Origin of the sequence: Marinobacter shengliensis (assembly GCF_030297115.1) — a bacterium.
GTDB classification, from domain to species: domain Bacteria; phylum Pseudomonadota; class Gammaproteobacteria; order Pseudomonadales; family Oleiphilaceae; genus Marinobacter; species Marinobacter shengliensis.
In genome coordinates this window covers 2587459-2818144 of the sequence record NZ_AP028062.1, presented here as the reverse complement: position 1 = coordinate 2818144, position 230686 = coordinate 2587459, and the positions used below count along the sequence as shown (strand labels likewise).

201 protein-coding genes, 7 tRNA genes and 3 rRNA genes (2 of these 211 running past the window's edge) are annotated in these 230686 nt (G+C 57.2%); 130 read left to right on the top strand and 81 right to left on the bottom strand.

Annotation, left to right across the window (positions count from 1 at the left end):
• From QUE75_RS12925 to QUE75_RS12880, 10 genes are all read left to right on the top strand, one after another.
• A protein-coding gene (locus QUE75_RS12925; RefSeq protein WP_286250684.1) for a polysaccharide biosynthesis protein crosses the window boundary here: on the top strand, window positions 1-1265 show its 3' portion. 682 nt of this gene lie to the left of the window's left edge; 1265 of the gene's 1947 nt are visible here — the last part of the coding sequence; its start codon lies beyond the left edge, outside the window; the stop codon is at window positions 1263-1265.
• An 81-nt stretch (window positions 1266-1346) separates the two neighbouring features.
• The gene (locus tag QUE75_RS12920; protein ID WP_286250682.1) at window positions 1347-1622 is read left to right on the top strand and encodes a type II toxin-antitoxin system Phd/YefM family antitoxin; all 276 of its coding nucleotides are present in this window, start codon (window positions 1347-1349) and stop codon (window positions 1620-1622) included.
• A 14-nt stretch (window positions 1623-1636) separates the two neighbouring features.
• Complete coding sequence (locus QUE75_RS12915; protein ID WP_286250681.1) at window positions 1637-2068, top strand: putative toxin-antitoxin system toxin component, PIN family; 432 nt, start codon at window positions 1637-1639, stop codon at window positions 2066-2068.
• Between the two features lie 24 nt (window positions 2069-2092).
• Complete coding sequence (locus tag QUE75_RS12910; RefSeq protein ID WP_286250679.1) at window positions 2093-3646, top strand: MBL fold metallo-hydrolase RNA specificity domain-containing protein; 1554 nt, start codon at window positions 2093-2095, stop codon at window positions 3644-3646.
• Between the two features lie 129 nt (window positions 3647-3775).
• Window positions 3776-4048, top strand: a complete 273-nt coding sequence (locus QUE75_RS12905) for a helix-turn-helix domain-containing protein (RefSeq protein WP_286250677.1) — start codon at window positions 3776-3778, stop codon at window positions 4046-4048.
• The gene (locus tag QUE75_RS12900; protein ID WP_286250676.1) at window positions 4045-5328 is read left to right on the top strand and encodes a type II toxin-antitoxin system HipA family toxin; all 1284 of its coding nucleotides are present in this window, start codon (window positions 4045-4047) and stop codon (window positions 5326-5328) included. Before QUE75_RS12905 ends, QUE75_RS12900 begins: the two co-directional genes overlap by 4 nt.
• A gap of 69 nt (window positions 5329-5397) precedes the next feature.
• Complete coding sequence (gene tviB / locus QUE75_RS12895; protein WP_286250674.1) at window positions 5398-6660, top strand: Vi polysaccharide biosynthesis UDP-N-acetylglucosamine C-6 dehydrogenase TviB; 1263 nt, start codon at window positions 5398-5400, stop codon at window positions 6658-6660.
• Window positions 6661-6871: 211 nt separating this feature from the next.
• Window positions 6872-7240, top strand: a complete 369-nt coding sequence (locus tag QUE75_RS12890) for a histone-like nucleoid-structuring protein, MvaT/MvaU family (protein WP_286250672.1) — start codon at window positions 6872-6874, stop codon at window positions 7238-7240.
• A gap of 292 nt (window positions 7241-7532) precedes the next feature.
• Window positions 7533-7973, top strand: coding sequence for a hypothetical protein (locus QUE75_RS12885; protein WP_286250670.1), 441 nt, complete (start codon window positions 7533-7535; stop codon window positions 7971-7973).
• Window positions 7970-8677 carry a hypothetical protein gene (locus QUE75_RS12880; protein WP_286250669.1) on the top strand — a complete coding sequence of 236 codons (708 nt, stop codon included), beginning with the start codon at window positions 7970-7972 and terminating at the stop codon, window positions 8675-8677. Before QUE75_RS12885 ends, QUE75_RS12880 begins: the two co-directional genes overlap by 4 nt.
• Window positions 8678-8792: 115 nt before the next feature.
• Here QUE75_RS12880 and QUE75_RS12875 read toward each other — a convergent pair whose 3' ends face one another.
• Both QUE75_RS12875 and QUE75_RS12870 read right to left on the bottom strand, forming a co-directional pair.
• Window positions 8793-9749, bottom strand: a complete 957-nt coding sequence (locus QUE75_RS12875) for a GGDEF domain-containing protein (protein WP_286250667.1) — start codon at window positions 9747-9749, stop codon at window positions 8793-8795.
• Window positions 9750-9751: 2 nt separating this feature from the next.
• On the bottom strand, window positions 9752-10780 hold the full coding sequence (locus QUE75_RS12870) for a response regulator (RefSeq protein WP_286250666.1): 1029 nt from the start codon (window positions 10778-10780) through the stop codon (window positions 9752-9754).
• Window positions 10781-11150: 370 nt separating this feature from the next.
• Here QUE75_RS12870 and QUE75_RS12865 point away from each other — a divergent pair, with 370 nt between their 5' ends.
• Window positions 11151-12044, top strand: coding sequence for a DUF6160 family protein (locus QUE75_RS12865; protein WP_286250665.1), 894 nt, complete (start codon window positions 11151-11153; stop codon window positions 12042-12044).
• Between the two features lie 46 nt (window positions 12045-12090).
• Window positions 12091-13539 carry an exodeoxyribonuclease I gene (gene sbcB, locus QUE75_RS12860; protein WP_286250663.1) on the top strand — a complete coding sequence of 483 codons (1449 nt, stop codon included), beginning with the start codon at window positions 12091-12093 and terminating at the stop codon, window positions 13537-13539.
• A gap of 62 nt (window positions 13540-13601) precedes the next feature.
• Here sbcB and QUE75_RS12855 read toward each other — a convergent pair whose 3' ends face one another.
• The 6 genes from QUE75_RS12855 to QUE75_RS12830 form a co-directional block, all read right to left on the bottom strand.
• Entirely contained in the window at window positions 13602-15605 is a 2004-nt protein-coding gene (locus QUE75_RS12855; protein WP_286250662.1) for a tetratricopeptide repeat protein, read from the bottom strand.
• 171 nt (window positions 15606-15776) lie between these two features.
• Window positions 15777-16055, bottom strand: coding sequence for a type II toxin-antitoxin system RelE/ParE family toxin (locus QUE75_RS12850; RefSeq protein ID WP_286255690.1), 279 nt, complete (start codon window positions 16053-16055; stop codon window positions 15777-15779).
• A 65-nt stretch (window positions 16056-16120) separates the two neighbouring features.
• Entirely contained in the window at window positions 16121-16402 is a 282-nt protein-coding gene (locus QUE75_RS12845) for a type II toxin-antitoxin system ParD family antitoxin (RefSeq protein ID WP_286250660.1), read from the bottom strand.
• Between the two features lie 125 nt (window positions 16403-16527).
• Window positions 16528-16914 carry a type II toxin-antitoxin system VapC family toxin gene (locus QUE75_RS12840; RefSeq protein WP_286250658.1) on the bottom strand — a complete coding sequence of 129 codons (387 nt, stop codon included), beginning with the start codon at window positions 16912-16914 and terminating at the stop codon, window positions 16528-16530.
• 1 nt (window position 16915) lies between these two features.
• Entirely contained in the window at window positions 16916-17155 is a 240-nt protein-coding gene (locus tag QUE75_RS12835) for a type II toxin-antitoxin system Phd/YefM family antitoxin (RefSeq protein ID WP_061333890.1), read from the bottom strand.
• A gap of 203 nt (window positions 17156-17358) precedes the next feature.
• Complete coding sequence (locus tag QUE75_RS12830) at window positions 17359-18831, bottom strand: flagellin (protein WP_286250654.1); 1473 nt, start codon at window positions 18829-18831, stop codon at window positions 17359-17361.
• A gap of 318 nt (window positions 18832-19149) precedes the next feature.
• Between QUE75_RS12830 and QUE75_RS12825 the strand changes: the two genes are divergently transcribed.
• The 8 genes from QUE75_RS12825 (at window position 19150) to QUE75_RS12790 (ending at window position 27943) form a co-directional block, all read left to right on the top strand.
• Window positions 19150-19512 carry a nucleotidyltransferase family protein gene (locus tag QUE75_RS12825; RefSeq protein WP_286250653.1) on the top strand — a complete coding sequence of 121 codons (363 nt, stop codon included), beginning with the start codon at window positions 19150-19152 and terminating at the stop codon, window positions 19510-19512.
• A gap of 525 nt (window positions 19513-20037) precedes the next feature.
• Entirely contained in the window at window positions 20038-21495 is a 1458-nt protein-coding gene (locus QUE75_RS12820; RefSeq protein ID WP_286250651.1) for a flagellin N-terminal helical domain-containing protein, read from the top strand.
• Between the two features lie 71 nt (window positions 21496-21566).
• Window positions 21567-22001: a flagellar protein FlaG gene (locus QUE75_RS12815; protein WP_286250649.1), complete on the top strand. Its 435-nt coding sequence runs from the start codon at window positions 21567-21569 to the stop codon at window positions 21999-22001.
• A gap of 193 nt (window positions 22002-22194) precedes the next feature.
• Complete coding sequence (fliD, locus tag QUE75_RS12810; protein WP_286250646.1) at window positions 22195-24162, top strand: flagellar filament capping protein FliD; 1968 nt, start codon at window positions 22195-22197, stop codon at window positions 24160-24162.
• Between the two features lie 66 nt (window positions 24163-24228).
• A complete protein-coding gene (gene fliS / locus QUE75_RS12805; RefSeq protein ID WP_286250645.1) occupies window positions 24229-24627 on the top strand; it encodes a flagellar export chaperone FliS in 399 nt (132 codons plus the stop codon).
• A gap of 19 nt (window positions 24628-24646) precedes the next feature.
• Window positions 24647-25414, top strand: a complete 768-nt coding sequence (locus tag QUE75_RS12800; RefSeq protein WP_286250643.1) for a substrate-binding periplasmic protein — start codon at window positions 24647-24649, stop codon at window positions 25412-25414.
• A 75-nt stretch (window positions 25415-25489) separates the two neighbouring features.
• Window positions 25490-26701 carry an argininosuccinate synthase gene (locus QUE75_RS12795; RefSeq protein ID WP_072676871.1) on the top strand — a complete coding sequence of 404 codons (1212 nt, stop codon included), beginning with the start codon at window positions 25490-25492 and terminating at the stop codon, window positions 26699-26701.
• Between the two features lie 210 nt (window positions 26702-26911).
• Window positions 26912-27943 carry an AraC family transcriptional regulator gene (locus QUE75_RS12790; protein ID WP_286250640.1) on the top strand — a complete coding sequence of 344 codons (1032 nt, stop codon included), beginning with the start codon at window positions 26912-26914 and terminating at the stop codon, window positions 27941-27943.
• Between the two features lie 453 nt (window positions 27944-28396).
• Here the strand turns inward: QUE75_RS12790 and QUE75_RS12785 are convergent, their stop codons facing one another.
• Complete coding sequence (locus QUE75_RS12785) at window positions 28397-29368, bottom strand: response regulator (protein WP_286250636.1); 972 nt, start codon at window positions 29366-29368, stop codon at window positions 28397-28399.
• Between the two features lie 137 nt (window positions 29369-29505).
• Here QUE75_RS12785 and QUE75_RS12780 point away from each other — a divergent pair, with 137 nt between their 5' ends.
• Entirely contained in the window at window positions 29506-29988 is a 483-nt protein-coding gene (locus tag QUE75_RS12780; protein WP_058092389.1) for a YajQ family cyclic di-GMP-binding protein, read from the top strand.
• A 21-nt stretch (window positions 29989-30009) separates the two neighbouring features.
• On the opposite strand, the gene QUE75_RS12775 is transcribed toward QUE75_RS12780, so the two are convergent.
• A complete protein-coding gene (locus QUE75_RS12775) occupies window positions 30010-31395 on the bottom strand; it encodes an AmpG family muropeptide MFS transporter (protein ID WP_106695133.1) in 1386 nt (461 codons plus the stop codon).
• Window positions 31396-31554: 159 nt separating this feature from the next.
• The gene (locus QUE75_RS12770; RefSeq protein WP_286250627.1) at window positions 31555-33009 is read right to left on the bottom strand and encodes a protein adenylyltransferase SelO; all 1455 of its coding nucleotides are present in this window, start codon (window positions 33007-33009) and stop codon (window positions 31555-31557) included.
• 108 nt (window positions 33010-33117) lie between these two features.
• Between QUE75_RS12770 and QUE75_RS12765 the strand changes: the two genes are divergently transcribed.
• From QUE75_RS12765 to QUE75_RS12705, 13 genes are all read left to right on the top strand, one after another.
• The gene (locus QUE75_RS12765; RefSeq protein ID WP_286250625.1) at window positions 33118-33921 is read left to right on the top strand and encodes an HAD-IIB family hydrolase; all 804 of its coding nucleotides are present in this window, start codon (window positions 33118-33120) and stop codon (window positions 33919-33921) included.
• A gap of 13 nt (window positions 33922-33934) precedes the next feature.
• The gene (locus tag QUE75_RS12760) at window positions 33935-35158 is read left to right on the top strand and encodes a glycosyltransferase family protein (RefSeq protein WP_286250623.1); all 1224 of its coding nucleotides are present in this window, start codon (window positions 33935-33937) and stop codon (window positions 35156-35158) included.
• Entirely contained in the window at window positions 35155-36879 is a 1725-nt protein-coding gene (locus tag QUE75_RS12755; protein WP_286250621.1) for a sugar phosphorylase, read from the top strand. The genes QUE75_RS12760 and QUE75_RS12755 overlap by 4 nt, the downstream gene beginning before the upstream one ends.
• A 159-nt stretch (window positions 36880-37038) precedes the next feature.
• A complete protein-coding gene (locus tag QUE75_RS12750; RefSeq protein ID WP_286250619.1) occupies window positions 37039-39159 on the top strand; it encodes a type VI secretion system Vgr family protein in 2121 nt (706 codons plus the stop codon).
• Window positions 39156-42650 (top strand): toxin VasX, encoded by a 3495-nt coding sequence (locus QUE75_RS12745; protein WP_286250617.1) that lies wholly within the window; start codon window positions 39156-39158, stop codon window positions 42648-42650. Before QUE75_RS12750 ends, QUE75_RS12745 begins: the two co-directional genes overlap by 4 nt.
• Entirely contained in the window at window positions 42647-43720 is a 1074-nt protein-coding gene (locus tag QUE75_RS12740) for a hypothetical protein (protein WP_286250616.1), read from the top strand. Before QUE75_RS12745 ends, QUE75_RS12740 begins: the two co-directional genes overlap by 4 nt.
• Window positions 43721-43729: 9 nt before the next feature.
• Window positions 43730-44290 carry a hypothetical protein gene (locus QUE75_RS12735; RefSeq protein WP_286250614.1) on the top strand — a complete coding sequence of 187 codons (561 nt, stop codon included), beginning with the start codon at window positions 43730-43732 and terminating at the stop codon, window positions 44288-44290.
• Window positions 44259-44804, top strand: coding sequence for a hypothetical protein (locus QUE75_RS12730; protein ID WP_286250612.1), 546 nt, complete (start codon window positions 44259-44261; stop codon window positions 44802-44804). Before QUE75_RS12735 ends, QUE75_RS12730 begins: the two co-directional genes overlap by 32 nt.
• A 279-nt stretch (window positions 44805-45083) precedes the next feature.
• Complete coding sequence (locus QUE75_RS12725; protein WP_286250610.1) at window positions 45084-45365, top strand: hypothetical protein; 282 nt, start codon at window positions 45084-45086, stop codon at window positions 45363-45365.
• Complete coding sequence (locus QUE75_RS12720; RefSeq protein WP_286250609.1) at window positions 45362-46618, top strand: hypothetical protein; 1257 nt, start codon at window positions 45362-45364, stop codon at window positions 46616-46618. The genes QUE75_RS12725 and QUE75_RS12720 overlap by 4 nt, the downstream gene beginning before the upstream one ends.
• A gap of 168 nt (window positions 46619-46786) precedes the next feature.
• A complete protein-coding gene (locus QUE75_RS12715) occupies window positions 46787-47062 on the top strand; it encodes a hypothetical protein (RefSeq protein ID WP_286250607.1) in 276 nt (91 codons plus the stop codon).
• Between the two features lie 355 nt (window positions 47063-47417).
• A complete protein-coding gene (locus QUE75_RS12710) occupies window positions 47418-48173 on the top strand; it encodes a hypothetical protein (RefSeq protein ID WP_286250605.1) in 756 nt (251 codons plus the stop codon).
• A 261-nt stretch (window positions 48174-48434) separates the two neighbouring features.
• Complete coding sequence (locus QUE75_RS12705; RefSeq protein WP_286250603.1) at window positions 48435-48959, top strand: hypothetical protein; 525 nt, start codon at window positions 48435-48437, stop codon at window positions 48957-48959.
• Between the two features lie 48 nt (window positions 48960-49007).
• On the opposite strand, the gene QUE75_RS12700 is transcribed toward QUE75_RS12705, so the two are convergent.
• Window positions 49008-49910 carry a DUF1853 family protein gene (locus QUE75_RS12700; protein WP_286250602.1) on the bottom strand — a complete coding sequence of 301 codons (903 nt, stop codon included), beginning with the start codon at window positions 49908-49910 and terminating at the stop codon, window positions 49008-49010.
• 59 nt (window positions 49911-49969) lie between these two features.
• Between QUE75_RS12700 and QUE75_RS12695 the strand changes: the two genes are divergently transcribed.
• From QUE75_RS12695 to QUE75_RS12680, 4 genes are all read left to right on the top strand, one after another.
• The gene (locus QUE75_RS12695; RefSeq protein WP_286250600.1) at window positions 49970-50410 is read left to right on the top strand and encodes a VOC family protein; all 441 of its coding nucleotides are present in this window, start codon (window positions 49970-49972) and stop codon (window positions 50408-50410) included.
• A 161-nt stretch (window positions 50411-50571) separates the two neighbouring features.
• Window positions 50572-53205 carry a DUF6351 family protein gene (locus QUE75_RS12690; RefSeq protein ID WP_286250598.1) on the top strand — a complete coding sequence of 878 codons (2634 nt, stop codon included), beginning with the start codon at window positions 50572-50574 and terminating at the stop codon, window positions 53203-53205.
• 204 nt (window positions 53206-53409) lie between these two features.
• Window positions 53410-54822, top strand: coding sequence for a hypothetical protein (locus tag QUE75_RS12685; protein WP_286250596.1), 1413 nt, complete (start codon window positions 53410-53412; stop codon window positions 54820-54822).
• Window positions 54794-55168: a hypothetical protein gene (locus tag QUE75_RS12680; RefSeq protein ID WP_286250594.1), complete on the top strand. Its 375-nt coding sequence runs from the start codon at window positions 54794-54796 to the stop codon at window positions 55166-55168. The genes QUE75_RS12685 and QUE75_RS12680 overlap by 29 nt, the downstream gene beginning before the upstream one ends.
• Before the next feature lie 66 nt (window positions 55169-55234).
• Here the strand turns inward: QUE75_RS12680 and QUE75_RS12675 are convergent, their stop codons facing one another.
• A complete protein-coding gene (locus QUE75_RS12675) occupies window positions 55235-55777 on the bottom strand; it encodes a cold-shock protein (RefSeq protein ID WP_058090268.1) in 543 nt (180 codons plus the stop codon).
• A gap of 150 nt (window positions 55778-55927) precedes the next feature.
• Here QUE75_RS12675 and QUE75_RS12670 point away from each other — a divergent pair, with 150 nt between their 5' ends.
• Window positions 55928-56146 carry a SlyX family protein gene (locus QUE75_RS12670; RefSeq protein WP_058090267.1) on the top strand — a complete coding sequence of 73 codons (219 nt, stop codon included), beginning with the start codon at window positions 55928-55930 and terminating at the stop codon, window positions 56144-56146.
• Between the two features lie 42 nt (window positions 56147-56188).
• Here QUE75_RS12670 and dapE read toward each other — a convergent pair whose 3' ends face one another.
• The 6 genes from dapE to map all read right to left on the bottom strand — a co-directional run bounded on the left by dapE (window position 56189) and on the right by map (window position 63447).
• Window positions 56189-57319: a succinyl-diaminopimelate desuccinylase gene (dapE, locus tag QUE75_RS12665; RefSeq protein ID WP_072676892.1), complete on the bottom strand. Its 1131-nt coding sequence runs from the start codon at window positions 57317-57319 to the stop codon at window positions 56189-56191.
• A 112-nt stretch (window positions 57320-57431) separates the two neighbouring features.
• Window positions 57432-58460: a 2,3,4,5-tetrahydropyridine-2,6-dicarboxylate N-succinyltransferase gene (gene dapD, locus QUE75_RS12660; RefSeq protein ID WP_138435000.1), complete on the bottom strand. Its 1029-nt coding sequence runs from the start codon at window positions 58458-58460 to the stop codon at window positions 57432-57434.
• 39 nt (window positions 58461-58499) lie between these two features.
• A complete protein-coding gene (locus tag QUE75_RS12655; RefSeq protein WP_286250587.1) occupies window positions 58500-58835 on the bottom strand; it encodes an ArsC family reductase in 336 nt (111 codons plus the stop codon).
• Window positions 58832-60034, bottom strand: coding sequence for a succinyldiaminopimelate transaminase (gene dapC, locus QUE75_RS12650; protein ID WP_286250585.1), 1203 nt, complete (start codon window positions 60032-60034; stop codon window positions 58832-58834). The genes QUE75_RS12655 and dapC overlap by 4 nt, the downstream gene beginning before the upstream one ends.
• On the bottom strand, window positions 60031-62676 hold the full coding sequence (locus QUE75_RS12645) for a [protein-PII] uridylyltransferase (protein WP_286250583.1): 2646 nt from the start codon (window positions 62674-62676) through the stop codon (window positions 60031-60033). The genes dapC and QUE75_RS12645 overlap by 4 nt, the downstream gene beginning before the upstream one ends.
• A complete protein-coding gene (gene map, locus QUE75_RS12640; protein ID WP_106695231.1) occupies window positions 62677-63447 on the bottom strand; it encodes a type I methionyl aminopeptidase in 771 nt (256 codons plus the stop codon).
• 273 nt (window positions 63448-63720) lie between these two features.
• On the opposite strand from map, the gene rpsB reads away from it, so the two are divergent.
• The 17 genes from rpsB (at window position 63721) to QUE75_RS12555 (ending at window position 79204) form a co-directional block, all read left to right on the top strand.
• A complete protein-coding gene (gene rpsB, locus QUE75_RS12635; RefSeq protein ID WP_058090260.1) occupies window positions 63721-64473 on the top strand; it encodes a 30S ribosomal protein S2 in 753 nt (250 codons plus the stop codon).
• Between the two features lie 94 nt (window positions 64474-64567).
• The gene (tsf, locus tag QUE75_RS12630) at window positions 64568-65437 is read left to right on the top strand and encodes a translation elongation factor Ts (RefSeq protein WP_061333438.1); all 870 of its coding nucleotides are present in this window, start codon (window positions 64568-64570) and stop codon (window positions 65435-65437) included.
• Window positions 65438-65618: 181 nt separating this feature from the next.
• Window positions 65619-66347 carry a UMP kinase gene (gene pyrH / locus QUE75_RS12625; protein WP_058090258.1) on the top strand — a complete coding sequence of 243 codons (729 nt, stop codon included), beginning with the start codon at window positions 65619-65621 and terminating at the stop codon, window positions 66345-66347.
• A 70-nt stretch (window positions 66348-66417) separates the two neighbouring features.
• Complete coding sequence (gene frr / locus QUE75_RS12620; protein ID WP_061333437.1) at window positions 66418-66975, top strand: ribosome recycling factor; 558 nt, start codon at window positions 66418-66420, stop codon at window positions 66973-66975.
• Window positions 66976-67038: 63 nt separating this feature from the next.
• Window positions 67039-67809, top strand: a complete 771-nt coding sequence (gene uppS, locus QUE75_RS12615) for a polyprenyl diphosphate synthase (RefSeq protein WP_061333436.1) — start codon at window positions 67039-67041, stop codon at window positions 67807-67809.
• A 19-nt stretch (window positions 67810-67828) separates the two neighbouring features.
• Window positions 67829-68668: a phosphatidate cytidylyltransferase gene (locus tag QUE75_RS12610; protein WP_286250574.1), complete on the top strand. Its 840-nt coding sequence runs from the start codon at window positions 67829-67831 to the stop codon at window positions 68666-68668.
• A 2-nt stretch (window positions 68669-68670) separates the two neighbouring features.
• Window positions 68671-69855 carry a 1-deoxy-D-xylulose-5-phosphate reductoisomerase gene (ispC, locus tag QUE75_RS12605; RefSeq protein ID WP_061333434.1) on the top strand — a complete coding sequence of 395 codons (1185 nt, stop codon included), beginning with the start codon at window positions 68671-68673 and terminating at the stop codon, window positions 69853-69855.
• 49 nt (window positions 69856-69904) lie between these two features.
• Entirely contained in the window at window positions 69905-71254 is a 1350-nt protein-coding gene (gene rseP / locus QUE75_RS12600; protein ID WP_286250571.1) for an RIP metalloprotease RseP, read from the top strand.
• Between the two features lie 45 nt (window positions 71255-71299).
• A complete protein-coding gene (gene bamA / locus QUE75_RS12595) occupies window positions 71300-73618 on the top strand; it encodes an outer membrane protein assembly factor BamA (RefSeq protein WP_061333432.1) in 2319 nt (772 codons plus the stop codon).
• A gap of 45 nt (window positions 73619-73663) precedes the next feature.
• Window positions 73664-74161: an OmpH family outer membrane protein gene (locus tag QUE75_RS12590; protein WP_061333431.1), complete on the top strand. Its 498-nt coding sequence runs from the start codon at window positions 73664-73666 to the stop codon at window positions 74159-74161.
• Between the two features lie 45 nt (window positions 74162-74206).
• Window positions 74207-75229: a UDP-3-O-(3-hydroxymyristoyl)glucosamine N-acyltransferase gene (gene lpxD, locus QUE75_RS12585; RefSeq protein ID WP_396631713.1), complete on the top strand. Its 1023-nt coding sequence runs from the start codon at window positions 74207-74209 to the stop codon at window positions 75227-75229.
• An 11-nt stretch (window positions 75230-75240) separates the two neighbouring features.
• Entirely contained in the window at window positions 75241-75678 is a 438-nt protein-coding gene (gene fabZ, locus QUE75_RS12580) for a 3-hydroxyacyl-ACP dehydratase FabZ (RefSeq protein ID WP_058090249.1), read from the top strand.
• Window positions 75678-76469: an acyl-ACP--UDP-N-acetylglucosamine O-acyltransferase gene (lpxA, locus tag QUE75_RS12575; RefSeq protein WP_286250563.1), complete on the top strand. Its 792-nt coding sequence runs from the start codon at window positions 75678-75680 to the stop codon at window positions 76467-76469. Before fabZ ends, lpxA begins: the two co-directional genes overlap by 1 nt.
• A gap of 39 nt (window positions 76470-76508) precedes the next feature.
• On the top strand, window positions 76509-77666 hold the full coding sequence (gene lpxB, locus QUE75_RS12570) for a lipid-A-disaccharide synthase (RefSeq protein WP_286255688.1): 1158 nt from the start codon (window positions 76509-76511) through the stop codon (window positions 77664-77666).
• Window positions 77666-78352, top strand: coding sequence for a ribonuclease HII (gene rnhB / locus QUE75_RS12565; RefSeq protein WP_286250561.1), 687 nt, complete (start codon window positions 77666-77668; stop codon window positions 78350-78352). The genes lpxB and rnhB overlap by 1 nt, the downstream gene beginning before the upstream one ends.
• A gap of 83 nt (window positions 78353-78435) precedes the next feature.
• Window positions 78436-78512 (top strand) — tRNA-Met (locus QUE75_RS12560).
• 398 nt (window positions 78513-78910) lie between these two features.
• Window positions 78911-79204 carry a fibronectin type III domain-containing protein gene (locus QUE75_RS12555; protein ID WP_227510239.1) on the top strand — a complete coding sequence of 98 codons (294 nt, stop codon included), beginning with the start codon at window positions 78911-78913 and terminating at the stop codon, window positions 79202-79204.
• Between the two features lie 14 nt (window positions 79205-79218).
• Here the strand turns inward: QUE75_RS12555 and QUE75_RS12550 are convergent, their stop codons facing one another.
• The 4 genes from QUE75_RS12550 to QUE75_RS12535 form a co-directional block, all read right to left on the bottom strand.
• Complete coding sequence (locus QUE75_RS12550; protein ID WP_286250556.1) at window positions 79219-81786, bottom strand: CHASE2 domain-containing protein; 2568 nt, start codon at window positions 81784-81786, stop codon at window positions 79219-79221.
• Between the two features lie 33 nt (window positions 81787-81819).
• Window positions 81820-83457, bottom strand: coding sequence for a FecR domain-containing protein (locus QUE75_RS12545; protein ID WP_286250554.1), 1638 nt, complete (start codon window positions 83455-83457; stop codon window positions 81820-81822).
• On the bottom strand, window positions 83450-84178 hold the full coding sequence (locus QUE75_RS12540) for a response regulator transcription factor (protein ID WP_106695239.1): 729 nt from the start codon (window positions 84176-84178) through the stop codon (window positions 83450-83452). The genes QUE75_RS12545 and QUE75_RS12540 overlap by 8 nt, the downstream gene beginning before the upstream one ends.
• Before the next feature lie 131 nt (window positions 84179-84309).
• Complete coding sequence (locus QUE75_RS12535; protein ID WP_286250548.1) at window positions 84310-86454, bottom strand: DNA topoisomerase III; 2145 nt, start codon at window positions 86452-86454, stop codon at window positions 84310-84312.
• Window positions 86455-86602: 148 nt separating this feature from the next.
• On the opposite strand from QUE75_RS12535, the gene QUE75_RS12530 reads away from it, so the two are divergent.
• Window positions 86603-86959, top strand: a complete 357-nt coding sequence (locus tag QUE75_RS12530; protein WP_286250546.1) for a BolA family protein — start codon at window positions 86603-86605, stop codon at window positions 86957-86959.
• Window positions 86956-87579, top strand: a complete 624-nt coding sequence (locus QUE75_RS12525) for an L-threonylcarbamoyladenylate synthase (RefSeq protein ID WP_286250543.1) — start codon at window positions 86956-86958, stop codon at window positions 87577-87579. Before QUE75_RS12530 ends, QUE75_RS12525 begins: the two co-directional genes overlap by 4 nt.
• 27 nt (window positions 87580-87606) lie before the next feature.
• Here QUE75_RS12525 and QUE75_RS12520 read toward each other — a convergent pair whose 3' ends face one another.
• Entirely contained in the window at window positions 87607-88269 is a 663-nt protein-coding gene (locus QUE75_RS12520; protein WP_061333111.1) for a hypothetical protein, read from the bottom strand.
• Between the two features lie 267 nt (window positions 88270-88536).
• Here QUE75_RS12520 and QUE75_RS12515 point away from each other — a divergent pair, with 267 nt between their 5' ends.
• Window positions 88537-90153, top strand: a complete 1617-nt coding sequence (locus QUE75_RS12515; protein WP_286250541.1) for a methyl-accepting chemotaxis protein — start codon at window positions 88537-88539, stop codon at window positions 90151-90153.
• A 24-nt stretch (window positions 90154-90177) separates the two neighbouring features.
• Here QUE75_RS12515 and QUE75_RS12510 read toward each other — a convergent pair whose 3' ends face one another.
• Window positions 90178-90825: an MBL fold metallo-hydrolase gene (locus QUE75_RS12510; RefSeq protein ID WP_286250539.1), complete on the bottom strand. Its 648-nt coding sequence runs from the start codon at window positions 90823-90825 to the stop codon at window positions 90178-90180.
• A 59-nt stretch (window positions 90826-90884) separates the two neighbouring features.
• On the opposite strand from QUE75_RS12510, the gene QUE75_RS12505 reads away from it, so the two are divergent.
• The 4 genes from QUE75_RS12505 to QUE75_RS12490 are packed head-to-tail and all read left to right on the top strand — an operon-like array spanning window position 90885 to window position 96638.
• Complete coding sequence (locus QUE75_RS12505) at window positions 90885-91667, top strand: Wadjet anti-phage system protein JetD domain-containing protein (protein ID WP_286250537.1); 783 nt, start codon at window positions 90885-90887, stop codon at window positions 91665-91667.
• Window positions 91660-94602 (top strand): coiled-coil domain-containing protein, encoded by a 2943-nt coding sequence (locus QUE75_RS12500; RefSeq protein WP_286250535.1) that lies wholly within the window; start codon window positions 91660-91662, stop codon window positions 94600-94602. The genes QUE75_RS12505 and QUE75_RS12500 overlap by 8 nt, the downstream gene beginning before the upstream one ends.
• The gene (locus QUE75_RS12495) at window positions 94595-96022 is read left to right on the top strand and encodes a hypothetical protein (protein ID WP_286250533.1); all 1428 of its coding nucleotides are present in this window, start codon (window positions 94595-94597) and stop codon (window positions 96020-96022) included. Before QUE75_RS12500 ends, QUE75_RS12495 begins: the two co-directional genes overlap by 8 nt.
• Window positions 96015-96638, top strand: coding sequence for a condensin complex protein MksE (locus QUE75_RS12490; RefSeq protein WP_286250530.1), 624 nt, complete (start codon window positions 96015-96017; stop codon window positions 96636-96638). The genes QUE75_RS12495 and QUE75_RS12490 overlap by 8 nt, the downstream gene beginning before the upstream one ends.
• Before the next feature lie 6 nt (window positions 96639-96644).
• Here QUE75_RS12490 and QUE75_RS12485 read toward each other — a convergent pair whose 3' ends face one another.
• Window positions 96645-98489: a sensor domain-containing diguanylate cyclase gene (locus tag QUE75_RS12485; RefSeq protein WP_286250527.1), complete on the bottom strand. Its 1845-nt coding sequence runs from the start codon at window positions 98487-98489 to the stop codon at window positions 96645-96647.
• 214 nt (window positions 98490-98703) lie between these two features.
• Between QUE75_RS12485 and QUE75_RS12480 the strand changes: the two genes are divergently transcribed.
• Complete coding sequence (locus QUE75_RS12480; RefSeq protein ID WP_286250526.1) at window positions 98704-99744, top strand: hypothetical protein; 1041 nt, start codon at window positions 98704-98706, stop codon at window positions 99742-99744.
• On the opposite strand, the gene QUE75_RS12475 is transcribed toward QUE75_RS12480, so the two are convergent.
• The gene (locus QUE75_RS12475; protein WP_286250524.1) at window positions 99737-100270 is read right to left on the bottom strand and encodes a hypothetical protein; all 534 of its coding nucleotides are present in this window, start codon (window positions 100268-100270) and stop codon (window positions 99737-99739) included. The two genes, QUE75_RS12480 and QUE75_RS12475, sit on opposite strands and share 8 nt — an antisense overlap.
• Window positions 100271-100415: 145 nt before the next feature.
• On the bottom strand, window positions 100416-101090 hold the full coding sequence (locus QUE75_RS12470; protein ID WP_058090233.1) for a spermidine synthase: 675 nt from the start codon (window positions 101088-101090) through the stop codon (window positions 100416-100418).
• A 215-nt stretch (window positions 101091-101305) separates the two neighbouring features.
• Between QUE75_RS12470 and QUE75_RS12465 the strand changes: the two genes are divergently transcribed.
• On the top strand, window positions 101306-101860 hold the full coding sequence (locus tag QUE75_RS12465; protein ID WP_286250521.1) for a PEP-CTERM sorting domain-containing protein: 555 nt from the start codon (window positions 101306-101308) through the stop codon (window positions 101858-101860).
• A gap of 77 nt (window positions 101861-101937) precedes the next feature.
• On the opposite strand, the gene QUE75_RS12460 is transcribed toward QUE75_RS12465, so the two are convergent.
• Window positions 101938-102014 (bottom strand) — tRNA-Arg (locus QUE75_RS12460).
• A 94-nt stretch (window positions 102015-102108) separates the two neighbouring features.
• Here QUE75_RS12460 and QUE75_RS12455 point away from each other — a divergent pair.
• A complete protein-coding gene (locus tag QUE75_RS12455) occupies window positions 102109-102828 on the top strand; it encodes a TIGR04283 family arsenosugar biosynthesis glycosyltransferase (RefSeq protein ID WP_286250519.1) in 720 nt (239 codons plus the stop codon).
• Window positions 102815-103456 carry a TIGR04282 family arsenosugar biosynthesis glycosyltransferase gene (locus tag QUE75_RS12450; protein ID WP_286250517.1) on the top strand — a complete coding sequence of 214 codons (642 nt, stop codon included), beginning with the start codon at window positions 102815-102817 and terminating at the stop codon, window positions 103454-103456. Before QUE75_RS12455 ends, QUE75_RS12450 begins: the two co-directional genes overlap by 14 nt.
• On the opposite strand, the gene QUE75_RS12445 is transcribed toward QUE75_RS12450, so the two are convergent.
• Together QUE75_RS12445 and QUE75_RS12440 are read right to left on the bottom strand one after the other, a co-directional pair.
• Window positions 103453-106305, bottom strand: a complete 2853-nt coding sequence (locus tag QUE75_RS12445; protein WP_286250515.1) for an insulinase family protein — start codon at window positions 106303-106305, stop codon at window positions 103453-103455. The genes QUE75_RS12450 and QUE75_RS12445 overlap by 4 nt on opposite strands.
• Window positions 106306-106341: 36 nt before the next feature.
• A complete protein-coding gene (locus tag QUE75_RS12440) occupies window positions 106342-106641 on the bottom strand; it encodes a hypothetical protein (RefSeq protein WP_061333122.1) in 300 nt (99 codons plus the stop codon).
• Window positions 106642-107019: 378 nt separating this feature from the next.
• On the opposite strand from QUE75_RS12440, the gene QUE75_RS12435 reads away from it, so the two are divergent.
• A complete protein-coding gene (locus QUE75_RS12435) occupies window positions 107020-109005 on the top strand; it encodes an SDR family oxidoreductase (protein ID WP_061333123.1) in 1986 nt (661 codons plus the stop codon).
• Window positions 109006-109062: 57 nt separating this feature from the next.
• On the opposite strand, the gene rnt is transcribed toward QUE75_RS12435, so the two are convergent.
• Window positions 109063-109728, bottom strand: coding sequence for a ribonuclease T (gene rnt, locus QUE75_RS12430; RefSeq protein ID WP_072676981.1), 666 nt, complete (start codon window positions 109726-109728; stop codon window positions 109063-109065).
• A 37-nt stretch (window positions 109729-109765) separates the two neighbouring features.
• A complete protein-coding gene (gene pyrC, locus QUE75_RS12425; protein WP_072676982.1) occupies window positions 109766-110797 on the bottom strand; it encodes a dihydroorotase in 1032 nt (343 codons plus the stop codon).
• Between the two features lie 159 nt (window positions 110798-110956).
• Between pyrC and QUE75_RS12420 the strand changes: the two genes are divergently transcribed.
• Window positions 110957-111883, top strand: coding sequence for a flagellar protein MotY (locus QUE75_RS12420; RefSeq protein ID WP_083557535.1), 927 nt, complete (start codon window positions 110957-110959; stop codon window positions 111881-111883).
• A 15-nt stretch (window positions 111884-111898) separates the two neighbouring features.
• Here QUE75_RS12420 and QUE75_RS12415 read toward each other — a convergent pair whose 3' ends face one another.
• Window positions 111899-112825, bottom strand: a complete 927-nt coding sequence (locus tag QUE75_RS12415) for a histone deacetylase family protein (protein WP_072676983.1) — start codon at window positions 112823-112825, stop codon at window positions 111899-111901.
• Between the two features lie 207 nt (window positions 112826-113032).
• Here QUE75_RS12415 and QUE75_RS12410 point away from each other — a divergent pair, with 207 nt between their 5' ends.
• Window positions 113033-115780 carry a bifunctional acetate--CoA ligase family protein/GNAT family N-acetyltransferase gene (locus QUE75_RS12410; RefSeq protein ID WP_286250503.1) on the top strand — a complete coding sequence of 916 codons (2748 nt, stop codon included), beginning with the start codon at window positions 113033-113035 and terminating at the stop codon, window positions 115778-115780.
• Window positions 115781-115795: 15 nt separating this feature from the next.
• Here QUE75_RS12410 and rdgC read toward each other — a convergent pair whose 3' ends face one another.
• From rdgC to QUE75_RS12370, 8 genes are all read right to left on the bottom strand, one after another.
• Window positions 115796-116722: a recombination-associated protein RdgC gene (rdgC, locus tag QUE75_RS12405; protein WP_072676985.1), complete on the bottom strand. Its 927-nt coding sequence runs from the start codon at window positions 116720-116722 to the stop codon at window positions 115796-115798.
• Window positions 116723-116821: 99 nt separating this feature from the next.
• Entirely contained in the window at window positions 116822-117022 is a 201-nt protein-coding gene (locus tag QUE75_RS12400; RefSeq protein ID WP_058090221.1) for a DUF2788 domain-containing protein, read from the bottom strand.
• A 26-nt stretch (window positions 117023-117048) separates the two neighbouring features.
• The gene (gene yaaA, locus QUE75_RS12395) at window positions 117049-117819 is read right to left on the bottom strand and encodes a peroxide stress protein YaaA (protein WP_061333129.1); all 771 of its coding nucleotides are present in this window, start codon (window positions 117817-117819) and stop codon (window positions 117049-117051) included.
• Between the two features lie 12 nt (window positions 117820-117831).
• Window positions 117832-118065, bottom strand: coding sequence for a glutaredoxin family protein (locus QUE75_RS12390; RefSeq protein WP_058090219.1), 234 nt, complete (start codon window positions 118063-118065; stop codon window positions 117832-117834).
• Entirely contained in the window at window positions 118065-118817 is a 753-nt protein-coding gene (locus tag QUE75_RS12385) for a YciK family oxidoreductase (protein WP_061333130.1), read from the bottom strand. The genes QUE75_RS12390 and QUE75_RS12385 overlap by 1 nt, the downstream gene beginning before the upstream one ends.
• Before the next feature lie 65 nt (window positions 118818-118882).
• Window positions 118883-119548, bottom strand: coding sequence for an HAD family hydrolase (locus QUE75_RS12380; protein ID WP_061333131.1), 666 nt, complete (start codon window positions 119546-119548; stop codon window positions 118883-118885).
• Window positions 119538-120254 carry a bifunctional 2-polyprenyl-6-hydroxyphenol methylase/3-demethylubiquinol 3-O-methyltransferase UbiG gene (ubiG, locus tag QUE75_RS12375; RefSeq protein WP_061333132.1) on the bottom strand — a complete coding sequence of 239 codons (717 nt, stop codon included), beginning with the start codon at window positions 120252-120254 and terminating at the stop codon, window positions 119538-119540. Before ubiG ends, QUE75_RS12380 begins: the two co-directional genes overlap by 11 nt.
• 23 nt (window positions 120255-120277) lie before the next feature.
• Window positions 120278-121606 carry a TRZ/ATZ family hydrolase gene (locus QUE75_RS12370; RefSeq protein WP_286250491.1) on the bottom strand — a complete coding sequence of 443 codons (1329 nt, stop codon included), beginning with the start codon at window positions 121604-121606 and terminating at the stop codon, window positions 120278-120280.
• A gap of 194 nt (window positions 121607-121800) precedes the next feature.
• Here QUE75_RS12370 and mtnA point away from each other — a divergent pair, with 194 nt between their 5' ends.
• A complete protein-coding gene (mtnA, locus tag QUE75_RS12365; RefSeq protein ID WP_061333134.1) occupies window positions 121801-122856 on the top strand; it encodes an S-methyl-5-thioribose-1-phosphate isomerase in 1056 nt (351 codons plus the stop codon).
• On the opposite strand, the gene QUE75_RS12360 is transcribed toward mtnA, so the two are convergent.
• From QUE75_RS12360 to QUE75_RS12345, 4 genes are all read right to left on the bottom strand, one after another.
• Window positions 122845-123603: a helix-turn-helix domain-containing protein gene (locus tag QUE75_RS12360; RefSeq protein ID WP_286250488.1), complete on the bottom strand. Its 759-nt coding sequence runs from the start codon at window positions 123601-123603 to the stop codon at window positions 122845-122847. The two genes, mtnA and QUE75_RS12360, sit on opposite strands and share 12 nt — an antisense overlap.
• A gap of 5 nt (window positions 123604-123608) precedes the next feature.
• Window positions 123609-125783, bottom strand: a complete 2175-nt coding sequence (locus QUE75_RS12355; protein WP_286250486.1) for a carboxy terminal-processing peptidase — start codon at window positions 125781-125783, stop codon at window positions 123609-123611.
• Window positions 125784-126049: 266 nt separating this feature from the next.
• Entirely contained in the window at window positions 126050-128200 is a 2151-nt protein-coding gene (locus QUE75_RS12350; RefSeq protein ID WP_286250484.1) for a 3-hydroxyacyl-CoA dehydrogenase NAD-binding domain-containing protein, read from the bottom strand.
• Between the two features lie 29 nt (window positions 128201-128229).
• Window positions 128230-129438, bottom strand: a complete 1209-nt coding sequence (locus tag QUE75_RS12345; RefSeq protein WP_058090210.1) for an acetyl-CoA C-acetyltransferase — start codon at window positions 129436-129438, stop codon at window positions 128230-128232.
• A gap of 190 nt (window positions 129439-129628) precedes the next feature.
• On the opposite strand from QUE75_RS12345, the gene QUE75_RS12340 reads away from it, so the two are divergent.
• On the top strand, window positions 129629-129892 hold the full coding sequence (locus tag QUE75_RS12340; protein WP_058090209.1) for a late competence development ComFB family protein: 264 nt from the start codon (window positions 129629-129631) through the stop codon (window positions 129890-129892).
• A 2-nt stretch (window positions 129893-129894) separates the two neighbouring features.
• Here QUE75_RS12340 and QUE75_RS12335 read toward each other — a convergent pair whose 3' ends face one another.
• Window positions 129895-132360 (bottom strand): DUF349 domain-containing protein, encoded by a 2466-nt coding sequence (locus tag QUE75_RS12335; protein ID WP_286250480.1) that lies wholly within the window; start codon window positions 132358-132360, stop codon window positions 129895-129897.
• 146 nt (window positions 132361-132506) lie between these two features.
• Here QUE75_RS12335 and QUE75_RS12330 point away from each other — a divergent pair, with 146 nt between their 5' ends.
• Complete coding sequence (locus QUE75_RS12330; protein WP_286250478.1) at window positions 132507-133001, top strand: regulatory protein RecX; 495 nt, start codon at window positions 132507-132509, stop codon at window positions 132999-133001.
• A gap of 21 nt (window positions 133002-133022) precedes the next feature.
• Here the strand turns inward: QUE75_RS12330 and mltF are convergent, their stop codons facing one another.
• Complete coding sequence (mltF, locus tag QUE75_RS12325; protein WP_286250476.1) at window positions 133023-134555, bottom strand: membrane-bound lytic murein transglycosylase MltF; 1533 nt, start codon at window positions 134553-134555, stop codon at window positions 133023-133025.
• Between the two features lie 253 nt (window positions 134556-134808).
• Here mltF and purL point away from each other — a divergent pair, with 253 nt between their 5' ends.
• Both purL and QUE75_RS12315 read left to right on the top strand, forming a co-directional pair.
• Window positions 134809-138714: a phosphoribosylformylglycinamidine synthase gene (purL, locus tag QUE75_RS12320; protein WP_286250474.1), complete on the top strand. Its 3906-nt coding sequence runs from the start codon at window positions 134809-134811 to the stop codon at window positions 138712-138714.
• Between the two features lie 434 nt (window positions 138715-139148).
• The gene (locus tag QUE75_RS12315) at window positions 139149-139460 is read left to right on the top strand and encodes a Nif3-like dinuclear metal center hexameric protein (protein ID WP_061333142.1); all 312 of its coding nucleotides are present in this window, start codon (window positions 139149-139151) and stop codon (window positions 139458-139460) included.
• Here QUE75_RS12315 and QUE75_RS12310 read toward each other — a convergent pair whose 3' ends face one another.
• Window positions 139461-140009, bottom strand: coding sequence for an NUDIX hydrolase (locus QUE75_RS12310; RefSeq protein WP_061333143.1), 549 nt, complete (start codon window positions 140007-140009; stop codon window positions 139461-139463). It abuts the gene before it with no gap.
• A 95-nt stretch (window positions 140010-140104) separates the two neighbouring features.
• On the opposite strand from QUE75_RS12310, the gene QUE75_RS12305 reads away from it, so the two are divergent.
• The 9 genes from QUE75_RS12305 to rrf all read left to right on the top strand — a co-directional run bounded on the left by QUE75_RS12305 (window position 140105) and on the right by rrf (window position 148493).
• Window positions 140105-140686, top strand: a complete 582-nt coding sequence (locus tag QUE75_RS12305; protein ID WP_061333144.1) for an NUDIX hydrolase — start codon at window positions 140105-140107, stop codon at window positions 140684-140686.
• A gap of 17 nt (window positions 140687-140703) precedes the next feature.
• The gene (locus QUE75_RS12300; protein WP_061333145.1) at window positions 140704-141231 is read left to right on the top strand and encodes a gamma carbonic anhydrase family protein; all 528 of its coding nucleotides are present in this window, start codon (window positions 140704-140706) and stop codon (window positions 141229-141231) included.
• 2 nt (window positions 141232-141233) lie between these two features.
• Window positions 141234-141416: a DUF1289 domain-containing protein gene (locus tag QUE75_RS12295; RefSeq protein WP_072676999.1), complete on the top strand. Its 183-nt coding sequence runs from the start codon at window positions 141234-141236 to the stop codon at window positions 141414-141416.
• Window positions 141417-141438: 22 nt separating this feature from the next.
• Window positions 141439-142641 carry a formate-dependent phosphoribosylglycinamide formyltransferase gene (gene purT, locus QUE75_RS12290; protein WP_061333147.1) on the top strand — a complete coding sequence of 401 codons (1203 nt, stop codon included), beginning with the start codon at window positions 141439-141441 and terminating at the stop codon, window positions 142639-142641.
• A gap of 496 nt (window positions 142642-143137) precedes the next feature.
• Window positions 143138-144678 (top strand): 16S ribosomal RNA (locus QUE75_RS12285).
• A gap of 111 nt (window positions 144679-144789) precedes the next feature.
• Window positions 144790-144866: transfer RNA gene (locus QUE75_RS12280), tRNA-Ile, on the top strand.
• 124 nt (window positions 144867-144990) lie between these two features.
• Window positions 144991-145066, top strand: a tRNA-Ala gene (locus tag QUE75_RS12275).
• A gap of 315 nt (window positions 145067-145381) precedes the next feature.
• Window positions 145382-148273, top strand: a 23S ribosomal RNA gene (locus QUE75_RS12270).
• A gap of 106 nt (window positions 148274-148379) precedes the next feature.
• Window positions 148380-148493, top strand: a 5S ribosomal RNA gene (rrf, locus tag QUE75_RS12265).
• Together the 16S, 23S and 5S rRNA genes with 2 tRNA genes alongside form the textbook arrangement of a ribosomal RNA operon.
• A 57-nt stretch (window positions 148494-148550) precedes the next feature.
• Here rrf and QUE75_RS12260 read toward each other — a convergent pair.
• The 9 genes from QUE75_RS12260 to QUE75_RS12220 all read right to left on the bottom strand — a co-directional run bounded on the left by QUE75_RS12260 (window position 148551) and on the right by QUE75_RS12220 (window position 160830).
• On the bottom strand, window positions 148551-149303 hold the full coding sequence (locus QUE75_RS12260) for a response regulator (RefSeq protein ID WP_286250465.1): 753 nt from the start codon (window positions 149301-149303) through the stop codon (window positions 148551-148553).
• Between the two features lie 165 nt (window positions 149304-149468).
• Window positions 149469-150149 (bottom strand): sensor histidine kinase, encoded by a 681-nt coding sequence (locus QUE75_RS12255; protein WP_286250463.1) that lies wholly within the window; start codon window positions 150147-150149, stop codon window positions 149469-149471.
• Window positions 150146-151789 (bottom strand): response regulator, encoded by a 1644-nt coding sequence (locus QUE75_RS12250; RefSeq protein ID WP_286250461.1) that lies wholly within the window; start codon window positions 151787-151789, stop codon window positions 150146-150148. The genes QUE75_RS12255 and QUE75_RS12250 overlap by 4 nt, the downstream gene beginning before the upstream one ends.
• Window positions 151786-155304 carry a PAS domain-containing hybrid sensor histidine kinase/response regulator gene (locus tag QUE75_RS12245; RefSeq protein ID WP_138435486.1) on the bottom strand — a complete coding sequence of 1173 codons (3519 nt, stop codon included), beginning with the start codon at window positions 155302-155304 and terminating at the stop codon, window positions 151786-151788. Before QUE75_RS12245 ends, QUE75_RS12250 begins: the two co-directional genes overlap by 4 nt.
• A gap of 27 nt (window positions 155305-155331) precedes the next feature.
• Window positions 155332-155838: a hypothetical protein gene (locus tag QUE75_RS12240; protein WP_286250458.1), complete on the bottom strand. Its 507-nt coding sequence runs from the start codon at window positions 155836-155838 to the stop codon at window positions 155332-155334.
• Between the two features lie 103 nt (window positions 155839-155941).
• Window positions 155942-157711 carry a sodium:solute symporter family protein gene (locus QUE75_RS12235; RefSeq protein WP_106693663.1) on the bottom strand — a complete coding sequence of 590 codons (1770 nt, stop codon included), beginning with the start codon at window positions 157709-157711 and terminating at the stop codon, window positions 155942-155944.
• 6 nt (window positions 157712-157717) lie between these two features.
• Window positions 157718-157981: a DUF4212 domain-containing protein gene (locus QUE75_RS12230; RefSeq protein ID WP_058090360.1), complete on the bottom strand. Its 264-nt coding sequence runs from the start codon at window positions 157979-157981 to the stop codon at window positions 157718-157720.
• A 210-nt stretch (window positions 157982-158191) separates the two neighbouring features.
• Window positions 158192-158899: a 3'-5' exonuclease gene (locus QUE75_RS12225; RefSeq protein ID WP_286250452.1), complete on the bottom strand. Its 708-nt coding sequence runs from the start codon at window positions 158897-158899 to the stop codon at window positions 158192-158194.
• A gap of 14 nt (window positions 158900-158913) precedes the next feature.
• The gene (locus tag QUE75_RS12220; protein WP_106693667.1) at window positions 158914-160830 is read right to left on the bottom strand and encodes a putative nucleotidyltransferase substrate binding domain-containing protein; all 1917 of its coding nucleotides are present in this window, start codon (window positions 160828-160830) and stop codon (window positions 158914-158916) included.
• A gap of 197 nt (window positions 160831-161027) precedes the next feature.
• Between QUE75_RS12220 and smrA the strand changes: the two genes are divergently transcribed.
• From smrA to QUE75_RS12180, 8 genes are all read left to right on the top strand, one after another.
• On the top strand, window positions 161028-161609 hold the full coding sequence (gene smrA, locus QUE75_RS12215) for a DNA endonuclease SmrA (protein WP_286250448.1): 582 nt from the start codon (window positions 161028-161030) through the stop codon (window positions 161607-161609).
• On the top strand, window positions 161596-161859 hold the full coding sequence (locus QUE75_RS12210; RefSeq protein WP_286250446.1) for a hypothetical protein: 264 nt from the start codon (window positions 161596-161598) through the stop codon (window positions 161857-161859). The genes smrA and QUE75_RS12210 overlap by 14 nt, the downstream gene beginning before the upstream one ends.
• Before the next feature lie 39 nt (window positions 161860-161898).
• Complete coding sequence (locus QUE75_RS12205) at window positions 161899-162387, top strand: (2Fe-2S)-binding protein (RefSeq protein ID WP_061332650.1); 489 nt, start codon at window positions 161899-161901, stop codon at window positions 162385-162387.
• 1 nt (window position 162388) lies between these two features.
• A complete protein-coding gene (locus tag QUE75_RS12200; protein ID WP_286250443.1) occupies window positions 162389-164587 on the top strand; it encodes a xanthine dehydrogenase family protein molybdopterin-binding subunit in 2199 nt (732 codons plus the stop codon).
• Between the two features lie 88 nt (window positions 164588-164675).
• Window positions 164676-165302 (top strand): methylthioribulose 1-phosphate dehydratase, encoded by a 627-nt coding sequence (locus QUE75_RS12195; protein ID WP_106693674.1) that lies wholly within the window; start codon window positions 164676-164678, stop codon window positions 165300-165302.
• Window positions 165299-165859, top strand: a complete 561-nt coding sequence (locus QUE75_RS12190) for a 1,2-dihydroxy-3-keto-5-methylthiopentene dioxygenase (protein WP_286250440.1) — start codon at window positions 165299-165301, stop codon at window positions 165857-165859. The genes QUE75_RS12195 and QUE75_RS12190 overlap by 4 nt, the downstream gene beginning before the upstream one ends.
• A complete protein-coding gene (mtnC, locus tag QUE75_RS12185) occupies window positions 165856-166548 on the top strand; it encodes an acireductone synthase (RefSeq protein ID WP_106693675.1) in 693 nt (230 codons plus the stop codon). The genes QUE75_RS12190 and mtnC overlap by 4 nt, the downstream gene beginning before the upstream one ends.
• Window positions 166549-166559: 11 nt before the next feature.
• Window positions 166560-167621, top strand: a complete 1062-nt coding sequence (locus QUE75_RS12180) for a DUF3080 domain-containing protein (protein ID WP_286250437.1) — start codon at window positions 166560-166562, stop codon at window positions 167619-167621.
• Between the two features lie 7 nt (window positions 167622-167628).
• On the opposite strand, the gene QUE75_RS12175 is transcribed toward QUE75_RS12180, so the two are convergent.
• Genes QUE75_RS12175 through arsC form a run of 4 tightly spaced genes read right to left on the bottom strand, consistent with a single transcriptional unit; the run spans window position 167629 to window position 170842 of the window.
• Window positions 167629-169434, bottom strand: coding sequence for a GspE/PulE family protein (locus tag QUE75_RS12175; protein WP_138435498.1), 1806 nt, complete (start codon window positions 169432-169434; stop codon window positions 167629-167631).
• 28 nt (window positions 169435-169462) lie between these two features.
• Complete coding sequence (locus QUE75_RS12170) at window positions 169463-169822, bottom strand: DUF2069 domain-containing protein (RefSeq protein WP_061332656.1); 360 nt, start codon at window positions 169820-169822, stop codon at window positions 169463-169465.
• A gap of 41 nt (window positions 169823-169863) precedes the next feature.
• Window positions 169864-170469 carry an NAD(P)H:quinone oxidoreductase gene (gene wrbA / locus QUE75_RS12165; RefSeq protein WP_286250434.1) on the bottom strand — a complete coding sequence of 202 codons (606 nt, stop codon included), beginning with the start codon at window positions 170467-170469 and terminating at the stop codon, window positions 169864-169866.
• 19 nt (window positions 170470-170488) lie between these two features.
• Window positions 170489-170842, bottom strand: a complete 354-nt coding sequence (arsC, locus tag QUE75_RS12160) for an arsenate reductase (glutaredoxin) (RefSeq protein WP_286250432.1) — start codon at window positions 170840-170842, stop codon at window positions 170489-170491.
• Window positions 170843-170911: 69 nt separating this feature from the next.
• Here arsC and QUE75_RS12155 point away from each other — a divergent pair, with 69 nt between their 5' ends.
• The 17 genes from QUE75_RS12155 to QUE75_RS12075 all read left to right on the top strand — a co-directional run bounded on the left by QUE75_RS12155 (window position 170912) and on the right by QUE75_RS12075 (window position 189707).
• Complete coding sequence (locus tag QUE75_RS12155) at window positions 170912-171403, top strand: TlpA family protein disulfide reductase (protein ID WP_396631658.1); 492 nt, start codon at window positions 170912-170914, stop codon at window positions 171401-171403.
• 2 nt (window positions 171404-171405) lie between these two features.
• The gene (gene dnaE / locus QUE75_RS12150; RefSeq protein WP_286250430.1) at window positions 171406-174888 is read left to right on the top strand and encodes a DNA polymerase III subunit alpha; all 3483 of its coding nucleotides are present in this window, start codon (window positions 171406-171408) and stop codon (window positions 174886-174888) included.
• Between the two features lie 102 nt (window positions 174889-174990).
• Entirely contained in the window at window positions 174991-175944 is a 954-nt protein-coding gene (gene accA / locus QUE75_RS12145) for an acetyl-CoA carboxylase carboxyl transferase subunit alpha (protein WP_286250428.1), read from the top strand.
• Window positions 175928-177265 carry a tRNA lysidine(34) synthetase TilS gene (gene tilS / locus QUE75_RS12140; RefSeq protein WP_286250426.1) on the top strand — a complete coding sequence of 446 codons (1338 nt, stop codon included), beginning with the start codon at window positions 175928-175930 and terminating at the stop codon, window positions 177263-177265. The genes accA and tilS overlap by 17 nt, the downstream gene beginning before the upstream one ends.
• An 88-nt stretch (window positions 177266-177353) precedes the next feature.
• On the top strand, window positions 177354-178982 hold the full coding sequence (locus QUE75_RS12135) for a CTP synthase (protein WP_106693685.1): 1629 nt from the start codon (window positions 177354-177356) through the stop codon (window positions 178980-178982).
• A gap of 2 nt (window positions 178983-178984) precedes the next feature.
• The gene (gene kdsA / locus QUE75_RS12130) at window positions 178985-179830 is read left to right on the top strand and encodes a 3-deoxy-8-phosphooctulonate synthase (RefSeq protein WP_286250423.1); all 846 of its coding nucleotides are present in this window, start codon (window positions 178985-178987) and stop codon (window positions 179828-179830) included.
• A 227-nt stretch (window positions 179831-180057) separates the two neighbouring features.
• Window positions 180058-181353: a phosphopyruvate hydratase gene (gene eno, locus QUE75_RS12125; protein WP_286250421.1), complete on the top strand. Its 1296-nt coding sequence runs from the start codon at window positions 180058-180060 to the stop codon at window positions 181351-181353.
• Window positions 181354-181552: 199 nt separating this feature from the next.
• A complete protein-coding gene (locus tag QUE75_RS12120) occupies window positions 181553-181825 on the top strand; it encodes a septum formation initiator family protein (RefSeq protein ID WP_022990067.1) in 273 nt (90 codons plus the stop codon).
• Between the two features lie 154 nt (window positions 181826-181979).
• Complete coding sequence (gene ispD, locus QUE75_RS12115) at window positions 181980-182678, top strand: 2-C-methyl-D-erythritol 4-phosphate cytidylyltransferase (protein ID WP_286250417.1); 699 nt, start codon at window positions 181980-181982, stop codon at window positions 182676-182678.
• Window positions 182679-182723: 45 nt separating this feature from the next.
• Window positions 182724-183203, top strand: coding sequence for a 2-C-methyl-D-erythritol 2,4-cyclodiphosphate synthase (gene ispF, locus QUE75_RS12110; protein WP_286255686.1), 480 nt, complete (start codon window positions 182724-182726; stop codon window positions 183201-183203).
• The gene (gene truD / locus QUE75_RS12105; RefSeq protein ID WP_286250415.1) at window positions 183200-184264 is read left to right on the top strand and encodes a tRNA pseudouridine(13) synthase TruD; all 1065 of its coding nucleotides are present in this window, start codon (window positions 183200-183202) and stop codon (window positions 184262-184264) included. The genes ispF and truD overlap by 4 nt, the downstream gene beginning before the upstream one ends.
• Window positions 184265-184275: 11 nt before the next feature.
• Window positions 184276-185046, top strand: coding sequence for a 5'/3'-nucleotidase SurE (gene surE / locus QUE75_RS12100; RefSeq protein WP_061332667.1), 771 nt, complete (start codon window positions 184276-184278; stop codon window positions 185044-185046).
• Window positions 185043-185699, top strand: a complete 657-nt coding sequence (locus QUE75_RS12095; RefSeq protein ID WP_061332668.1) for a protein-L-isoaspartate(D-aspartate) O-methyltransferase — start codon at window positions 185043-185045, stop codon at window positions 185697-185699. Before surE ends, QUE75_RS12095 begins: the two co-directional genes overlap by 4 nt.
• Window positions 185699-186676, top strand: a complete 978-nt coding sequence (locus QUE75_RS12090) for a DUF368 domain-containing protein (protein ID WP_286250411.1) — start codon at window positions 185699-185701, stop codon at window positions 186674-186676. The genes QUE75_RS12095 and QUE75_RS12090 overlap by 1 nt, the downstream gene beginning before the upstream one ends.
• A gap of 312 nt (window positions 186677-186988) precedes the next feature.
• Window positions 186989-187744: a peptidoglycan DD-metalloendopeptidase family protein gene (locus QUE75_RS12085; RefSeq protein WP_396631712.1), complete on the top strand. Its 756-nt coding sequence runs from the start codon at window positions 186989-186991 to the stop codon at window positions 187742-187744.
• Between the two features lie 304 nt (window positions 187745-188048).
• The gene (gene rpoS / locus QUE75_RS12080) at window positions 188049-188936 is read left to right on the top strand and encodes an RNA polymerase sigma factor RpoS (RefSeq protein WP_230714637.1); all 888 of its coding nucleotides are present in this window, start codon (window positions 188049-188051) and stop codon (window positions 188934-188936) included.
• Between the two features lie 195 nt (window positions 188937-189131).
• Window positions 189132-189707 (top strand): chalcone isomerase family protein, encoded by a 576-nt coding sequence (locus QUE75_RS12075; RefSeq protein ID WP_058090333.1) that lies wholly within the window; start codon window positions 189132-189134, stop codon window positions 189705-189707.
• Window positions 189708-189763: 56 nt separating this feature from the next.
• Here QUE75_RS12075 and nth read toward each other — a convergent pair whose 3' ends face one another.
• The 8 genes from nth to metG are packed head-to-tail and all read right to left on the bottom strand — an operon-like array spanning window position 189764 to window position 197983.
• Complete coding sequence (gene nth / locus QUE75_RS12070; RefSeq protein ID WP_106693693.1) at window positions 189764-190402, bottom strand: endonuclease III; 639 nt, start codon at window positions 190400-190402, stop codon at window positions 189764-189766.
• A gap of 20 nt (window positions 190403-190422) precedes the next feature.
• Window positions 190423-191139: an electron transport complex subunit E gene (locus tag QUE75_RS12065; RefSeq protein WP_286250405.1), complete on the bottom strand. Its 717-nt coding sequence runs from the start codon at window positions 191137-191139 to the stop codon at window positions 190423-190425.
• A 2-nt stretch (window positions 191140-191141) separates the two neighbouring features.
• Window positions 191142-191843: an electron transport complex subunit RsxG gene (gene rsxG, locus QUE75_RS12060; protein ID WP_286250403.1), complete on the bottom strand. Its 702-nt coding sequence runs from the start codon at window positions 191841-191843 to the stop codon at window positions 191142-191144.
• A gap of 3 nt (window positions 191844-191846) precedes the next feature.
• Window positions 191847-192899, bottom strand: coding sequence for an electron transport complex subunit RsxD (gene rsxD, locus QUE75_RS12055; RefSeq protein ID WP_286250401.1), 1053 nt, complete (start codon window positions 192897-192899; stop codon window positions 191847-191849).
• Between the two features lie 21 nt (window positions 192900-192920).
• On the bottom strand, window positions 192921-194747 hold the full coding sequence (gene rsxC, locus QUE75_RS12050) for an electron transport complex subunit RsxC (RefSeq protein ID WP_286250399.1): 1827 nt from the start codon (window positions 194745-194747) through the stop codon (window positions 192921-192923).
• Window positions 194747-195325 (bottom strand): electron transport complex subunit RsxB, encoded by a 579-nt coding sequence (gene rsxB / locus QUE75_RS12045; protein ID WP_061332676.1) that lies wholly within the window; start codon window positions 195323-195325, stop codon window positions 194747-194749. Before rsxB ends, rsxC begins: the two co-directional genes overlap by 1 nt.
• 15 nt (window positions 195326-195340) lie before the next feature.
• Window positions 195341-195922, bottom strand: a complete 582-nt coding sequence (rsxA, locus tag QUE75_RS12040; RefSeq protein WP_058090326.1) for an electron transport complex subunit RsxA — start codon at window positions 195920-195922, stop codon at window positions 195341-195343.
• Between the two features lie 24 nt (window positions 195923-195946).
• On the bottom strand, window positions 195947-197983 hold the full coding sequence (metG, locus tag QUE75_RS12035; RefSeq protein ID WP_286250391.1) for a methionine--tRNA ligase: 2037 nt from the start codon (window positions 197981-197983) through the stop codon (window positions 195947-195949).
• A 180-nt stretch (window positions 197984-198163) separates the two neighbouring features.
• Between metG and apbC the strand changes: the two genes are divergently transcribed.
• From apbC to QUE75_RS12015, 4 genes are all read left to right on the top strand, one after another.
• Window positions 198164-199264: an iron-sulfur cluster carrier protein ApbC gene (gene apbC / locus QUE75_RS12030; RefSeq protein ID WP_286250389.1), complete on the top strand. Its 1101-nt coding sequence runs from the start codon at window positions 198164-198166 to the stop codon at window positions 199262-199264.
• A 300-nt stretch (window positions 199265-199564) separates the two neighbouring features.
• Entirely contained in the window at window positions 199565-200131 is a 567-nt protein-coding gene (dcd, locus tag QUE75_RS12025) for a dCTP deaminase (protein ID WP_011784457.1), read from the top strand.
• Window positions 200128-200727, top strand: coding sequence for a YjaG family protein (locus QUE75_RS12020; RefSeq protein WP_138435517.1), 600 nt, complete (start codon window positions 200128-200130; stop codon window positions 200725-200727). Before dcd ends, QUE75_RS12020 begins: the two co-directional genes overlap by 4 nt.
• Before the next feature lie 65 nt (window positions 200728-200792).
• A complete protein-coding gene (locus QUE75_RS12015) occupies window positions 200793-202064 on the top strand; it encodes a valine--pyruvate transaminase (protein ID WP_061332680.1) in 1272 nt (423 codons plus the stop codon).
• Window positions 202065-202087: 23 nt separating this feature from the next.
• On the opposite strand, the gene QUE75_RS12010 is transcribed toward QUE75_RS12015, so the two are convergent.
• From QUE75_RS12010 to purM, 3 genes are all read right to left on the bottom strand, one after another.
• Entirely contained in the window at window positions 202088-202837 is a 750-nt protein-coding gene (locus QUE75_RS12010) for a DUF3108 domain-containing protein (protein WP_286250379.1), read from the bottom strand.
• A 72-nt stretch (window positions 202838-202909) separates the two neighbouring features.
• Window positions 202910-203572 carry a phosphoribosylglycinamide formyltransferase gene (purN, locus tag QUE75_RS12005; protein ID WP_061332682.1) on the bottom strand — a complete coding sequence of 221 codons (663 nt, stop codon included), beginning with the start codon at window positions 203570-203572 and terminating at the stop codon, window positions 202910-202912.
• Window positions 203569-204633 (bottom strand): phosphoribosylformylglycinamidine cyclo-ligase, encoded by a 1065-nt coding sequence (purM, locus tag QUE75_RS12000; RefSeq protein ID WP_286250378.1) that lies wholly within the window; start codon window positions 204631-204633, stop codon window positions 203569-203571. Before purM ends, purN begins: the two co-directional genes overlap by 4 nt.
• 233 nt (window positions 204634-204866) lie before the next feature.
• On the opposite strand from purM, the gene QUE75_RS11995 reads away from it, so the two are divergent.
• Genes QUE75_RS11995 through QUE75_RS11975 form a run of 5 tightly spaced genes read left to right on the top strand, consistent with a single transcriptional unit; the run spans window position 204867 to window position 208576 of the window.
• Window positions 204867-206126, top strand: a complete 1260-nt coding sequence (locus QUE75_RS11995) for a DUF2066 domain-containing protein (RefSeq protein WP_286250376.1) — start codon at window positions 204867-204869, stop codon at window positions 206124-206126.
• 20 nt (window positions 206127-206146) lie between these two features.
• Entirely contained in the window at window positions 206147-206707 is a 561-nt protein-coding gene (locus QUE75_RS11990; protein ID WP_061332685.1) for a CDP-alcohol phosphatidyltransferase family protein, read from the top strand.
• Window positions 206704-207402 carry a DnaA regulatory inactivator Hda gene (gene hda, locus QUE75_RS11985; protein ID WP_061332686.1) on the top strand — a complete coding sequence of 233 codons (699 nt, stop codon included), beginning with the start codon at window positions 206704-206706 and terminating at the stop codon, window positions 207400-207402. Before QUE75_RS11990 ends, hda begins: the two co-directional genes overlap by 4 nt.
• Window positions 207403-207441: 39 nt before the next feature.
• On the top strand, window positions 207442-208239 hold the full coding sequence (locus QUE75_RS11980; RefSeq protein WP_061332687.1) for a ParA family protein: 798 nt from the start codon (window positions 207442-207444) through the stop codon (window positions 208237-208239).
• A 10-nt stretch (window positions 208240-208249) separates the two neighbouring features.
• The gene (locus QUE75_RS11975) at window positions 208250-208576 is read left to right on the top strand and encodes a YqcC family protein (protein ID WP_106693705.1); all 327 of its coding nucleotides are present in this window, start codon (window positions 208250-208252) and stop codon (window positions 208574-208576) included.
• 21 nt (window positions 208577-208597) lie between these two features.
• Here QUE75_RS11975 and nadC read toward each other — a convergent pair whose 3' ends face one another.
• Entirely contained in the window at window positions 208598-209437 is an 840-nt protein-coding gene (nadC, locus tag QUE75_RS11970; protein ID WP_286250369.1) for a carboxylating nicotinate-nucleotide diphosphorylase, read from the bottom strand.
• 224 nt (window positions 209438-209661) lie between these two features.
• Here nadC and QUE75_RS11965 point away from each other — a divergent pair, with 224 nt between their 5' ends.
• From QUE75_RS11965 to QUE75_RS11950, 4 genes are all read left to right on the top strand, one after another.
• Entirely contained in the window at window positions 209662-211983 is a 2322-nt protein-coding gene (locus QUE75_RS11965; protein ID WP_286250367.1) for a DUF1631 domain-containing protein, read from the top strand.
• A gap of 96 nt (window positions 211984-212079) precedes the next feature.
• Window positions 212080-212700, top strand: coding sequence for a 1,6-anhydro-N-acetylmuramyl-L-alanine amidase AmpD (gene ampD, locus QUE75_RS11960; RefSeq protein ID WP_396631711.1), 621 nt, complete (start codon window positions 212080-212082; stop codon window positions 212698-212700).
• Window positions 212701-213588, top strand: coding sequence for a regulatory signaling modulator protein AmpE (gene ampE / locus QUE75_RS11955; RefSeq protein ID WP_286250366.1), 888 nt, complete (start codon window positions 212701-212703; stop codon window positions 213586-213588).
• 115 nt (window positions 213589-213703) lie between these two features.
• Window positions 213704-215734: a methyl-accepting chemotaxis protein gene (locus QUE75_RS11950; protein WP_286250364.1), complete on the top strand. Its 2031-nt coding sequence runs from the start codon at window positions 213704-213706 to the stop codon at window positions 215732-215734.
• 32 nt (window positions 215735-215766) lie between these two features.
• On the opposite strand, the gene QUE75_RS11945 is transcribed toward QUE75_RS11950, so the two are convergent.
• The 5 genes from QUE75_RS11945 to QUE75_RS11925 all read right to left on the bottom strand — a co-directional run bounded on the left by QUE75_RS11945 (window position 215767) and on the right by QUE75_RS11925 (window position 222390).
• Window positions 215767-216324 (bottom strand): cob(I)yrinic acid a,c-diamide adenosyltransferase, encoded by a 558-nt coding sequence (locus tag QUE75_RS11945; protein WP_138435524.1) that lies wholly within the window; start codon window positions 216322-216324, stop codon window positions 215767-215769.
• Window positions 216325-216349: 25 nt separating this feature from the next.
• A complete protein-coding gene (locus tag QUE75_RS11940) occupies window positions 216350-217234 on the bottom strand; it encodes a ketopantoate reductase family protein (RefSeq protein ID WP_286250360.1) in 885 nt (294 codons plus the stop codon).
• A gap of 4 nt (window positions 217235-217238) precedes the next feature.
• Window positions 217239-220091: a valine--tRNA ligase gene (locus QUE75_RS11935; protein WP_286250358.1), complete on the bottom strand. Its 2853-nt coding sequence runs from the start codon at window positions 220089-220091 to the stop codon at window positions 217239-217241.
• Between the two features lie 309 nt (window positions 220092-220400).
• Complete coding sequence (locus QUE75_RS11930; protein ID WP_286250356.1) at window positions 220401-220910, bottom strand: DNA polymerase III subunit chi; 510 nt, start codon at window positions 220908-220910, stop codon at window positions 220401-220403.
• Window positions 220900-222390 carry a leucyl aminopeptidase gene (locus QUE75_RS11925; protein WP_106693712.1) on the bottom strand — a complete coding sequence of 497 codons (1491 nt, stop codon included), beginning with the start codon at window positions 222388-222390 and terminating at the stop codon, window positions 220900-220902. Before QUE75_RS11925 ends, QUE75_RS11930 begins: the two co-directional genes overlap by 11 nt.
• Before the next feature lie 226 nt (window positions 222391-222616).
• Between QUE75_RS11925 and lptF the strand changes: the two genes are divergently transcribed.
• Window positions 222617-223720 (top strand): LPS export ABC transporter permease LptF, encoded by a 1104-nt coding sequence (gene lptF, locus QUE75_RS11920; RefSeq protein ID WP_286250351.1) that lies wholly within the window; start codon window positions 222617-222619, stop codon window positions 223718-223720.
• Complete coding sequence (lptG, locus tag QUE75_RS11915) at window positions 223713-224774, top strand: LPS export ABC transporter permease LptG (protein WP_286250350.1); 1062 nt, start codon at window positions 223713-223715, stop codon at window positions 224772-224774. The genes lptF and lptG overlap by 8 nt, the downstream gene beginning before the upstream one ends.
• A gap of 19 nt (window positions 224775-224793) precedes the next feature.
• On the opposite strand, the gene QUE75_RS11910 is transcribed toward lptG, so the two are convergent.
• Window positions 224794-225351, bottom strand: a complete 558-nt coding sequence (locus QUE75_RS11910; RefSeq protein WP_058090304.1) for an RDD family protein — start codon at window positions 225349-225351, stop codon at window positions 224794-224796.
• 159 nt (window positions 225352-225510) lie between these two features.
• Here QUE75_RS11910 and alaS point away from each other — a divergent pair, with 159 nt between their 5' ends.
• From alaS to QUE75_RS11880, 6 genes are all read left to right on the top strand, one after another.
• A complete protein-coding gene (alaS, locus tag QUE75_RS11905) occupies window positions 225511-228141 on the top strand; it encodes an alanine--tRNA ligase (RefSeq protein WP_286250349.1) in 2631 nt (876 codons plus the stop codon).
• A gap of 107 nt (window positions 228142-228248) precedes the next feature.
• Complete coding sequence (locus tag QUE75_RS11900) at window positions 228249-229487, top strand: aspartate kinase (RefSeq protein WP_152438384.1); 1239 nt, start codon at window positions 228249-228251, stop codon at window positions 229485-229487.
• Window positions 229488-229658: 171 nt separating this feature from the next.
• Window positions 229659-229856: a carbon storage regulator CsrA gene (gene csrA, locus QUE75_RS11895; RefSeq protein ID WP_022989559.1), complete on the top strand. Its 198-nt coding sequence runs from the start codon at window positions 229659-229661 to the stop codon at window positions 229854-229856.
• A 125-nt stretch (window positions 229857-229981) separates the two neighbouring features.
• Window positions 229982-230071: transfer RNA gene (locus tag QUE75_RS11890), tRNA-Ser, on the top strand.
• A gap of 58 nt (window positions 230072-230129) precedes the next feature.
• Window positions 230130-230206 (top strand) — tRNA-Arg (locus QUE75_RS11885).
• Between the two features lie 20 nt (window positions 230207-230226).
• Window positions 230227-230303 (top strand) — tRNA-Arg (locus QUE75_RS11880).
• 110 nt (window positions 230304-230413) lie between these two features.
• Here the strand turns inward: QUE75_RS11880 and QUE75_RS11875 are convergent.
• Window positions 230414-230686, bottom strand: partial view of a hypothetical protein gene (locus QUE75_RS11875; RefSeq protein WP_286250348.1) — the 3' portion only. It continues 93 nt past the right edge of the window; the window shows 273 of its 366 coding nt (coding positions 94-366); the start codon falls outside the window, past its right edge; it ends in the stop codon at window positions 230414-230416.

The window sequence follows — 230686 nt, the reverse complement described above, 5'->3', positions numbered from 1 at the left end:
CTCTAGAAGGCCTTGCGGTTCCCGTCCAAACTGTCCCTTCCATGTCCGAATTGGTTGCCGGCGTAGCGCGAATCAACGATATTCGCGACCTGGAGATCGAAGATTTGCTTGGCAGAGACCCGGTGCGCCCAGACACAGCAACGGTTTCGCAGAGCCTGTACGGTAAGTCGGTTATGGTCACCGGTGCTGGCGGCTCGATCGGTTCTGAACTCTGCCGACAGATTCTGAGGCACAAGCCGCGCACTCTGGTGCTGTTTGAGCAGTCGGAGTTTTCTCTGTATTCGATTGAGCGGGAACTGCAGTCGATCAATCAGATTGAAGGACTGGATGTATCACTTCACGCTGTGCTTGGTAGCGTTATTCATCGCCGCCGCTGTGAAACTGTAATGCGTGCTTTCGGGATTCAGGCTGTCTATCACGCGGCGGCCTACAAGCATGTGCCGCTGGTTGAGCATAACGTTATTGAGGGTATTCAGAATAATGTGTTCGGTACCTGGCATACCGCTGAAGCGGCTATTGCGGCTGGGGTTGAGCGTTTTGTTTTGATCTCTACCGACAAAGCTGTTCGCCCCACTAATGTGATGGGTGCCAGTAAACGATTGGCGGAGCTGGTTTTGCAGGGGTTGGCCCAGCGCCAGAGCAAAACGGTGTTTTCCATGGTGCGCTTTGGCAATGTGCTGGGCTCGTCTGGATCTGTGGTGCCATTATTCCGGGACCAGATTCGGGATGGCGGCCCAATAACCGTGACCCATCCGGATATTATTCGTTATTTCATGACCATTCCTGAGGCGAGCCAGCTGGTGCTCCAGGCTGGCAGTATGGGGCAGGGCGGCGAAGTGTTCGTTTTGGATATGGGCGAGCCGGTTAAGATTGCAGATCTTGCTCGCAAGATGATTCATCTGATGGGGCTTGATGAGAAGAGTGAGGAATGTCCTGAGGGTGATATTGAGATTATTTATACCGGCTTGCGCCCAGGGGAGAAACTTTACGAGGAGTTGTTGATTGGTGACAACCCCCAAGGCACGGCGCACCCTCGTATTATGATGGCGCGAGAGGTGTCACTGCCTTGGGAGGAGGTTAATGAGTTGCTCGGTAAATTTGCCAGGGCGAGCCAGATGTTTGATTGTGCGGCAGCGGTTGAGTTGTTGAAAGAAGCGCGTACCGGGTATTCGCCTAATGATGAAGTGGCGGATCTTGTCTGGTGTAGTGATGGCAAGTCGGCAATTTATGGAGATGACCAGGGTAAGGTTGTTCATCTTAAGTAGGTTCGGAAAGAACTATTCTGGTCTGGTATTTTGTAGCGGCTACCGTTATGATCGATATGGTCAATATGGTTGGAGGCTGCCATGATCACAGAAACCAGTGCAGTAAAGTTCCGTCAGAACCTGGGGGAGATGATCAATCAGGTTCAGTACCGGCATGACAGCGTGTTGATCAAGAAAGACGGCAAGCCAGTGGCGGCTTTGGTGGATGCTCGCTTGTTCAATCGGATTCGTCGTTTAGAGGCCCGTTTTGAGGCCTTAAGTGTGAGATTGGAGCAGGGGTTTGCCGGGGTTCCTCAGGAGGAGGGGCTGCGGGAAATTGAGGAGGCGATTTCGGGCGCCCGGTCGGAAACGTCTTAGAGGTTAATCCAGGGATGGCTTCTATTCAGGTAGTTCTTGATACCAATGTCATTATTTCGGGGTTGGCATACCCTTCGAGCGCGCCGGGGAGAGTGATGCAGGCCTGGCGGGCCGGGGCATTGGACGTTGTTCTCTCCGAGTATATTCTTGACGAAATTCGCAGAGTTTTACCAAGGCTCTCCCATCGCCATAGCATGACAGATGCTGAGATTGATGATCTGGTTGATATTCTCAGTTTTCTGGCGGAGTTGGTTGATCCCGTTAAGTTGCCGGATGACGCTGTTCGGGATAAGAACGATACGCCGGTATTGGGAACTCTTGTGGCTGGGATGCAAGCCCATGGTGTGGATTACCTGATTACCGGTGATAAAGACTTGCTCGCTTTGGCTGGTCAGTTCCCTGTGGTGACACCCGCGGATTTTTGGGCCAGGCATGGTGGGCTTTAGTGATAGGCAACAAGGATTGTTGAGATGATTGAGATAAGGCATCACGGCGCCGTAAGTGGCGTGACCGGCTCTTGCCATGAGCTTCGGTTGTTGCAGGCTAGTAAGGGCCAATGGCGCCCAAATTCGCCTCCTACAAAGGGGTCTGACCCCTCGGGGTCAGACCCCACCCTTCTGTCAGCGGGTTACGCCAGGCTTGGTGCGATTGGGGTCAGTCCCCAGGGGGACAGACCCCGTAGCAGGCCCCGTGAGCCAGCGGCAATCCCACAAGCTGGCATCCTCATAGACTGCGGCCTGTTCCAGGGCCAGGAAGAATCCCGAGGTTCTTCTGTCGCCGACTTGGCCATCGATTTCCCCATCGACCACATCCGCGCCCTGGTGGTTACCCACGTTCACATCGACCACGTGGGCCGCATTCCCTACCTGCTCGCTGCCGGCTTTGATGGGCCCATCATTTGCTCCGAACCCTCCGCCATCATGCTCCCGGAAATCTTGGAAGACGCCCTGAAGATTGGCTTCACCCGGGATCGCGCTTTGATTCACCGTGTTTTGGAACTGATACGGGCGAGGGTGGTGCCGCTGCCTTACGGCCGTTGGCATTCGGTGTTTGAGGAAGAGGCCAGGAGTTTAAAGGTGCGCCTGCAGAGGGCCGGGCACATTCTGGGTTCGGCTTATGTGGAGTGTGATGCGGTGTCTGGCACGGCGGCTGAGCGTATTGTGTTCAGCGGTGATCTCGGCGCGCCCCATTCCCCGTTGCTGCCGGAGCCCGCGCCCCCGGAGCGTGCTGATCGCCTGGTGATTGAGAGTACTTACGGCGATAAGAACCACGAAGACCGGGAAGCGCGGCGTTATCGGCTGAAGGCAGTTCTGGAACATGCGCTTGAAGACGGCGGCACGGTACTGATCCCGGCGTTTAGCATTGGCCGGACTCAGGAGTTGTTGTATGAGATTGAAGGGTTGATTGCGGAGTTTGGTGGTTTCTGGAGCAACCTCGAAATCGTCGTCGATTCTCCCTTGGCCGCCGAGTTCACCAAAATCTACCGAGACCTCAAACCCTTCTGGGATGAAGAAGCCCGTGCCCTGGTGGCAGCGGGCCGCCACCCGCTTTCTTTCGAGCAGCTTACCGTTATCAATTCCCACGAAGACCACCTCAATGCTGTGGAATACCTGGCCAGATCCCATCGCCCCTGTGTGGTCATCGCAGGTTCCGGTATGTGCGCTGGCGGCAGGGTGGTAAATTATCTGAAAGCGATGCTGGGCGATGCACGCAACGATGTGTTGTTCGTGGGTTATCAGGCAGCTGGAACGCCGGGCCGCAACATTCTGACCTACGGCCCTCGCGGCGGTTGGGTAGAGCTGGATGGTGAACGGTATGATATCCGGGCGCAGGTGCACACCGTAGGTGGCTATTCCGCCCACGCCGGGCAGGAGGATTTGCTGCGTTTTGTGGAGGGCATTCCACAACCGCCCAGCGAGATTCGGATTGTGCATGGGGATGAGGGGGCGAAGCGGGCTTTGCAGGCAAAACTGGGGAAGCTGCGAAAGTTGGTGCCCGTCACTGACGTGGTGATACCGGATTAACAGATTTGGGGTCAGACCCCAGAGCATTTGACCGATCAAAATGTCTTGGGGTCAGACCCCAATTTAAAATAGATACCACTATGTCCAATTTGATATAATTAACTTGTTTTTGGATATGGAGGTATCTCTGTGAATCTGATTTCAGGGCGGGATGTACAGGTTGCCTTTGCGGCGTATGTGCAGGAGCGGCGGAAGGCCTTGAAGTGGTCGCGGGCGGTGCTGGCGGCGCGCAGTACTGTGCCGGCACCGACCATCAAGAAATTTGAAACCACGGGGCAGATTTCGTTACGGCAGTTCATACTGTTGTGGCAGTGCGTGGATGATCTTCATCGGTTACAGGATTTGACGAGCGCGGAGCAAGAGCCTATGCCGCGTTCACTGGATGAGGTGCTTGCCCGGTGAGTTTTGCTCCGGTTCGCCAGTTAGCGGTTTGGCGCACGTTCAGCGATGGGCAGCGGGCCCTGGTTGGTGGCCTGGCGCAGAACCGGCAAGGCGTATTCTTTCAGTACGATGCAGATTACCTGGCCAGGTTCAGCCCGTTGTCGCCCTTTGCATTGAAGTGGGATGCGACGGTGCAGCTGGCTCCCCGTGATCCCCATGGCGGGCTGCCGGGGGTGTTCGCGGATTCTCTGCCTGATGGCTGGGGGTTACTGTTGATGGACCGGGTGTTTCGTCAGCAGGGTATTCTGCCAGCCCAGGTAACGCCGATGGACAGGCTGGCGTTTGTGGGCGCCACGGGCATCGGTGCACTGAGTTATACGCCTGTGGCGGAATTTGCTCCGGTCGCGGATGACAAGCTGATTGAAACAGCAGAGCTTGGGCTTCAGGCGCAGGCCGTATTCGATGGGCAAACTACGGATGTGTTGGCCGAACTGGTGGCCGCCGGAAGTTCTGCAGGCGCGCGGCCCAAGGCGCAGCTGTATTTTGCTGAAGGGGAGTACGGCGTGTGTCGCACCCGGCCCATCGCTGGTGATGAAGCCTGGCTGGTTAAGTTTACCTCTGCCAACCTGCCTCTGGGCCATGAAGAAGGATTGTGTGAGGCGGTTTATTTATCACTGGCAGAGCGCGCGGGATTGCAGCCTCCCCGCTGGCAGTTGCTGCCGGCTCCCGAGGCATCGGGCGCCAGGGCCTGGTTAGCGGTTGAGCGATTTGACCGGGTGTGGCGCCCAGAGGATGTACCCGGTTGCGTTCATCTGCACAGTGCCTGTGGTTTGCTGGATGCGGACTTCCGGGCGCCCAGCCTGGATTATGAGGATTTGATTAAAGCCAGTGGCCAGTTATGCCGTGGCGTTAACGCGGCGCAGCTGCAGTTCTTGCGCGCAGTGTTTAATTTGTTCGCAGTGAACCAGGACGATCACAGCAAGAACTGGGCGTTTCTGCAAAGCGATGATGGCGATTGGCAGCCTGCACCATTTTATGACGTGACCTTTAGCCCCGGCCGGTTTGGCGAACACAGCACGTCTTATGCCGGGTTTGGCAAGAAACCGCCGTTGAAGGCCATGCAAAAGCTGGCCGCCGAAGCAGGCTTTGCCAGCTGGGAACAGGCGAGGCAGGGAATAGAGCGGGTACTGGATGCCTTGGCCGGTTTCTCTGCCACAGCGAAGGCGCTGGGCGTGAGCGCCGAGACGACCCGGCTTATCCAGCAGCAGCTTGATCAAGCCTATCAGCAGAACATTAAATAATGGGGTCAGACCCCAGAACATTTGACCGATCAAAATGTCTTGGGGTCTGACCCCAAAATTGGAGGATTAATGAAGAAGATCGCAGTGGTAGGTCTTGGCTATGTGGGCTTGCCTTTGGCAGCGGCCTTTGGTGAGAAGCGCGAGGTGGTTGGTTTTGATATCAACAGCAAGCGCATTGCCGAGCTGAAGGATGGCGTGGACTTTACCCGTGAGGTGTCTGCGGATGAGTTGGCGGCGGCGAAGCATTTGTCGTTTACGGATTCGCTGGAGGGCATTGCCGATTGCCAGATCTACATTGTGACGGTGCCTACGCCCATTGATGAATACAAAAGCCCAGACCTGACGCCGCTGGTGAAGGCCAGCGAGAGTGTGGGCAATGTGTTGAAGAAGGGCGACATCGTAATTTACGAATCCACGGTGTTCCCGGGTGCCACCGAAGAGGTGTGCGTGCCGGTGCTGGAAAAGCTGTCTGGCCTGGCGTTCAACCAGGATTTCTTCGCCGGTTACAGCCCCGAGCGGATCAACCCGGGCGATAAAGAGCACCGGGTGACGACCATTATGAAGGTGACGTCCGGCTCTACGCCGGAAATTGCCGACGAAGTGGATGCCCTCTATGCGGATATCATCACCGCCGGTACCCACAAGGCCAGTTCCATTAAGGTGGCGGAAGCTGCCAAGGTGATTGAAAACACCCAGCGGGATTTGAATATTGCGTTGATGAATGAGTTGTCGATGATCTTTGCTCGTTTGAAGATCGACACCAATGAAGTATTGGCCGCGGCCGGAACCAAATGGAATTTCTTGCCGTTTAAACCCGGCCTGGTGGGCGGGCATTGTATTGGGGTAGACCCGTATTATCTGACCCATAAAGCCCAGGCCATTGGCTATAACCCGGAGATTATCCTGGCTGGCCGCCGGGTGAATGACAATATGGGGCCTTATGCTGCGTCGGCCCTGGTGAAGGCAATGATTAAAAAAGGCCACACCATTGCCGATTCCCGTATTTTGATTATGGGCTTTACCTTTAAAGAAAATTGCCCGGATTTGCGCAATACCCGTGTGATTGATGTGGTTCGCGAGCTTCAGGATTATGGCTGCCAGGTGGATGTTACCGACTGCTGGGCAGATAATGCCGAAGCAGAGCATGAATATGGTATTTCATTGTTACCAGAGCCGGCTAAAGGGAACTATGATGCTGTGTTACTGGCTGTTCCCCATAGGGAATATGCGGCTTTGAATGCTGATGAGCTACGTGCTTTTACTAATAGTGATGGCATCCTTTTTGATTTGAAGGGTGTGTTGCCGTTGGGGCATGCAGACTTAAGACTATGAGTTTGGGGTCAGACCCCAAGACATTTGATAGTGCGAAATGTATCGGGGTCTGACCCCAACTTCGAAAAGCCCGGCATTGTTGTCGGGCTTTTTATTAATGAGTTGTAAACGTTTTATTTTGCCAATTTGTAAATTGTTTATTATGATTGGTGCCGACTTCTCGTCATATTCAATGCTTCAGTATAAACACATCGAATAAGGTTATATTTCCATGGCAAAGATTAACGATTACTACCAGAAAAAGCAGCTGATGGAAAAGCTGGCCGCTGAGCTGGAACAGCTCGAGAAGGATCAGGCACTGAAAGGCGAACTGGAGTTTGAAAATAAAGTTCGTGATTTAATGAGTGAGTATAAAAAATCTCCTAAAGATTTTTTGCAGATTTTGTTAGCTATTGATCCGTCTATCGCGGGTGTCAAAGCAGATATTTCGACTGGTACTCGCGCTAAACGCCCGATGAAAACTTATAAAAATCCTCACACCGGTGATGTGGTGAAGACTCGTGGCGGCAATCACAAAACTCTGAATGAGTGGCGTGAAAAATATGGCAAGGAAGCTGTTCAGAGTTGGCAGCAGGATTGATGGGTCAGTTCTAGTTGGCGCATCTTGGTTAATACCTAGCGCTTTTTTTGGGGGGCATATTCGTTGCCCCCCTATCTGCAAAGTTCCCGCCCCAGTTTAACGTTTATCTCTCGTAGAATCTTGAGTCTCACGATCCATGAGGCTGCTCACTCAAATGCTTTTAGGTCACTAAAAATTAGCATGCTTTCATCCATCCTGGGAGTTTTGATCTTAAAGTATGGTATGGGTTGTTCGATATAACTATACTCAGTCCATGAGTATCTTTTTCTGTAAACCGAATGTTGGGTGATTCATGGCGAAACTATTCTCTGTCCGGAACAAAGGGTCGGCCCAAGAACCAGGGAAACCGTCGGATAGGGCTCAGGGAAGCCCAGAGAACGATGGTGGCGATGCCGATTTCCCGGAACGCTCACGGTTCGTCAGGGCGAACGAGTCTCGGCTGGTCAATACTTCAGTTGGATGGTTTGCCCTTACCAGAGATGAGGATGACCTAGGCCCATTTGCAACAGAGCTTCAGGCGGAAGCGGCACTCCGGGACTATCTGCAGACTGTTCAGCCGCGAGAGTCTAGAGAGTTTTCGCCCGTTCTAAGTAGTGGAGTGTTACTTCACGATACAGAAACCTGTAAGAAACGTCACTGCGCATTTTGTATCGAGGCTGGAGTGTTGGCAGAAGACAATTGGAGTGAATTGATTAGCCAGATTGATTTTGTGACTGGAGACATCGAATTATGAAGAGCGTTGATCAATCTCAGGACGAGTTTTTGCGTAATGAGGACGGTGCCCAGGTTGATTTGGACAATTACATCCATCTGATTTTTGAAAGGTATCCTTTCCGTCGACTAGTTCGTGTGACCGTTGACGACAGCGAAGCGGTTAGTGCATTGGGTAAAGGGTTTGACGTCGCGAACCATCAACCTGTCTCTGCGTTGTTTCTCCTATTGAAGGGAACCCGTTTGCCGGAAGTACTGGACGACAAAACATGGCGTGAGGTGGTTGCGCCGGCTCTGAAAGCGGTTGGAGACCGCTATGAGGTTAAGCCTGATGCCAGGGCTATGTGGGATGGGATACCCATAGATCTCCCTGCACCTTTTGCGGACAAGAGGTTACAGCTTCTGATGGGGGATTGTCGGCCGGAGGATTTAGCATCGATCGTTGAGTTGACGGAGATCGTTATGGCGGTTGGCAATGGTCGGTCGCCTGACATAAATCTCTTTCGTGAGCTTTCGCGGTCTTTATCTTGGCGTCAGGGTCCTGGCCGTGATGAAGAAGAGTTACAGCGTGCCATGCGGTATAACTTGGAGCTACAAGACAAGTATTTCAGTCTGTTAGGGGCTGCCGCCGATCCGGATGAAAAGCACCTTGCACAGCGTATATGTCATCGCTTGGAGGCTGAGCAAAGGGAATTGGTGATTACTGTTGGCGGGGCGAATTCTTAAGCGTCCCAGTTCCCTGTCCCTTCTGGAAGTGCTGCTGCTTGAGGAGGCCCCGACCTCATCAACCAAAACGCCACCCTGCACACCGTTCTGCCAGCGCCAATCGCCAACCTCGCGATTATTCAGCAACTACCACTCTGTTCCTGCCACTCTCCTTGGCCGCATACAGCGCCTCATCCGCCTTCTGCATCCACTGCATATAGTTCTCAGGCTCGTCGGTGAGTTGGGCGATGCCCATGCTGATGGTGTAGGTGATGTTGCCGGCGCTGGTCTCCACGGTGCTTTTTTCGATGCTTTCGCGAATGCGCTCGCAGATGAGACGGGCGCTCTCTGCATCGGTTTCCGGGAGGATGATGCCGAACTCTTCGCCACCGTAGCGGCCGGCGCTGTCGGATTGGCGGATGTTATTGCGGGTGGTCTGGGCGGTGTGGCGAATGACTTCGTCGCCGGCCAGGTGGCCGTAGTTATCGTTGACCGGTTTGAAGTGGTCGATGTCGAACATCACCAGGGTGGTGGCCTGGCCGTAGCGGCGGAAGCGTTCGTATTCGGCGTCTACCAGGTTTTCCCAGGTGCCGCGGTTGAGCAGGCCGGTGAGGCGGTCTGTCATGCTCAGTTTGGCGAGCTGTTCGTTGGCTCGTTCCAGGGCCCGTTTGCTGCTGGCGAATTCGGTGACGTCGTAAATCAGCAGGCAGATTTTGTTTACCTCACCGGTGGTCCCCGTCAGCGGGCTGATGGTGAGGTTCTGGAACATGTACTCTTCCGTGCCGGTGATGGGCCGGGTGTTCCGGAATTTGAACAGGTAAGGGCGCTGTTCCCAGGAGGTGAAGGCCCGGGTGTTGAGCATGGCGACGGCATCGACTTTGCGGGTGAGCCAGGCTTTCGGGATGTCCGGGAACACGTCGAACAGGACTTTGTTCTGGATCTGGCTGCCGGTGATGCCGCTGTGATGCTCCATAAAGCCATTCCAGGCCTGCACGCGAAAATCGAGGTCCAGCACCACGAGGCCAACCTCGACCGATTCGAGCATGTCTACCAGCCAGTGAAAGGCGCCTGCTTCGGGGTTCTGAAAGGCCATGGTCAATCCACCAGGTATTCGAGGCGTTTTTCAAGGAAAGGCACCGAGTCTTCGGTGAACAGAATCAGCATGTCGCAATGGATGTCACGGTTTTCGATGGCGTAGCTGATCTCGATGCACAGCAGCTGTTCTTCCCGTTTGCTGTGGTGTTCCAGCAGTTCGTTGATTGGCCGATGCTGGCCGAGCACGGTGGGGTGGCCCAGGCCGAGTTTCAGGTCCAGCTGGTCGCCAATGCCGTTCAGGAAGGCGCCGAACAGAATGCTGGACATATCCATCAACACTTCCACGTTAACGGCTTCGCCCTCGACCACATCGTAATGCAGCAGTTCGGCCATTTCCTGAAAACTGGCGTCTTGGAACAGCAGTAGGGCCTCACCAGCAAGCCCGGCGCCGGTAAATCCCTGGCAAACGGCGGAGTAAGCTTCGCCTTGCTGGGCGGCGGAAATGGCCATATGGAGTTCGGAATTAGCGATAAACGCCACCTTCGGGATCGGTTGCTTTACGAACACCCGGAGTAGCCGTGCCAGGAGGTCAGACGAACGACCCATGGATACATTGGCGATCTCCTGCAGGTAGTCGTTCAGGCTGACGGAGATTTCCCGGGCTTTGCCTACGCTGCTGCGCAGAGAGGAATCCTTCAGCGCTGCGGTTTCCAGTTCGCCGGGGCGATAAAAGCCGTACTCCTCGAGCAATCTGGTAACAAGGCCGGTGTCTGTGGGTTTTTTGATGAAGTCGATGGCGCCGAGTTTACGCACGCGCTCCCTGGCTTCGGGCTGAATGTCGCCGGAGACCACAATGGTCAAGACGGGGAGGTCTTCCTTACGGATATGTTCAAGTACCTGATAGCCGTCTATTTCTGGCATGTTGAGATCCAGAAACAGAAGCTCGGCCTTGTGGTCGCGAAGAATCTGCAGGGCCTCTTCGCCGTTGGTCGCAAACAGGATGTCGTCCGCCAGGCCAGCAGGCAGTGTCCGGGCCATTTGCTTGCGGGCGAGGGCAGAGTCGTCGCAAATCAGAATCTGGGTAGACATCGGTGGTTGATCAGTGCCATGGGTAAAGTGATTCAGTATAGCAGTGCCGGATGATATGTATCTATAGGCTACATCATTGATTTCCGGTGCGCTGGTTATTGTTTCTTCCGTGCTGTGGGCAGGTGAGGATAAGTGTAATCCTGTGATGGCGATCATGCTTAACGAGGAAATGACATCTACGTAATGAGTGAATGTGATTTTGGTCACTCTATGTACGCGCAGGCCTCCGTTATAGTCTGGTGACGGTCAAAAAGACACAGAACGTTACAAAGAATAACGTGGCCGTATGCCAGCACCGAAATAACAAAATAAGCGGGCGGCATGAGTCGGCGTCGGAAACTGACTCACAAAAACAATCAGAGACACTAATATGAAGACGCAAGCGTATGGATACGCTGCCCTTGCCACGTTCTGCCTGGGTATTTCGCCCGTTGCCCAGGCCGATCTTAGGCCCATTTCAGATGATGCAATGGGCGAGGTGACCGGGCAGGCCTTTATGCAGATAGAAAACATTGCCGGCGAAAACCATGACTTCACCCGGATGACCCTGGGTATGGACGTGGAAACGCGAGTCAATGTGGATGATATTCAGGTGGGCCAGATTGATGGCGGCACCGATTTTTCAGCAAGCCACCTGGCGCTGGGGCATATCGCCCGTGCCGACGGCGAAGTATTCAATGGCCGAACCTATAATGAAGGTGAGGTGATTCCCTTTGAGGCCCAGCGGCCTTATATCGAACTGGCTGAAGATGCTCAGGGCCTGGCGGGCTTCCGTTTGGGATTCCAGCAGGCGCGGGGTTCGGTTTCTTCTCATACCACCAGCTTTAGTGGAGCCATGCCCGGCCTGAAGGTACGGGAAGAAGAGTCTGGCACCATTTACGATACTGCATTGTTTGCCGGTGACGGTGAAACAGCCACGAATTACCGCGCATCCCACATTGGTATTGTGCCCAATGGCGATGAGCCCTTGTCTTGTGTTTCTGGCGTGAACTGCGCGCCGCTCACCAACCTGCGTTCCATCATTGTGGGTGACGAAGGTGCGGCAGAGGGCGAGGTAGCCTTCACCGATGGCTTCTTCATCGGGTTCCAGCGTGATGAGAACGTTGACTGGCAAAGCCTGGATGGCGCCAACACCATCAGCGTGGGTAAGGGGGTGTTTATCAACCTGCCTACGAATATGACAGTGGACTTGAGCCAGTTGACGGGTGATGGTGTAGACCGGTTACGGACTCATCAGGTGGATATGGGGACGAAGTTGTTTTGAATTTTGGTAGACTCCTGCCATTGATCCGTTTGGCAGGAGTGCTCCCTTGATCCGTTCTTTCTACTGGCACGATTACGAAACCTTCGGCGTGGACCCGGTTCATGACCGCCCCTCCCAGTTCGCCGGCGTACGAACCGATGCCGATCTGAATGTGATCGAAGATCCGTTGGTGATCTTCTGCAAGCCGACGGACGATTACCTGCCTTCCCCGGAAGCCTGTTTGATTACTGGTATTACTCCGCAGAAAGCGCTGGAAGACGGCTTTCCGGAAGCGGAATTCATCGCCCAGATCAACGAAGCCTTCAGCCAGCCCGGCACCTGCGCCGTGGGCTACAACAGCCTGCGTTTTGATGACGAAGTCACCCGCCACACCCTGTACCGAAACCTGCGCGATCCTTACGCCCGGGAATGGCAGAACGGTAACTCCCGCTGGGACATCATCGACATGGTGCGACTGACCTACGCCCTGCGCCCGGAAGGCATCAACTGGCCGAAGAAAGAAGACGGCAGCCCCAGCTTCAAGCTGGAGGAATTGACGGTGGCTAACGGCATTGCCCACGAGGCTGCCCACGATGCGATGTCTGACGTGCTGGCCACCATCGCCGTGGCCAAGCTGATCAAAGAGAAGCAGCCCAAGCTGTTTGATTTCGTTCTGAGCAACAAAGACAAGCACTCCGCCCGGCAAATGCTGGACACCGCCGCCATGAAACCGGTGTTCCACATTTCCGCCAAGTACCCGGCTACCCGCGGATGCTGTGCCCTGGTGGCGCCGGTGGCAGAAAGTCTGAGCAACAAGAACCAGGTGATTGTGTACGACTTGCGGGAAGACCCTACTGAACTGATCAATGCCACGGTAGAGGAGATTCGCGAGCGGGTATTTACGTCACAGGCAGAACTGGGTGAGGGCGTAAGCCGTTTTCCGTTGAAAGGTGTGCAGCTGAACAAATGCCCGGTGCTGGCCCCCGCCAACATGCTGTCAACCCTGTCGCCGGAACGGCTGGCGGAACTGGAGCTGGATGGCGACGTGCTGCGCGCCAACCTGGCCAAACTGCGGCAAGCGCCAGACCTGCCAGGCCGCATCGCTCAAGCCTTCGAGCAGGATTTCGCCGGCAGCGACCTGACCGACCCGGACGAACAACTCTACGCCGGTGGCTTCATCAGCAAAACCGATCGGGAGAAACTGAACTGGCTGTTAACCCAGCCGGCAGATACCCTGGGCGAGCAAGACGTGAGCTTCGAAGACGCACGCCTGCCAGACATGCTATTCCGCTACCGCGCCCGAAATTACCCGGGCACTCTGAGCGGCGAAGAAATGGAACGCTGGGAAGAATTTCGCAGCCAACGCCTGATGCATCCCAAGCAAGGCTGGCGCTCCCTCGAAGAGTACGGCCGCATCCTGCAAAAGCTCGCCGCCGACCCGGAGCTCACGCCCAGGAACCAGCAAATCCTCGAAGACCTCCACCTCTACGGCGAATCCCTCATCCCCTACATGTAAAATTGGGGTCAGACCCCAAGACATTTGATGGTGCCAAATGTCCGGGGGTCTGACCCCAACGTTTATCTGCGGCGTTGGAAGTAGACGCTGAGGTTCTGGCCCATGAGGCTTTGCACTTCGCTGCCCAGGGCCTCGGCCTGGATTTGGCGTCGTACCGGGGCGGTGGCCAGGCTGTGGCCGTCTTCGTCCCGGGCTTTGACGAGTTTCCATTCCACTTCGTTACTGACCAGCGCCAGCAGTTCTCTGAGCTGGGCGGCGTCTTGTGGGCGGAACCAGCGGTCGCGGCAGCCGCCGAGGCTGTAGAAGTCGTCGTCTTTCAGCAGGTTGGCCCATACCGCGTCTTGTTTGTTGGCCAGTACCATACGGCGGAGCTGGCGCAGGCTGGTGCGGGTGGGTTGAAGCTGGTGTTCGGCAATCAATCGGCGGATCTGTTTGTCGCCGGTGGTTTGCTCGGCCATGCTGGTGTGCATGTGAACGACGGCACCACTGATGGAGGCGCTGTTGATGAGCGCTGCCAGGGAAAGTTCCGTCATGGCCGGTGAAGGCAGGCGGCCCACTTCCACCCAATGGACCTGATGGCCATCGGCCACGAAGCGCTGGGCGATGGACCAGGGCCAGAACACGATGTTGTCCATGTTCAGGGTTTGCGCCATGCGGGTGGCCTTGGCGATGTTGGCCAGGGATTCGTCTACCGCGATCACTTCGACATCGTTAAGGTATTGCGCCAGTTCCATGGCACGTTGGCCGGACTGGGCGCCGCACACCAGAATGCGGAGGGTGGCGGGCAGGTTGTCTGTATTCAGTCCAAGTTCCTGGGCCATCACCGCTTTCAAACTGGTTTCGGTGCGGTAGGCCAGCTGGCTCCATGCCGGCCAGGCTTGTGGCACGTCGGTTTTGGCCAGGCAGAGCTCTTCCGCTTTTTCGTCAAAATTCTGTTTGATGGCTTCTTCTTCGGCGCGGCTGTAATAGCTGGCGGCCATCATCGGCTGCATGGCCAGGGGCCAGTCCACCAGGTTCCATTGCCCCAGCTGCATGGCAAAGCTTTGATGGAACAGGGCACCGTACATGGCGCTGATCATCAGCGAGCCAATCAGGGCCTCTTGTGGTTCGCGCACGGCGAATTGCGCCACAATGCTGTCGTTAATCGTGGCCGCCAGGCGCTCTTCATCGTCTTCGGCGGCCAGGGCGTAACCGGTGCGGTCTGCGTATTCGGCAATGGCCAGGCACAGGGGCTGCAGTTCATCCCGCAGGCTGGCGGTTTGCGCCACTTCCGCCATGATCGCCCGGCGCAGCATCACCACCAGCTCTTCCACGGCAGCGTTGGGCATCAGGGTTTTCTGCAGGGCCAGAATCAGCAGTTCGTCTTCAGCGGCAGCATCCAGAAAGACCTCGGCATTCGGGTTATCCAGATCGTACTGCTGCTGAATGATGGCGCCGACGAATCGGCCGATTTCCTGGTGCGGCAGCCCGTCTTTGCGGAGCAGGGCGATGGCATCCTGCGCCAGGTCGGTGTCTGCCTTGTGAATCTGCAGGTGCTGCGCGCAAGTGAGCATGCCGGAATACACCGAATCCCAGCGGGAACCGGTTTGCAGCAGTTTGCGGTAATGCAGGTAGGCCACATCAAATTGCCCCTGCAAGCGCTTGGCGTGGGCGGCACCGCAGAAAGCGGCGGCAGATTGCCGGTCGCACTCCAGCGCCCGCAGGAAGTATTCCTCCGCCAGGGCCGGGCGCTCGCTCTTCAGCGCCCAGTAACCCAGGTTGCAGTACTGCTGCGCTTGCCCAGGCTGGCTGTTCAGGCTGGCATTGAACAGTGCGTGGGCTTTCTCCAGCTGGCCGTCGTCCATCTCCACCCGGCCCAGCAGGCCAAGGGCCGCCGCGTTTTCCGGCTCCAGCGCCAGCGCCTGGTCCAGGTACTCCCGGCATTCAAACCGCGCCTTCAGCCGCTGCACATAGGAAAGCCCGTTACTGTTGGACTCCCCATACGCCAGATTCGCCTGCAAAACCAACCGCGCCGCCTGCGCCTGAACCGAGCGGGGAAGATGAGCATTGTGATGTTGTACGTGCATGGAACACCTCGTTACCAGCCATGATTCGATGCGGCAAAGGTCTGCAGTTTTTTGACGGTTTGCCGTGCTTTGAGGGAGGTGTTGCGAAAGGTGTGCCAGTTTGGTGTTTGAATTTGGGGTCAGACCCCAATACATTTGCAGCCTCGAAATGTCTTGGGGTCTGACCCCAAATTATAGATGTTCGGCGAAATCCATTGAGTCGTGCAGGATTCGCACGACGACGAGCTTGCGTGCTGACGTCTCACATATGGCTTTGAAGAACACTGTGTGTCGGGCTTTCTGAGACTCCCTCTGAATCCTGATGCTTCGGATCCCCGGCAGGAGTTCGGATCTATCCTTCGCTAAAGGATGATCAGGGCCTTGGTCGGATAGCTCTTGAATGGTATGCGCAATCAGCCCGCTGTAGTTCATAGCCTGACGGCTACCGAATTGGTCTCGCGTGTGGCGCATTATTTCGTCGAAGTCTGAGATGGCATTTTGCGAAAGCTCCACCGTCCATAGTGGGTGCATGCTGTTTAGTCCTTTTTATTCAGTTCTTCGGCCCTGTTGGTAAGGTAGTCTGTGATCGCTTCACCGGTGCCCAGTGTGACTGTGCGGCCATTATCGACGTCTGCCAGCCCTTCCGCCAAGGCTCCGCGTAGTTCGAGAAGCTTTTGTTGCAGTTGCACTTCCTTCTCTTCGACCAGCCGCAGCCCCTCTCTCAATACCTCACTGGCATTTTGGTAGCGACCTGCTTTAACCAGGTTGCCCACCAGTTGCTCCTGATGATCTGTCAGAACGATATTTCTGGTTGCCATTCTCCTGAGCCTCCCTGTATTCATTGGCATATATTGCCATTCTGGTTGGAGGGTTCCAAGTACGAATCTGGGGTCTGACCCCCGGACATTTGATGGGACGAAATGTCTTGGGGTCTGACCCCAAATTAGACTTGGCGAACGGGGCCGGGATAACGCGCGACCAGATCATCGGCCGTCAGCAACAGGAAGCCCTCTGTCTCGGCCTGGGCAACGAGAATTCTGTCGAATGGGTCTTTGTGGATTTCCGGCAGGTGGCTAACGGCCAAGGTGTGCAGTGACGAAATTGCCAATTCTGTATAGCCGTTATCAACCAGCCCGCGCCGGAGCAGATGTGGGTCAACATGAAAGTCTGGCCGCCCCAGGCCATTTTTGATGACGACTTCCCAGATACTGGCGGCGCTGAAGTACAGCCTGTTATTTTCGTTACTAATCATGGCTGCCGCTTCGGGGGATAACTTATTTGGCTCCGCTGCGGCCCAGAGCAGTAGGTGAGTGTCCAGAAGAAGGTTCATGTCACCCTCCGAACAACTCGGTTATCTCGTCTTGCCCCATCCGATCAAAGTCGTCCGGTACTTTGAATTCGCCCGCCAAGAAACCCAATCGTCTCTGTTGGCTCTCTTCAGGAGAATCGTAGGCGGTTACCCTGGCAACAGGCTTGCCCGCCTTTGCAATTATGAAAGCTTCGCCTTTGGCTGCGCGGGCGACCAGTTGCGACAGCCGGGTTTTTGCCTCGTGCATGTTGACCGATTCCATCTAGCCCTCCTTCGGTGCTGCTTAGTTCAATTGACTTAGTTTAGCGCGTGGGGTCGTTATTGGCTAATGGTAGCTAGGACGAGGCAAGCGAAATTTGGGGTCAGACCCCAGTACATTTGATGGGGTGAAATGTCTTGGGGTCTGACCCCAAAAGTAAAACGGCCGGGTGTTTAGCCCGGCCGTTTTGGTTGTGCTGCAGGAGCTTAGCCCTGCAGTAGCTGGAGCACCTGCTGGGGTCTTGCGTTGGCCTGGGCCAGTACGGAGAGGCCGGCCTGCTGGAGCACCTGAGTGCGGGCCAGTTCGGCGGTTTCTGCTGCGAAGTCGGCATCGCGGATTCGGCTGTTGGAGGCCGAGAGGTTTTCTGATGTGGTGCTCAGGTTGGCGATGGTGGACTCGAAGCGGTTTTGGACGGCGCCTAGCTCGGCGCGGAAGCTGTTAATCTTGTCGATCGCATAATCGATGGTGATCATTGCAAGGTCAGCACCGTCTGGAGTCGATATATCGGTGGTGTTCAACGAGGCGGTATTGGTCGCTGCAGCATACGTTTCGTCTACATCAATATCATCCACCCCATCACCGTCAAGATCAGCGGTGAACTGAACAGCGATATCCTCGCCGAACTGAGATGCAAAAATTATCTCTTGATTGGTTCGATCAAGATTAGCCTCGACACCCGTTTCGTTTGAGCGGGCGTTGATGGCGCCAATAACGTCGTTGAGTGAGGTGACATTATCAGCCGTGAAGGATATACCATTTACCGTAAAGTCGATGGACGCCTCCTCATTCGCTGTAAAAAAGTCTGCGAGTGATCCTCCCGTAGACTCAAAAGACTGAGCGAAGGTGCTAGCTGGCGTGTCGGTGTCAGTTAGGTTTATGGCGACTTGCACGGTCTCCCCTGATTCGTTTGTGAAGATAAGGGTATCGTTCGCAGTGTCTCCGGTCACCGTAAGTCCCGGGAATGGAGTAGTGAGTTGTGCTTGTATCTCTGCCGCCAGGTCCTCAATGTCATTTCCACCGGCACCAGTGTAAGTAATGGGGACGGTTGTGCCGTCGATAATTAGGTCCCCGCTCACGTTTGTCTCGTAATCAAGACCGAGGGCATTTGTTTCTACTGGAGGGAATGGGACAAGTTGTGAGCTGAAGTTCGTTGTTTTGCCAACTGTCGCACCCAGCTGGCTACCCCGCGAATCCAGTCCGCTAACGCCTATTGTTTCGCCGGTGTTTGCGCCAACTTGAAAAGTTTGAGTTCCAAACGTCCCATCCAGCACCTTCAACCCGTTAAAGGAAGTCTGGCTGGCAATCCGGTTGATCTCCTCAATCCGCTGCTGCACTTCCTGGTTCAGTGCCTGTCGGTCAGAAATACTGTTCGTCGCATTAGCCGATTGAACCGCCAGTTCCCGAATCCGCTGCAGGTTATTGGTAATCTCGTCCATCGCGCCTTCCGCCGTCTGCGCCAGGGAGATGCCGTCGTTGGCATTCCGCTGGGCCTGGTTCAGGCCGGCGATCTGGGATTGGAAGCGCTCGGAAATGGCAAGGCCAGCGGCGTCGTCTTTGGCAGAGTTAATCCGCAGGCCAGAAGACAACCGTTGCAGTGCCACGTTGGCATCGCCCTGCGAAGCATTCAGATTGCGCTGAGCATTCAGCGACGCAATGTTGGTGTTAATGACCTGAGGCATATCTATTCTCCTGCTCAGAGGTGCCGGTAGCCTAGTGCCCACTGAGAGGGGAACCCTTGCCGGCGGAAATTCGTTAAATTGCCGTTTTGCCGGATACCAAGCGAAGGGTGTGCCAGTTTTAAGAAAGTGGCTTTACATGCCTGTTTTAATTGATGGTTTTTAGATCAGGTTTTGAGCAGGGTAATGCCTGGCGCCGGAAAGTTGGCGTGGGGGATGGGAAAAGGATTGCCGGTTTTGTGGAGTTGCGTTGGTACATTTCACTCCACCAAATGTCCTGGGGTCTGACCCCAAAGGTATATGGGGCTCTGTTATCGGGCTATGATAGAGTCTAAGCATTCTCGTGACCGGGTAGAGCATCATGGCAGAGACCCCATTCCAGATATATTCAAAGAACACGTCGGCGACCTTGCAGAACTCTGTAGGCGTCATCATGTCAGCCACCTTGCGGTTTTTGGTTCGGCCACAACGGATCGTTTCCGGGAGGAAAGTGACCTGGATTTTCTTGTGTCTTTTGATGCCGACTCGTCAGCTCGACAAACAGCCGCTGCTTTCTTTGATTTGAAACTTGGGCTGGAGGCGTTTCTCAATCGGCCCGTTGACTTGATCATCAAGGCCTCTTTAACAAATCCGTATTTTCGGCAATCCGTGTTGACGGGCCAGAGGGAGCTTTATGCAGCCTGAGGCTTGCCGTCTTAGTAATAGTTACTGCTGTTAATAGACGATAGCTCCACCCCAGCTTCCTTTAGCTGTATCTCTGCCTCCGCAAGTGCGCTAAGTAGGTTATCGAAGACTGGCGCCCAAGGCGTGGGTAAATTGGAGTTACCTGTAACTATGCATTCTTTGGATGCTAGTTGTTCGTTTTTCACAACTTCATTAAGGAGTTGCAGAAGGTGGCAATAAGTCTTTTTCAAAGTTCCAATATCCATAAATTTTCCTTTATTTGAATCAATAGTTGTAATGACAAGCTAACACGAGTTTCGTATCCGTCAAGATAGCCTAACGCAGTGCCGTGCCATGGGGTTCTCTCAAAGAGAGTCGCGGGGCTCAACTTCGACGTTTTACATTCCTTTACAAAATCGTTGAAATTTTTTCTAAAGCAACCGGGTGGGGTGCCGTTAAGTGGAATAACAGGGCGGCGCTCCCAACTGAGAACCGGGCGCCAGACCTTTTCCATGAAATAACGACATCTGTCGAAGGAGAAGCAATATGGCTCTCGGTATTAACACTAACGTCGCTTCACTGAACGCCCAGAACCAACTGAGCAAGTCTCAGGGTCAGAATGATCAGGCTCTTCAGCGCCTGTCTTCCGGCCTGCGTATCAACTCCGCCAAGGACGACGCTGCCGGTCTGGCGATTTCCACTCGCTTCCAATCTCAAATTTCTGGTCTGAATGTCGCGACCCGTAATGCTAATGATGGCATTTCTCTAGCCCAGACGGCAGAGGGTGGTCTGGATGAGATCACCAACAACCTGCAGCGGATTCGTGAGCTCGCGGTTCAATCGGCAAACGCCACGAACAGCGCATCTGATCGGTCGGCACTGAACGCTGAAGTCCAGCAGCGGATTGCGGAGATTGATCGAATCGCCAGCCAGACGTCCTTCAACGGTCTGAAGGTTTTGGATGGTAATTTTGGAACAGATGCTTTCCAGGTCGGTGCCAACGCAGGTGAGACAATCTCGATCAACCTGAGTCAAGGGGTTCGGGCTGGTCAGATTGGGCAAATTGCTGAGCAGGAAAGCGCTAATCGTGTTGACGGCAACTCCACCTCAGGTACAGGTACCATCGCTGTAGGTACTGGCGCAGCAGTTAATATTGGGGCTTCAGTGGCTGGAACTGAGGCTGGTCAAAGCTCCAGTAGTGCATTTGCTAAAGCTGAGGCGATTAAAAGCGCTGGAATTGCTGGCTTGACGGTTGAGGCAGAAACTACAGCTGAATTCACCATTGCAGACACAACTGGCACAGGAGCGGGTGCGAACTACACGCTTGAGATTAATGGTGTTACTGTCCTGGATCAGGATCAGGAAAATAATGGGGTGCTTACTGTAGCGCAGATTAAGGACGCCATTAATGCTGAATCTAGCGAAACAGGTGTTGTCGCCTCACTTTCGGGGTCGGATCTGACTCTGACAGCTGCGGATGGGCGTGATATCACTATTAACCAGATTGTTGCCGGCGGAGCTGGTGGTGGTTTGACTGCAGCTGCTGGCACTACACTTGGGACGACTGCCGGGGCGACTGCTACCAACGGCGGAAAGCTAACCTTAAGTGCTTCTGAGAAAATTACTATTGCTGGAGATGGTGTAGCTCTTGGTTTCGCCAACAATAACACCGTTATCGCAAAGGACACCAGCACGCTGTCGAGTGTTAAGGTTGATACTGTCGCTAACGCTAACGATGCCATCAAGCGGATCGATTCTGCAATCACTACAGTCAACGGGCTCAGAGGCGCGTTGGGTGCAATTCAGAACCGTTTTGAAAGCACTATTGCGAACCTCGCAACAACCTCGGAAAACCTCAGCGCCTCCAACAGCCGTATCCTGGACGCTGACTTCGCGGCAGAAACTGCCAACCTGGCTAAATCCCAGGTACTGCAGCAGGCCGGTATCTCCGTCCTGGCTCAGGCGAACGCCCGTCCGCAGCAGGTTCTGTCCCTCCTGCAGTAAGGGGCATAGCGGTAACGGCCGGAGCCCTCGGGTTCCGGCCTTCCGCCGTTGAAGGATAGCGAGGTAAAGCTATGAATGACGTTAACCTGAACAGCCCGGACCTGAAACTGGTGCGCTCTGGCGCCCAGGCTCCGGCGAAGGCAATGTCGTCATCTCAGGCCGAGGGCCGGAACGCCCCTGACCTTGCTGCTTCGGCTGCCGGTACCCGCCAGGTGCAGGCTCCCCAGGTTGCTCAACAGGCTTCGCAGGCTGAAAAGCTGCAGGCCCGTAATGAAGAGCAGCGCAAGGAACTGAACGAGGCGGTTAGCCAGTTGAATGACTTTGTTCAAACCGTGCAGCGGGATCTCCAGTTTGAAGTGGATAACGACATGGGCCAGACCATCGTAAGGGTGGTTGATCAGCAAACCCAGGAAGTGATCCGCCAGATCCCGGACGAAGTGGCAATGAGGTTGGCAGAAAAATTGCAGCAGGACGAACCGCTGACGTTGTTTAACATCAAGGTGTAAAAGCTTGCCGCTTTTGCGCGGATGAAAACGACGGTATTTCAGCACCGCCGCCTCTGAGAAGAGCCGGCGGTGTTCTGCGTTTACGCACTGTTACAAATCGGCATAGGAATTTTCCGAAAAAAGGCAAAGTTTTGCCGCCTGCTGCCGATAAACTGATCAGTACAGAGATTCGCCCCCCTGAGGAGGCACGGTTATGGCCAGTATTTCATCGTTAGGTATCGGCTCCGGCGTTTTGACGTCGGATCTTGTCGACCAGTTGGTGGCTGCGGAGCGCAGGCCCACGGAAGTTCGGCTGGATCAGAAAACGGAACGCACAGAGGCGCTCATTTCCGCCTATGGCAAGTTGCGCAGTGCCGTCACAGAGCTGCGCCTGCCTATGCGACAGCTCGGTTCTGCGGATGCGATGAAGTCGTTCTCGGCCACGTCCTCGGGTAGCAATATTGATGTGTCGGTGGATGCCAGCAAGGCCAGCCGCGGCTCTTACAGCCTCGATGTGAAAAGTCTGGCGCAGTCCCAGGCCCTGGCCAGCCGGGATGTGTTCGCCGACCGGGATGCCACCAGCGTTGGCCGTGGCACCATGACGCTTCAAGTGGGTGACAAGACCACCAACATCACCATCGATTCTTCCAACGACACCCTGCAAGGCCTGGCGAATGCCATCAACGAGGCCAATGCGGGCGTGTCTGCCGGTGTAATTGATACCGGCAACGGTTTCCAACTGGTGTTGTCTGCGGATGAGACCGGTGAAGCCAATGCCGTGAATATTTCCGTTACTGAAGATGGTGCCGCTCCGGGTTTGAGCCGGTTCGCTTTTGACACAGCAGATCCCGATAACGTGGATGGCATGCGCCAAACCATTGCGGCGAGCGATGCGGTGATGGAAATCAACGGCGTAGAAATTCGCCGGGCCACCAACACCATTGAAAATGTGGTGGACGGGCTGACCTTCAACATTACCGGTGAGGGTAAGTCCACTATTAAAGTGGAGCAGGACACGGCGGCGGTTGCCGAGCGTGTTCAGGCGTTCGTGGATAAGTTTAACGAGCTGCAGGGTACTATTCGTGAGCTGTCTTCGTTCGATAGCGAAACCGGCCGGGGCAGTATTCTGACCGGGGATTCCACGGTTCGGAACATTCAGAACCAGTTGAAGCGGGTTTTAACAGATATTATTCCCGGGCTGGAAAACGCCAGTGTGCGGAGCCTGGCAGATGTGGGTATCAGCACCGATTTTCGTACTGGTGAGCTGCAGTTTGATAGTCAGAAGTTTCAGCAGCAGCTTCGGGAAAACCCGGATGATGTAACCGCTCTGTTTGCCGAGCAGGGCAGAACTAGCGATTCCCAGGTGGAGTTTGTTCGTAGCGGCTCTAATACTCGCCCGGGTGATTACAGTATTAATGTTACCCAGATGGCGACTCGGGGCAGCCTTAATTACTCTGTCCCAAACACCGCAGACGCGATTCAGGTTCAAGCAGATAACAGCTTCACGTTCCGGGTGGATGGTGAAACCACCACAACGGTCTCGATTGCTGCAGGTGATTATTCCGGTGAGGATTTTGCCGCTGCCATTCAGACTGCCCTTCGTGAGAATACTGCGTTGAGTGCAGCTGGGCGGTCGGTTCAGGTGGCATATGATGCCGCAGAGGGGCTGACCTTCACCTCCAATCGCTTTGGTAGTGATTCCAATGTGAGCCTGACCGGGCTGAGCAACGTCACGGGGCTGAACACCGCCACCGGCAACGCCGGCCAGGATGTCCAAGGTACCATTAACGGCCAGACTGCCCAGGGCGACGGCCAGGTGCTGTTCCTGGCAAACAGTGCCGGTGGCGATGCCGCTGGTCTTCAGGTGCGTATCACCGGTGGTGACGTTGGTAATCGCGGCTCGGTGAAGTTTATTGAAGGCGTGAGTGAACGTGCGGTAGATACGATTACCAGCATTCTGGGTGCAGACGGTGCCTTGAGCTCCCGGACTGATGCCCTGAACCGGGATTTGGAGCGCATCCAGGAAGACAGAATCAAGCTGGATTTGCGGGTTGAGAGCTATCAGGCCCGTCTGGTGGCCCAGTTCAGCGCGGCGGATTCCCTGATCTCCCAGCTCAACAATACCCGGGATTACGTGACTCAGCAGCTGGCGGCCCTGGCGCCGAACCGGCAGAACGATTAATTCAGCTATACTGATGGTTGGTCAGCCAACCATGGCATACCGGACAACGGTGACACGAGGTTATTTATGAACGGTTTACAGGCTTATCAGCGCGTTAATACTCAGACCAGCATCACCGATGCAGACCCGCACAAGCTGATTCAGCTGCTGTATAACGGCGCGATTGAGCGGATTAACATGGCCAAGTCCAAAATTCAGGCCAAGGATTACGCAGCCAAGGCTCAGTTGCTCAATAAAGCCATTGAGATTATCGGTGGCCTGCGGGCGTTCCTGGATTTCGAAAAGGGCGGTGAGCTGGCCACCCGGCTGGAGGCTCTATACGACTACATGGAGCGCACCTTGCTGGAAGCCAGTGCCAAGAATGACGTTGCCAAGCTGGATGAAGTGCTGACCCTGCTGCGTTCCGTGAAAGACGGCTGGGATGGCATTCGTGATGAGGTGGTGAGCCAGCAGCAGGCGGTTTGAGTTAGCGTTGGTCGAACATATGGCGTTTTTTCGCGGGCTGTTGGTGGCCTTTCTGTTTGTAGCTGCCCAGGCCAGCGCTAGTGATAAAGTTGTCGGCTCAAGCGAGAGCCTTCCAGCCAGTTCGCCGGCGATGTTTGCGATTCCGGATGTCTGGCCCTGGGGCTTTCAGGATGATCAGGGTGAACTGCAAGGCAGTCTGATTACGCTGATGGACCGGTTATCAGAACTCTCGGGTGTGCCCGTGAGTGCGCAGTTGCTTCCTCTGCGGCGGGTCATCCTTGACCTGCTCACGGGGCGCGCAGAGTTTACTTTTCTGTTTCAAAGTCCAGACCTGGACGACAACGCTTTTCCCGTCGATACCGTACTTCAGCTTAATCTGATGCTGATGGCGTTGCGTGACACCGATTTCCCCCTGACTCTGGAAGGCCTGGCCGGCAAGCGGGTTGGCTATGTGCGGGGTACCTATCTCGGCGAGTCGTTCAAAGCGGATGAGGCCGTGCTGAAAGTGCCGGTTTATAACATTCGGCAAGCCATTGAAATGCTGATGCTGGAGCGGATTTCTGCGGTGCTTGCCAGCGATCACAACATCGCGATGACGATTGATGCTTACGGCTTTCCAGCTGAAGAGTTCCGTCTGCAGGAGCATGTAAAAGGCCAAAAGGCCCGGCTGTATATGTCACCAGACAGCGGCAACCCGGAACACGCTCGCCTTTTCAAAGAAGCGCTGCAACACATGCGTGACAACGGCGAGTTACAGCGCATTTTCCAGACTTCTTCCGCCCAATAGCCATTCCCCCCGCACTCCCGTACAATACGCACCTTCTTTTCAATACATCCATTCTGTTCAGTCTGGAGCAAGGGCATGTCTGATATCAAAAAGGTGGTGCTGGCTTATTCCGGTGGCCTGGATACTTCCGTGATCGTTCGGTGGTTGCAGGACACCTATAACTGTGAGGTGGTGACCTTCACCGCCGACATCGGCCAGGGCGAGGAAGTTGAGCCGGCGCGCGCCAAGGCGGAAGCGTTGGGCGTTAAGGAAATCTACATTGAGGACCTGCGCGAAGAGTTTGTGCGCGATTACGTGTTCCCGATGTTCCGCGCCAATACCATCTATGAGGGCGAGTACCTGCTGGGTACCTCCATCGCCCGCCCGCTGATTGCCAAGCGTTTGATCGACATTGCCAACGAAACCGGCGCGGATGCGATTTCCCACGGTGCGACCGGCAAGGGTAATGACCAGGTACGTTTCGAACTGGGTGCCTACGCGCTGAAGCCGGGGGTGAAGGTAATTGCGCCTTGGCGTGAGTGGGACCTGAACTCCCGTGAAAAACTGCTGAAGTACTGCGAAGAGCGCAACATTCCGGTGGAAATGAAGAAGGGCAAGAGCCCGTACTCCATGGACGCCAACCTGCTGCACATTTCCTACGAAGGCATGAACCTGGAAGACCCCTGGGCGGAAGCCGAGGAAGACATGTGGCGTTGGAGCGTGTCTCCGGAAGCCGCGCCGGATAAGCCGACATACGTGGAGCTGACCTACAAAAAGGGCGACATTGTTGCCGTTGATGGCCAGGACATGAAGCCCCATGAAGTGCTGGAAACCCTGAACAAGGTGGCTGGCGCCAACGGTATTGGCCGCCTGGACATCGTAGAGAACCGCTACGTGGGCATGAAGTCCCGTGGCTGCTACGAAACCCCGGGTGGCACTATCATGCTGCGTGCTCACCGCGCCATTGAGTCCATCACTCTGGACCGCGAAGTGGCCCACCTGAAAGACAGCCTGATGCCCCGCTACGCTGAGGTCATTTACAACGGCTACTGGTGGTCCCCGGAGCGCGAAGCCCTGCAGGCACTGATCGACCAGACCCAAACCTACGTGAACGGCACCGTTCGCCTGAAACTCTACAAAGGCAACGTGGACGTAGTTGGCCGGAAGTCTGACGACTCCCTGTTCGACGAAAAGATTGCCACCTTTGAGGAAGACCAGGGTGCGTATGATCAGAAAGACGCCGAAGGCTTCATCAAGCTGAACGCGCTGCGGCTGCGCATTGCGGCTGGGAAAGGGCGGAAGCTGTAGGGTCTGACCTAGGGGTCTGTCCCAAGGGTCTGTCCCCGCATGGGGACTGACCCACATTTGCCCGTCCTTGCCACTTAACTCGAACCCATCCGTCCAAAATGGGTCAGTCCCCGTTCGGGGACAGACCCTGAGGACAAACCCTATAACACCCCAGCCCTACCCATTTTCGGTTATACTCGCTGCATAAAATCAACAACCAAAGCAGTCGTCATGACCCCTCTTGGAACCGCCTCTGTCGCCGCCCTGCGCCAATACGTTCGCTACGCCGATGCCAAGGGCATCAGTACCTCAGAGCTGTTCAGCAAAGCCGGCCTTGAGCCGAAGATCCTTGATACCGATGACGGCCGCCTGACGGGCGAGCAGTTACAGACGTTTATTCGCCTGCTGGCCGAAGCATCCGGCAATCCCATCCTTGGCCTGGAAACCGGTGATTTCGTTCAGCCCGGTTCCTACAGTGTGCTTGGCTACATCACCATGAGCTGTGCCACGCTGGGGGAGGCGGTCACCCGGATTGCGCCCTATGAGAAGCTGGTGGGGGACATGGGCACCACGGGCCTACGAATGAAGGGCAATGAAGTATCGTTGGTGTGGACCTGCAATTTTACCGATCCGGTGGTTTGGCCCCAGGTGGTGGATAACGTGTTCGCCTCCTGGATAAATTACGCTCGCTGGTTGGCAGATAACGATGAAGCCTCTCCGATTCGGGTTGCCCTGAAACGTTCCTCGCCCGGGCCTGACTGTGAGAGCGCTTATCAGGAGCGCTGGGGCTGCCCGGTTGAGTTCGAAGCGCCGGAGAATGTGGTGACCATGCCCCAGGATCTACTGGCCACCCGCCTTCGCCAGCCAGACCCTCTGCTGCGCAAGACCCTTGAAGCCCATGCGCTGTCGCAGTTGGCACTGCTGGATACCGACACCGATCTAACTTCCAGAGTGAAGCAAGGCATCCAGAAACAACTGGCCAGCGGCGTGACCCGGCAAGACATGATCGCCGAAGACCTGGGCATGACCAGCCGCACCCTGCAACGCAAACTGAGCCAGGAAGGCGTTTCCTACCAGAAACTACTGGATGACGTGCGCCAGCAAATGGCTGAGGACTATTTGCGGAATACCGAGATGAGTATTCCCGATATCGCGCTGCGGTTGGGGTATAGCGAGACCACGTCGTTTCATCGGAAGTTTAAGGCGGCTGCTGGGAAGACGCCTGGGGATTATCGCCGGGGTCTCACAGGGTCTGACCCCTAAGGGTCTGTCCCCGCATGGGGACTGACCCATTTTGGAACCCATGGGCTCGAGTTTGGTGGCAAGGACGGGCAAAGGTGGGTCTGACTCCCAGGGTCTGTCCCCGCATGGGGACTGACCCATCTTGGCCCCATGGGTTCGAGTTTTGGTGCAGGGACGGGCAAAAGAGGGTCAGTCCCCGTTCGGGGACAGACCCCTGAAACAGACCCCTGAGACAGACCCGGAAAACCATTAAAAAAGCCAGCTCACAAGAGCTGGCTCGAAAATACTTCGGAAAGAACGAAAGTGCCTGAAAAATTCGTTAATCCTGTGGAGTCAGGGCCCATAATACGGCGGAGTTACTACTCGGCTCCTCCGCCATGGGCGGATACTGCTTGATTCCACGGTTTCAGAATAAGCCCTCGCGCCCTTCCTGTCTGTTTGTGATCTGTGTCCCGTTGTTACCGTTTGTGAGGGCTACACACCTTCCCGTATCTCGGGTTTGGTTTCGGTAAAGCGGCGGGTTTCGTAGGCGTCAACCAGGCCTTGCACCGCCGCCCGTTCCATATCCTGCACCGAGGGTGTGCCGTCCTGGGCGTCGGCGCGGCACAGGACCATGCCGGCTTCCACGGAGATAAAGCCGGCGGTGGTTTTCAGGGCCTTGTGGTTGATACCATCAAAAATTCGCCGGAACGCGGTGGTGGAGCAATGGTCGCTGTTCGGGAAGTAGGAGACGATGGCAAACTGGTTGTCGCCAACACGGCACAGGGCGTCGATGGGGCGAATCAGGGTGCTAAGGCGGCGAGCGATGCCGGTGGCCAGTTCGCTCATCACGCTGGGTGGATGCTTGCGTTTCAGGTCTTGCCAGTTACGAATGCCGCACATCACATAGGAGGTGGAACCGCCTCGGGATTCCGCATGGCGCAGGGTTTTCTGCAGGCGCTGGCGGGCATACTTGCTGTTACACAGGCCGGTTTCCAGGTCGATGATGTTGGTGGATTCCAGCTCCCGGTTGTTTTCGACCAGCAGTGCGTTGGCCCGCAGCAGGGTATTCTGGCGATCGGCCATCCGGTCTGCGGCAAAGATGCGGGGGATCAGCTGCTTGGTCATGTCGGATTTGTAGATGAAGTCATCCACGCCCCGGTCGAAGGCTTCTGACAGCGCTTCCACGCTTTCGCGGGCGGTGAGCAGGATCACATAGGTGTAGTGGTTTTCCTGTTCGTCCTGCTGCCTGACTCGGTCGGTGAGTTGCAGCCCGTCCATTTCCGGCATCAGCCAATCGGCAATCAACACGCTGACCTGCCGCTGTTCCATCAGCGTCAGGGCGTCTTGCGCGTTGTTGGCAATGCGTATGTCTCGGTAACCGGCATTTCGCAGGGTGCGGCCGACCACCATACTGCTGAATTTGGCGTCGTCTACTACGAGTATGGGTAGGTCCAGGTTTGGCATCGTTTGTCTACTTCTTACCAGTCCATTGTCAGATGCGGTTCGCCGCGGCTCTTGGTATGCTTTGGCGGTTTCGGAACATCCGGTATTTTTAATGTCGCCACAGTATACCCCTGTGTGGCCCTTGGAGAATAACGACCATGCCTTCTTTTGACATTGTTTCAGAAATTGAAATGCACGAAGTCACCAACGCGGTGGATCAGGCCAAGCGTGATCTGGGTAACCGCTGGGATTTTAAAAATGTGCAGGCGGATATCGAACTGGAAGACAAGCGCATTACGGTGAGCGCCGAGCAGGAGTTCCAGCTGGAGCAACTGATTGATCTGCTGCGTATGGCCTTCGCCAAACGCAACATTGACGCCCGGGCTCTGGCGGAAGACGGCGAGAGCAAGGCCGGCAAACTGGTGAAACAGCATTTTTCCCTGAAGCAGGGCATCGAAACCGATATGGCCAAGAAGATCGTGAAAATGATCAAAGACCAGAAGATGAAGGTGCAGGCCAGCATTCAGGGCGACAAGGTGCGGGTAACCGGCAAGAAGCGGGACGACCTGCAGGAAGCCATTGCCATGCTGCGCGAGGCGGAGCTGGATATTCCGCTGCAGTTTAACAACTTCCGCGATTGAGTTCTGGCCTGCCCTGCATGGCTAGGGAGCTGTCTGCCCCTGCGCAGTATCCTCTTCTATTCGTGCCGGCTTGTCCGGGTGAGCAATGCGGAAAAGCAGGGCCGCCAGGATAATGGCCGGCGCGCCGGTTCCTGCGGTGATCAGGAAGAATCCCACCCAGCCCACGTGTTCTGCAAGCAACCCGGTAAAGCCCGCCGCAAACTGCCCGGGCAGCGTCATCAATGAGCTGAACAACGCGTACTGGGTGGCGGTGTAGGCGGTGTTGGTGAGGCTGGACAGGTAGGCAATAAACACCGAAATGGCCATGCCGCCTGTGACGTTATCGGCAATGATGGCGGCCACAAGGCCCGGTTGTTGGGGGCCAATGATGGCCAGGCCGGCGAAGGTGAGGTTGGTGGCCGGGGCCATAAACGCGGTGAACAACAGCATTCGGGCAATGCCAAACCGTGCTACCAGTGCGCCGCCGACCGCGGCCCCGCTCAGGGTCATGATCAAGCCAAACGCGGCTGCAATGTTGGCGATCTGGGACTTGGTAAAGCCCAGGTCCAGATAGAACGGATTGGCCATCACCCCCATAAAGATGTCACTGATGCGGAAGGTGGCAATAAACAGCAGGATCACCAGCGCCGCTTTGCCGTACCGTTGAAAGAAATCCGCGAACGGGCAGACAAACGCGCCGATCAGCCAGGCGGTGATGTTCTTGCGGGCACCGCTGTGTTTGGTGCGGTCCAGGTACCCGATAACCCGCGCCTCCATGGCAAACACTGCCGCAGACTGGCGGTTCTTCGGTTCGGAACTGATCAGCGTGGTGACCATGCCAACGCCCATCAGCAGGGCCATGGTGCCATAGGCCAGGGACCAGCTGCCGACGGCGGCAATATGCAGGGCGCCAGCACTGGCCATAAGCATGGCAACCCTGTAGCCGGTCACATAGCTGGCGGCCATGCCGCCTTGTTCATGGGGCTCCGCGGCTTCCACCCGGTAGGCATCCACCGAGATGTCCTGGGTGGCGGAACCGAACGCGGCGACCACGGCCCAGAGGGCCACCAGCCACTGTTGCTGGGTTGGGTCCGTCAGCGCCATGCCCAGTAACGCGCCGGCAATACTCATCTGTGAAACCAGCATCCAGCTGCGCCGCCACCCGAGCCATCGGGTAAGAAATGGAATACTGGTGCGATCCACAATCGGCGCCCACAACACCTTGATCGAATGGGCCATGCCCACCCAACTGAGAAAGCCAATGGTGGCAAGCTCAACGCCCAGATCCCGCAGCCACGCCGTAAACGTACCCCCCACCAACAGCAACGGAAGCCCTGCGGAGAAGCCAAGGAACAGCATGCCGATAACCCGGGGGTTTCGATAAACTTGAAAGCCTTGAAGGAACTTCAGGATAAAACTCTGAGGCATGAACGGCCGTCCGGAGCTGAGTGGAATACAAGAACCGGGATTATGCGGAATTAAACCCCAATGGCCAAGTGAGCGAGCTTTAATGACCTACCGAGCCAATTTGGGGTCAGACCCCAAGACATTTCACCCCATCAAATGTTCTGGGGTCTGACCCCAACTTCAGGAGGAGCAGCTGATGTTGAGGTGTTTGCCCCAGTCTGGCGGTAAGGCCGCGTAGTGTTCGAACTCGGGTTGGTCGTCGAAGGGGTTCTCGAGCACCTTTAACAGCTCTTTCAGGGGCGCGTAGTCGCCGTTCTGGGCTTCCATAATGACTTGTTGGGCCAGGTAGTTGCGCAGGATGTATCTGGGGTTTACCTGACGCATGAGGTATTCGCGTTCGTCGTGGGCGCGGGTTTCGGTCTTGAGGCGGGCCTCGTAGCGTTCGAGCCATTCGTCGGCCGCGCTTCGGTCGGCAAACAGATCCCGCACCGGGGCGTTGCCATGGCGGTGCAGGTTGGAGATGCCTCGGAAGAAGCGGGTGTAGTCTACCCGGTGTTCGTGCAGCATGCTGAAGGTCTCCATGATCAGGTTCATGTCTGAGTCGTCGGTTTCCTCCAGCCCCAGTTTTGCCCTCATATTGTTCTTGAAATGTTCGTTATAGGTGGTTTCGTACCGGCGCAGACCACGGCGCACGTGGTCCTCATCCATGATTGGCAGCAGGGCGTTGGCCAGGTACTGGCAGTTCACAAAGCCAGTCTGCGGCTGCCGGTTGTAGGCGTAGCGGCCGCCCTCGTCGGTGTGATTGCAGATGAAGCCGGCGTCGAAATCGTCCAGGAACGCGTAGGGGCCGTAGTCGAAGGTGTCGCCGATGATGGACATGTTGTCGCTGTTCATCACGCCGTGGCAGAAGCCGACCGCCTGCCAGTCAGCGATCAGCCGGGCGGTGCGTTCCACCACTTCTTCAAACCAGCGTTGGTGGCGTTGTTCTTCCGGTAGGCTGATCAGGTGCGGGAAGTGCAGGGTGATCACGTGTTCCAGCAGGGTTTTCAGTGCCTCGGGGCCTTCATGGTGGGCGGCGAATTCGAAGTGGCCGAAACGGATATGACTTTGCGCCACTCGCATCAGCGCGGCGGCGGTTTCGATGGATTCCCGGCGCACCGGGTCTTTCGCGCTGATCATAAACAGGGCGCGGGTGGTCGGAATGCCAAGACCGTGCATGGCTTCCGAGCACAGGTATTCGCGAATGGTGGAGCGCAGCACTGCCCGGCCATCGCCAAAGCGGGAGTAGGGCGTGGTGCCCGCCCCCTTCAGGTGCCAGTCCCAGCGGGTGCCGTCCGGCGCCACGGTTTCCCACAGTAACAAGCCCCGGCCATCGCCCAGTTCCGGGTTGTACACGCCAAACTGGTGCCCGGTGTACTTCATCGCCACTGGGTCCATACCCTCCAGCAATTCCGCCCCGGCACCCACACCGGCCCACTCAGCTTCATCCTTAACATGAAACCCCATCTGCGCTGCCAGATTGTGGTTGAAACACACCATCGCCGGCTGAGACAAAGGCGTCGGCTTCACCCGCGTATAAAAGCTGTCTGGCAATTCCAGGTAACGGTGTTCCATCTTAAAGGCATTCGTGATCATAGTCTGGCCTGGTTCTTGAATCTAATTTGGGGTCAGACCCCAGAACATTTCACCGCATCAAATGTCTTGGGGTCTGACCCCAGTTACATTGCAGAGCGGGGTGGGGAAATGCAACCACGGTTGATTGTTTTTACGGATCTGGACGGCACCTTGCTGGATCACGACAGTTACAGCTGGCGGGCGGCGAAGCCGGCGATGGCGCGGTTGGGGTGCAATGGCATTCCGTTGATTTTCAATTCCAGCAAAACGGCGGCGGAGATCAGTGAGTTGCAAAGCATGATGGGGCTGCGGGGGCCGTTTATTGCGGAGAACGGCGCGGCGGTGGTGATTCCTGCTGGCTGCCTGGGCAATGCGGAGGAAGAAGTGGTCCATGTCGGCAGATCCTATGAGGAGGTTGTTCGCACTATTTTGGTGCAGAGGGAATCCGGTGCACAGTTTCGGAGCTTTGATGACCTGTCTGCGGAGCAGGTGGCGTCGCTTACCCGGTTGACGGTAACGGAGGCGGCCCGGGCGAAACAGCGTTTGGCGACGGTGCCGCTTGTGTGGGATGGCACGGAGGAAGAGCTGGCGCAATTCCGCGCGGCGCTTGAGTTGGAGGGCCTGAAGTTGGTGCAGGGCGGGCGCTTCTGGCATGCCATGGGCACCTTTGATAAGGCGGAAGGGGCCCGGTTCTTGCTGAAGCGTTATCAGGAGCACTTTGGTGAGGAACCGATTGTGACCATCGCCCTGGGCGATAGCCCCAACGACCAGTGCATGCTGGAGGCCGCCGACGTACCGGTGGTAATTCGCGGGGTGAACAGTGACCAGGTTCAGTTGCCGTCGTCCCGGCACGCCATGCGCTCCCTCAAGCCCGGCCCGGAGGGTTGGAATGAATGCGTGCTCAATCTGCTCTTTGAGTACGGCTACCAGTAAAGGAGGAGCCGCCATGGGCGACTTTTACCAGAATGGCATTATCACCACCCTGCACAACCTTGTGCGACGCCCCGTGGAGGATATTGAAGCGGACCTGATGAGCTTTCGTAAAGCCCGGCCTATGTCTTTGGTGTTGCCGTCTTTGTACTCGGAGCTGGAAGGGCCTGCGCTTAAAAACATCGTCCAGGAGCTGACCAAGGTTCCGTATTTGGATGAGATTGTGATCGGTTTGGACCGTGCCGATGAAACCCAGTACCGCCATGCTCTGGAGTATTTTTCCGAGCTGCCGCAGCCGTTCAAGGTGCTCTGGAACGATGGCCCCCGGTTGCGGGCACTGGATATGAAATTGCGGGAGCAGGGCCTGGCGCCCACGGAGATGGGGAAGGGCCGCAATGTGTGGTATTGCTTTGGTTATGTGCTGGCCTCGGGTGTGAGTAAATCCGTGGCCCTGCATGATTGCGACATCCTGACCTATTCCCGGGATTTGCTCGCGCGCCTGATTTACCCGGTGGCCAACCCCGGTTTTAACTACATGTTCTGCAAAGGCTATTATGCACGGGTGGCGGACGGCAGCATGAATGGCCGGGTCAGCCGCCTGCTGGTCACGCCACTGATTCGCGCCCTCAAAAAAGTGTGTGGCCCCAACGATTTTCTGGATTACCTGGACAGCTACCGCTACCCGCTGGCGGGCGAGTTCTCCTTCCGTACCGATGTGATTAATGACCTGCGTATTCCCAGCGACTGGGGGCTCGAGATCGGCGTTTTGTCTGAAATGAAGCGCAACTACGCCACCAACCGCTTGTGCCAGGTGGACGTGGCGGATGTTTATGACCACAAGCATCAGGACCTGTCACCGGAAGACGCCAGCCGTGGCCTGTCCAAGATGAGTGTGGACATCTCCAAGGCGCTGTTCCGCAAGCTGGCCACTAACGGTGAGATTTTCTCCAACGAAAAGTTCCGCACCATCAAGGCCAGCTACTTCCGCATTGCCCTGGATTTCGTGGAGACCTACCAGAACGATGCCATCATCAATGGCCTGGGCTTTGATCGCCATAAGGAAGAGAAGGCCGTGGAACTGTTCGCCCAGAACGTGATGCGCGCCGGCGCCTATTTCCTCGACAACCCCATGGACACGCCGTTCATCCCGAGCTGGAACCGGGTAACCAGTGCCATTCCGGATATCCGGGAGCAGTTGCTGGAAGCGGTGGAACTGGATAACCAGGAGTTCCGGCCATGAGCCAGACCCTCGACAGCAAACTGGTGGCCATGCTGGAAGTGGTCTACCCGGCGGTGGACTGTGCCTTTGTGGCAGAGCAGTTGATGGATGCGATGGCGCTGGAGCCCGATACCGAGGCACCGCCGGCGCACCAGAACCATTGGGACCCATCGGACATTGTCCTGATCACCTACGCCGATACCGTTCAGCAGCCGGATGAGAAGCCATTGGTGACTTTGAAGCGGTTTCTGGACGACTGCCTGCAGGACGTCATCAGTGCCGTGCATATCCTGCCGTTTTTCCCGTACAGCTCGGACGACGGCTTTTCGGTGATGGATTACCTAGCGGTGAACGAGTCCCACGGTGGCTGGGAAGACATCGAGGCCATCGCCGGGGATTACAAGCTGATGGCAGACCTGGTGATCAACCACATGTCCGCCCGCAGCCGCTGGTTCGAGAACTTTCGCAAGCGCGTGGGGCCGGGCAAGGATTACTTCTTTGAGGGCAACCCGAAAGACGATTTAAGCATGGTGGTGCGCCCCCGAACCTCGCCGTTGCTGACCCCGGTGCAGACCGATGACGGCGAGCGCCACGTATGGTGTACCTTCAGCGAAGACCAGGTGGACCTGAATTTCGCCAACCCGGAAGTGCTGATCGAATTTGCCCGGATTATCCACTATTACCTGGAACGTGGGGTCAGGATCTTCCGGCTGGATGCGGTGGCGTTCTTGTGGAAAGAATCGGGCACGCCCTGCATTCACCTGCAGCAGACCCACGAGCTGATCAAGATTCTGCGGCTGTTGATTGAACATCACACGCCAGATGCGGTGGTGATCACCGAAACCAACGTGCCCAACCGGGAGAACCTGACTTATTTCGGCAACGCCAACGAAGCCCATGCCATCTACAACTTCTCGTTGCCGCCACTGCTGATCAATACCCTGGTCACCGGCAATTGCCGGCATCTGAAAACCTGGCTGATGAGCATGCCGCCGGCGCAGATGGGCACCACCTACCTGAACTTCATTGCCTCCCACGACGGCGTTGGCTTGCGGCCCACTGACGGCCTATTGGATGAGGACGAGAAACAGCGGCTGATCAACACCATGGAGTCCTTCGGCGGCAAGGTATCCTACCGGCGCACCGCCGACGGCCGGGACCAGCCCTACGAGATGAACATTGCGCTGTGGGATGCCCTCAAAGGCACCGCCGAGGGTGGCGCAGACCACTGGCAGTTACAGCGATTCCTGTGTGCCCACACCATCATGCTGGCGCTGGAAGGAATTCCCGCGTTCTATATTCACAGCCTGCTGGCCACCGAAAATGACCATGCCCGGGTAGAGCACACCGGCCGCTTCCGCTCTATTAACCGCGGCCAGTGGCAGCTGGATGCCGTGGAAGCCGCCCTGGCAGACCCACTCAGCCACCACAGCAAAGCCTTCACCGAACTCAAACGCCTGATCGCCATCCGCCGCGCCCAACCCGCCTTCCACCCCAACGCCACCCAGTTCACCCTGCACCTGGGTCTGCAGCTGTTCGGCTTCTGGCGCCAGAGCATGCGCCGGGAACAATCCATCTTCTGCATCCACAACATCAGCGACGAAGTGCAGCAAGTGGCCCTCACCGACATCAATCTCATCGGCACCGACCAGTGGACCGATTTGCTTTCCGGTATGGCCATCGACGACCTCGCCGGAGTCATCACCCTCAAACCCTACCAAAGCGTCTGGCTCTCCAACTAAGTTGGGTTCAGACCCCAGAACATTTGATGGGGTGAAATGTCTTGGGGGCTGACCCCAAAAATGCGGAGTGGTTGGTTTGTAATCTGGAGATGGGTGGTTATAATCGGCCGTGCTCAGGATGAGTCAGTTACAAACCACTATTCTTCAGGGACCGAAGTCATGCCCCAGGCAAGCGGATTGCAGTTCACCGCCCGTGTAGGCGAATTCCCCTCAGATCACTTTTCGGTAGTTGGCTTTAAGCTGGCCGAACAGCTGTCTTCCTTGTTTCATGGCCGGTTAGAACTGGCGAGCACCGACCCGGATGTGGCCGCTGCTGACGTTCTGGAGCAGCCGGTGGACCTGGTGGTGTGGCAAGATGGCCAACCCCTGCGGCGCTTCACCGGCGTGGTCAACGAGTTCGTCCGAGGCAACACCGGCCACCGCCGCACCGCCTATCAAGTGGTCATCCAGCCCCCGGCCTGGCGCCTGGGCCTGATGCACAACAGCCGCATCTTCCAGACCCAGACCACCGAAGCGATCGTGCGCACCTTGCTCGAAGAGCGGGGCATCATTGATACGGTCTTTGACTTCAAGCGCCCCCCGGAAGAACGGGAATACTGCGTCCAGCACCGTGAAAGCGACCTGCAGTTCATTGAACGACTGGCCGCCGAAGAAGGCTGGCACTACCGTTACCAGCACGGCAGCGTGGATGGCGAAGAACAACCGGCCCTGATCATCGCCGACCACCATGGCGACGCCCCCAAGCTGGACCCGGTCCCCTGCAACACCCAGGCCGGCGGCAGCAGCAAACAGGCCTGCGTGTTCAGCTTCGCCTACGAAGAGCGCATCAAAGCCGCCTCCGTGGCCATGAAGGACTACACCTTCAAAAACCCCGCCTACGCCCTGATGCACGAGCACAGTGCAGGTGAGGTAAGTCACCGTGAAGACTACCAACACTACGACTACCCCGGCCGCTACAAGGCCGACGCCAGTGGCCAGCCCTTCACCCAGGCCAGACTGGACGCCCTGAGAAACGACGCCTCCCTGGCCCAGGGCGAAAGCAACCGCCCGGACTTCACCCCCGGCGCCAAAGTGGAACTGCAGGAACACGACAGTCAGAGCCTGAACCGGGAATGGCTGCTGACCGCCATCACCCACACCGGCAAACAGCCCCAGGCCATGGAAGAAGAGGGTGGCAGCGAACCCACCAGCTACCACAACGACTTCACCGCCGTTCCGGCTGACAAAACCTGGCGGCCCCAGTGTGAACACAAACCCATGATGGACGGCCCCCAGATGGCCATCGTCACCGGCCCCGAGGGTGAAGAAATCCATTGTGACCAGTACGGCCGGGTGAAAGTAAGATTCCCGTGGGATCGCTACTCAAAGAACGACGAACACTCAAGCGCCTGGTTACGCGTCGCCCAGGGTTGGGCCGGCGGCCAATACGGCTTTATGGCCCTGCCCAGAATCGGTAACGAAGTGATTGTTTCCTTCCTGGACGGCGACCCGGACCAGCCTATTATTACTGGCAGGACTTACCACGCCACCAACACACCGCCCTACGCGCTGCCGGAACACAAAACCCGGACCACCCTGAAAACCAAAACCCACAAGGGTGAGGGCAGCAACGAACTGCGCTTTGAAGACGAAGCGGACCAGGAACAGATCTACGTCCACGCCCAGAAAGACCTGGACCTGCTGACCGAAAACAACCGCACCGAAGTCATCAAGAACGACAGCCACCTGACGGTGGAGAACCACCAGTTCAGCCATGTGAAAGCGGCAGACCACTGCACCACCGATGGTGAAAGCCGAGTCTCCGTCGGCGCTGATTGCAGCCAGACCATCGCCGGCAGCTATCACCAGAAAACCGGCCGCACCATGGCCTCGGAAGCCGGCACCGAAGTTCATCACAAAGCCGGTGCGAAAGTGGTGCTGGATGCCGGGGCGGAGCTGACGATTTCTGGTGGTGGTAGCTTTATCAAGCTGGACCCGAGCGGGGTTACCTTGGCTGGGCCGGGGATCAAGATTAATTCTGGTGGGGCGCCGGGGAGTGGGGCTGGGCAAAGTTCTGCTAATCCGGAACTGCCAAATCTTGTTGGCAAAGATGGGGCGGCAACGCCACAGCCTCCCGAATTGGCAATGGTTGGCCAGCGCAAAACTGCCTCTCCTGACCAAGTGGAGTTTGATCAGTTACCGGGCTCCGATCGAAAACTGATTATTGATGTGATTGGCGGGCATCTTGAGCGTGGTTCTGTGGAAGCGATTAAAGGGACCGATGGGGAGGAAACTGTATGACGGATACTGTGGATTTTTCAGATGAATCCCGGGATCGCTCGATTCTACGAACAGCAGATTACGACGATACCGATCCCGCGGATCTCGTACTGACTGTGCCCAAGCGCGAAGGCGGCAAGATCTCGATTCCTCTCCTGAAGCACGCAAGATCTAACATCGAGCGTGAAGATTACCAGGATAATACCCTCGTAAGGATTAAGCCCCTGGCAGAGATCGCCAGCAACTTGCCTGTTAGACGTGGCTCCAATGCCCCCGTTTATCAAGGGAAAGGCGTAGCACTGTTGCGGCCTGGCTTTCTTTATATTTTCCGCGAAGACAAGCTCTGGCGAGAATTAGAGATCAGTCAGAACTCCCAATTCAGCGATATTGATCTTCAGGCAGTGCGGGCGGAGGTTGGTGACCCAGAATCTGACTTGAGAATGATACGCCCATCAGCCGGACAGTGGTTGGACGATGTGCTTGTTCCGGTGTTTCTCCAGGGGCAAGCGGTGATGCACGATTTCCGCATGGCTTACAGTGAAATCCAGTGGGATTGGGCCTACATCCAAAGACTTGAAGAGAGTGCAGCGACTCGTAATGCAAGGACGACGGGTGTGGGTCACGCCTGGGCTGTCACATCGGTTGATACATTGAGTTTTGAAACCGGATTCCCGGCATCACGTGTTGAGGATGCACCTGAGCTCAGGCACAGGGATCTGGGCATTGAACTGATGATAGAGAATCCCAGCGACTTCGTGCTCAGTTTTGAGCGGCCGGGTGAAGACGAACTATGCAGCAAGCTCTCGAAGTTATTAGAGAGCAACGAGAAGCAGGCGAGGGAGTCGGCCCGGCGCGCCGCCTCTCGAAGCGAAGTAGAAGACCCGATTGCTTATACTGAACAATTGATGAAGAGCCCGCTCGAGCTTGCACTGGAGGCTACCGCGCCAGAACCAGAGGATGACAGTGAAGAGGGTGAGGTGGCGAATATTCTTGACCTTACCTGCCCACCTGGGGCGGATCTTTTGCAGCATCTTCGCTCGCAGAAGGGAGTCGTTTGCGTGGCTATCCCGGATCCGTTGTTCAAGTTACGCCACTCGTTGGCGCAGCTTCAATTGGCGCTTCACTATCTCGATGCTATTGATGTCTCCATACAGGAAAAGCCGCTGGTTCATTCGGCGATGCTGATACGTCAGACCTTGTTTGATCCGCAGGCATCTGACTCAAGCGATCAGATCGGAAAGCTGCGAGCAGCAGTAGATCAGAACAAGCTCAATCAAATCCTGGAGCATTCAGAGCGCCAGATGATGCTTGAGAAGATAACTGGGCATCTGCAGAAACTCGAAACACTGGTTGAAAGCGGTGAGTTTGATTCAATCTGCGGTGATTACCTGTATCACACAGGGCTTGGCCCATGTGAAGCATTCTCTCTGCATACAGGTCTGCTCGACCTCATTCAGCAATTACCCGGTATTTTCAGGGCGCAGGGGGTGGTGGCACCCAGTATTCTATCTAGGTTGCTAAAGCAGGGATTGGACAAGAGTTCGATTATTGCGGCTTTGGCTAATGAAGGATGTGCAGAGGGAGAAGTATCACCGCTGCTGGCGCATTTAAAAGCTCTATCTAACAAGAACGACACGCTCACTGAACAGCATCTGAGTGGACTGGGCCTGTCAGCCATTAGCACCATTGCGCAGCAGTTAAAGCATGAGGAGGCTGATTCTGACACTAATGATGACGGCAATTCTTCTGTTTCTGTTGGCTCTGCCGGCACCGTTGCGGGAATGCTTGAAACTGCGCTGGGTGGCTGGAGTGGGGCTGTTCTTAAGGTCGCTGATCGTTTACGTGAAAGTGGCGACTTGACGGCCATCAAGCTGGACCGGGTGTTTGCCGCAGTCAGTGAAGCGGCTGATATTGCGGATCCAAAACTCGGCGGCGAACTAAGAGTGATGCGCCGGGATGCTGTAGACCTGACGCGCTTCAGCATTGTCGGAGTGCATGGGAAAGGGCTCTCGTTTGGTTTGACTGACGCGGACCTTCAGAGTGAGGCGTTAACAAGGCGCAACGACTACCTGTTTGCTGATCGGGTTGACGCGGCTGGTAGAAAAGTTGCCTCCACCAGTCCGGCAAGGCTTGCTGATGAGGTTGGCGAAGCTGTGGTGAAGGCGGCTGCTCACACCTGGGTGTTTGTGTTGCCGATTGATCATCCGGAAGCTCTAAAGTTCAGTGCGTGGAAATTTGATTGGGCTAATAAGGCTAAGGCTGTTGCCGACGGTCCGGGGTTGTCTCGGGTTTTGGTGGGTTTGGCTGCATTTAATCTCATGACAGAGTTCTGGTCTCTGAAGGACTTAAAATCCAACAACCACGGTTTTTCAGCAGTAAAGATTTTTGGAGCGGGTTTAGACTTAGCTGCCGCTTTAATGAAATTACACACTATAACTTCTCCAGCGGATAGCAAGCTGGTATCAAAATTGATACTCAGGCCACTCTTTGAAATGAGATCAGTTCCGCTCATCGGACCGTTGATTCATGCACGCCTTGCACACGTTGGGGCGAGCACTATCGTACGCTCGATGTCTTTGGTTAATTTCTTCGCAGCAGGTGTAATGGTAGGGATCAGTGCATGGGATTTTCGTAACAGTGTAGATCGAGGTGATTTTGACGCTGCTTTGGGGCATGGACTAGCAGTTATTGGTGGAAGCATTTTTGTATTTTCTAAGCTAATGAAGGGGTTACTGTTCGTCCCTGGATGGGGGTGGGCATTGTTTGGGTTGGGGCTCGTGTTGGGTGGCAGCTTGTATGCGGCTTTTGCTACCGATAGTGAACTAGAACGGTTGCTGAAACAGGGGCCTCTGGGGCTTGGCCCAGGCCACCCAGGCCTTCCGGTCGACGATGCCATCTATTATTCACAGTTGCTTAGCACATTCTCACCGGTAACGTTATCCGTAAGTCGTTATGGTGATTTGAGTGATGCTGAAAAGGCGATGTTTGCTGACCACAGTCCATCTCCGAATGACTACAGAGTGACTGTGGGTTCTCCGTTAATCAGTCGCTTTAAACTTGGACTGAAATCTCAGGACAAAGCCAAGGGCGAAAAGCCAGATTTGAGGCTGGGGGTCCAGGAACTGGAATACACCCACAGCACATTGGAGACTTCCGCCGGGCAAGTCGAAGAATACAAGTTGACGCGAAATACACCTTTGAAACAGATAACAACCTGGGTCGCTTTGCCAGAAGATCATGCGGTGCATTTCCTGATAGACCGAAAGCTGATTGAAGGTGAAACTCTGGCGTATGGGTATCGCGAACAACGAACCATCAGTCTGAGGGTCGTCCTGCAAGCGCGTGTCGAGAGTGAAGTTGGCGCATTCCGGTTTCCGATGCCGGTACTGGATGATTACGAGCCGTTTGAGGCAACCCGTCATGAGGTGTTGCCCGATAAAAAGCAACACTCACTTAATCCTTTCAAAAATGATGCTGTACCGTACTGGATTGTTAAAGAGGTAACCGTGTGAGTCAAAACGAAAAAAAAATAAGCAACCATAATATAGAGTTGCCTAATAGCGAGATTTCGGCTTTTCCTGAGCCTTTGAAGAGTAGACAGCGTCTCGGTCAAGATCTCCAGCCAGTTGGAGATTATACTGAGGTTGAGCCTTACTACAGGGTTTGTGAGGATGTAGGTGAAGTTCAACATCAGGACCAGAGTGATCCCGATGCCTTCCATTCGGGTGATTGGTGGTGGGACGAGCGTCAGATTCGGTTTCTCAATGGAAAAGCGTTTATAGGGCTTTCTATGCTGCTCTTGTTTGTACCATATACATGGGGAGGCGTAATTTTAGTCGGTGGTGGAATATTATCTGTATATAATACAATTCTATTTACGGTAAATGCGGAACACTTGCTACAGGTAATCGCTATTCTTACCGTAATGGTGATATGGATTCCGTTGTCACTATATATCATTATAAAAACCACGCCTTGGGTCATGGGCGCTTTCGCCCTGCTACTCAGACCCTTTGACAAACTCCTCAGCAAGCTCCTGGATCAAGGCCTCGAAGCCGGAGAAAGCTACTTCAGTCGTGAAACGGGTGAAGTAAGCTTTGCAATGCCGGGCGGCAAGAAACTGACAGCACCCTTTGAGGAGTTCGATGCCTATGTGGAGCGAGTTATTGAAGCCGGCGGTATCTTTTACCGGCTGATGTTCGTGCATCGCTATACCGCCAAACAATTCAGCCAGACGTCCCTGAGCCGGGTCGAGCCATCGAAGGAAGAGGTGATGGCGCTGTGGGACATGCTTCAACGCTACATGGACACCTCCCAGCCCTTGCCGGATGTGCCAAGGCTGGAGCCGTTCCGGCATCTGGATCCGGTCACTGCGGAGCATGACGAGCGCATCGAGCGTAATCCCCGGTTCTGGCGAGACTTGGATCTGGAAGCCTGGAGACAGGGAGAGGGCGCAGAGTGGTTGAAGCGCCAGGTGGAGTATCCGTGGGATAAGCGCCGTTGCAAGCTTACGCCGCAACTGGGCAAGATTTCGATGGAAGAATACCGTAAGCAGCGACCGGCCGAGGCTTGGCCGATTTGAGTGGCATGGATGACTGAACAGAAACAGCGGTCCGGAGTGAGCGACACGGCCTTCAGGGCGATGGAGATCGGGCCCTTGCCGATCTCGCCAAAAGAACGAACACGAGTTGGCGACGAGCTTCAGCCGTATGGTGCTTACGCCAACCTTAACCCCTACCACCGAACCGTGGAGGATATTGATACGGTCCAGTACAGTGAGCGCGAGGATCCGGAGTTCTATAAGGAAAACTGGTGGTGGGATCACCAGCGCTTACGTTTTCTTAACGAGAAAATGGGGCTTAAGTTTTTGATATTGGTGCTCCCATTTACTTGGATTTTCACTCTTCTTATTGGTGGCAGTTTCGGAATTGGATATGTTTTTGTAAATGAACTGAGGGAAGATTACCCTACCACCGGTTATTTTTGTTGTTTTATTGCTAGCTTCGTGGGCTGGATGGTGGTTTTTCGCGCCCCGAATCACCCCCCATACCACCAACTGGCTTATGACAAACGTTGTTGGAGCTCTCCTGAAACCTTTCGAGAAAACTCTGGAAAAAAAGTTGGACGAGACTCTGGAAGACGGCTGCAGTGAGTTCAATCGGGTCACCGGGCAGGTAAAGTTCGCCTTGGGCAAGGGGCGTTCTTTTGAGGCCCCGTTTGTGGAGTTCGATGCCTACGTGGAGCGAGTAGTACAGCGGGGCGGTATCTTCTACCGGTTGATGTTCGTGCATCGTTACACCCAGAAGCAATTCAACAAAACCTCCCTGAGTAACATTGAAGCAGAGAAAACTGAGGTGCTGGCGCTGTGGGATATGTTGCAACGCTACATGGACGTCACCCAACCCCTGCCAGACATGCCCCGGTTGGAGCCATTCCGCCACCTGGATCCGGTAACCGCTGAGCATGACCGACAGACACGTCGCAACCCTCGCTACTGGCGGGATCTTAATCTTGAAGCCTGGCAAAAAGGTGAAGGTGCGGAGCTGTTGAGAAACCAGCGGCAGTATGCTTGGGGTCGCAGGCAATGCAGAGTCACTCCGCAATTGGGTAGTGTGGATATGCCCACCTATCGCCAAAGTAGACCTGAGACAGCCTGTGTCGTGTAAGGCCACTCTTTCCGGTTGTGGTGGGAGCTCGATTGGCCACTTGTTCTCTTTGAGGCAGGTGCATAAAGAAAATGGCAGATACCAAGGCACCTAGAGCCGGCAACTCGGACGCTTTCAAAAGCGGCAAGGTGACCTATCTGTCGCCGCTTCCGCTGCCGACCGGGTTGCCTCCCGTTGACCACTACATGGGTCATACTCGAGAAGCGAGGGACGGAGTGGCAGGCAGCAACCGATGAATAGTCCGAGAGCTTCTTGCCGCTCGGCAACAACGAGGACGGAGTGAGACTTCGCGCGAGTTCGTTGTTTGATGAACTGGAATCGGTTAACGGTGTTTATCTGGCGGTTCGTTTTAAACCAGATGGCTTAAGTGACTGGTTGCCAGGATCTGGCAAGGCATTTCACGCCAAACTAGCGCTTCATGAGCACGGTAATGTGCCCCATGTGCCAGCGAACACGGAGAAAACGTGGCAACATCTGAAGGTAGCCGAAGAATCAGAGGAGACAATTACTCCGTTGTTAGTGGGCTTTAAGTCCGTTTTTCCCGAAGAGAGTGATGCATGAGTGAGCAAAGGTTACAGGCTGGCGAACGCCGTCAGACAGAAGCCGGGGACATATTGGCCTTAAGCCCGTTACCTGTAGAGACGGGTGCCGAAGCCGCGGACCCTGTTCAGTGGATTCGGCAGAAGAACAATGAATGCATGGATCTTCAAGGTGGTAATTTAGTTTTCGCTGCCGAGTTTGCCTTGATGTTTGTAAGTCTCATGCTGCTGATGTTAGCTGCGGGATTCGCGATGACATTCGCAGTTTTCATTGATAGGGGAACGTGGGACTGGGAGCCCCCACTATATCTTTTAATACTGAATGCTTTCTTAACATTACCTTGGGGCCTAGTGATCCACTTCCGAGCAAGCAAAGAACTCAAAAAATCCCCGCCCATCCGGTTGAATCGGAAAAAACGGCAGGTGGCAATTCCTCATTGGGTACCTTCTGGAAAAGAGGTAAAGATTCCCCTGTGGGGCGAAAGTCTCTTCATGTGGGTTTATATCGTCTATTTCATTACATTCGGCGTGATCATTACCCCTTTTATTTCGGAGGGGCCTGTGGATGCATACGGATGGACATTTGCTGGTTATGGATTGCTCGCCCTGATTATCGAAAGTCTTATTTTTGTCCCTTATCTCCTCATCGGCCTGAAACTCAGAAAAAAACACGCCCCTCGCCTTGAGTACGTCTATTACCCCTGGGAAAAACTGGTCGCTTATATTGAAGAGCGCCGAAGTCTCGGCCCCACCATATTTACTGAACAGGTCATGCTCACCTTGGCAGTTCCGAACCCGGACGACCCTCAGAGCGCCTTGGCCGCAACCTCTATCAACGTTGGCCATGAAACCGCCGGTATTGCCCAGTGGGAGAGCCTCCGCCGCTTCATGGAAGATGGCCCTGAAGCCTGTCCGGATCCCCAGAATAACGACACCTTGGCCCACTACAAAGAAAACTGCCGCAAAGCCCGGCAAGAAAAATCCATGGGGGCCTGGCTCTGGAAGAAAGTTGGCGACTGGTTCTTCCAACGTTATCTGGCCCACAAGCTCACTGAATGGCGCACCAAAAGACTGCTGCCGAAAACGCTGCCAAAGGATCTTCATGAATGGTCGCAACCCGTTCCAGAGGGTCAGCAAGCCAAGCCGTCTGAAGAGCTGAAAAAGGCTAACCAGAAAATTCGGGCACTCCGAAAGAAGAACTCTCACCTCACACCGCAGCGGTTGCTGGAGGAGTTTTACAAACTTTCCACGGAGAACGAAACGTTGTTGGCGTGATCGCGGGGCGCTTGGTTTTATATCCCGACCTCAGGGTTAACGCTTCGGGGCATTTCCTGAGCACGATACGGCAAGATGGGTTCCGGTCAGTTGACGCGTTGAATCATGTGGTGTGCCTGATTTGGTGGAATTACATTGTCCAATTTGATGTTACATGGAGAGTAAATTATGGATCGCCAAATAAAAGATCTCATGGAGCAGGGCTTGAGTCGAAATGAAATCTTCGAGCAGCTCAGTAAACAGGCAGGCAATCAAATGCGGCTGGCTCAAAAGCTTGCAACATTCGATCATGGCTCACCCTCTGCAAAAACTATCCTGCTGAACCGAGTTCTCATGGCGCTCTGCCTGCTCCAGGCATTTTTCGGGATCTCGGTAATCTACTCCAATGCGGTCCCAATGGATGAAGAGTTCGGCAATAGTGAGAGGGGGAGGGAGAGTGCCTAAACTCGACCTAGTAAATGCTGGGGCCGGTGAGGTTGAGAGCTTTCCCGGCGGCAAGCTGACATTCCTGGCTCCCAAACCGCTGCCAACGGGTCTGCTGCCGGTTGACTACGGCCATGCGGTGGGAGAGGTCAATGAGGGTTATCTGGATTTCGGGACAGGGATGCCGCCGGTGTTTGGTTGGCAGGCAACGTTGGGTATACCATTTTTTGGTTGTTTGTTTATTTTATTGGGGTTTCCAGGGACGGTTTTCATCGGGGGCTATCTTTTTGGCAACGGATGGGAGGATGCGAGTTGGGGCTTTTGGGCAACTTTGGAATTCGCCTTTAAACTTGGTCTAGGCGGGGGAGGCTTCTTCTTGTTATTCGGCCTGGCCATCAGGATCAACCAGCACCTGAAATACAAAACCGTTACACCCACACGCTTCAACCGCCAGCGCCGTGAGATTTGCTTTGTGCCCCAGAATGAGCAAAACCCCATCTTCGTTCCTTGGGAAGAGCTGGTTGCCTGGGTCACTGAGGCTCAGGGCGTGACGGAATACGGGGTACAACGCCAGTACGGTTTCGGTATCGGCTTTTACCATCCAGACACCGGAAAAAAATACACACTGGAATTTCAGATCCACGGCCTGCCCCAGGCGATCAGCAACTGGGAAGCGATTCGTGCTTACATGGAATTTGAAGTCCATACACTGAAGGAAATTCAGGATCCTCTGGACTTGCAGGGGCCTGATGATCCCCCATGGGAAGGTGTACACGTTTTCCGCAATGCCCGCAAACGACTCCATGATGAATACCGTGAAGGCAAGCGAGGTGTTTTCTATCTGGTCGGATGGTACCTGTACCACCTGATGACCTTCTGGACCCTCCCGAACCGGTTGGTGGAGTGGGAGGTCAGAAAGATCCGGCGTATGAACCAGAAAGCTCTGCCAGAGGCCATGGCCGCGTGGAGCAAGCCGCTGCCCGAAGGCCAGTGGGCCCGCCCAAGTGAGGAACTGAGGCGCCAAAGCCGGCGCGTTCTGGAGCTTCGAAACGCGAACCCGAAGAGACCGGTTACGGAAATCTTTGCTCAGGTGACCGGTGAGTGCGAACCCCAGAGCGTTATGCAGGCCTGAGCGAATTCGCCCTTTGAGGAATTCGATATGTATGTGGAGCGGGTCATTGAAGCGGGCGGTATCTTCTACCGCCTGATATCCGTGCATCGCCATACCGCCAAACAATTCAGCGAGACCTTCCTAAGCCGGGTCGAGCTATAGAAAGAAGAAGTGATGGCGCTGCAGGCTCACTCCACAACTGGTCAAAATATCGATGGAAGAATACCGTAAGCAACGGCCTGCCGGCGCTTGGCCAATTTGATATTACAAGGATAGTAAATTATGGATCGCCAAATCAAAGAACTCATGAAACAGGGCTTAAGCCGAAACGAAATCTTCGAACAGCTCAAAAAGCAGTCGGGCAATCAAATGCGTCTGGCTAATAAGATCGCAACGTTCGAGCATCGCTCACCGTCTACGCAAATTGTCCTGCTCAACCGGATCCTACTGACGCTCTGCCTGCTTCAGGCGTGTTTCGGGATCTGGGTAATCTACTCCAATGTGGTCCCGATGGATGAGGAGTTCGGCTGGCAAGGCATCGTCGCAACGTTCATTTTGACGATTCTCTATTTTGTCGGCCTGTTCAAAAAGTCTTTCACCGGATATGCCTCGTTCATTCTGCTCTGCATTACTGTCGCTGCCGGCTATGTCTATTTCTTCAACTATTTCCCTGTTGTCTCGATCGTGGGTGTTCTGTTGGCCGTTGCCGGTGGCGCTCTGTCGTACACGAACAAGGTTCGACTATTTCCTCACATGGGTTTTATGGATGTTAGAAAGGATGAAAGCGGGGAGTACATCTTCGAGTAACGGCTTCGATGGGGGCGGCCAGGGCTTTTGGGTTGGGATAGAGGCAGGCTATCCCCTCAAAGGCCACTCCCCCGGCACCACAAACCACCGCTCCCTCTCAACCCAACACCCAATCCCCGGCTGCCACTCCACCCGCGCAAACAACACCGGCACGCCCTGGTCTTCCACAAACGCCACTGCCTCCCGCGCCACCTCACTATCGGGCCGATCATCCTGCCTCCAAGGCCCAATCCAATGTGGCTTCTTCAGGGGCACCCAGCCAGTCAGGTCGGTGCTCTGCAAATCGCCGACGTAGCACCATCGCCCCTGCCCATGGCCCGTCGGCACATAATCCGGAAGTGCCACTCCGTCATCCGGATAGAACAGATAACCCGGCAAAAACACTCGCGGAATAATCGGTTCTGAAATCCCCATATCTGCTAACAGTGCCTGCGCTTCTACCCGCTGTGCCATGGGGCTCTGGTGGCTGAGCATTCGGTCTACTTTCAGGTTCAGGCGGTCTTTGGCGTTTGGCCCGTACCACTTGGTAATGTCGGAGCCTTCGTTGACGCCCAGGTAGTATTTGATGGCGATTTCATGGTGTTCCAGGCACCGGGTGTGTGGATTCCTCACCAGAAAATCCAGCTCGCCGATGGTTCGGTTGCCGGCCTTGATCTGCTGGTTTTTTAGCAGCAGTTCCCAGCCCAGCAGATCGACCAGGAGCACTTCGTACAAACGCTCAAAGTAATGGCCAAGGCGGCGCTCGGCTGTGGCTGCGAGTTTGGCTGGCATGGTGTCCGGGTGCTTGTCCCAGTGCTTGAGCTTGTCGCGGTAATCATCGGGCAGCCACTGCAGTGGCTCAAAGCTCACGGGGGCGGCCAGGAGTTGCGGTGCGGTGCACAGCCAGGCGAGATGCCGGATGGCCGGTATCTGCAGGTTGAGCAGGGTTTCGGTTTCTGCGTTTGTCGTCATGGCCTGAGAATAACGTAAACTGAGCGTGTTTGAGAGCCACGAAACCACAGGAGCCCTATATGCAATACCTGCACACGATGATTCGGGTCAGCAATCTGGATGACACACTCCATTTCTTCTGCGACCTGCTGGGTATGGTCGAGATTTCTCGTAAAGACAGTGAGAAAGGCCGTTTTACCCTGGTGTTCCTGGCTGCTCCGGAAGACGAAGCCCGTGCCCTTGAAGACAGGGCGCCGATGATTGAGCTTACCTACAACTGGGACCCTGAGGAGTACACTGGCGGCCGCAACTTCGGGCACCTGGCGTTCCGGGTGGATAACATTTATGCGCTGTGCGAAAAGCTTCAGGCCAATGGCGTTACCATCAATCGCCCGCCTCGGGATGGCCATATGGCCTTTATTCGAACGCCGGATAATATCTCGATTGAACTGCTGCAGAAGGGCGATGCACTGCCGGCTCAGGAGCCCTGGGCCAGTATGGAAAACACCGGTACCTGGTGAAGCCATGGAGTCTATTGGCCAGACTAAAGTGAGACTTAATTCACATTTTTGACGCAGACCCCGGGCGATTTGACCAAGGCCCTGAAACATAACACTCGCTTATCATTTGTTGCGCTATGTAACGCTCTGTTACTAAAACAACAACAAATGAGGTGGTCGTTATGTTCTCCAGAAACGCTCTGGTTGCAGCCGTTATGCTGGGTTTGGTGGGGTGCGGGGGTTCCGGTTCAGAGAACGCTTCCGATAATACCAATGCCCAGGGCCCGGGGCCGACGGTTCCGGGCACTACGCCGCCCGGTCAGTCTGATGGCAACAAAGGTCTGCCAATAGGTGAGGGCGAGGTGCGGGTTCTGTCCAATCGCGCCGATCTGATCAGCGGTGGCGATGCCCTGATCGACATCGAGGTCGCCAATCCCGATGGTGCCCGTGTTTTGCTGAACGGCCAGGATGTAACCGGGCAGTTTACCTTGATGGAAGCTGGTCAGTTGCGTGGCCTTGTTACCGGCCTGGCGTTGGGCGACAACACGCTGGAAGTGCTGCTGGATAATCGCAGTAGCCGGCTGGTGAAGACCATCACTAACCACCCGAAAGGTGGGCCGGTATTTTCGGGCCCCCAGGTTCAACCCTGGGCCTGCACCAACGCCGCTGCGGTGGACGAGCAATGCAACCAGCCTGCGGAATACCGCTTCAAGTATGTTCCTGCGGAGCGCTTTACGCGGCTATTCACCGAGTTTGATCCGCAAGACCCCGGCCTGCCGGATGCTTTTTTGCCTTACGACCCGGAAAACCCTCCCGCCGATGACGACATCGCCACCGTGACCACCGACGAAGGCGTTGAAATGCCGTTCATCGTTCGTGTGGAAACCGGTGTGCTGAACCGGGACCGTTACCAGGTAATGTCATTGTTCCAACCTGGAAACGACTGGACCGCCCTGAATCCCCAGGAGCAGTGGAACGGGAAAGTACTGGTTCATCACGGTGGTAACGTGGGGGTGAGTTACGGTATGGGCAGTCCGCCCAACGGTGACATTTCCGGCCTGACTAGCGGTAACGAGCTGTTGCTGGGAGACAGTATTTCCGTGGCGCTGGCCCGGGGTTTTGTAACCCTGTCCACCGCCCAGGCCAACCTCGGCCATAACGTGAACCTGGTCACGGCTGCCGAGTCTTTGATGATGGCCAAGGAGCACATCATCGAGAACTATGGCCCTGTTCGTTACACCATTGGCACTGGCTGCTCGGGCGGGGCGATTGCCCAGCAACACATTGCCAATGCCTACCCCGGTATCTACCAGGGGTTGATTGTTCAGTGTTCCTATCCGGATGTCTGGACCACCGCTACCCAGTTTGCCGACTACAACCTGATCAGCAACTACCTTGGGCTGCAGATGCCGGAGGGTCCGGAAGGGTTCTTCTCCTTCATGACGGATCTGCTGACCAACGGCCTGCTGCCAACCCAGTGGCCCTTTATCTACGGGCACCTGCCCATCAATCCAGTGGTTTCAGACCTGGCCTTCTTCCCGGCGGCCTACCCGGATCAGGAGGATTGCCGGCGCCTGAAAGACGGCGTTGAGGTCTATCATCCGGAGGAACGACCGGGCGGCCTGCGCTGCGGGTTGATCGATTACATGGTCAACCAGTTTGGCGAGCGGCCACGGGAGGTGTGGTCTGAGAATGAACAGCTTTTGGGGCGGGGTTTTGCCGGCATTCCGCTGGATAACGAAGGGGTTCAGTACGGCCTCAGAGCATTGCAGGAAGGGTTGATTACCGGTTCCCAGTTCCTGGATCTGAATCGGGAGATTGGTGGCTTCAACGTGGACATCAAATATCAGCCAGAGCGTACCCTGGGCGATATCCAGGCCATCACCAATGCTTATCGCACCGGCGCCATCAACACTGCAGAGAATCTTGCCGGTGTGCCGATGATTGACTTGCGAGGCCCGGACCCCGGCTTTGCCCACGATGCCTTCCACTCCTGGCAAACCCGTGCCCGCATTGAGGAGGTTCAGGGACATTCGCTCAACCATGTGATCTGGTATGGCGCCTTCCCGATCGCCGGGGATACCGTGTTTACCACCGAGGCCCTGTTGACCATGGACCAGTGGCTGGCGGGCATCGAGGCGGATGAGCGCCAGGATAGCCTGCCGGAGAAAGTGATTCGCAACCGGCCCGGCTTCGCCCGTGATCGCTGCCTGTCGTTGTCGGGCGCTACCGCCGAATGGGGTGTGATTCTGCCGCTCACCGGTGGCCTGTTGTACCCGGACCCGGTTCTGCCCGGCCTGGAATACTTGCCGACCAACCGATTGCCAGCAGAGATGGGTGAGATCCTGGACGTGGCCACCGGACAGGTGTGTGGCCTGGATCTTGGCGCCCTTGGCTTGCCCTCGCTGGTGACCGATCTGTTGGCGCCGATCACAGACCCGATTGTTGAGACCCAGGCACTGCTGGTGCAAACCCGGTTTGGCACCCCGAGAACCGTGGCCGGAGATGATATTCGCACTCTGAATAACAAGTGTCAGCTCAAGCCGGTTGACCCTGCGGATTATCCCGCCAATCTGCTCCAGGGTATTTTCAACTCTGAGAACTTTGCCCGGAAGGTTGCGGAGATCTTCCCGAACGGGGTATGCGATTACAGCAAACCACCGGTTGGCCAGGTACCAACAGTGACCTGGATGCATTATGGTGATACCGAGACGGTGGTGCATGGCGGCGCGCCGCTGAGCAGCAACGATCAGCCTGTTCCGGGGTGGGCTTCACCGGCGTTTGCGGTCACCCTGTCACCGAATCAGGCTGAGTAATCAGGGCCACAGGGTCGGGATGAGCCTGGCCCTGTGATTGGGTTGCAAGGCATCGGCCCAAGCTCCAACCTGAACATAGTGCGGCCGACTCAGCAAAACCGGCGGCTAACCGTTGCTGTTGGCCGCTCTTCCCCCTAAAATCCCTTGCTGTTCAAACCATGCATCAGGATGATGCTGCCCCAAACCCAAGGAAGGAGAATGCCGATGGATGATTGGCAAGGGTGCCTTGCGCCCCAGTGTCAGACTGCGCTTTTGCAGGCCCGCAACAATGTCGCCAGCCGCGGTGGTTCGGTGATTACGGTTGAAGACTACCTGTTGGCATTGCTCGATGCCGTTCCGGAGGCAGTTTCGTTTCTGAAACGGCAGGGTGTGGACCTGGACGAACTGATTCGCACCATCCAGGGTGAACAACCCATTGTTGCAGAAGTACGTGGCGATGGGGACCTGTCTTCCCAGCTTATCTATTGGATTTCCAGCACCCGTGAAGCGACCGATCAGCCCTGGCTGGACTGGCCTGTACTGTTGCATGGGCTGGTTCACCTTGCCGAGCGCCTGCAAGACAAAGCCTATGTGGCGGTGCTGGAACTGGTCAGCCACTGGCCGAGTGCAGAGGGTGAGGCCTGCACGCCTCCGGCTTCACCTGACCAACCTTTCAGCCCCGTTACGGTGACTGATCCAGCCTGGTTGCAGCTGGCTGAGGACGTTGTGGTGGCTTTATCCGCAAACCGGAATGGGTTGATCTGGGTAGCAGGCCCCCGTGGTAGCGGAAAAACCGCCTGGCTGAGGATGTTGCTGGCAACGCCGGGATTCTCCTGGGTGCAGATGGACTTGCGCCGCCAGGCAGAGGTGATGGCGTCCGATCAGCCGGTGGTCCCACCAGGCGGGGGCGGAGTCCCACAGTGGCCAGCGATGATTCTGGACAATGTGGCACCGCTCGACCTACTGGAACTGATGAGCATGCCGGATGGTGCTGTTCGGGAACTGGTGACAGGATGGCAGGGGCCAATCCTGATGCTGGCATCAGACGACAGGGGTAAAGGACGAACAGACAACAGCCGGTTGACCGCCATTCTGGGCCGGGAGTTGGAAACCATGGCGATGCCGGGTGTTAGCGAGGCGCAGAGAAGAGCGATCTTGACAGCACACCAGCCAGCCATCGAAAAGCGTTGGAACCTGCAATTGTCGCCGGCAGCGATGGAGTACGCGGCGTCCCGCCAAACACGAAGTATAGCAACGCCCGGCGGTATGCTCGAATGGTTGCACCGGGCAGCCGCCAGGCTTGACCTGTTTGCCAGCCGGGGACCGCTGGAGGCGGTGGCTCTGGCGGCAGAACACGACACCCTTCGGCGCCAGTCCCTGGTGGCCCTCGCCCGGGGTGAGTGTGCTGAGCGGGTAGAGCTGCAGATACAACAACTGGATCTCGAACAAGCCGCCGCTGAGGTGGTTTGGCACGAACGTAAGCGTTCCGGCACCCTGCGTCGGTTATTGGTGGAGGATCTTCGCCAGGAACTGGAACGATGGGTTGCAGCCAGGCCCGGGCCGGTTCACTATGTGCTGAATTGTGAACAACAGCAGGGAGATACCTTGGGTGCAGGACCTGGAAATTTATATTCGTGATCTGGAACCGGCGGCCATATCCGGTTGGCTGGAGAACCAGCTTGATGACGTTCAACTGGACGATTCGGATGTCATGTCGGTGGTGAAGGGAAGTGCGTTGTTCAATGGTACCCGTTTGCGGATTACCCTGTATCCCGGCGCCTTTGGAAAGAGGTTTACCTCTGTGCTGATGGAGGGCGACGATTTGCCCTGGAACAGTGACCTGGACTGCGCCCGAAGTGCCTGGCGTGCCATGGAAGGGGAGATACGGTGCAGCACCGGTGACTGGAAAGAGGGCGATCCGGTGGAAGATGAGAAGTGGTGGCGCCTGGACCACCGGGGTGAACAACGGGTGGTTTGGAACTGAACCGATCGCCAGAAGGTAAAAAGGCAGCCATTGGAGGCTGCCTTTTTCGTATTCCGTGCTTTGAAATTACTCGCTCAGGATAGACACGTTGTCCGCTTGCAGGCCTTTGTCGGCTTCCACAACGTTGAACCGAACCAGTTGGCCCTGACGCAATACGCGACGACCACGACCGCGAATGGCGCGGAAATGTACGAAGATCTCGTCGCCGCTGTCGCGGACGATGAAGCCAAAGCCTTTCTTGACGTTGAACCACTTGACGGTGCCTTCTTCGTCACCTTCCGGTGTGGTGTCGTCAAAATCGTCTTCTTCGTCATCATAAACGTTGTTCTGGCGACTGTTGCGTGCCGGGCGGCTCTGGCTTCTGGAAGCCGGCGCTGCGGAGGGCTGCTTGGTGGCAAGCGCGATGGCCAGAAAACCGGTGATGGCAAAAATAACAAAGGCAATCAGGTACGCTGCAAGGCCACCAACACTGCCCAGTGCCTCGGCGAGGTTGCCAGCGCTCAGCGCGGCCAGGAATTGCGGTGTGACAGACAGCAGCAGAAACAGTACCAGGGGTGCCGGAATGGCGATCATAAGGGAAAGACGGATCGCTTTGGCTGGATTACGCATTGGCTGAATATTCTCCATGGGTTAACACTAACGATAAAAAGCCAGACATCGGGTAACATGGCATGCCCGGCCAATGAACGCCGCCAATGTTCAATGTTGGCGGTAAAAGGCGGCATCATACCAGATTACCGAAAGGGCTGACCAAATCTCATGAGCAAAAAGACACTGGAAGACAGGCTTGCAGAGCTGGAAATGCGACTTGCGTTCCAGGACGATGTGATCAATACCCTGAGTGAGCAGGTGGCGAAGCAGGAGATGGATATTCGGGAGCTGTGGGATGCCAAGAAGGTGCTGCACAAGCAGTTGAAGGATATTTCGCCTTCGAATATCAAGGCGGAGGAGGATGAGACTCCGCCTCCGCATTATTGAAGTTGGTGTATGGCTTGAGCTCCGGGGTCAGACCCCTCAGAGTTAGCCTAGCAGTTCTTCCAGTATCTGTTCGTAGATTTCGGAGAGGGTATCCAGGTCTTCGGCCTTTACGCATTCGTCCACTTTGTGGATGGTGGCGTTGATGGGGCCGAGTTCTACTACCTGTGCTCCAGTCGGTGCGATGAAGCGGCCATCAGAGGTGCCGCCGGAGGTGGACAGCTCGGTCTCGCGGCCGGTGACGGAGCGGATGGCGTTCTGGCTGGCGGCAACCAGGGCGCCCTTGTCGGTCAGGAAGGGGCGGCCGCTCAGGTGCCACTGCAGGTCGTACTTGAGCTGGTGCCGGTCCAGAATGGCCACTACCCGCTCTTCCAGGCTTTCTGCCGTATTTTCGGTGCAGTAGCGGAAGTTGAAGTGCACCAGGCACTCGCCGGGAATGATGTTGCTGCCCACGCCGGATTCAATCCGGGTAATCTGGAACGTGGTCGGCGGGAAGAAGTCGTTGCCGTTGTCCCAGAATTCCCTGGCCAGTGCATCCAGCGCCGGTGCTACCGTGTGCACGGGGTTCTCTGCCAGATGAGGGTAGGCCACGTGGCCTTGTACGCCGTGTACTGTCAGGTAGCCGTGCAGGGAGCCCCTGCGGCCGTTCTTGATGACATCGCCCACCTGATGGGTGCTGGAAGGCTCGCCAATCAGGCACCAGTCCATCTTTTCGTTGCGGGCTTCCAGGGTTTCTACCACTTTCACCGTGCCGTCCTGGGCGGGGCCTTCTTCATCGCTGGTGATCAAGAGGGCAATGGAGCCGCGGTGCTCAGGGTTGTTCGCCACAAACCGTTCGCAGGCGGTAATGAAGGCCGCCAGACTGCCCTTCATGTCTGCTGCGCCCCGGCCATACAGATAGCCATCTTTGATCACGGGATCAAAGGGCGGGTGGGCCCAGTTTTTCTCCGGGCCGGTTGGCACCACATCGGTGTGGCCGGCAAACGCCAGTACCGGGCCTTCTGAGCCCTTGCGGGCCCAGAGGTTGTCGGTATCACCGAACCGCAGGTTCTCGCCCGCAAAGCCCAGCGGCGCCAGGCGGGACATCATCAGTTCCTGGCAGCCGGCGTCATCCGGCGTCACCGAGCGGCGGCGAATGAGGTCCATGGCGAGTTCTAAAGTGGGTGATAATGACATGCGGGAAACCTGTGTAAAAAAGAAAATTTGCTACGGACAACACGGACGTTCACGGACATCATGGAGGGTTTTGTCCGTGATTGTCCGTGTCGTCCGTGGCTAAATCACGCTTTTAGTTGTTAGCGTGCAGCTCTTCGTTCAGTTCAATGGCAGACTTATTGGTTTTGCACTCGACCGCGCCGGTCAGGCTGTTGCGACGGAACAGCAGGTCGTTCTTGCCGGCCAGGTCGCGGGCCTTGATGACTTCTACCTGTTTGTTGTTGTCATCCAGCAGGTTCACCTTGGTGCCAGAGGTGATGTACAGACCAGCTTCAACGGTGCAGCGATCGCCCAGTGGGATGCCGATGCCGGCGTTGGCGCCGAGCAGGCAGTTTTCGCCCACGGAGATGATGATGTTGCCACCACCGGAGAGGGTGCCCATGGTGGAGCAGCCACCGCCCAGGTCAGAGCCCTTGCCGATCATCACGCCGGCAGAAATGCGGCCTTCGATCATGCTGGTGCCTTCGGTGCCGGCGTTGAAGTTGATAAAGCCCTCGTGCATCACGGTGGTGCCTTCGCCCACATAGGCGCCCAGACGAACGCGGGCGGTGTCAGCAATACGCACACCCTTGGGTACTACGTAGTCGGTCATCTGCGGGAACTTGTCGACCGATTTCACTTCCAGGGTGCGGCCTTCAATGCGGGCCTGCAGCTGGCGCTCTGGCAGTTCGTTCAGGTCGACGGCGCCTTCGTTGGTCCAGGCCAGGTTCGGCAGCAGGCCGAAAATGCCGTCCAGCTTTACACTGTGGGGCTTGGCCAGCCGGTGGGAGATCAGGTGCAGCTTCAGATACACTTCCGGGGTGCTGGAGGCGGTATCGTCGGTAGCCAGCACGGTAACAACCACAGGGCGCTTGCTCTCGGCCGCTTTTTCCGCAAGTTTCGCCTGGTCGGTTTGGCCCAGCTGGCGCAGGGCGTTGGCAAACCTGGTCAGTTGCTCGGCTTTAACATCAATGGCCTGGTTACCGCCTTTGTAGTCCAGCGCGGTTTCAACCACGTCGATCAGGTCTTTGCCTGGGGTCATGATCGGCTGCTGGTAATACACCTCCAGCCATTCGCCCTGGTTATTCTGGGTGCCGATGCCAATGCCGAATGCAAAACTCATCTGGTGGTTGCTCCTGTACTTAACGATTGAAAATTGGTTTTACCACGCAGCCCATTGGTCTGCGTTAAAGCCCACGGTCACTTCGTCGCCCCGCTCAACCACCGGGCGTTTGATGATGGAGGTATTCTCCAGCATGATCTCGTGGGCGCTTTGGGCGCTAATGGTATCACGAAGCTCGTCGGGAAGTTTTCGCCAGGTCGTGCCCCGCTTGTTGATCAGGGTTTCCCAGCCTATGGCCTGCTCCCACTGGCTCAGCTTCTCGCTGGTCAGGCCGTCTTTCTTGAAGTCGTGGAATTCGTAGGCGATGCCGTTGTCGTCCAGCCACTTACGGGCCTTTTTCACGGTATCGCAGTTCTTGATGCCATATAACTTCATGCTTTGAAACCTTTTACAAAATCGACGATTCGCTGGGCTGCTTCCACACACTCCTCCAGTGGTGCTACCAGCGCCATGCGCACTCGGTTCTCACCTGGGTTGTGGCCATCTACCGTTCGGGACAGGTACCGGCCGGGCAGCACGTGCACGTTCTGTTGTGCAGACAGCTCCTTGGCGAAGGTTTCATCATCCATCGGCGTTTCCGGCCATAGATAGAAACCGGCATCCGGGAAGTCCACGTTCATCACTTCGCGCAGGATGGGCACCACCGCTTCGAACTTGGCCCGGTAGGCGGCGCGGTTTTCTCGCACGTGGTCTTCATCACTCCAGGCGGCAATGCTGGCCAGCTGGTTGTGAACGGGCATGGCGCAGCCGTGGTAGGTGCGGTACTTCAGGTAGCCGGTCAGTACCTCGGCATCACCGGCCACAAAGCCGGAGCGCAGGCCGGGCAGGTTGCTGCGCTTTGACAGGCTGTGGAACACAATGCAGCGCTTGAAGTCGTGACGACCGATGGCCGCGCAGGTTTGCAGCAGGCCTTCGGGCGGGGTGGCTTCGTCCGGGTAGAGTTCGGAATAGCATTCATCGGAGGCGACCAGAAAGTCATGACGGTCGGCCAGTTCGATAACCTTTACCAGAGTCTCCCGGGGGATGACTGCGCCGCTGGGGTTACCCGGGGAGCACAGGAACAAGACCTGGCAGTCTTTCCAGACTGATTCCGGCACCGCGTCGAAATCCGGAATAAAGTTGTTGCTGTTATCACAGGGTAGGTACACGGGGTCGGCGCCGGCCAGGAAAGCGGCACCCTCGTAGATCTGGTAGAACGGATTCGGGCTTACCACGGTGGCCGGTTTGCTGGTATCGACCACCGCCTGAACCAGGGCGAAAATGGCCTCACGGGTACCGTTGACCGGAACCACGTTGCGCGCTGGGTCGAGGGTGCCCTCGGCCAGTTGAAAGCGCTTGCTGGCCCATGTGGTGATGGCTTCGCGCAGTTCGTCGATGCCTTTGGTGGTGGGGTAGTTGGCCAGTTTGTCCAGGTTGTCGGCGATCACCTGTTTCACGAATGCGGGTGATGGGTGCTTGGGCTCGCCAATTCCCAGAGAGATGGGTTTCAGGTGTTCAGGCACCGTAATGCCGGCTTTCAGTTTGGCCAGCTTTTCAAACGGATAAGGGTGAAGTCTTTCGAGATTCGGGTTCATTGAATGTCGTCCAGCATTTTGCAAAGGTCCTGTTGCAGGGCCTGGCACACGCCCGGGTCGCGCAGTGGCTCTCCGTGTTCATCGGTGATGAAGAACACGTCTTCCACGCGCTCGCCCAGGGTGGCGATCTTGGCGTTGGTCAGTCGCACCCGGTGTTCCAGCAGCACCTGGCCGATGCGGGCCAGAAGGCCGGGGCGGTCCGGGGTGATGACTTCCATCACCGTGCGCTGATTGATGGTGTCATTGGAAAACGTCACTTCGGTTGGGAAAGCAAAGTGCTTCAGCTGCCGGGGCGTGCGCCGGTGGATGATGTCCGGGTAGTCTTCCGGGTCATCGAGTTCTTCGATCAGGCGCTTGCGCACTCTTTCCTTGCGGGCCGGATCAACGCCCAGTGGCTGACCCTGTTCATCCAATACCACGTAGGAGCTGATCGAGTGGGGGCCTTCGCTGGAGTTGATGCGGGCATCCACGATGTTCAGGTTCAGCTGTTCCAGCACCGCCGTGGTTGCCGCAAACAGGGCAACCCGGTCTTTCATGTAGATAATGATCTGTGAGTAACCGTCTGTCGGCCCGCCCCGGGTGTCACGAATCAGCACCAATGGGTCCGGGTTGTCGCCGTGGCGAATGATGGCTGCCGTCTGCCAGGCAATATCCACGGTGGAATCCTGCAGGAAGTAGTCCTCGTCTACGGTTTCCCAGATAGGATCAATCTGCTCATCGGTCATATTCTGTGCGTGCAGGATTTGACGGGCTTCTTCCCTGGTGGCGCGTATCCAGGCCTGGCGGTCTACTGGCGTGTCGGTGCCACGGCGTAAGGCGCGCTTGGCTTCAATGTAAAGCTGGCGCAGCAAGGATGCACGCCAGGTGTTCCAGAGTTTTGGATTGGTGGCGCTGATGTCGCACACCGTAAGAATGTACAGGTAATCCAGATGGGCCTGGCTGGGCATTGCGCGGGCAAAGGCCTGGATGATGTCCGGGTCTGAAATGTCCTTGCGCTGGGCGGTCATGGACATCAGCAGGTGGTTTTCCACCAGCCATGACACCAGCTGGGTGTCCCGCTCACTCAAGTGGTGGCGTTCACAGAAGGCTTCGGCGTCAATGGCGCCCAGTTCTGAGTGGTCACCGCCCCGGCCCTTGGCCACATCGTGGTACAGGCCGGCAATAAACAGTGTTTCCAGTTTGGGCAACCGGTGAATCAGCCGGGAGGCCAGGGGGTATTCGTTGCGCACATCGGTACTGTTCAGTCGTGCCATATTGCGGATCACCCGCATGGTGTGGGCATCGACCGTGTATATATGGAAGAGGTCGTGCTGCATCTGGCCGATGATCTGGCCAAACTCCGGCAGGTAGCGGCCCAGTACGTTGTACTTTTTCATGGCAGACAGAGTCTGGTCCAGGGCGTGTGGCGTGCGTAACAGTTCCATGAACAGGGTGGTGACTGCCAGGTCGGACCGGAAGGCGTCGTCAATCAGGTGCCGGTGGGCCCTTAATGAGCGGATGGTGGTCGCACGGATGCCCTTGATTTCAGGGTGCTGGGCCATCAGTACGAAGATTTCCATGATGGCGTAGGGGGCGTAGGCGAATACCTGGTTGTTGATGGCTTCTATATACAGGTTGCGAATCTGGAAGCGTTTGTTCAGGGGGCGGATTTCGTCTTCACTGCCCTCGCCGATAATGGCTTCGTCGTAGTACTGCAGGATAACGTCAGCCAGCTCCGCCAGGGCCAGCACCGTGCGGTAGTAGGACTGCATCATCAGCTCTACGCCCAGCCGTTTGCCTTCATCTTTGTAGCCGAGCATTTCCGCGAGCGCACGTTGGTGGTCAAACAGCAGCCGGTTTTCATTGCGGTCGGCGATCAGTTGCAGGCCATAACGCAATTGCCACAGGAAGGTTTCGCCCTGGTGCAGGATCTGGTGTTCTTCTTCGGTCAGAATGCTGAAGCGGGTGAGGTCGGCAATGTTCTGCAGGCCAAAGTGGCGTTTGGTGATCCAGCCGATGGTCTGGATGTCCCGAAGCGCGCCGGGGGAACCTTTAACGTTTGGCTCCAGGTTGTATTCGGTGTCGCCGTACTTTTTGTGGCGCTGTTGCTGCTCTTCCCGCTTGGCCATGAAGTAGTCACGATCCGAGCTGACCTCGTCGGAATAGACCAGCTCACTGAGCTCTGCCCGCAGTCCATCGGGGCCGGCGATGGTTCGGGTCTCCAGCAGGTTGGTCAGGATGGTGATGTCCTGCCGGGCCGAGGAGAGGCACTCTTCCATGCTGCGCACACTGTGACCGATATCCAGCTTGAGGTCCCAGAGCAGGGTAACGAATGCGCCCAGGTCATCCTGCCAGGCCTCTTCCATACCGTGGCGGGTCAGGATAAGCAGGTCTATGTCTGAGTGGGGGTGTAGTTCGCCGCGCCCGTAGCCGCCGACGGCGACCAGGGCAATGTCGGAGGAGCGGGAAAATGGGTACCGATTCCAGATCAGCCTGAGCACTTTGTCTATGGTGTTGGCTCTGGCATGAACCAGGGCTCTTACATCGGCACCCTGGCGGAAAGCTTCGGCGTCAGCATTATAGCTTTCCCGTAACAGTTCCCTGGCGGCAAATACCGGTGAGGTGTCGTTGCTGATACGGGATTCCAGCTCGCTTCGGTCCACTTAGAATGACTCTTCCGATCGTTTGGTCAGCACTTCATAGCCGTCAGCGGTCACCAGGATGGTGTGCTCCCACTGGGCAGACAGTTTGTGGTCCTTGGTGACCACCGTCCAGCCATCGGCCATCAGCTTGGTTTGGTATTTGCCCTGGTTGATCATCGGTTCGATGGTGAAGGTCATGCCTTCCTGCAGTTCCATGCCGGTGCCGGGCTTGCCGTAATGCATCACCTGCGGCTCCTCGTGGAACACCTTGCCAATGCCGTGGCCGCAGTAGTCTCTTACCACGGAATAACGATGCTTCTCGGCATGCTGCTGGATGACATGGCCAATGTCGCCCAGGCGGGTGCCGGGCTTGACCAGTTCAATACCTTTATACAGGCACTCCTGGGTGATCTGGATCAGGCGTTCGGTACCGGGCTTGGGTTTGCCAACGACCCACATCTTGCTGGTGTCGCCGTGGTACTCATCCTTTATAACGGTGACGTCAATGTTAATGATGTCGCCGTCTTTCAGAATTTTCTTTTCGGTCGGGATACCGTGGCAGATCACATGATTGACCGATGTACAGATGGATTTCGGGAAACCCTTGTAGTTGAGCGGCGCCGGAATAGCCTGCTGTTTGTTGACGATGTAATCGTGGGCGATGCTGTTGAGCTCCTCGGTAGAAATTCCGGGCTTTACGTGTTCGTCCAGCATTTCCAGAACTTCGGCCGCCAGCCGGCCGGCCACGCGCATTTTTTCAATTTCTTCGGGAGTCTTGATGGATACTTGCATCGCTATACCTGTTGATTTGCATCAAACAGGCATTTTAAGGGCCTGAGGGGTCAGGTACAAGGCGAGCTGCCTGCTATCGTGACTATAGGGTTGCGCTAAAAATAATGGCACCCCGGTGTCGCTTTATGGTATAAACGCGCCCGCCGGAAACGAATCCGGCAAATTCACACACGTGTCAGCACGTTGTCCCAGGGTGCCAGCTCCTGTTTAAAGGAGGCTGGTTGGGGCAATCGGACGCGTGGAGGACTAACCCGAAGCTAAAAGGTAAATATCATGGCTCAGGTAAATATGCGTGACCTGCTCAAAGCAGGTGCTCACTTTGGTCACCAGACCCGTTACTGGAACCCGAAAATGGGTAAGTACATTTTTGGTGCCCGTAACAAGATTCACATCATCAACCTTGAGCAGACTGTTCCTGCCATGAACGAAGCGCTGAACGTGATTCAGCAGCTGGCAGAAAGCAAGAACAAGATCCTGTTCGTTGGCACCAAGCGTGCTGCGTCCAAGATCATCAAGGAAGAAGCTCAGCGTTCCGGCCAGCCCTACGTTAACCATCGCTGGTTGGGTGGCATGCTGACCAACTACAAGACCATCCGTCAGTCTATTCGCCGCTACCGTGATCTGGAAGCCCAGAGCAAAGACGGTACTTTCGACAAGCTGACCAAGAAAGAAGCCCTTGAGCGTACCCGTGAAATGGACAAGCTCGAGCGCTCCATCGGTGGTATCAAGGATATGGGCGGCCTGCCTGACGCGCTGTTCGTTATCGACGTGGATCACGAGCGTATCGCTATCAAGGAAGCCAACAAGCTGGGTATTCCTGTTATCGGTGTTGTTGATACCAACAGCGATCCGGACGGCGTTGATTACGTAATCCCGGGTAACGATGACGCCATCCGCGCCATCCAGATCTACGTGAAGGCTGTTGCCGATACCTGCCTGGAAGCTTCCCAGTCTGCAGGCGCTGGCGCTGACGAGTTTGTTGAAGTCAGCGAAGACGCTGCGGGCGCCGCTCCGGCTGCCGAGTAACACTTAAACTTCACGTTTGAGTTGTAAGGTATGCCCGCTCGTTAATCCGGGCATACCTCCCCACCGAATTCGGAAACGATTAAGAGGACTGAACATGGCTGCAATTACCGCTGCAATGGTCAAAGAGCTGCGTGAGCGTACCGGCCTTGGCATGATGGAATGCAAGAAGGCACTGGTTGAAGCCGGTGGTGACGTTGACGCCGCAATCGAAGAGCTGCGCAAGTCTTCCGGTCTGAAAGCCGCCAAGAAAGCCGGCCGTACCGCTGCTGAAGGTGTTTCTCTGGTTAAGGTGTCTGACGACAACACCGTTGCCTACATTCTGGAAGTGAACTCCGAGACAGACTTTGTTGCTCGCGACGACAACTTCATGAACTTCGCCAACGACGTTCTGAACGTTGCCTTCGAAAAAGGTGAAACCGACGTTGCGGCCCTGATGGCTGGCGATCTGGAAGCCAAGCGTGAGGCGCTGGTTCAGAAGATCGGCGAGAACATCACTGTTCGTCGCATCATCAAGGTGGAAGGTCCGGTTGTGGGCGGTTACGTTCACAGCAACAACAAGATTGCCTCTGTTGTGGCCCTGACTGCAGGTAACGAAGAGCTGGCTCGTGACATCGCGATGCACGTGGCTGCTGTTAACCCGCGCGTTGGCAAGCCCGACGACATGCCGGCTGAAGAGCTGGAAAAAGAGAAAGAGATCATCAAGGCGCAGCCGGATATGGAAGGCAAGCCTGCTGAGATCATCGAAAAGATGATGGGTGGCCGCATCAAGAAGTTCCTGGCTGAGAACAGCCTGATTGAGCAGCCGTTCGTCAAGAACCCCGACCAGAAAGTGGGCGACCTGATCAAAGCGGCCGGTGGCGAGCTGGTTGGTTTCGTTCGCCTGGAAGTGGGTGAAGGCATCGAGAAAGAAGAAGTGGATTTCGCTGCTGAAGTGGCTGCTGCCGCTGGCACAGGCAAGGCCTGATCCTCTTCTGAGCGCTGTCACGCAAGGTGGCAGTGCTTACCTGAGTCTGCCACGTCAGTCGGGTACGCCCGGCTTTCGTGGCGGGCTTGTATCTGAGATACCCCTTTTTTCGAGGAGTATGTCAGATACAAGCCTGCAACGGGTTTGCGCCGGATAGCCAACAGACGATAAGGGGATCACCATGCCGACATCTTCAAAAAACCAGCCCAGATACAAGCGTGTTCTGCTGAAGCTCAGTGGCGAGGCCCTGATGGGCGATCACGATTTCGGTATTGATCCCAAAGTTCTTGATCGCATGGCGCTTGAAATCGGTGCCCTGGTCGGTATTGGCGTTCAAGTGGGGCTGGTGATTGGCGGTGGTAACCTGTTCCGGGGGGCAGCGCTGAGTGCCGCAGGCCTTGACCGTGTGACGGGGGATCACATGGGTATGCTGGCCACGGTCATGAATGGTCTGGCCATGCGTGATGCGCTTGAACGTTCCAATATCCGGACCCGTGTGATGTCTGCCATTCCAATGAGCGGCATTGTTGAGCATTATGACCGCCGGCGCGCAGTACGTGACCTGAAAGAGGGTGACGTGGTTATTTTCAGCGCAGGTACCGGTAATCCGTTCTTCACCACAGACTCCGCCGCTTGCCTGCGGGGTATCGAGATCGAGGCCGATGCCGTGCTGAAGGCCACCAAGGTTGACGGTGTCTACAATGCGGATCCCCATCTTGACCCCAGCGCTGTAAAATACGATTACCTGACCTACGATGAGGTTCTGGACAAAAAGCTCGGGGTGATGGACCTCACGGCTATCTGCCTGGCCCGGGATCATGGTATGCCGCTGCGCGTGTTCAATATGAGCCAGCCGGGCGTTCTGACCCGCATTGTGACTGGCGAGAAAGAAGGCACATTGATTGAATAATTGGTTGCCGGCTGCGGAAAGATGGCCGGATACTGCACTATAACCAGACGAACGTTTCGAGGATGCTGACGTGATAAACGATATCAAAGCAGATGCCGAGAAGAAGATGAAGAAGAGCCTGGAGGCTCTGCACTCGGCTTTCAACAAGATTCGCACCGGCCGTGCCCACCCTGCGATTCTGGACAGTGTGATGGTGAACTACTACGGTCAGGAAACGCCGCTGAAGCAGATTGCCAGCGTTAACGTTGAAGACAATCGCACCCTGATGGTTGCCCCTTGGGAGAAGAATCTCGTTCCCACCATCGAAAAGGCCATCATGACGTCGGATCTGGGACTGAATCCGTCTACCAGCGGTGATGTGATTCGTGTGCCCATGCCCATGCTGACCGAAGAAACCCGTAAGGAAATGGTCAAGCAGGCGAAAGCGGATGCCGAGCATGGTCGGGTGTCCATCCGTAACGCTCGCCGCGATGCCAACAGCATGATCAAAGACCTGCTCAAAGAAAAAGAGATCAGTGAGGACGATCAGCGCCGGGGCGAAGACGAAGTCCAGAAACTGACTGACAAGTACATCGCTGAAGTCGACAAGATGCTGAAGGCGAAGGAAGAGGACCTGATGGCGGTCTGACCGCCAGGTCCATTCAGTAGAAAGCACGCGGCGGGGTGGATGCTCCGCCGCACAGAGGGTTTCATGACGGCACAAATAACCGCAGAAATTCCGGTGATGGCAGACAACTGTCCCCGGCATGTGGCCATTATCATGGATGGCAATAACCGCTGGGCCAAGGCTCATCGGCTCAAAGGAGTGGCTGGTCACAAGGCTGGTGTGGATGCGGTAAAGGCCGTGGTGGAAACCTGCGCCAGGGAAGGGGTGGAGGTGCTCACCCTGTTCGCTTTCTCCAGCGAGAACTGGCGTCGCCCGAAAGACGAAGTGTCAGCTTTGATGAGGCTATTCCTGATTGCCCTTGAGCGCGAGGTCCGGAAGCTCCATCGCAATAATATCCGCTTGCGCATAATAGGCGATCGCTCGGCTTTCAATCCAACGCTTCAGGAGCACATGGAGAAAGCCGAGACGCTGACCCGCGACAACACGGCGATGACTCTGGTGATTGCGGCGAACTACGGGGGCCACTGGGACATAACCCAGGCCACCCGGAAGGTGGCAGAGCAGGTTCGGATTGGTCAACTTGAACCGTCAGACATTACCGACGACCTGATCCAGCAGCACCTCAGTATTGGCGACCTGCCCATGCCGGACCTGATGATCCGTACCGCCGGCGAGCAGCGCATCAGCAACTTCCTGTTGTGGCACCTGGCCTATACCGAGTTCTACTTTTCCAGCGTTTACTGGCCGGATTTCAAGGCTGAGGAAATGCGCAAGGCACTGGAAGCCTACAGCCGTCGCCAGCGTCGTTTCGGGCAAACCGACGACCAGATCGCGGCGCGAGCTTCACAACAATAACGATACAGCGACTTATACCGTGTTAAAAACCCGCATCATCACAGCTCTTATTCTTGCTCCCATCGCGATTGGCGGCATCTTTTTTACATCACCCTTGGGGTTTGCCCTGTTCACCGGCGCGATCATCACTCTGGGTGCCTGGGAATGGGCGAATATGTCCGGCATTGAGGCGCAGACGGGCCGGGTTATCTACGCCGCTGTTGTTGCAGCGTTACTCTATGGGCTGCTGAACGTGCCTTCGGTGGCCGTGCTCTGGCTTGCCGTGATTTGGTGGCTGGTGTGCTTCTGGCTGGTGCGCCGGTATCCGGCTGGATCGGATTCCTGGGGTGCCGTGCCAGTGCGAGCGGTGATGGGCCTGCTGGTACTGATACCGGCCTGGGTGGGGTTGAACCACCTGCGAACCGGAGGCTTTCAGTTTGGTGACCTGGCAGATAACCGCCTGGCGATTCTCTATATATTTCTTGTGGTCTGGGTGGCGGATATTGGCGCCTATTTTGCGGGCAGAGCGTTCGGCAAGGCCAAACTGGCGCCCCGGGTCAGCCCCGGTAAGTCCTGGGCCGGTGTGTGGGGTGGCCTGGCGGCGGTCGCCTTGCTTGCCGTTGTCGCCAGCCAGCTGGCTGGCGCCACGCCTGTTCAAATGGCTCTGTTGATCGTTGCCACACTGGTCACCGGTTTTGTGTCGGTGCTGGGCGACCTTCTTGAAAGCATGCTCAAGCGGTTCCGGGGTATCAAGGACAGCAGTCAATTGCTGCCCGGCCATGGCGGGATCATGGATCGCATCGATAGCCTGACTGCCGCCATTCCTGTATTTGCCCTGATAATCACCCTGCTGGGTTGGTTGACCACCGGTCACTGGTAACTATGACAACACGTTGCATTACCGTATTGGGGGCAACGGGCTCCATCGGGCTCAGCACCCTGGATGTGATTCGCCGACACCCGGGCCGGTTCTCGGTCTACGCGCTGACAGCGGGCACGCGGGCATGGGAGTTGGCAACCCTGTGCCGGGAGTTTCGCCCCAAGGTGGCTGTCATGGCCAGTGAGCGCGCTGCGGACGAGCTCAGGGAGTTGCTGGCCGATTGCCCGGATACCCAGGTGCTCGGGGGTGAGGCAGGCCTCTGTGCCGTGGCTGCTGCGAGCGACGCCGATACAGTCATGGCCGCCATTGTTGGCGCTGCGGGCCTGGCGCCAACCTTATCGGCAGTGCGGGCCGGAAAGCGGGTACTGCTGGCCAACAAGGAAGCGTTGGTGATGTCGGGCCAGTTGTTTATGGACGCGGTAATCGCCTCAGGCTCGGAGTTGCTGCCCATCGACTCTGAGCACAACGCCATTTTCCAGTGTATGCCAGCAGACAAAATTCGGGATCCGAAGGCCGCCGGTATTACCCGGATCCTGTTGACCGCCTCTGGTGGGCCGTTTCGAACCATGGCAGCAGAAGAGCTCCGCAGTGTTACTCCGTCTCAGGCCTGTGCGCACCCGAACTGGTCGATGGGCCAGAAGATTTCGGTCGATTCCGCCACGCTGATGAACAAAGGGTTGGAGCTGATTGAAGCCTGCTGGCTGTTCAATACCACGCCAGACCGGGTTGAGGTTCACGTTCATCCGGAGAGTATTATCCATTCCATGGTGGAGTACGCGGACGGCTCTGTTCTGGCTCAACTTGGAAGCCCGGACATGCGTACGCCAATTGCCAACGGGCTGGCCTGGCCCGAGCGTATTGAGGCGGGGGTTGCACCTCTGGACCTGTTTGCCATTGGTAAATTCCATTTTGAACGACCGGATCTCCAGCGCTTCCCCTGCCTGCGGCTGGCCGCCGAGGCTTTCGCCAGTGGTGGCACGGCACCAGCGGTGCTGAATGCCGCCAACGAAGTGGCGGTGGAGGCGTTTCTGGACGGTAAGCTGTGCTTCGCCGATATCCCCGTTATCATAGAGCGGACTTTGGCGGCGACGCCGGTCGTTCCAGCGAGCGACTTCGACACCATATTTACCAAGGATGCCGAGGCTCGCAGCCGGGCCAGGGAACAGATAAGCCTGCTGTCTGTCTGAGTCCTGCGGGAATGTTCATGTTGGCCGACGGCCTCAAACCGGAAACTCTATGCAGATTATTCAAACCGTTCTGGCACTTGCATTAACACTGGGAATCCTGGTGACCCTGCACGAGTATGGTCACTTCTGGGTGGCCCGGCGGTGCGGGGTCAAGGTGCTCAGGTTTTCCGTGGGCTTCGGTAAACCCTTGTTTTCCTGGTACGATCGTCACGGTACCGAGTTTGCGGTGGCGGCGATCCCGTTGGGCGGCTACGTCAAGATGCTCGATGAGCGGGAAGGCCCCGTACCGGAGGGGCTGAAAGATCAGGCCTTTACCTCCAAGCCGCCGTCCCAGAGAATTGCCATCGCTGCTGCCGGCCCGCTGGCAAATTTCCTGTTTGCCATCTTCGCCTACTGGTTGCTGAGCGTAGTGGGCGTAACAACCGTTGCTCCGGTGGTAGGGGATGTGACGCCCGGCAGTGTGGCCGAGAGGGCAGGGTTGCAGCAGGGCATGGAAATCCATGCTGTGGATGGTCACCGGGTGACGTCCTGGCGTGATATTAATATGCGCCTGTTGGAGCGAACCGGAGAACAGGGCCTGGTGACACTTGAGGTGTCACAGAATGGATCAAAAGGCACAGTCGACGGAGCCCTGAATGGCTGGCGTCTGAGCAATGATACGCCTAACCCCCTGGCAGAATTCGGTATCACGCCCTGGCGACCGGCGGTGCCGGCTGTGTTGGGGCAGGTCACTAGTGATGGCCGGGCTGCTGCCGCAGGGCTTCGGAGCGGCGATCGTATTGTTGCCGTGGACGGCGAGCCGGTGGCCGACTGGTTTGCCCTGGTGGACTACATCAGGAATGCGCCGGAAACCGACCTTGAGCTGTCCATAGAGCGTGATGGCACTCCCCTGGAGCTTACCGTTCGCCCGGCTACCCGAACCCTCGACGACGGCCAGGAAATTGGCTTCGTGGGTGCAGGTGTCGAAGCGATCACCTGGCCAGACGAGTTGCTGCGTGAAGTCCGTTACGGCCCCTTTGCGGCCATTCCGAATGCGGTGCATGAAACCTGGGCGGATACCCGACTGACGCTGGTGGCCATCAAGAAAATGGTCACGGGCCTGTTGTCGCCCACCAATCTGAGTGGGCCGATAACCATTGCCCGGGTGGCTGAGGCCAGTGTCAGTTCCGGGTTTGAAGATTTTATCCGTTTTCTGGCCTACCTGAGTGTCAGCCTCGGGGTGCTGAATCTTTTGCCGATTCCTGTATTGGACGGTGGCCACATTGTGTATTACACCATCGAGGCTATACGCCGAAAGCCGGTATCTGAACAGGTTCAGGCACTTGGATTACGAATTGGTATGGCTTTGATTCTGACTTTAATGGTGTTTGCTCTTTACAACGACCTGATGCGGTTGTGAGAATTGCGGGCTCCTTACCGCACATTAACCAGGCGATATAACTGAATGAGACGTTCCCTTCTAGCTGTAGCCGTTGGCCTAGCCATTACCGCAACTGGTATCAAGCCTGTGCTGGCGGATGAATTCACGGTAGCGGATATCGAGGTAGAAGGCCTTCAGCGGGTTTCAGCGGGCTCCGTCTTCTCGGCTTTTCCGGTAAACATTGGCGAGCAGATCGACGAGACCCGTCTGGCCAATGCCATCAAGGAGTTGTTCAGGACCGGTCTGTTTACCGACATCGAAGCCAGCCGTGACAGCGGTGTACTCATTCTGTCGGTCAAGGAGCGCCCTTCCATTTCGTCCATTGAGATCGACGGCAACAAGAACATCGAAACCGATATGTTGATGGATGCGCTGGCGGGCGCCGGGCTGGAAGAAGGTCAGGTTTTCCGTAGAGCGACCCTCGAACGGCTGGAGCTTGAGATCCTGCGCTCGTACATCGCACAGGGCCGTTATAACGCGCGAGTGCGTGCCACGGCTGAAGAACTTCCCAGAAACCGGGTAGCGGTTCGTCTCGATATCAACGAAGGCACTGTTGCCTCAATCAAGCACATTAATATTGTTGGAAATCAGGATTTCAGTGATGAAGAGCTGATCAGCCTGTTTGAGTTGCGCACCAGCAGCTGGTGGAATTCCATTACCAATAAAGACAAGTATGCCCGGGAGCGCCTGAGTGGTGACCTGGAATCGTTGCGTTCATTTTACCTTGACCGCGGTTATCTGGATTTCACCGTAGAATCCAGCCAGGTGTCCATTTCACCGGACAAGCAGCAGGTATTTATCGCCATCTCCCTGGATGAAGGCCCCCAGTATACGATTTCGGACATTCGCCTTCGCGGCAACCTGATCGTCGAAGAAGAAGAGTTGCGCAAACTGATCCCGGTTAAAGAGGGAGATGTATTCTCCCGCGCCCAGATGACCTCCATCTCTGAGGCGTTGTCGTTCCGCCTGGGGCGCGAGGGCTATGCCTTTGCCAACGTCAATGCGGTCCCTGAACCCGGCGAAGACAACACAGCGGCGGTGACCTTCTTTATCGAGCCGGGCAAGCGCGCTTACGTCAGGCGTGTGAATTTTGAGGGCAATATCTCCACCAAGGATGAAGTGTTGCGTCAGGAAATGACCCAGATGGAAGGGGGCGTTGCGTCATCTGATCGCATAGAATTCTCAAAAACCCGATTGGAGCGATTGGGCTTCTTCCAGACTGTAGACGTCGAAACCGTCCCAGTACCCGGAACCGATGATCTGGTGGATGTGAATTACAGTGTCCGTGAACAGCCGACGGGCAGCTTGTCAGCGTCGATCGGTTTTTCCCAGAACTCCGGTGTGATCCTCGGTGCTGCAGTCTCCGAGAACAACTTCTTCGGTACAGGTAAGCGGGTGTCGTTTGGTGTAAACGTCAGCGATTCTGTTAAAAGCGCCAATATTTCCTATCTGGATCCCTACTACACTGTCGACGGCGTCAGCCGTGGTTTCAGTTTGTTTGCCAGAGAAACCGATTTTGAAGAGCAGGATATCTCCTCTTACTTGCTGGATGAATATGGCGCCAGATTAACCTTCGGGTATCCGACAGATGCCATCACCCGGCTCAATTTCGGTGTGGGTGTCACTCAATCCAATCTCAAACCCGGCATCTTTTCCTCGGTTGAGGTGCGTGACTTCATTGCCGACGAAGGTGATTCGTTTACCAACTATTTCCTGTTCGGCAGCTGGCGGCGCAGCACACTGAACCGCGGCGTACTGCCTACTCGCGGTTATAGCCATTCTCTGTCGCTGGATGTGGCGGTGCCCGGAAGTGACCTCACGTTCTATAAGGCCACCCACAGAACAGATTTTTATTTCCCGCTGGTCGATACGCAGCGGTGGGTGGTGAGGGCTCGCACTGAGGTGGGTTACGGGGATGGCTATGGCGATCGTACCCAGATGCCGTTCTTTGAGCACTTCTACTCGGGTGGCTATGGTTCGGTGCGTGGTTACCGGGCAAACTCCCTTGGTAATCGTGCTGAGCCGGCAGAGTTTGATTTCTCCAGTCCGGACCCCTTCGGTGGCAACCTGCTGACTGAAGCCGGCCTGGAGCTGATTTTCCCGACACCTTTTGCGGGCGACACCCGTTCCATGCGTACTTCCTTCTTCCTTGACGCAGGCCAGGTGTTCGATACCGATCGCGGCTTCGACCCGGAATTGAAGGAAGTGAGGACCGCGGCTGGTGTGAGTTTCCAGTGGATTACGGCAGTGGGTCCGCTTGCTTTCAGCCTGGCGAAACCGCTTAATGACAAGCCGGGCGATGATACTCAGGTGTTCCAGTTCTCGCTGGGACAAACCTTCTGATTGCAGTAAACAGAAAAACAAAGGATGAAACACAGGAGATTCCCGATGAAACGTCTATCTGCCATTGTTGGCGCAACTCTGATGGCATTCTCGCTGCAGCTCGCAGCGGAGACTAGAATTGGCGTGGTTGACCTGCGCCAGGCGTTGTTTTCGTCCAACGACGCCCAGTCTTTCAGTGAGAAACTTCAGCAGGATTTTGCTGGCGAAGAAGCCAAGGTTCGTGAGGCCCAGGAACAGGCCCGCAGGCTGAAGGATCGGATTGAGAAAGACGGCGCCATGATGAATGAAAGCGAGCGCAACAAGCTGACCGGTGAGTTCCAGGAGAAAGTGCAGGAGTTCAACTTCCTCAAACAGCGCCTGGACCAGACCGTTGCGCAGCGCAAACAGCAGTTTCTGGAGAACGCTCGCCCTGAAGTAGACGCGGCCGTCAAAGAGCTGCTGGAAGAGCACAATCTGGACCTGATTCTGCCGAGCGAAGCGGTTGTCTACGTTAAGCCGGAGATGAACCTGACCTCGGAATTGCTCGAGAAGCTTAACCGATAAACCTGGCCAGGCACTGTTACTACCGCATCGGGAGAAGGTTCAATGGTGCAAAAATCCTTTCGTTTGCAGGAACTGGCCGAGGCGTTGGGTGCTGAGCTGAGGGGGGATCCGGACACAGCCATTTCCGGTTTGGCAACGCTGCAGGCTGCGGGCCCCGGGCAGATGAGTTTTCTGGCTAATCCCGCCTATGCCAAGTATCTGGCGCAGACCAAGGCCTCTGCGGTGATTGTGTCGCCGGCTAATGCGGCCGATGCTCCGACCAATGTCCTGTTACTGGACAACCCCTACCTGGGCTACGCTCGCATCAGTCACTGGTTTGACGCCACGCCGGCACCGGTTGCCGGTATTCACCCTACCGCCGTGGTTGATCCCTCGGCAACCGTTGCGGACTCTGCCTGTGTCGGCCCGCACGTGGTGATTGAAGCGGATGCGCAAATCGGTGATCAAGTTGTCATCGGGGCCGGCTGTTTCATCGGAGCCCGTTCCCGGATCGGTGATCAGTCAGTCCTGCGCCCGCGAGCTACCCTGGCCCATGATGTAGTGCTCGGGCTGCGTTGTCATATTCTCAGCGGGGCAGTCATCGGTTCAGATGGCTTTGGTTTTGCCAACGAGCGTGGTGTGTGGCACCGCATTGCCCAGGTTGGGGGCGTGGTGCTCGGAGATGATGTAGAGATTGGTGCCAATACCACGATCGATCGGGGTGCGGTTGACGACACAGTGATTGGCAATGGTGTAAAGATCGATAACCTGGTTCAGGTTGCGCACAATGTGCGCATTGGCGACCACAGCGCCATGGCCGCGAAAGTGGGCATTGCCGGCAGCACAAAGATTGGTCGGCATTGTGTGTTCGGGGGCGCCGCTGGTGTTGCCGGCCACCTGGAAATTACGGATCAGGTGCAACTGACCGGTATGACGATGGTCACAGGCGACATTGCAGAGCCCGGGGTGTATTCGTCGGGTACCAGCGCAGATACCAACCGGCAATGGCGAAAAAATGCGGTACGCTTCAGGCAGTTGGACGTTCTGGCGAGGCGGGTCAAGGAACTGGAAAAAAAGCTAGAGGGCTGAGGCCAAGCAAGATGATGAAAATTGATGAAATCCTGGAGTATCTGCCGCATCGCTATCCGTTTCTGCTGGTGGACCGGGTAACCGAAGTCGAAAAAGGAAAGTCGATTAAGGGATACAAGAATATCTCCTTCAATGAGCCTTTCTTCACCGGGCATTTCCCGGACAACCCCATTATGCCCGGGGTGCTGATTATTGAGGCCATGGCGCAACTTTCCGGAATTCTCGGTTTTGTGACCGTGGAACGGAAACCGTCTGATGGCGTGATACAATATCTGGCTGGCTCCAGTAAAGTACGCTTCAAGCGTCCCGTGCTGCCGGGAGACCGCCTGGATATGGAATCCGAGTTTGTGTCTGGCAAGCGTGGTATCTGGAAATTCGAATGCCGCGCATTGGTGGACGGAGAAGTCGCGTGCGTTGCAGAAATATTGACCGCTGAGAGAGAAGTTTGATGGCGACAAATGACTGGTCGGGTGTCCATCCTCAGGCGATTGTGGACCCGTCAGCCAAACTGGCGGATAACGTTACGGTAGGTCCCTGGAGTTACATTGGCCCGGGGGTGGAAATCGGTGAGGGCACCGAGATTCTTTCCCATGTGGTGATCAAGGGCCCGACAGTTATCGGTCGCAATAACCGTATTTTCCAGTTCTCCAGTATCGGGGAAGAGTGTCAGGACAAGAAGTACGCCGGTGAGCAAACGACACTGGTGATCGGCGACAACAACGTTATCCGCGAGAACTGCACCATCCACCGCGGAACCATTCAGGACCGGGGCGAAACCCGCATTGGCAATGGCAACCTGCTAATGGCCTACGTGCATGTTGCCCATGACTGCTGCGTTGGAGACAACACCATTCTGGCGAACTGTGCCACCCTGGCTGGTCACGTTACGGTAGGTGATTACGCCATCCTCGGCGGCGGCACCATGGTGCATCAGTTCTGCCATATCGGGCCCCACAGCATGGCAGCCGGTGGTAGTATCGTGCTCAAGGATATCCCCGCTTATGTCATGGCCAGCGGACAGTCAGCCCAGCCCCACGGCATGAACGTGGAGGGGCTTAAGCGCCGGGGTTTCAGCAAGGAAGTTTTGTTGACCTTACGCCGGGCCTATAAGGTGATCTACCGTCAGGGCCTGACCACAGAGCAGGCACTGGAAGAACTTGAGGGCAGCTTTGTTGACGTGCCAGAGGTTCGCCCGCTGATCGACTCGCTCCGGGGAGCGGATCGCGGCATCATCCGCTGATCCGGCAGGAGGCTGCCGGTGACGCACGCACAGGCTGACATGGTCAGTTCCCGCAAGTTGACCATTGCCATTATCGCCGGTGAGGCATCGGGGGATATCCTCGGTGCCGGCTTGATCCGGTCTCTCCGTAATCGCTATCCGAATGCCCGCTTCGTTGGTATTGGCGGCGATGAGATGAACGCCGAAGGGTTTCATTCCCTGGTCCCCATGGAGCGGTTATCCGTTATGGGGTTGGTGGAGGTGCTGGGGCGTATTCGGGAGTTGTTCAGTATCCGCGCCCGGCTGTTGGACTATTTCTTTACCACTCCGCCGGATGTCGTGATTGGCATTGATTCACCGGATTTCACCCTGGCTATCGAGCGGCGGTGTCGGGAGGCGGGTATCCCCTCGGTTCATTATGTGAGTCCTTCGGTCTGGGCGTGGCGCCAGAAGCGTATTTTCAAGATTGCCAAGTCTGTGGACCTGATGCTCACGCTGTTTCCCTTTGAAGCCCGTTTCTACGAAGAGCACCAGGTGCCGGTCGCTTTTGTGGGGCACCCGCTGGCTGATCGTATTCCCATGGAACCGGATACCGGTTCCGCCCGGGAGAGCCTTGGGCTTGAGCCAGACAAGCCGGTACTGGCTGTTTTGCCAGGCAGTCGGGGTGGGGAGGTGGAGCGCCTTGGCACGCTGTTTCTGGAGGCGTCCCGTTGGCTACAGGCCCGCAGGCCAGACATTCAGTTGGTGATTCCCTGTGTAAACCGGGATCGGGAACGGCAGGTGCAGGCGTTGGTGGAATCCCTGGACGTCAAACTGTCGGTTACCCTGGTGCGTGGTCGCTCTCGTGAGGTGATGGCTGCCAGTGATGTGGTGCTGCTTGCCTCAGGAACTGCCACCCTCGAAGCGATGTTGCTCAAAAAGCCAATGGTGGTGGGCTACCGATTGAGCAACTTCAGTTACAAGCTGCTGTCGCGGCTGGTAAAAGTGCCCTGGGTGGCGTTACCGAACCTGCTCGCCCAGAAACCATTAGTGCCGGAACTGTTGCAGGACGATGCCACTCCTGAAAGCCTGGGTGCTGCTGTGCTTGAGCGACTGGAAAATGAACAGGAGCGGGCTGCATTGAAGCGGGCCTTTTCCGAGCTTCATCAGTCTCTGAAACAGAATGCCGATGAGCGGGCCGCCAAGGCTGTTTCTGAGTTGTTGGAGCGTCATGGCTAATGGTTGGTAAGAAGCTCCCTCCGTTTGAATGCAGTTATCAAGGCCGGCGACTCGCCGGGGTGGACGAGGTAGGCCGGGGCCCTTTAATCGGTGCCGTCGTCACCGCAGCGGTGATCCTGGACCCCGAGCGGCCTATTCAGGGCCTTGCGGATTCCAAGAAGCTCACTGAGAAGCGGCGCCTGGCACTGTACGATGAGATTGTCGAAAAGTCAGCGGCTTGGTGCCTGGGGCGCTGTGAGCCTGGCGAGATCGATCAATTGAATATCTACCAGGCCACGATGCTGGCCATGAAGCGGGCGGTGGATGGTCTTTCCATCGCTCCGGAATACGTTCTCGTGGATGGCAACCGTTGCCCGAACTGGCGCTGGCCATCGGAGCCGGTGGTAAAAGGGGATAGTCGACACCCGGCCATCAGCGCGGCATCTATCATTGCCAAGGTGACGCGTGACCGGGAAATGGCGTTGCTGGAGCAAACCTATCCCGGTTACGGTCTGGCGCAACATAAGGGGTACCCGACGCCGGTGCACCTGGAGGCGCTGATGCGTCTTGGGGCAACCCCGGAGCATCGCCGATCCTTTCGTCCTGTCCAGGAAGCAATTGACTCCGTAGGTTTCTTTCACCCGGCCAGCGAGAAGGGTGCGCCCGAGTTGAGCTATCCCACCGACCTGTTTGAAAATATGGATTGACAGTCCCGGTGGTGCGCTGTAATATTCGCGCCACGTTGATCGGGGCAACCCCGGTAAACAAAAGATTTCGTTAAAAGTTTTGATGCGGGGTGGAGCAGTCTGGTAGCTCGTCGGGCTCATAACCCGAAGGTCGTTGGTTCGAATCCAGCCCCCGCTACCAATCAGAAAAAGGCCGGCTTTTTAGTCGGCCTTTTTCGTTTTCTGTGCCCGAAAACCTCCTGAGCCCACCTTTTATACAATCCGCGTTTGGCGTTTTGTCTGATCGCCTGCACAATTTTTCATCAACTGTAAAGTCAAAAAAATGACAATTTTATAACTTCAAAAATGACGTCATTCGCATCATCATCCGATCCGATTTTATAGAATTTCACAAAGTCGACGGAAAAATGGTGTAGATAGCCAATGAAACGCGTCATCAAAATGTCAAAGGCATGGATTGCCGCGTTTTTACTAGGAGTTCTTCTCACCGGCTGTGGCGGAGGCGGTTCCGATGCCGGGAGTGATGCAAATACCTCGGGCTCCAATACCTCCGGTAATGTAGGGTCAGGTCCTTCGGGTGTGCAGCCTGAGCCGGTCCGTGCAGCCGTCCTGAGTTGGTCAGCACCCTCTACCCGGGTCAACGGCGACGGTATTGCCATGGGCGAGCTCGACAAGTACGTAATCCGTTATGGTCAGGACGTTGAAAATCTGTCTGGTGAGGTGATCATTGGTGAGGCCGACGTCTACCCGGAGATGAGCTACACGGTGGACAATCTGGATTCCGGTACCTGGTACTTCACGATCCAGGTGCAAGATAAGCAGGGCCTGGTCAGCGAGCCCTCAGCGCCTGTCAGCAAGACCATTCGCTCCTGAGGGGCGTGAGCAAGTCATGGCATCGGGTCGGCAATGGGCAGTTTCAGGATGAAAGTGGTGCCTTCGCCTGCGGTGGATTCAACAGAGATGTCGCCCCGATGTTTTTCAACAACGGTTTTCACGAACGACAGGCCCAGCCCGGTGCCGTGGGTGCCTGCCAGCTCACTGCGCTTCTGCCGGTGGTAGCGATCGAACAGCATAGGTAGTTCTGCCTGATCTATCCCGCTACCCTCATCGGCGATGGCGAGGCATGCCAAGTGGCCAGCGCGGTATACCTGAACCGTGATCGCAGATCCCGGTGGGCTGTATTGGACTGCATTGGTCATCAGGTTGATGACTGCCCGCTCCAGCAATTCCGCATTCCCCTTCAGCCAGAGGTCTTCGGTGCCAATCACCTGTAGGCTTATCTGCTTTTCCTGTGCCTGCTCACATACGCTGTCCCGTGCGTTTTCTACGATAGCCAGAAACTCACACTCGTAGAACCGGGTTTCCGTCAGCTGCTCTGCCCGCGACAGTTGCACAAATTCTTCCGCCAGGTGGTAGCTGCGCCGGGCCAGTCTGCCCAGTTGTTCAAGCTGGCGCTCATCAATATGGCTAGGGTCTCGTTTCAGTTGCTCAATCAATGCCAACTGAGACACCAGCGGAGAGCGAACATCGTGAGAGATAAAGTCGATGGCTTCCCGATGCTGCCGCTGCTGCTCCCGAAGCTCGGAAATGTCCGAGATGTTGGCGATGATTCCGAATTGATTGCTGTCTGGCAATGCGAACGGTGCCAGGTGAATCAGGAAATCCTTGTTGTGAATTTTGAGGTCAACGGTTCGGCTTTGCCGAAGGGTCAGCGTCTCAGACACGGTTTCATACCAGGGCGCCGCGTCCCTTGGGTCATGGCCTTCCAGCAGGCGCGTCAGGGGTAAGCCGCTGAGGCTCGGCATGGGCTCCCGGAACCAGGCTTCAATGTGCCGGTTGGCGAAGCGGATAACACCCAGCTCATCCGTTACGATGATGCCGTCTGGCATGCGCTCGAAGCTGTGGCTGATGAATGCCTGCATCTGGCTGAGGCGCTCGGTGGCGGTTCGGACTTTTTCAATACGCCGGGACAGGTTCTCCTGGGCGCCCGGCTCAAGGGCGGGCGCGCTTGGGTCTTCCAGTTTAAGGTTCTGCAAGTACAGCTGGATAACTTCCCGGCTCAGGTCATCCGGCAGGGTGAGCCCGAGCAGGTACCCGCTGCCGCCGCGAATAAGGCGTATCCAGCTCTGGTTGCCATGATGACTCCATTGCCCGACTTGGATGTTGGTCGGGACATCGGCCAGTGTCATTCCTTTGACTGCCAGCAGGTCTCTGCCTTCCGCCAGCAGCCAACCCTGGGGCTGGAGTAGCGCGCTCAGGTGTTCAAGAAGTTGGTGAGGGTGCCTGCGTGAAGGGTCTGGCAAGGCAAGTTGCGGTGTTCTGGCCAAGTCATCCAGTTGACGGTTCAGGAAACGGTTGGCCATCGCAAGCCGAAGGCCGCTGGCCACCGGCAAAGCGATCATGGGCAACAATAAGGCATTGGCGGCCGACAGGTGGTAATGCAAGCTGCGTAGGACCACAAAGTAGGTGACCAACACCAGAGCAAAACTGACGCTACAAGCGAGGACGGTGGCTGCGGGCTTGAGCCGTGGCAGGGAGTTGGCGAGGCCAAGGAGGATAACCAGTGCCAGTGCAATGGAGGCCCAGCCAGGTGCGGAGGAGATCAGTGTGTTCTGGCGACTGGCGGAATACACGTTGGCGTGGAACTCAACGCCACTCATGGGCCTGCCGAGGCCGGAAAACGGTGTACTAAGAATATCGCCAAAACCGACCGCGGTGGCTCCGATGAAGACGGTCTTGCCAGCGAAGGTCTCCAGGGGTACCGCGCCGTTCAGCACATCGACGTAGGAATGGGCAGGGATTGTATCTGCTCCGCCGGCCAGTGGCACAAAGCGGAACTCGCTGCGGACGTTGGTATAGGCAGGTGCATCAGGTGCGTGGCCACTGGGGTTGACCCGATCCTGTGCCGCCAGTGCCAGCGCGGGTCTGCGATGATTGCCCAGGCTATTGTACAGGTAAAGGCCGCGGGCCACGCCATCGTCTTCCAGCTCAACATGCACGTGCCCAAGTGCAGAAGCTGTCTTCTCCAGCAGCGGTGCGGGCAGTTGTTCGGCCATCCGTTGTTTTGGCGTTGCCGGCGAGTAGTGTATGGGCAGCACAACCCGGCCATGGCGCTCCATGGCGTCTGCAAGGGCCCGGTCGCTGGGGGAGGGTTCAGGAAACAGGATGTCCAGCACAATGACTTCCGCGCCGGCATCGGCAAGCTGGTCAATCAGCCGGGCATGGAGGTTTCGGTCCCAGGGCCAGCGCCCGAGCGCGTCCAGGCTGTGTTCATCGATGCCCACCAGAGCCAGGTTGTCATCAATGGGCGCGGACCAGGTGGTGATGGCCTTGTCGTAAAGCCAGAAATTGATGCGCTCTTCCAGGGTGGTTATCTGGAGTAATAGCAGGATGCCTGTGAGCAGCAAGCCCAGAGACCAGGGTGTCGTCTTTAAGGTTAACCAATCCCTTCTCATGGGCCGTGCGGTTCGTTCTTGTTGTGGAGGTGTTTAATCCAGGTAAAGCTCCCTCCCCGGGCCCCATCGGCTTGCCAGCGGACCATCAGAAAGAGCTTTGACGCGCACAAAATACCTTCTTCCGGGAATCAGACGCAAGGCCGCTGTGGTATCTGCCACGTTTGCTTCCTTGATAATGTTGTTGAATCCGGGCTCTTCCGCGAGTTGGAGGCGATAGTCTTTTGCGGTATCAACCTTCTCCCAGAACACGCGCACCTGGTTGTCCAGGTAGTTGATGCTGATGATTCGTACCGGCGGCAAGGTGCCGTTCACAACCAGTGCCCGGGGCTGGGACGCGGCCACGGAGTTACCGCCGGCCTCGCTGACCACTCGCCAGTAGTACTGGCCGGGGCTTAGCGGTCGGGAGGGGAGGGCTCGGTTGTCTGGCGCCCATTCACTGGAGGTAATCAGCCGTCTGAATTCTTCATCTTCTGCGATTTCAACCCGAGCAACTTCGTTGGTACCGTTCAGGCGCCATTGGAACTCTGGCATGTCGTCATTCACGCTCTCACCGGGTTCTGGCGAAATCAGATCGGGCGTTCGTGCCTGCAGGTCAACTTCGATCGACGTGATGGCCGGCATTCCGGTGATGCCCTGACGATCCAGTGCGGCCAGGTGGAGTTCGTAGCGCCCGTTGTCCAGCTGGCTAATGTCAAAGCGATGGCCAGGCATTTCCCGACTTTGTAGCCAGGTGCCGCCATCCTCTTCAAAAATATCGACGCGATACCGGTTGGCGCCGTCCTGCTGCCAGCTGAGTTCAGCCGGTAGCTGTGTGAGAACCGGGGTGATGGGGTTGAGCACCGGGGCCGGTGGTAGCCGGCGGATGTTCATGGGGATGGCGCTCGCGGTGGATACGCTAGCGCCATAGCCCGCAGGAATCCGGCGTACCTGGCCCGGCTGGCCGAAATCAACCACGCCCTCGGTTACCTGTACGCTGCTGCCAGAGGGGGATGTCTGCATGGAAAACACGGTACCTCGAACAGCGGCGACCGCTGACGGGGTTTCGATTTCGAATCGAGCACCATCTTCCAGCACCGGTTTTACTCGGGTATGCACCTCGCCCCGTTGGAGGCGAACACGGGTATCTGCCATGCCGGCTTTGCCGTATTGGGTGAGGCGGTTGAAAATGAGTCTGGAATTGGGCGCCATGCGCAGCTCAGAGCCATCAGCCAGGACGATAGTCGCGGTGCCGGCAGAGGAGATCACTTCATCGCCCACCCGGATGACAGAATTTTCGGTCAGTGGCGTTTTCTGGCCGGTGGTGCCAGATACGTGCATAACATTACCGCTGGCGGAGCTAACCCTGGCAGGCTCGGGCTGGCGCTTCAACCAGGCCAGAGGAATGCGAATTTGTTCCCCGGCAGACAGTCTGGCGTTACCGGGGAGGTTGTTGTATTGCAGCACCTGGCCAATGGTTACCCGGTCCATCAGCAAGGACTGGCCGATGTCGCTGAGTGTCTCACCGGAGCGGAGCGTATACACCCATTCCGGGGCGCTTTCCGATTGCTGGGCGGGCGCGGCGGAAGAAGAGCCTCGGGCAACCGATATCTCGGCGGCAGCCACGCCGGGCAGCAGGCTGGTTACAATCAACAGGAGCAAACCTGTGACGCTTTGGCGTTTGCGGTCAAGCATTGGTTGCACTGTCTTCCCGGGGCTCGTCAGCTTCAGTGGCTTTGATCGCTTCCAGGCGATAGCCGCGCTGGTAAATGGTCTTGATGCGGAATCCGTTCTCCGGGTTTACACCCAGCCGACGGCGTAACCGGCTCATGTGGGTATCAACGGTCCGGGTGTTGATATCCCGGGCAAGGCCCCACACGCGTTCCAGCAGCATCTCGCGGGTCAGGAGCCGGCCCTGGTTCTGAAACAGGAACAGGGTGAGGTCGAAGTCCTTGTCGGTCAGGGTAAGCGGTTCACCGTGCAGCAGGATGATTCGTTGCCGGGTGTTAACTTCAAACGGACCGTAAACCAGCACTTCTTTGTCGCTGTCGGGGTTGCTGCGGCGGGCCAGGGCATTGATCCTGGCGGTAAGCTCGGCCGCCCGGGCTGGTTTTGACAGGTAGTCGTCGGCGCCGGCATCCAGCGCCCGGACGATGTCGGCCTCGCTGTCCCGCTGGGTCAGGAAAATGGCCGGAATGGGCCAGTCCAACTGGGCGCGCACATTCTCCAGTACGTCGATACCGGTCATGTCTGGAATCTGCCAGTCCAGGATAATCAGGTCATAACTGCGGTGCAGAACGGCACCGAGAAAGGCCTGACCGGTGGGGAAGCTGTCACAGTGATGACCCTTCTCGGAGAGAATGGCTTGAATGTGTTGCGCTTGTTCGTGTTCGTCTTCCAGCAGAGCAATGCGCATTAAGCTTGGCCCTCGATGGTGTTGCCGATTTCGTGGTCTTGGCACAGAGCGGAGTGAAAATCCTCTGCATTAGAGGCCAAGTATCCCAAAAAATGAGGCTGCGTTCAGTAGTGATATGTAGAATTCCGTAACTACAGCGCAGGCTTGCCGTTGGCGTCGTTCACTGTTTGTCGGCAGGCGGGGAAATTACTGCAGCCCCAGAACCAGCCTTTTTTGCTTTGGCGCCTCACCAGGGGTGAAAAGCAATGGGGGCAGGGCACGGGTTTCTGCCCGGTTCCGTCTGCCGGTGCACTGTCTTCCAGAGGGCGCGTGCCGTTACATTTTGGGTAGCGGGTGCAGGCAAAGAAACGTCCGAATTTTCCTTCCCGCTCGACCATGGGCGCCCGGCACTTTGGGCAATGCACCGACGTTTCGCTGACCGGAGTTCCGGTCGCATCGGGCGCCCGATGAATGAATTCGCGGATTTCCTGCTTTAGCGACTCCAGAAATGCCCTGGGGTCGTCTTCGCCACGGCGGATGCTCTCCAGTGTTGCTTCCCAGACCGCTGTACGGTCCGGGGTACGGATAGTGTCCGGCAGCGCCGCAATCAGCGCCTTGCCTTTGTCGGTGGCGCGGATGAATCGCTTTTCCCGGTACAGGTAATCTCGCCGGAACAGTGTGTCGATAATGGCGGCGCGGGTGGCTTCCGTGCCAAGGCCATCGGTCTCCCTCAGGGTTTTACGCAGTTCCGGGGCCGCCACGAAACGAGCGATGTTGGTCATCGCCGACAGCAAGGTGGCATCGGTAAAGTGCTGGGGTGGCTGGGTTTTGCGTTCGGTTACCGTGGCGTTGCTGCAGGTGACCGGCTCACGACTCTCCAGCCTTGGCAGCGGTGGTTTTTCCGGCTCGTTGTTGTTCTCCCGAAGTTTCAGCTCCAGGGCTTTCCAGCCGGGGGTGAGTATCGCCGTCTCGGTGGCCCGGAATCTGTGTTCCTGAACCTGCACCGTCAGTTTTCCCTCACGGTGAACTGCATCCTGGGCGAACTGCATCAGATAGTAGCGGCTGATCAGGTTATAGATCTTTTCCTCGGCGGCCGTCAGCTTGCCATTCGGGGTAGGGCGGACGGTCGGAATGATCGCGTGGTGGGCGTCCACCTGTTTGTCGTTCCAGGCCGCGGAGCGCCGGTTACTGTCCAGTTGCCCGGTAAGCGCTTCCAGCTCGCCGGATACTCGACCAATGGCGCGAATCACCTGGTCCCGTTGATGAAAATGTTCCTCGGGCAGGTAACGGTTGTCGGACCGGGGGTAGGTGATCAACTGGTGCCGTTCATACAGATTCTGGGCGGTGTCCAGCACGTCTTTGGCTCCCATCCGGAACAGTCGCCCGGCTTCTATCTGCAGTGCCGACAGGGACAGCGGCAGGGGCGGTGGTTCGGGCCGGTCCCGGAAGCGGGACTCTGCGATGGTGCCGGGCCGACCGTTCACGGCATGGGCAATTTGCTCGGCCACATCCCGGCTGAGCAGGCGTTTCTCTTCGTCCAGATGGTCTCCATAGGCTTCATCCGGCAGCCAGCGGGCGGTAAACGGGCGTTGGTCCGCGTCCTCTTCGGATGCCTGGAATTGTCCTTCAATGCGGTACCAGGGTTTGGGCTCGAAGTTCTCGATGGTATTGTCCCGCTCCACGACCAGGCCAAGCACCGGCGTTTGTACTCGGCCAACCGAGTAAACGCCGTCCTGACCCTGTTGCTGGTAGCTCAGGGTGTAGAACCGGGTGAGGTTGATACCATACAACCAGTCGGCCCTTTGTCGGGCCAGGGCGGAATGGGATAGCCGGCGGAATTCCTTGTTGTCTCTCGGTGCCTGAATGGAGCGCGCAACGGCGCTGGGAGTCAGGTCGTTAATCAGTACCCGCTTGACCGGAACGGTGGTGCCAACGTAGCGCAGCACTTCGTCGACGAGGAGCTGGCCTTCTCGGTCGGGGTCGCCGGCGTGGGTGATCATGTCGGCCTGTGGAATCAGGGATTCGAGCACCTTGAGTTGCTGTTTTACGCTGTCTTTGGGGATAAGCTGCCATTGTTCCGGGAACATGGGCAGGTCTTCCTGGCGCCACTTTTTCCATGCCGGGTTGTAGCGCGCGGGCTCGGCCGGCTCCAGCAGGTGGCCGATGCACCAGCTGACGGTGGCGGCTTCCTGGCCGTTTCCGCAACGGATCCAGCCCTGGCCTTTCTGGTGCGGGCCGGGGAGGGCGGCGGCGATGGCTCTGGCCAGGCTGGGTTTTTCGGCGATGTACAGGTGCATGGTGTTGGCGGTTTGCTGAGTGGCATCGGAATGTGTCTGTTTGGGGCTTTTGTGTCAAGGGCTTCGGGCTTATCGTTTGTTGTGTAGTAGACTGGTTGTGTTGGGGGAGGCGGCTGTGGTGACTTAAACGGACGGTTGTGGAGTAGTTATGAAAGTTCAGAACGCAATTGAAGCAAAACTTAAAGACGGGTTTGACGCGCAGCTGCTGGCTGTGGAGAACGAGAGCCATATGCATTCGGTGCCGCCGAATTCGGAAACCCATTTCAAGGTGACGCTGGTGTCGCCGGAATTTGCCGGTCAGATGAAGGTTAAGCGGCATCAGGCCATTTATAAAGTGTTGGCGGATGAGCTGGCGGGGCCTGTGCATGCTTTGGCGTTGCATTTGTATACGCCGGAGGAGTGGGCGGCCAGTGGTCAGGCGGCGCCGGATTCGCCCGGTTGTATGGGTGGGTCTAAGGGCGATGACGCCATGGCTGAAAAATTGGGACAGGGAGTGAATTCATGAGTCAGTTTTTCCAGATCCATCCTGAGAATCCGCAGAAGCGGTTGATCAACCAGGCGGTTGATATTCTTCGTAGGGGTGGGGTGATTGTGTATCCCACGGATTCCGGGTATGCGCTGGGTTGTCACCTGGGTGACAAGCAGGCGGCGGATCGTATCAAGCGTATCCGGAAGCTGGATGACAAGCATAACTTTACGCTGGTGTGCCGGGATTTGTCGGATATTGGTGTGTACGCCAAGGTGGATAACACTCAGTACCGTTTGCTGAAGACGTTCACACCGGGGCCGTATACGTTCATTCTGCCAGCCACAAGTGAGGTGCCGCGCCGGTTGTTGCATCCCAAGCGTCGGTCTATTGGTGTGCGGGTGCCGGATAACGAGATTGTTCGGGAGCTGCTGGGCGAGTTGGGCGAGCCGATCATGAGCAGTACCCTGATTCTGCCCGATGAAACTGAGCCGATGACCGATCCCTATGAAATCCGGGATGTTCTGGAACACGAGCTGGATTTGATCATTGATGGCGGGTTCTGTGGGATGGAAGCGACTACAGTGGTGAACTTTCTTGGGGATGCGCCCGAGGTCACCCGGGTTGGTAAGGGCGATCCCGCCCCGTTTCAGGTTTAACGGTCAAAGACCAATGCCACCCGGGTATCAGGCCCGGGTGTTCAGGTTGAAGGCGTAGCGTTGTACGCTGTTACCGAAGTCGGGTTGGCCGCTGTTGGCGTTGCGTTTCAGGCTGTCGTAACGGTGGATGACATCCTGTAATCCGTTGAACTGCTGGTTGTCGCTGAGCAGTGAATCCAGTAGGGAGTTGTTCACGCCGTAGGCCTGATTGAGCTTCAGGGCGTTATCCATAAAGTGCAGTGTCGGTTCGCTGACGCTCAGCCGACTGAAGGCTTCCCGGAAGCCCCGGTTGTTGTTCAGGTCCATTTCAATTCTTTCGCGAAGCTCCTCGGGCAGCTTCCCCTCAACTACCGCATTGCCGTTCTCACCTTTTCCCACGCTCAGGGCCGTTGCCGGGTGCAGGTTGTACTCGGCAAGTTTGTGCCGGAGGGTTTCACGAACAAAGGAAAGATCCTGTGCAACGGTCTGTTTGTACTGGCCGAGTGGGAGCTTGCGAGCTTTCAGGCTGCCGGGGTCCAGCTCTGACTGCCCTGACGGGGTAAAGCGGTCATCACCCGGGCTACCGGCGGCTTCGGGTTGCTTCGTGGCAGCGGGTTTCTCACCATCAGGGTTGGCTGCCGGTGCCTGGCGGCTGTCCATGGCTTGCTGAAAGCGTGTGCTGGCTTGTATCAGGGATGTCAGCAAAGACATGATGTATTTCCTCCTCGGCGGTAAATAACTGCCGGAAATCCGTTTATGGGTTGTGTTTGTGAGTAATAAGCAGGTTTTGGGCCAGGTTGTTCTTGAGGTTCGGCAGTCTGTACTTGCGCGGAAATGTAAAACTTTGCAACGAGTGTCATAGGGATCGCATCGGGCTGATCTGGGTCATATAAAAATTGACGTATGTCTATAAAGTTATGCCCGAAACTGCCGTCATAACAGATGGTTGTTCAGTTGATCTTCCGCTGCCGGGGTACCATGAAAAAACAACACTCGATCCGTTTTCTGCTGCTTGCGGCCCTGGCCGTTGCGTTTTCCATCATTTTGGCGTTTACGGTTGTCTACAGCGCCCATTCGCAGCGCGCGCACCTTGAGGAATACAGCCACAAGTATGTGGATGGGCTGGCAAAATCCTACTTTGACGGACTCAACACCATGATGGTCACCGGTACCATCAATAACCGGCAGGTACTGCGTGATCGGGCGAAGGCTTCCGAGGATGTTCTGGATATTCGGGTGGTGCGCAGCGATCAACTGAATGCGATGTACGGCGCCGGCAATGCGGAGGAGAGACGTCGCGAACCTGAAGATCTTCGAGCATTGCGTGGCGAGCGGGTGGAGCTCTACTCGGCAAATGACCAGGGCCGGGTTTATACCCTGATTGAGCCGGTTATTGCCGAGGCAGACTATCAGGGGGTGAATTGCCTCGGCTGCCACCAGGCCCAGGAAGGGGAGATTCTCGGTGCCATCCGGGTGGACTATTCCCTGGCCCAGAGCGACGCCCGCCTGCAGCAGCAGTTGCTGGTGGGTGGTGGTGTTCAGGTGGTCATTTTCGTTGTGATTTTCTTCCTGACCGCGCTGGTCCTGGGGCGGCTGGTGTTTTCCCGGTTGCGCAGGCTCCATGACCGGATGGATGAAATATCCCGGAATTCGGATCTATCCATTGAGCTGGACGTTAGCCGCAACGATGAAATCGGTTCACTGTCCCGCGCCTTTAACCGAATGGTGGCGAAGATTCGGGAGAGCATGCATACGGTGATGGACAACGCTGCCCAGGTTGAATCAGCGGCACGGACCATTGCCGGCAAGGCGGAAACCACGGAACGTGAAGTGCTTGCTCAGCGTGACAACACCGACCAGGTGGCCAGCGCCACGACAGAGATGGCGGCATCCGCAGTTCAGGTGCGGGAGAACGCGGTGAATACTGCTCGCAAATCCGCAGACACAGCGAAGGCGGCGGAGACCGGTGAGCAGTTGGCCCACAACGCCGTGAAGGGTATTGAGACACTTAACACCGAGGTGCAGAGCGGTGCCCAGCGAATCGAACAGCTGGATCAGCGCACCACCGAGATGGCCACCCGTCTGGAGCTGATTTCCGAGATTGCAGACCAGACCAACCTGCTGGCACTGAACGCCGCCATTGAAGCCGCCCGTGCCGGTGAGCAGGGCCGTGGATTTGCCGTAGTGGCTGATGAAGTGCGCGCGCTGGCGTCCCGCACCCAGGCGTCCACGGAGGAGATTCGCCACACCATAGATGGCCTGAAGAAAGAGGTGGTGGATTGCGTGGGCACCATGCGCCATGCCTCTGAACTGGCGCAGCATCAGGTGGAGTCGATTCTGAAAGTGGAAACGGAATTGCAGACCATTGCGGCGGCGGTGCGCGAGATCACTGGCCTGAACGAAGAAATGGAAAGCGCGGCCAACGAACAGAGCGATGTGTCGGAATCCATCAATCACAACGTGATCGAAATCAGCCGTTCGGCGGAGCAAACCTCCAGCGACGCCCAGGAAACCGCCCGCATTGCCGGTGACCTCCTGGCTATGGCCGAAACTCTGCGTAAGACCATCGAGCAGTTCCGGTTGTCACAACACTGATTCCGGCCGCTGGTACTGGGGCGCTCAGCCCCGGTGATCCGACACGAAAGGGTTGGTAGCCCGTTCCTGGCCGAAAGTGGACATAGGGCCGTGGCCGCAGATGAAGTTCACATCATCCCCCAGGGGGAACAGTTTTTCCCGGATGGAATGAATCAGAGTGTTGTAGTCGCCTTTCGGGAAATCCGTTCGGCCGATAGAGCCATTGAACAGCACGTCACCCACCTGGGCCAGCTTTGATCCACGATGGAAAAACACTACATGGCCCGGCGTGTGGCCCGGAGTGTGCAACACCTCCAGGGTTTCATTGCCAACGGTCACCGTATCCCCGTCTTCCAGCCAGCGGTTAGGCGTGAACACCTCCGGCGCCGGAAACCCGAACATCTGCGCCTGCATGGCCAGGCCCTGAATCCAGAAGTTATCTTCCTTATGGGGGCCTTCGATGGGCAGTTCTTCCGCCTTTGCCAGCTCGGCGGTACCGCCGGCGTGGTCAATGTGGGCGTGGGTGAGCAGAATTTTCTCCAGGGTAACGCCTTCGGCTTTCGCTGCTGCCCGAACGCGATCCAGATCCCCGCCCGGGTCTACGACCGCTGCTTTACGCGTTTCGGTACACCAGAGCAGGGTGCAGTTCTGTTCAAAGGGAGTGACGGGAATCACGCGGTACTTCAGGGACATAATCTGCCTCGGGTTGTAAACTTTCCGGCAAGTTTACCAAGGCGACAACAGGTGAGCCATTGAACAACTACCTCGAGAAAATCCTTCAGGGCCAGGCCATCAACTACGAGGCCTTTCTGAAAAAGTTGCCGGATGTCCTGCGCCAGCGACATCGTGAGCTTTTTTCAACGGAAAAGGCGGGGCCGAACCGCTGGCGGGTAACCGTTCTGGATGAGGCTGCCTTTGAGGCGCTTCGGGAGCAGGCTGCAGCCCCGGTGAGCCGGGTAGATGCGGCGAGGAAGGGCGATTCCCACCGCCATGGCACCGAGGTGAGTTTCCGGCTGGTGTATCATCACGCCTTGACCGGCCACCGGCCGGACTCGGTAGTGATTGCCGGGGATTCGGTGGATATTGCTTATACGCCTGCATCCCGGGTGCTGGTGGTGGAAAACGAACGCAATTTTTATCATTACCGCCAGATGCTGGCCTTTACCGGGGAGTGCCTTGGCGAGCCCGTGGCTCTGAAAGATTGTGATGTAGTACTTGGCGGAGGTAACCGGATTACCCGCACGGCAGACCTGAACTGGCTGGCCGGTTACGATGAGGTGCTCTGCGCCTTTGATTACGATGCCGGCGGCCTGCAGATGTTTGCATCGGTGCGATCGGCGTTGGGCAACAAGGCCTGCTATCTGCAGCCGGCTGACTGGCAGCTCTGGCTGAGCCGCTTCCGCAAAACCCCGGACGCCACCGAAAGGTTTACAAAGGCCATCATGCTGGCGGAAGATCTGGGGTTTGTGTCGTTGGCGCAGGCTTTCCGGGCCACCGGCAAATTCATGGAACAGGAGATGATTCTGGATGAGTGATTCACAGGCGAGCGCGAGCACCTTTAACTTCGGCATTCGCCGCCTGGTGCTGGTGGATTCCGCCGGCTTCTGTTACGTGGAAATTCCGGTGGATAACCATGGCCTGATTCTGGGGCCGGGCAATCTGGGAAAATCCAGCCTTCTAAACAGCCTGCGCCTGTTCCTGTTGCCGGAAAACAACTTCAAGAACAGCCGCAAGAAATTCGCCTTCCGCAACGCCAGTGCCGGCAGTTTCTACACCAACGAAGAAAGCTACCAGCACTATTTCCCCAGCCAGTTCAGCTTTCTCATCATGGAAGCGGAGAACCCGGCGGGCACCCATTGCCAGATTCTGTACCGGGACAACGCCAGCCAGCTCAGCTATGGCCGGGCCTTTGTGCCCGTAAGCTACGACCAGCTGCGGCCGTTGTTCTGGAATGGCGATGGGGAAGACGGCATTGGCCAGGCGGTGCCGGAGTTGTCGTTCAGCCGGTTGTCCGAAGCCCTGAAAAAGCTGTCGAAAGACACGAAGCTGGTCAACGACCCGGCTAAACTCAAATCCATGCTCTACAGCAGCGAGCTGATGAACGCCGATGCCGTGCGCTATTCGGTGTTGCCGTTGGGGGAATCCGACGAGCGCCGGGTGCAGTCCCTGCGCACGCTGATTTTGCTGCTGTTCGAGATGAAAGCCGACGACCAGGCCATGGCCAATGCGGTGGCCAGTATCATCGAGGCGGACAAGAAGTTTGCCGATGATGCCTTCGATTTCAACATCGACGACTTCCTGAATCGCCATGACCAACTGAAACAGCAGCAAAGCCAGCTCAACCGAATCGAGAAAGAGCGACCAAGGTTTGAGAAGCTGAACCGCGACTACCAGGCCTATCAGACTTTGCTGCGCAGCCAGCACGATTTTGCCGCCTTTCGGGACGGCGTGGCCAGTGCCCTGGCGGACATCGGCGCCAAACGGCGGGTGGCGCTAGACGCCTTTAACGAACAGAACGACACCCTGCGCCACGTGCTGCAAACCCTGAAAAAACTGGAACAGGAAGTCAGCGGACTGAAAGGCGAGATCCGCTCCGCTGACCGACGCATCAAGCAGGCGGAGCAGAGCCAGAAAGACGGCGAGCTGCTGGTTGCGCAATACGGCGAGATGACCCTGCAGGAAATCGAGGACATCCAGAAGGAAGAACTCGAGGGCAAACGTGGCCACCTGGCGGCCCTGAAAAGCGCCGCCCAGGCAGAGATTCGGCTGGAACAGATACAGCGCAAGAAGCTGGACCTGGAACGACAGCTGGAAAGTCTGAGAGACCGGGAAAGCAAGCAGCAGTGGCAGTTGCAGAACCAGCTGGACGAAGCCACCGCCGCGCCGCTTCGTGCTGTCGATCCCCGGTTGATGATGGCCAGTCCGGGTCAGGATCTGGATGCGGACAGCAAGTCCACTATTGAAGCCTTCGCGCGATTGTTCATACCCAACGATCAGGGTTTTGACTGGTTTGACGCCGAATACCAGAGCCAACCCGCTCGCCACACCAACTTTGCCGAACAGCGGCATCACATCGAAAGTGAACGAAACAGCCTTGAAAGAGAACGTTCAGAGCTTGCGGACACCGCCAATCAGGAACACGACCGGCCCCGGCTGATTGAGCGAACGGAAAAAGAAATCCGCGCTATTGAGAAAGACCTGGAAACGCTACAGCGCTATCCGGCGGCGGCCACTACCCTGAAAGACGCGACGGAGGAAAAGCTGGCGGCGGAAGAACAGCTCGCCAAACTGGATGAGCAAGCCCGCCTGGAGCAGGAAAAACAGGACGCGGTGCAACAGAAGGCCGCCAAGGCCAAGGCCGAGAAAGACCGCATCGAGGAACGGGAGCGGGAGCTGGCGGGCCTGAGCCGTAGCGTAGGCACCGTTGAACACCGCTTCCCGCACCTGAAAGCGGTGGACGCGGAACAGCCACTGGCCATTGAGAAAGTCTCCGCTGCCGCCTTTGACGACCTGCAAACCCAGCTGGACGATCTGGAAGAACGGCGCCGCAACATACTCGATCACCTGCGCCAGTTCGTTTATCTGGGCATCCACGAGGACAGCGACGGCGAGTTGCAGAAAGATAGCCCAGCGTCGTCCATTATTCGTGAAACCTTCAAGAGCCTTGCGGACCTGTTCGCCGGTATGGCCGAGCGTTGGCAGGTATTGGAAGAGCAGATTGCCATCCACAACGAGACCGTGGCCAGCTACCGCCAGGCGTTGAAATCCAACCACGAACACATTGCGCGCTTTGAAGCCCAGCTCAATCGGGAGCTGGACGGCGTTCGCATCAACGACCTGGTGGAAATTCGGGTGGACATCCACACCGACCCGAAATTCCGCAACCTGGTGGAAGAAGCCAACAACATCGACCCGTACGGCAACCAGTTGCAGTCCGATGCCTTTTACGACCGACTGCGGGTATTCGTGGCGGACTTTTTCGGCGAGCAGGGCGGCAGCAAGCGTCTGACCATGGACAAGGTGATCACCGGCATTTCCTACCGCACCCGCAAGGAAAACGCCGCGAACCTGGACAAGAAAGGCCAGTCCACCTCCACCACCGCGCTGATCAACCTGGAACTGGTGTACCGGCTGCTCAAGCGGGTGCTGTACCCGGGCGTGCAGTTGTCGTTCCCCATGGTGCTGGATGAGCTGGCCAGTGTAGATATCAGCCAGATGCCGTCCTTGCTGGAACGGCTGCGCAGACAGGGCTTCAACCTGTTCTCCGCCGCCACTCACAGTGCCAGTGCCGAAGTGATCTACCTGATTGGTCGGCACCTGGAAGTGGGGCAAATGCGCACGGCGCGGCCATACAGCCCGCAACGTACCCTGGTGTTCTGGGGTGGCGCCGAAGGCTTCACCGGCGGCGAACCGCTGAGCCATTGGGCGGACCAGACCCAAAACAGCCTGCTGGAGCCGGTGGATGAGTAAGCGCTTCAGCACCCTGGATACCACCCGGCTGCTGTTCGAGCACCCGAAGATCCTGTTCCGAATGATCGAACGCATGGACCGGAATGAGGCCCGCTACATCCGCGAAAGCGACCTGGTGGCGGAGGTGATGGACTATACCGGTAATCTCGGCAAGGCCGACCGGGACCGGGTCCGGCTGGCCATGAACACCGACAACCTGTTCCGTAGCGGCCTGATCATCGACATCATCAAGGCCGACGGCGAGCGCCGGCTGGTGTTCCAGGACGCCCTGATCAATCTGATGCGCGCCTGTAACGCCTCGCTGTATCAGGAGCTGACCGACGCCCGCCTGCGGGGCCATTTGGTGACCCTGCGGGATGTACGCAACCGCCTTGAAATCAGCAGTTTCAGTGAAGCAGACCCGGATTACACCGAACTGCGGGACGACCTGAACGAACGGGTTAGCCAGCTCATCGGCCTGTTGCGCCAGAACGTGCTGCGGATGCAGACCATCAGTGCCCAGCTGGCGGACTTGTCTGGTGATGCCAGCCGGGCACCGGAAAAGTATCTGGAGTTTCGCCAGAACCTGTTTGAACAGATCGTTACCCTGTACGACCGGCACATCAAACCCACCCTGGTCTTCCTGAACCCGGACACCCGACTGCCCGATGGCAGCAATTTGTTCGAAACTCTGGAAGCCATGGTCCGGTTGCTGGAAACCAACGACAACCACAGCCTGGCGGACCAGATTTTCCGCTCGTCCCTCAGCCTGAATGCGCTTTACAAACCCATTCAGGCAGTGGCCCAGGAAGTGGAGCACTTCCTGCGCAAAACCCGCCGGGGCATGGCCCAGTACAATGCTATGGAGCACTTCTACGGCAAGCTGCGGGCGCTCAAAGAAGACACCGAAACCCTCAGCCTGCGCCGCAAGTGGCTGGAAGGTGGGGAGTTTGCCCGCAGCACCGGATTTCTGGTGGGGCTGCGGGCACAACAGCGGCCCAAGCATTATGCCTTTGGCCAGTCTTCCAGCTACTACCAGCTGTTGTTCAGCGAACTGGACCTGCGCCTGAGTGATCTTCGCCGCAAAGCGGAAGTGCCGGTGCTGCAGGAAGTGGATGGCAGCGGCCGCCATAGTCGTATCGACGTTCAGCGCATCAACCAGCTTTACCAGTGGCTGGAAACGCTGGAGCTGAGGCCTACGGCGGATCTGGTGCGGGAGCTGCACGGCCGGCTGGATGGTTTTATTCCCGGCTACCGCTTTCCGGACCTGCTGGCAGCGTTGAACCGCTTGGTGAATTCGCCACCTGAGGGTATGCAGGTGGTCACCACCAACCGCTTCCGCACCCTGGAGCAGGCGCCGGACAGCGAGCAATTCGTCTACCGAAAACGCCGGCTTGAGCCCGGCGTAACCGACATCAAACAAGAGCCAAGCCATGCCTGATTTTTCTGACATGACCGAGACGGAAAACAGCCTGAGCGCAGCGCCCGTCGGCAGCTTCGAGCAGATCCTGCCCGCCCACAGCGCGGCCATCTACCGTGAGTTCCAGGCCGGCCGGGTGATCGTGCGGGACGTGTGGGACAACAACCGCTCGGAGCTGCGGGCCAATCCACTATACAACCTGCTGTACAACCACTTATCCCACTTCCGCACCTTTTACGAACACCTGGGCAGTGAGCTTGTATTCAATGAAACCGGCGCATTTTTCTTCCTGAAGGAGAGCAGTGACGACGAAAGTGAAGAGCACGATGAGAATGCGTTCAGGGTGCAGGTGGTACTGTTGTTGATTGGGCGTTACTTTGCCCGCAGCGGGAGGGATCTGGATTACCTGGGGCGGCCAGACGCCGGCCTGAATGAGCAGGACCTTGAAGCTATGGCCGGAGACGACGAGTACCAGGACATTCTCCGGGCGGCCCGGTTCGAGAAAGGGCTCATTGAGGCCCTGGATTATCTGGAAAAGCGGAATCTGGTGTTCCGGGCTGGTGCCGGACGGTATTTTCTCAGCTCGGCAGGCCTGTATTTTCTCGGCCAGCTGGTGCAGGAATACGAGCAGGCCTGAGCGGTTTCAGGCATAGGCCACGGCGTTACGGCCGCTGGTTTTAACCCGGTACATGGCGGCGTCAGCCTGTTTAAGGAGGTCTTCCGCCGCCATGCCGTGGTCCGGATAGAGCGCAACGCCAACCGAGGCGCCTATCTGGATATTGTGCCCCTGGATGTGGAAAACATCGTTCAGAACTGCAACGATTTTGTCGGCAATAGGTTTGGCGTCATCATCGCCATGCAGCGGCCCGGTAATCACCACAAACTCGTCACCGCCTCGCCGGCCCACCACATCGCTGCTGCGAATGCAGTGTTTCAGACGCTTACCAACATTACGTAGCAGCTCGTCACCCACCTGATGGCCGTAGTTATCATTCACAGGCTTGAACTTATCCAGATCCAGGAACATCAGGGCAAAATGGCTGTTATCCCGGCGCGCCTGCTGAATGGCCTGCTCCAGGTGGTTCTCAAGCGCCACCCGGTTAGGCAGGCCGGTCAGTTCATCGTAATGGGCAAGCCGGATCATCTGTTTCTCGGCCTGTACCCGCTCCGTGATATTGCTGAAGGTCAGCACCAGTTGCCGGATCTGGCCATTTTTGTTTCTGACAGGTGACACCGTCATCAGGTTGGGAATGGTGAGGCCCTGATGGCCCTTCAGCCAGACCTCACCTTGCCAGGCGTTCACCGTGACCAGCTGTTTCCGAATCTCCTCCAGAACAACACCTTTTCCTTTCTGACAGTCCAGAAAGTCTGTCAGTGGCTTGCGATGTAACGCTCTGTTTGCTTCACCGGTAATGTCGGAAAAAGCAGGGTTGGCCCGAACGATCATAAAGTTTGCATCGGTGATCAGAATCGCCTCATGAGTGTGTTCGAACACCTGGTAGGCCAGCCGCAGCTCTTCGGTGGAACGGGCGATCTGAGACGTTTGCTTTACCATCGCGCCGACAATCGGTTTCAGTGACCTCCAGACCAGCAACCCTGCAAGCGCAGAGAGCATAAGGATAGCCAGAATACTGATCATGATATCAACGATAACGTCGGCGAAAACCCGTGAGGTTCGGGTGTACATATGCAGTTCCCAGCCATAACCCGCCAGTGGCCGGTGGAACGTGAGCACTCTGGAACCATCGTCAAGCCTTGCCCGGAAAGCACCGGAGCGGTCTCGGGTGGACACTCCCTGCCTGACAGCCAGGCAGCCCTCAGGGGCCGTCAGCTCGATCTGATCCGTCTGTGGGTTCAGGATAACGCGCTTGGTTCTCTGGTTGTCGAGCAGACAAAGTGATGAATCCGGCTGACCCTGGAAGACCCGCGTCAGAGAGTCCGGCGAGAACAGAAGCTGGTCATAACCTACCACCCGTCCTTCGGTCAGTATTGGGCTTGCTGCCTGCAGTAGCGGGCCGCTGGTTTCGCCGGACACCAGCGCGAATGCATTGATGTCCAGGGTATCGGAGAGAGGGATATCCGCAGGTAGATCATTGGCCCAGGGCCCGACCCTGACCAGTTCGTTGCCGGCAGCGTCGTATCGGATTAATACGGCAAGGTCTTCTATGATTCGGGCTGCGTCTTGCAGTCTCGGGCGGGAAAACGTGTGCACAACACCGGCTGAAACCTCACCTTTGGCGTATTGGCCCAGCACCTTTGCCAGTTCTGAGCGGCTGGCGGTCTGGCGGGCCAGGTCCTGGTGCTGATCGAAAACAGCTCTGACGTTCTCGGCTTTCGCGTCTGCAACGCCCCCAGCTGTCTGTGCCGCCTGGGTGTGAATCTGGTTGATCAGTGGAGCAGAAACCACTGCGGCAATAATGATGCCCGTCATAACCACGGCAACAATGGCGGTGGTGATGATGCGGCGTTTCTGCTCAAAAATATCCATCAAGACGGGTCCGAAAAGCACTACCTGAGGCTATGGTATCCGTTTCTTGCAAACCGTAAAGCGGATTGCGGTACTTTTATGTAATTAACTGCTACGGGTCAAATGGCTTGCACTCTCCTGTGTTCCTTGAAGGGACAGCGGTTAGCGATGCATGACTCCTATGGTGCCGGCGTTCCGTGTAGACTAAAACCTTTCAGGTTGCCGGGAGTACTCGATGCAAGAGCCTGTGCTGTTCAGAACCCACCGTCGCCGGAGTGTGCTCTGGCTGGCACTGATTGCGCTGGCTGTTGCCGTGCTGGTGGCGGTTCGGTTTCAGCCGCAACCGGTGGAAGAGCGGCTGGTACGCCTGCATGCCCAGGATGTATTCGGCGCCCGTTCGGCCGTGCTTGCCGAGCCACTGCCGGTGCAGGCTCTGCTGCTCGATTATCGGGACGACCGCCTGCTGTTGTTGAAGGCCCAGGCGGCGCTGCAGGTGTATCCAGAACACACCAGGTTGCTGATGGAGTTATTCGGGGAGGAACCCGAGTTTCAGGATGCCCTGAAAGCACACGGTGAGTACCTGATACCTCCGGTTATCCATTTTTACCAGAACCCGGTCAGATCTATCGAGCTGATGAATCGCGTGGCCGGAACCCGCCAAACCCTCACACCCGAACAGCGCGCCTGGTATGCCGTCAATTTTGCCAACAAGGAAGGGCAGGATTTCACCGGTCAGTTTGTGGTGGGCCCGGACGGGAATGTCGAGTGGATCTGGACCGATCGCATCACCGAAGGCGTTACCCAGTTCTTTACCAGCGGCATTCGCACCCTGGAATCCCGGTATCGCACCGATCAGCCCATTCGTGCCAGCGATGTGGGCTGGGCCGCCGTGGATGCCATTGTTATCGGCAGTGCGGTGAAGTTTCTGAAAGTGGGCAGGGCGGCAGCCACCACGGCGCGGGCTTCTACCGTCACTGCCCGTTCAGCGGCTTACAGCACGCGCCTTGCCCGGGCCGGGCGCATGGCCTCGGTTATGGTTGGTCATGCCAGATGGCCCGCCGTGGCTGCCCTGGCCTATGTGGCCGTTCGACACCCGTTGGTGCTGAACGACCTGTTCGCCGGCGCTGCCAAAGTACTCGGCGTGCCACCGTGGATGGTACAGGTACCCGGCTGGTTCCTGATTCTGCTGCCGTTCCTGTTGCTGTTACGCTGGATGACGCGGGTTTGCCTGTGGTTCGTTCCGGCTTCCTGGACCCAAGCTCGCGGCCTCAGATAGTGCGTACCAATTTGACGTTCCGGTTTTTGAGAACGGTTGTGGCCTCCTTGAGCTGCTCCGAGCTTGAGGCATGGACTGTCAGTACATACTTGCCTTCCGTCAGGGCAGTCTGCGCTTTCACAACGTAAGGGGTGTGGTCAGGCCTGAGAGTAACGCCGCCTGCAAGCAGCAAGCCAAGAACCCCGCCAAGCGCAGCCAGAACGGCCGCTGCAGCCATGGTGTTCTGCACAACAAAGCCCACCCCGGCAGCACTGAGAATCAGGAACAGAATAAAACCTGCGATTGCGCCACTAACGCCCAGCCAGAGGTGCGAGCGTAACAGCGTATGCCATATACCCTTGTTCTCGGGCTCCAGCGCTTCACCTTGATGTTGGTCGTGGGGGGTTACAACAAGAACCTGTTCATCATCCAGGCTGGTATCTCGTGACAATGTTTGGGCTACGCCGTTTGCATCCGATTCGGTTTCGAATATTGCGGCGACTTTATGGGCCTGGTGTTCACCGGTAATACTCACTGAGGGTTTCATGGAAATACCTCCTGAGTGCTTCTGCAAAGATAAGATCTTCGTCGAAACATAACGGCTTTATAGTCCAGCCTAGTTCATATGAACCTGTATTTCGAATGACTTTATCGCAATGTAACAGTGACAGGATCGGAACCTGTCGCAATGGTTACCAGGCCAGCCAGATGGTGTGGCGTGCGCCTTTGCCGGGGCGCAGGGCGCGCACAACGACTGGCTCTACCGAGAAGCCTGCCCGGCGCAGGCGTTCGGTGAAGGCGTGTTCCGGGCCGGCGGACCAGTAGGCCAGAATGCCGTCCCTACTCAGGGATTTCTGGGCAGCAGCAATGCCTTCGGGTGAGTAAATCCAGTTGTTTTCCTTGCGGGTAAGGCCTTCCGGGCCGTTATCAACATCCAGCAAAATGGCATCCCAGTTGCCATCACCCTGTCTCAGAAGTTCTGCTACGTCGCCTATGTGCACCTGGGCTCGGGCATCGTTCAGCGGATAGCCGGCCGCCGAGCCCAGGGGGCCACGGTTCCATGTTTCAACCTCCGGGACCAGCTCCGCCACCGTCACCCGCGCTTTTTCACCGGTTGATGCCAATGCCGCCGCCAGGGTAAAACCCATCCCCAGCCCGCCAATCAGAATACGCGGCTCTGGCAGATGGCTCAGGCGTTCACAGGCCAGCGTGGCCAGGGCATCTTCAGAACCATGCAACCGGCTGTTCATCAGTTCTCCAGGCGCCCCGGCGATCTTGATGGAAAACTCGTCATTGCGCTGCAGCAGGCGCAAGCGGGTGCCGTTGCCGGGGATGGTTGCGGTGCCAATTTCGTTAAAGCGGGCCATTCGATGGATTCCGGTGGTGACAGGGTAGGCGGCATTGTAACCCCAAACTGGGCGCAGCTAAGCGTGAGCGCTCCAAATATTCGGTGTCAGAATATTTTACATGTGAGAGGTGCGTCGTTTTGCTGGCCGTTTGAAAACCCAGTGATACGTGCCATGGTTCGATAATTGCTTTAAATTACCCTGATGGATCATAGGTAAATCGAGGGACTGAACGCGTGAAGAATCTACTGACTATTGTGCTTGCCTGTTTGGCGCCGGCCGCAAACGCCGCGCTAATCACCTACAGCTACGACCACCCCATTATGAACCCGTACGAGAGTCATAATGCCACCGCGATAATCGAGGTTGATTCGGTGCTGCGTGGCCTGGTTTCTGTTCAGTTTACCAGTGACCCGATAACGTTCAGTTGGACTGGGCTTGTGCCATTGATGTATGACCAACCGATATCCGATACCGACGCCCTTTACGAGAACGGATTCGAGCCCTTTGTGGTGGATAACTTTGAGTTTTTCCTTTTTCTCGACCTGTTTTACCTCGAGGCCGGCAAGGATATTTTCGACAACCTGCACCTAACCGCACCGTTTGAGGGTGCGCACGTCGGTAATCGGGACTCTGGGGACTACTACTGGCTGACTGGTCGCCTTAAGAAGATTGCGCCGGCCAAGGTCCCCGAGCCTTCCAGTCTATTGCTGTTGCTTGCGGGTTTGCTGGGGATTGCCGGGTACCGATGGGTCAAGTCAATCAGGGGCGTTTTCCGGGTACCCTGCTAGAGGCGGTTGACCTTCTCTCTCAGGGTGCAAGAGTGTTCAGTGGTCGAGGGTAATAACAACACTTGAATAAGGTTGTTTGGTACCCCCGGCAGGACTCGAACCTGCTACCTTCCCCTTAGGAGGGGGACGCTCTATCCAGATGAGCTACGGGGGCATTTCAGAAGAGGCGGTATGATAGCCGGCAAGGGCTTGTGGCTCAAGGGGTGTCCGGTTATGGTTGGGCCTTGTTCTCTTGGTCTGTCGCTTTTATGGATGCCAATACCCGGATTGCTTTGTCTTTAAGCGTGGTCGTGCCCGTGTGGCGGGAGGCGGCCGGTATTGAAGAATCTTTGCAGAGGCTACAGCCCATCCGCCAGGCCGGTCACGAAGTGATTGTGGTAGACGGCGGCAGCCCGGATAACACGGCTGACCTGTCGCGCCCGTTGTGTGACCGGTTGCTGGTATCGGAACCTGGGCGGGCAGCGCAAATGAACGCGGGCGCTGCCGTTGCCCGTGGCGACCTGATTCTATTCCTGCATGCGGATACGCGCCTGCCCCCCGATGCCCTCGAGCAATTAAGTGAAAGCCAGTGCCTTGGTCGCCCCTGGGGGCGATTTGATGTTCGTCTGAGCGGCCGGCACACCATGTTTTCGGTGATTGCCTGGTTTATGAACTGGCGCTCCCGGCTCACCGGCGTGTGCACGGGGGATCAGGGTATTTTCGTGCGTCGGGACGTGTTCGAAGCGTTGGGTGGCTATCGCGCCATGCCGTTGATGGAAGACGTGGAGTTGTCCAAACGCCTGAAACTGGTGGCACGCCCTTACTGTATTTCGTCGCCGGTGATTACCGACAGCCGGCGCTGGGAGCAGGGCGGTGTGTGGCCCACAATTGTGCTGATGTGGCGCCTGCGTTGGCGTTATTGGCGGGGTGACAGCCCCGAATCCCTGGCGGCCCTTTGGCGGAGGAACGTGCGCCATGCAAGACACTGATCATTCACCGGCGATTCTCATGCAGTTTGCCAAGTGGCCGCAGGCGGGCCGGGTCAAAACCCGGTTAATTCCGGCCCTCGGTATTGAGGGCGCGCTACAGGCTCATATCACCCTGAGTCTGGAGGTACTGGATAATCTGTGTGCCACGGGCTATGACGTCAGCTTCTGGTGGGATCGTCCGTTGGATCAGCCGCCTGAAGAAGCTGCTCCCTTGCTGGCCAATATCGAAGCAGCCAAATTGCCCCAGTCTTTTCAGCAAGGTGGCGATCTGGGGGAGCGAATGGCCAGGGCGTTGGGCCAGGGTATTGCATCTCATCACCGGGCCGTGGTGATTGGCAGTGATTGTCCTTCAGTAGACCCCGGTTATGTGCGCTCCGCGGTAGCGGCTCTGGAGCATTACGATGTGGTGCTGGGCCCGTCGGATGATGGTGGTTATGTGTTAATCGGTGCTCGCAGGCTGGCGCCCGGTGCGCTGGAAGGTATTGCCTGGGGTACGCCAGATGTTATGCAGCAAACCCTGCAGAGGATGGATGCTGCGGGGCTCAGCGTTTACCTGCTGGAACCCCGCTGGGATGTGGACGAGCCGGAAGACTGGCAGCGCTTCCGGCGTATGGTTGGCGAACGTTAGCGTTCTACTCGGGCTGGCACGGCATCCCGCTGGCGCAGTCGGTCAAGAACGGACCGGCTGTTCTCGCCATCATCGCCCGTAACCACCAGCAGTGCCCTTTGGCGCTCTATCATGGCGTTGCGGAAGGTCGTTTTCAGCTGATCCAGGGTGACTTTTTGAATGGCCTCCGCCAGGCGCTCCCGGCTGTCGAAGGCGGTGTTCCCCCGGTCGATTTCCCGCCAGTAACGGCCCGACACCTCACCTAACTGCCGGTCTCGCTGAAGCAACTGGCTGATCACCGCTTGTTTCTCCCGAGCCAGTCGCTCGGACGTTAACTCTGCCAGGCGGTCTGCGTACCCTTCAGCGAATTCCATCACCGCCTGGTCAATGGCTTCAGCCGTTGCTTCCGGAGATTGCACAACCAGCCCCAGGGCCGGTGTTTCCAGTATTTCGAAAGCGGTGGCGTAAACGATGTAGCCCAGCTGGCGGTTGGTACGGATGTCCTCATAGAAGGGGCTGCTCAGAATCTGCGCCAGCAGGCGGAACCTTGCCCGCTCCTCATAGGAGGTGTCGCGCCCCTGCAAGTACAGCGTATAGCCGGTATCCGGGTGTTCCAGAGTCAGCGTCGCCAGGGTTTGACCCTGCGGCAGCTGGCGCATGCGCGAGCGGTCTACCGTGGTGCGCTCCCGATTGTTCAATACCATGGCCTGAACCTGCCCTGCCATATTCAGTGTCGCTGCCTCCGTCAGGTTGCCGTGGGCCAGCATTACCGGGTCTGTTTGTGCAACCAGGCGGGCGCCAAAGGCTTCCAGTTCGTTCAGGGTGACTTCACGCGCGGCAGCGAGTTTATCCGGTACCGGAAAGGTGCCATCGATGAGGGCCGTTTGAATGAATTCCGAGGTTTGCTGAACCGGCCGGTCTTTGGCTTTGTTCTCAAGACCATCGATCAGTCTCTGCCGGGCAACGTCGAAACGCTGCTCAGTAAACTTCGGATCCGCAAATTCCAGCAGAATCCGGTTCACCAACTTGTAGAGCTTGTCGTTATAGCCACCCACCCGGATGGTCACACCCCGAAGATGCGGGTAAATGCTGTAGTCCAGCCCGGCCAGCCGCGCAGAATAGGCCCAGGCGTTCAGGTTGGTATCGATGGCGTCCACCAGCAATTGGGTTAGCACCTCGTTGCGGGCGGAGGATCTCGCCTGCGGAGTGCGCAGGCTGATAAACACGTTGGCTTTGGGCGTGTTGAACTGGGTGTCCCTGGCGTACCAGACAGCCAGGCCATCCAGTTCGTCCAGCAGCACTGGCTGGGCCATGGTGTTTCCGGGCACCAGCTCCAGGTTTTCCGGAACAAACGGATTGGCGGCGGGTAGGGCCAGGCGCTCAGCCAGCGTGGACTCTACCTCACTTTCGACGCTGAGCGGCGCTCTCTGCCAGGGTGTCTGATACCACTGCGTAAACTGCGGCGCTTCGAAATTCTGGTTGGGGGCAGACACCCAGACTTTGAGGTTATCGGGCGTCAGGCGTTCCAGAAGCGCTTTGTACTGTTCCGGAGCGTAACGATCCATCAGCCAGGGCGCGCTCAACAGATCTTCCGGTGGATAGTCCCGTAACAGGCTGGATAGGCGCATGGCTTCGCGCATCGGCTCACTGCGCTCGCGAAACCGGAAGTCAATCACCGCAAGCTGTTTCATTTCCTCGAAGCGGTCTTCGTTAACTCCGGATTGCCGGACCTTATCGATGTACCGAAACGCCAGCACGATGATCTCGTCCTGCCGTTCGAGGCCTTCGCGCGTGAGAGACATACGGATGTCCAGCGTGGCATGATCCCCGGTATCCATTCCCAGCCCGGCGGACAACGACTCCACCAGGCCCGCCTGTTTGAGGGTGTCAAACAGGCTGCCGGGGCCCTCGTGGCCAAGCAGATTGGCCACATAGGATGCCGGTTTGGTCCGGTAATTGTCCCGCTGCGATGGGATGGGGAACGACAGCGTCATGCTGCGGGAATCTCGTAGGCTTTCAGCAGTGATGCGTTCGGGCAATCTGCTCTCAACGTACAGCGGCTGTGGGTGTGTCTTGGCCTTCAGGTTTCGGTTTTCGATGGCGATAAAGCGTTCCCGGACCATCTGCTCTAACTGGTCGAGGGGCTGCGGGCCGTAAACTGCCAGTGTCATGATGTTGGCGGAATACTGGTCCTGCCAGAACTGGATCAGGTCTGGTCTCAGGGGGTTCTCTTCAGTGTTTTCCAGGGTTGTCAGGTTACCGACGGCAAACTGATTGAAGGCGTGATCGGGGTTGCCCCCGGCCTTCAAAACAGACAGGAACCGGCGGCCATCTTCCTTGAGTTTGGCGGTGTACTCCGAGTGCACGGCATTGCGTTCCCGGTCGACCAGCTCTGGTGTGAACAGCGGGTGGGAGAACTGCTGGGCGAAGCGGTCAAGGGCCGGCTCAAGGAATTCTGCCTCGACATCAAAAAAATAGTTGGTGTCGGCAAATGCGGTAAAGGCGTTATGACTGCCGCCATGGCTGCGAATGAACTGCTGGTACTCGCCCGGGTCCGGATACTTCTCGGTTCCCAGGAACAGCATATGTTCCAGGAAATGTGCCAGACCCTCGCGGTCGGCGGGGTCGTTGCCGCTGCCAACGGCGACATTCATTGAGGCGGCTGCTTTGTCGGCTTCGGGGTCTGAGGCCAGAATCACCCGCAGGCCGTTGTCCAGTTCCAGAAACCGGTATTCGTTAGGATCGTTGGGGCTTTTGGTCGGCGATGCGCCGGCAACAGCCAGAGGGCTGAGCAGCACACTGCCAAGTAAAAATAACAAAACAAACTGGAAACGGTACAGGTTCTGGAACACGGGGCGGTCAGCTGTCATGGTGCCTCTTCTGTCCGGTCAAAGTGGGGGTTTTGCTCAGTGCATGATCCCGGATTGGGTGCCAGCGGGTTGCTGGTCCAGGGTTTTGCGGGCAAGGCTGGCGGCTTTGTCGGCGTCCAGTTCGCCCGAAGCAATGCGTTCAAGTACGGTCGCCATGATGGCAACGGATTGCCGATATTCGGAAAACTCCGCCTGGAAAGCTTTGTCGATCGCCTGATAGACCGCCTGGATCTTCTCCTCCCGACTACCACTGTTAGCGGCGGTGTCGTTGATGGCCTTCAGGCAGGCGCGGGCGATGGCAATGTAGCGTTCGGTATTGGGGCTGTCGTTTTGCATGCTGGTCTGGTAACTCTCAGGATCGTGGCTAGTTAGTGACGCCGTCTGGCGCGGTAAGTTCCCGATTATCGCATTGCCGGGCGAGCCTTGCATTGCCCATCGGTAATTGTGGTCGCAAGGCTCGCAGCAGGTGTTTACTGTGCTAATCTCAAACTCAGTGTGTCGGCAACAGGGACATTTTCTGCCAGGCGGAAGGCCGGTTTTTAGAGTAAAGGCTCTAACAAAAACAAAGGGTTACAGAGTAAAAGCTCTAAAAAAGTTCGATACATGAAAGTTGCAATTAAGTACAATGCCGGCCAATGGAATGCAGGTAAGACTTTAGTCTTACTCGTGCTGGTGTAATGACAACAACAGAGCAACAGGCAGGATGGAGTACCTATGAATTATTTCCTGACAGGCGGTACCGGGTTTATCGGCCGCTTTCTGGTTGAAAAGCTGCTCGCCCGAGGCGGTACGGTGTATGTCCTGGTACGTGAACAGTCCCAGGGCAAACTCGAAAAACTGCGCGAGCGGTGGGGTGTGGATGAGTCCCGGGTAAAGGCGGTCATTGGTGATCTGACCAGCAAGAACCTCGGAATCGACGCCAAGACCCTGAAATCCCTCAAGGGAAATGTCGATCACTTTTTCCATCTGGCGGCGGTCTATGACATGGGCGCCGATGAAGAGTCCCAGGCGGCCACCAACATCGAGGGCACCCGGGCGGCGGTTCAGGCGGCTGAGGCCATGGCGGCCAAGCACTTCCACCATGTGTCATCCATAGCGGCGGCAGGCCTGTTCAAGGGCACCTTCCGGGAAGACATGTTTGAGGAAGCCGAGAAGCTGGACCACCCCTATCTGCGCACCAAGCATGAGTCCGAAAAAGTGGTGCGGGATGAGTGCAAGGTACCGTTCCGTATCTATCGCCCCGGCATGGTGATTGGCCATTCCGAAACCGGCGAGATGGACAAGGTTGACGGCCCTTACTACTTCTTCAAGATGATCCAGAAGATTCGCCATGCCTTGCCGCAATGGGTGCCGACCATTGGTATTGAAGGCGGCCGCCTGAACATTGTGCCGGTCGATTTCGTGGTGAACGCCATGGATCACATTGCCCATCTCGAAGGGGAAGACGGCAAGTGTTTCCATCTGGTGGACTCTGATCCCTATAAAGTGGGTGAAATCCTCAATATCTTCAGCGAGGCGGGCCACGCTCCCAAAATGGGGATGCGTATTGATTCCCGGATGTTTGGCTTTATTCCCCCGTTCATTCGCCAGAGCATCAAGAATCTGCCACCGGTTAAGCGCATCGCCAGTGCCGTTCTGGATGATATGGGCATTCCGCCGTCGGTAATGTCGTTCATCAACTATCCGACCCGTTTCGATGCCCGTGAAACTGAAAGGGCGCTGAAAGGCACCGGCATCGACGTGCCGCGCCTGCCAAGCTATGCGCCTGTGATCTGGGACTACTGGGAGCGTAACCTGGACCCGGATCTGTTCAAGGACCGCACCCTGAAGGGAACAGTGGAAGGCAAGGTGTGTGTTGTCACCGGTGCCACTTCCGGTATTGGCCTGGCAACTGCCCAGAAACTGGCGGAAGCCGGTGCAATCCTGGTGATTGGCGCCCGCACCAAGGAAACCCTGGACGAAGTGGCAGCCGATCTGGAAGCCCGTGGCGGTAATATCCACGCGTACCAGTGCGATTTTTCCGACATGGAAGACTGTGATCGCTTTGTAAAGACGGTTTTGGATAATCACGGCCATGTAGACGTACTGGTGAACAATGCCGGCCGGTCTATTCGACGCTCGCTGTCCTTGTCGTTTGACCGTTTCCACGATTTCGAGCGCACCATGCAGCTGAACTACTTCGGTTCTGTGCGCCTGATCATGGGCTTTGCGCCGGCCATGCTGGAGCGCCGCCGTGGCCATGTGGTGAATATCTCGTCCATTGGGGTACTGACCAACGCACCACGTTTCTCGGCCTATGTGGCGTCGAAGTCAGCGCTGGATGCCTTCAGCCGGTGTGCGGCGGCGGAGTGGTCTGACCGTAATCTGACGTTCACCACCATCAACATGCCGTTGGTGAAAACGCCGATGATTGCGCCGACCAAGATTTACGATTCGGTACCCACGCTGTCACCGGATGAAGCTGCGCAGATGGTGGCGGATGCCATCGTTTACCGGCCGAAGCGTATTGCTACTCGCCTGGGTGTCTTTGCCCAGGTTCTGCACGCCCTGGCGCCGAAGATGGGTGAGATTATCATGAACACCGGTTACCGGATGTTCCCGGATTCTCCGTCTGCCGCTGGTAGCAAGTCTGGTGAAAAGCCCAAGGTGTCGACCGAGCAGGTGGCGTTCGCGGCCATTATGCGAGGTATCTACTGGTAAGCTGTCTCCAGGCAAGAAAAAACCCGCTTCGGCGGGTTTTTTTGATTCTGGCGGTTATCAGCTTGTCGCTTCTTCCTCTGGCTCAATGAGCGGCGGCGGAAAACCGCCCAGCTCTTTCCAGCGGTTCACGATGCCGCAGAACAGGTCAGCGGTTTTTTCTGCATCGTAGGCTGCGGAGTGGGCTTCCTTGTTGCTGAAAGGGATGCCCGCCAGTTTACAGGCCTGTGCCAGCACCGTATGGCCATAGGCCAGGCCAGCCAGAGTTGCTGTGTCAAAGGTGGAGAACGGGTGGAACGGATTGCGTTTGATGTCGGCCCGCAAGGCAGCCGCAAACACAAAGTTGTGGTCAAAGGTGGCGTTGTGGCCGACCAGAACCGCACGCTTGCAGTCGTGGGCTTTCACCGCCTTGCGGATCGGGGAGAATATTTCGCTCAGGCCTTCCCGCTCAGGGACTGCCTCACGTTCCGGGTTCCAGGGGTCGATGCCGGTGAAGTCCAGGGCAGACTGTTCCAGGTTTGCGCCTTCGAAGGGGTCAATCTGCTGCACGTGGGTTTCCCCCCGGCGCAGCAAGCCATCGTCGTCCATGGTCAGTATGACGGCGGCAATTTCGAGCAGGGCGTCTCGCTCCGGATTGAAACCGGCGGTTTCAACATCGACAACCACCGGCAGGAAGCCACGGAAGCGTTGGGACATAGGATGTGGCGGCTTGTTTTCTTCTGACACTCGAACTCCGATGTTCGTGTTATGAATGAATAATGAGTTACGCCATGCGCCAGTGAACGGTTTCACCGGCCTTCAAGGGTACGATGTTACCGTCGGCCAACGGCAGTTGCTCTGGCATGGTCCAGGGCTCACGTACCAGGGTAATGGCATCGGTGTTTCGTGGCAGGCCATAAAAGTCGGCGCCGTTGAAACTGGCAAAAGCTTCCAGTTTGTCGAGAATGCCGAGTTCCTCAAAGACGTCTGCGTACAGGCCAATGGCGCCGTAGGCAGAGTAGCAACCGGCGCAGCCGCAGGCGGCTTCCTTTTTGTCGCGGGCGTGGGGTGCGGAATCGGTGCCCAGGAAGAACCGAGGATCGCCGCTGGCAACCGCTTCGCGCAGCGCCAGCTGATGCTTGTTCCGTTTCAGGATCGGCAGGCAATACAGGTGGGGGCGGATACCGCCCACCAGCATATGATTCCGGTTGTACATCAGGTGCTGTGGCGTCACGGTGGCGGCCAGGTTGCCGCCGGTATGGGCGCGCACAAACTCGGCGGAATCCGCCGTGGTGATGTGCTCCAGCACCACTTTCAGGGTCGGGAAGGCCTCGATGGTTGGGCTCAGGACCCGATCAAGAAACACTTTTTCCCGGTCGAAGATATCAATGTCGGCGTCCGTCACTTCGCCGTGAACCAAAAGCAGCATGCCGCACTCAGCCATGGCTTCAAGAACCGGGTAAATATTGCGGATATCGGTAACGCCGGACTCGGAATTGGTGGTGGCGCCCGCGGGGTAGAGTTTGGCAGCGACAACACCGGCGGCCTTGGCTTCCCGAATGGTTTCGGGGGTCATACTTTCCGTCAGGTACAGTGTCATCAGCGGTTCAAAGCCGGTGCTGCCGGCAGCTGCCCGAATACGCTCACGATAAGCCATGGCGGCGGCCGCATCGGTTACCGGTGGCACCAGATTCGGCATGATGATTGCCCGGCCAAAGCAGGCGGCCGTGGCCGGCACCACGCTGTTCAGCACAGCACCGTCGCGCACGTGTAGGTGCCAGTCGTCGGGTCGGGTGATGGTGAGTGTTCTGGTCATGATGGTATCCGCAAAGCAGCCAAAAAATTTTGCGGATTATATCAGAAGGCGGATGGGAATGTTTTTGCTATTCCAGTCCCTTTGTGGCTCAAGTAATCATTTTGATCGCCGTTAAACAGTCATGTTGAAAACAGACCCGGTTTTCGAGGCGCTCTCACAATGACTTATTCGCTTCGCCATATACTTCATCAAAAGCTGGCAGCTGCAGGCGTGTCGGCTTTGTTTGCAGTGGCGGCTACGCCTGTTTTGGCGACAAGCTACGGTGCCGGCATTGAGAACAGCCAGTGGTACCTGTCGGAATCCGTGTTTGAGTGTTCTCTGGTACACGAGGTACCGGGATACGGCAGGGCGGTTTTCCGCCATCGGGCCGGCGAAGCGTTGAGTTTCTATCTGGAATCCGAGATCCCGGTGATGCGCCCCGGTCGCGGCCAGCTAGTGGTGGAAGCGCCAGCCTGGCGTCCTGGCGTGGCGCCCCGGGCCATCGGCTCGGTAACGGTCTCTGACCAGCCCAGGGCGGTCACGGTCAGCAGTCGTGAGGCAACCCTGATGACTCAGGGTTTGTTGCAGGGGATGCGCCCGACCGTCACACGAGCTGCCCGTTATGATGACCGGCCCGTGCGGGTTCAACTTTCCAACGTTAATTTCTCAGGCCCGTACTCGGGCTACCGGGAGTGCGTATCCAGCCTGTTGCCGGTGAACTACGACCAGATTCGTCGTTCCCGAGTGCCGTTTGTCAGCGGCAGTACCAGCCTGTCTGATACCGACAGGCAGCTGCTGGATAACATCGTGACCTACGTAATGGCGGATTCCACCGTTGAGCGGATATTTGTGGACGGCCATTCAGACAGTGTTGGCAGCCGCATCGATAACCGGGCGCTGTCCGAAGAGCGGGCGAATGTGGTGGCGGACTATCTGCGATCCCGCGGTATCGATGATGACCTTCTGATTGTGCGTGGGCACGGTGACCAGTTCCCGGTTTCCCGCCGGCATGCGGATAATCGCCGTACCACCATTCGCTTGCAACGGCAGGGCGAGCGGCCGGAGTTACAGCAGGCGAACGGCCCGGGTATGGATTTCTCGGGCTGAATGGAGCGGGACTTCTCAGTAAACCGTGCTGAGCAGGTCCAGGTGGGCGGTGACGCTTTCGGCCAGCGCTTTCAGGTGATATCCCCCCTCCAGAGTTGACACAATCCGGTCATTTGCGTGGTCATGGGCCACGCTGATCAGCATTTCCGTCAACCAGCGATAGTCGTCCACTTCCAGATTCAGTTCTGCCATCGGGTCGAGTTTGTGGCCGTCAAAGCCGGCTGAAATCAGTACCAGCTGCGGGCGGAAATCCTGCAATTTCTTAAGCCACGCTGCTTCCACCGCTTTACGGTAGTCCAGAGCTGAGCAGTTGGCCTCGATCGGCGCATTGATAATGTTGTCCGCCTGGCGATGCACATGGGAGTGCGGATAGAACGGATGCTGGAAGCTGGAGCACATCAGGATGCGTTCGTCTCCGCTGACGATGTCTACCGTGCCGTTGCCCTGATGCACATCGAAATCAACGATCGCAACCCGTTCCAGGTGGTGGAAGGTGAGGGCGCGCATGGCCGCCAGTGCCACGTTGTTATAGAAGCAGAACCCCATGGATTTGGAGCGTTCGGCATGGTGCCCGGGTGGGCGGGCGCAGACAAACGCGTTGGTCACCTGACTGCTCATCACCATATCGACCGCCTGGATATTGCCGCCGGCGGCCAGTCGGGCGGCGCGCAGGGTATCCGGCATCATGGCGGTGTCCGGATCGGTAAACACCCGGCCCCGGGTAGGCTGCATCATATCTAGCTGTTGAAGGTAAGTCTCGGGGTGCACCGTTAACAGCTGGTCACGGGTAATTTCTTCTGGTCGAACCCAGTCCAAATCCCGTTCCAGGTGAGTGTCTGCCAGATACGCGAGTATGGTGGAGATTCGCTCAGGGCATTCCGGGTGCTCCGGGCCCATATTGTGCTTCATGCAGTCATCGTGGGAAAAAAATGCCGTGGTCATACGTCTAGCCTGAACCCGAATATGCTTATTTTTCAGGCCATGTTATCAGGGAAAACCGAAGTTTGTCGTATTTCTTTGGTCTAATGGTTGTGATACCGGATTTACATCAGGAAATACCCATCTAAGATAAGTTATACATTGATAAGTATCCTGTTTTATTGAGATTCTTATCCATATCTTCGTCGCCCATGGTCAGGGAGAGTCACCTTGAGTACCCGCTATCTGGAAAGCCTGTTCAATCCTGAATCCATTGCTGTGATTGGTGCTTCCGAACGGGCCGAGAACCTCGGTGGTATGGTACTCCGGAACCTGCTGGGTGGCGGCTATCCGGGCCGCCTGGTAGTGGTCAACCAGACCGACTACGACAACGTGCACGGGGTTCCTTGCGTCAAGAAGGTCTCGAAACTGGATTTTAGCCCGGACCTGGCCATTATCTGTACGCCACCGGATACTGTGCCAAAAATGATTCGAAAGCTCGGCGAATGTGGTGTGCGTACCGCCATTGTGATGACCGGCGGTATGTCACGTACCCACAGTAAAACCGGGCAGCCGTTGATGTATTCGGTGCGGGACGCGGCCCGGGAAACCGGCATTCGGGTATTGGGGCCCAATACCATCGGCCTGATGGTGCCGGCACGTCATCTTAACGCCACCTATGCACACATGGGCGCCATTCCCGGACGGGTGGCGTTTGTGGGGCAGTCCGGCACCATTGCCAGTTCGGTGATTGACTGGGCTTTTGCCCGGGGTGTCGGGTTTTCCTACTTCCTGACACTGGGCGACGGCATGGACATTGATCACGACGACCTGATCGATTACCTGGCCCAGGACACCCAGACCCGCGCCATCCTTTTGCACATCGAAAATATTCCCAATCCCCGCCGCTTTATGTCGGCGGTACGGGTAGCCTCCCGGACCAAACCGGTCATTGCGGTGAAATCCGGTCGGGTGCCGGAGTCGGAGTGGTTCGCCCATGAGTTACCGGCCGGCATCAAGCGCAGTGACCCGATTTACGATGCCATGCTGCAGAGAGCCGGTGTGTTGCGGGTGGACGGCCTGGGCCAGATGTTTGATGCCCTGGAAACCCTGACCCGAATGCGCCCGCTGCGGCGCGAATCGTTGGCGATCATGGCCAACGGGGTTGGCCCCGGTGTGCTGGCGGTGGACCGGTTGGCCGACCTGGGCGGCGAACTGGCGGAACTGTCGGAGCAGTCCGTTGATGCCCTGGCGGAGCTGCTGCCGGCCTACTGGACCCGGAAAAACCCGATCGACCTCAACTACGACGCCACGCCAGAACTTTATGGCAAGGCGATCAAGATTCTCGCCAAAGACCCGAACGTGGCCAACGTGTTGGTGATGTATGCGCCAACCCTGATCGAGGACAGCCTGCAGATTGCCGATGCGGTGGTGCAGGCTTCCAAGGGCACACGGCTGAACATTTTCACCTGCTGGCTGGGGCAGAGCACGGTGATGGATTCCCGTGAAGAATTTTATCGTGCCGGCCTGCCGTCGTTCTTCAATCCGGAGAAGGCGGTCATGGCCTTTATGCAGCACGTTCGTCACCAGCGGGTGCAGAGACTGCTGACAGAAACACCGGAATCCTTCACCGACCATTTCGCCGACCGTGCCAATACCCGGAAACTCGTGGCCCGGGCACTGAGCGATGGCCGGAGGCATCTGTCCAACCGCGAAGCCCGGCGGGTGATCTGTGATTATGGCATCAACACCATCGACACCGTTTACTGTGACGATGTCGAAGAAGTGCTTGAGGTGTTTGCGGTGGAGCGCCGGCCCATTGATATTACGGTGGTGCATGAACAGGGCTGCTTTCCGTTTCTGGACCTGAGCCCTACCCAGCGCCGTTACAAAGGCACGGTCAAAAAGCTCAACAGTGAGCAAGCCATTATCGATAGCTGCCGCTTCCTGATGGATGAGTACAGGGAGCACTTCCCCCGCAGCGGATTTCTCGGTTTTGCCGTGCAGCGTTCGTATCAGCATGTGGGTGGCATTGAATTCAGCGTGGGGATCACTCGGGACAACTTGTTCGGCCCGCTGGTGGTGTGCGGTGCAGCGGGGGCTCAGATCAACATCATGACCGACCGGCAAATTGCCTTGCCGCCGCTGAACATGGTGCTGGCCCGCGAGCTGCTGCGCCGCACCTACATGTACAAACTGTTGAACGAGCACAGCCTCAAGCCTGAGGAAGACATTCGTGCCGTGTCGGAGACATTGGTCACCCTGTCCCAGATTGTCATCGACATCCCGGAGATTCGGGGCCTGGAGATTGCGCCACTGCTGTTCAATGAGCAGGGGGCGGTGGCGGTAAACATTGCCATTGATCTGGATGACCGCCGGGGCAAACCGATCATCCAGCCATACCCGAGGGAGCTGGAAGAGTGGATTGTGCTGCCAAAATCCGGTCGGCGAGTCATTATCCGCCCGGTGCTGGCGGAAGATGAGCCGGCCCACCGTTCATTCCACGAACATCAGTCACCAGAGTCCATTCGTTACCGGTTCTTCCAGTACCGAAAACATTTCTCCCGGGAAGACGTCGCCCAGATGGTGCAGATCGATTACGACCGTGAAATGGTGTTTATCGCCAATGCACCGCGGCTGGACGGTGAGGGAGAGGAAACCCTGGGCACTGTTCGCACCTGGACAGACGCAGACAACCTGCGCTGTGAGTTTGCTGTGATGGTGGACGACCGGATGAAAGGTGAGGGGCTGGGCGTGGCACTGATGCAGAAGATGATCGACTACTGCCGTGCCCGGGGCACCATGGAAATGATCGGCAACGTGCTGGCGGATAACCGCCCAATGCTGAAGTTGGCAGAGCATCTGGGTTTTGAAATCAAGTACAACCCGGAAGAAGAAGTGATGGATCTACGACTGGTGCTGAATGAGCCGGTGAAAGACTGGCAAAAAGAGCGGCTGGGGAAAGGGGGGCACCTGTAAGTACCCCCTTTGGCCTTATTCCTCGACGATGGCGGAGCGGTCTTCACCGCCGAGCGCTTCCAGCAGCCCGGGAATCATTCGGGAGAGTTCCAGGGTCATCAGCGTAAAGGCGGCGTCGAACTTGGCCAGGGCGTCGTCCACATCCACATCATCCAACTGGTCCTGCAGGGTTTCACCGAATTTCAGCCGGCGAATGCCCAATTCTTCGTCCAGAACGAAAGAGACGTTGTCATCCCAGGTCAGCGCGAGTTTGGTGACCTGCATGCCGGTTTCCAGGTGGTTGCGAATTTCATCGGCTTTCAGGTCAAGGCCCTTGCAACGCACCACGCCGCCGTCTTCTGATGGATCCTTGAGTTCGCATTCGCTGCCCAGCACGATATTGGCAGGGTGATCGATGGTTTCCGTCAGCCAGCCGGTGAAGGTGAAGGCAGGTGCCTGCTCTACTGCCGGTGGGCGAACGGGCAGCGAACCCAGGCTTTTTCGAAGGGTGGATGCCAGATCTTCCGCCTGCTTGGCAGAGCCAGCATCGACCACCAGTACACCGTCCTGCGGTGCCAGGTAGGCAAAGCAGCGGCGGTTACGGGAAAACGCCTGGGGCAGCATTTCCAGCATGACCTGCTCTTTGATTTCTTCTTTTTCCTTTTTGCGCACTTTGCGGCCCTGATCCAGCTCGATGGCCTCGGCCCGCTCTTCTACGGCTTCCTTGACCACAGGGCCCGGCAGAATCTTCTCTTCCTTGCGCAGAGCGATCAGGTGGTAACCGTTGGCGCTGTGCACCAATTGCTCACCGTGTTTTCCAAGGGGAGGCACCCAACCCTGGCGGGTGGTTTCCTGGGGGCCGCAGGGCTTGAAAGCATCAGCCTGCAGCTTTTCTTCCAGGGCTTCGGCGGTGATATCAAAGGGCTTGGTGAAACGGAAAATCCGGGCGTTACGAAACCACATTGGGGCTGAATCCTTGCTGTTTGTTCGGAGCGTTGCAAAAGGGCAGAGGATGATACGGCCACACGGTGGTGGCCGTAAAGTGACGGCTATCCGGGCAGATCAGATCTGCATGATCTCTACCAGCACGGTTTTCACGATAAAGCCCACTACGCCGGCGCCCAGCACGGTAAACAGGGCAATGGTGCCGAACTTCCCGGCCTGGGATTTTTTGGCCAGGTCCCAAACGATGAAACCCATCCAGACAATAAGGCCCGTCAGAAACACCAGCATGGCGATCTGGGAGAAGACTGCTTCGTTCATGGTTACTCCGATATCAACAGGTACGGTTAGTGTTCATCCCGCAGGAAAACCCAATTGTTTTTATCGGATTGGTCTTCGCTGAAATAATAGCCTTCAAGGTTAAAGCCCTTGAGGTCGTCGGCCTGGGTAATCTGGTTCTGAATGGCGTAACGGCACATCAGGCCCCGGGCCTTCTTGGCGTAGAAACTGATCATCTTGTACTGGCCATTTTTCCAGTCCTTGAACTGGGGCGTAATCAGGCGGCCGTTGAGCTGCTTCTTTTGCACACTCTTGAAGTACTCGTTGGAGGCAAGGTTTACCAGCACCTGGTCATCTTGCGCCAGTAATTCGTTCAGGGCTTCGGTAATCTTGCTGCCCCAGAAAGCGTAAAGGTCTTTGCCTCGCTGGTTCTCGAACCTGGTGCCCATCTCCAGGCGGTATGGCTGCATCAGATCCAGGGGCTTAAGCAGGCCGTACAGGCCGGAAAGCATGCGCAGATGCTTCTGGGCGAAGGCGAAATCCTGTTCAGAGAAACTTTCGGCGTCCAGCCCGGTATAGACATCGCCCTTGAAGGCCAGGATCGCCTGGCGGGCATTGTCCGGTGTAAAGGGGGTGTGCCAGGTGCGGAACCGGTCGGCGTTGAGTTGGCCGAGTTTGTCGCTGATGCTCATCAGGTTACTGACCTGATGCGGCTCCAGTTCCTTGAGCTGGTCGATCAGCTCGCAGGCATCGTCCAGAAAATCCGGTTGAGTGTAGGTTTCCGTCGCCAACGGACTGTCGTAGTCGAGGGTCTTGGCGGGGGAGATGATCATCAGCATGTCAGCGGATCCTCATTGCAGAAACGTGAGTAACTGGTCCCTGGTGAACGGCCAGTCCAGCTCCGCGCCGGTGTCGTTGCGGCGCAGCACCGGAATGCGTGTGCCGTACCGCTCAACCAGTTCTTCAGACTGGGCTATGTCTACCACGTCCACAGGGATCGGCTCCGGCATGGGTGTGCTGACCAAAAGCGCTTCTGCCAGCTCGCACAAATGACACTGGGAAGTGGTGTAAAACAGGAGTTCCATTATTTCTTCGGCTGCGCGTCGATTTGCTGGCCGTTGATACCCTGGCTGTCTTTGCCCATCAGGTACAGGTACACCGGCATCAGTTCTTCCGGCGCCGGGTTCTGGTTCGGGTTTTCTGCCGGATAAGCCAGCACTCTCATATTGGTACGGGTGGCACCGGGGTTCAGACTGTTTACCCGGATATTGTGGCGGTTGTCATCCAGTTCATCCGCCAGCAGCTGGCTCAGGCCTTCGACGGCAAATTTCGATACCGCATAGGCACCCCAGTAGGCCCGGGCCTGGCGACCAACGCCAGACGAGGTAAAAATCATGGAAGCATCATCGGATTTACGCAGCAGGGGAATCATCGCCCGGCTGAGTAAAAACGGGGCAGTGGCATTTACCTGCATCACCTTGTTCCAGATTTCTGGATCATAAAGCTCTACCGGGCTGCGGGAGCCCAGAATGCCGGCGTTATGCAGCAATCCATCAAGCCGGCCGAAGTTCTCTTCCAGGGTCATCGCCAGCTCTTCGTATTCCTTGACCGCCGCACCCTCGAAGTTCATCGGCACGATGGCCGGTTGCGGGTGGCCGGCGGCTTCAATTTCATCGTACACCTCTTCCAGCTTGCCTACGGTGCGGCCAACCAGAATGACGGTGGCGCCATGGGCAGCATAAGCTTTGGCAGCGGCGCGGCCGATGCCGCTACCGGCTCCGGTTACCATGACAATGCGGTCTTTCAGAAGATCGGCGGGTGCCTGGTAATCTTGCATAACCTGTCTCCGTGTTCAGGCGGTTACTGGCCAGCTTGGGGCCGGTGATGAAAATGAATCGGCGGCTATTGTAACAGCTTTGCCAGGTCGCTGACGGTATCGACAATGATATCGGCTTGCCACAGGTCAACCGATTCCGGTTGCTCGATGTAGCCGTAGCGAACGGCGATGGTGCGCATACCTGCGTTCCGGCCTGCTTCAATGTCCCGTTCGTGGTCACCCACGTAGATAGCCTGTTTCGGCTCTGCGCCAATCTCACGGCATGCCAGGAACAGCGGTTCGGGGTGTGGTTTACGCTCGGTCACATGGTCCGGGCAAATCAGCGTGGCGCATCGTTCTGCAAGCCCGAGGGCTTCGATCAGGGGAATGGCAAACCGGGCGGGCTTGTTGGTGACAATGCCCCAGGGAATAGACCGGCTTTCCAGATCAAGCAGCAACTCGTCCATGCCTTCGAACAGGGTGGTTTCGATGGCGACACCTGCTTCATACAGGTCCAGAAACGCCGTGTGCTTTTCCAGGTAATCCGGGTGTTCCGGCTCCAGGCCAAAGCCGACCCGGATCATCGCCCGGGCGCCGTTAGATACCGAACGCCGGATATGCTCCGCCGGTAAGGCCTCCAGCTTGTGCTGTTGCCGCAGCATATTCAGACAGCGGATGAAATCCGGGGCGGTATCAATCAGCGTGCCGTCCAGATCGAACAGTACGGCTGAAGGGAGAGCGTCAGTCTTCACGAATATCCCGCGCGTGCATCAGGTAGTTGACGTCGACATCCCGGCCCAGTTTGTACACCTTGGTTAGCGGGTTGTAGGTCATGCCGGTGAGTTCCTGGACTTCCAGGCCAGCATGGCGCAGGTGGTCGGACATCTCCGAAGGCCGGATAAACTTTTTCCACTCATGGGTGCCCTTGGGCAGCATGTTGAGCACATATTCCGCGCCCACGATGGCAAACAGGAAAGACTTCGGGTTCCGGTTAATCGTGGAGACAAACATGTGGCCACCCGGGCGCAACATGGCGGCGCAGGCACGGATAACCGAAGCAGGGTCCGGCACATGCTCCAGCATTTCCAGGCAGGTGACGGCGTCGTACTGGCCGGCATGTTCCGGGTCACGCGCCAGCTCTTCGACGGTGGTTTGCCGGTAATCAACGTTCACGCCCGATTCCAAACCGTGAAGTTTGGCGACTGACAAGGGTGCTTCGCCCATATCGATACCGGTTACATGGGCGCCGCGCAGGGCCATGCCTTCCGACAACAGGCCACCGCCGCAACCGACGTCCAGCACCTTTTTGCCGGCCAGGGCTACCCGCTCGTCAATGTAATTCAGGCGCAGAGGGTTGATGTCGTGCAATGGCTTGAATTCGCTGGTGGGGTCCCACCAACGGCTGGCCAGAGCCTCAAACTTGGCAATCTCGTTCTGGTCTACGTTCTGGTTGCTCATGGTGCTACACCTGGGTGAAAAGGTTAACTGAGAATCTGTTGCCGCCATTCACTGACCCGAAGCATCAGGTCAGGCACGTCGATACGGGTCAGGCGACCGTCCTGTAATTGAGGTACGCCGTGAATCCAGCTGTGGCTTACTGCCCGGCCATGGTTACTGTAAACCAGGTGGGATGCCGGGTCGTAGACCGGCTGCAGGAAGGGGTCGCTCAGGTCCACGGCAATCAGGTCTGCCAGCTTGCCGGGCACCAGGGAACCCAATTCCTGATCCCGTCCAAGCGCCCGTGCACCGTTCAGGGTGGCCATTTCCAGCGCCCGGTGGGCCGACAACGCCGAGGCATCCCCGGCCACCACCTTGGCGACCATGGCTGCGGTTTTCAGCTCACCGAACAGGTCCAGGTCGTTGTTGCTGGCGGCGCCATCCGTGCCGATGGTGACATTGATACCGTGGTCCATGAGTTTCTGGACCGGGCACAGGCCGCTGGCCAGCTTCAGGTTGGATTCCGGGCAATGCACGATGTGGGCGCCCGAGCGCACCAGCTGTTCCAGGTCCGAATCGTCAATCTGGGTCATGTGCACGCACTGGGTATTGCTGCCAAGAACCCCCAGCTCCGCCATCCGGGTGACAGGCCGTGTCGCGGTCGCTTTCAGGGCTTCATCGACTTCAAAGGCGGTTTCATGAAGGTGGAGCTGGATCGCCGCGCCGGTTCTCTCAGCCAGGGCGACGGCGTTTTTCAACGGCTGGTCAGAAACCGTATAGGGGGCATGGGGCCCAATCGCCGGCATGATGTAGTCGTCGCCCTGCCATTGCTCGATCAAGGCCGCTCCTTTACGCAGGTATTCTTCCGGCCCGGAGCCCCAAACCGTGGGCATATCCATCAGTGGAAAACACACCTGGGCACGCATACCGGCGTCGTGGGCCGCCTGGGCCGTGACTTCCGGGAAGAAGTACATGTCGGAGAAGGTGGTGGTACCGGTACGGAGCATTTCCGCCATCGCCAGCCGCGTGCCGTCCAGCACAAACGGCTCGCTGACGAACTTGCCTTCGGCGGGCCAGATGTGGTCGTTCAGCCAGGTCATCAGGGGCAGATCATCGGCCAGGCCCCGGAACAGCGACATGGCGGTGTGACCGTGCAGGTTGATCAGCCCGGGCAGGACCACATGCCGGTCAAGGTTGACGGTCTCGCGGGTGCGGTATTTCAGGTCTGCTTCTGATTGCGACAGCACATCTGCAATGCGGCTGCCCCGCAGGATCACCGCCTGGTGCTCCAGTACAACGCCGAAGGGTTCTACGGGAATCAGCCAGCGGGCGTTGATTCGACTATCGGCTGCAGTGATGGTGTCTGCCGTCATTAACCTGCCTTTGTGTTGTGGGGCTTGGCCAAGCCCTGAAATTCAGCTGCAAAGTATAACCAGCTGCCGATGGCAGAACTACCCCGACGGCAAGGTCATGCCTTGCCAGAAGGGCATTGATGCTCAAACCGGGCAGGCAAACGGGCGCCTTGGCGTTATACTGGCGGCTTTCAGCCACCGGAATGGAGTTGACTATGGCAAAACACACTGCCAATCGATCGATGGGCACCGTGGCCCTGCGCTGGCATGGCGATAGCCTCGAGTTGCTGGACCAACGCCTGCTGCCTGCAGAAGAGCATTGGATTAAAGCGGAAGGCGCTTCCGGTGTTGCCCAGTGCATTACCGATATGGTGGTGCGCGGAGCCCCTGCGATCGGCATCAGTGCCGCCTATGGTGTTGCCCTGGCCGCCAGGCATGCGGGCGCAGGCGATTGGCGGGCAGAGGTGCACAAGGCCATTGACGAGCTGGCGCAATCCAGGCCAACGGCGGTTAACCTGTTCTGGGCTCTTGAGCGCATGAAAGGCGTGTTTGAGCGCTGTGAATCCCTGGCCGAAGCCACCCGTCAGCTGGCCGCCGAAGCAGTGCGCATTCATGAGGAAGATCTCGCGGCGAACCTTGCCATGGCGGACCATGCGCTGGAAGTCATGGCGCCTGAAAAGGCCATGTCGGTGCTGACGCACTGCAACACCGGTGCCCTGGCAACCGGCGGCTATGGCACGGCGCTCGGCGTGATACGCCGGTTGCACGAGGAAAAGCTGCTGAGCCGGGTGTACGCGGACGAAACCCGGCCCTGGTTGCAGGGCAGCAGGCTGACGGCGTGGGAACTCACCCGCGACAAAATTCCGGTCACCCTGAACGCCGATGGCGCAGCGGCGGCCATCATGGCTTCCGGCAGAGTTAAGTGGGTGATCGTTGGGGCCGACCGGATTACCGCCAATGGCGATGTGGCGAACAAGATAGGTACATACAATCTGGCCGTTCTGGCCCGCCATCACAAGGTCGGTTTCATGGTGGTGGCACCCTCCAGCACAGTGGATATGGCGCTGGAGTCCGGCCAGGATATTCCTATCGAAGAACGTGATGGCACCGAGGTGCGGGAAATTCGGGGAATTCCGCTGGCACCGGCTGGCGTGGAGGTGTTCAACCCGGTGTTTGATGTGACGCCAGCCAGCCTGATTGATGCGATTGTTACAGAAAAAGGCGCTGTCAGGAATCCGAACATCACCGGTATGCGTGCATTATTTGCTTGAGGGCGCTTTTTTCTCTGTAGGTCCGGAGGGCTGCAGGCTTGCCTTCAGCTCCTCCATCTCGGCTTCCTGCTGTTCGATAAAGTGCATCGACATCTCGAAGCTATGGCGGGTGAACTCCAATACCTTGCGGAACCCCTCGTCCGAGAGATTGCGGGCGTCATCGTGGCGCCGGAAGATATTGATAAATTCCCTTTCCCGCTCGAACTGCAGGGGAATGCGGCCGATGCCCCAATCGTTCAGAATCTGCCACACCTCCGGATTATAGTTCCGGGTGGTACGCATGATGAACGGAATGGGGTCGTTCCTGGCGATCAGCGCCGCCAGGCGCAGAATCAGCTCGAAAGACAGGGTAGAGGTGCCGTTTTCGATGGCCTCAAGCAGGGACTTATCCTTGAGGTTCAGCGCCTCGCTCATCTCAGACAGGGTGAGGCCGGCCACCTCCCGGATGTCTTTCAGGGACTGGCCGGCAGCGAGCATGGTTCGCAGCTGGTCCTGGGAATTGACCAGGGCCCGTCCCACCCGCAATGAGGTGTCGGTGGCCCGGGCACCCAGGCGGAGTGCCGAGCCGGTAAAGCCCACAATGCGATCGATAATGCCGTCGGAGGTTTTATTCCGGCCGCCGGGCTGTTCAATGCTTTCCACCTGCTCCATGGAACGCATGGCATGCAGGGCGTCCAGCAGCATGTCCTGCAGGACGCGGGCCCGTTGGCTGCTTTCCGGTTGATCCTTCGTTGCCCCGTCAGCCATGGCGATTATCTGGCTTCAGCCTTGGCGGCAAATTGTGTTGGCTTCAGGATAGACGCGGTACGCTGATCAAGCTCGAGCAGGTCGGCCATGATATGACCACCCTCGCGGATCACGAAGTCCAGCTCTTCATCGGTGCTGTCGAGATCTGCGGCCTGTTCGTCCTGCCATTGTTCCAGCTCATCCAGGGTCTTGAACGGCTCTTCTCCGCGCAGTTCCCGACGTGCGTTGGCAATGGTCAGCCGAGTTCTCTCAATCTGTTCGTGGTGTGCCTTGCGTTCATCCATATTGAGGCTGACGTAGGTCATTTCACGTTGCTTGGTCAGGAACTCAATTTCCTGCTCCAGCAGGCTGAATTCGGGGCTGGCCGAGAAACGGGCTTCATGGCGCCTGCGCAGCTCGTCAATAACACCGCTGAAATCAAAGTACCGGGTGTGGGGCACGGCTTCGATCTGGTCCCAGGGCAGGGCATGATCCAGCGCGTCTTCGCCAATTCGCGACGTGTCGACCCGTGACGGAATCTCGATATCCGGAATGACACCCTTATGTTGGGTAGAACCACCAGACACCCGATAGAACTTGGATTGGGTGATCTTCAGCTGGCCGTGGTTCAGTGGCCGCACGGCTTGAACCGTACCCTTGCCGAAGGTCTGAGAGCCCACCACCAGGCCGCGGCCGTAATCCTGAATGGCGCCGGCAAAGATCTCCGAGGCCGAGGCACTCATGCGATTCACCAAAACCACCAGGGGGCCGTCGTAGGCAACCGAGGGGTCTTCGTCGTTAAGAATCTGCACATCATTATTGGCGTTACGAATCTGCACGGTGGGGCCCTTGTCGATAAACAGGCCTACCAGGTCATTGGCCTCATGCAGGGCACCGCCACCGTTGTTGCGGAGGTCCATGACGACGCCGTCAACACCTTGTTCCTTGAGATCGTCCAGAAGCCTGCGAACGTCACGGGTCGTGCTCTTGTAGTTGGGGTCGCCGGCCTGCATGGCCTGGAAGTCGGCGTAAAAGGTCGGAATGGTGATCACGCCAACACGGTAGGTTTCGCCGGAACGGTTCAGCTCGATGATGTCCTTGCTGGCGCTTTGTTCTTCCAGTTTGACTTCATCCCGGCTGATGGCAATGGTGCGGGTGACGCTCTCGTCGGCGGCGTTGGCAGGAATCACTTCCAGGGTAACGGTGGAGTTACGGGGACCACGTATCAGGTCAACCACCTCGTCCAGACGCCAGCCAATGACGTTTACCGGCTTTTCGCCCTCCTGAGCCACGGAGATAATACGGTCTGCCGTTTGCAGTTGGCCCTGCTTGGCGGCGGGGCCACCCGGCACCAGGCGAACCACTTTGGTGTATTCGTTGTCGGATTGCAGGACCGCACCGATGCCCTCAAGTGACAGGCTCATATTGATGTTGAAGTTTTCAGACGTGCGCGGTGAGAAATAGGACGTGTGCGGGTCCCACATGCCGGCAAAGGCATTCATGTACGCCTGAAACGCATCCTCGCTGCGGGCCTGGTAGGCGCGTTTCAGCTGACCTTCATACCGGCGGCGCAGGTTGTCTTTGATGGTGTCGTCTTCCGTACCGTTCAGGCGCTGGGCCAGTACGGCATTCTTGATTCGCTTGATCCAGAGGGCATCGAGGGCTTCCTGGTCTGGTTCCCAGTCGGCCTTGGAGCGATCCACCCGAATGCGCTCATCGGTGTTGAAATCAAGCTCATCCAGGCCGTTATCAATAACGTTCAGGGCAAACTGAAGCCGCTCGATGATGCGCTGCTGGACCAGGTTGTAGATCTCGAACCCTGGCTGAAGCTGGCCTGTTTTCAGGGCGGAACCGAGCCGGGATTTTGCCTTGGCGAGCAGGTCGATATCCTGTTGGGACAGATAGATGCGCTGGCCATCCAGGTATTTCAGGTACGCATCGAAAACATCGCCAGACAGCTCATCACTGATGCCAAGATTACGAAAATGTGTGAATTGCAGTTGGCGAGCGATCAGGATGTTGGCCCGGGCCTGGTCAATGGTTGGGGCCACAGGCTGGTAAACCGCCGTGTCGTCAATTTTTGCCTGCGCGACGGACATGCCAGACATCAGCAAAGAGAGTGTCAGTGCTGTGCAAGCGCCCACCCTGCTGGCTCTGGATGGCTTGGTGTGACGCTGCATGAGTTTTTCCGCAATGGCCATAAATGCATACCTGACGATACTGGACGGCTGAACAATCGGATTTCAGCCTAACATGTTCAGACGCCGATGACTGTGACGACGGCTCTGACCCGTAATGAATTTATTGTAGGCAACCGCTACACCTGTTGCCATAGGCCATGGGTATCGCTTCGTGACAATATGTCCATATACGTTGCTGCCTATCTTTTCAGATTGGGGCAGGTTGCAGGAAGTAAAGAGGAGGGGGCGTAAAATGGCCGGAGGAGGAATCCCTCCGGCCGGTTGGGTCAGGCGAAGGACTCGTTGTTTTCTGCCTTTTGCAGAAGCAGTGCTGGTGGCGTGAAGCGCTCACCATACTGGTCCGCCAGCTGCTGTGCCCGTTCAGCGAAAGCACGAACTCCATACTGGTTGACGAACTGGATGGCACCGCCCGTCCAGGGGGCGTAGCCGATGCCGAAGATGCTGCCAATGTTGGCATCTTCCACGGTTCTCAGCACGCCTTCCTCGAGACAACGGATGGTCTCGATCGCCTGCATGAACAGAATGCGGTCTTTCAGGTCCTGCAGCTGGGCGCTGCGAGCCTTGGCCTGGTCTACGAACAGGTTCTCCAGTTCCGGCCACAGGCACTTTTTACCTTTCTCCGGGTACTCGTAGAAACCGGCACCGGCGGCTTTGCCCTTGCGACCATGGGTGTCGACCATGGCATCGATGACCGCTTCGGCCGGGTGTGGCTGCCAGGTGCCGCCGGCGGCTTCGGTGTCTTTCTTGCTCTGCGCGCGGATGTGCTGCATCAGCGTCATGCTGACTTCGTCGGAGATGGCCAGTGGCCCCACCGGCATGCCGGCCAGAAGCCCTGCATTCTCGATACTTGAGGGATGAATGCCTTCAGCCAGCATACTGATGCCTTCGTTCACGAACGTACCGAACACTCGGGAGGTGAAGAAGCCGCGGCTGTCGTTCACCACAATGGGGATCTTGCCTATTTGCTGCACGTAGTCGAACGCCCGAGCCAGGGTGTCATCGGAGGTTTTCTCGCCAACGATGATTTCCACCAGCTGCATTTTGTCCACCGGGGAGAAAAAGTGCAGACCGATGAAGTTGTCCGGCTTGGCAGAAGCCTTGGCCAACTGGGTAATGGGAATGGTGGAGGTGTTGGAGGCAAAGATGCCGTTGGCCACCATTTTCGGCTCGGCTTCCTGGGTTACCTTGGCTTTGAGATCGCTGTCTTCAAAGACTGCTTCGATGATCAGATCGCAACCTTCCAGATCGTCGGCGGAACCCGTGGCTTTAATGCGGGCCAGCACCTCGTCTTTCTGGGCTTCGGTCATGCGGCCGCGGCTGACTTTCTTGGCCAGCAGGTTTTCGGAGTAGCGTTTGCCTTTCTCCGCGTTTTCCACGGAAACATCCTTCAGCACCACCTCAATACCGCGGCTGGCAGTGGAGTAGGCAATACCGGCACCCATCATGCCAGCACCCAGTACGCCCACTTTCTTGAAGGTTCCTTTCTCAACACCGTCCGGGCGGCTGCCGCCGGCCTTGATGGCGTTGAGCTGGAACCAGAAGGTGCCGGTCATGTTCTTGGCCACCTGGCCGGTGGCCAATTCGGCGAAGTAGCGGGTTTCAATCAGGCTGCCGTTGTCGAAGTCCACCTGGGCGCCTTCCACGGCGGCGGCCAGAATCCGCTCAGGGGCAGGGTAACAGCCCTTGGTTTTTTGCTTGAGCATCGCGGGTGCGATGGCCAGCTTCTGCGCCATGGCAGGATGGTGCGGGGCGCCGCCGGGGAATCGGAAGCCTTTCTGGTCCCAGGGCTGCTGGCACTTGGGGTTGGCTTCGATGAAGGCCCGGGCCTTGGCGATCATGTCGTCCGATGAGCTGGCCAGTTCATTCACGATTCCGGCTTTCAGGGCTGCTTTGGGGTTAACCTTCTTTCCTTCCATCAGGAACGGGAAGGCGGCTTCCAGACCAATCATCCGGGGAAGACGCTGGGTACCGCCACCGCCGGGTAGCAGGCCCAAGGTCACCTCTGGCAAGCCTAGTTGGGTGCGGTCGTCATCAATGGCAACGCGGTGATGGCAGGCCAGGGCGAGTTCCAGGCCACCACCCAGAGCGGTGCCGTTGATGGCAGCCACCACAGGTTTGCCACAGGTTTCCAGCACCCGCATGTCGGCTTTCAGGCCGTTGACCATATCTTCGAATTCTTTGGCCTGCTGGCGGGTGACTTTGTACAGTTCGTTCAGGTCGCCGCCGGCGAAGAAGGTCTTCTTGGCGGAGGCGAGAATGATACCTTTGATGTTGTCCAGGTCACCTTTGACTTTATTGACGGTGTCGGTCAGGGCGGTCCGAAATTCGCCATTCATGGTATTGGCGGACTGGCCTGGCATGTCGATGGTCAGGGTCAGAATCTGGTCTGAACCCAGGTCGTATTGGATGGCACTCATGGTCGGTTCCTTTTTTTTGAAAGTGGTGTTCAGACGCGCTCGATGATGGTGGCAATGCCCATGCCGCCGCCCACACACAGGGTGGCCAGGCCGTAGCGCAGTTCACGGCGTTCCAGTTCATCCAGCAAAGTGCCGAGGATGATGGCGCCGGTGGCTCCCAACGGGTGGCCCATGGCGATGGCGCCGCCGTTCACATTCACTTTCTCGTCCGGAACGGACAGTTCTTTCTGGAAGCGCATCACCACTGAGGCGAAGGCTTCGTTAACTTCAAACAGGTCGATTTGGTCCACGGTCATGCCGGCTTTCTCTAACGCTTTGCGGGCGGCGGGGGCAGGGCCGGTGAGCATGATGGTGGGGTCTGTGCTGGTGACCGCGGTGGCGACAATGCGTGCGCGGGGCTTCAGGCCCAGTTCTTTGCCTTTGGCTTCGCTGCCAATCAGCATGGCGGTGGCACCGTCGACAATGCCGGAGGAGTTGCCGGCGTGGTGCACGTGATTGATCTTCTCTACGTAGTGATACTTCTCTCGGGCGACGCCATCAAAGCCCATTTCGCCCATCATCTGAAAGGAAGGCTTGAGGCCGGCCAGCGATTCTACGGTGGTGTTACCGCGTACATGCTCGTCCCGGTCGAGGATCACCACGCCGTTCTGGTCGGTGACCGGCACAATGGATTTCGCAAAGTAGCCCTTATCCCAGGCGCTGGCCGCTTTTTGCTGGGATTTCACAGCAAAGCCATCGACATCTTCGCGACTGAAGCCTTCCAGAGTGGCGATCAGATCGGCACCGATGCCCTGAGGCATGAAACCGGTGTGCAGGTTGGTTTCCGGGTCTGTGGCCCAGGCGCCGCCATCGGAGCCCATCGGAACGCGAGACATCGCCTCTACACCACCGGCAACCACCATGTCTTCCCATCCGGAACGCACTTTCATGGCAGCCAGGTTAACGGCTTCCAGGCCGGAGGCGCAGAAACGGTTCAAAGTGACGCCGGCCACTTTTTCGTCCCAGTCGGCGGCCAGGGCTGCGGTCTTGGCGATATCCGCACCCTGATCGCCCACGGCGGTGACACAACCCATTACAATGTCGTCTACCTGGGCGGTATCGAGCTGGTTACGCTCCTGCAGCGCCTTGAGCACGGTGGTCAGCAGGGAGATGGGTTTGACACTGTGCAAAGATCCGTCTTTCTTTCCGCGGCCGCGTGGCGTGCGGACGGCATCGAAGATGTACGCCTCGGTTGTCATGGTTGTTCCTCTGTTGATTGTTTTCCGGGCACGTTAGATTCAGAGCAGTAACCATAGCGGTTACTCGCTGCGCTGGGTAATGACAGGCGCTGCCAATCCCATTGGCTAAATTGCTCAGTCACAATGACAGCAGGCGGTTCGCCTTCTATGTTGAAGAGTAGATCATCAGCAAGCAGGCATAGGTGTGGTTATGTCACTGAGAGACGCGATCGACAACTTCTACGAACGGCTGGTGCTGGACGCCATTGACGCCACTCGGCAGGAAACGGACACGGCGGATTACCTGACAGACGTGATGTGTGTGGCTTTGAACCGGTTGCCCGCCCGCTACTATCGGCACACGATTGATATGATGTTTTATCTGGCAGATGAAGAGTTGAAAGAGATGAAACAAAAATCCCTGGCCGCGGTGAAGCAGGCCAGGGATTTTGTCAGTGAGCACCAGCGGGACTGAGTTCAGTCTGACGCAAGCATGGCATCCAGCGCCCGGTTCAGACGGTCGGCATTTTCCGGCGTTACATCATCGCCGCCAGGCTGGCTGCACCACAGGGCCACCAGTCGTTCCAGCTCTTTGAGCGGCGTTTCGGTCTCGCCATTACCAAGCCCCTCTGCCAGCCTCTGAACCTGAATTTCCATCCGGCGCTGCTGGTCCTGTTCCGGAGTGGCGGCGCCCGCCAGAATTTCGGCTCGTATAGCCAGATCTCTGCCAGCTAATCGGTCGGTCCCGTTGCACAGTTTGGCCCAATGGGATGGCAGGGCATCGTCGGCCAGGCGTCCCTGGGCCTTGTCGGTGATCAGCGTTTTCCAGGACTCGAGAGTATTGGCCATTGCTCTGGCCTGGGTAATCCTGTCCAGCCGTTGCCGCAGCTGTTGAACCCGTTCTTTAACCTCACCCGAAAGCGCGCCGCCGGCAATCTGCTTTACCGCACCCCGGGCGTCACTCAGCACGGCGTCATCGGCTTCTGCGCCCAGGTGTTGGTATTGGGCCAGCACGGCCTGTGCGGCGTGGTCCGCCTCTTCTGTCGCCTGCTGACGTGCTGAACGCTGGGCATCCCGGCGCGCAAAAATCTGGTCACAGGCTTTGCGGAATGCCTGCCACATTTTGCGATCTTCCCGGTGGCGGGTAATGCCGATGGCTTTCCATTCGGTTTGCAGTGCCTTCGCCTGCTCCATGGCTTCCTGCAGGGGTTCGTGCTCGATCAGTGCCCTTGCGCGGTCAACAATGGTCTGCTTCAGGGCTTCGTTCTTCAGGCGTTCATCGTCAAGAGGACGTTCCAGTTTTTTGAGAAGCTCGTCGAAACGCTTCTGAACCAGGCGATTGTCTTTGAAATCCACCGGCCAGGCGCTTTTCCATTCCTGACGGGCGGTTTGGTGAATGCGCTCGGCCGCCTTCCAGTCGATGGCCGACCAGTCTGCATTGGCCAGGAAATGCTCCAGTTGGTCACAGATCGCTTCCCGCGTGTGCAGGTTGGCCTGTTTCAGGTCCGATTTTGCCTCAAAGTAGGCTTTGCAGGGCTCGTAAGCTGTATCGGACGCCGCTTTGAAACGACTCCAGAGCGACCGGTCGGATGAGCCACCCAAGTCGCGCCATTCGTTCTGCAGTTCTTTGATGCGCTCGGCTTTGATCTCCGGCTCAATGGGCTGATCCGCCAGGTGCTCCATCTGTTCACAGAGGGCGAGTTGTTTGGGTTCTGTCGCAAACCCTTGCCAGTCGCTCAGCTCTCGGAACTGGCCGGTGAGCAGTTGCATCCTGGCCTGAAGCTGTTTGCGCTGGCGACCGTCCAATTGTTGGAACTGGTTCTGGGCGAGCTTGAGCAGCTGCTTGGATTCCTTGAACTGCTTGGCCTCGAGGGCCGACTCCAGCTTCGGAAGGGTGTTGTGCAGTGCCTCGGCGGCGGCTTTCTGCTCGTCCCGGTTGCCGCCGGCCGGCTGAGCTGGCCGTGGTTTGCCCGCCAGTTTGCGAACCGGCGCAAGCTCAGCTGGCTGGGGGAAGTCTGATGGCCACTCAATTTCCTTCAGCAGCGCCAGGGCTTTCTGACGATGGCCATCGTCAGCCTCTTCAGTACCTGCTACCTGTGTTAGTTCTGAGAGAGTGTCCCTGGCCTGTGTAAACCGTCGAACCGCACTGAGATAGTTGCGCAGTGCCAGCATTCGCGATTCGTAATCTTTTTGCTCCTGCTTCTCTACCTGGGTATCCCGGGTGGCTTCCAGCCATCGGTTTTCCTGGGTCTTCTGCAGGGCATCCAGGGCGGATAGGGAGGGTAGGGTGCTGGGTTCCTGGGAAGTCAGGTCGTTCAGGGTCTGCTCAAGCAGGGCCAGTGTCTCTGAGCGTTGAAGCGCCTGTTCCCGGTGGCGTGCCTCCTCCTGCCGCGCCTGTTCCATCTGTTTCAGGCGCTCCCGGCACTGGTGCACGGCTTCCAGAAACTGCTGGGATTGCTCTGCTGTGGCGCTTGACTGGACCTCACTCCAGTTATCCTGCAGTGCCTCCAGCCGCGCCTGATAGAGCTTGAGGTCTTCACTGGCGGCCTGGTCTTCAGCCTGGCCGATCAGGGTTTTGATTCGCTGGCGAACGGCGGCTTCGGCAGCTTGCTGTTCCTTCAGGCTTTGAAGGCTCTGCTTGACGGTCTGGTAAACACTTTTGTCCCGGCCCTTGGCCTGTTTCTGGACCTGCTGTAGCTGGGTCTCATCTGTAAGAGCGGCGGCAGCTTCAAGTCGGATGGCTGCGGTCACCCCGTCAATCGCCAATGTTGTCAGTTGGGCCTGGTCCGGGTTGCTTCCGAGTTGTTGTTCCTGCTGTTTTTTCAGGAGTTGCCTGGTTTGTTCCTGTGAGGGTTGACTGGGTTCAGATTTTGCCGGTGTCCGGGGTGCGGTTGCCGGGTTGGCCTTGCGAGACTTGAACAGTTTCTGAATGAATGCAGCCATACAAAGGTATCCTTCGGGATTGAAACCAGTCAGCAGTGGCGGCAAAGTGGGCCGCCACCGTTCATCGGCTCACAGGCGTGGGCCGGGTAGTTGAAAGAATCGGCCGCTAGTCTAGCGTTTTGGATGCATTTGCGGGAAGGGGCTTTATGGCAAAACACGAAAAAGATCAGGACCCGGAATACAAAGCCCGCTCTGCGGCACTGCGCCTGCTCGCCCGCAGAGAGCACAGTCGTTACGAGCTGGCATTAAAACTGCGGCAACGGCGTATTGAAGGCGATCTGATTGATACTGTTCTCGACGAGTATGAGCGCGAAGGCTGGCTGAGCGATCAGCGCTTTGCCGATGTGTATGCCCGGCAGAGAATGGACCTTGGCTATGGGCCCTTGAGGATTCTGGCAGAGCTGCAACAGCGGGGCGTTCATTTCACTCCGGAATGTCTCGATGAAGTCTCAGAGGAAGACTGGTGCCAGCGGGCTGTTCGCTTGCGTGCCAAACGTTACGGTCTGGGGCGGCTGGACGATGATTTGCCGGAGAAGCTACGGCAGTCACGATTCCTGAGTCGCAGAGGCTTCTCCGCGACTCAGGTAGAGCGGGCGCTGGAAGCACGTGAGGAAGAATGGGGCGATGGGTTCTCGTGGTGAGTCTGGGGAGCAACTGCCCACTTACAGAGTGGGCGGAATCATCCCCAGTTCCGGCGGCAAGGCTGCCCGCAAATCCGGCCCCGGCGTCTCAGGTGATGCTGTCTGTGCGGCTGCTTCTTCAGACTGCCGATCAAGCCACACCACTTCCTGATCAGCGTCAGGTTTGGGTTGGTCGGGCTCCGTGATGCGGGTGAGTACATCGTAGTACCGGCGAATGTTCTGAACGTACACCACCGGTTCGTGGCCGCGGGCATAGCCAAAGCGGGTTTTGGTATACCACTCTTTCTGGGCCAGCAGCGGCAGAAACTCTTTAACATCCATCCAGCGATCCGGATTTCTTCCGGCGGATTCCGTCAACCTTCTCGCATCTTCCAGGTGGCCGAACCCGACATTGTAAGATGCCAGGGCGAACCAGGTGCGGTCAGGCTCCGGAATACGCTCGGGGATCTTGGCGTGCACCATCTTGAAATAGCGGGCGCCACCTTCAATGCTCTCTTCAGGATCAAGGCGGTTGTTGATGCCGATGTAGCTGGCGGTGGTGCGGGTGAGCATCATCAAGCCCCGAACCCCGGTGGGTGACACTGCGTTCGGACGCCAGTGGGATTCCTGGTAACCGATCGCAGCCAGCAGTCGCCAGTCGAGGTCAATGTCTCTTGCGTAATTCTGGAACAGCGACTGGTACTTCGGCAGGCGATTTTCCACGTGGTGCATAAATGTGCGCGCGCCCACATAGTTCAAACGGTCGAGGTGGCCGTAAAAGCGTTCTGCCAGTTGGGCCATTGAGCCATTGTCCCTGGCCCGCTCCAGAAAATCTTTGGCAGCGTTTGCCAGCGTTTCGTCCTGGGCGATCGGGAACAGCCACACCAGGTCTCTGGGCTCACCTAGAGCAAAGCCTTCCTTGACCATCGGAAAGTAGACATGGTTCAGGTCCAGCTCATTCGATGAAACGGCAGCGTAGGCAATTTCTCCGGTTTCAACCCTCGCCAGCAGCCCCGCAGCATCCAGCCCAGGATGGATGTGCCGGTGAACCTGGGTGCCTTCCGGGTCATCGGCAATCAGGTGCTCATGGTTGCTGTCAGCGAGCAGGTGCAGGGTTTCACCGCCAAGGTCGGCCAGTGAGGCTGGACGGGGGAAATCACGGTTATAAACCACAACCGATTGCGCCTGCACGCCGATGGGAACTGCGCGATACCTGCTTTCAAAATCGGGTTGCTCCGCCATGCCTGCGAGGCCGATGTGGGCGTAATTACGCGAGAGTACGGAGAGAATTTCGGTGTTGTCTTCGGCCACCCGCACACGCAGTTCGACCCCCAGTTCTTCAGCGAACCGGCTGGCAAGCTCGTAATCGTATCCGGTTGGTGCGTCTCGGCCCTCGTAGTAGATGGAAGGCGCTACGCGGGTAATCACGTGAAGCACACCCACGTCCCTGACCTCCTGGAGCGTGGTCGGGCGGGAACAGCCGGTCGCGGACAATGCTGTGGTCAACACTAACGCCAGCGGTAAACTGGTACTGCGAAGATGCCTGAAAAATCGCGACAAATCCCTGATCTCCATATAGCTCAATGTTCAGGAGGTTGTGACCGGGTCACTGTTTTTCCTGTTTTATGATGCCTGAGGCTTTCCATGCTCCTGACCAATGATCCCCTGAGACTTCAGCGGGGTCAATCAAACTGATTAATTACTGTGCAAAACAATGTTAATTGTACAGCCGCTAAAGAACCTACCTTGCGCTGTATCCTGCGTTCGGTTTCAAGTATCATGGCGGCCTTTCAGACGTCCCCCGATTCGCGCGATACAGGTTGATATCATGCTTGAACTTCGCGGCGCTCCCGCGCTCTCGCCTTTCCGTTCCAGAAAGCTGCACTCCCGGATTCAGCAACTTGTTCCTGATGTGGAGCATGTGTACGCAGAATTCATGCACTTTGTGGATCTCGATGCCGACCTTTCCGATGCGGAACAGGCAATACTTGATCGCCTTCTGACCTACGGACCCAGTGTCGAACTGGAGCAGCCAGATGGTGTTTTGTTTCTGGTGGTCCCGCGCCCAGGCACACTTTCTCCGTGGTCCAGTAAGGCTACCGATATCGCTCGCAACTGTGGCCTGCGACAGATTCGCAGAATTGAACGCGGTATCGCTTACTACGTTCGCTCCTCCAGCAAGCTTGGCCTCGAACAGCGAGAAAAAATTGCAACCCTGCTGCATGACCGCATGACCCAGAAAGTATTCCATGAGACGGGTGGCGCCGAGTTGCTGTTCAGTCATGACGAGCCCCGGCCCCTCGGCCGGGTGCCGGTGCTGGCCGGTGGCCGGGGTGCTTTGGTTGAGGCAAACGGGCGCCTCGGCCTTGCCCTGGCCGACGACGAGATCGATTACCTGGTAACGGCGTTCACCGACCTTGAGCGTGATCCGACGGACGTCGAGCTGATGATGTTTGCCCAGGCAAACTCGGAGCATTGCCGCCACAAGATCTTTAACGCCTCCTGGGATATTGATGGCGAAGGCCAGGAAAAATCCCTGTTTGCAATGATCAAGAACACCTTCGAGATGAACAGCGAAGGTGTGCTCTCTGCCTATAAGGACAACGCTGCAGTTATTACTGGTAGCGAGGCGGGCCGTTTCTTCCCGGCACCGGAAACCGGTGTTTACAGTTATAACCGGGAGCCGGTGCATATTCTGATGAAGGTGGAAACCCATAACCACCCGACTGCTATCTCACCCTTTGCCGGCGCCGCAACAGGCTCCGGTGGCGAGATCCGCGATGAAGGTGCGACCGGTCGTGGTTCCAAGCCCAAGGCGGGCCTTGCAGGCTTTACCGTTTCCAACCTTAATATTCCGGGCGACGAGCAGCCTTGGGAGTTTGGTTATGGCAAGCCGGACCGGATCGCCTCGCCGCTGGATATCATGATTGAAGGTCCCATCGGTGGTGCCGCTTTCAATAACGAGTTTGGCCGGCCCAACCTGGCGGGTTACTTCCGGACCTTTGAAGAGAAGGTTCCCGGTGCGGCGGGTGAAGAAGTGCGTGGTTACCACAAGCCCATCATGATTGCCGGCGGCCTGGGTAACATTCGCGAGAATCACGTCGAGAAGGGCAATATCCCGGTCGGCGCCAAACTGATCGTGCTGGGCGGCCCTTCCATGTTGATCGGACTTGGAGGTGGCGCTGCGTCCTCCATGGATTCCGGTTCCAGCAATGAGAATCTGGATTTTGCGTCGGTTCAACGGGACAACCCGGAGATGGAACGCCGTTGCCAGGAAGTGATTGACCGTTGCTGGCAGATGGGGGAAGACAACCCGATTTGCTTCATCCACGATGTGGGCGCGGGCGGTCTCTCCAACGCCATGCCTGAACTGGTCAAAGATGGGGGGCGGGGCGGCAAATTCGAATTGCGTGACATCCCGAGTGACGAGCCGGGCATGTCACCCCTGGAAATCTGGTGTAACGAATCCCAGGAACGCTACGTGATGGCCGTGGCACCGGAAAATCTGGACTTGTTCGATGCCCTTTGCCGCCGTGAGCGCTGTCCTTATGCTGTGATCGGTGAAGCTACCGAGGCGCACCACCTGGAACTGGGTGACTCCTATTTTGATGACAAGCCCGTCGACCTGCCAATGGAAGTGTTGTTTGGCAAACCGCCGAGAATGCATCGCAGTGTTGCGCGTTCGTCGTTTACCAAACCGATCTTCGATTCCACCAAGATCGATTTGCACGACGCCATTCGTCGCGTACTCCGCTTGCCGTCGGTGGGCTCCAAGAGCTTCCTGATTACCATCGGTGACCGAACCATCACCGGGCTGGTCGCCCGTGATCAGATGGTTGGGCCCTGGCAGGTGCCGGTCAGCGATGTGGCGGTTACTGCGGCATCCTTTGACGTACGCACCGGTGAGGCTATGGCCATGGGCGAGCGCACGCCGCTGGCGGTGATTGACGCTCCGGCTTCAGGCCGAATGGCCATAGGTGAAGTGATTACCAACCTGGCGGCGGCGGCAATCGGTAAGCTCTCTGACATTCGTTTATCGGCTAACTGGATGGCCGCGGCTGGTCACCCGGGTGAAGACGAGAACCTGTACGAGACCGTAAAAGCGGTTGGCATGGAATTGTGTCCGGACCTGGGTATTACCATCCCGGTGGGTAAAGATTCCATGTCGATGAAAACCACCTGGGAAGAGGACAACGGTGAGCAGAAGAGTGTTACCGCACCGCTGTCTCTGATTGTCAGTGGTTTTGCGCCGGTAACCGACGTTGCCCGTACACTTACTCCGCAGTTGCGATCGGATGCCGGTGAAACAGACCTTATTCTGATTGACCTGGCCGCCGGCCAGAATCGCCTTGGTGGCTCTGCACTGGCGCAGGTGTACCGTCAGGTTGGCGCGGTAGCGCCTGACCTGGATGATCCGGAAGATATCAAGGCTTTCTTTGCAGTCGTGCAGGGTTTGAACACCGACGGAAAGCTGTTGGCTTACCATGACCGCTCAGACGGTGGTCTGTTTGTCACGCTGGCGGAAATGGCGTTTGCAGGCCGGACAGGTCTGGACATCAAGCTGGATGGTCTTGCCGAAGACAGCTCCCAGTTTGCCCGTGAGCTCTTCAACGAAGAACTGGGCGCTGTGATCCAGGTTCGCCGTGACGACACCAGCTTTGTCCTGCAGCAGTTCTCGGCCGCCGGCCTGGGCGACCATACAAGCGTTGTGGGCACACTGAATGACAAGGACCGCGTGCGCCTGACATTCGGTGGTGACACCGTGGTGGATCAATCCCGTACCGAGCTGCAGCGTCTGTGGGCGGAAACCAGTTACCGTATCCAGTCGCTGCGGGATAACGCGGACTGCGCCCGGGAAGAGTTCGACAACCTGCTGGACGAGAACGATCCGGGGTTGAGTGTTGAGCTTAGTTACGACATCAATGAAGATATTGCTGCGCCGTATATCAGTACCGGTGCACGCCCGAAGGTTGCGGTGCTTCGGGAGCAGGGCGTTAACGGCCAGGTTGAAATGGCTGCAGCGTTTGATCGGGCTGGTTTCGAGGCAGTAGACGTCCATATGAGCGATCTGCTGTCCGGTCGCATTACGCTCGAGACATTCCAGAGCCTGGTTGCCTGTGGTGGTTTCTCCTACGGCGATGTTCTGGGCGCCGGTGAGGGTTGGGCCAAGTCCATTCTGTTCAATGATCGGGTGCGAGATCAGTTTGCTGCCTTCTTCAACCGTCAGGACACTCTCGCGTTGGGCGTTTGCAATGGTTGCCAGATGCTTTCCAACTTGCATGAACTGATTCCGGGAAGCGAAGGTTGGCCGCGTTTTGTACGTAACCAGTCCGAACAGTTTGAGGCCCGCCTGGTCATGGTGGAGGTGGCGCAGTCACCGTCTGCGTTCCTTGATGGCATGGCCGGTTCTCGCATGCCGATTGCCGTTGCCCATGGTGAGGGTCGAGTGGAGTTTGCCTCTGGTAATTCGGCTCAGTCCCTTGCAGACAGCGAGTTGGTGGCCATGCGGTATGTGGACAACCGGGGCCAGCAGACCGCGCGGTATCCTTACAACCCCAACGGTTCAGAGGCTGGCATTACTGGTGTTACTTCCCGGGATGGCCGGGTGACCATCATGATGCCGCACCCAGAGCGTGTTTTCCGGGCGGTGCAGCACTCCTGGCGGCCAGATGGCTGGCAGGAAGATGGTCCCTGGATCCGCATGTTCAGGAATGCGAGGCGCTGGCTTGGCTGATTAAGCCAGTCAATCCGGGCGTGGTGGAAACCGGTCTGCAGAGTGTCCCTGACGGGGCATTTCTCGGACCGGTTTTTTTATGCTCAATGATGAGGCTTGCTGCGCAAAAAGTGAGCAAATAAAATCTCTAAAAGTTCTGAAATTTGTCAGTCAAGGCCTTGACTAGAGAACTTTATGCACATTCCTGGTGCTTTGCTGGCTGAACTGTGAACAAAGTCCAAGAATTGCGTTCATTTTTTGCTCTAGCATCGTAAGATATTGAAAAATATAAATAAAAACAAATGGGCGATTTTGTCGCCAATTTGAGGGGAGGTCAGTAACTGTGGGGGTTGGAGGCCGATTCCCAAAAACTTTCCCCAGAGTTATCCACAGATTCTGTGGGTAAGTTTGTAATGCCTTGTTCCGGATAAAAGTTGACCAATTTGAGGGTGACTATGTACAAGCTTTGCTACTTCGTACCGGAGAGCCATCTTGAGCAAACCAAGCAGGCATTATTTGATGCTGGCGCGGGAAAAATCGGGGATTACGACAGCTGCGCATGGCAGTGTGAAGGCGAGGGGCAGTTCCGACCCCTGGCGGGGAGCGATCCGTTTCTGGGAAGCCAGGGAGAGCTTGAGCGTGTTAGGGAATTCAAGGTGGAACTGGTGTGTAGCGACGAGCTTATCAAGCCTGCAGTCTATGCACTCAAGCAGGCCCATCCTTATGAAGAACCTGCCTACGAGGTGTATCGCCTGGAAACGTTCTGATCAGGCTTTTTTCGCCATTGGGTGGCGAATATCGGTGACATGGACGTTGTAGGATTCAGACTTCATATCCGCAAGGAACAGCTCAAGGGTCTTGCGCACCGTGGGGAAAGATATCTCATCCCAGGGAATATCGCCGGGTTCGAACAGCTTTGATTCCAGCGATTCTTCTCCGGCGCCGAATAGGCCGTCTTTAAGTGTGGCACGGTAGAACATGTGGACCTGGTTGATGTGCGGAACATCAATGATGGAGTAAAGCCCCTGAATGTCCACATCCGCCAGTGCTTCCTCGCGGGTTTCCCGGGCTGCTGCTTCTATCGTCGTTTCTGCATTTTCCATAAAGCCTGCCGGCAGAGTCCAATAGCCATACCGGGGTTCGATGGCTCGGCGACATAGCAGGATTCTGCCTTCCCATACGGGAACCGTACCGGCGACAATCCGCGGGTTCTGGTAATGTATGGTCTCGCAGCTGATGCAAACATAACGGTGCCGATTGTCGCCTTCGGGAATGCGTTGCTCAACCGGTTGGCCGCAAGTGCTGCAATACTTCATCGTTTTCCCCGTATACTGAGTGTCCGTTGGTAGTCAGTTTAACGATCCGGACTGCCTGTGTCTCACTCAATATCAGGAAGTTGCCGGAGTAAAGAGTGCAAGACCTGTTAACCGAGCGATTGTCGAATTACGCGCCCAGACAACTGGCACTGGACTACCCTGAAGCCGGTATCCTGGTGCCCATTACGGATAACGAGCGTGATCCGGAGATGATTTTTACCCTGAGGTCATCCAACCTCAAAACACATCGGGGTCAGGTGGCCTATCCCGGCGGCAAGCGGGATCCTGACGACGCCTCCCTGATTGCAACCGCACTGCGTGAAACCCACGAAGAAATCGGTCTGCCCCCGGATCAGGTAAAGGTCATTGCGCCGTTAAGTCAGGTTATGTCGTTGCACCGTATTCTTGTCACTCCATACGTGGGCGTTGTGCCTGGCGATCATCCCCTGGAGCCGAACCCCCACGAGATCGAAAGTGTCTTCCGTGTTCCGATCTCCTGGCTCCTGGAAGATCGAAGGGAGCGTACCGACACGCTCAGTTTTCTGAACAGCACTCTTTACGTGCCCTGCTATCGTTGGCAGCAGTATCAGATATGGGGGTTGTCGGCGGTGGTGCTGGTCGATTTTCTGAATGCTGTGTACGATGCCGGAATCGATATTCTCGAGCCACCCCGTTGAATTAGCCGGAGAGATTGATGTTTTACAGAATTGATCAATACCAGCCAGAAAAAGAAGGCGATGGCCAGTTTGTCGCCCACAACGCCACGGTGATCGGGCGCGTAAAGCTGATGGAAAAATCGAGTATCTGGTTCAATGTTGTCATTCGTGGTGATAACGAACTGATTACGATCGGCCCCGAATCGAACATACAGGATGGCTCAGTACTGCATACCGACCCGGGCATTCCGCTAACCCTTGGGCGTGGGGTGACTGTTGGCCACAAAGCCATGCTGCACGGATGCCAGATTGGCGACTACACCCTGGTTGGGATCAATGCGGTGATTCTGAACGGCGCGAAGATTGGCAAACACTGTCTGATCGGAGCAAATACTCTGATCCCGGAGGGTATGGAAGTGCCGGATGGCTCGATGGTAGTGGGCTCTCCAGGGAAAATTCGCCGCGAACTCAACGATAACCAGAAAAAAATGCTCGAGTTCAGCGCAATGCACTATGTAAAAAATGCAGAGCGCTACCTGGCGACACTGACAAAGGTGGATATCTGAAGATGAAGGTGGCCGACAAGGTTCGATCGCCATGCGTGAATGTTTGCGCGCTGGATGAAAATGACATGTGTATCGGTTGCCAGCGCACAGGGGATGAAATCCTCCGCTGGACCACCATGAGTAATGACGAGCGACGGGAGGTTCTGCTGAAAGTGGCGGAACGGGAAAAGCAGGTCGCACTCTGACAGTAACAGGACATCAAACTATATGACTGGTTCAAACAGAACGGTGCGTATCGGCACGCCTCTAAAGTCATCGGCTACCCGTGTGCTTTTTTGCGGTGCCGGGGAGCTCGGTAAAGAGGTGGTTATAGAGCTGCAACGTTTCGGCATAGAAGTGATTGCAGTCGACCGATACGAGAATGCGCCCGCCATGCAGGTTGCGCATCGGAGCCACGTTATCGATATGCTGGATGGTGCAGCGTTGCGCGCTATCGTTGAAGCGGAGAAGCCGGACCTGATCGTTCCGGAGATTGAGGCGATTGCCACCGCCGAGCTGGTCCGGTTGGAGGAAGAAGGCTACAACGTGGTGCCCACAGCCCGGGCGGTCAATCTGACCATGAATCGCGAAGGTATCCGCCGGCTTGCGGCTGAGGAGCTTGGGCTAAGCACCTCCAAGTACCGGTTTGCCGGTACCAGGGAAGAGTATCTGGCTGCCATTGATGAGGTCGGGGTGCCATTGGTGGTGAAGCCAGTTATGAGCTCGTCCGGTAAAGGGCAGAGTACGGTGAAGAGTACAGCGGAGGTAGAGGCTGCTTGGGAGTACGCCCAAACCGGTGGTCGGGCTGGCAAGGGTAGGGTGATCGTCGAAGGCTTTGTGGACTTCGACTATGAAATCACCTTGCTGACGGTCAGGCATCGCGATGGTATTTCATTCTGTGATCCAATTGGTCACAGGCAGGAAGACGGCGATTACCGTGAGTCATGGCAGCCACACCCCATGTCCGATGCGGCGTTTACCCGAGCAACAGAGATTGCACGGGCAGTGGTAGAGAATCTGGGTGGCTACGGTATCTACGGTGTTGAGCTGTTCATTAAGGGTGACCAGGTATGGTTCTCGGAGGTTTCTCCCAGACCCCACGATACTGGTCTCGTCACCTTGATGTCCCAGGACCTTTCGGAGTTCGCGTTACATGCCCGCGCCATTTTGGGTATGCCCATCCCTGCCATTCGCCAGCAGGGCCCAACCGCGTCGGCGGTCATCCTGCCGGAGGGAGATTCCGGTAACGTGGTGTTCTCGGGGCTGGAACATGCCCTGGCAGAGCCTGATACCCAGGTTCGCCTGTTCGGTAAGCCGGAGTTGAAAGGGCGTCGACGTATGGGCGTTGCCCTCGCTAAAGGCAGTACCATAGAAGAAGCGCGCCAGCGTGCAATCAAGGTAGCGCAGCAGGTTAAAGTGGAGCTAGACTGAGAGACTGGATAAGGGCTTTGTGAGGGCTGGAAAGGAACCTTCCGAAAAAAGTTCAAATCCACCGTTGACTCCTCGGCTGAGGTCTGTAGAATGCGCATCTCGCTTGAGGGGCTGGCCACTGAGAAGAGGCAAAACCTCAGCGATAACTGCTTGAAAGCACTGAAGAAAAAGTTCGAAAGATTCTTCAGAAAGCGGTTGACAGGAAGGCGGTTCAGTGTAGAATGCGCACCTCGAAACAGGCAGTAAGCCGGACAGTTTTTCGGCGGTTTTCGGAAGCGGAAACAGCGAAAAATAAACGGTTGACAGGGCAGCGGAACGATGTAGAATACGCGGCCTTGATTGAGCAACAGCTCAAACGCTCTTTAAAAAGTTAACCAAGTAATTCGTGTGGGCGCTGGCCGAGGTATTTCGGATACGAAATATCAGGACAGTGACTCGTCGAAATTGAGTTTTGTCTTGAGCAAGAATTAAGAACTTTCGAGTTCTTGTATGATTTAAACTGAAGAGTTTGATCATGGCTCAGATTGAACGCTGGCGGCAGGCTTAACACATGCAAGTCGAGCGGTAACAGGGGGTGCTTGCACCCCGCTGACGAGCGGCGGACGGGTGAGTAATGCTTAGGAATCTGCCCAGTAGTGGGGGATAGCCCGGGGAAACCCGGATTAATACCGCATACGTCCTACGGGAGAAAGCAGGGGATCTTCGGACCTTGCGCTACTGGATGAGCCTAAGTCGGATTAGCTAGTTGGTGGGGTAAAGGCCTACCAAGGCGACGATCCGTAGCTGGTCTGAGAGGATGATCAGCCACATCGGGACTGAGACACGGCCCGAACTCCTACGGGAGGCAGCAGTGGGGAATATTGGACAATGGGGGCAACCCTGATCCAGCCATGCCGCGTGTGTGAAGAAGGCTTTCGGGTTGTAAAGCACTTTCAGCGAGGAGGAAGGCTCTGAAGTTAATACCTTCAGGGATTGACGTTACTCGCAGAAGAAGCACCGGCTAACTCCGTGCCAGCAGCCGCGGTAATACGGAGGGTGCAAGCGTTAATCGGAATTACTGGGCGTAAAGCGCGCGTAGGTGGTTAGGTAAGCGAGATGTGAAAGCCCCGGGCTTAACCTGGGAACGGCATTTCGAACTGTCTGACTAGAGTGTGGTAGAGGGTAGTGGAATTTCCTGTGTAGCGGTGAAATGCGTAGATATAGGAAGGAACACCAGTGGCGAAGGCGGCTACCTGGACCAACACTGACACTGAGGTGCGAAAGCGTGGGGAGCAAACAGGATTAGATACCCTGGTAGTCCACGCCGTAAACGATGTCAACTAGCCGTTGGGACTCTTGAAGTCTTAGTGGCGCAGCTAACGCACTAAGTTGACCGCCTGGGGAGTACGGCCGCAAGGTTAAAACTCAAATGAATTGACGGGGGCCCGCACAAGCGGTGGAGCATGTGGTTTAATTCGACGCAACGCGAAGAACCTTACCTGGCCTTGACATCCAGAGAACTTTCCAGAGATGGATTGGTGCCTTCGGGAACTCTGAGACAGGTGCTGCATGGCCGTCGTCAGCTCGTGTCGTGAGATGTTGGGTTAAGTCCCGTAACGAGCGCAACCCCTATCCCTGGTTGCTAGCAGGTAATGCTGAGAACTCCAGGGAGACTGCCGGTGACAAACCGGAGGAAGGTGGGGATGACGTCAGGTCATCATGGCCCTTACGGCCAGGGCTACACACGTGCTACAATGGCGCGTACAGAGGGCTGCCAACTCGCGAGAGTGCGCCAATCCCTTAAAACGCGTCGTAGTCCGGATCGGAGTCTGCAACTCGACTCCGTGAAGTCGGAATCGCTAGTAATCGCGAATCAGAATGTCGCGGTGAATACGTTCCCGGGCCTTGTACACACCGCCCGTCACACCATGGGAGTGGATTGCACCAGAAGTAGTTAGTCTAACCTTCGGGAGGACGATTACCACGGTGTGGTTCATGACTGGGGTGAAGTCGTAACAAGGTAGCCGTAGGGGAACCTGCGGCTGGATCACCTCCTTAAACGAAGCCGAATGCTTCGGTCAGAGTCCACACGAATTACTTGGTTGGCTAATAAAGAGAGCAAAAGGGTCTTTCAGACCCGACTTGGCTTGTTGTATGACAAGCAAAACCGGGTCTGTAGCTCAGGTGGTTAGAGCGCACCCCTGATAAGGGTGAGGTCGGTGGTTCAAGTCCACCCAGACCCACCAAAATCGCTCAGCTCGTCGTTGCTTCCAGGCTCACGTGCTACTCGCACGCTACACCTGAAAGCGCCTAGATCTGAACGATTTTCCGAGTACGGCATCTGGTCGGCTTGGTGAGTGGTTTCGATGAGGGGCTATAGCTCAGCTGGGAGAGCGCCTGCCTTGCACGCAGGAGGTCGGCAGTTCGATCCTGCCTAGCTCCACCAAACTTTACTGACTAACTCCGGTTAGCAGTGTGCAGAAACAAGTATTTCGATTTAATGACATCGGTTGTTAAGCGAAGTCCTTCTTTCTGATCACTGGGTCAGATTTGCTCTTTAACAAATTGGACGAGATAGAACACGAATAGATTTCTCTCATTATCTCCGAGAGGAACTGTTCAAAGTGATAGCGATTTCAAGCGTTATCCGGTGTTGTCGTTGAAGTGGTTGTTATATCGCTTCAAGGAACTGTCTCCAGTTATCGTCTTCCTGGTTTACCAGGCGGTCGATGGATGGAACACAGTTGTCTTGGGGTTATATAGTCAAGCAACTAAGCGCATACGGTGGATGCCTTGGCAGTCAGAGGCGATGAAAGACGTGGAAGCCTGCGATAAGGTTCGGGGAGCTGGCAAACGAGCTGTGATCCGGACATCTCTGAATGGGGAAACCCACCTGGTTTCGGCCAGGTATCTTGTACTGAATCCATAGGTGCAAGAGGCGAACCGGGGGAACTGAAACATCTAAGTACCCCGAGGAAAAGAAATCAACCGAGATTCCCTAAGTAGCGGCGAGCGAACGGGGACCAGCCCTTAAGCTGGACAACTGGTAGGAGAAGGCCCTGGAAAGTGCCGCCATAGTGGGTGATAGCCCCGTATCCGAAACCTGAGTCCAGTGAAATCGAGTAGGTCGGCGCACGAGAAACGTTGACTGAACATGGGGGGACCATCCTCCAAGGCTAAATACTCCTGACTGACCGATAGTGAACCAGTACCGTGAGGGAAAGGCGAAAAGAACCCCTGTGAGGGGAGTGAAATAGACCCTGAAACCGTATGCGTACAAGCAGTCGGAGCAGACTTGTTCTGTGACGGCGTACCTTTTGTATAATGGGTCAGCGACTTATGTTCAGTGGCGAGGTTAACCGTTTAGGGGAGCCGTAGGGAAACCGAGTCTGAATAGGGCGAATTAGTCGCTGGGCATAGACCCGAAACCGGGCGATCTATCCATGAGCAGGTTGAAGGTGCCGTAACAGGCACTGGAGGACCGAACCCACTGTCGTTGAAAAGCCAGGGGATGACTTGTGGATCGGAGTGAAAGGCTAATCAAGCCCGGAGATAGCTGGTTCTCCCCGAAAGCTATTTAGGTAGCGCCTCGGACGAATACCACAGGGGGTAGAGCACTGTTTCGGCTAGGGGGTCATCTCGACTTACCAACCCGATGCAAACTCCGAATACCTGTGAGTACTATCCGGGAGACACACGGCGGGTGCTAACGTCCGTCGTGAAGAGGGAAACAACCCAGACCGCCAGCTAAGGTCCCAAAGTACCAGTTAAGTGGGAAACGATGTGGGAAGGCTCAGACAGCTAGGAGGTTGGCTTAGAAGCAGCCATCCTTTAAAGAAAGCGTAATAGCTCACTAGTCGAGTCGGCCTGCGCGGAAGATGTAACGGGGCTCAAACTGGTCACCGAAGCTGCGGCTGCATACTTTGTATGCGGGGTAGGGGAGCGTTCTGTAAGCCTGCGAAGGTGTGTTGAGAAGCATGCTGGAGGTATCAGAAGTGCGAATGCTGACATGAGTAACGACAATGCGGGTGAAAAACCCGCACGCCGGAAGACCAAGGGTTCCTGCGCAACGCTAATCGGCGCAGGGTGAGTCGGCCCCTAAGGCGAGACCGAAAGGTGTAGTCGATGGGAAACGGGTTAATATTCCCGTACCTTGGATAGCTGCGATGGAGAGACGGAGAAGGCTAGGTGAGCCGGGCGACGGTTGTCCCGGTTTAAGCGAGTAGGGAGTGGACTTAGGCAAATCCGGGTCCACAATTCTGAGACGCGACGACGAGTGCCCAAGGGTGCGAAGTCATTGATGCCCTGCTTCCAGGAAAATCTTCTAAGCTTCAGGCTATTCGAGACCGTACCCCAAACCGACACAGGTGGTCAGGTAGAGAATACCAAGGCGCTTGAGAGAACTCGGGTAAAGGAACTAGGCAAAATGGTGCCGTAACTTCGGGAGAAGGCACGCCGGTGTGTACGTGAAGCCCCTGCGGGTGGAGCGGAAGCCGGTCGAAGATACCAGGCCCCTGCGACTGTTTATTAAAAACACAGCACTCTGCAAACACGTAAGTGGACGTATAGGGTGTGACGCCTGCCCGGTGCCGGAAGGTTAATTGATGGGGTTAGCACTCGTGCGAAGCTCTTGATCGAAGCCCCGGTAAACGGCGGCCGTAACTATAACGGTCCTAAGGTAGCGAAATTCCTTGTCGGGTAAGTTCCGACCTGCACGAATGGCGTAACGATGGGGGCGCTGTCTCTACCCGAGACTCAGTGAAATTGAAATCGCCGTGAAGATGCGGTGTATCCGCGGCTAGACGGAAAGACCCCGTGAACCTTTACTATAGCTTCACAGTGAACTTTGAGCATGCTTGTGTAGGATAGCTGGGAGGCTTTGAACCCGGGACGCCAGTTCCGGTGGAGCCAACCTTGAAATACCAGCCTGGCATGTTTGAGGTTCTAACTCTGACCCCTTATCGGGGTTGAGGACACTGTGTGGTGGGTAGTTTGACTGGGGCGGTCTCCTCCCAAAGCGTAACGGAGGAGCACAAAGGTGGGCTAAGTACGGTCGGACATCGTACGGTTAGTGTAATGGCACAAGCCCGCTTGACTGCGAGACAGACACGTCGAGCAGGTACGAAAGTAGGTCATAGTGATCCGGTGGTTCTGTATGGAAGGGCCATCGCTCAACGGATAAAAGGTACTCCGGGGATAACAGGCTGATACCGCCCAAGAGTTCACATCGACGGCGGTGTTTGGCACCTCGATGTCGGCTCATCACATCCTGGGGCTGAAGCCGGTCCCAAGGGTATGGCTGTTCGCCATTTAAAGTGGTACGCGAGCTGGGTTTAGAACGTCGTGAGACAGTTCGGTCCCTATCTGCCGTGGACGTTGGAGATTTGAGGAAAGCTGCTCCTAGTACGAGAGGACCGGAGTGGACGAACCGCTGGTGTTCGGGTTGTGTCGCCAGACGCATTGCCCGGTAGCTATGTTCGGACAGGATAACCGCTGAAAGCATCTAAGCGGGAAGCCCCTTCCAAGATGAGATCTCCCTGAGGCCTTGAGCCTCCTGAAGAGCCGTTCAAGACCAGGACGTTGATAGGCTGGGTGTGTAAGCGCTGTGAGGCGTTGAGCTAACCAGTACTAATTGCTCGTGCGGCTTGACTATATAACACCCAAGACAATTGCGGATAACGCAGAGCAGGGCAAACGCCACGCTCCATAGAAATCAACATCACGTTCCATCTCGTCCTTCCCAGTGATCATCCGTTTTGCCTGACGACCATAGCGGTCTGGAACCACCTGATCCCATCCCGAACTCAGAAGTGAAACAGACCAGCGCCGATGGTAGTGTGGTTCGCCCATGTGAGAGTAGGTCATCGTCAGGCTCTTAATACCAAAAGCCCCAGCATCCTTGATGTTGGGGCTTTTTTATTTTGGGCCCGTTATCGGCTGATCAATTCGATCACCCCACCTACAATGCTGTGCATCAATTCAAACTGTTCATTGGTGTGCTCAATGTGATTGTCCAGGATGTTGGCCTGCCAGCTGCTAACCCATACTAGCGCTACGACCAGTAACACTGCCGTAGCCATCAGCCATCGGATGCTTCGGCTTTGACGGTTGATACGATCGGCGTGTTGGCGCTGGGCGTTTTCGCTGGCTTGCCTGAGCTCCCTTAACTCTTCCTCAAGCTCTTCATAGGCTACTTCCAGGGTCGACATCCGACCGGTGAGTTTACGGGTAGCCTGCTCGGTATTCTCCTGTGCTGTTCTGCCAGTTTCTTCCACCGCGATTCTGAAAGCTTCGCTGTACTCGGGTTCCGGGCTGTTTACCAGTAAGGTATCCAGAGTTTTCTGCAGGTGCTCTCGATCAATCTGCTTGCGAATAACGCCAGCAGCGCCAAGGGTCTTTGCTTCGTCAATGTAGCGCTCGGCGTTCTGTGAGGTGTACATGAAAACAGGTATGTCGCGTGTGTGAGGCTGGCTTTTGAGTTGTTCCAGAGCCTGAAATCCGTTCATGCCCGGTAGAAGGTGATCCAGAAAGATAACGTCATAGGACTCGTGCTGGAGTAGCGAGAATGCTTCCTCTGCCGTTGAGACTCCTTTGCTACTGATGTCTGATCGTTCGAGGAGCCGGGCCAGGATGATCCTGGCAGTCGACGAATCTTCGATAATCAGTGCGTGCGCCCGTGCCATTGTAAGTGTGCTCCCTGTCCTTGCTCCGCCATCACGATTCTGTAGCTGCATTGGTAATGCAGGATTGCTTGTCGCACTATAAGCGGAGTTCAAAAAATATACAGGGGAGAGGGCGCCAGAGAGTCAGTTTTGCGACGCTCATTTGATTTTTCCAGGAAGGCACGATCAGGGCAGCCAGATTTCAAACACCCCTCCACCATATTTCCCACCGTTGTGCAGCGTTATTGAACCGGTGCGGTCGCCGTCTGTATGCAGCTTGGCCACGGAAGACGCGAAGAAAAGACCAAGGCTTGTGCTGCCGCTGTTGAAGTCGAGGGATTTGAAGCTGAGCGTTCCGGTATGTTGCATGCTCTCCGGATAGCCTGTGCCGTCATCTTCCACACCAAGCACCAGATAGCCATCCTGTTCCCGGGCGGTCAGGCGGATTCTGGTTTTGGTATAACGGATGGCGTTATTGATGGTGTTGTTGAGCACCCCGGTAAGCAGATCGTCATCAAAGAAACCATTGATGTCATCGGCTTCGATGGCGTAATCGATGCCCAGGCCATCAAGCAGGGGGACGTGTCGTGCCATATGCTCGGAGAGAAAATCCGGTACAAAGTGTTCATCAATGTGGGCTGACAGATTGTTCTCACCCAGCCGATAGATGCCCAGCAGCTGAACAAGGTCATTGTGCATGCGCTCGGCCTCGTACTGCAGCATATTGAACTTGCTGGAGCCGGACAGTGACTCTTCATGTTCGGTACGGAGTTCATCAAGGGTGTTCAGCAGCATGCCCAGGGAGTTTTTCATGTCATGCACGGCTGAAGCCAGTACCATTGAAAAGTCGATGTTGTGGTCAGTCATGCAGTCAGTCCTTTCAGTTTTCTGGCCAGTGCGCTGTAACGGCGGTGCTGTCTGTGTTGTTCAGGCAGTCCTTCGAGCCGCCTGAGGCATTCCTGGCAGGTAGTGAGCAGGCTATGATCGTCAGGAGCCTGATCATACTTTCGCAGTAACACCTGAATCAGGTTGAGATTCAGAGCGGCATGATCCGGAACGATCGCCAAGGCTCGGTTGAAAGCCTCGACCGCGCCGTCCAGATCGCCGGATTCGAATGCTTTGATTCCATCCCGGTTGTATCCCCGGGCTTCTATTTTCTGGCGGAAGCCAACGGGTTCATCGAGAAGGTTTTCAATTTTCTGCAGAGTTTCCGGGTTGTCTCCGTAACGAGCCGCCAGATCCGATAGCAACGACTTGGCGTCTTCATCATGCCCCAACCTGAACAGGGTCTTGGCATAGTCGAGGCCCAGATCTGCTGGGATGTCTTCCAGTGTTTCCAATTCTGCCCGTAAGTCGCCCAGCAGTTTTTCTGCAGATTTCTGGTTGCCCTGTCCGGCGTGAACACGGCATTGCACAATACGACTTTTCAGGCCAATGCTGTCGTCGTCGGCGAAACGCTTTTCCATCTTCGATAGCACATTCAAGGCTTCTGCCGCATGTTCCGCACCTTCGGCTTCCGGGTGTCCTTCGCTAAGGTCGGAGAGGCTTTGAGCCAGCGACAGGTAGTGATCAGAGTTATCGTGAATCGAATAGGTTCCCAGTGTCACCGTCTGCCGCCAGGCCTGTGAGGCGGTGTCTATGTCCTGGTTGGTACTGGCCAGTAGCGCCAGGTGCTTCTGGCGTAGCAGGGCGTTTGGTGAGTGTTCTGCGGCTTTTTCCAGGATCTGCTGGGCTTGTACTGCTTTGCCCTGCTTTTCCAGCCCTTCGGCCAACAGGTCGTAGGCTTCCATGTAATCGGGGTGTTTGGCGATCAGTGCTTTCAAACCTTCCACAGAGTCGTCAAAGTTTCTGTTACCCAACAATACCTTGCAACGGCCCAGTCGGGCCCAGGAAAGCTCCCGCCGCGCAAGTACCTCGTCATACACTTTCAGGGCGTGTGACAGATCGCCGACGATGAAATAGAGTTCGCCCAGGGTTTTCATTAGCCAGGTTTTGTACCTTGGTTGTTTGGGCAGTAGCTGTAGGCACTGTGAAATGGCCTCAGGGTAGTTCTCCCGATCCATTTCACGGGTAATCGGTAGCAAGGCACTACGTTGCTGAACCAGAGCGCCAAGGCGCTTCTCCAGCATGGCGCGGTTCAACGGCTTGGTAAGGTAAGCATCCGGTTGGTATTCACGGGCGCCCATGACCATCTCTTTGGACGTTTCGGCGGTCACCATCAAGAACAGGGAGGAGCGGCTCAGAAGCGTTTTGTGCCGGAGCTCCTCAAGAATATGCTGGCCGTTCTTGCCTTCCCCCAGGTTGTAATCACACAGGACAACATCTACGTGGTTGTAGGTGCAGTACTGGATTGCCGGGGTGGCGTGAGCCACCAGCTCGATCTTGTCTGCGCCACAGCTTCTGAGCATCTGGCGCATCGATAGACGGAAGTTCTCGAAATCATCAACCACCAGGAAGTTGAGTTTTCCAAAGGGGTTGATCGCGTCTTTCCTGTCGGTCTGGTTCATGCGCGCTTCTGTTTAAGTAGTTTGTTGACGAGCGCTCTCAGTGCCGCCGGTTTAACCGGCTTGTAGAGAACCTGATAGCCGCGGTTTCCAGCGTCTTCCCGTACCTCTGGCGCCATATAACCGGTAATCAGAATGCCCGGTATGCCATGGCCAAGTTTGTCTCTGATGCTGTCCATAGCATCCAGCCCATTGCGGTTATCATCAAGCTGATAATCGGCAAGTATAATATCCGGTAAGCGGTCTGCCAGTTTTTCCAGGGCATCTTCCAGGCTTTCGGCCGCAGTCACATCACACTGCCAGTTACCCAGTAACGCGACCATACCCTGAAGTATGGCCGGATCGTTATCGATACACAGAACATGCAAGCCTCCCAGACTGGATACCCGCCTTGTGCTGGCGCCGGGCTTGTTGGATTCGGCGCGGCTCAGGTCTGGCGGCGCAAGTGGTACGGTGATACCGAAAACGCTCCCTTTGCCCTGAACCGAGTGCACGGTGACCGGGTGGTTCAGCATGCCGCTGATGCGGTCCACAATGGCCAGGCCAAGACCCAGCCCCTTCTTGTCACGGCCATGCTGGAAGCGCCGGAACTCCTCGAAAACATGGGTGAGCTGGTCTTCGGACATTCCTGGGCCGGTGTCCCAGACCTCAATGCGCAGGTAGCCTTTGAGCCGACGGCAGCCCATCAGTATCTTGCCACTGGCCGTGTAGCGAATGGCGTTGGACAGGAAGTTCTGGACTACCCGGCGTAGCAACTTGACGTCTGATCGTACCCAGGCACTGCTGGGAACAACATGCAGGTCCAGCTCCTGATCTTTGGCGATAGCAGAGAATTCCGTTGCCAGGTGGCGGAGCAGTTCGTTGACCGGGAACACGCCGATATCCGGCTCCAGTGCCCCGGCGTCCAGCTTGGAGATATCGAGCAAGGTGCTGATGATCTCTTCAGCCGCGCCAAGTGAGCTGTCGATGTGCTCAACCAGTTCACGGGTATCACCTTCAATAACCTTGCCTGACAGGGCGGAGGTGAATAGCCGTGCGGCATTCAATGGTTGAAGCAGGTCGTGGCTGGCCGAGGCAAGAAACCGGGTCTTGCTCTGGTTGGCCTGTTCCGCGACTGATTTTGCTTTCAGCATCTGCTCGTTGATCACCTGCAGTTCCTGAGTACGTTCCCGTACCCGTTGCTCCAGGTAGATGTTGGTCTCCTTCAGGGCCTGCTCGGTGCGACGCATGGCTGTAATGTCCTGGAACGTGGTGACATAGCCACCCCCGGGGATGGGACTACCATCCACCCGGACAACGGTGCCATCCGGGCGCTGACGTTCGTAAGACATGGGTTTGCCTTCGCGCATGCTGTTGCAGCGGTTATCGATGATGTCATCTATGCGTCTCGCTGACAGGTTGGCGTTAGTCAGGTTGTAACGCATCAGGTCTTCAACCGGCCGGCCAACCCGGACGAATCCTTTCGGGTAATTGAACAGCTCCAGGTAGCGGTGGTTCCAAACCACCAACTGCTGTTGATGATTGACCACCGATACACCCAGGCTGATGTTCTCGATTGCGGATTGCAGCAGCTCGCGGCTGAAGGTCATGGCCTGAGACGCTTCATCTACGATGCTGACCACATCCTCGATCTGCATATCCCGCCCGGTCAGGGTGGACTCCAGGACGACACGGGCTGTAGACGCACCAATAACCGAGGCCAGTTGGCGCTCGATGTATTTCATCAGGTGGGTAGAGGCGGGCCGGTGCGGGTACAGCCTGATGGCGTTGCGGCGCTCGTAATTGCGGAAGACGCTCTCGGAGCGTTCCTCACCCATGAATCGATCGGTCAGGGCCTGGAGATCGGAGGTCAGAACTTCGCCCTGCCAGCTCTGATGTTGTGCGCTTTCCGGTTTTGGCTGGGCTTCATGGAAGAAGGCGGCAATCTGGATTCGTTCGCGGATGCGCTGCCGGGTTACCAGTGACAGCAGGATGTAGGTGCCGGTGTTTATGCCGAGGCTCCAGATAATGCCGTGGCTGATCTGGTCCAGCTCAGAGCCGAACAGGGCTGTCGGGCGGGTCCAGTTCAGGCCAAACAGCCCCTGTTCGATCAGCGTGTCGGCAATCCAGCCGGTGGACACCAGGGCTGGCAACAGCAGGGTGTAGCACCACATCAGGAAGCCAAGACCGAGGCCCCAGGCGGCCCCGGTAAAATTCCCGCGCCGCCAGATGATGCCGCCCACCAGGGCTGGCCCAAACTGGGCGGCGGCGGCAAAGGACAGCAGGCCGAAAGCGGTGAGGCTGTAATCGGCGCCCGCCATCCGGTAAAAACCGTAAGCGGTAAACAGCACGACAAAGATGGCCACCCGGCGAATGGTGAGCAGAAGGAAGCTCAGGTCTGTCCTGCGGTTCATGCCGGGCCGGAAAAAACGCAACAGCCCGGGCATGATGATTTCGTTGCTGACCATGGTGGCAATGGCCACAGAACAGACAATAACCATGGCCGCTGCGGCTGAGCCGCCGCCGAGGAAGGCTAGCACGGCCAGCCACTGCTCACCCGCTACGATGGGCAGTTGCAGGATGATAATGTCGGGATCACCGCCGGCGAGATCGGAGTTCAGTAGTCCGGCAGCTGCAATGGGCAGAACAAAGGCGCTGGCAATGACCAGGTAAATCGGCATGGCCCACCGCGCTGTCTCAAAGTCACGGTGATCAGCATTTTCCACAACCATGACGTGAAACTGGCGGGGAAGGCAGACAATCGCCAGCATGGCGACCAGGGTTTGAGTGAGGAACGCAGGTGTCTCGAGGGAACTGGTGGTCAGGGTGCCCACCAGGTCGGCCTGTTTCACCCGGCTGAACAGGTCGCCAAAACCATTATAAAGGCCGTAACCAACAAACAGGCCAACGGCGATGAAGGCCACCAGTTTGATCAGTGATTCAAAGGCGACCGCCTGGATCATGCCTCGATGATGCTCGGTTGATTCAAGGTGTCGGGTGCCGAATAACACGGTAAAGACGGCCAGCGCCAGGGTGATGTACCAGGCGGAATCATTCCAGGCAGCCGTGCTCAGTTCCTGGTAGCCGATTCCCCCCTCGGTCAGTACGTTAAAGCCCAGCGCAATGGCTTTGAGTTGCAGGGCGATATAAGGAACGCTGCCAATCAGGGCAAAGATGGCCACCATGGCCGCCAGCACCTGGGACTTGCCGTAACGGGAGGCGATAAAGTCGGCAATGGAGGTGCTGTTGTTGCGTTTACTGATGTAAATAATGCGCCGCAAGAGCGGTGCAAAGAACAGGAATACCAGTAGCGGCCCCAGGTAGATGGGAAGAAAGGCAAAGCCTTCCTGGGTGGCTCGCCCCACGGCACCGTAGAATGTCCAGGAGGTAAAGTAGACGGCCAGTGATAGAGCGTAGATGTGGGTTCGCGCCAGCCTGCGTCGATACAATCCCGGGTGTCGGTCACCCGCCCAGGCAATGACGAACAACAGGGAAATGTAGCTAATGGATATAACTATCAGCAGCCAGGCGCTAATCATGCTTTGTTGTTATCCGGTTATCCGATGTCAGTTACCGCACACGGTTCTGTATAGAGGATCGTTTGCGGTCAGCAACTTCATATTGTCCACCCGTGGCACGCCATCTGAACCAAGGGGAACCAGCTCCCGGCTCTGGCAATGGATCAGGTGAGCCCGGTGTGATACGGCGTCTGTCACGGTTTGCTCAAATCGGTAGAGGGTGAAGCGAACAATATCGTTGTCGCTGGTGTCCCGGCGGAAATCACTCGTGTCGACGGTGGAGAAGGCGGTGACATAGGGAAATACGAAGGTCCAGGGACGGAAGAAAATCTTCTCCTGCTCAGTCGCCACGACAACCGCTTCTTCAGGGAGTAATGATCGCTTGTGGTCATACCAAGAATATTCGCCATAAACAAGGTAGCCGAGCATGCCGGCACCTGCAAACACTGGAATGATCCATCGGGGTGCACGCTTTGCGGTGGCGGCGCGGATGCCCATGGCGATGCCTGCAGCCCCGAGACCGCAAACAATAGTGGCAACAAAAGTCCAGAACATAGGATTGGATTCCTTAACTCAAAAAAGAACGGGCTCCCTCAGTGAGGAAGCCCGTTCGGTCTCAACCCGTCATTCGTTTCAATGAATCAGGCTGTCTTTCAGCTTAGTGGTCTTGAGCGCTGCCGGCACCGCGTGGGTAACGGACGCTTTCAACCAGCTCCTGGATTTCAACAGGCGGCTCGGCAGTCACTTTGGATACCCCGAAGGCTACCGCAAAGTTGACCAGAGCACCAACCGCACCGATGGACAGCGGGGAGATACCCAGCACCCAGAACTCGGCGGTATCTGGCAGGTTGTTGGTGCCCGGAATGAAGAACCAGCCCTTGTAGATGAAGATGTAGACCAGTGTGAAGATCAGACCGGACAACATGCCCAGGGTTGCGCCTATGTTGTTCACACGCTTGGAGAAAATACCCATCATCAGCGCGGGGAACAGGGAGGCCGCAGCGATACCAAAGGCCAGAGCGACCACCTGTGCCGCGAACCCGGGCGGGTTGGCGCCTAGCCAGGTGGCGACGACGATGGCAACGGCCATGGAGATCCGTGCCGCCAACAGTTCGCCCTTATCGGTGATGTTGGGGTTGATTCGGCCTTTGATCAGGTCGTGACTCACCGCCGAAGAAATAGCCAGCAACAGACCTGCCGCCGTTGACAGAGCCGCAGCCAGACCACCGGCAGCAATCAGACCAATAACCCAGCCGGGCAGGTTGGCGATTTCCGGGTTGGCCAGTACCAGGATGTCGTTGTTAACAGACAGCTCGTTGCCTTCCCAGCCGCGCTCTGCTGCGGTGGCTGCGAAATCGGCGTTGCCGTCGTTATACACCTGGATGCGGCCATCGTTGTTCTTATCCTCGAACTTGATCAGGCCAGTTTCTTCCCAGGTGGCAATCCAGGCAGGACGCGCATCATATTCGATGGGCTGGGCTGCAGTGCCTTCCGGGTAGATGGTGGTCATCAGGTTCAGACGAGCCATGGAAGCAACAGCCGGAGCAGTCAGGTAAAGCAGGGCGATGAAGACCAGGGCCCAGCCGCCGGACCAACGAGCGTCAGCTACCTTGGGAACGGTGAAGAAACGGATGATAACGTGGGGCAGGCCAGCCGTACCGATCATCAGGGACAGGGTAAACAGAACCATGTTCAGTTTATTGTCGATGTCCGCCGTGTATTCCCGGAAGCCAAGGTCGGTGACCACCATGTTCAGTTTTTCAAGCAATGGCAGGCCGGATTCAGTATGGGTTGAGAACATACCGAACATCGGGATCGGGTTGCCGGTCAGCTGCAGGGAAATGAACACCGCCGGAATGGTGTAGGCGATGATCAGAACGCAGTACTGGGCCACCTGGGTGTAGGTGATGCCTTTCATGCCGCCGAGCACGGCGTAGATAAAGACCACAACCGCAGCGATCATCAGGCCGTTGGTAGCCTCTACTTCCAGGAAGCGGGAGAAGGCAACACCAGCACCGGCCATCTGGCCAATTACGTAGGTCACAGACGCGACGATCAAGCAGATTACCGCCACCAGACGTGCGTTTGGACTGTAATAGCGATCACCGATGAACTCGGGAACCGTGAACTTGCCGAACTTACGCAGGTAAGGAGCCAGCAGCATGGCCAGCAGAACGTAACCGCCGGTCCAGCCCATCAGGAACGTGGAGTTAGCATAACCACCGGCGGCGATCAGGCCCGCCATGGAAATGAAGGACGCGGCAGACATCCAGTCGGCACCGATCGCCATACCGTTGGTGACCGGGTGAACGCCGCCGCCGGCAACGTAGAAATCGCTGGTGCTGCCGGCTTTCGCCCACACAGCGATCAGGATATACAGGAGGAAGGAACCCCCGACGAAAAGCAGGTTGATTGCAAATTGGCTCATGGTGTCTTACTCCTCATGTACGCCGAATTGCTCGTCGATCTTGTTCATACGCCAGGCGTAGAAGAAGATCAGGGCAATGAAGGTAAGAATGGAGCCTTGCTGGGCGAACCAGAAACCGAGATCGGTGCCACCGACCGGAATGCCCGCCAGCATGGGACGTAACAGAATGGCGAAGCCATAAGACACCAGGGCCCAGATAATCAGGCTCCCGAATATCAGGCGCAAGTTCGCCTTCCAGTAGTTCTCAGCGTCGTAGCTATGACCTGACATACACATCACTCCTGTATTGTTGTTGTGGAGGTTGGGTGGATTACTTGTGGGGTGTTGCGGATAGAGAATTTATTATTCATGTAGTACTTCTCCGACTTGTTGTCTTCTCCGACTTTACTGGTCAATGGAATTATGGATATTGGCAAATGGTCTAACTCTCAGTAACTTGCCTTGTAATTGGTCAAGGACATCAGGCGCTGAAGCAGGTCGTCAGTAGCGGTGCATATTCTGTAAACGGCGCTGATAATGCAGCTTTTCAGCCAGTTCTTTCAGGTTCTTGACGCCATTTTTTTGCGCCCGGTTCAGGGCCATGAGTGTCAGTTCTGCGGTCACCAGGGCATCGGCAGCGGCGTGATGCCGTTCACTAACTTCGAGTTTGAAGAAGTCGGCCCAGTGGTCGAGGCTGCGCCCCTTGGTTTCTGCTTTTGGGAATATCGCCGGTAGTAGCTCGGCAACGTCCATCCAGACGTGGGGGGTGGTGTAGCCAAGCTGGGCTTTCAGGGTTTTTTCCAGGAATTTCTGGTCGAATGCGGAGTGGTAGGCAAGGATTGGGTCGCCGTTCATCCACTCCAGCAGGTAGAGCAGGGCATCTTCGGTTTCGTGGCCCTGGGTCAGGGCCTCCGGCCCGATACCATGGATCAGCACGGTTTCCCGGATATCGAGCTCCGGTCGGCGCAGGATCAGATCAAACTGATCATTCAGGTGAATGACCCCGCCCTCAATAGCCACAGCGCCGATGGCGATGACTTCATCTTTCGAGGCATTCAGTCCGGTGGTCTCAAGGTCCAGTACGATCAGGCGGCACCGGGTTAGCGGCTGGTCGCTCACCGTTTTCGGCGTGGGCAGGTTCTCAGGATCGTGATTGCCAACGGCGCCGCCCCTTCGCTGTGCCAGCCATTGCTTGATGTAGTCGAGCATGGTGTTTCCGGTACCTAGAGTTGGTAAGTGACTTCCAGCTTTTGCTGCAGCCTTTGAGCCTGGCGGAAAGACTCCCGCAGGATGCGTCGGTCGAGCGGGTTCAGGTCGTCCGGATCAATGTAGTTGGTCAGTTCCTCGCCCCTGTCCAGCATCTCCTGGTGGGCACGCATACGGATGGCCTGGATCAGGCTGTACGCCTCTTTCCACGCGTTTGCATCTTTGGCGTCGAAAACCCCCTTTCGGGACAGGGCGTCCATTCGCTCCAGCGTATTGGCAGCTTCCACCCCGTGGGCCAGGGCGAATACCCGGACGGATTCGACAAACGGCGCCAGGCCTTGTCGTTTCAGGTCCAGAGAATGCTTTTTCTCGTCATTCAGATAGCGAAAGTTCCTGAACATGGTGAGCGGTGGTTTGCGTTGCAGCGCATTGCCCGCCAGCATCTTCTGGAACAGGGCGTTCTTGCGAATCCTGTCCAGAACTTTCTCCAGCAATCGGTGCAATGGCTCCGTTGGCCCGAATACTGAGCGCATATCGAGGAAGATGGATGAGTACACCAGATTCTGGGGGGTGGAGGCGTCGATAAACCGAACGAACCAGTCATCCCACTCCCGATCACTCAGACACAGTTTCGGGTTGCTTGCCATGATGTTGCCTTTACACAGGGTAAAGCCACACTCGGCCAATTCATCATTCACCTTGCGTGCGAACGGCAGCAGTTTTTCCCTAACCTGGTCCTCGGTCATGCCCTCGGGCGTCTCGAACAGGATGCCGTTGTCCTGGTCGGTCAGCAGTGTTTGCTCCTGCCGGCCTTCGCTGCCAAAGGTCAGCCAGGTGAAAGGGATACCGGGATCGTTTTTCTTCAGGTTCAGTTCCAGTACCCGCCGAACGGTCACATCGTTGAGCGTGGTGATGATCTTGACCACCTGCCCGGAGTCCGCGCCGTGGGCCAGCATGGAATCCACCAGGCGGGAAACGTCGGTGCGCAGGCTCACCAGCGTGCGCAGGTGGGTGGCTGTACCGATGGTCCGGGCCAGGTTCACCAGGTCCACGCGCTGGAGGGAGAACAGGTCCCGCTCGGAGACCACCCCAATCAGATGATTTTCCTCATCGACCACGCACAGATGTGCAAAGTGGTGCTCGGCCATCAACATGGCGGCTTCAAAGGCATCGGCTGTTGAGGGTAAACAGCAGGGATCTGCTGTCATGACCTGCCGGATAGGGGTGTCGAGGGGGCCTCGTTCCTCGGCAATCATGGTGCGCAAATCGCGCAGCGTGAAGATGCCCTTGGGGTGGCGGTTGTCATCCGTAATAATGATGCTGCCGACATTATTCTCATGCATGCGGGCCACCGCCTTGCGCACCGGCAGGTCAGGCGAGCAAACGATGGGATTGCGCAGGGCGTAACGTTCAAGCGGGGTATCCAGGCTATTGCTGGACCCGATCGAGGCCATCGCCTTGGACTGGATGCGCTGGTTGACCTGATCCAGCAGGCTGCTGACACCGCGCAGGCAGAAGTCCCGGAAGGGTTCGCTTTCGGAGAACAGGGTGATGAACGCTTTTTGTTCAATGCTCAGGCAGAAGGTGTCTCCGGAGGCCCGGTGCAGGGTACGGGTAGGACGCTCGCCAATCAGGGCAGCCAGCGGAAAGCATTCGCCCTGGCTGATTTCGAAGGTGGTTTCTGCCCGATCCTCTTTTTCGTTGTGGCGTTCGCCCCGAATACGGCCTTGTTTAACGATGTAAAAGCGCTTTACTACGCCGTCATCCGGCGAGAGCACCACGTCTTCATCGGCGTAGAATCTCAGGGTGGCATGTTCAGCAAAATGGGCCAGGTGGGTGTCATCCATGCTGGAAAAAGGTGCATGTTCCCGCAGAAATGTCATGATGGCTCGGGTGTTCTGGGGGCGGGATGTGTCCTGGTTCGCTGCTGCCATATCGCAATCCGTCGTGGGTCGGAGTTGGTCGGCCTTCGCCGCTGTTCCGTAGTTATTGTTGTCCGCTTGCAGTGTAGTTCAGCGGAGCCATGTTATGCCCTACGATTTTGGTCGAAACGTGTCTCAGGGCTTTTCTTTATGGTAGCCCGGCACGGTGGTAGAGTTCTGACATTCGTCAATCCAGAAACAGATAGCTCATGACCAGTAAAGATGAACGCCTGGCGTTTCTTGAAGAGATGAAGGATGTCCGGCGTATTCGGAAACCCAATCGGGCCCAAGTGTCGACCCCCAGGGAGCTGACGCCCGGGCATCTGGAACGGCAGAAAGCGGCCGTTGAAAAGCCGGTTCGTGACCTGAACCCGCTGACTTCTGACATGGTTGAGCCGCTGACGGCCCATGACGTCCTTAGCTGGATGCGGCCCGGTATTCAGCATGGTGTGTTCCGCAAGCTCCGGCTGGGGCAGTACCCGATCGAAGCCAGGCTGGATCTGCACCGGATGACCGTTGAGGAAGCCCGCCGGGAGGTATTTGCGTTTATCAACGATTGTGTGCGCTACGGCTTGCGTTCAGTCATCATTTTGCACGGTAAGGGTGAGCGCAACCCCGATGGCATTGCCCAGTTGAAAAGCTACCTGGCGAAGTGGCTTCCGGAACTGGACAGCGTACTGGCCTTTCACTCGGCCCAGAAACACCATGGTGGAACCGGCGCGGTCTATGTCATGGTTCGCAAGAGCGACCGGGACAAACAGAATAATCGGGAATTGCATGGCCGCCGGTGATCAACGAATCACGGTACTGCATTTCAAACAGCTGATGAGGTTATTGATGATGAAAAAGGGTTCTCTGGTGGTGATTGTTATGGCCGGCCTGTTCACTCTGGCGGGTTGCAAAGACCGGGTGATCTGGGACGACAACGGCAAGGTGGAGAGTGCCACCAAAGATCGTGAAGTCTGGGATTCCAATGGCAGAATGAACACCGGTGATCGCAAGATCTGGGTAGACCAGGATGGCAAAGAAGTGATCAAGTGAACGAATTCGTCTTCCAGCAAATAATAAAAGGAAAGGCCCATGGCATTCAGCCTGACGATTAACGGCCAAAGGCACACAGTTGATGTTGATTCCGATACGCCTCTGTTGTGGGTGATTCGGGATGAAGTTGGGCTCAAGGGCACCAAGTTTGGTTGCGGTGCCGGCTTGTGCGGCGCTTGCACGGTTCATGTTAACGGTCAGCCAGCGCGCTCCTGTTCAACACCGGTGGCGTCGGTAGACGGCGCTTCCGTGACCACTATCGAAGGTTTGTCCGAAGATGGCCAGTTGCACCCGTTGCAACAGGCCTGGATTGATCAGGGCGTTCCCCAGTGCGGATACTGTCAGTCGGGCCAGATCATGACCGCAGCGCACCTTCTGAACAACAATCCGTCGCCATCTCGTCAGGACATTGTGACCGCCATGACCGGAAACCTGTGCCGGTGCGGTACCTATTCCCGTATTGTCGCCGCCGTCGAGGCGGTTGCCGGTTCGGTTGGCCATTACCAGCCCGCCGGGGAGGACGCCTGACATGACCATGAATCGTCGTGATTTTCTGAAAGTCAGCACGGGTGCTTCAGGCAGCTTGATACTGGCGGTATCTATCCCGGGGTGCGCCTCTGTCCAGACCGGGTACCAGCCCGAGACCGGAGAGTGGAAGCCGGATATCTGGCTGGAATTGACCCGTGATGATGAAATCATCTTTACCCTGGCCCGGGTTGAGATGGGGCAGGGCACCTACACCGGTTTGACCACCCTGGTGGCTGAAGAACTGGATGTGGAGCCGAGCAGGATTAAAGTCAGGTTTGCCCCAGTGGCGCCGGAATACCGAAACCCCCTGTTTGGTTTGCAGCTGACCGGCGGCAGTACCAGCCTGGCCACAAGCTGGGAGCCGCTGAGGGTTGCCGGCGCGCAGGCCCGGCAGATGTTGGTGATGGCGGCTGCCCGGGTGTGGGAAGTAGACGCGGACCAGTGCACTACCCAGGATGGCCGGGTGGTGCATCCTAACGGACTTGATTCGTTACGTTACGGCCAATTGGTGAAGCTGGCGGACCGGGAAGTTATCCGGGGCAAGGTGCCCCTCAAACCCCGCGCCGAATGGAAATACATCGGCCGCAAAGGCGGCAAGCTGGATGCCCGTGCCAAGGCAACGGGTACCGCCGTCTACGGGATGGACGTTGAGCTTCCGGGCATGGTCTATGCGGTGATGACCCGAAGCCCCCGTTACGGCGGCAAGGCCAGCAGCTTCAACCGCGATGAAGTTCTCGGTATGCCAGGTGTAACCGATGCATTTATCACGGAACGCGGCGTTGCCCTGGTTGCCCAGCGCTACTGGCAGGCACGAAAGGCCCAGCAGAAATTGCGAGTAGAGTGGGATTTCTCCGACGCGTTGGACACCAATACGGAAGCTGTTTTTGAAAGTTACCGACAGGCAGCCAGCAAAGACCCCGGGGTCAAAGAGCGCAGTGAGGGAAATGTAGAAAAGGCAGCCGAGCGTGCAAAACAGGTGGTAGAGGCCGAGTACGAGCAGCCCTACCTGGCTCATGCCACCATGGAGCCGATGAACGCCACGGCCTGGTATCGCGACGGTGGAATGGATGTCTGGGCACCCACCCAGGCGCCAGACCTGGGGCGCATTGCCGCGGCTCGTCATACCGATCTGTCACCGGGCAAGATAAACATCCACACCACATTTCTTGGCGGCGGGTTTGGCCGTCGCCTCACCCAGGATTATATCGAAGAAGCTGCAGCGGTGGCTTACCAGCTGAAAGTTCCGGTCAAGCTGATCTGGTCCCGGGAAGAAGATACCCGCCACGGCTTCCTTCGCCCCGCCATGTTGCACAGGATGAAAGCCAGCCTGAACGACGGTGAGCTGGCCGGCTGGCACCACCAGATCGTTGGCCCGCAGGTTCTGGACTGGTACGTGCGCAATGCCGCACCCGCACAGTATCCCTGGGCGCCCAAGTTCCTCTACGACACCCTGGGGCGGGTAGGGCTGATGGCTGAGGGCATTGCCACACCGAAAGATATTTCGGCCATTGAAGGGGCCATTGAATACCCCTACCAGGTGCAGAACGTCAGCGTTCGTCATACCCACACCGATCCCGGTGTGCCCATCACCTGGTGGCGTTCGGTGGGTTATTCCCACAACGGGTTTGCGGTGGAAACCTTCATGGATGAGCTGGCCCACGAATCCGGTGAAGATCCGTTGCAGTTCCGCCTGAAAATGCTGGATGCCGAGCCGCGCCATCGCGAGGTGCTAGAGCGCGCAGCCCGGCTGGCGGATTGGGGCCAGCCAGCGCCGGAAGGTCGCGCCCGGGGGCTCGCCTTGTTCAAGAGCTTTGGTACCTATGTGGCCCAAGTGGTTGAAGCCGGAATCGAGAACGGTGAAATACGGGTGTACAAGGTGATCTGCAGCGTGGATTGCGGCCAGGTGGTTAATCCCAGGATTGTTGAAGACCAGATCGAGGGTGGCATCCTGTTTGGCCTGACCGCCGCGCTCTACGGCGAGATCAGCTTCGACAACGGCGAGATCCGGCAGAGCAATTTCCACGACTACCGCCTGATGCAGATGCACCAGACGCCCGAAGTGGTGGTGGATATTGTTGACAGTGAGGCAGACCCGACCGGTGTGGGTGAGCCGGGCGTGCCCCCGGTGATTCCCGCCCTAGGCAATGCCCTGTTTGCGCTGACCGGAAAGCGCCAGCGCCGCCTGCCGTTGACGGCTTGAGCCAAAGCGGTTTTCGGGGAGCGATGGCCGTCCTATAATGGCGGCCATCGCTTGCCCGGCAGGGCACGTTTCAACCGGGAGATTGCGTGTGTTTGATGTAACCCGATACGCCACAGCGGCTCAGTCCATCGTGGATGCAGGTCAGTTCCTTTACGGCCGTGGCTGGTCGCCTGCCACCAGCAGCAATTATTCTGCGCGGATCGACAGTGATCATGTGGCCATTACGGTGTCTGGCCGCCACAAGGGGCAGCTGACCGCCGCAGACGTCATGGTGGTTGATCTTGACGGCCGGCCGGTCCAAAGCCAGTGCAAATCCTCCGCAGAAACCCTGTTGCATACCGTGCTTTACCGGGTGTTCCCGGAGGTTGGTGCCGTCTTGCACACCCATTCCGTAAAAGCCACAGTATTGAGTCGGCTGATTGCTGCGGGTCAGGCGCTGGAGCTGGAAGGCTACGAATTGCAGAAGGCGTTTTCCGGTGTTGAGACCCATGAGGGTGCACTGAGCATTCCGGTTTTCGACAACACTCAGGATATTCCGGCGTTGGCCGAGGACACCCGGGCCTGGTTTCTGGCCCATCCTGAACAACCCGGTTACCTGATTCGCGGCCACGGCCTGTATACCTGGGGTAAGACCATGGCGGATTGCCTGCGCCATGTCGAAGCCTTCGAATTTCTCTTTGAATGTGAACTTGAAACCATGAGGGTCCGCCCATGACTACCCTGAGCATATTTCACCAGAGCCAGCCGGACGAGGCCCACACCGTGATGACCGACCCGGGGGCTATCGGTGATGCGCTCGCCCGCCACGGAGTGCGTTTCGAACAGTGGCCAACCCGTGATCTGCCGGCGGATGCCAGCCAGGAGCAGATTCTGGAAGCCTACAGCGAAGAAGTTGCGCGGCTGAAGCAGGAATGCGGTTTCCAGACGGCCGATGTGATCAGCCTGAACCCGGACAACCCCCAAAAGGAAGCCTTCCGCCAGAAGTTTCTGGACGAGCATACCCACAGCGAGGATGAAGTGCGGTTTTTCGTGCGGGGCCAGGGCCTGTTCTATCTGCACTTTGGCGACCAGGTGTATGCCCTGCTGTGCCAGCAGAACGATTTGATCAGTGTACCGGATGGCACACGCCACTGGTTTGATATGGGGCCAGAGCCGCAATTCACTTGCATTCGCCTGTTCACCAACCCGGAAGGCTGGGTTGCGAGCTTTACCGGCGAGGATATCGCCAGTCGACTGCCCCGTTACGAAGGGCTTGCGGGAGTGGCAGGATGATTCGGGTAGTTCTGACCGATATAGAGGGCACGACCAGCTCGATCTCATTCGTGCACGATGTGCTGTTTCCCTACGCCAGTAAACACTTGCCGGAATTTATCCGCACGAACCATCACACCACGCCGGCTGTGGCTGAACAGCTGGCTCTGGTCGCAGAAAAAAGTGGTGTCGACAGTAAAGATGTGGAGGGCCTGATTGATGTCCTCCAGGCCTGGATATCCGAGGATCGCAAAGAAGGGCCGCTCAAAGCACTGCAGGGCATGGTCTGGGAGCAGGGATATCACAGCGGAGAGCTGAAGGGCGATATCTATCCGGATGCGGCGGATTATCTTCAGCGCTGGCATGATCGGGGCCTAAGGCTGTTCGTATATTCCTCTGGTTCTGTGAAGGCACAGAAACTGATTTTTGGTTTCAGTAACGAAGGCGACTTTACGCCGTTTTTCTCCGGATACTTCGATACCGGTGTGGGCGGCAAAAAAGAAGCACAGTCTTACCGCAATATTCTTGCCGAGCTAGGTGTAGAGCCGGCGACCGTTCTGTTCCTGTCGGACGTGGAAGCCGAGCTCTCGGCGGCTGAGGAAGCTGGGCTTAAAACCGTCTGGCTGGTGCGTGATGGGGAGCTTCCTGACACTGGTCGGCCTGTTGCCCGTGATTTTGCGGAGGTAGACGCGCTACTGCGTAAACGTTAGGAGGTGGTCGAATGCCCGGTAGTTCATGTCTGAAGTGGCTTATTCCGGGTGTTTGTACCTTGTTTCTGGCCGGCTGCAATCCGTTCTCCGAAGCCGAGCCGATGATGGAAGAGTACCTGGAGCGCCTTGCCCGGGTGCTGGATACGCCATCGGTATCGGTTCCCTCTGATCTTCCCCCTGCCTCCACCGTACCCCGTCGCCGCGAACGTGTACTTGATATGCCTGAGCTGGATCTGGGCATGCTGGACTTTCTGTCGCTGTACGGGTGTGAACTTCAGTATGTGGTTGGCGAGCGAAACTCGGTGATGGGCCGGGTGATGCAGCCTCTTAACCGGCTGCGTTATGAAGTCCGGTTTATCCGAGCCGCGGAAGATTGCATGGCAGAGATCGACGACGAGCGCCTGGAGAAAACCCTCCAGGATGCGGTCGAGAGCAAGCGGGCATCATTGCCGGTGGCCATATGGAATGCGACCTGGGGAACGGAAGAGATTGAGCGCTTGTTGACTCTGTCCAAAGGGTTTTATCCGGTGGCCGCGGAGGGAAACCCGGTGTCTGATCTGGTGCGGGACCTGGGCCAGTTGAACCGGGCCGTATCCGATTTGTCGGTCCAGCAGCTCGATGTTCCCCTCGATGCACTTGGCGGAGTGCACCAACGCTGGCAATCGGAGTTTCGCGCCGGGCAGGTGATCAACAGCGCCCGGCTGTTGATTGCAACCCTCAATGCAGGAACAGAGACCCTGAAAGCGCGCCTTGATGAGCGTCCATTATGTCTGAATGGCCGGCCGAATAATCAATCAGAAATCGTCCGAAATTTCTTCTTCAATGTGTACATTGGTGAAATCCAGCCCTACATGAGCGATGTCAGCCGGGCCCGGGATTCGCTGATCGGGGCTCTGGCGGAGCTGGCGGACCAGCAAACTGCCGTTATGCCGGCGAGCTTTCAGGACTGGTACCAGCGTCATTTGTCAGCCGATGCTGAAGTCAGCCTCTGGCGGGAGCTGGACCAGGCCATGATGCAGCACACCCGGCACTGGCAGGAACTGTTGGAGCAGTGCGGTCTGCGCCCGGGTTGATGCGGGTTCAGCGCTGGCTTTCCGGGGTCACCCGCAGGATTTCTTCCACCGTGGTCTGGCCGGCGGCCACTTTCTGTGCGCCACTGAGGCGCAGGGATTTCATGCCTTCTTTGTAGGCGTCCAGCCTTAACTGCTCGAGTTCGCAGTGATCATTGATCTGGCGAGTCAGGTGGTCGGAGAGCGTCATGATTTCATAGACCCCGGCGCGGCCCATATAGCCGGTATTGCGGCATTCGAGGCAGCCCACCGGATGATAGAACTGACGGGGAACCGGCGCTTTCCAGGGGCGGGTCAGTGTTTGCCAGGCCTGCTCGTCGGCCTCACCCGGAGCCTTGCAGTGGGGGCACAGGGTGCGGGCCAGGCGCTGGGCCATCACCCCCAGCACCGTGGCCCGGATCAGGTAGGGCGGGATGCCCAGTTCCATCAGTCGGGTAATGGCACTCGGGGCGTCGTTGGTGTGCAGGGTGGAGAGCACCAGGTGGCCGGTCAGCGCTGCCTGTACCGCCATCTCGGCGGTTTCCAGGTCGCGGATTTCACCAATCATGATGATGTCCGGGTCTTGCCGTAACAGGGCCCGAACGCCGTGGGCGAACGTCAGGTCGATATTGGTCTGCACCTGCATTTGGTTGAACGCTGGCTCCACCATCTCAATGGGGTCTTCAATGGTACAGATGTTCAGTTCCGGCGACGCCAGCTGTTTGAGGGTGGAGTACAGGGTGGTGGTCTTACCGGAACCGGTAGGGCCGGTTACCAGTACAATGCCATGGGGGCGGGCGGTCATGGCCTGCCAGCGCTCCCGGTCTTCTTTACTGAAGCCCAACTGCTCGAAGGATTTCAGCAGCACCTCCGGATCAAAAATCCGCATCACCATCTTCTCGCCAAAGGCGGTGGGCATGGTGGCCAGGCGCAACTCCACCTCGCTGTTATCGGGTTTCCGGGTTTTGATCCGGCCGTCCTGGGGCCGGCGTTTCTCGGCCACATTCAGGCGCCCCAGAATTTTCAGACGGCTGGTGACAGCCACCCCGACATGTTCCGGAAACTCATAGACGTTATGCAACACGCCATCAATACGAAAACGCACCTGGGTGACCGCCCGGCGTGGTTCGATGTGAATGTCTGAAGCGCGCTGGTCAAAGGCATACTGCAACAACCAGTCGACAATCTTGACCACGTGCTGGTCATTGGCATCCGGGTTTTCGTTGGTACCTATGTCCAGCAGTTGTTCGAAATTCTGATTGCTGGCGGCACCCGGGGCCTGGCTGCCGCTGGCCTTGCTCACGGAATTGGCGAGCTGGTAGAACTCCACCGTGTAGCGCCGGATGTCTTCCGGGTTGGCAACGACACGGCGAATGTCCTTGCGAATGGCCTGTCGAAGGTTGCTTTCCCATTCGGTCTTGAATGGTTCTGTGCTGGCAATCAGCACTTCATCCTGGCGTATCTCTACCGCCAGAATGCCGTGGCGCTGGGCAAAGGCGTAGGACATCACCCGGGCGATGGCCGGCGTGTCGATCTTGAGCGGGTCTATGTGGTAGTAATCCTGGCCCGCCCATCGGGCCAGCCAGCTGGTCAGCCGATCAAGATCCAGGGTTCGGCCATCCCTGAGGCTGGTAATGCCGGCAATGGCAACTAGTTCCAGGGGGTGCCGCGGAGAAGTTCGTCCGTCCTGGGTAGCGGCCCCCAGGTTGGCCGTGAGCACCTTCTCAGCATCCTGCTGGCTGATTTCGCCACTTTCCACCAGGGCAGAGCAGATGTCTCGCAGGGTGAGGGTGTGCCGATGTGGTGGTGCTGGCATGGGGGGCGTTTGATCAGCCATCGTTGTGCTCTCCGGGTGTTATGGGCACTCAGTTGGCAACCGGCCGGTTTACTTTCAGGTGAACCATGGCGACGGTGAACAGTAGGAATGTAAGCACTGTGAGAATCATCGGGCCTGGGGCGCCTTCGCTCAGCCAGGCGGAGACCACGGCCTGGGTGAAGTAAAAAATCACCACGAAGGCCATCCAGATGTACCCGCGATTGTGCCCCCGGAATACCGGTACTGCAAACGCCAGCAGGGGTAACAGTTTCACCGTCAACATCAGGGGAATGGACACGCCTTCCACTGGCGCCGGATAGAATGTTGTTAACAGCAGTGTGGCCAATACCGCAAGGTACAGCGCAATGGTTATGCGGGCCGTGGTTTTTGCTTTTTCGTTTTTGAGCATAAAAGGTTCCGGGTGGTTGAAAGTTTGGATGCTGGCGGTGATCAACCGGCAAGTTTGAGCGCCAGCCGGGCAAGGCGCTCACCAAAGGCCTGGCACAGGGCCTTTTCATGGTCACTCAGCGCCTGCTGTGCACCGGTACCTGCCCAGTGGGTGGGGCCGTAAGGCGTGCCGCCGGTCGAGGTCTCATTCAGGGCACTCTCGGAGTAAGGCAGCCCGCACAGTACCATGCCGTGGTGCAGCAATGGCATCATCATGGTCAGCAGCGTGGTTTCCTGGCCGCCATGCAGGCTGCCGGTAGAGGTGAAGGCGCCAGCAGGTTTACCAACCAGCTTGCCGTTAAGCCACAAATCGCCGGTACCATCGAGAAAGTGTTTGAGCGGGGCCGCCATATTGCCAAACCGGGTAGGGCTGCCCAGGGCCAGCCCGGCGCAGTTTGCGAGATCTTCACGGGTGGTATAAGGGGCGCCGCTGTCCGGCACCGGGGGCATGCTGGCGCTGGTGTCTGGTGACACTGGTGGAACCGTGCGGATTTTCGCCTCAATGCCATCCGCTCGGGCGACGCCGCGGCCAATCTGGTTGGCCATCTCGGCGGTCTGGCCGTTGCGGCTATAGTAAAGCACAAGAACGTACGGTGTAGCGTTGCTCATGTCTGCTCCAGGGGATGGCTCAAAGAATATCCAGTACGTTCTCTGGCGGACGCCCGAGGGCTGCCTTTCCATTGGCCAGAACGATAGGGCGTTCGATCAGTTTCGGGGTATTTACCATGGCCTTGACCAGCTCTTCTCTGGTCAGTTCCGGGGCGTTCAGGCCAAGTTCTATGTACTCGGATTCCTTGGTACGCATCAGCTGGCGGGGTTCACAACCCAGAAGATCAAGAATGTGTAACAGTTCCTGCTCTGTCGGTGGTGTCTCGAGGTAGCGTATAATCTCCGGCTCGACACCCTTTTGCTGAAGCAGCTCAAGGGTCTGGCGTGATTTTGAACACCGTGGGTTATGGAAAATGCGGGTTGGTTCTGTCATGGTCATGCCCGGTTAACAGTGATGAGTACGGTCTTTAATGAGGGCCGTAGTCTAACAGGAGGATTTACCTTGCAGTACCCTCGGTACCCGTCCGTTCCCCGCCCCAAGCTTTCTGAATGGCCCAGGCGCTTGCTGCTGATTCCAGCCGCTATTATGGTGCTGGCCCTGGCGGGTTGCGAGAGAACGGAGTTGCAACGTGCCGATGGTGTGGCGGTGGACTGGGACAGTTACCGTGGCCAATGGGTGCTGGTGAACTACTGGGCCGAATGGTGCAAGCCCTGCCTGGAGGAGATTCCTGAGTTGAATCACCTCGACAAGTCACCGAGAATTTCGGTGCTGGGCGTCAATTTTGACGGCGTTGAAGGCGCTGCGCTTGTGGACCTGGGCCAGAGAATGGGCATTGAATTCACCATGCTGGGCCAGGATCCGGGCCCCGACTTTGGCTGGAAGATGCCGATGGCACTGCCCGCCACGTTCGTGGTGGACCCGGCGGGCAAACTGATAGAAACACGCTTTGGTCCCCAAACCGAAGAAGATCTGATGCAACTGATCGGTAGCTGACCATGGCACAGACGTTCGTACATCTTCGCGTACACTCCGAATACTCCATGGTGGATGGCCTGGTAAGGGTCAAGCCACTGATTAGCCGTGTGGCCGAGTTGGGCATGCCGGCGGTGGGCCTCACCGAACAATCCAATATGTGCTCGCTGGTGCGCTTTTATAAGGCGGCCATGGGTGCTGGTGTGAAGCCGATTATCGGTGCCGATCTTTGGCTGGAAAATCCTGATGAGCCGGAAAACCCGTTCCGGCTCACGTTGCTGGCGCGGGATGAGAAAGGCTATCTGCACCTTACCGAAATCATTTCCCTGGGCTACACCGAGGGCCAGCGCTACGGCAAGCCGATTATCCGGAAGGCCTGGCTGGAAGCCCGTGCGGCGGGTCTGATTGCGCTTTCCGGCGCCAAAATGGGCGATGTGGGCAAGGCCCTGCTGGCGGGCAAGCCGGAACTGGCCCGGGAACGGGCTCAATACTGGAAGAATCTGTATCCGGGCAGCTACTACCTGGAGCTGCAGCGTACCGAGCGGGCAGGTGATGAGGATTGCCTGCACCTGAGCGTCGAGCTGGCGGCTGAATTGGGCCTGCCGGTGGTTGCCACCAACGATGTGCACTTCCTGACGGCGGACGATTTCGAAGCCCACGAGGCCCGAGTCTGTATCGGTGAGAGCCGAACACTGGATGACCCCCGTCGGGACCGGCGATTCAGCGACCAGCAGTATCTTCGCAGCGCGGAAGAGATGATCGAACTGTTTTCGGACATCCCCGAGGCCGTTGAAAACACGGTCGAGATTGCCCGCCGCTGTTCGGTCAAGGTCCGGATGGGCGAATACTTCCTGCCGAACTACCCGATTCCCGATGGCATGACCATGGACGAGTATTTCCGGCATGTGTCCGAGGAAGGTCTGGAGATGCGCCTGGAAACCATCCTGAGCAAGGATGATCCGGAGTATGACCAGAAGCGGGAAGAGTATTACAAGCGCCTGAAGTTCGAGCTGGACATCATTATTCAGATGGGCTTCCCCGGCTACTTCCTGATCGTTATGGACTTTATCAAGTGGGCCAAGAACAACGGTGTACCGGTAGGCCCCGGCCGGGGTTCCGGTGCCGGTTCCCTGGTGGCCTACGCGCTGCTGATTACGGATCTTGACCCACTGGAGTACGACCTGCTGTTTGAGCGATTCCTGAACCCGGAACGGGTTTCCATGCCGGACTTTGACGTCGATTTCTGCATGGAAGGCCGGGACCGGGTGATCGAATACACCGCTGAGAAATACGGCCGGGAAGCGGTTTCCCAGATCATTACCTTCGGTACCATGGCCGCAAAGGCGGTGGTGCGGGATGTGGCGAGGGTACAGGGCAAGTCCTACGGCCTGGCAGACAAACTGTCCAAGCTGATTCCGTTTGAAGTGGGCATGACGCTCAACAAGGCTATTGAGCAGGAGCCCCAGCTCAAGGAGTTTCTGGAGCAGGACGAAGAAGCCCAGGAAATCTGGGAGATGGCCCTCAAACTCGAGGGCGTTTGCCGTAACGCCGGCAAGCATGCCGGTGGCGTGGTGATTGCGCCCACCAAGATTACCGATTTCTCGCCCCTGTACTGTGACGACGAAGGCGGCAGCCTGGTCACACAGTTTGACAAAGGCGATGTGGAAGACGCGGGCCTGGTGAAGTTCGACTTCCTGGGTCTTCGGACCCTGACCATCATCAAGTGGGCCTTGCACATGATTAACCCGCGCCGACAGGCGCAGGGTCAATCAGAACTGGACATTGCCACCATCCCGCTGGAAGACAAGCGCTCCTTCGAGTTGCTCAAAAAGGCGGAAACCACCGCCGTTTTCCAGCTGGAATCCCGCGGCATGAAAGATCTGATCCGGCGCCTGCAGCCGGACTCCCTGGAAGATATGATCGCCCTGGTGGCCCTGTTTCGTCCGGGGCCGTTGCAGTCGGGCATGGTAGACGACTTTATCGACCGTAAGCATGGCCGCCAGCCGTTGTCTTACCCACACCCGGATTATCAGTATGAAGGCCTGAAGCCGGTATTGGAGCCCACTTATGGGGTTATCCTCTACCAGGAGCAGGTCATGCAGATTGCCCAGGTGATGGCGGGCTACACCCTCGGTAACGCCGACATGCTGCGCCGGGCCATGGGTAAGAAAAAGCCGGAAGAGATGGCCAAGCAGAAGGCATTCTTCCTGGAGGGTTGTGCCAATAATGGCATCGATGAAACCCTGGCGGAGAACATCTTCGATCTGGTGGAAAAGTTCGCCGGCTACGGTTTCAACAAATCCCACTCCGCCGCCTATGCTCTGGTGTCGTATCAGACCCTGTGGCTCAAGGCCCACTACCCGGCCGAATTCATGGCCGCAGTACTCACCGCCGATATGCAGAACACCGATAAGGTGGTCACGCTGGTGGAAGAGTGCCGGAACATGAAGCTGGACCTGCTGGTGCCGGACGTCAGCCGGTCCGCTTACACCTTTACCGTCAATGACGACGGGCAGATTGTTTATGGTCTTGGCGCCATCAAAGGGTTGGGTGAGGGCCCGATTGATAGCATTGTGGAGGCCGCCAAAGACGGCCCGTTCCAGGATATTTTCGATTTCTGCCGCCGGGTTGACCTGAAGAAGGTCAACAAGCGTGCCATGGAGGCGCTGATCCGGGCCGGGGCCATGGACAAACTGGGTGCCGGGCGCGCGCAGCTGATGGCCAGTATCGACAAGGCCGTGCAGCAGGCAGACCAGCAATCCCGAAACGATGCCGCCGGCATGATGGATATGTTTGGCGAAATGCTGGAGAGCAGCGGTGAGGGTGAAGACCCCTACGCCGATGTGGCCCATGTGCGGGAGTGGCCTGAAAAAGAACGCCTGAAGGGCGAGAAGGATACCCTTGGTATCTATCTTACGGGCCATCCGTTTGATGAATACGAGCGGGAAGTCCGGCGTTTTGTCCGTAACTCCATCGCGGATCTGAAGCCCAACAAGTCACCCCAGCGGGTGGCTGGCCTGGTGGTTGCCCAGCGCACCATGAAAACCCGCACGGGTTCCACCATGTGCTTTATTACACTGGATGACCGCAGTGCTCGGATAGAAGCCACCCTGTTCTCTGAGGCGTTTTTCGAGAACCGGGAACTGCTGCAGTCAGATCAGGTGATCGTTGTGGAGGGGCAGGTCAGCCACGATGACTACTCCGGGCAAATGAAAATGCGCGTCAGTTCAGTGATGGACGTGGCCACCGCGAGGCAGCAGTTCAGCCGTGGCATCCGGCTGGCGCTGCACGCGGAACAGTTGCAGAACGGGCTGCTGGACAAACTGGACGATACCCTGCGCCCGTTCCGCAACGAAGGCAGCCCGGTGTGGATTGAATACAGCAGTGCTGAGGCCAGAACCCGCATTGAGCTGGGTGAGTCCTGGCGAGTACAGCCGGATGACAACCTGTTGTTCGAGCTCAGACACCTGGTAGGCGAGAAGTCCGTGGAACTGGTCTATGATTAATACCAATGTCCGCTTTAGCTGTGCCGGTTGCACTGCTATCTTTGTCCCAAATTCTGGTTTTGGTGGGGTGAAACCTGCCTGGCAATCAAATGATGGAACATCATGAACCCTAATTACCTTGATTTCGAACAGCCGATCGCCGACCTGGAAGCCAAGATTGAAGAGCTTCGCATGGTGGGCAACGACACCGACATCAATATCACCGATGAAATCAGTCGGTTGAAGAAGAAGAGTGTCAGTCTGACAGAAAGCATATTTTCTGATTTGCAGTCCTGGGATGTTGCCCGTTTGGCCCGGCACCCGCGCCGGCCCTACACTCAGGATTACATTGATCTGATTTTCGAAGATTTCGACGAGCTGCACGGCGATCGCCGCTACGCCGACGATTTATCCATTGTTGGTGGTACCGCCCGGCTGGACAACAAGCCAGTAATGGTGATCGGCCATCAGAAAGGCCGCGAAGTGCGTGACAAGGTCAAGCGCAACTTCGGCATGCCTCGCCCGGAAGGTTACCGCAAGGCCCTGCGCCTGATGGAAATGGCCGAGCGTTTCAAGATGCCAATCCTCACCTTCATTGACACGCCGGGTGCCTACCCTGGTATCGGCGCCGAAGAGCGTGGCCAGAGTGAGGCCATTGCCTTCAACCTGGCGGTCATGTCCCGGTTGAAAACGCCGATTATCTCTACAGTGATCGGTGAGGGCGGTTCCGGTGGTGCCCTGGCCATTGGTGTGTGTGATCAGCTGAATATGCTGCAGTACTCCACCTATGCCGTTATTTCGCCGGAAGGCTGCGCTTCCATTCTCTGGAAAAGCGCCGAGTATGCAGCCCAGGCTGCCGAGGCCATGGGTGTCACCGCCCAGCGCCTGAAAGAACTGGGTGTTGCCGACAATGTGATTGAAGAGCCTCTGGGCGGTGCTCACCGTAATCCGGAAAGGATGGCTGAAACCCTGAAGGCCAGGTTGGCCAAGGGTGTCGCGGAACTGAGCCGGTTACCTCTGGACGAATTGGTGTCCCGCCGGTACGAGCGCCTTACCAAATATGAAAGCGGGCGGTAACACCGCCCGGGAATCTGGCTGGCCCGACGACTTGCGCGGGCCGGTCAGCTCACTCCCTGACAGCTCCCGCATCCTGGTCGCCCTCAGTGGTGGCCTGGACTCGGTCTTATTATTGCATGTGGCGGCAGCCTGCCACCGTAATGTCTGTGCTTTGCACATCAATCATCAACTGCAGCCTAATCATCGGCAGACAGAGCAGTTCTGCCGGTCGCTCTGTGAGCGGTTGTCTGTTCCCCTCCTGGTTGAGCGTGTGGACGTTGCAGTGGGCGAGTCTGGCTCCGGTGGTCTTGAGGAGGCGGCCAGGCTGGCCCGATATGACGTGTTCCGGCGGGTACTGGGGGCTGGCGACCTGTTGTTGATGGCCCACCACGCAGACGATCAGGTCGAAACGGTGCTGTTTCGTTTGCTCCGGGGAACCGGTGTAACGGGTCTGGCGGGCATGCCTGAAAGCCGCCGTCTTGGCCAGGGAGCCCTGTTTCGACCCTGGCTGGCGGTAAGCCGTGACCGGCTGGAGCAGGTTGCCCGGGATGTCGGTCTCTCCTGGGTGGAAGATCCCAGCAATACCAGCCTGGCATTTGATCGCAATTACCTGCGCCACGCTGTGCTGCCGGGGCTCAAGGAGCGCTGGCCTGGCCTGCTGAAACGGATGGAGCACAGTGCCAGGGCCTGCGCCGAAAGCGATACGCTCAGTCATCGGCTGGCGGAACTGCAGTGGCAGATGTGTTCTGATTCAGGTCAGCTCCGACTGGCGTCGATTCAGGCCCTGAGCCCGTTGGAGCAGAGAAATCTGGTTCGATGGTGGATTCACCGGCAGGGTTTGAAAATGCCTGCCCTGGCAGATTGGGATCAGTCGCTGGCGGAGTTGGTTCAGGCCGGCGAAGACCGGACGCCGGAGATTCGTGGTGATGGTTTCAGTTTGCGGCGATATCGGGGCTACCTGTACCTGGTGCCAAACGTGGAAGTGCCGGCGCACTCCGCTGGCCTTGAGCCCGGCCGCACGCTGCAATGGGGCCCCTGGACACTACGGCTCACGCCAACAGCCACTACACCGGAAGCAGCGCCCCCGCCAATACGGGTATCTACGAGGCAGGGCGGCGAAAGGCTTCGCTTTGAGGAGGGCGGGCACTCTCGATCGTTGAAAACCTGGTTGCAGGAACAAGGAGTGCCGCCCTGGGAGAGGGCTTTACTGCCGCTGGTTTACCACGAAACACCCGGTGCCAGTGAGCTGATTGCCGTTGGCGATTTGTGGTGTTCTGAACAATACTCGGGAAGCGCCCCTGCCGCCGGCTGGCGGCTGATTGTGGAGAGGGATTGTGATTGAGTACAGGGGGGCTTTCTGGTAGTCTGGCGACCCATCTTGAGATGAACAATCTCCCTCCTTCACCGAACCAGATAATCACGGAATCTGCATGACGCGTTATATTTTCGTCACCGGCGGTGTCGTGTCCTCATTAGGCAAAGGTATTGCGTCTGCCTCACTGGCAGCCATCCTCGAGGCACGCGGCCTGAAGGTCACTATTCTCAAGCTGGACCCGTACATCAACGTGGACCCCGGCACCATGAGCCCGTTCCAGCACGGTGAGGTTTTTGTCACCGAAGACGGCGCGGAAACCGACCTCGACCTGGGCCACTACGAGCGCTTTATTCGTACCCCCATGAGCAAGCGCAATAACTTCACCACCGGCCGGGTGTACGAAGAAGTTATCCGTAAAGAGCGTCGCGGTGATTATCTTGGCGGTACCGTGCAGGTGATCCCGCACATTACCGACGAAATCAAACGCCGTGTGGTGGAAGGCGCAGCCGGCTCCGACGTGGCCCTGATCGAAGTGGGCGGCACGGTCGGGGATATCGAATCCCTGCCGTTCCTGGAGGCCTGTCGTCAGCTGAAGGTGGAAGTAGGTTCGCAGCGCGCGCTGTTCATGCACCTCACTTTGGTACCTTACATCGCGACCGCCGGCGAGATCAAAACCAAGCCGACCCAGCATTCCGTAAAAGAAATGCGCTCCATCGGCCTGCAGCCGGATATCCTGCTGTGCCGCTCCGAGCACGAAGTGGATGCCAGCTCCCGTCGCAAGATTGCCTTGTTCACCAACGTGGAAGAGCGGGCGGTTATCCCGATGCAGGACGCCAAGTCCATCTATGCCATTCCGCGCATGCTGCACGAATACGGCCTGGACCAGCTGGTCATCGAGCGCTTCGGCCTGGATGCCCGTGAAGCAGACCTGGGCGAGTGGGATGCCGTTGTGGAATCGTTGATGAATCCGCAGCAGGAAGTCACCATTGCCATGGTCGGCAAGTACATGGAGCTGCTGGATGCGTACAAGTCGCTGATTGAATCCCTGCTGCACGCCGGCATCAAGACCCGCACCAAGGTCAATATCAACTACATTGACTCCGAAGACATCGAGCGTGATGGCACCCGTGTGCTGGAATCCGCCGATGCCATCCTGGTGCCGGGCGGTTTTGGCGAACGGGGCGTGGAAGGCAAGATCCGCACCGTTCAGTACGCCCGTGAAAACAAGGTTCCGTATCTGGGCATCTGCCTGGGTATGCAAGTGGCGGTTATCGAATACGCCCGCAACGTGGCCGGCCTGAAAGACGCCCACAGTACCGAATTCCGCGAGCACACCCCGGAGCCGGTGGTTGGGCTGATCACCGAATGGCTGGATGCCAGTGGTGCTACCGAAGCGCGCACCGAGGCTTCTGATCTGGGCGGTACCATGCGCCTGGGTGCGCAGGATTGCATACTGACAGACGGCTCCACGATCGCTGCCTGCTATGGCAAGAAAACCATTCGCGAGCGCCATCGCCACCGCTATGAAGTCAACAACCACTTCCTGCCCAGCCTTGAGGAAGCCGGCCTGAAAATCTCTGGTCGTTCCGCAGATGGCAAGCTGGTGGAAGTCGTTGAGGCGCCGGAACATCCGTGGTTCGTGGCATGCCAGTTCCACCCGGAATTCACCTCAACACCGCGCGATGGCCACCCGCTGTTCAAAGGCTTTGTTGAGGCGGCACTGGCCAACCGGAAAGGATCCTGAGCATGGCGCAGAGCAAGGTAAACGTCTCGGGCATTGAGGTTGCCAACGACAACCCGTTCGTATTGTTCGGTGGTATGAACGTACTTGAGTCCCGTGAACTTGCCTTTGAGGTTGCTGAAAAGTACGTGGATGTCTGCGGTCGTCTTGGCATCCCGTATGTTTTTAAAGCGTCCTTCGACAAGGCCAACCGCTCGTCTATCAACTCCTTCCGGGGCCCTGGCCTCGAGAAGGGGTTGCAGATCCTGGCAGACATCAAAAGCAAGTTTGGTGTGCCGATCATTTCTGACGTGCACGAGCCGGAGCAGGCAGCGCCTGCGGCGGAAGTCTGTGACATCATCCAGTTGCCGGCATTCCTGAGCCGCCAGACCGATCTGGTGGTGGCCATGGCCAAAACTGGCGCGGTCATCAACATCAAGAAAGCCCAGTTCCTGGCGCCCCAGGAAATGAAGCACATCATCACCAAGTGTGAAGAAGCCGGCAACGACAAGGTTATCTTGTGTGAGCGCGGCAGCAGCTTCGGTTATAACAACCTCGTGGTGGACATGCTGGGCTTTGGCATCATGAAATCGATGAATGTGCCGGTGATGTTCGATGTGACCCATTCGTTGCAAATGCCCGGCGGACGAGCAGACTCAGCTGGTGGCCGGCGTGCGCAGGTTACCGACCTGGCGCTGGCGGGTATGTCTCAAGGCCTGGCAGGCTTGTTCCTGGAGGCCCATCCGGACCCGGACAAGGCCATGTGCGACGGCCCGTGCGCTTTGCGCCTGAGCCAGCTGGAGCAGTTCCTGCAGCGGGTGAAAGCTGTAGACGATCTGGTGAAAAGTTTTAAACCTATCGACACCGCCTGATTGGCGGTGTCGGCTATTTGAACGACCGCATATTCCTGAAGTCGCCAAACCTGACGGCATACTGCGGACTACGAGAGCGAATGACTGGAAAGCCTTGGCGAAAATTTCGAAGGCCAAGGATGGCCTGAGAGAAGCGCACATGGATGTGCTCGTAGCGGTTTTCGCCAAGGCTTTCCAGTTGTTCGCTCCGGCACCAAATTAAAAGTTAAGACTGGAGAAACAATCGAATGACCAAGATTGCCAACATCAAAGCCCGTGAGGTTCTGGATTCCCGCGGCAACCCTACCGTTGAAGCCGATGTTATTCTGGAAGACGGCACCATCGGCACCGCTTGTGCGCCTTCTGGTGCATCCACCGGTTCCCGCGAGGCGTTGGAGCTGCGTGATGGTGATGCTTCTCGTTATCTGGGTAAGGGCGTCCTGAAAGCGGTTGATGCGGTAAACAGCAAGATTCGTGATGCATTGGTCGGTAAAGATTCTGCGGATCAGCGTGGTCTGGACCAGATTATGCTGGATCTGGACGGCACCGAGAACAAGGCCAACCTGGGCGCCAACGCCATTCTGGCAGTCTCCCTTGCAGCGGCCAAGGCGGCTGCTGTTTCTCTGAAGAGGCCGCTGTATGCACACATTGCTGATATCAACGGCACTCCCGGCGAATTCTCCATGCCGGTACCGATGATGAACATCCTGAACGGTGGTGAGCACGCGGATAACAACGTGGACATCCAGGAGTTCATGGTTCAGCCGGTTGCTGTGAAGAGCTTTGCAGAGGCCCTGCGTGTAGGCGCAGAGATCTTCCACAGTTTGAAGAAAGTGTTGAAGTCTCAGGGCCTGAACACAGCGGTGGGCGACGAGGGTGGTTTTGCGCCGAACCTGCCGTCCAACGAAGCGGCCCTGGCTGCGATCAAGCAAGCTGTTGAAGACGCTGGCTATGAGCTGGGCAAAGATGTGACCCTGGCGCTGGATTGTGCCTCTTCGGAATTCTACAAAGACGGTCAGTATCAGCTGTCTGGTGAAGGCAAGAGCTTTGATTCCGAAGGCTTCGCCGATTACCTGGCAGGCCTGTGTGAGCGTTATCCGATTGTGTCCATCGAGGATGGCATGGACGAAAGCGATTGGGATGGCTGGAAGATCCTGACTGACAAGCTGGGCAGCAAGGTGCAGCTGGTTGGTGATGATCTGTTTGTCACCAACACCAAGATCCTGAAGCAGGGCATCGAGAAGGGCGTTGGTAACTCCATCCTGATCAAGTTCAACCAGATCGGTAGCCTGTCTGAAACTCTGGATGCCATCAAGATGGCTCAGGACGCCGGCTACACGGCGGTGATTTCTCACCGTTCCGGTGAAACGGAAGACACCACCATTGCTGACCTGGCGGTTGCGACCTGCGCCGGCCAGATCAAGACCGGTTCTCTGTGCCGCTCAGACCGGGTTGCCAAGTACAACCAGCTGCTGCGTATTGAAGAGGCGCTGGAAGGTAAGGCACCTTACCGTGGCCTGAGCGAGATCAAGGGTCAGGGTTAAGACCCGCGACATTTTTGAGTCTGCCAGCGCGCGCTGGTAAGTAACAAAATGTTAAGGCCATCGCGTTCCGGATGAAAATTCGGACACGATGGCCTTTTTGTACAGTGACTTACAAGAATTTGTTGCTAATCTACTATAAGGTCTATACTTGACCTTCGACTCTTTCGATAAATCTGGTTATTTTCTGAGCTGATTTGGCATGAAAACGCTTTGGGCCATTCTGGTAGTGCTGATTCTCCTGCTGCAGGTTCGCCTGTGGGTCGGGGAGGGTAGCTTTGCGCAGGTTTGGTCGTTGGAGAAGGCGATTGCTGAGCAGCGGGCGGAGAATGCCGGGTTGGCGGGGCGTAATGACCGGCTTTATGCGGAGGTGCGGAATCTTCGTAACGAGCAGGGGGCGGTGGAAGAGCGTGCCCGCATGAATCTTGGGCTTATTCGTGAAGACGAGACGTTTTTTCTCGTGGTCGAGAACTGATTTCAGCTTTGGGTGTTCCGAGCACCGGGGAGTGTCTCTCCGGGAACCGCTACGAGCACATCCATGTGCGCTTCTCTCAGGCCATCCATGGCCTTCGAAATTCCCGGAGAGACACTCCCCGGCGCTCTCCTGACACAGTGCGGGCCTTCCGATTATGAAACCTCAACTTTGGCTTGTTGTTCCTGCTGCCGGCATCGGCCAGCGCATGAAAGCTGAATGTCCCAAGCAGTACCTCAAGATCAATAACCGCTTTATCCTCGATATTACCCTCTCCCGTTTACTGGATAACGCGCCGTTAAAGGGCTGCATGGTGCCGTTGAACCCGGCGGATCACTGGTGGCCGGATAGTGAATCCTCCAGAAACGATCGTATCCAGACCTGTACTGGTGGCAAGGAACGGGCGGATTCGGTGCTTTCGGCGTTGCATGCGCTGGCGGAGCAGGCGGATGAGTCGGATTGGGTGTTGGTGCACGATGCGGCGCGGCCGTGTTTGCATGCCGATGATCTTTCCAATCTGATCGATACGCTGTCTGAGCACCCGGTTGGCGGGCTGCTGGCGGCGCCGGTGGCGGATACTTTGAAGCTGGCGGATGACGGCATTCCGCCAGAGGTGGCGCAGACGGTGGATCGGAGTCGGTTGTGGCGGGCGTTGACACCGCAGATGTTTCGGTTTGGTGCGCTCAGGGCCGCTCTTGAATCCTGTCTGGAAAGTGGTCACGGGGTTACCGATGAGTCCTCTGCGATGGAGTTTTCCGGTAAGATGCCTGTTCTGGTGGAAGGGCGGCCGGATAATCTGAAGGTTACGGTGCCGTCGGACCTTGCGCTGGCCGAGTTTATTCTGGGTCGGCTGTAGGGTTTTCCCGCCTCTTGTTTATTTCTGTTTTTCTCGGAGACGATGATGCGCATTGGTCAGGGCTTTGATGTCCATGCCTTTGGTGAGGGCAGTTCTGTCATTCTGGGTGGTGTTGAGATTCCCCATAGTCATGGCCTGAAAGCCCATTCGGATGGCGATGTGCTGTTGCATGCACTGGCGGATGCCCTGCTCGGTGCGGTGGCGCTGGGTGACATCGGGCATTTTTTTCCGGACACCAGCGACGAGTGGGCGGGGGCCGATAGCCGGGATCTGTTGCGTCGGGTGATGCGGCGGGTATTGGAGGAAGGCTTTGCTGTGGTGAATGTGGATACCACGATTATTGCCCAGGCGCCGAAGATGGCACCTCATGTGGAGGCGATGCGTCTCAATATTGCTGAGGATCTGGGGGTGCCGGTGAATCGGGTGAGTGTGAAAGCCACCACCACGGAGAAGCTTGGCTTTACCGGGCGCGGTGAGGGCATTGCCTGCCAGGCAGTGTGTTTGCTCGAACCGGTGGCCATGTGAGTCAGGATAACGGTGCGCCCCGTTGGCGTCTTGAGTGGCCCACATCTTCAGGTAAGCGCCCGGGCAAGGCGCAGTTAAAGTCGGTTCCTGAGGATTTCCGGGTTACAGAGAGACTCTGGCCAGATTCTGAATTGCCAGGTTCCGTGCATGGAGGGGCCGGTGAGCACTTGTGCGTGCGTCTTGAGAAGTCTGGCGACAATACCGAGTATGTTGCCCGGGAGTTGGCGGCCTTGGCGGGTTGCAAGGCGTTTGAGGTGGGCTTTTGTGGTTTGAAGGATCGCCATGCGGTTACCAAGCAATGGTTCAGTCTCTACTGCCCGGGCCGGGAATCCGAGGATGCTGCGCTGCTGCAAGCCATTGGTGCCCGGTGGCCGGTGTTGGCGAGTGGCCGCCATGCACGCAAGCTTCGCCGAGGCGAGCATCTGGGCAATGAATTTGACCTGATGTTAAGGCAAGTCAACAGCAATAGAGTGGACATTGAGCAGGCGCTGACGTTGCTTGGCGAGCGGGGAGCCCCGAATTATTTCGGGCCGCAGCGGTTTGGCATTGGCGGCGGCAATCTGGAACGGGCAGTGAATCTTGACCCTTCCCGATTGAACCGGAAGAAAGGCGGCCGTCGCGGCGGTGGCGGAAGCGGTTCGAAAAACGTATTGTACTTTTCGGCGGCACGTTCCTGGTTGTTTAACGAAGTCCTGGCTGCTCGGGTTGAAGCGGGCAACTGGTTCAACGGTGTGCCCGGAGAGCCCTCTGAAGACGGCCAGCCTACCGGGCCACTGTGGGGCGATGGTGGCACTCTGGCAACTGGAGAATTGGCGGAGCTTGAGCGGGCAGTGGTGTCAGAGCACCCGGAGTTCGAGCGGCTGTTTCTCAGCACCCGCATGAAACCGGAGCGTCGGGCCCTGGTAACCCGGCCTGAGCAAATGAACTGGCAGTGGCAGGATGACAATGCCCTGCGGATACAGTTTTTCCTGCCACCGGGGCAGTATGCCACCACGGTGCTGGGAGATATTTTTGAGCTGAAGGACATGAGCCTCAGCCGTGATAATAAGCAAGAAAGCTAGCGGAGAACACTGTGCGTATTTTGTTGTCCAATGATGATGGCGTGCATTCGCCGGGTCTTGTGGCCCTGTTTGAAGGCCTTGGGGGCCTTGGTGTGTTGGAGGTGGTTGCGCCGGACCGTGACCACAGCGGAGCCAGTAATGCCTTGACGTTAAGCCGCCCGCTGACGGTGGAAGAGCACCCCAACGGGTTTCACTCGGTTGATGGTACGCCCACCGATTGCGTGCATCTGGCAGTGAACGGCCTGTTCGATCAGCCTTTTGATCGAGTCGTGTCCGGTATCAACACCCACGCCAACCTGGGCGACGACATTATCTATTCCGGAACGGTAGCTGCGGCCACTGAAGGTCGTCACCTTGGGCTACCGGCTATTGCCGTATCACTGGTTAACGATGGCCATTTCCATTATGACACCGCCGCACGGGTGGTTCGTTTGCTGCTGGAAGACAAGCGGGCCCTGGCTTTGGGGCCTCGCTCTATCCTCAATGTGAACGTTCCTGATCTGCCCTGGCACGAACTCTCCGGTATCCAGGTCACTCGCCTGGGCCATCGGGAGAGGGCAGAAGGGGCGGTTCCGATGACCTGCCCCCGAGGCAAGCAGCGCTACTGGATTGGTGCCGCAGGCCGCGGCGGCGATGCCGGGCCTGGCACGGATTTCCATGCGGTACGTGAGGGTTATGTTTCCATTACCCCTGTCCACGTTGATATGACCCGTTACGAAGCGCTGCCGGGGCTGCGGGACTGGGTAGATGGTTTGGAAGGTGCCAGGGGGGCGACATCGTGATCGCTCAACTTGAAGGGATCGGTATGACGTCCAGGCGCACCCGCCTGCGACTGGTGCAGCGGTTACGGGAAGCTGGCATTGAATCAGACCGGGTACTGGAGGTGATTGGTCAGGTACCCCGGCACATCTTTCTGGACGAAGCCCTTGCCCACCGCGCCTACGAGGATACCTCACTACCCATCGGCTATGGCCAGACCCTCTCCCAGCCCTACATTGTTGCCCGCATGACGGAGCTGCTGCTGGCGCATCAGCCGGCCCGGGTGCTGGAGCTTGGCACCGGTTCCGGGTATCAGACCACGGTGTTGTCGCAGTTGTTCGATGACATCTACAGCGTTGAACGCATACGCCCGTTGCAGGAGCGAGCCCGGGACCGTCTGCGGCAGCTCAATATTCGCAATGTCATGCTCAAGCATGCGGATGGTGGTATGGGCTGGCCCGAGCGGGGGCCTTTTGACGGCATTATCGTGACCGCTGCGCCGGTAGACGTGCCGCAGGAATTGCTCGATCAGCTAGCCGATGGTGGTGTACTGATCGCCCCGGTTGGCGAGCACCAGCAGGTTCTGGTGGAGATCATTCGCCGTGGGGAACGTTTTGAGCGGCGCGAACTGGAGCCTGTTCATTTTGTCCCCTTGCTGGGCGGGGTTGTTCGTTGATGCAGACGACGCCCGATAGCGAAACAAACCGTGAACATCATCCGGTAGCGGTATTCCTGCGGGGTATGGCCATGGGCGCGGCCGATATCGTGCCGGGGGTGTCTGGCGGCACCATTGCGTTCATAACGGGCATCTATTTCCGCCTGCTGGAAGCCATCAGCGCCACACCGGTGGCCTTTGTCCGGAAACTGCTCAAAGGGGATGTGACCGGCTTCTGGCGCTCGGTGGATGGTACCTTCCTGATGTGCCTGCTGGCCGGTGTGTTGACCAGTATTGTGAGCCTGGCCTCGCTGATCACCTGGCTCCTGGATACTCACCCGGTGTTAATCTGGAGCTTCTTTTTCGGCTTGATTGTTGCCTCTGTCTGGCACGTAGGGCAGCAGGTTCGCCGGGTAGCGCCGGTGTTGCTGATTCCCCTGGCGTGCGGCATCGTGTTTGCCTGGTGGGTAACCACATTGCCCGCGAGTGAGCTGTCGCCAACGGGCATTGCTTTCCTGGGTGCGGGGGCGCTGGCTATCTGTGCGATGATCCTGCCCGGCGTCTCTGGCAGTTTTCTGTTGTTGATTATCGGGATGTATGCACCGGTTCTGGCCGCGATAAAATCCGTTGAGCTGGCCCATCTGGGATTGTTTGCTGCAGGATGCTTGATTGGACTTCTGTCTGTCGCCCGGATAATCACCCTGGCGTTCCGGCATTTTCACGACACCGTATTAGCGCTATTGACGGGCTTTATGGTGGGGGCGCTGAGCAAGGTGTGGCCGTGGCAGAAAACCCTGAGTTGGCGTACCAATAGCGCTGGTGAGCAGGTGGCCGTGAGCCAGGCTCCGGTAGGCCCGGAAACCTGGGCCAGCCTGTATGGCCAGGACCCGCAGATAATGCTGGCCATCGCCATGGCCATTGCGGGTTTGGTCGTTGTGCTTGCGTTGGAATGGTTTGGGCGGATATCGGCCCGACGGCACCAGAATGTCGCGCCCTGACCGATAAAAGTGTTACCTGACGCACAAAATATCGTTCCGGACGGTAACAAACCTGTGCGCAGAGTAACTTGGAATTGATTATAAAATGTGCAATATATTAGTAAGTTAGTCCTGAAACATGAGAAATTGCATCGAAAGTGATCAGTTTCTTAGATAGATTTATCATAATCAGGCGTTTGTTATTACGTGATTCTCTTTAGCCGGCACATTCAAGCTGTTCTTCCGACCAGGCTCCCGCCTGCTACGGAAGCGTTCTGCCGGCGGCGCACTGGTCTGCCCGTTGTGGTATCTGCTGTCCTGCTGCTGTTGGCAATGCTTGGCTTATCCGGCTGCAACACCAACGCGATCTATGGCGACGACCTCTACAACCCCCCTGTGTATTGGGGTAGTCATGTTGTGAAACCCGGGGAAACGCTATACGGCATTGCCTGGCGTTATGGCCGGGACTATCGGGAACTGGGGGATGCCAACGGCCTTGCACCACCCTGGAACATCAAAGCAGGGCAGGTGCTGCGGCTGGACAGGAAGGGCACCATTCGCCAGACTGCCCAGGCGTCCTCTCCGCCCAGACAATCCGCGCCTGCTCCCAGGCCCACCACCTCCAGCACCAGGGCACCAGCGCCCACAGCGTCCAAACCTGCTGCCAGAGCACCGGCCCCAGCGACTCAGGCACGAACGGGTAGCCAGGTGGCGTCAGACATTCGCTGGAACTGGCCTCACTCTGGCACCGTTATTGCAAACTTTTCAGAGTCAGGAAAAGTCAACAAAGGTATTGATATTGCCGGAAATCCCGGTGATGCTGTGAAGGCGGCGGCGAGTGGAAGTGTGGTGTATGCCGGTAATGGGTTGCTGGGTTACGGAAACCTGATTATCGTAAATCATAACGAGCACTACCTGAGCGCATACGCCCACAACCGGAAGATTTTGGTGCAGGAAGGAGAGGAGGTAAAAGCCGGACAGGTAATCGCGGAACTGGGCAGTTCTGGTACAGACAAACCGATGTTGCATTTCGAGATTCGCAAGAACGGCAACCCGGTTGACCCGGCCAGATACCTGCCAAGACGTTGATTGATCAGAAAGCTGGATGTTTCTGAGGTGATTGCCAGTAAGGCCTGACAGAAAACCGCAAAGTAAAAAATAAAAACGGCAACTGTGATTGCCAGCCAACAAGCTAATGTCCTGAAGAAAACCACAACCGGAACCAGCCCGCAATAACAAGAAGTATCGGGCGAAACAGGATTATTGAGAGGCGGGGTACACCATGTCAGCAGAGCAAGAAGACATCATTATCGATCGTGTTGCAGATCTGGATGACGCAGACGATCATCTGTTAGCGGAAGACAAGCCTGAAAAGCCATCAGCAGACGACGCGATGGCAGAAGCGGAAGACGACTTTCCCACTCAGGGAAAGTATTTCACCAGTCAGAAGCAGCTCGATGCCACGCAGCTGTACCTTAATGAAATCGGTTTCTCACCACTGCTCACTCCCGAGGAAGAAGTCTACTTCGCGCGGCTGGCCCGCAAAGGCGAAGAGTCTGGCCGCAAGCGGATGATTGAAAGCAACCTGAGACTGGTTGTTAAAATCGCCCGGCGCTACGTGAATCGCGGTCTCACCCTGCTGGACCTGATTGAAGAGGGTAACCTCGGGCTGATCCGGGCTGTTGAAAAATTCGATCCGGAACGGGGCTTCCGGTTTTCAACCTACGCCACCTGGTGGATTCGCCAGACCATCGAGCGGGCGATCATGAATCAGACCCGCACCATCCGCCTGCCCATCCACGTGGTCAAGGAGCTGAACCTTTATCTTCGGGCAGCCCGGGAGTTGACCCAGAAGCTGGACCACGAGCCCACCGCCGAGGAAATCGCACGCATGGTGGACAAGCCGGTGGCGGATGTGAAGCGCATGCTCGGCCTTAATGAGCGCGTGGCGTCCATGGACACGCCGATTGGTGCCGGCAGCGACAAATCGCTGTTGGACACCGTCGCCGATGAGGGCGCTCTGGACCCGGCGGATCTGCTTCAGGACAACAACATGTGTTCCTGCCTGGAAAAGTGGATTGACCAGCTGAGCGACAAACAGCAGGAAGTGCTTTCCCGCCGTTTTGGGTTGCGCGGTTACCCCATCAGTACCCTGGAAGAGGTGGGCCAGGAAATCGGGTTGACCCGTGAACGAGTGCGCCAGATCCAGGTTGAGGCGTTACGGCGTCTCAGGGAAATTCTGGAAAAAGAAGGTTTGTCTGGTAGCTTGCTGTTTAAATAGCCCCGGAGCCAGGGAAAAGGAAAAGCCAGCCATGGCAACATGGCTGGCTTTTTTGTTAAATGTGGCAGCAATTGAGAACCAGGTGGCGATAGGCCTCTAATTTTCATTGTTAGAATGTCGTCTCCCGGCGGGAATAGGGTGTCGAATCCGGGGACGAATGAAACATTCAATAATAATGATCGAAAGGAAAGGACTATGAAGAAGACGCTTATCACAGGTTTCGCATCTCTGCTGCTGACAGGCGCTTTGGCTGCACCGGCTTATGCCCTGAATGTTGGCGGTGTCGATGTGCCGGACACCTATTCTGCCATGGGGCAGGAGTTGCAGCTTAATGGCGCAGGAACTCGCTCCAAGTGGTTTATGAATCTGTACGTTGGTGGCCTTTATGTACCGGAGAAAGTGGCCGATGCTGAAGCGGTTATTGATGCCGATGAGCCCCAGGCCATTACCCTGCATATCACCTCTGGCATGATCACCAGCGAGCGCATGACGGAAGCCACTATGGAGGGATTCCAAGCGTCCACCGGTGGTGACCTGTCTGGTATTCAGGCTGAGGTAGACCAGTTCATGGCGGTATTCCAGGAAGAGATCAAAGAAGGCGATGTCTTCGATCTGGTCTATGTGCCGGAGCAGGGCGTTCAGGTGCTTAAAAACGGTGAACAGCGCGACACCGTGGGCGACCTGGAGTTCAAGAAAGCCTTGTTTGGTATCTGGCTGTCTGACAAGCCGGCTCAGAAAGACCTTAAAGAAAAGATGCTGGGCAAACGCTGAAGCAACCTGTTTGCCTACAAAAAAAGCCGGCATTTGCCGGCTTTTTTAATGTTGGATTACTGGTAGTCCCGTTTGTGCTTGAATTCGCAAAGATCTTCAATCAGACACGCCCCACACTTGGGCTTGCGGGCGGTACAGGTGTATCGGCCATGCAGAATCAGCCAATGGTGGGCATCCATCAGAAACTCTTTAGGCACCAGCCTCATCAGTCGTTTCTCAACTTCGACCACATTTTTACCCGGCGCAATACCGGTGCGGTTTGAAACCCGGAAAATATGGGTATCAACCGCCATTGCAGGCTGTCGGAATGCTGTATTCAAAACCACGTTGGCGGTTTTACGACCAACGCCGGGCAGGGCTTCCAGGGCCTCACGGTTGTCCGGTACCTGACTGTTGTGCTGCTCCATCAGAATCTTGCAGGTTTTGATGACATTCTCGGCTTTACTGTTAAACAGGCCGATGGTTTTTATATAGTCCTTCAGGCCGTCCACGCCCAAGGCGTAGATGGCCTCGGGTGTGTTGGCGACGGGATACAGTTTATCGGTGGCCTTGTTCACCCCTACGTCCGTTGCCTGAGCAGACAGAATCACGGCAATCAGCAGCTCAAACGGCGTACTGTAGTTCAGCTCTGTCGTGGGATTGGGGTTTTCGTCCCGTAGCCGGGTGAAAATCTCAATGCGCTTCTGTTTGTTCATCGTGGCTCAAAATGCATTGTTCAGGAAATGGTGCCGGTTACCCGTACCCGTTTACTGCCTGCGCTGGTGCTTGCGGGCTCTGCCGCCGTCCGGCGTTCTTTGATCTGGTGGTCAATGCCGTTCTTGAGTGCAATCAGCAAGCCGAGACCAACGAAAGCCCCCGGCGGCAGTACCATAAACAGCATATCCGGGTAGTGTTCAAAGGGTCGGATCACCCAATCACTCGCCATGGGGCCCAGCAAAAGATGCATGTCTGCGAACAGGGTTCCCTGGCCAACGAGTTCCCGCATTCCACCCAGTACCACCAGCACCGCCAGAAAGCCGAGGCCCATCATGGCGCCATCCAGCAGTGCAGGTAGCGGCGGGTTCTTGGACGCAAAGGCATCGGCACGGCCAAGAATGGCGCAGTTGGTCACGATCAGCGGAATGAAAATGCCAAGAATCTGGTAAAGCTCGTAGGTGAAGGCCTGCATCAGCAATTCGGCACAGGTTACAAACGATGCAATGATCATCACAAACGCCGGAAGGCGGACGGATTCGTTGACGAAGTTACGGATGATGGAGACCGACAGGTTGGAGCCAATCAGAACCATCAGCGTGGCGATACCGAGGCCAATGGCATTCACCACGGTGCTGGTTACGGCCAGCAGCGGGCATAAGCCGAGCACCTGAACCAGGGCCGGGTTATTGGTCCACAGGCCGTCTCTGATGATTTCAGCGGATGATTTAGTGGCCATGATCAGGAATGCTCCGCAGGAGTGGATTCACCGGCAATGGCTTCCGGAGTCAGGGTTCGGTTTCTGGGCGCGGGTGGTTCGTTCAGCCGCTCCCGGATAATATCCCGGTTCTGGCGGAAGTAGACCAGCGAATGCTGTACGGCTTTGACCACCGCCCGGGGCGTGATGGTGGCACCGGTAAACTGGTCAAACACACCACCGTTCTTTTTTACGTTCCACTGCTCGGCGGGCGGACTGCCCAGCGAGCGACCATCAAAACTGTACACCCAGTCGGATTTCCGGGTTTCAATACGGTCTCCGAGCCCCGGGGTTTCCCGGTGGTTAGTGACCCGCACACCCAGTATGCGGCCGTCCAGATCAATGCCTACCAGCAATCGGATTTCGCCGGAATAACCATCCGGAGCAACGGCTGGCAGGATCATGCCAATTGTCTGGCCATTGCGCCGGGCCACCCAGGCTTTGACCGGTTCACTGCCCGGTTGGCGAGCATTGGCGGGCAGAGTGATGACATCGCGCAGCATATCGTTGTCGTGCTGGTGTTCGGGGATAATCTCAAACAGGGCGCGCGCTTCGGCCCGCTCGGCCTGTTCCTGGATGCGGTCTTTGGTGATGCCCTGGGTCAGGGCAATGGTGCCACCCGTGATGACGGCAAACAGCCCGAGGCCGATGGCACTGCGACGGATAGAGGTCGTAATGGCATTCATCGCTTAACCTCCACTCTTGCTGGGCACGCCACGCTTGGCCTTGTGATGACCGTAGGTTCTGGGCGGGGTGTAGTGGTCGATAAACGGCACCGCGAAATTCATCAGCAGCACACTGAATGCTATTGCATCGGGGTAATTGCCCCAGGTTCGAATCAGATAAACCAGCACGCCAATGCCGGCGCCATAGATCAGCTTGCCCTGGTGACTGGTGGCGGCCGAGACCGGGTCGGTGGCGATAAAGAAAGCACCCAGCATGGTGCCGCCGGCCAGCAGGTGAAGTTGTAATGGTGCGTACATGTCGGCATTGCTACCGAATGCCAGACTCATCACAACGATGGCGGCCAGGAAAGCGACGGGTATATGCCAGGTGATGATTCGGAGCCAGATCAGTAACAGGCCGCCAGCCAGAAAGGCCAGGTTGACCCATTCCCAGCCACGGGCAACCAGGTCGCCAAAGGTTGGGTGCTGCAGCACTTCGGCGGCGGTGTGGGTGGCGATCTTGTGTTTGTATTCGTCCAGTGGCGTCGCCATGGTCCAGGCATCGATGGTGGTCTGGCTGGCGGAGAAGATAGTGGCCAGGGTTTCACCAAAACCCGGTGCGCCACCCCACAGGGTTGCCGCCTGGGCCCAGTTGGTGGTCATTGCCACCGGGAAGGAAATGAGTGCCAGGGCATAGCCCACCATGGCCGGATTGAATGGGTTCGACCCAAGCCCGCCGTATAGCTGTTTAGCTACGACAATGGCGGAAATCACCGCGATGGCGGAAACCCACCAGGGTGCGAACTGTGGCAGCGACAAGCCGAGCAGCAGACCGGTTACCGCGGCGGTATTGTCTTTGAGGAAGAACGAAATGGGTTTGCCGCGCAGTTTCAGGATCGCCGCTTCTGAAGCCAGGGCCAGGGCGATACACCAGACCACATTGATCAGGTTGCCCCAACCGAAAAACAGGGTCTGGGCGATCAGGCCAGGTATGGCCGCCAGAATAACCCAGAGCATAACCCGGGATGTCGGCCGGGCATTTCGGGCATGGGGTGATGACTGTTGAACTAATGCCATAAACGATAAGCCTGCAGTGGGTTACTCGGAGGACGCATCCGAGGTGTTGGTGGCCATCTGGCCCCGGGCTTCGGCCAGGGCCTCGCGGGCCCGTTCCACCCGGTCGTGATTCTTGGCCACAGCTCGTTCCAGCTTCTCCACGTTGTCGGCCTGCTGGGCCCTGGCTTCCTCCAGCATGCCCTGCATGGTGCTGAGTTTGGTTTCGGCTTGCATCAGCTGCTTTTCCAGCGTTTCAATATCGGGCTGTTCAACGGCGGGCGCAGCTGCCGGCGCCGGTTCCGCTGTCTGGGCAGCCTTGGCTTTCTTGCGCTCAAGGGCCTGTTGCACCAGCGCCGCCTTTGCCGCCCGCTCATCGGTGGCTTCACCCTCGGCAACCGTTTGTTCCGCTTCGGCCTGTTTCTGGGCCTGGGCTTCGGCGGCCGCCTTTGCCCGTTCTTTGCGCCGCAGCTCTTTCTCCTGCTGTTCCCGCTCCAACCGGGCCTGGCGGGCTTCAAAGCGCTCGCGGGCGTGATCGGATTTCAGCTGCTCCGCACGCTGCTTACGGATCTCATCCTTGGCGTAGCGGTAGTATTGAACCAGGGGAATGGAGCTTGGGCAGACGTAGGAGCAGGCGCCACACTCGATGCAATCAAACAGGTTCAGGTGTTCCGCTTTCTCGAATTCGGAGGCCTTCGAGTACCAGAACAGCTGTTGGGGCAGCAGTTCCATCGGGCAGGCCTCGGCACACTGGCTGCAGCGGATACAGGGCTGTTCCGGTGGCGGCGCGGGCAACTCGTCAACGGTGGCGGCAATGATGCAGTTGGATGTTTTAACCAGCGGTATGGTGTCTGTGGTGAGGGTGTACCCCATCATCGGCCCGCCAAGCACCAGCCTGTTCAGCTGGCTCTTTTGCAGCCCGGCACTTTCAAGCAGGTAACTGACCGGTGTCCCTACCAGTATTTCGAAGTTGCCCGGCTCACCAACGGCCTTGCCAGTAACTGTGACAATGCGGGAGATCAAGGGCTTGCCTTCGAAAACAGCCCGGGACACCGCCATTGCGGTGCCGACGTTCTGGCACATCACGCCGATATCGGCGGGAATGCCTCCACTGGGCACTTCCAGGCCAGTCAGAATCTGGACCAGCTGTTTTTCCCCGCCGGACGGATACTTGGTGGGAATCACCGCAATCTCAATCTGGGTGCCCTGAACCGCTTCCCGCATGGCGGCAATGGCTTCGGGTTTGTTGTCTTCGATACCGACCACACAGCGGGACGGCCGAAGAATCCAGGCCATCACTTTCAAGCCATTGACGACCTCTGTGGCGTGTTCGCGCATGGTCATGTCGTCGGCGGTGATGTACGGCTCGCACTCTGCACCGTTGAGAATCAGGGTTTCGACTTTGCGATCCCGGGGCGGGCGCAATTTGATGTCGGTAGGGAAGCCGGCGCCGCCCATACCGGCAATGCCCGCTTCCCGGATCAAGTGCAGTACCTTCTCCCGGTCCAGTTTGTGATAATCGCCGATGGGCTCAAGTTGGCACCACTGGTCTTCGCCATCGGGTTTCAGCACCACGCACCAGTCAGACATGCCAGAAGGGTGAGGAACCGGTCGCAGTTCAATGGCTTCGATAACGCCAGATGTAGACGCATGCACCGGCACGCCCATGCCAGTAGTGACATCGGCAATCTTCTGGCCCTTGAGTACACGCTCGCCAACCTCAACAATGACTTCAGCCGGCTCACCGATGTGCTGTTGTAGCGGCAGTACCAAACGTTCCGGTATGCCGGCCATGCGAATGGGGCGGCTGGTGGACTGGTGTTTGTTTTCAGACGGATGAACACCGCCGGAAAAATCCCATAGTTGCGTCATCAGGCACGGGCTCCCTGGCGATCAGTAGCAATAATGGTTGGTTCCGGGGGAGACCAGGTCCAGCTTCGTATGTCTGGCTCAATGGTGACCATGTCAATACAGTCCACGGGGCAGGGCTCCACACACAGGTCACAGCCTGTGCACTCGCTCTCAATAACGGTGTGCATATGTTTTGCGGAGCCAAGAATGGCGTCCACCGGGCAAGCCTGAATGCATTTGGTGCAGCCAATGCATTCGTCTTCTCGAATAACCGCAACCCGCTTGGCCTGAGCCACACCATGTTCGGCGTCCAGCGGCTGAGGTTCCACATCCAGCAGGTCGGCCAGCGCCTTGATGGTGGTTTCACCGCCTGGCGGGCATTTGTTGATGGCATCACCGTTGGCGATGGCTTCGGCGTAGGGGCGGCAGCCGGGGAAACCGCATTGGCCGCATTGGGTTTGAGGCAGCAGAGCATCTATCTGCTCGACCAGGGGGTTACCTTCAACCTTGAAGCGCTCAGAAGCAAAGCCCAGCAATCCGCCGAACACCAGAGCCAGGGCGAGCAGCACCACAACGGCTATCAGGAAACTTGTCCACATAAATCAACCGCTCCGTCAGACCGCAACCAGGCCAGTGAAACCCAGGAATGCCAGCGCCATCAAGCCTGCGGTGATCAAGCCGATAGACGCCCCCCTGAAGGCCACTGGTACATCAGATACGGCAATCCGTTCCCGCATGGCGGCAAACAGCACCAGCACCAGCGAGAAGCCTGCAGCAGCGCCGAAGCCGTACAAAACCGATTCAACGAAGTTGTTGTTCTTGTTGATGTTCAACAGGGCCACGCCAAGCACCGCACAGTTGGTAGTGATCAGCGGCAGGAAAATGCCCAGTACGCGGTAGAGCAGGGGGCTGGTCTTGCGGACCACCATTTCGGTGAACTGAACCACCACGGCAATCACCAGGATAAACGTGATGGTTCTCAGGAACGCCAGATCAAGGGGCTCCAGCAGATAGGTATACGCCAGGTAACTGCACACCGATGCCAGCGTCAGCACAAACGTGGTGGCCAGGGACATACCCATGGCGGTTTCCAGCTTGCCGGAAACCCCCATGAACGGACACAGCCCCAGGAACTGCACCAGCACGAAGTTGTTCACCAGAATGGTACTGACCAGTATCAGCAAATACTCTGTCATCGGAGTGTCTCTGCCTGTTGCTGCTTACATGACCCGCATGCCGGGCGTGGCACCGGAATCGGGCGACAGAATGAAAATTTCTTTACCCCCGGGGCCCGCCGCCAGGACCATGCCTTCGGACATGCCAAACTTCATCTTGCGGGGTTTCAGGTTGGCCACCATCACGGTCATGCGGCCTTCCAGATCCTCCGGTTTGTAAGCTGACTTGATACCAGCAAACACATTGCGCTCGCCATGCCCCACATCAAGAGTCAGGCGAAGAAGCTTGTCGGCGCCCTCAACATGTTCGGCTTTGACAATCTTTGCCACGCGAAGATCCACTTTGGCGAAATCCGGGAACTCAATCTCGTCTGCAACTGGCTCCAGATCCTGCGCAGGCTGCTTATTGGTGTCGCCCAGTGCCGCTGGCAGCTCTTCTTTCGAGGCATCCAGCATTTTCTCGATCTGCACCATGTCGACCCGGTTCATCAGGGGCTTGAACTTGTCGATACCATGATCTTCCAGAAGTTCATGGCGGCGATTCCAGTTAAGCCGGTCATTCAGGAACGATTCGGAGGCCTGGGCCATCTTGGGCAGCACCGGTGCCAGATACGTGATCAGCAGGCGGAACATGTTGATGGCGTTGGTACAGATGGCCTGCAGCTTGTCATCCTGGCCTTCCTGCTTGGCGATCACCCATGGCTGCTCGTCGTTCACGTACTGGTTGGCAATGTCGGCCAGCTCCATGATCCGGCGCATGGCGCGGCCGAACTCTCGTGTTTCGTAGAACTCGGCAATCTGCTCACCCGCGTCGATAAACTCTTTCAGCTTGTCCTGTTCGGTGACCTTGCCCAGCTTGCCGTCAAAGCGCTTGGTGATGAACCCGGCGCTGCGGCTGGCGATGTTCACCACCTTGCCCACCAGGTCTGAATTCACCCGGGCGGCGAAGTCTTCCAGGTTCAGGTCCATGTCATCCACGCCACCGGTCAGCTTGGCGGCGAAGTAGTAGCGCAGGTATTCCGGGTTCAGATGGTCCAGATAGGTGCGGGCCATGATGAAGGTGCCGCGGGATTTGGACATCTTCTTGCCGTTGACCGTGACAAAACCATGGGCCCAGACCGCCGTTGGCGTGCGGAAACCGGCATCGTGCAGCATCGACGGCCAGAACAGGGCGTGGAAGTTGATGATGTCCTTGCCGATGAAGTGGTACACCTCGGCGGTGGAATCTTTCTTCCAGAAATGCTCGAAATCAATGCCTTCGCGGTTACACAGGTTCTTGAAGCTGGCCAGGTAACCGATAGGCGCGTCCAGCCACACATAGAAATACTTGCCGGGCGCATCCGGAATCTCAAACCCGAAATAGGGCGCATCCCGGCTGATATCCCACTCCTGCAGGCCCGCATCCAGCCACTCGGCCAGCTTGTTGGCCACCTGCGGCTGAAGGGCACCACTGCGGGTCCACTTGCTCAGGAAATCGTGGAACTCCGGCAGCTTGAAGAAATAGTGCTCGGACTCTTTCTCAACCGGCGTAGCGCCCGACACCGCAGAGCGGGGATTGATCAGCTCGGCAGGGGTATAGGTGGCGCCACAGGCTTCGCAGTTATCGCCGTACTGATCTTCCGCCTTACACTTGGGGCAAGTGCCCTTGATGAAACGGTCCGCCAGGAACATCTGCTTTTCAGGATCATAGAACTGGGTGATATTGCGGGTGGCGATATTCCCGTTCTGCTGGATCTGGCGGTAAATGTACTCGGAGAAAAACTGGTTCTCCTCCGAATGGGTGGAATAGTAGTTATTGAAACGGATGTGGAAGCCGGCGAAGTCTTCCTGATGCTCCTGGCGAATCCGGTCAATCAGCTGCTCCGGGGTAATCCCCTCACGCTCGGCCCGCAGCATGATGGCAGTGCCATGGGCATCGTCGGCGCAAACGTAGTAGCAGTTGTGGCCACGCATATTCTGGTAGCGCACCCAGATATCGGTCTGAATGTATTCCAGCAGGTGCCCCAGATGAATGGGCCCGTTGGCGTAGGGCAGGGCGCTGGTAACCAGGATATCGCGCTGTTGCTTGCTCGCTTGCGTCATGGTGATGTCCGAACCTTATGTTGAGTCGGGTTGGAAAGACAAAAACGGGGTTTCGGCGACAATCGCAATTGATTGTTCCAGGTAAAGACCCCATATGGTCAGAAACGGGCACAGATGATACCTTCCAAGCCATCATTTTTCACCTGCATTCAAGCTTATCAGCTTATTCCGGAGACCCCGATGACCCAGATTTCCCAACAGGCCCTAGAAACTGCCGTCAAAGAATACCGAGACCCCTATCTCAACAAGGACCTGTACGCACTGGGTGCCGTGAAAAGCCTGACCGCCGACGACAACGGCAAGGTCACTCTCATGGTGGAACTGCCGTACCCCTCCAAGGGCATCGCCGGCGGCCTGAAACAGATCGTCGCCAACGCTCTGGAATTTGTGGATGGCGTGGAAAGCGCTGAAGTTCACGTGGCCCAGAAGATCCACAGCTACAAAACCAACAAAGACCTCCCGGCTGTGCCGGGCGTGAAAAACATCATCGCCGTGGCCTCCGGCAAAGGCGGCGTTGGCAAATCCACCACCGCCGTCAACCTCGCCCTGGCCCTGCAGGCCGAGGGCGCCCGAGTTGGCATCCTCGACGCCGACATCTACGGCCCCAGCATCGGCATGATGCTCGGCGTACCCGAAGGCAAACGCCCGGACGTGCGAGAAAACAAATACTTCGTCCCCATGCAGGCCCACGGCCTGCAAGCCAACTCCATGGCCTTCGTCACCACCGACAAAACACCCATGGTCTGGCGCGGCCCCATGGTCAGCGGCGCGGTGATGCAGCTGCTCCAGCAAACCCTGTGGGATGAACTCGACTACCTCATCATCGACATGCCTCCCGGCACCGGCGACATCCAGCTCACCCTGGCCCAGAAAGTCCCGGTCACCGGCGCCGTCATCGTCACCACCCCCCAGGACATCGCCTTGCTGGACGGCAAAAAAGGCATCGAAATGTTCCGCAAAGTTGAGATCCCGGTGTTGGGCGTGGTCGAAAACATGAGCGTGCACATATGCTCCAACTGCGGCCACGAAGAACCCCTCTTCGGCCACGGCGGCGGCGAACGCATCGCAGAAGAATACGAAACCACCCTCCTGGGCCAGCTCCCCCTGCACATGACCATCCGCGAACAAACCGACAGCGGCGCCCCGACCGTCGCGGCTGAACCGGATTCCGAAGTGGCCAGACGGTACCTGGATATCGCCAGAAGGGTGGGGGCGGAGTTGTCTACCCGGGAGCGGAATCTTGGTGGGACTATCTCCAGTGTTTCTGTCACGGAACACTGAGCCGCCTGTTCAGTTAGTCTTGCCCTAAGCCTGTCTGATTAATCAGGCCCGTCGTAAGGCGATTCCTGAGCAGTCTGCGTAGAGGAAGTGAGGGGCGCTTTCCAAAAATCTCGGAGGCCATGGATGGCCGGAGCGAAGCGCACATGGATGTGCTCGTAGCGTTTTTTGGAAAGCGCCCCTCACTTCCTCTGACTCCAAGCTCACAGGCTTCAGCGAGCACGAACGCCGAGGCTTCGACAGTCACCGAAGTACAAGGTAAACTACGCCCCAATTTTTCCCAGCTGGAAACGAGAATTCACCATGAGCATCAAGTCCGATAAGTGGATCCGCCGGATGTCCGAACAACACGGCATGATCGAACCCTTCGAAGCCGGCCAAGTTCGGGAAAGCGAAAAGGGCCGCGTCATCTCCTACGGCACCTCAAGCTACGGCTACGACGTACGCTGCAGCAACGAATTCAAAATCTTCACCAACGTCCACAGCGCCACCGTAGACCCAAAGAACTTCGATGAAAACAGCTTCGTCAACTACACCGGCGACGTCTGCATCATCCCGCCGAACAGCTTCGCCCTGGCGCGCACCGTGGAATACTTCCGCATCCCCAGAAGCGTACTCACCATCTGCCTGGGCAAAAGCACCTACGCCCGCTGCGGCATCATCGTCAACGTTACCCCGCTGGAACCAGAGTGGGAAGGCCAGGTAACCCTGGAATTCTCCAACACCACCAACCTGCCAGCGAAAATCTACGCCAACGAAGGCGTCGCCCAGATGCTGTTCTTCGAATCCGACGAAATCTGCGAAACCAGCTACAAAGACCGGGGCGGCAAGTACCTTGGCCAGACCGGCGTGACCCTGCCCAGGACATGAACGCCAACCAGTTTCTTAAAGCCGTCTCACAACTGCAGGGCTGGCGCGAATGCGCCTTCCTGCTGGCCCTGGCCGAACGGGCCTTCCCCAACTACGCCCTGTTCGCTGACGCCGTTGGCATGAAAAGCGGTGGCAAAATGCGCCAGCTGCTTGACCTGGCCTGGGATACACTCCAGCAGGAGGCCACCGAAGCGGCCATCCCCCAGTTGCTCACCAAGCTCGAGAGCCTGAGCCCCAACGTGGACGACTACGACGCTTACGGTGTTTACCCGGCCTTCGACTTTTGTCAGTTGCTGGAACAGGCACTGCTCAACCGCCTGAACCCCAACAAACACCGCGCAACCGACGCATCCCAGCTGGCCACCAAGACCATAATGGACTTCGTTGAAATGTCCGAGGGTGAAGAGCTGGATGAAGACCAGTTGGTGCGCCTGTTTGAACAGCATCCGCTGCTCAAGGAAGATAAAATCTTCCAACGCGACACCGTGCTGGCCCTCAAGCGCCAGCGCACGCCACTGGAAGACTTTATCGCCGAACTCAAGGCGGATGCCGCCAACGACGGCGTCAGCAATCTCGGTATTTCCCTCGATAGCTGAGCCGCTCCGGCTCACGCTACACTTATCAGCTACCTATTGAATTGCCTGTAGAACGGATCAGCGCCATGAAACTCTCTGCTTTTGGTCGTAAGTTCACCGCCGACGCCGGTATCACTTCCCTGATGGATGACCTGGGTAACGCCATGGCCTCCGGTGAAGGGATGATCATGATGGGAGGCGGTAATCCCGGGCATATTCCCGAGATTCAGGAGCGGGTGCAGGAAATTCTGGCGGGTATCGCGGCAGATGAGGGGCAGATGCGCCGGCTGGTCGGGATTTATGATCCCCCCCAGGGTGAGAAGCAATTTATCGCCTCGCTGGCGGAATTGCTGAACAAGGAATACAACTGGGGGCTGAAGCCCGAGAACATCGCCCTGACCAATGGCAGCCAGGCGGCGTTCTTCATGCTGTTCAACATGTTTGGCGGCGACTATGGCGATGGCCACCGTAAACACATCCTGCTGCCCCTGGCGCCGGAATACATTGGCTATGCCGATGCTGGTATCGAGCCCGGTCTGTTTCAGGCGGTAAGGCCCGACATTTCCTTCACCGACGCCCATGAGTTCAAGTATCGGGTGGATTTTGATGCGGTGGAAGTGACCGGTGAAACCGGCGCCATCTGCGTATCCCGCCCCACCAACCCGACCGGCAATGTGATTACTGATGAAGAGCTGGCGAGGCTGGAGGGGTTGGCCCGACAACACGATATTCCGTTGATTGTCGATGGCGCCTACGGCACACCCTTCCCGAGCCTACTGTTTGTGGACGCCCAGCCCACCTGGAACGAGCAGATTATTCTGTGCCTGAGTTTGTCCAAGCTGGGTCTGCCGGCGGCTCGCACTGGTATCGTGATTGCGGCGGAGCCGATTATCAAGGCGTTGTCTGGCATTAACGCCATCATGAACCTGGCGACCGGAAGTTTTGGTGCCATGCTGGCCGAGCCTTTGGTGCGCTCTGGTGAGATCCTGTCACTGAGCCGTGATGTGGTTTGTCCGTTCTATAAAGCCAAGATGGAAAGAGCTGTGGAGGCGTTTCGTGACGCCATGGGTGAGGACAGTTGCCGCTGGTACATCCACAAACCAGAAGGCGCCATGTTCCTGTGGCTGTGGTTTCCTGATCTGCCGATTTCCAGCCTGGAGCTTTATCAGCGGCTTAAGCAGAGAGGGGTGCTGGTGGTATCTGGCCACTATTTCTTCCCGGGCTTGCCAGAGGATGACTGGCGCCACCGTCACGAATGCCTGCGCGTAACCTACTCTCAGGACGACGCGCAGGTGGCAGAAGGGCTGAGGATTATCGCAGATGAGGTCAAAGTGGTCTGGGCGGAATCCGGCCGCTAGGGCTGGAGCCGCTCGACGGGTAATCAGTCCCGAATGGTCGCGTCTTTCAGCTTCAGCTCGTATTCGCTGCCATCCGGCTCCACCTGCAGTAATCTGAGCAGCAGGTGGCCCTGGTTTGGATCTATCCACATCAGCGTCTGGCGCTTGGAATCCTCGCCTCGCACCTTTTCCACCTTCAGGGTTTGCGTTGTCTGGCCATTGGTGTTGATGGTGCTGTCGTCGTCAACAACCGCAAAACGATCCTCGTTATAACGACCTTTATCAATGATGTTGTAGGTCAGATCCCGTTCACCGGCTTTTAGATCCTGGTGCATCTGTAGCTGGAAGCCCAGTGGGTCCAGCGCCCCGTCCTGGAGTTCCAGTTCAAAGGATTTGCCTCGGTATTTCCCTGTTGCAATACCTGTCTGCCAGTCGAAATCTATGGACTGCTCCCGATTCCGAATCATCAGGCCTTTGAGGCTGTAGCGGTAGCGAAGCGGAACCACGCGGTCATCTTCCCAGAGAAGGACCACCGATTCGTCTATATCTGCAATAAACGACCTTACCTCTGTGCGATACAGCCACACATTATTGCCCTGATCGGTCAGGCTGCGTTTGCCAGCGCCACTGAGGCTGATGCCTTTTGACATGGACGCAGAGTAGGTGGCCTCGTGGGGGAAGAGGGCTGGGGTCGTGTCTTGAGTATCGGCGGCGGCAACCGTTATCGAGGCCAAACCGAACCAGAGTCCGGCCAGCCAGGTAACGATGCGCAAGGACGCTCTGAGTGTCTTCATCCGGAGCCTCTTTCACTGTATGTGTTTGCGACAGTGTAGCTTTTCAAAAGCCCGAGGGGGATGACAATCTGTTCAGCTGGCGGGTAGGCGCATGGGTTGTGACAGGGGGGCGCCATCAAAGAGCACGCCGTCACTCGCCAGTTGAATCCGGCCTTCACAGAACCAGCGAACCACGATCGGGTATAGCACGTGCTCCTGTTGCTGAACCCGCTCCGCCAGTGAGTCAGGCGTATCGTTTTCCTGCACGGCTACCTCGGCCTGGGCAATCACTGGCCCGCCGTCCAGTTCTTCCGTCACAAAGTGTATGGACACGCCATGCACTTTGTCGCCGGCCTCCAGTACTCTCTGGTGCGTGTTCAGGCCGGTATAAGCTGGCAGCAGGGACGGGTGAATGTTCAGCATCTTGCCGCGGAAGGCCCGAACAAAGTCTTCGGTCAGAATCCGCATGAAGCCTGCCAGCACAATCAGATCCGGGTTGTGGCGGCGGATCTCGGCCATCAGGGCGCCGTCGAATTCCTCACGGCTGCCATAGTCCTTGTGATTGATCACAAAGGTTTTGATATTCGCCTGGGCTGCCCGTTCCAGGGCAAAGGCACCGGGTTTGTTGCAGCCTACGGCCACAATGTCGCCCGGGAAGTCCCGGTCCCGCGAGGCGTCAATCAACGCCTGCAGGTTGGTGCCGCTGCCGGAGGCCAGTACCAGGATGGTCGGGAGTGGCGCGGGATCAGCCTTCATGCTGTGAGTAGTCCCGGTGCGTAGCGCACTTTCGGCTCATCATCGGCTGAGCTGGCCGCTTCAATGACGCCTACCTGCCATACTTTCTCGCCCATGGCATTCAGGGCATCCATGGCCAGCTCTTTCTGGTCGGCGGGAACGCAGACAATCATGCCGATACCGCAGTTAAAGGTGCGGTACATTTCCTCGCTGGCGACACCGCCGGAGTTTTGCAGCCATTGGAATACCGGTGGCAGTTCCCAGCTCTGGGTGTCGATGGCGGCAACTGTGCCAGCCGGCAGCACTCTGGGGATATTCTCAGGCAGGCCGCCGCCGGTGATGTGAGACAGGGCCCGCACGTCCACTTCACGAATCAGTTGCAGTATGTTCTTCACGTAAATGCGGGTGGGCGCCATCAGAGCGTCAGCCAGGGTGCTGTCGCCCATGGGCTGGCTCAGGTCGGCACCGCTGACTTCAATGATCTTGCGAATCAGTGAGTAGCCGTTGGAATGCGGGCCGGAGGAGCCCAGGGCCAGCATCACATCACCCGGCTGGGTGCGGCTGCCATCGATGACTTCACTACGCTCTACAATGCCCACACAGAAACCGGCCAGGTCATAGTCTTCGCCTTCGTACATGCCCGGCATTTCGGCGGTTTCGCCACCCACCAGTGCACAGCCGGACAACTCGCAGCCCTTGCCGATGCCGTCCACGACCTGGGCGGCAATATCCACGTTCAGCTTGCCGGTAGCGTAGTAATCCAGGAAAAACAGGGGCTCTGCGCCGCCTACGATCAAATCGTTCACGCACATGGCGACCAGATCAATGCCGATGCTGTCGTGCTTCTCGAGTTGCATGGCCAGGCGCAGTTTGGTGCCAACGCCGTCGGTGCCCGAGACCAGTACAGGTTCACGGTAACCGGCCGGGATGGAAATCATGGCGCCGAAGCCGCCAAGCCCGCCGAGGACTTCGGGGCGGCGGGTACGGGCTGCCGTGTTCTTGATGCGGTTGACCAGATCGTTACCTGCGTCGATATCAACGCCGGCATCGCGATAGGTGAGGGAAGGCTTCTGTTCGCTCATGGAAATGTAACCGTTGGCCTGTGGGTCAGGCGGCGGATTTTAACAGGTGCGCACGGGCGCTCCAACCGGAATTCGGCAATGCGTGCAAATATTCAGGGTACATCATTGCCAACCTGCAACGGGGCCTTGCTACTCTCGTTTGTGGTGATGGTGTATCCTGTGCGCCAATCATGGGAACGGCAGGGTGTTACATGACTGGAACGGAAAAAAATGACGTTCGGACTTTCCGGGCAATGACTTTGTGGCTGGTGATGGCCGGGGCATTGTCAATGCTGTTTGCCGGGACTGCGTCGGCAGTCACGGTGTCAGGACTGTATAACATTGAGGTAGCGGTCGACGGAACCGGCCAGAATGACCTTCAGGCAGGTTATGCCGAGGGTCTGCGGCGGGTTATGGTCAGGGTTTCCGGTACGCGGGACGTACTGCAACTTGAGGGCATAGACGATGTGCTCAAAGATGCAGAATCCCTGCTGCTGTCCTACCAGGTACGTCGTGAGAGTGGGGAGTCCAGGTTGCAGATGAGCTTTGGGGCGGTTGGCGTCAATCGGGCCCTGGCTTCGATTAATGCCCCGGTCTGGGGCGCAAATCGACCACTCACACTGGTTTGGGCTGCTATTGAAGACCGCGGTGAACGCAAGCTGCTGACTGCAGCAGCGGATGATGGCGAACAGGGTGACAGCGCCGTTGCTGATTGGCGCAGGGCGTTCCTGGCGGCAGCGGAAGAGCGCGGCTTACCCCTGGCCTTCCCGCCGCAGAGTGTCCAGGGAGACCGGGCGCTGCTGTCGGATCTCTGGGGCCAGTTTGTGGGCCGTATAAAGGAGGCATCGTCGGATCTGTCTCATGATGCCCTGGCATTGATGCGTATTAGTCGCTCTGGTGGTCAATGGCGCGCAGGCTGGGTATTCGACGGTATGAGCATGGATGCCTCGGAGCAATCGGTGACCGCGGCAGACCCGGAAGAACTGGCACGGCGTGCTGTTGGTCGCTGGGCCGATGCCTATGCCAGCCGCTACGCGGTTGCTGCCGGCGAGGTAGGTGAGGCGCCGCGAGTGGATATCGTGCTTGAGGGCGTCAATTCCTTAGCGGACTACGGCAATGTCGGAAAAGCACTGAACAGCTTTACGCCAGTGGTGTCTGTTGGTGCTTCCCGGGTGCGTAATGAGCGTATGACCGTTCAGGTGACCTTCACAGGGGAACTGGACCAGCTGAAAGAGTACATTGCGCTTGATCCCCGCTTTGTGGTCATGGACGGGCAGCCAGAGGAAACCGTACCGGCACCGCGCAGTGCGACCGCAGTAGCGCCAGTTGCCGAACCGAACGGTGCTGAGGAACCGGGCGAGGCCGGCGACCAGTACCCGGAGGGTGCCATGTTCGTTTACCAGCCGCTCGATGACGGCGACGAACAGGATGCCGAGCAGGCGTTCGAATCCCTGTACCAGGTGCTTTACTATCGCTGGCAGCCGGCTCCGGTTGTCCGTGGTGGCGGCAGCTAGGCGACGGCGGAGGTCTGCGCGTGACTTTGCAGCGTTGGCGATGGATTCCCAATGCCCTGACATTCCTGCGGATACTGCTCATTATTCCGTTCGCGTGGGCATTGCTGGAGGGGAATTATCGCCAGTCGCTGTTGATTTTCTTTCTTGCTGCCGCAACTGATGCTTTGGACGGCTTTCTGGCACGGCAGTTTAACTGGCGTTCCCGGCTTGGGGCCATTGCCGATCCGCTGGCTGATAAGGCATTGCTGATCACCGCTTACCTGATGCTGACCATCACCGGAATTATTCCGCTTTGGCTCTTCGCACTGGTGCTTGGCCGCGATCTGGTCATTGTCGGCGGTGCATTGATGTATCACTATGGTGTTGGCCGTTTTGAGATGGAGCCGAGTATTCCGGGCAAGATCAATACCTTTATTCAGATTCTCGTGGCGTTGGCGATTATCATTCTGATGGCAGACCTGCCAATGCAGCCCTGGGTAATGGACGTTGGCATATTGCTGGTTGCCTTGTCGGCCATATTCAGCGGCTGCCATTACATTCTGATTTGGGGTGCGCGCGCCTGGAGAGCCAAACGCTCATGACCACGTCACAGATGGTTCTCGGGGTGAAGCTCCGTGACGACGCCCGGTTTGATAACTTCCATGGCGATCGCAATCGAGATGCGGCGCTCCGGCTGGAGGCAGTTTGCACGCAGCCGGCCGGAGCACCTGTTGTGGTGATCTGCGGCGACTCCGACACCGGCAAAAGCCATTTGTTGCAAGCGGTCTGTCATTTTGCCGAGCAGCGGGGCCAGAGCGCTGTGTGCATCAGTATCGGTGAGTTGATGCCGTTTGGGCCTGAGGCGCTTGCGGGATTGGAAGGGCATGACGTGGTCTGCCTGGATGATCTTGACCTGATTGCGGGCGATGCGCACTGGGAGGAGGCCGTTTTCCATCTGTACAACCGGATTCTGGACCGCCAGGGGCTGTTGATGGTGACCCTGTCGGAGGTGCCGGCGGCGTTGCCGTTCGGTCTCGCTGACCTTGGTTCCCGGCTGGCACACGGTTTGCTGGTTCAGCTTGGTGTTTACCGGGATGAAGACCGGTCAAGAATTTTGATGGCCAGGGCCGAGCAGCGTGGTCTGGTGATGAGCGATGATGTGGCCGGATTTATCATGCGCCGGGCTCCACGCCGCCTTGGTCAACTGCTTGGGATTCTGGACACGCTGGATGAGAACTCCCTGCAGGCCCAGCGGAGATTGACCATTCCGTTCGTGAAGTCGGTAATGGGATGGTAGTGACGGATTTATAACCATAAAGGCCATTGGAGAGACGACATGAGACGGGTTGTATTCAATCAGAAAGGCGGTGTGGGTAAGTCCAGCATCACCTGTAACCTGGCGGCGATCAGCGCGGCCCGGGGCAAGCGCACCCTGGTGGTGGATCTGGATCCGCAAGGTAACTCAACACACTATCTGCTGGGTAAGCCGGCATCTGAACTGAAAGATACCGCAGCGGATCTTCTGGAGCAGACCGTTGCCTTCAGTATGTTCACCCGCCGCCCGGATGAGTTTGTGCATGCCTCATCTTTCAATAATCTGTTTGTTCTGCCGTCCAGCCCGGAGCTGGACTTCCTAGAGCGCAAACTCGAAGCCAAGCACAAGATCTACAAGCTTCGTGAATTTCTGAAAAAGCTCAGCGATTCTTTCGATGAGATCTACATCGATACCGCGCCCGCCCTGAATTTCTACACCCGCTCGGCCTTGATTGCGGCTCAGCGGTGTTTGATTCCTTTCGACTGTGATGATTTCTCACGCCAGGCGTTGTACAACATTCTTCATGAAATCAAAGAGCTGCAGGAAGATCATAATCAGGAGCTGGTGGTGGAGGGTATCATTGCCAACCAGTTCCAGCCGCGTGCCAGCCTGCCCAAACAGTTGGTGAAAGAACTCACGGAGGAGGGGTTGCCAGTGTTGCCGGTGCGGCTATCCAGCTCGGTGAAAATGAAAGAATCCCATCAAAGCCGGCAGCCCCTGATTCATATGGCACCCAAGCACGCATTGACTCGCCAGTTTGAAGACCTGTACCGGGTATTGCATGGTGAGTCGGTTGAACTTGAGCCCTTGGCCGACTGATCGGGTGACCATGAGTAATCGAGTGGACCAGGTAACCGACAGCCTGCTGAGAATCGAGATTGAGCTCCGGCGGATGGACGTCTGGGAGGCGAGCCCACCACCGGAGCATGCGTTCCGGAGCACCCAGCCGTTCTGTCTCGACACTATGGAGTTCACCCAGTGGCTGCAGTTTGTCTTCTTACAGAAAATGAAAGCGCTGGTGGAGGCGGGGCAACCGTTACCCTCGGTATCTGGCATTGCGCCCATGGCGGAAGAGCATTTCCGGGGGCGGGCGCAGTCAGGCCAGCGCCTTGTTGAGGCGCTGGAAGAGATAGACCGGTTGTTGTCTGGTCGTTGAGTTCGACGCCAGGCGGTGGAATCAGTCCAGCCGCATGGAGAGGTCGATCGCTCTGACGTCTTTGGTCAGGGCGCCGATGGAGATGTAATCCACCCCGGTTTCCGCCACCGGTACCAGTGTCTGGGCATTGATGCCGCCGGAAGCTTCCAGTTTTGCCTTGCTGGCGGTAATTCGCACGGCTTCAACCATGTCCCCAAGTGAGAATTCATCCAGCATGATGATGTCGGCGCCCGCGCTCAGGGCCTGATTCAGCTCGTCCATCGATTCCGTTTCTACCTCCACCGGGCGGCCCGGTGCAATGCGCCGGGCTTCACTGATGGCGTTGGCAATCGAGCCGCATGCGGCAATGTGGTTTTCCTTGATCAGAAAGGCATCCCACAGACCCAGGCGATGATTGTCGCAATCACCGCAGGTGACCGCGTATTTTTGCGCCAGGCGCATGCCTGGCAGGGTTTTCCGGGTATCCAGTAATCGCACACCGGTATGGGCGACCTTCGCCGCGTAGGCTGCGCAGGTGGTGGCAACGCCAGACAGTGTTTGCAGCCAGTTGAGGGCGGCTCGCTCTGCGGTCAGGAGTGATCGGGCCGGGCCAGCCATCCGGAAGATAACGTCATCGGCCGCCAGATCATCGCCGTCCTTGAAGAACCAGGTCAGTTCCATGGCGGGGTCTACCTGGCGGAATACCTCCTCAACCCAGGCTCGTCCTGACAGGCGTGCCGGTTCGCGAGTGATCACCCGGCCGGTTGCGGTTTTGTCCGCCGGAATCAGCATGGCGGTAATGTCGCCGTCACCAATGTCCTCGCGAAGGCTTTGGGCAACGGATTCAATTCGGGCCTGGCGGAGCAGTTCAGGGGCAATCATGTCGGGTTTCCGGCGGTCTGGATGAGTTGAAATCTGCGAGCCCGGCAATTCTACTGCCAGCCTGCCGTTTCGCAAAATGCCCTGGCCAATAACTGCTAAAATGTGACGCAGGTCGTTGTTACACAAAAGGTGACAAATTCTGACACAAGGTGACGATGATCGGCCGTATCATGTCATTAATAGAAATTCCCAGCGATATTGCCGATCAACACCGGAGCATCTCCATGGCGCACGATAACAAGGTTGTCCATTTATCCGGCCAGAAACCGGTGGGCCGGTTTTCGCTTCCGCCTGCTCTTATACGGTTACGTGACGCATCCGGTCAGTCTCTGAAATCTGTGCTGGGGTCTTTCTTCGAGCAGGCAGACGACAGCCTGTTCGCCCTTGCGGATCGGGCTGGCTCTAATCAGGACCAGACAGCGTATTTCGATGCCATGCGGGAGCTCAGACTGCGCCGCAAATCCATGGCGGTCTCGATGCTTCAGTATGTCAGCCAGGCCTTCAATGACTTTGGGCGCTTCAAACCCTCGCACTCCGGTTCTGCCCTTGAGGAAGTCGATCAGGATTCCCTGAGCCTTTTGGATCACTCCGAACTCGAGCAACAGGTCGCCATTGATAACCTGGTGACCAAGCTGCGCAATCGTTACCAGGAGCCGGTCCGGATGCTGGCCGCTCGCGTGCGCCACCTGATGCCCGAGATTCAGATGTCTGATGATCAGATGCCCCTGAGCCCCGAGGTTATCTGTGGCGGAATTGCCGAGGCCTGTTCTGACCTGGATATCGATATTCGTGCCAAGCTGGTTGTACTCAAGCTTTTTGAGCGCCTGCTGGTGGATAAGCTTGCAGCCCTGTATGACCAGGCCAATAAAACCCTGGTAGCCGAAGGCGTGTTGCCAGATATGCGCCGGGCACCTGTCGGCGGTTCGTCGCCCCAGCAGAAGAGGCCGGTGCCACAGGCTGGAGCCCCGGCTTTGTCGCCAGGGCAGGCAGGTGCCGAGCACGGGTCGAGTGGTGCTGCCAGTTTCCCCACGTTTTCGGAATTGAGTGCGCTGCTGCATCAGGGAGAGACATCGTCCGCCGCGGGCGGCCTGCCCGCGGGTGGCGTGACACTCGATACTGGCGGGTTGATGGCCCGGCTCAGTGATCTGCAAGGTTCTCTCACCCAGGTATCCGGGGCAGAAGTGGTGCCATTGCGCCAGCAGATTGTCTCGGTCCTGCAGGAGCCGGGCGGCAAGAAAGCGACGTTGGGCCAGGTGGACGGCGATGTCGTCAATCTCGTCTCGATGCTGTTCGATTTCATACTGGAAGATCGGCAATTACATCCGGTGATGAAGGCGCTGATCGGGCGCTTGCAGATTCCGGTCCTGAAGGTTGCCCTGAGCGATCGTAATTTCTTCAATCGTGGCGGTCATCCGGTTCGCAAATTGTTGAATGAACTCGCACTGTCGGCCATTGGCTGGTCCGAAAAGCGCCAGGGCATGCGGGACCCGCTCCGGGAAAAAATTGAAGAAGTGGTTGATCGTGTCCTGAATGAGTTCACCGACAATGTCGAATTGTTCGAGGAGTTGCTCAAGGATTTCGGGCACTTTATGGATCTGGACCGGCGCCGTCGTGAGCTGGTTGAGCAGCGTCTTCGGGACGCTGAGGAAGGTCGGGCTCGCCAGGAACGTGCAAGCCAGGCGGCCACCAACCTCATTCAGGAAGAAACAGCCGGCCGTGAAATACCAGCTGCGGTGATGCAGATTCTCAGCGAGCCCTGGACTCGTTACCTGCAATGGGTGGTGCTGCGTCAGGGCGAAGAAAGCGAGCAGTGGCAATCCGCCTGCGCGGTAACCGAGCGACTGATCTGGAGTGTGGACCCAAGGCCGGTATCGGATGAAACCCGCTCTGAGCTGCTTCGAGCAATACCGGAGGTGGTCGAGGACCTTCGTAGTGCTTTGCAGGAAATTTCCTGGGACCCGTTCTCAACCGACGCTGCCATTCGTGACCTGGAATTGGCTCATGTTGATGTTTTCCAGAAACTGGTAACGGCTCCGGTCAGTGATGTCGAGAAGGCGCCGGAAGACCCTGCCCTGGCCGAAGAGGAGCTGGATCAGCCGGAGCAAATGCTGGCGCCACCGGAACCTCAGGTGGATGCCGTTGCCCCAGAGGAAATCGCGCAATCTGAAACCGAACCGGTCGTGGCGGAGAGCGTTCAAAGTGACGCGCAGCCGGCAACGGAAGCGCCGGTGGCTGCTGAAGAAGCGCCGTCTGCCTCGGTTGTTGCGGCGGAATGGTTGGCCCGGGCAGATCAGCTCAGGGTTGGCTCGTGGATCGAGATGGTGCGCGATGATACCCGTGTTCGCTGCAAACTGGCGGCCTTCATAAAGGCAACCGGCAAGTACATTTTTGTCAATCGCAGCGGCGCCAAGGTGGCAGAGTACCATCGGGATGATCTGGCGGTGGCGCTGCAGGAAGGCGTTATTACGCTTCTGGACGACGGCCTGATTTTTGACCGGGCGCTGGAATCCATCATCGATAACCTTCGCCATAGTCGAAAGGATTGAAGGCGCGAATCCGCACCGTTCCATCCATAGCATCCACCGTCGCTTTATGATTCAATCGATTGAACATCATAAAGCGACAGTGGATACGCCTTGCCAATCTCTGACCCTTTCAATCAAGACAACAAGCATAACAACGACTCCCTCTCCAGCCAGGCTGAACAGTTAAGGCTGACCGGCCGTTACCCTGGCAGCCGATGGGTGCCCTCGCCGAATTTTGGTGCAAGGCCTGAGGGCTCTGCCATTTCCCTGCTGGTGGTTCACAACATCAGCCTGCCTCCCGGGCAATTCGGGGGAACGGAGATTGAAGACTTTTTCTGCAACCGGCTTGACCCAGCCGCCCATCCCTATTTTGAATCCATCGCCGCCATGCAGGTCTCCGCTCATGCCCTGGTGCGTCGCGATGGTTCAGTGGTGCAGTTTGTCAGTTGTTTGGACCGGGCCTGGCATGCCGGCCGGTCCTGTTTTGACGGCCAGGAAGAGTGCAACGATTTCTCTATCGGTATCGAACTGGAGGGGGCAGACGATGTTCCCTATACGCCCGAACAGTACCGGACACTCGCAGACATGGCGCGGTTGACCATGATGGCCTGGCCCGAAATCAGCACCGAGCGCATTACCGGCCACAGCGATATTGCGCCTGGCCGGAAAACTGACCCTGGTCCAGCGTTCGACTGGCGGTATTTTTCCCAGCTGTTGGCCCATGAGGAGATCGCCTGAATGGTGTTTGTCGTGTTTCTTTTGGCCTACCTTATTCGGCGTCAGCTGGATAGCCGGAACCGGCTTGATGGCGACGTGCTTTGGCGTGCCTGGTTTCACCGGGGCGCGAAAATTCAGGCCGGAAAGGAGGATGCCATTACCTCCGGGCTGATCTGGGTTCTGCTGCCCGGACTGGTGTTGGTGGGCGTTGTGTGTTTGCTGGAATGGTATGGATTCAGGCCGGCGGCCTATCCGCTGGAGCTGATCGTGCTGGTGTTGCTGATGGGCGCGCCGGGTTGGCGGCATCAGTTACGTGACTATTCGGAAGCCTGGAGCCGGGGCGACATGCAGGCTGCCTGGCGACATATCCAGAACCGGTTGCCACCGGAAGAGCGGGGCGCCGCGCTGTCACCAGAGGCCATGCATCTGTCGTTATCCAAGGCTCTGGTGATCGGGGTTTTCGAGCGGTTCTTCCTGGTGGCTTTCTGGTATGTGGTGGGTGGAATAGGTGTTGCCCTGGTTGCCCGAGGCCTGGTGGCGTTGTCTGAGCAATGGCCGCAGCAAGCGGCCCGCGCCCGATTCCGGACTCTGGCCAACCTGGCCAGCTGGATTCCTGCTCGCCTACTGTCCTGCACGCTGGGGCTGGCCGGTGATCTCGCGGGCTGGTCGAAGGAGGCGAAGAAAGTCCTGCCCGGTTTTGGAAGAAAAACCTCGGAAGTCCTCATGATTTCCGCAAACGGGTCGTTAACCGGTTATGCGCTTGATCCAGCCCAGTTTGCGCGGTTGCACCCGGATGAGTGGACAAGTTTTGGCGGGCGTAGCCTGGCGGCCATACGGGGATTGTTGAACCGGAGCATGCTGGTGTGGATCTGCGTTGCCGCGTTGCTGGTCATTGCCGGGGTGGTCTGAGGAGTGTCATAAAACATTACAGAATAACACTTAAAGGTGATTAAGTTTTTCCGACCTTGGGCGATAATCAAACAAAGAATAAAGATTCAGTTATTAGAATCAGCGAGAGGGCGCCGTGAAATATTTGATCAATCCAGCTGTTAGCCTGATGAATCGGTTGCCCATGGTCTACAAGTTCAGCCTAATCAGCATCTTGTTCCTGGGCCCGATCATTGTCCTGTCGTGGTTGGTTATTTCCAGCCTCAATCAATCCGTTCAAACCATGACTCGCGGTATCGAGGGCCTTGCCGAACTTCGCAAGGTAGACCAGCTGTTGTCTTCATCTATGGCTTACCGCGACTACCAGGCGCCGGGTGTGCTCAAGGATGAAGACGAACTCCTGGGCAGGGCAGGTGAGGCTGCCGAGAAGATTGATGGCCTGCTTTCAGACCTTGCTGGGCACAACCGCTCGTTCGATTCCTCTGGTTCCTGGAAGGATCAGGTTCTGGCCTTGCAGGCGGAGTGGGAGCAACTGAAGCAGGACGACAACTACCAGGGCAACATAGACCCACAGTTCAAGTATTACCACGAGTTTGTTCAGAAGGTGCTGGCCCTGTTGCCGGCTACGATTGAAATTTCGGGACTTGGACAAGACGCCTCGCGGGAAAATCTGTTGCTGCTTGGGCTGGTGCGTAATGCGCTGCCTGAGGCGAGGACCGTTGTTGGCAGGGCCCGATCTTACGGTATCTTTGCCCTGGTGGATGGCCAGGTGGGTTATAACCTGAGCGAGATTTTGAATGAAATCTATGACCAGCTGACCAACCGCAGCTCCCTGTTGTCGCCTGCCTTGTCGGTTGCGGTTGAAACCTCTCCCAAGCTGTCAAGCAGGGCCGGCGGCGCTGTGACGCGGGTCGATGAAAGCCTGATGGCGCTGCGCGAGCAACTGGACCTGAACATCATCACCCCGATGCGCCTGGAACAGCCCTGGCAGGAATTTGACGCCACCGTATCCTCCCAGCTGGACTACTACGATTCACTTAATGACAGCATTTTCAATGTGGTTTCTGGCAACCTTGAACAGCGACTGCAGCGGGAGACCGGCCAGCGCAGGTTGATTGTAGGGGCTCTGATCGGCGTGATGCTTCTTGTGGTGTACCTCTACATCGGCTTCTTTATGTCAGTAAGAACCGCCATCAACCGGTTTAGTGAGGCGGCTCGCAGCGTCGCCGCTGGTGATATGACGGCGCACATCCAGCTTAACAATCGTGATGAGCTGGGCGAGCTGACCACCGAATTCAATAATATGACGGACCGGATTGCCGAACTGATCCGCTCTGTCAGCGGGACCACGAATGATGTTGACAGTCAGGCGGTGAGGGTTAACGAGACTGCAGCAGCCAACAGTGAAGCGGTTGCCCGCCAGATGGAAGAGACCGGCCAGATAAACGAAGCCATGGGGCAGATGGTGGAGGCGGTCAACGAGGTGACTGAGAGTGCCCATCGGGTAGCGGACAGCGCCGGTAGCGCAGAGCGTGATACCGAGACGGGCCGACAGGTTGTGGCGGCTACCGTGCAAACTATTAACCGTCTTGCGGAAGAAATCGCTGGTGCGGTAGCGGTGATAAACAGGGTCAGTTCAGACAGCGACAACATCAGCCAGGTATTGGTCGAGATCAAGGCCATAGCCGAGCAGACCAACCTCTTGGCTCTGAACGCGGCCATTGAAGCGGCCCGGGCCGGTGAACAGGGTCGGGGTTTTGCGGTGGTGGCTGATGAGGTGCGTTCACTGTCTCAGCGCACCCACAAATCGACTGAAGAGATTGAGGGTATGATCTCGCGGCTGCAGGGTGGTGTTAAAGAGGCGGTTTCTGCCATGACCTCCAGCCACGATGCCACGGAGCAAACGGTTCAGAAATCCGGCGAGGTGACAGAAGCCCTGGACCGCATTGCTTCGGGTATCTCCGAGATTGTCGACATGAGCCACCAGATTGCTCAGGCCGCAGAAGAGCAGTCTGCGGTGGCCAAGAATGTGAATGCCAACGTGGAGCGTATCGGCGAATTGGGGCAGAGCACCGCTTCCAACGCCGAAGAGACGCTGGCGTCTTCCCGCCAGATGTCGGAGTTGACGGCATCGCTTCAGCGGCTGGTAGAGGCGTTCAAGGTATAAGGCAGTTGCCTCTGATCAGAAAAATCCGGCCCTCAGAGGCCGGATTTTTTTTGTTCCCAGAGAATTTCCTGGCTGCCATCCCGGCGGGCCAGCACGCGGGCAATGACAAACAGTAGGTCAGACAGCCGGTTCAGGTAGTGACGGGACGCGGTATTGATGGAATCTTCGTGGCCCAGCGCTACCACCACCCGCTCCGCACGACGGCAAACGGCCCGGGCCAGATGGCATTGTGCGGCTGCAGGACAACCTCCGGGCAGAATGAAGTTCTTCAATGGCGGCAAGCCGGCATTATGCTCATCCAGGGTCTGTTCCAGCCAATCAATATGGTCGTCGCTGATGACCTTGCTGCCAGGGATGGCGAACTCGCCGCCAAGATCAAACAGGTGGTGCTGAATCCGCCGGAACGTCTCGATCAGGCTGTCACCGGCTGGTAGCGTTTCAATCAACACTCCGATGTGGCAGTTAAGTTCATCCGCCATGCCCATGGCTTCCACGCGCTGGGCATTCTTGGCGATGCGGTTGCCATCGGCCAGGCCGGTAGAGCCGTCGTCACCGGTGCGGGTGTAGATCTTAGACAGGCGGTTGCCCATGAATTGTACTCCCGTTGATAAATGATCAGTTCAGTTGTTGTACCTGTTCGGTGAGCATTTGGTTCACCGGTGTTGCAATGCCGTGCTGCTGGCCAAGCCTGGCCAGATAACCGTTAATGAAGTCGATTTCCGTAGGGCGCCCTGCGAGCGCATCTGCGCGCATAGAGGAGGTGTTGGCGGCGGTTCTGCGGGCCACCGCCTCAATGCTATCGCGCAGAGCTTCCGGCGTATTTTCCGGTTGCCCGGCGGCAGCCAACAGGTGGCTGATTTCCCTGCACAAGGGGTTAATCCACTGTTGGTAAAACGGTTGCTCCAGTATCTCGCCGTTGGGGCAATCCAGTACGGCGGTAAAGGCGTTGATGCCGGCGTTGATCACCAGTTTCTGCCAGAGACGGCCAATTATGTCCTGTTCAGGGTGAACCTCAAGGCCGCTTTCGGCAAGTTGCTGCGCAACCCGGCCCACCAGAGGCTGCCCGGTAGGGTTTAAAGCACCCACCCAAGTGGCGCCACGGCCCGCGTGAACCGTCAGGCCCGGCGCGGGCCGGTTGGCCCCTTCGGTGGTAGAAGCGGCTAGTACCGGGCGTTGCGGCCAGGTTCCTGAAACCTGCTGTTGGCTGCCCAGCCCATTCTGGAACAGCACGATGGGTGTCGAACTGGCAATAGCGGGCAGGGCATCTTTGAGGGCTTCGAGGGTATCGCCGGCTTTGGTGGTCACCAACAACAATTCAGGTGACTGACCGCGTTGTAGCCAGGGAACAGTGACGCTGAAGGATTCGCCTTCAAGGGGTTGAAAACGGTAACAGGCGGGGTCGGGCGCCTGGCCCGGGCGGGGCACAAACGCTACCTGCCCGGCAGGTAGCGTTGCGGCCCAGAGCCGGCCCATGGAGCCGGCGCCGAGGATGGCAATCATGGCCTTACATGGCCTCGATTTCAGCCCGTTGTGCACTGAGCCGCTGCAGGCTGCCCTGAGCATCCTTCAGTTTATCTTTTTCCTTCTCTACGACGTCGGCTGGGGCCTTGGCGGTAAACTTCTCGTTGTTCAGCTTGCCTTCCAGGCGGCCGATTTCCTTGTTCAGGCGCTCCAGTTCCTTGTCCAGGCGCTTGAGTTCGGCATCTTTGTCGATCAGGCCGGCCATGGGCACCAGTACTTCCATTTCGCCCACCAACTGGGTGGCGCTCATGGGAGCCTTGTCGCCCTCGAACCATTCCAGTTTCTCCAGCTTGGCCAGGGACATCAGGAACTGGCGGTTGGCATTGAGGCGGCGCTCATCATCAGCATTGCCGCCTTTCAGCAATACCGGAACCTGTTTGGCCGGAGAGATGTTCATTTCGCCACGGATGTTGCGCACGGCCAGAATAACGCCCTTGAGCCATTCGATATCGGCAGCGACTTCCGCATCCTGCTTGCTGGCATCCGGCTGCGGGTAGGGCTGCAGCATGATGCTGTCGCCCTGTTTGCCAGCGAGCGGCGCAATGCGCTGCCAGATTTCTTCGGTGATGAACGGCATCATCGGATGTGCCAGCCGCAGCACGGCTTCCAGCACGCGCACCAGGGTGCGGCGGGTGCCGCGTTTGGCCTCGGCACTGGCGTTGTCGTCGCTCAGGGCCGGCTTGGACAGCTCCAGGTACCAGTCGCAGTACTCGTTCCAGATGAACTCGTACAGGGCGTAGGCGGCCAGGTCAAAGCGGTACTGGTCCAGGTGGCGGATGACTTCCTGCTCGCAGTGCTGCAGTTCGCTGATGATCCAGCGGTCCGCCAGCGACAGCTCCACCGGCTCGTCGTTCACGCCGCAGTCTTCGCCTTCGGTGTTCATCAGCACGTAGCGGGCGGCGTTCCACAGCTTGTTACAGAAGTTGCGGTAGCCTTCCAGGCGCTTCATGTCCCAGTTGATGTCACGGCCGGTGGTGGCCATGGCCGCCAAGGTGAAGCGCAGGGCATCGGTACCGTGGGCGGCGATGCCTTCTGGGAATTCTTTCTCGGTGCGCTTGCCGATTTTCTCAGCCAGCTTCGGCTGCATCAGGTTGCCGGTGCGCTTCTCCAGCAGCTCGGGCAGGCTGATGCCGTCGATCATATCCAGCGGGTCGATCACGTTGCCCTTGGACTTGGACATCTTGTCGCCGTGCTCGTCCCGGATCAGGCCGGTTACATACACGGTATGGAAGGGTACCTGTGGGGTGCCGTCTTCGTTCTTCATGAAGTGCATGGTCATCATGATCATCCGGGCAACCCAGAAGAAGATGATGTCGAAACCGGTCACCAGCACGTCGGTGGGGTGGAAGGTTTTCAGGCGTTCGGTGATTTCCGGCCAGCCCAGGGTGCCGAAGGTCCACAGGGCGGAGCTGAACCAGGTGTCCAGTACATCGTCGTCCTGCTTGAGTTCCAGTGTGTCTGAAAGCTGGTGTTTGCTGCGCACCTCCGCCTCGCTCCGGCCTACGTAAATATTGCCATCGGCGTCATACCAGGCCGGAATCCGGTGGCCCCACCAGAGCTGACGGGAGATACACCAGTCCTGGATGTCGCGCATCCAGGCGAAGTACATGTTTTCGTACTGTTTGGGTACGAACTGGATGCGGCCGTCTTCCACCGCTTCAATAGCCGGTTTGGCAAGGGTTTTGGCATCGGCAAACCACTGGTCGGTCAGCATCGGTTCGATGATCAGGCCGGAGCGATCACCGCGGGGCACGCTCAGCACGTGATCTTCGATTTTCTCGACCAGGCCGGCCAGTTCCATGTCGGCGATAATCTGCTTGCGGGCCGCTTCCCGGCTCAAGCCAGCATAGGCGGCCGGCAGGGCGCTGTTGATCTCGGAATTCTCGGCGCCGTCGGCATTGAAGACTTCGGCCACCTCGCGAATGTTGGCGTCTTGCGTCATGACGTTGATCATGGGCAGGTTGTTGCGCTTGCCCACGGCGTAGTCGTTGAAGTCGTGGGCTGGGGTGATCTTCACGCAGCCGGAGCCTTTTTCCGGGTCCGCGTGGTGGTCGGCCACAATGGGAATGCGGCGGTTTACCAACGGCAGTAGTACGTGCTGGCCAATCAGGTGCTGGTAGCGTTCGTCGTCCGGGTGGACGGCGACGGCGGTGTCGCCGAGCATGGTTTCCGGGCGGGTGGTGGCTACGATGACGTAGTCTTTGCCGTCCTGGGTTTTCTGGCCGTCTGCCAGCGGGTAGCGCAGGTGCCAGAAGTAGCCTTTCTCTTCCTTGTTCTCGACTTCAAGGTCGGAGATGGCAGTGTGTAGTTTCGGATCCCAGTTCACCAGCCGTTTGCCGCGGTACACCAGGCCTTCGTCGTACAGGCGGATAAACACTTCCTGTACGGCTTTGTAGAAGCCGTCGTCCATGGTGAAGCGTTCGTTGTCCCAGTCGACGGAGTTGCCGAGGCGGCGGATCTGGCGGGTGATGGTGCCGCCGGAGTGTTCTTTCCAGTCCCAGATGCGCTTGATGAATTCTTCCCGGCCCAGGTCGTGGCGGGTTTTGTCTTCTTCTGCGGCCAGTTTGCGCTCGACCACCATCTGGGTGGCGATGCCGGCGTGGTCGGTGCCGACGGTCCACAGTGCGTTACGGCCCTGCATGCGCTTGAAGCGGGTGAGGGTGTCCATGATGGTGTGCTGGAACGCATGGCCCATGTGCAGGCTGCCGGTCACGTTGGGTGGCGGGATGGCGATGCTGTAGGAATCGCCTTCGCCGCTGGGGCGGAAATAGCCTTTGGATTCCCAGTTTTCGTACCACTGGCGCTCGATGTTTTCTGGCTGGTAGGTTTTTTCCATGGGATTATGCCGTGACCGTTTTGGTTGATTCACATAGGGAAATTCTGAATTGGCCGATTATACATGGTCGCTGTTGATGCGGCGAACCTCTGTGAAACGTAGCCTGCTGGTATAGTGCCGTGTGGGGTTGGGGGTCGGCTTTCCAAAAAACGCTCCTGGCGGCACATCCTTGTGACGCTTCGCTTCGGCCATCCATGGCCTACGAGATTTTTGGAAAGCCGACCCCCAACCCCACAGATCGGAATTTGTGCTTTCCGCCGGTGAGTTTTTTGTTCGTGTAAGTCCGTGAGTGTCCGTGGCTAATAAAGATTAGCGCTTTCGCATGTCGTGTACCCGCGCTTCAATCCCCATCGCCCGCAGTTGCTTGTAGTGTCCCCGAGCCTGGTTCAGTACGGCCGGGTCGTTGTGGGCGACCAGGGCCAGTCGGCCGTACTGGTCGGCGTCGTCGGGCAGTGTTGAGGACAGGACGATAACGGTATCCCAGTCTACAGCGGCCGGCGGGTAGAGGAGGATGCCGACGGGGTCGGGGCAGGGCGTGGTTGGGTCTTGGGCGATGCTGTGGGGGATGAAGGCATCGGGGGCGATGTTCCACAGCAGGTCGTCGAGTTCTTGGGCCTGTTCTTCGGTGTCGCAGAGGATGCACACGCGGTCGCCCTGCTGCCAGGCTTTGTCCACGAGTTTGGCTGCGTGGAGGTTGCGGGCGGCTGGGGTGTTCTGGGCGAGGATGTGGAACCAGTAGCGCTGGTTCTGGTCGTCCCGGCCGGAGGGGCCGGCAGCTGGGCTGCCGGGTTCCGGTGGGTTTGGCTGGTTATCCTGCATGGGTCATCAGGTAGTCGACAAGCAGGGGGACCGGGCGGCCGGTGGCGCCTTTGGCTTTGCCAGAGTTCCAGGCGGTGCCGGCGATGTCCAGGTGGGCCCAGCGGTAGTCTTTGGCGAAGCGGCTCAGGAAGCAGGCCGCGGTGATGGTTCCAGCGGGGCGGCCACCGATGTTAGCCATGTCGGCGAAGTTGCTGTCGAGTTGGCTCTGGTATTCGTCCCACAGCGGCAGGCGCCAGGCGCGGTCGCCGGTGCGTTCGCCAGCGGCCAGCAGTTCGTGTGCCAGTTCGTCGTTATTGGACAGCAGGCCGGTGGCCTGGTTACCCAAAGCAATGATACAGGCGCCGGTGAGGGTGGCCATGTCGACCACGGCTTCCGGGTCGAATTTTTTCACGTAGGTGAGGGCGTCGCACAGCACCAGGCGGCCTTCGGCGTCGGTGTTGAGGATTTCAACGGTCATGCCGCTCAGGGTGGTGACAATGTCGCCGGGGCGGGAGGCGCCGCCGTCAGGCATGTTTTCGGCAGCGGCGATTACGGCAACCACGTTGATTTTGGGTTTGGTTTCGGCCAGCACTTTCATGGTGCCGAACACGCTGGCGGAGCCGCCCATGTCGTATTTCATTTCATCCATGCCTTCGCCGGGCTTAAGGCTGATGCCGCCGGTATCGAAGGTGATGCCTTTACCCACCAATACGTAGGGTTTGTCTTTGGCTTTGCCGCCCCGGTATTCCATCACGATCAGGCGCGGGGGCTGTTTGGAGCCTTTGCCCACCGCAAGGATGGTGTTCATGCCCAGCTTTTCCATCTGCTTTTCATCAAGCACTTCGGTCTTGATGCAGTCGTATTCCTTGGCCATGTTCTTGGCCTGCTCGGCGAGCCAGACCGGGTGGCAGATGTTGGGCGGGGTGTTGCCCAGATCTTTGGTGTAATTCATGCCGCGCCCGGTAGCCAGGCCTTGGTTAAAGGCATCTTTCAAGGCTTTGGCGGAACCGGAGGCCTGCACCACCACTTTCTTGAGTTTGCGTGCAGCTGGCTTTTCACTCTTGAATTCGGTGAAGGTGTAGAGCTGGTCTTCCAGAACACGCCCGATCAGGTTCAGGCGGGCTTCTTCGGAGCTGACGGCGTCCTCGCCCTGCAGGCTGGTGTCGGCCAGGCAGATCAGTGCGCTCTTGGAGGGGCCGTCTTTCAGGGCGCCCATCATGGCGATCAGTGCCTTGCGAAAGTTGGCTGGCGTGCGGTCGCTGTCTTTGCCGGTGCCGACCACAACCACGCGCTGCCATGGTTGATCGACCAGGGGCAGGGTGTTTACAGACGCGTTCTTGCCAGTCAGGTCGCCCGCTTTTTCAAGTTGCTTGATCAGCCCTCCCAGTGCTTCGTCTGCTGCTTTTGTGGTTTCCGGCCACTCGCCCTTCTCAGGCACCGCGATAACCAGGCAATCGGTTTTGGTGGCGGTGATGGCTTTGCTGCTCAGGCTGAAATTCATGGCAACTCCCGTTGTCAGGTTGTGCTTTGTTGAATGTGGTAGGCGTTGTTCATCCGATGCCCATAGGATTGGGGCAAAAGCTCGATTAATCAAGCGGCAGGCTTGTATCGTTACGATGGCTTTATCGTATCAGGCTTATACTGTCATTCATCGCCAAGGTTACATAGAATACCCGCAGTTTCCGTTATCGACCATCTCACGCTTCGGCGCTGCCAGAGAGACTGATTTGAACATCGTTTTCCGTTACCTCATTCGCCAGATCATGGTCAGCATGGTTGCCGTTTCAGGCATCCTGTTGCTGGTGTTTATGAGTGGTCGCTTTATCAAGTACCTGGGCAATGCCGCAGAAGGCGAGATTCCCGCCGGCGTTCTGTTTTCCATCATGGCCTACCGCTTTCCGGGATTCCTGGAGCTGATTCTGCCTCTGGGGCTGTTTATCGGCATCCTGCTGGCCTACGGGCGGATGTACCTTGAAAGTGAAATGACGGTGTTGTTTGCCTGCGGTGTCAGCGACAGGCAGTTGCTGGCGAAAACCCTGATTGGCTGTGTACCGGTGATGCTGGTTGTGGCCAGCATGAGCCTGTATGTGTCGCCGTGGGGTATGAAGCAGGTGGAGGCTATCTTCAACGAAGCGCGCACCGCCACAGAGTTCGAGATGCTGGCGCCGGGGCGATTTCAGGATTTTACGTCTGGTAGCCGGGTTACCTACACCGAGGCCCTGAGCGAAGATAAGCGGCAGCTCCAGGGAGTATTCATCGCCGAGTATGATCGTAACGGGCAAGGCGTGACCCTGATCACCGCCGAGTCTGGTTCCCAGTTGATCGATCAGGAAACCGGTAGCCGGTTCCTGATTCTGGAGAACGGTGGGCGGTTTCAGGGGCAACCTGGCAGGCTTGATTACAATGTTACCCGGTTCGAAGCCTATGGCCTTAAGATCATGGGTGGAGAAGCAGGTAACCGGGAGCTCGAGGAGGGCATCAGCACCAGGGCGCTCTGGCAATCGGATAAACCGGAGGACCGGGCTCTGCTACATTGGCGTTTCTCGCTACCGTTGATTGTGCCGATCGTGACCCTGCTGGCGGTCCGTCTTAGTCGGGTTAACCCGCGCCAGGGCCGTTTCTTCCATCTACTACCGGCGATGCTGGTTTACATCACCTACCTCGGGTTGCTGATTGTAGCGCGGGATGCCCTGGCGGATGGCAAGGTGCCGGAGTGGGTAGGCATGTTGTGGGTGCATGTGATTTTCCTGGCGCTGGGGCTTTGGTTGCAGTTTGGCCCTGCCTGGCTTTATAAGCGGCGCCTGGAAAAGGAGGCCCGTGCCCATGCGTAGAATCGATGGTTACGTCATGCGCACGGTGGGCGGCGCGATGTTCCTGGTGATGATGGTGGTGCTGTCACTGGATGTGATTTTCGCCTTTATTGCCGAACTGGACGACACCCGCAACGATTACCAGACCCTGCAGGCGCTCTGGTATGTATTTCTGACCTTGCCAAGGCGAATATACGATTATCTGCCGCTGGGTGCTTTCATGGGGTGCCTGGTAGGGCTAGGTGCCATGGCCAGCTCTTCGGAGCTGACGGTTATCCGGGCTGCCGGTGTTTCCATTCGCCGGATTGTCTGGTCGGCGATGAAGCCGGCCCTGGTGGTTGTTTTGTTGGGGCTGGCCATCGGTGAATACGTTGCGCCGACCACGGAGCGCATGGCGCAGAGCGACAAAGCGGTGGCCCTGGGGGCGAGCAGGAATGTTGCGTCGGCCCACGGTGTCTGGCACCGGGAGGGGAACACGTTCATGCACCTGAATGCTGTTCAGCCAAACGGCGTATTGCATGGCGTATCTTTGTTCCGTTTTGGAGACGACCGGCAGCTGGAAGTGTCCAGCTTTGCTGAAAGAGCGATTTTCCAGGGTGATCACTGGTTGCTGGAGAAGGTGGTGTCCACTCGCATTGAGGGAGAACGCACCCTTCGCAACGAGCATGCCGCCCTGCGCTGGGAGACCGGGCTGTCACCGGAAGTGCTGAGTGTGTTGATCGTTAAACCAGAAAACCTTTCCATGGCGGGCCTGTACACCTATGCCACCTATCTGGGCGAACAGGGGCTGACGGCGGCCCGTTATTGGCTCGCATTCTGGAAAAAGGCGTTGATGCCGCTGGGTACCGCGGTGATGGTCTTGGTGGCCATTTCCTTCATCTTTGGCCCGTTGCGCTCTGTAACCATGGGGTTCCGCGTGTTCACCGGCCTGCTGGTGGGCCTGTTGTTCAAGTACATGCAGGATTTGTTGGGGCCCATGAGTATGGTATACGGCTTTAACCCGTTATTGGCGGTACTGGTGCCGATTCTGGTGAATGCTGCGGTGGGCGCCGTGTTGATGCGGCGGGCCGGCTGAGATGGCCGGCCCGGGTGCATTACTTTTTGTTTTTGGCGGTTTTTGATTTGTCCGGTGCGGGCACGGCTACAACCACGCTGTTGGATGCGCGATCGGTCAGCGACAAGCCGTTGATCGGGTAGAACAGGGCGATCACAGCGGGCACGGTGAGCAGGAGCGTCAGGGAGCCGACGTAGTAGGCGGCAATCATGGTCAACACGATGACTGCCGCTGCGCTGCCATAGCGGAGCAGGGCCTGGGTCCAACTGACGGACGTGCCATCCAGGTTCTCGATTCGAATGCGCCATACCTGCATGCCCAGGGTTTGGCCGATACGGGTCCAGAAATAGGCGAAGAAAAGGTAGAGCACCAGGAACAGGGTGAAGGTGAGGCCCGGGCCGCCCTCGAGTTCGCCGGCTTCCGCCATCTGTTCGTACTGTTCCCAGCCGGTAATCCAGCCTGCAATCATGGTGTAAGCCCAGGTGGCTACCAGCAGCACGGCAATACTGATCAATCCATCGTAGATAATGGCCAGGGCGCGCTTCAGTGCGGTGGCTGGCGGTAAAAGTTCCTCGGCGTTATGAAAGCGTCGGGGCATGGAGTCTCCTGTGAGGTTTCACGTTTTTCCTGTTCTCGGCGTGTGCTAGAGTAGCGGATTTGCACACGCATGTAAGTATTCGTATTTCAATCGCGGACTTGCCGGCTATTCCGGCGGGTTTCAGGCAAGGTGTTAAAGGTCGAAAGGTATCAAAGGTCTATGAAAACCGCAGAGTTGCGACAGGCGTTTCTGGAATATTTCAAGCAGCAGGGTCACACCATTGTGCCGAGCAGTTCGCTGGTGCCGGCAGACGATCCCACACTGCTGTTTACCAACGCTGGTATGAACCAGTTCAAGGATGCCTTCCTTGGCCGGGAAGAACGCGACTACACCCGGGCGACATCTTCCCAGAAGTGCGTGCGCGCCGGTGGTAAACACAACGACCTGGAAAACGTTGGCTACACCGCCCGCCACCACACGTTCTTCGAAATGCTGGGTAACTTCAGCTTTGGCGATTACTTCAAGCGTGAAGCCATTAATTTTGCCTGGACCTTCCTGACCGGTGAGCAGCACCTGAACCTGCCCGAGGAAAAGCTCTGGGTAACCGTGTACGCGGAAGACGACGAAGCCTTTGATATCTGGAACAAAGAGGTTGGCGTTCCGGCTGAACGGATTATTCGCATCGGCGACAACAAAGGCGGCCGCTACGCTTCCGATAACTTCTGGCAGATGGGCGACACCGGCCCCTGCGGCCCCTGTACCGAGATTTTCTACGACCACGGCCCGGATGTGGCTGGCGGACCTCCCGGCAGCCCGGAAGAAGACGGCGACCGCTACATCGAGATCTGGAACGTGGTGTTCATGCAGTATAACCGCACCGCCGATGGCGAGATGCTGAACCTGCCCAAGCCTTCCGTGGATACCGGCATGGGGCTGGAGCGGATTGCGGCTGTGCTGCAGGGCGTTCACAGCAACTATGAAATTGACCTGTTCCAGGATCTGCTGAAGGCCGCATCCGAAATTCTGGGCGGTGCGGCGACCACCGAGGCATCTCTGCGGGTGGTGGCAGACCACATTCGCTCCTGCGCTTTCCTGATTGCCGATGGTGTGATGCCGTCAAACGAAGGCCGCGGCTTTGTACTGCGCCGGATCATCCGCCGTGCAGCCCGTCACGGTAACAAGCTGGGCGCAACCCAGCCGTTCTTCTACAAACTGACCGGCGCCCTGGTGGAATTGATGGGCGAGGCCTACCCACAACTGGTCAGCAGCCGCAAACAGATCGAAAAGGTGCTGTTGCAGGAAGAAGAGCAATTCGCCAAGACCCTGGACAAGGGTTTGCGCCTGCTGGAGCAGGACATCGCCGAACTGAAGGGTACGGAAATTCCTGGTGAAACCGTATTTACCCTGTACGACACCTACGGCTTCCCGGTAGACCTGACCAACGACATCGCCCGTGAGCGTGGCCTGACCCTGGACTACGAAGGCTACGAAAAGGCCATGGACGCCCAGCGTGACCGTGCCCGCGCGGCCAGCAAGTTCGGCATCGATTACAACGCCGCCGGCATCACCATTGACGGCAAGACCGAGTTCACCGGCTACGATCATATTGACGGCCATGAGCGCATCCGGACGGTTCTGGTCAACGGTGAAGAGAAAACCGCCGAGGCTGGGGACGAGTGTGTGGTGGTGCTGGAGCGCACGCCGTTCTATGCGGAATCCGGCGGCCAGGTGGGTGATACCGGCCTGCTGACCTGGAGCGGTGGTCGCTTCCAGGTAACCGATACCCGCAAGGAAGGCGACAACCACCTGCACGTGGGCACATTGGTTGAAGGCGAGTTGTTCCCAGGCCTGGAAGTGGATGCCCGGATTGATCACGCCCGCCGTGAGCGTACCAAGCGCAACCATTCCGCCACGCACCTGCTGCACGCAGCACTGCGCAAGGTTCTGGGCGAGCATGTCACCCAGAAAGGCTCGCTGGTAGATCCGGACAAACTGCGCTTCGATTTCTCCCATTTTGAAGCGGTCACCCCGGAACAGTTGAAAGAGATCGAGCGTCAGGTAAACGAACAGGTTCTGGAGAATACCCCGGTTCAGGTGGACGTGACCGACATGGAGTCTGCCAAAGAGAAAGGCGCCATGGCCCTGTTCGGTGAGAAGTACGGTGATGTGGTGCGTGTGTTGAGCATGGGCACCGATAGTTATTCCGTGGAGCTTTGTGGTGGTACTCACGTGTCTCGCACCGGTGATATTGGTCTGTTCAGGATAACCTCGGAAAGCGGTATCTCCTCCGGTGTTCGCCGTATTGAGGCGGTGACCGGGTTTGGTGCGCTGGAATGGCTGGACGCCACTGAACGAACCTTGCGCGAAACGGCGCGCCTGGTTAAAGGCACCCGTGAGACCGTCGTGGACAAGGTTCAGCAGGTCCTCGACCGCAACCGCCAGCTTGAAAAAGACGTGGATGCACTGAAAGCCAAGCTCGCCAGTTCCGCAGGCAGTGATCTTGCCGGAAATGCTGTAGAGGTGGCCGGGCTAAAAGTCGTCGCGGCAGAGCTGGAAGGTGCTGACCGCAAGGCGCTGATGGAAACCGCCGACCAGTTGAAGAATAAGCTGGGCGAAGGTGTGGTGGTTCTGGCCACTGTAGACGACGGCAAGGTTACCCTGGTTGCCGGGGTTACCAAGTCTGCCACTGGTCGTATTAAAGCTGGCGATCTGATGAAGCATCTGGCGGCGCAAGTGGACGGTAAAGGTGGTGGCCGCCCGGATATGGCCCAGGGTGGCGGTAACGATCCGTCCAAGCTGGCGGATGCCCTGGCAGGTGTTCCGGCCTGGGTTGAACAAAATATCGGTTAAGCAACTGTTTTTGGACGCGGGCGGAGGTTTATAATTCCGCCCGCTTTATTTGATGGGCGGGCAATCGGTGTTCCGCTTTGAGTCCCCGGTTCGGAGTTTGGCAAAACATGGCTCTGTTGGTTCAGAAATTTGGTGGTACGTCCGTTGGTACAACCGAGCGGATTGAGGCAGTGGCTGACAAAGTGTGTCAGTTCCGTAAAGACGGGCACGATGTGGTGGTTGTGGTCTCGGCCATGAGCGGAGAAACCAACCGGCTGATCGCCCTGGCCAACGACATTATGGAAGATCCGGTACCCCGGGAAATGGACGTACTGGTGTCTACCGGTGAGCAGGTGACCATCGCGTTGTTGTCTATGGCGCTGCAGAAGCGTGGCTGTGATGCCCGGTCTTACACCGGCTCACAGGTGCGCATCCTGACGGATAGCAGTCACACCAAGGCGCGGATCAAGCAGATTGATGAGCAGCGCATGCGCGAAGATCTGGAAGCCGGCCGGGTAGTGGTTGTTGCGGGCTTCCAGGGTATTGATGAGCACGGCAACATCACTACGCTCGGTCGCGGGGGTTCAGACACTACCGCGGTGGCACTGGCGGCTGCCCTGAAGGCTGACGAGTGTCAGATCTACACGGATGTGGACGGTGTTTATACAACCGACCCGCGGGTGGTAGACAGTGCTCGCCGGCTCGATCGAATTACATTTGAAGAAATGCTCGAGATGGCCAGCCTGGGCTCGAAAGTGCTCCAGATTCGCGCCGTCGAATTTGCAGGTAAATACAATGTTCCATTAAGAGTGCTTTCCAGCTTCCAGGAAGGTGAAGGCACCCTGATTACTTTTGAGGATGAGAACGCCATGGAACAACCGGTTGTTTCCGGCATTGCTTTCAATCGTGATGAAGCCAAACTGACCATTTCCGGTGTGCCCGACACTCCGGGTAGCGCCCTGCGGATTCTGAAGCCGGTCAGCGATGCCAATATTGAAGTGGACATGATTGTGCAGAACGTGGGCGAAGATAATAAAACCGCGTTCACCTTCACTGTTCACCGTAACGACTTCAAACGGGCCCAGGAAGTTCTGCGTGGTATCTCCAGCGAAATTGGCGCTGGCGAAGTGGGTGGCGACAGCAAGATTGCAAAAGTGAGCATTGTGGGCGTAGGCATGCGCTCGCACGCTGGCGTGGCAACTAAAATGTTTGAGGCGCTGTCCAAAGAAGGTATTAATATTCAGATGATCTCCACCTCGGAAATCAAGATTTCGGTGGTGATCGATGAGAAGTATCTCGAGCTGGCGGTTCGTGCACTACACAGTGCATTTGAGCTGGATCAGGCCGGGGTGGACGAGGGCGCTTAACAGCAGGATGCTCGCAAGCGCGCCTTTTTGAGTCATTGATAATAGCTATCGAGATGCGAAGGGGTATAAGTATTATTGCGTCTTTAGTATGATCGGTGATCTCTTTATAAAAGCTATAAGTACAACATTCTGTTGTCGGAACAGGTTGGTTTGGAATAGGGAGAAAGGGATATGTTGATTTTGACCCGCCGTGTTGGCGAAACTCTGATGATCGGCGACGAGATTACCGTTACCGTTCTGGGAGTGAAGGGGAACCAGGTACGTATCGGTGTTAACGCGCCCAAAGACGTCGCGGTTCACCGTGAAGAAATCTATCAGCGGATTCAGTCCGAAAAAGGCTCAGACGAGCCGGAACCGGGCAATCGTTGATCGATAAAAAGCCGCTCACGGGAAACCTGAGCGGCTTTTTTGATGGTGGGGAAAATCGAGTAGAAAAAACTCGTGTCAACCCTATGAAAACAGAAAAATTATGGTAGTATACGCCCCGTTCTCAAGGAGAGGTGGGTGAGTGGCTGAAACCAGTTCCCTGCTAAGGAACCGTACGAGCAATCGTACCGAGGGTTCGAATCCCTCCCTCTCCGCCATTTCCTTTTGGGGAAACGAGAACAGGTTGAAGCAGCATTCAACCAATGCGAAAGATGCGCGGCTGTAGCTCAGCTGGATAGAGTACCTGGCTACGAACCAGGCGGTCGGAGGTTCGAATCCTCCCAGCCGCGCCACTATCGCAAACCCGTTTTAAGCGGCTGTAGCTCAGCTGGATAGAGTACCTGGCTACGAACCAGGCGGTCGGAGGTTCGAATCCTCCCAGCCGCGCCATATTAAATAAAAAACCCCGCCTTGAGCGGGGTTTTTTATTTGTAGATCTCGGAGTCTAAAAGGATTTGAACCGATAGAGGTTCGACTGGAACCAGCTTGTTCGATAACACTCATTCAAAGGATGAGTGGTGCGTTGGCCGCAGGCAGAGGAGCAAGGGCATGCATGCCACGAACGCGGCAACGCCGGCACCCAGGCTTGCTGCTACCAGGGCTGTGTAGTCCAGCAGGCCCGCAAGCTGGCTGTGGCTTGCGCCCGTAACCCACGGAGCGAGAACCAGAGCGCCAACGAAGAAGATTGTTCCTACGATTGCGCTGATATTGCGGGCCCCCCGCCAGTCCAGAGGCCCTTTGCGATGCTTGAGGAGTGCGCCAACAACCAGCAC

Bases quoted from the DNA above. Each gene is read 5' to 3' on its own strand.
- QUE75_RS12530 (WP_286250546.1), top strand. From the start codon at position 86,603: ATGAAAGTTCAGAACGCAATTGAAGCAAAACTTAAAGACGGGTTTGAC.
- QUE75_RS11995 (WP_286250376.1), top strand. From the start codon at position 204,867: ATGACTTTGTGGCTGGTGATGGCCGGGGCATTGTCAATGCTGTTTGCC.
- ampE (WP_286250366.1), top strand. From the start codon at position 212,701: ATGGTGTTTGTCGTGTTTCTTTTGGCCTACCTTATTCGGCGTCAGCTG.
- dapD (WP_138435000.1), bottom strand. From the start codon at position 58,460: ATGAGTTTTGCATTCGGCATTGGCATCGGCACCCAGAATAACCAGGGC.
- QUE75_RS12340 (WP_058090209.1), top strand. From the start codon at position 129,629: ATGTCACTGAGAGACGCGATCGACAACTTCTACGAACGGCTGGTGCTG.
- rsxD (WP_286250401.1), bottom strand. From the start codon at position 192,899: ATGGCATTAGTTCAACAGTCATCACCCCATGCCCGAAATGCCCGGCCG.
- QUE75_RS12765 (WP_286250625.1), top strand. From the start codon at position 33,118: ATGCAACCACGGTTGATTGTTTTTACGGATCTGGACGGCACCTTGCTG.
- dapE (WP_072676892.1), bottom strand. From the start codon at position 57,319: ATGTCATTATCACCCACTTTAGAACTCGCCATGGACCTCATTCGCCGC.
- QUE75_RS12870 (WP_286250666.1), bottom strand. From the start codon at position 10,780: ATGTCTACCCAGATTCTGATTTGCGACGACTCTGCCCTCGCCCGCAAG.
- purM (WP_286250378.1), bottom strand. From the start codon at position 204,633: ATGAGCGAACAGAAGCCTTCCCTCACCTATCGCGATGCCGGCGTTGAT.
- QUE75_RS11925 (WP_106693712.1), bottom strand. From the start codon at position 222,390: ATGAATTTCAGCCTGAGCAGCAAAGCCATCACCGCCACCAAAACCGAT.
- fliS (WP_286250645.1), top strand. From the start codon at position 24,229: ATGAACGGTTTACAGGCTTATCAGCGCGTTAATACTCAGACCAGCATC.
- QUE75_RS12480 (WP_286250526.1), top strand. From the start codon at position 98,704: ATGCAAGAGCCTGTGCTGTTCAGAACCCACCGTCGCCGGAGTGTGCTC.
- QUE75_RS12675 (WP_058090268.1), bottom strand. From the start codon at position 55,777: ATGCGTAATCCAGCCAAAGCGATCCGTCTTTCCCTTATGATCGCCATT.
- QUE75_RS12880 (WP_286250669.1), top strand. From the start codon at position 7,970: ATGAAGAGCGTTGATCAATCTCAGGACGAGTTTTTGCGTAATGAGGAC.
- QUE75_RS11930 (WP_286250356.1), bottom strand. From the start codon at position 220,910: ATGCAGGATAACCAGCCAAACCCACCGGAACCCGGCAGCCCAGCTGCC.
- nadC (WP_286250369.1), bottom strand. From the start codon at position 209,437: ATGATTGCCCCTGAACTGCTCCGCCAGGCCCGAATTGAATCCGTTGCC.
- QUE75_RS12840 (WP_286250658.1), bottom strand. From the start codon at position 16,914: ATGAACCTTCTTCTGGACACTCACCTACTGCTCTGGGCCGCAGCGGAG.
- QUE75_RS12245 (WP_138435486.1), bottom strand. From the start codon at position 155,304: ATGATTAGCGCCTGGCTGCTGATAGTTATATCCATTAGCTACATTTCC.
- QUE75_RS12745 (WP_286250617.1), top strand. From the start codon at position 39,156: ATGACGGATACTGTGGATTTTTCAGATGAATCCCGGGATCGCTCGATT.
- QUE75_RS12700 (WP_286250602.1), bottom strand. From the start codon at position 49,910: ATGACGACAAACGCAGAAACCGAAACCCTGCTCAACCTGCAGATACCG.
- dcd (WP_011784457.1), top strand. From the start codon at position 199,565: ATGAGCATCAAGTCCGATAAGTGGATCCGCCGGATGTCCGAACAACAC.
- QUE75_RS12075 (WP_058090333.1), top strand. From the start codon at position 189,132: ATGAAGAAGACGCTTATCACAGGTTTCGCATCTCTGCTGCTGACAGGC.
- QUE75_RS12010 (WP_286250379.1), bottom strand. From the start codon at position 202,837: ATGAAGACACTCAGAGCGTCCTTGCGCATCGTTACCTGGCTGGCCGGA.
- eno (WP_286250421.1), top strand. From the start codon at position 180,058: ATGACCAAGATTGCCAACATCAAAGCCCGTGAGGTTCTGGATTCCCGC.
- QUE75_RS12825 (WP_286250653.1), top strand. From the start codon at position 19,150: ATGATAGAGTCTAAGCATTCTCGTGACCGGGTAGAGCATCATGGCAGA.
- QUE75_RS12850 (WP_286255690.1), bottom strand. From the start codon at position 16,055: ATGCGCCACACGCGAGACCAATTCGGTAGCCGTCAGGCTATGAACTAC.
- QUE75_RS12330 (WP_286250478.1), top strand. From the start codon at position 132,507: ATGGCAAAACACGAAAAAGATCAGGACCCGGAATACAAAGCCCGCTCT.
- ispD (WP_286250417.1), top strand. From the start codon at position 181,980: ATGAAACCTCAACTTTGGCTTGTTGTTCCTGCTGCCGGCATCGGCCAG.
- ubiG (WP_061333132.1), bottom strand. From the start codon at position 120,254: ATGAGCAACCAGAACGTAGACCAGAACGAGATTGCCAAGTTTGAGGCT.
- QUE75_RS12250 (WP_286250461.1), bottom strand. From the start codon at position 151,789: ATGAACCAGACCGACAGGAAAGACGCGATCAACCCCTTTGGAAAACTC.
- QUE75_RS12485 (WP_286250527.1), bottom strand. From the start codon at position 98,489: ATGGATATTTTTGAGCAGAAACGCCGCATCATCACCACCGCCATTGTT.
- ispC (WP_061333434.1), top strand. From the start codon at position 68,671: ATGACAACACGTTGCATTACCGTATTGGGGGCAACGGGCTCCATCGGG.
- QUE75_RS12885 (WP_286250670.1), top strand. From the start codon at position 7,533: ATGGCGAAACTATTCTCTGTCCGGAACAAAGGGTCGGCCCAAGAACCA.
- purL (WP_286250474.1), top strand. From the start codon at position 134,809: ATGCTTGAACTTCGCGGCGCTCCCGCGCTCTCGCCTTTCCGTTCCAGA.
- QUE75_RS12445 (WP_286250515.1), bottom strand. From the start codon at position 106,305: ATGACAGCTGACCGCCCCGTGTTCCAGAACCTGTACCGTTTCCAGTTT.
- QUE75_RS12435 (WP_061333123.1), top strand. From the start codon at position 107,020: ATGAATTATTTCCTGACAGGCGGTACCGGGTTTATCGGCCGCTTTCTG.
- QUE75_RS12090 (WP_286250411.1), top strand. From the start codon at position 185,699: ATGCAGACGACGCCCGATAGCGAAACAAACCGTGAACATCATCCGGTA.
- QUE75_RS12515 (WP_286250541.1), top strand. From the start codon at position 88,537: ATGAAAAAACAACACTCGATCCGTTTTCTGCTGCTTGCGGCCCTGGCC.
- QUE75_RS12910 (WP_286250679.1), top strand. From the start codon at position 2,093: ATGATTGAGATAAGGCATCACGGCGCCGTAAGTGGCGTGACCGGCTCT.
- QUE75_RS12360 (WP_286250488.1), bottom strand. From the start codon at position 123,603: ATGGCTGACGGGGCAACGAAGGATCAACCGGAAAGCAGCCAACGGGCC.
- QUE75_RS11945 (WP_138435524.1), bottom strand. From the start codon at position 216,324: ATGGGCAACCGCCTGTCTAAGATCTACACCCGCACCGGTGACGACGGC.
- QUE75_RS12335 (WP_286250480.1), bottom strand. From the start codon at position 132,360: ATGGCTGCATTCATTCAGAAACTGTTCAAGTCTCGCAAGGCCAACCCG.
- QUE75_RS12260 (WP_286250465.1), bottom strand. From the start codon at position 149,303: ATGGCACGGGCGCACGCACTGATTATCGAAGATTCGTCGACTGCCAGG.
- QUE75_RS12525 (WP_286250543.1), top strand. From the start codon at position 86,956: ATGAGTCAGTTTTTCCAGATCCATCCTGAGAATCCGCAGAAGCGGTTG.
- QUE75_RS12175 (WP_138435498.1), bottom strand. From the start codon at position 169,434: ATGGCTGATCAAACGCCCCCCATGCCAGCACCACCACATCGGCACACC.
- QUE75_RS12705 (WP_286250603.1), top strand. From the start codon at position 48,435: ATGGATCGCCAAATCAAAGAACTCATGAAACAGGGCTTAAGCCGAAAC.
- QUE75_RS11910 (WP_058090304.1), bottom strand. From the start codon at position 225,351: ATGCCCCGACGCTTTCATAACGCCGAGGAACTTTTACCGCCAGCCACC.
- csrA (WP_022989559.1), top strand. From the start codon at position 229,659: ATGTTGATTTTGACCCGCCGTGTTGGCGAAACTCTGATGATCGGCGAC.
- smrA (WP_286250448.1), top strand. From the start codon at position 161,028: ATGACCAGTAAAGATGAACGCCTGGCGTTTCTTGAAGAGATGAAGGAT.
- QUE75_RS12345 (WP_058090210.1), bottom strand. From the start codon at position 129,438: ATGACAACCGAGGCGTACATCTTCGATGCCGTCCGCACGCCACGCGGC.
- QUE75_RS12655 (WP_286250587.1), bottom strand. From the start codon at position 58,835: ATGAAGTTATATGGCATCAAGAACTGCGATACCGTGAAAAAGGCCCGT.
- QUE75_RS12355 (WP_286250486.1), bottom strand. From the start codon at position 125,783: ATGGCCATTGCGGAAAAACTCATGCAGCGTCACACCAAGCCATCCAGA.
- QUE75_RS12015 (WP_061332680.1), top strand. From the start codon at position 200,793: ATGAAACTCTCTGCTTTTGGTCGTAAGTTCACCGCCGACGCCGGTATC.
- QUE75_RS12350 (WP_286250484.1), bottom strand. From the start codon at position 128,200: ATGAGTGCCATCCAATACGACCTGGGTTCAGACCAGATTCTGACCCTG.
- QUE75_RS12780 (WP_058092389.1), top strand. From the start codon at position 29,506: ATGCCTTCTTTTGACATTGTTTCAGAAATTGAAATGCACGAAGTCACC.
- QUE75_RS12490 (WP_286250530.1), top strand. From the start codon at position 96,015: ATGCCTGATTTTTCTGACATGACCGAGACGGAAAACAGCCTGAGCGCA.
- QUE75_RS12500 (WP_286250535.1), top strand. From the start codon at position 91,660: ATGAGTGATTCACAGGCGAGCGCGAGCACCTTTAACTTCGGCATTCGC.
- yaaA (WP_061333129.1), bottom strand. From the start codon at position 117,819: ATGCTGATGATCATCTCCCCCGCCAAGACCCTCGACTACGACAGTCCG.
- QUE75_RS12785 (WP_286250636.1), bottom strand. From the start codon at position 29,368: ATGCCAAACCTGGACCTACCCATACTCGTAGTAGACGACGCCAAATTC.
- fliD (WP_286250646.1), top strand. From the start codon at position 22,195: ATGGCCAGTATTTCATCGTTAGGTATCGGCTCCGGCGTTTTGACGTCG.
- rdgC (WP_072676985.1), bottom strand. From the start codon at position 116,722: ATGTGGTTTCGTAACGCCCGGATTTTCCGTTTCACCAAGCCCTTTGAT.
- kdsA (WP_286250423.1), top strand. From the start codon at position 178,985: ATGGCGCAGAGCAAGGTAAACGTCTCGGGCATTGAGGTTGCCAACGAC.
- tviB (WP_286250674.1), top strand. From the start codon at position 5,398: ATGAAGAAGATCGCAGTGGTAGGTCTTGGCTATGTGGGCTTGCCTTTG.
- QUE75_RS12750 (WP_286250619.1), top strand. From the start codon at position 37,039: ATGCCCCAGGCAAGCGGATTGCAGTTCACCGCCCGTGTAGGCGAATTC.
- QUE75_RS12390 (WP_058090219.1), bottom strand. From the start codon at position 118,065: ATGGAACTCCTGTTTTACACCACTTCCCAGTGTCATTTGTGCGAGCTG.
- QUE75_RS12315 (WP_061333142.1), top strand. From the start codon at position 139,149: ATGTACAAGCTTTGCTACTTCGTACCGGAGAGCCATCTTGAGCAAACC.
- mtnC (WP_106693675.1), top strand. From the start codon at position 165,856: ATGATTCGGGTAGTTCTGACCGATATAGAGGGCACGACCAGCTCGATC.
- lpxB (WP_286255688.1), top strand. From the start codon at position 76,509: ATGGTCAGTTCCCGCAAGTTGACCATTGCCATTATCGCCGGTGAGGCA.
- QUE75_RS12890 (WP_286250672.1), top strand. From the start codon at position 6,872: ATGGCAAAGATTAACGATTACTACCAGAAAAAGCAGCTGATGGAAAAG.
- QUE75_RS12200 (WP_286250443.1), top strand. From the start codon at position 162,389: ATGACCATGAATCGTCGTGATTTTCTGAAAGTCAGCACGGGTGCTTCA.
- fabZ (WP_058090249.1), top strand. From the start codon at position 75,241: ATGATGAAAATTGATGAAATCCTGGAGTATCTGCCGCATCGCTATCCG.
- QUE75_RS12690 (WP_286250598.1), top strand. From the start codon at position 50,572: ATGTTCTCCAGAAACGCTCTGGTTGCAGCCGTTATGCTGGGTTTGGTG.
- QUE75_RS12845 (WP_286250660.1), bottom strand. From the start codon at position 16,402: ATGGCAACCAGAAATATCGTTCTGACAGATCATCAGGAGCAACTGGTG.
- lptG (WP_286250350.1), top strand. From the start codon at position 223,713: ATGCGTAGAATCGATGGTTACGTCATGCGCACGGTGGGCGGCGCGATG.
- QUE75_RS12450 (WP_286250517.1), top strand. From the start codon at position 102,815: ATGCAAGACACTGATCATTCACCGGCGATTCTCATGCAGTTTGCCAAG.
- QUE75_RS11935 (WP_286250358.1), bottom strand. From the start codon at position 220,091: ATGGAAAAAACCTACCAGCCAGAAAACATCGAGCGCCAGTGGTACGAA.
- QUE75_RS12210 (WP_286250446.1), top strand. From the start codon at position 161,596: ATGGCCGCCGGTGATCAACGAATCACGGTACTGCATTTCAAACAGCTG.
- rsxA (WP_058090326.1), bottom strand. From the start codon at position 195,922: ATGACAGAGTATTTGCTGATACTGGTCAGTACCATTCTGGTGAACAAC.
- QUE75_RS12205 (WP_061332650.1), top strand. From the start codon at position 161,899: ATGGCATTCAGCCTGACGATTAACGGCCAAAGGCACACAGTTGATGTT.
- QUE75_RS12295 (WP_072676999.1), top strand. From the start codon at position 141,234: ATGAAGGTGGCCGACAAGGTTCGATCGCCATGCGTGAATGTTTGCGCG.
- QUE75_RS12590 (WP_061333431.1), top strand. From the start codon at position 73,664: ATGAAACGTCTATCTGCCATTGTTGGCGCAACTCTGATGGCATTCTCG.
- QUE75_RS12795 (WP_072676871.1), top strand. From the start codon at position 25,490: ATGTCTGATATCAAAAAGGTGGTGCTGGCTTATTCCGGTGGCCTGGAT.
- metG (WP_286250391.1), bottom strand. From the start codon at position 197,983: ATGACGCAAGCGAGCAAGCAACAGCGCGATATCCTGGTTACCAGCGCC.
- QUE75_RS12190 (WP_286250440.1), top strand. From the start codon at position 165,299: ATGACTACCCTGAGCATATTTCACCAGAGCCAGCCGGACGAGGCCCAC.
- nth (WP_106693693.1), bottom strand. From the start codon at position 190,402: ATGAACAAACAGAAGCGCATTGAGATTTTCACCCGGCTACGGGACGAA.
- QUE75_RS12065 (WP_286250405.1), bottom strand. From the start codon at position 191,139: ATGGCCACTAAATCATCCGCTGAAATCATCAGAGACGGCCTGTGGACC.
- QUE75_RS12830 (WP_286250654.1), bottom strand. From the start codon at position 18,831: ATGCCTCAGGTCATTAACACCAACATTGCGTCGCTGAATGCTCAGCGC.
- QUE75_RS12735 (WP_286250614.1), top strand. From the start codon at position 43,730: ATGACTGAACAGAAACAGCGGTCCGGAGTGAGCGACACGGCCTTCAGG.
- QUE75_RS12835 (WP_061333890.1), bottom strand. From the start codon at position 17,155: ATGGAATCGGTCAACATGCACGAGGCAAAAACCCGGCTGTCGCAACTG.
- mtnA (WP_061333134.1), top strand. From the start codon at position 121,801: ATGGCAAAACACACTGCCAATCGATCGATGGGCACCGTGGCCCTGCGC.
- hda (WP_061332686.1), top strand. From the start codon at position 206,704: ATGACCACGTCACAGATGGTTCTCGGGGTGAAGCTCCGTGACGACGCC.
- QUE75_RS12855 (WP_286250662.1), bottom strand. From the start codon at position 15,605: ATGCACGTACAACATCACAATGCTCATCTTCCCCGCTCGGTTCAGGCG.
- QUE75_RS12540 (WP_106695239.1), bottom strand. From the start codon at position 84,178: ATGCGCATTGCTCTGCTGGAAGACGAACACGAACAAGCGCAACACATT.
- mltF (WP_286250476.1), bottom strand. From the start codon at position 134,555: ATGGAGATCAGGGATTTGTCGCGATTTTTCAGGCATCTTCGCAGTACC.
- QUE75_RS12300 (WP_061333145.1), top strand. From the start codon at position 140,704: ATGTTTTACAGAATTGATCAATACCAGCCAGAAAAAGAAGGCGATGGC.
- QUE75_RS12775 (WP_106695133.1), bottom strand. From the start codon at position 31,395: ATGCCTCAGAGTTTTATCCTGAAGTTCCTTCAAGGCTTTCAAGTTTAT.
- QUE75_RS11975 (WP_106693705.1), top strand. From the start codon at position 208,250: ATGAGTAATCGAGTGGACCAGGTAACCGACAGCCTGCTGAGAATCGAG.
- QUE75_RS12120 (WP_022990067.1), top strand. From the start codon at position 181,553: ATGAAAACGCTTTGGGCCATTCTGGTAGTGCTGATTCTCCTGCTGCAG.
- QUE75_RS12440 (WP_061333122.1), bottom strand. From the start codon at position 106,641: ATGCAAAACGACAGCCCCAATACCGAACGCTACATTGCCATCGCCCGC.
- tilS (WP_286250426.1), top strand. From the start codon at position 175,928: ATGAAAGCGGGCGGTAACACCGCCCGGGAATCTGGCTGGCCCGACGAC.
- QUE75_RS12495 (WP_286250533.1), top strand. From the start codon at position 94,595: ATGAGTAAGCGCTTCAGCACCCTGGATACCACCCGGCTGCTGTTCGAG.
- QUE75_RS12240 (WP_286250458.1), bottom strand. From the start codon at position 155,838: ATGTTCTGGACTTTTGTTGCCACTATTGTTTGCGGTCTCGGGGCTGCA.
- QUE75_RS12920 (WP_286250682.1), top strand. From the start codon at position 1,347: ATGATCACAGAAACCAGTGCAGTAAAGTTCCGTCAGAACCTGGGGGAG.
- QUE75_RS12420 (WP_083557535.1), top strand. From the start codon at position 110,957: ATGACTTATTCGCTTCGCCATATACTTCATCAAAAGCTGGCAGCTGCA.
- bamA (WP_061333432.1), top strand. From the start codon at position 71,300: ATGAGACGTTCCCTTCTAGCTGTAGCCGTTGGCCTAGCCATTACCGCA.
- QUE75_RS12225 (WP_286250452.1), bottom strand. From the start codon at position 158,899: ATGCTCGACTACATCAAGCAATGGCTGGCACAGCGAAGGGGCGGCGCC.
- accA (WP_286250428.1), top strand. From the start codon at position 174,991: ATGAACCCTAATTACCTTGATTTCGAACAGCCGATCGCCGACCTGGAA.
- wrbA (WP_286250434.1), bottom strand. From the start codon at position 170,469: ATGAGCAACGCTACACCGTACGTTCTTGTGCTTTACTATAGCCGCAAC.
- QUE75_RS12400 (WP_058090221.1), bottom strand. From the start codon at position 117,022: ATGAACGAAGCAGTCTTCTCCCAGATCGCCATGCTGGTGTTTCTGACG.
- QUE75_RS11965 (WP_286250367.1), top strand. From the start codon at position 209,662: ATGGCGCACGATAACAAGGTTGTCCATTTATCCGGCCAGAAACCGGTG.
- purN (WP_061332682.1), bottom strand. From the start codon at position 203,572: ATGAAGGCTGATCCCGCGCCACTCCCGACCATCCTGGTACTGGCCTCC.
- arsC (WP_286250432.1), bottom strand. From the start codon at position 170,842: ATGACAGAACCAACCCGCATTTTCCATAACCCACGGTGTTCAAAATCA.
- rpsB (WP_058090260.1), top strand. From the start codon at position 63,721: ATGGCTCAGGTAAATATGCGTGACCTGCTCAAAGCAGGTGCTCACTTT.
- QUE75_RS12170 (WP_061332656.1), bottom strand. From the start codon at position 169,822: ATGCTCAAAAACGAAAAAGCAAAAACCACGGCCCGCATAACCATTGCG.
- QUE75_RS12255 (WP_286250463.1), bottom strand. From the start codon at position 150,149: ATGACTGACCACAACATCGACTTTTCAATGGTACTGGCTTCAGCCGTG.
- QUE75_RS12370 (WP_286250491.1), bottom strand. From the start codon at position 121,606: ATGACGGCAGACACCATCACTGCAGCCGATAGTCGAATCAACGCCCGC.
- QUE75_RS12800 (WP_286250643.1), top strand. From the start codon at position 24,647: ATGGCGTTTTTTCGCGGGCTGTTGGTGGCCTTTCTGTTTGTAGCTGCC.
- QUE75_RS12670 (WP_058090267.1), top strand. From the start codon at position 55,928: ATGAGCAAAAAGACACTGGAAGACAGGCTTGCAGAGCTGGAAATGCGA.
- QUE75_RS12475 (WP_286250524.1), bottom strand. From the start codon at position 100,270: ATGAAACCCTCAGTGAGTATTACCGGTGAACACCAGGCCCATAAAGTC.
- pyrH (WP_058090258.1), top strand. From the start codon at position 65,619: ATGCCGACATCTTCAAAAAACCAGCCCAGATACAAGCGTGTTCTGCTG.
- QUE75_RS12695 (WP_286250600.1), top strand. From the start codon at position 49,970: ATGCAATACCTGCACACGATGATTCGGGTCAGCAATCTGGATGACACA.
- QUE75_RS12760 (WP_286250623.1), top strand. From the start codon at position 33,935: ATGGGCGACTTTTACCAGAATGGCATTATCACCACCCTGCACAACCTT.
- tsf (WP_061333438.1), top strand. From the start codon at position 64,568: ATGGCTGCAATTACCGCTGCAATGGTCAAAGAGCTGCGTGAGCGTACC.
- QUE75_RS12790 (WP_286250640.1), top strand. From the start codon at position 26,912: ATGACCCCTCTTGGAACCGCCTCTGTCGCCGCCCTGCGCCAATACGTT.
- rpoS (WP_230714637.1), top strand. From the start codon at position 188,049: ATGGCAGAAGCGGAAGACGACTTTCCCACTCAGGGAAAGTATTTCACC.
- alaS (WP_286250349.1), top strand. From the start codon at position 225,511: ATGAAAACCGCAGAGTTGCGACAGGCGTTTCTGGAATATTTCAAGCAG.
- dapC (WP_286250585.1), bottom strand. From the start codon at position 60,034: ATGAACCCGAATCTCGAAAGACTTCACCCTTATCCGTTTGAAAAGCTG.
- QUE75_RS12550 (WP_286250556.1), bottom strand. From the start codon at position 81,786: ATGAGAAGGGATTGGTTAACCTTAAAGACGACACCCTGGTCTCTGGGC.
- QUE75_RS12220 (WP_106693667.1), bottom strand. From the start codon at position 160,830: ATGGCAGCAGCGAACCAGGACACATCCCGCCCCCAGAACACCCGAGCC.
- QUE75_RS11980 (WP_061332687.1), top strand. From the start codon at position 207,442: ATGAGACGGGTTGTATTCAATCAGAAAGGCGGTGTGGGTAAGTCCAGC.
- QUE75_RS12510 (WP_286250539.1), bottom strand. From the start codon at position 90,825: ATGTCCCTGAAGTACCGCGTGATTCCCGTCACTCCCTTTGAACAGAAC.
- QUE75_RS12085 (WP_396631712.1), top strand. From the start codon at position 186,989: ATGCTTGGCTTATCCGGCTGCAACACCAACGCGATCTATGGCGACGAC.
- QUE75_RS12915 (WP_286250681.1), top strand. From the start codon at position 1,637: ATGGCTTCTATTCAGGTAGTTCTTGATACCAATGTCATTATTTCGGGG.
- QUE75_RS12135 (WP_106693685.1), top strand. From the start codon at position 177,354: ATGACGCGTTATATTTTCGTCACCGGCGGTGTCGTGTCCTCATTAGGC.
- QUE75_RS12720 (WP_286250609.1), top strand. From the start codon at position 45,362: ATGAGTGAGCAAAGGTTACAGGCTGGCGAACGCCGTCAGACAGAAGCC.
- dnaE (WP_286250430.1), top strand. From the start codon at position 171,406: ATGGCACAGACGTTCGTACATCTTCGCGTACACTCCGAATACTCCATG.
- rsxG (WP_286250403.1), bottom strand. From the start codon at position 191,843: ATGAATGCCATTACGACCTCTATCCGTCGCAGTGCCATCGGCCTCGGG.
- rsxC (WP_286250399.1), bottom strand. From the start codon at position 194,747: ATGACGCAACTATGGGATTTTTCCGGCGGTGTTCATCCGTCTGAAAAC.
- QUE75_RS12230 (WP_058090360.1), bottom strand. From the start codon at position 157,981: ATGTCAGGTCATAGCTACGACGCTGAGAACTACTGGAAGGCGAACTTG.
- QUE75_RS12455 (WP_286250519.1), top strand. From the start codon at position 102,109: ATGGATGCCAATACCCGGATTGCTTTGTCTTTAAGCGTGGTCGTGCCC.
- QUE75_RS12310 (WP_061333143.1), bottom strand. From the start codon at position 140,009: ATGAAGTATTGCAGCACTTGCGGCCAACCGGTTGAGCAACGCATTCCC.
- apbC (WP_286250389.1), top strand. From the start codon at position 198,164: ATGACCCAGATTTCCCAACAGGCCCTAGAAACTGCCGTCAAAGAATAC.
- rseP (WP_286250571.1), top strand. From the start codon at position 69,905: ATGCAGATTATTCAAACCGTTCTGGCACTTGCATTAACACTGGGAATC.
- QUE75_RS12520 (WP_061333111.1), bottom strand. From the start codon at position 88,269: ATGTCTTTGCTGACATCCCTGATACAAGCCAGCACACGCTTTCAGCAA.
- QUE75_RS12865 (WP_286250665.1), top strand. From the start codon at position 11,151: ATGAAGACGCAAGCGTATGGATACGCTGCCCTTGCCACGTTCTGCCTG.
- rnhB (WP_286250561.1), top strand. From the start codon at position 77,666: ATGGTTGGTAAGAAGCTCCCTCCGTTTGAATGCAGTTATCAAGGCCGG.
- lpxA (WP_286250563.1), top strand. From the start codon at position 75,678: ATGGCGACAAATGACTGGTCGGGTGTCCATCCTCAGGCGATTGTGGAC.
- QUE75_RS12715 (WP_286250607.1), top strand. From the start codon at position 46,787: ATGGATCGCCAAATAAAAGATCTCATGGAGCAGGGCTTGAGTCGAAAT.
- pyrC (WP_072676982.1), bottom strand. From the start codon at position 110,797: ATGACCAGAACACTCACCATCACCCGACCCGACGACTGGCACCTACAC.
- QUE75_RS12755 (WP_286250621.1), top strand. From the start codon at position 35,155: ATGAGCCAGACCCTCGACAGCAAACTGGTGGCCATGCTGGAAGTGGTC.
- purT (WP_061333147.1), top strand. From the start codon at position 141,439: ATGACTGGTTCAAACAGAACGGTGCGTATCGGCACGCCTCTAAAGTCA.
- QUE75_RS12235 (WP_106693663.1), bottom strand. From the start codon at position 157,711: ATGAGCCAATTTGCAATCAACCTGCTTTTCGTCGGGGGTTCCTTCCTC.
- uppS (WP_061333436.1), top strand. From the start codon at position 67,039: ATGACGGCACAAATAACCGCAGAAATTCCGGTGATGGCAGACAACTGT.
- QUE75_RS12815 (WP_286250649.1), top strand. From the start codon at position 21,567: ATGAATGACGTTAACCTGAACAGCCCGGACCTGAAACTGGTGCGCTCT.
- QUE75_RS12545 (WP_286250554.1), bottom strand. From the start codon at position 83,457: ATGCTTGACCGCAAACGCCAAAGCGTCACAGGTTTGCTCCTGTTGATT.
- QUE75_RS12020 (WP_138435517.1), top strand. From the start codon at position 200,128: ATGAACGCCAACCAGTTTCTTAAAGCCGTCTCACAACTGCAGGGCTGG.
- QUE75_RS12180 (WP_286250437.1), top strand. From the start codon at position 166,560: ATGCCCGGTAGTTCATGTCTGAAGTGGCTTATTCCGGGTGTTTGTACC.
- QUE75_RS12535 (WP_286250548.1), bottom strand. From the start codon at position 86,454: ATGCACCTGTACATCGCCGAAAAACCCAGCCTGGCCAGAGCCATCGCC.
- ispF (WP_286255686.1), top strand. From the start codon at position 182,724: ATGCGCATTGGTCAGGGCTTTGATGTCCATGCCTTTGGTGAGGGCAGT.
- QUE75_RS12415 (WP_072676983.1), bottom strand. From the start codon at position 112,825: ATGACCACGGCATTTTTTTCCCACGATGACTGCATGAAGCACAATATG.
- QUE75_RS12875 (WP_286250667.1), bottom strand. From the start codon at position 9,749: ATGGCCTTTCAGAACCCCGAAGCAGGCGCCTTTCACTGGCTGGTAGAC.
- QUE75_RS12685 (WP_286250596.1), top strand. From the start codon at position 53,410: ATGGATGATTGGCAAGGGTGCCTTGCGCCCCAGTGTCAGACTGCGCTT.
- QUE75_RS12770 (WP_286250627.1), bottom strand. From the start codon at position 33,009: ATGATCACGAATGCCTTTAAGATGGAACACCGTTACCTGGAATTGCCA.
- rsxB (WP_061332676.1), bottom strand. From the start codon at position 195,325: ATGTGGACAAGTTTCCTGATAGCCGTTGTGGTGCTGCTCGCCCTGGCT.
- QUE75_RS12385 (WP_061333130.1), bottom strand. From the start codon at position 118,817: ATGCAAGATTACCAGGCACCCGCCGATCTTCTGAAAGACCGCATTGTC.
- QUE75_RS11900 (WP_152438384.1), top strand. From the start codon at position 228,249: ATGGCTCTGTTGGTTCAGAAATTTGGTGGTACGTCCGTTGGTACAACC.
- QUE75_RS11940 (WP_286250360.1), bottom strand. From the start codon at position 217,234: ATGATTGCCATCCTCGGCGCCGGCTCCATGGGCCGGCTCTGGGCCGCA.
- map (WP_106695231.1), bottom strand. From the start codon at position 63,447: ATGCAAGTATCCATCAAGACTCCCGAAGAAATTGAAAAAATGCGCGTG.
- QUE75_RS12820 (WP_286250651.1), top strand. From the start codon at position 20,038: ATGGCTCTCGGTATTAACACTAACGTCGCTTCACTGAACGCCCAGAAC.
- QUE75_RS12470 (WP_058090233.1), bottom strand. From the start codon at position 101,090: ATGGCCCGCTTTAACGAAATTGGCACCGCAACCATCCCCGGCAACGGC.